Source organism: Pseudomonas saudiphocaensis, from assembly GCF_000756775.1.
Classification (GTDB): Bacteria; Pseudomonadota; Gammaproteobacteria; order Pseudomonadales; family Pseudomonadaceae; genus Stutzerimonas; species Stutzerimonas saudiphocaensis.
The window spans coordinates 508201-738886 of sequence record NZ_CCSF01000001.1 but is presented as its reverse complement, the minus strand read 5'-3'; the positions used below and the strand labels follow the sequence as shown (position 1 = coordinate 738886).

At 61.2% G+C, this 230686-nt stretch carries 190 protein-coding genes, 3 tRNA genes and 4 pseudogenes (2 of these 197 running past the window's edge); 105 read left to right on the top strand and 92 right to left on the bottom strand.

The annotated features are described in order from the left end of the window. From lon to tig, 4 genes are all read right to left on the bottom strand, one after another. Window positions 1-725, bottom strand: partial view of an endopeptidase La gene (gene lon / locus BN1079_RS03515; protein ID WP_037022331.1) — the beginning only. The gene continues 1672 nt to the left of window position 1, outside the view; 725 of the gene's 2397 nt are visible here — the first part of the coding sequence; the start codon lies at window positions 723-725; its stop codon lies beyond the left edge, outside the window. Between the two features lie 129 nt (window positions 726-854). Next, window positions 855-2135, bottom strand: coding sequence for an ATP-dependent Clp protease ATP-binding subunit ClpX (gene clpX / locus BN1079_RS03510; protein WP_037022328.1), 1281 nt, complete (start codon window positions 2133-2135; stop codon window positions 855-857). Between the two features lie 97 nt (window positions 2136-2232). Next, a complete protein-coding gene (gene clpP / locus BN1079_RS03505; RefSeq protein ID WP_037022327.1) occupies window positions 2233-2871 on the bottom strand; it encodes an ATP-dependent Clp endopeptidase proteolytic subunit ClpP in 639 nt (212 codons plus the stop codon). An 89-nt stretch (window positions 2872-2960) separates the two neighbouring features. Next, complete coding sequence (gene tig, locus BN1079_RS03500) at window positions 2961-4271, bottom strand: trigger factor (protein ID WP_037022325.1); 1311 nt, start codon at window positions 4269-4271, stop codon at window positions 2961-2963. Window positions 4272-4724: 453 nt separating this feature from the next. On the opposite strand from tig, the gene ccoN reads away from it, so the two are divergent. The 9 genes from ccoN (at window position 4725) to BN1079_RS03450 (ending at window position 16828) form a co-directional block, all read left to right on the top strand. After that, window positions 4725-6170: a cytochrome-c oxidase, cbb3-type subunit I gene (gene ccoN / locus BN1079_RS03495; RefSeq protein ID WP_037022324.1), complete on the top strand. Its 1446-nt coding sequence runs from the start codon at window positions 4725-4727 to the stop codon at window positions 6168-6170. 870 nt (window positions 6171-7040) lie between these two features. After that, window positions 7041-8633, top strand: coding sequence for a polysaccharide deacetylase family protein (locus BN1079_RS03485; RefSeq protein ID WP_037022322.1), 1593 nt, complete (start codon window positions 7041-7043; stop codon window positions 8631-8633). 171 nt (window positions 8634-8804) lie between these two features. Continuing rightward, window positions 8805-11657 carry an ATP-binding protein gene (locus BN1079_RS03480; RefSeq protein ID WP_037022319.1) on the top strand — a complete coding sequence of 951 codons (2853 nt, stop codon included), beginning with the start codon at window positions 8805-8807 and terminating at the stop codon, window positions 11655-11657. A 2-nt stretch (window positions 11658-11659) separates the two neighbouring features. Beyond that, window positions 11660-12049, top strand: a complete 390-nt coding sequence (locus BN1079_RS03475; RefSeq protein WP_037022318.1) for a response regulator transcription factor — start codon at window positions 11660-11662, stop codon at window positions 12047-12049. Beyond that, complete coding sequence (locus tag BN1079_RS03470; protein ID WP_037022317.1) at window positions 12046-13176, top strand: YaiO family outer membrane beta-barrel protein; 1131 nt, start codon at window positions 12046-12048, stop codon at window positions 13174-13176. Before BN1079_RS03475 ends, BN1079_RS03470 begins: the two co-directional genes overlap by 4 nt. After that, window positions 13124-14287 (top strand): HEAT repeat domain-containing protein, encoded by a 1164-nt coding sequence (locus BN1079_RS03465; RefSeq protein ID WP_231850762.1) that lies wholly within the window; start codon window positions 13124-13126, stop codon window positions 14285-14287. The genes BN1079_RS03470 and BN1079_RS03465 overlap by 53 nt, the downstream gene beginning before the upstream one ends. After that, on the top strand, window positions 14284-15687 hold the full coding sequence (locus tag BN1079_RS03460; RefSeq protein ID WP_037022314.1) for a glycosyltransferase family 2 protein: 1404 nt from the start codon (window positions 14284-14286) through the stop codon (window positions 15685-15687). Before BN1079_RS03465 ends, BN1079_RS03460 begins: the two co-directional genes overlap by 4 nt. 13 nt (window positions 15688-15700) lie before the next feature. Then, complete coding sequence (locus tag BN1079_RS03455) at window positions 15701-16162, top strand: beta propeller repeat protein (RefSeq protein WP_037022313.1); 462 nt, start codon at window positions 15701-15703, stop codon at window positions 16160-16162. A gap of 156 nt (window positions 16163-16318) precedes the next feature. Continuing rightward, window positions 16319-16828: a hypothetical protein gene (locus BN1079_RS03450; RefSeq protein WP_037022312.1), complete on the top strand. Its 510-nt coding sequence runs from the start codon at window positions 16319-16321 to the stop codon at window positions 16826-16828. Window positions 16829-17174: 346 nt separating this feature from the next. Here BN1079_RS03450 and BN1079_RS03445 read toward each other — a convergent pair. The 10 genes from BN1079_RS03445 to BN1079_RS03400 form a co-directional block, all read right to left on the bottom strand. Further along, window positions 17175-17251, bottom strand: a tRNA-Pro gene (locus BN1079_RS03445). An 84-nt stretch (window positions 17252-17335) separates the two neighbouring features. Next, a complete protein-coding gene (locus tag BN1079_RS03440; RefSeq protein WP_037022311.1) occupies window positions 17336-17692 on the bottom strand; it encodes a MerR family transcriptional regulator in 357 nt (118 codons plus the stop codon). Continuing rightward, entirely contained in the window at window positions 17673-17975 is a 303-nt protein-coding gene (gene ihfA, locus BN1079_RS03435) for an integration host factor subunit alpha (protein WP_037022310.1), read from the bottom strand. The genes BN1079_RS03440 and ihfA overlap by 20 nt, the downstream gene beginning before the upstream one ends. Before the next feature lie 3 nt (window positions 17976-17978). Beyond that, window positions 17979-20357, bottom strand: a complete 2379-nt coding sequence (pheT, locus tag BN1079_RS03430; RefSeq protein ID WP_037022309.1) for a phenylalanine--tRNA ligase subunit beta — start codon at window positions 20355-20357, stop codon at window positions 17979-17981. Between the two features lie 36 nt (window positions 20358-20393). Further along, window positions 20394-21410, bottom strand: coding sequence for a phenylalanine--tRNA ligase subunit alpha (gene pheS, locus BN1079_RS03425; RefSeq protein ID WP_037022308.1), 1017 nt, complete (start codon window positions 21408-21410; stop codon window positions 20394-20396). Between the two features lie 170 nt (window positions 21411-21580). Then, window positions 21581-21937 (bottom strand): 50S ribosomal protein L20, encoded by a 357-nt coding sequence (gene rplT / locus BN1079_RS03420; protein WP_037022307.1) that lies wholly within the window; start codon window positions 21935-21937, stop codon window positions 21581-21583. A gap of 25 nt (window positions 21938-21962) precedes the next feature. Then, window positions 21963-22157 (bottom strand): 50S ribosomal protein L35, encoded by a 195-nt coding sequence (gene rpmI, locus BN1079_RS03415; RefSeq protein WP_037022306.1) that lies wholly within the window; start codon window positions 22155-22157, stop codon window positions 21963-21965. A gap of 62 nt (window positions 22158-22219) precedes the next feature. After that, window positions 22220-22771: a translation initiation factor IF-3 gene (gene infC / locus BN1079_RS03410; protein WP_171819320.1), complete on the bottom strand. Its 552-nt coding sequence runs from the start codon at window positions 22769-22771 to the stop codon at window positions 22220-22222. After that, window positions 22771-24693 carry a threonine--tRNA ligase gene (gene thrS / locus BN1079_RS03405; protein ID WP_037022303.1) on the bottom strand — a complete coding sequence of 641 codons (1923 nt, stop codon included), beginning with the start codon at window positions 24691-24693 and terminating at the stop codon, window positions 22771-22773. The genes infC and thrS overlap by 1 nt, the downstream gene beginning before the upstream one ends. Window positions 24694-24909: 216 nt before the next feature. Beyond that, window positions 24910-24986: transfer RNA gene (locus BN1079_RS03400), tRNA-Val, on the bottom strand. 172 nt (window positions 24987-25158) lie between these two features. On the opposite strand from BN1079_RS03400, the gene BN1079_RS03395 reads away from it, so the two are divergent. Beyond that, window positions 25159-26442: an NAD(P)/FAD-dependent oxidoreductase gene (locus tag BN1079_RS03395; RefSeq protein ID WP_037022301.1), complete on the top strand. Its 1284-nt coding sequence runs from the start codon at window positions 25159-25161 to the stop codon at window positions 26440-26442. Here the strand turns inward: BN1079_RS03395 and BN1079_RS03390 are convergent, their stop codons facing one another. Beyond that, window positions 26443-27390, bottom strand: coding sequence for a PA2778 family cysteine peptidase (locus BN1079_RS03390; RefSeq protein ID WP_171819319.1), 948 nt, complete (start codon window positions 27388-27390; stop codon window positions 26443-26445). Continuing rightward, a complete protein-coding gene (locus BN1079_RS03385; RefSeq protein WP_037022300.1) occupies window positions 27387-27788 on the bottom strand; it encodes a PA2779 family protein in 402 nt (133 codons plus the stop codon). The genes BN1079_RS03390 and BN1079_RS03385 overlap by 4 nt, the downstream gene beginning before the upstream one ends. A gap of 128 nt (window positions 27789-27916) precedes the next feature. Here BN1079_RS03385 and BN1079_RS03380 point away from each other — a divergent pair, with 128 nt between their 5' ends. Continuing rightward, window positions 27917-28213: an I78 family peptidase inhibitor gene (locus BN1079_RS03380; RefSeq protein WP_037022299.1), complete on the top strand. Its 297-nt coding sequence runs from the start codon at window positions 27917-27919 to the stop codon at window positions 28211-28213. Between the two features lie 6 nt (window positions 28214-28219). On the opposite strand, the gene BN1079_RS03375 is transcribed toward BN1079_RS03380, so the two are convergent. The 3 genes from BN1079_RS03375 to moaB all read right to left on the bottom strand — a co-directional run bounded on the left by BN1079_RS03375 (window position 28220) and on the right by moaB (window position 31172). Further along, window positions 28220-29254 carry an acyltransferase family protein gene (locus BN1079_RS03375; protein ID WP_037022298.1) on the bottom strand — a complete coding sequence of 345 codons (1035 nt, stop codon included), beginning with the start codon at window positions 29252-29254 and terminating at the stop codon, window positions 28220-28222. A gap of 170 nt (window positions 29255-29424) precedes the next feature. Continuing rightward, entirely contained in the window at window positions 29425-30636 is a 1212-nt protein-coding gene (locus tag BN1079_RS03370; RefSeq protein WP_037022297.1) for a molybdopterin molybdotransferase MoeA, read from the bottom strand. Beyond that, window positions 30633-31172 carry a molybdenum cofactor biosynthesis protein B gene (moaB, locus tag BN1079_RS03365; RefSeq protein WP_037022296.1) on the bottom strand — a complete coding sequence of 180 codons (540 nt, stop codon included), beginning with the start codon at window positions 31170-31172 and terminating at the stop codon, window positions 30633-30635. The genes BN1079_RS03370 and moaB overlap by 4 nt, the downstream gene beginning before the upstream one ends. 68 nt (window positions 31173-31240) lie before the next feature. Between moaB and mobA the strand changes: the two genes are divergently transcribed. The 3 genes from mobA (at window position 31241) to BN1079_RS03350 (ending at window position 32298) form a co-directional block, all read left to right on the top strand. After that, on the top strand, window positions 31241-31843 hold the full coding sequence (gene mobA, locus BN1079_RS03360) for a molybdenum cofactor guanylyltransferase MobA (protein WP_037022294.1): 603 nt from the start codon (window positions 31241-31243) through the stop codon (window positions 31841-31843). A 50-nt stretch (window positions 31844-31893) separates the two neighbouring features. Continuing rightward, on the top strand, window positions 31894-32115 hold the full coding sequence (locus BN1079_RS03355; protein ID WP_037022292.1) for a YgdI/YgdR family lipoprotein: 222 nt from the start codon (window positions 31894-31896) through the stop codon (window positions 32113-32115). A gap of 106 nt (window positions 32116-32221) precedes the next feature. After that, window positions 32222-32298: transfer RNA gene (locus tag BN1079_RS03350), tRNA-Pro, on the top strand. Window positions 32299-32387: 89 nt separating this feature from the next. Here BN1079_RS03350 and BN1079_RS03345 read toward each other — a convergent pair. Beyond that, window positions 32388-32627, bottom strand: coding sequence for a glutaredoxin family protein (locus BN1079_RS03345; protein WP_037022289.1), 240 nt, complete (start codon window positions 32625-32627; stop codon window positions 32388-32390). Between the two features lie 415 nt (window positions 32628-33042). On the opposite strand from BN1079_RS03345, the gene BN1079_RS03340 reads away from it, so the two are divergent. The 6 genes from BN1079_RS03340 (at window position 33043) to BN1079_RS03315 (ending at window position 38367) form a co-directional block, all read left to right on the top strand. Next, entirely contained in the window at window positions 33043-34329 is a 1287-nt protein-coding gene (locus BN1079_RS03340; protein ID WP_037022286.1) for an OprD family porin, read from the top strand. A 336-nt stretch (window positions 34330-34665) separates the two neighbouring features. Next, window positions 34666-35064, top strand: a complete 399-nt coding sequence (locus BN1079_RS03335) for an ElaB/YgaM/YqjD family protein (protein WP_037022284.1) — start codon at window positions 34666-34668, stop codon at window positions 35062-35064. A gap of 17 nt (window positions 35065-35081) precedes the next feature. After that, on the top strand, window positions 35082-35462 hold the full coding sequence (locus tag BN1079_RS03330; protein WP_037022281.1) for a phage holin family protein: 381 nt from the start codon (window positions 35082-35084) through the stop codon (window positions 35460-35462). Continuing rightward, complete coding sequence (locus tag BN1079_RS03325; protein WP_037022278.1) at window positions 35459-35758, top strand: hypothetical protein; 300 nt, start codon at window positions 35459-35461, stop codon at window positions 35756-35758. The genes BN1079_RS03330 and BN1079_RS03325 overlap by 4 nt, the downstream gene beginning before the upstream one ends. A gap of 159 nt (window positions 35759-35917) precedes the next feature. Further along, a complete protein-coding gene (locus BN1079_RS03320; RefSeq protein WP_037022275.1) occupies window positions 35918-37249 on the top strand; it encodes a deoxyguanosinetriphosphate triphosphohydrolase in 1332 nt (443 codons plus the stop codon). Window positions 37250-37254: 5 nt separating this feature from the next. Beyond that, window positions 37255-38367 carry an FUSC family protein gene (locus BN1079_RS03315; RefSeq protein ID WP_037022274.1) on the top strand — a complete coding sequence of 371 codons (1113 nt, stop codon included), beginning with the start codon at window positions 37255-37257 and terminating at the stop codon, window positions 38365-38367. Here the strand turns inward: BN1079_RS03315 and BN1079_RS03310 are convergent. Further along, window positions 38357-38701: a YggL 50S ribosome-binding family protein gene (locus BN1079_RS03310; RefSeq protein WP_037022272.1), complete on the bottom strand. Its 345-nt coding sequence runs from the start codon at window positions 38699-38701 to the stop codon at window positions 38357-38359. The two genes, BN1079_RS03315 and BN1079_RS03310, sit on opposite strands and share 11 nt — an antisense overlap. 258 nt (window positions 38702-38959) lie before the next feature. Between BN1079_RS03310 and dacB the strand changes: the two genes are divergently transcribed. Then, window positions 38960-40417, top strand: coding sequence for a D-alanyl-D-alanine carboxypeptidase/D-alanyl-D-alanine endopeptidase (gene dacB / locus BN1079_RS03305; RefSeq protein ID WP_037022271.1), 1458 nt, complete (start codon window positions 38960-38962; stop codon window positions 40415-40417). Window positions 40418-40503: 86 nt separating this feature from the next. Here the strand turns inward: dacB and BN1079_RS03300 are convergent, their stop codons facing one another. The 7 genes from BN1079_RS03300 to BN1079_RS03265 all read right to left on the bottom strand — a co-directional run bounded on the left by BN1079_RS03300 (window position 40504) and on the right by BN1079_RS03265 (window position 50890). After that, window positions 40504-42951, bottom strand: coding sequence for an acyl-CoA dehydrogenase (locus BN1079_RS03300; RefSeq protein ID WP_037022270.1), 2448 nt, complete (start codon window positions 42949-42951; stop codon window positions 40504-40506). A gap of 124 nt (window positions 42952-43075) precedes the next feature. Next, on the bottom strand, window positions 43076-43963 hold the full coding sequence (gene fdhE / locus BN1079_RS03295) for a formate dehydrogenase accessory protein FdhE (RefSeq protein WP_037022269.1): 888 nt from the start codon (window positions 43961-43963) through the stop codon (window positions 43076-43078). A 62-nt stretch (window positions 43964-44025) separates the two neighbouring features. Then, the gene (locus BN1079_RS03290) at window positions 44026-44715 is read right to left on the bottom strand and encodes a formate dehydrogenase subunit gamma (protein ID WP_037022267.1); all 690 of its coding nucleotides are present in this window, start codon (window positions 44713-44715) and stop codon (window positions 44026-44028) included. Continuing rightward, a complete protein-coding gene (gene fdxH / locus BN1079_RS03285) occupies window positions 44712-45647 on the bottom strand; it encodes a formate dehydrogenase subunit beta (RefSeq protein ID WP_037022266.1) in 936 nt (311 codons plus the stop codon). Before fdxH ends, BN1079_RS03290 begins: the two co-directional genes overlap by 4 nt. Beyond that, complete coding sequence (gene fdnG, locus BN1079_RS03280) at window positions 45647-48721, bottom strand: formate dehydrogenase-N subunit alpha (protein WP_171819318.1); 3075 nt, start codon at window positions 48719-48721, stop codon at window positions 45647-45649. The genes fdxH and fdnG overlap by 1 nt, the downstream gene beginning before the upstream one ends. Window positions 48722-48921: 200 nt before the next feature. After that, on the bottom strand, window positions 48922-49779 hold the full coding sequence (locus BN1079_RS03270; protein ID WP_037022257.1) for an SDR family oxidoreductase: 858 nt from the start codon (window positions 49777-49779) through the stop codon (window positions 48922-48924). A gap of 94 nt (window positions 49780-49873) precedes the next feature. Then, on the bottom strand, window positions 49874-50890 hold the full coding sequence (locus BN1079_RS03265) for a zinc-dependent alcohol dehydrogenase family protein (RefSeq protein ID WP_037022254.1): 1017 nt from the start codon (window positions 50888-50890) through the stop codon (window positions 49874-49876). A gap of 262 nt (window positions 50891-51152) precedes the next feature. On the opposite strand from BN1079_RS03265, the gene BN1079_RS03260 reads away from it, so the two are divergent. From BN1079_RS03260 to BN1079_RS03240, 5 genes are all read left to right on the top strand, one after another. Then, the gene (locus BN1079_RS03260) at window positions 51153-52070 is read left to right on the top strand and encodes a LysR family transcriptional regulator (protein WP_037022251.1); all 918 of its coding nucleotides are present in this window, start codon (window positions 51153-51155) and stop codon (window positions 52068-52070) included. 278 nt (window positions 52071-52348) lie between these two features. Further along, complete coding sequence (gene mexE, locus BN1079_RS03255; protein WP_037022249.1) at window positions 52349-53578, top strand: multidrug efflux RND transporter periplasmic adaptor subunit MexE; 1230 nt, start codon at window positions 52349-52351, stop codon at window positions 53576-53578. 71 nt (window positions 53579-53649) lie between these two features. Continuing rightward, window positions 53650-56820, top strand: coding sequence for an efflux RND transporter permease subunit (locus BN1079_RS03250; RefSeq protein ID WP_037022248.1), 3171 nt, complete (start codon window positions 53650-53652; stop codon window positions 56818-56820). Continuing rightward, window positions 56817-58220: an efflux transporter outer membrane subunit gene (locus tag BN1079_RS03245; RefSeq protein WP_052114418.1), complete on the top strand. Its 1404-nt coding sequence runs from the start codon at window positions 56817-56819 to the stop codon at window positions 58218-58220. The genes BN1079_RS03250 and BN1079_RS03245 overlap by 4 nt, the downstream gene beginning before the upstream one ends. 182 nt (window positions 58221-58402) lie before the next feature. After that, entirely contained in the window at window positions 58403-59398 is a 996-nt protein-coding gene (locus BN1079_RS03240) for a TRAP transporter substrate-binding protein (protein WP_197538850.1), read from the top strand. 103 nt (window positions 59399-59501) lie between these two features. On the opposite strand, the gene glgB is transcribed toward BN1079_RS03240, so the two are convergent. The 7 genes from glgB to pedF form a co-directional block, all read right to left on the bottom strand. Then, entirely contained in the window at window positions 59502-61718 is a 2217-nt protein-coding gene (gene glgB, locus BN1079_RS03235) for a 1,4-alpha-glucan branching protein GlgB (protein ID WP_037022247.1), read from the bottom strand. Next, window positions 61711-65037: a maltose alpha-D-glucosyltransferase gene (treS, locus tag BN1079_RS03230; protein ID WP_037022245.1), complete on the bottom strand. Its 3327-nt coding sequence runs from the start codon at window positions 65035-65037 to the stop codon at window positions 61711-61713. The genes glgB and treS overlap by 8 nt, the downstream gene beginning before the upstream one ends. Window positions 65038-65288: 251 nt before the next feature. Continuing rightward, on the bottom strand, window positions 65289-67307 hold the full coding sequence (locus BN1079_RS03225) for an alpha-1,4-glucan--maltose-1-phosphate maltosyltransferase (RefSeq protein ID WP_037022243.1): 2019 nt from the start codon (window positions 67305-67307) through the stop codon (window positions 65289-65291). 288 nt (window positions 67308-67595) lie between these two features. Then, a complete protein-coding gene (ihfB, locus tag BN1079_RS03220; protein ID WP_037022241.1) occupies window positions 67596-67886 on the bottom strand; it encodes an integration host factor subunit beta in 291 nt (96 codons plus the stop codon). Between the two features lie 138 nt (window positions 67887-68024). Beyond that, a complete protein-coding gene (pgm, locus tag BN1079_RS03215; RefSeq protein ID WP_037022240.1) occupies window positions 68025-69680 on the bottom strand; it encodes a phosphoglucomutase (alpha-D-glucose-1,6-bisphosphate-dependent) in 1656 nt (551 codons plus the stop codon). A 103-nt stretch (window positions 69681-69783) separates the two neighbouring features. After that, window positions 69784-70680, bottom strand: a complete 897-nt coding sequence (locus BN1079_RS03210; RefSeq protein ID WP_037022239.1) for a substrate-binding periplasmic protein — start codon at window positions 70678-70680, stop codon at window positions 69784-69786. Window positions 70681-70685: 5 nt separating this feature from the next. Continuing rightward, window positions 70686-71123, bottom strand: a complete 438-nt coding sequence (gene pedF / locus BN1079_RS03205; RefSeq protein WP_037022238.1) for a cytochrome c-550 PedF — start codon at window positions 71121-71123, stop codon at window positions 70686-70688. 335 nt (window positions 71124-71458) lie between these two features. Between pedF and exaA the strand changes: the two genes are divergently transcribed. Both exaA and BN1079_RS03195 read left to right on the top strand, forming a co-directional pair. Beyond that, window positions 71459-73330, top strand: coding sequence for a quinoprotein ethanol dehydrogenase (exaA, locus tag BN1079_RS03200; protein ID WP_037022236.1), 1872 nt, complete (start codon window positions 71459-71461; stop codon window positions 73328-73330). A gap of 280 nt (window positions 73331-73610) precedes the next feature. Beyond that, on the top strand, window positions 73611-74261 hold the full coding sequence (locus BN1079_RS03195) for a pentapeptide repeat-containing protein (RefSeq protein WP_037022233.1): 651 nt from the start codon (window positions 73611-73613) through the stop codon (window positions 74259-74261). A 69-nt stretch (window positions 74262-74330) separates the two neighbouring features. Here the strand turns inward: BN1079_RS03195 and BN1079_RS03190 are convergent, their stop codons facing one another. The 3 genes from BN1079_RS03190 to BN1079_RS03180 are packed head-to-tail and all read right to left on the bottom strand — an operon-like array spanning window position 74331 to window position 76701. Beyond that, window positions 74331-74984: a response regulator transcription factor gene (locus BN1079_RS03190; protein ID WP_037022231.1), complete on the bottom strand. Its 654-nt coding sequence runs from the start codon at window positions 74982-74984 to the stop codon at window positions 74331-74333. Beyond that, entirely contained in the window at window positions 74965-76242 is a 1278-nt protein-coding gene (locus tag BN1079_RS03185) for a HAMP domain-containing sensor histidine kinase (protein WP_037022229.1), read from the bottom strand. Before BN1079_RS03185 ends, BN1079_RS03190 begins: the two co-directional genes overlap by 20 nt. 21 nt (window positions 76243-76263) lie before the next feature. Beyond that, entirely contained in the window at window positions 76264-76701 is a 438-nt protein-coding gene (locus BN1079_RS03180; protein ID WP_037022227.1) for a cupredoxin domain-containing protein, read from the bottom strand. Between the two features lie 155 nt (window positions 76702-76856). On the opposite strand from BN1079_RS03180, the gene BN1079_RS03175 reads away from it, so the two are divergent. The 6 genes from BN1079_RS03175 to BN1079_RS03150 all read left to right on the top strand — a co-directional run bounded on the left by BN1079_RS03175 (window position 76857) and on the right by BN1079_RS03150 (window position 81991). Then, window positions 76857-78044 (top strand): ABC transporter substrate-binding protein, encoded by a 1188-nt coding sequence (locus BN1079_RS03175; RefSeq protein ID WP_037022225.1) that lies wholly within the window; start codon window positions 76857-76859, stop codon window positions 78042-78044. Continuing rightward, window positions 78041-78538 carry a tetratricopeptide repeat protein gene (locus tag BN1079_RS03170; protein WP_037022224.1) on the top strand — a complete coding sequence of 166 codons (498 nt, stop codon included), beginning with the start codon at window positions 78041-78043 and terminating at the stop codon, window positions 78536-78538. The genes BN1079_RS03175 and BN1079_RS03170 overlap by 4 nt, the downstream gene beginning before the upstream one ends. 60 nt (window positions 78539-78598) lie before the next feature. After that, complete coding sequence (locus BN1079_RS03165; protein ID WP_037022223.1) at window positions 78599-79570, top strand: YVTN family beta-propeller repeat protein; 972 nt, start codon at window positions 78599-78601, stop codon at window positions 79568-79570. Beyond that, window positions 79567-80292 (top strand): ABC transporter ATP-binding protein, encoded by a 726-nt coding sequence (locus BN1079_RS03160; RefSeq protein ID WP_037022222.1) that lies wholly within the window; start codon window positions 79567-79569, stop codon window positions 80290-80292. The genes BN1079_RS03165 and BN1079_RS03160 overlap by 4 nt, the downstream gene beginning before the upstream one ends. A gap of 29 nt (window positions 80293-80321) precedes the next feature. Further along, a complete protein-coding gene (locus BN1079_RS03155) occupies window positions 80322-81113 on the top strand; it encodes an ABC transporter permease (protein ID WP_037022221.1) in 792 nt (263 codons plus the stop codon). A 212-nt stretch (window positions 81114-81325) separates the two neighbouring features. Next, entirely contained in the window at window positions 81326-81991 is a 666-nt protein-coding gene (locus BN1079_RS03150; protein ID WP_037022220.1) for a response regulator transcription factor, read from the top strand. Window positions 81992-82384: 393 nt separating this feature from the next. Here BN1079_RS03150 and nahK read toward each other — a convergent pair whose 3' ends face one another. The 4 genes from nahK to pqqF form a co-directional block, all read right to left on the bottom strand. Beyond that, entirely contained in the window at window positions 82385-85024 is a 2640-nt protein-coding gene (nahK, locus tag BN1079_RS03145) for a hybrid sensor histidine kinase/response regulator NahK/ErcS' (protein WP_081950799.1), read from the bottom strand. Then, complete coding sequence (gene nosP / locus BN1079_RS03140; RefSeq protein ID WP_227753338.1) at window positions 84954-86081, bottom strand: nitric oxide-sensing protein NosP; 1128 nt, start codon at window positions 86079-86081, stop codon at window positions 84954-84956. The genes nahK and nosP overlap by 71 nt, the downstream gene beginning before the upstream one ends. 326 nt (window positions 86082-86407) lie before the next feature. Next, window positions 86408-87616, bottom strand: a complete 1209-nt coding sequence (locus tag BN1079_RS03130) for a porin (RefSeq protein ID WP_037022216.1) — start codon at window positions 87614-87616, stop codon at window positions 86408-86410. Between the two features lie 163 nt (window positions 87617-87779). Further along, entirely contained in the window at window positions 87780-90329 is a 2550-nt protein-coding gene (gene pqqF / locus BN1079_RS03125; protein WP_037022215.1) for a pyrroloquinoline quinone biosynthesis protein PqqF, read from the bottom strand. A 178-nt stretch (window positions 90330-90507) separates the two neighbouring features. Between pqqF and BN1079_RS18080 the strand changes: the two are divergent. Together BN1079_RS18080 and BN1079_RS18075 are read left to right on the top strand one after the other, a co-directional pair. Beyond that, a pseudogene (locus tag BN1079_RS18080) lies at window positions 90508-91041 on the top strand (LytS/YhcK type 5TM receptor domain-containing protein); the annotation flags it as partial. After that, window positions 91015-92019 (top strand): annotated as a pseudogene (locus BN1079_RS18075) (diguanylate cyclase domain-containing protein); the annotation flags it as partial. The pseudogenes BN1079_RS18080 and BN1079_RS18075, both read left to right, overlap by 27 nt. A gap of 66 nt (window positions 92020-92085) precedes the next feature. Here BN1079_RS18075 and hemH read toward each other — a convergent pair. Both hemH and BN1079_RS03110 read right to left on the bottom strand, forming a co-directional pair. Further along, the gene (hemH, locus tag BN1079_RS03115; RefSeq protein ID WP_037022214.1) at window positions 92086-93108 is read right to left on the bottom strand and encodes a ferrochelatase; all 1023 of its coding nucleotides are present in this window, start codon (window positions 93106-93108) and stop codon (window positions 92086-92088) included. 265 nt (window positions 93109-93373) lie between these two features. Continuing rightward, on the bottom strand, window positions 93374-93580 hold the full coding sequence (locus BN1079_RS03110) for a hypothetical protein (protein WP_171819281.1): 207 nt from the start codon (window positions 93578-93580) through the stop codon (window positions 93374-93376). A 167-nt stretch (window positions 93581-93747) separates the two neighbouring features. On the opposite strand from BN1079_RS03110, the gene putA reads away from it, so the two are divergent. After that, on the top strand, window positions 93748-97695 hold the full coding sequence (gene putA / locus BN1079_RS03105) for a trifunctional transcriptional regulator/proline dehydrogenase/L-glutamate gamma-semialdehyde dehydrogenase (RefSeq protein WP_037022213.1): 3948 nt from the start codon (window positions 93748-93750) through the stop codon (window positions 97693-97695). Between the two features lie 75 nt (window positions 97696-97770). On the opposite strand, the gene BN1079_RS03100 is transcribed toward putA, so the two are convergent. Continuing rightward, complete coding sequence (locus BN1079_RS03100) at window positions 97771-98601, bottom strand: undecaprenyl-diphosphate phosphatase (protein WP_037022211.1); 831 nt, start codon at window positions 98599-98601, stop codon at window positions 97771-97773. Between the two features lie 276 nt (window positions 98602-98877). Here BN1079_RS03100 and BN1079_RS17935 point away from each other — a divergent pair. From BN1079_RS17935 to BN1079_RS03075, 7 genes and pseudogenes are all read left to right on the top strand, one after another. After that, window positions 98878-99654, top strand: a pseudogene (locus BN1079_RS17935) (cache domain-containing protein); the annotation flags it as partial. Window positions 99655-99777: 123 nt separating this feature from the next. Next, window positions 99778-100512 (top strand): methyl-accepting chemotaxis protein, encoded by a 735-nt coding sequence (locus tag BN1079_RS17930; RefSeq protein ID WP_414860256.1) that lies wholly within the window; start codon window positions 99778-99780, stop codon window positions 100510-100512. 358 nt (window positions 100513-100870) lie between these two features. Next, complete coding sequence (locus tag BN1079_RS03090; RefSeq protein ID WP_037022208.1) at window positions 100871-101140, top strand: hypothetical protein; 270 nt, start codon at window positions 100871-100873, stop codon at window positions 101138-101140. Window positions 101141-101264: 124 nt separating this feature from the next. Continuing rightward, a complete protein-coding gene (locus BN1079_RS03085) occupies window positions 101265-101546 on the top strand; it encodes a hypothetical protein (RefSeq protein WP_037022207.1) in 282 nt (93 codons plus the stop codon). Window positions 101547-101619: 73 nt separating this feature from the next. After that, window positions 101620-102312, top strand: a complete 693-nt coding sequence (locus BN1079_RS03080; RefSeq protein ID WP_037022206.1) for a YetF domain-containing protein — start codon at window positions 101620-101622, stop codon at window positions 102310-102312. Window positions 102313-102391: 79 nt separating this feature from the next. Beyond that, on the top strand, window positions 102392-102556 hold the full coding sequence (locus BN1079_RS17685) for a hypothetical protein (protein ID WP_171819280.1): 165 nt from the start codon (window positions 102392-102394) through the stop codon (window positions 102554-102556). Between the two features lie 60 nt (window positions 102557-102616). After that, a complete protein-coding gene (locus tag BN1079_RS03075; protein WP_081950797.1) occupies window positions 102617-103702 on the top strand; it encodes a DNA topoisomerase IB in 1086 nt (361 codons plus the stop codon). A gap of 12 nt (window positions 103703-103714) precedes the next feature. Here the strand turns inward: BN1079_RS03075 and BN1079_RS03070 are convergent, their stop codons facing one another. The 7 genes from BN1079_RS03070 to BN1079_RS03040 all read right to left on the bottom strand — a co-directional run bounded on the left by BN1079_RS03070 (window position 103715) and on the right by BN1079_RS03040 (window position 108992). After that, on the bottom strand, window positions 103715-104689 hold the full coding sequence (locus BN1079_RS03070; RefSeq protein WP_037022205.1) for a sensor domain-containing diguanylate cyclase: 975 nt from the start codon (window positions 104687-104689) through the stop codon (window positions 103715-103717). Between the two features lie 2 nt (window positions 104690-104691). Beyond that, window positions 104692-105675 (bottom strand): response regulator, encoded by a 984-nt coding sequence (locus tag BN1079_RS03065; protein ID WP_037022204.1) that lies wholly within the window; start codon window positions 105673-105675, stop codon window positions 104692-104694. A gap of 138 nt (window positions 105676-105813) precedes the next feature. Beyond that, window positions 105814-106398, bottom strand: coding sequence for a Fe-S biogenesis protein NfuA (gene nfuA, locus BN1079_RS03060; protein WP_037022203.1), 585 nt, complete (start codon window positions 106396-106398; stop codon window positions 105814-105816). Window positions 106399-106507: 109 nt separating this feature from the next. After that, the gene (locus tag BN1079_RS03055) at window positions 106508-107029 is read right to left on the bottom strand and encodes a cytochrome b (RefSeq protein WP_171819279.1); all 522 of its coding nucleotides are present in this window, start codon (window positions 107027-107029) and stop codon (window positions 106508-106510) included. A gap of 37 nt (window positions 107030-107066) precedes the next feature. Beyond that, window positions 107067-107372, bottom strand: a complete 306-nt coding sequence (locus BN1079_RS03050) for a DUF2218 domain-containing protein (protein ID WP_231850760.1) — start codon at window positions 107370-107372, stop codon at window positions 107067-107069. Then, window positions 107356-108150, bottom strand: a complete 795-nt coding sequence (locus BN1079_RS03045; RefSeq protein WP_037022202.1) for an SDR family NAD(P)-dependent oxidoreductase — start codon at window positions 108148-108150, stop codon at window positions 107356-107358. The genes BN1079_RS03050 and BN1079_RS03045 overlap by 17 nt, the downstream gene beginning before the upstream one ends. Window positions 108151-108161: 11 nt before the next feature. After that, a complete protein-coding gene (locus BN1079_RS03040) occupies window positions 108162-108992 on the bottom strand; it encodes a DODA-type extradiol aromatic ring-opening family dioxygenase (RefSeq protein WP_037022201.1) in 831 nt (276 codons plus the stop codon). 104 nt (window positions 108993-109096) lie between these two features. Between BN1079_RS03040 and BN1079_RS03035 the strand changes: the two genes are divergently transcribed. The 5 genes from BN1079_RS03035 (at window position 109097) to BN1079_RS03015 (ending at window position 114065) form a co-directional block, all read left to right on the top strand. Then, entirely contained in the window at window positions 109097-110008 is a 912-nt protein-coding gene (locus BN1079_RS03035; protein ID WP_037022199.1) for a LysR family transcriptional regulator, read from the top strand. Window positions 110009-110129: 121 nt separating this feature from the next. Then, on the top strand, window positions 110130-111047 hold the full coding sequence (locus tag BN1079_RS03030) for a DUF72 domain-containing protein (RefSeq protein ID WP_037022197.1): 918 nt from the start codon (window positions 110130-110132) through the stop codon (window positions 111045-111047). Continuing rightward, the gene (locus tag BN1079_RS03025; protein ID WP_037022196.1) at window positions 111044-111847 is read left to right on the top strand and encodes an endonuclease/exonuclease/phosphatase family protein; all 804 of its coding nucleotides are present in this window, start codon (window positions 111044-111046) and stop codon (window positions 111845-111847) included. Before BN1079_RS03030 ends, BN1079_RS03025 begins: the two co-directional genes overlap by 4 nt. After that, window positions 111844-113079, top strand: a complete 1236-nt coding sequence (gene clsB / locus BN1079_RS03020) for a cardiolipin synthase ClsB (protein WP_037022194.1) — start codon at window positions 111844-111846, stop codon at window positions 113077-113079. The genes BN1079_RS03025 and clsB overlap by 4 nt, the downstream gene beginning before the upstream one ends. Then, window positions 113076-114065, top strand: coding sequence for a lysylphosphatidylglycerol synthase domain-containing protein (locus tag BN1079_RS03015; RefSeq protein ID WP_231850759.1), 990 nt, complete (start codon window positions 113076-113078; stop codon window positions 114063-114065). Before clsB ends, BN1079_RS03015 begins: the two co-directional genes overlap by 4 nt. Here the strand turns inward: BN1079_RS03015 and BN1079_RS03010 are convergent. From BN1079_RS03010 to BN1079_RS02985, 5 genes are all read right to left on the bottom strand, one after another. Next, entirely contained in the window at window positions 114045-115241 is a 1197-nt protein-coding gene (locus tag BN1079_RS03010; RefSeq protein WP_052114416.1) for an MFS transporter, read from the bottom strand. The genes BN1079_RS03015 and BN1079_RS03010 overlap by 21 nt on opposite strands. Before the next feature lie 617 nt (window positions 115242-115858). Next, a complete protein-coding gene (locus BN1079_RS03000) occupies window positions 115859-117298 on the bottom strand; it encodes an efflux transporter outer membrane subunit (protein ID WP_269450506.1) in 1440 nt (479 codons plus the stop codon). 47 nt (window positions 117299-117345) lie between these two features. Continuing rightward, a complete protein-coding gene (locus tag BN1079_RS02995; RefSeq protein ID WP_037022190.1) occupies window positions 117346-120450 on the bottom strand; it encodes an efflux RND transporter permease subunit in 3105 nt (1034 codons plus the stop codon). 10 nt (window positions 120451-120460) lie between these two features. Further along, on the bottom strand, window positions 120461-123541 hold the full coding sequence (locus BN1079_RS02990) for an MdtB/MuxB family multidrug efflux RND transporter permease subunit (protein WP_037022189.1): 3081 nt from the start codon (window positions 123539-123541) through the stop codon (window positions 120461-120463). Next, the gene (locus tag BN1079_RS02985; protein ID WP_037022188.1) at window positions 123538-124773 is read right to left on the bottom strand and encodes an MdtA/MuxA family multidrug efflux RND transporter periplasmic adaptor subunit; all 1236 of its coding nucleotides are present in this window, start codon (window positions 124771-124773) and stop codon (window positions 123538-123540) included. The genes BN1079_RS02990 and BN1079_RS02985 overlap by 4 nt, the downstream gene beginning before the upstream one ends. Before the next feature lie 240 nt (window positions 124774-125013). On the opposite strand from BN1079_RS02985, the gene murJ reads away from it, so the two are divergent. Next, entirely contained in the window at window positions 125014-126486 is a 1473-nt protein-coding gene (murJ, locus tag BN1079_RS02980) for a murein biosynthesis integral membrane protein MurJ (RefSeq protein WP_037022187.1), read from the top strand. Window positions 126487-126861: 375 nt separating this feature from the next. On the opposite strand, the gene BN1079_RS02970 is transcribed toward murJ, so the two are convergent. Together BN1079_RS02970 and BN1079_RS02965 are read right to left on the bottom strand one after the other, a co-directional pair. After that, window positions 126862-130551, bottom strand: coding sequence for a translocation/assembly module TamB domain-containing protein (locus tag BN1079_RS02970; RefSeq protein WP_052114414.1), 3690 nt, complete (start codon window positions 130549-130551; stop codon window positions 126862-126864). Beyond that, entirely contained in the window at window positions 130548-132260 is a 1713-nt protein-coding gene (locus tag BN1079_RS02965) for an autotransporter assembly complex protein TamA (RefSeq protein ID WP_139053069.1), read from the bottom strand. The genes BN1079_RS02970 and BN1079_RS02965 overlap by 4 nt, the downstream gene beginning before the upstream one ends. Before the next feature lie 190 nt (window positions 132261-132450). Between BN1079_RS02965 and xthA the strand changes: the two genes are divergently transcribed. The 20 genes from xthA to BN1079_RS02865 all read left to right on the top strand — a co-directional run bounded on the left by xthA (window position 132451) and on the right by BN1079_RS02865 (window position 156182). Then, complete coding sequence (gene xthA / locus BN1079_RS02960) at window positions 132451-133263, top strand: exodeoxyribonuclease III (RefSeq protein ID WP_037022183.1); 813 nt, start codon at window positions 132451-132453, stop codon at window positions 133261-133263. Window positions 133264-133335: 72 nt separating this feature from the next. Further along, window positions 133336-134706, top strand: coding sequence for a substrate-binding domain-containing protein (locus BN1079_RS02955; protein WP_081950796.1), 1371 nt, complete (start codon window positions 133336-133338; stop codon window positions 134704-134706). 120 nt (window positions 134707-134826) lie between these two features. Further along, entirely contained in the window at window positions 134827-135774 is a 948-nt protein-coding gene (locus BN1079_RS02950) for a carbohydrate kinase family protein (protein ID WP_037022181.1), read from the top strand. Between the two features lie 81 nt (window positions 135775-135855). Next, window positions 135856-136761, top strand: a complete 906-nt coding sequence (locus BN1079_RS02945) for an AraC family transcriptional regulator (RefSeq protein ID WP_037022180.1) — start codon at window positions 135856-135858, stop codon at window positions 136759-136761. A gap of 277 nt (window positions 136762-137038) precedes the next feature. Further along, window positions 137039-138346 carry an ABC transporter substrate-binding protein gene (locus BN1079_RS02940; RefSeq protein ID WP_037022178.1) on the top strand — a complete coding sequence of 436 codons (1308 nt, stop codon included), beginning with the start codon at window positions 137039-137041 and terminating at the stop codon, window positions 138344-138346. Between the two features lie 65 nt (window positions 138347-138411). After that, the gene (locus tag BN1079_RS02935) at window positions 138412-139356 is read left to right on the top strand and encodes a carbohydrate ABC transporter permease (RefSeq protein WP_037022177.1); all 945 of its coding nucleotides are present in this window, start codon (window positions 138412-138414) and stop codon (window positions 139354-139356) included. A 10-nt stretch (window positions 139357-139366) separates the two neighbouring features. Then, window positions 139367-140200 carry a carbohydrate ABC transporter permease gene (locus tag BN1079_RS02930; protein WP_037022176.1) on the top strand — a complete coding sequence of 278 codons (834 nt, stop codon included), beginning with the start codon at window positions 139367-139369 and terminating at the stop codon, window positions 140198-140200. Window positions 140201-140236: 36 nt separating this feature from the next. Beyond that, window positions 140237-141340 (top strand): ABC transporter ATP-binding protein, encoded by a 1104-nt coding sequence (locus BN1079_RS02925; RefSeq protein ID WP_037022175.1) that lies wholly within the window; start codon window positions 140237-140239, stop codon window positions 141338-141340. A gap of 101 nt (window positions 141341-141441) precedes the next feature. Continuing rightward, window positions 141442-142920, top strand: coding sequence for a mannitol dehydrogenase family protein (locus BN1079_RS02920; RefSeq protein WP_037022174.1), 1479 nt, complete (start codon window positions 141442-141444; stop codon window positions 142918-142920). Window positions 142921-143022: 102 nt separating this feature from the next. Further along, the gene (gene xylB, locus BN1079_RS02915; protein WP_037022173.1) at window positions 143023-144513 is read left to right on the top strand and encodes a xylulokinase; all 1491 of its coding nucleotides are present in this window, start codon (window positions 143023-143025) and stop codon (window positions 144511-144513) included. 119 nt (window positions 144514-144632) lie between these two features. Continuing rightward, a complete protein-coding gene (locus tag BN1079_RS02910; protein ID WP_037022172.1) occupies window positions 144633-145541 on the top strand; it encodes a LysR family transcriptional regulator in 909 nt (302 codons plus the stop codon). Window positions 145542-145901: 360 nt separating this feature from the next. Then, window positions 145902-146648: an aspartate/glutamate racemase family protein gene (locus BN1079_RS02905; RefSeq protein WP_037022171.1), complete on the top strand. Its 747-nt coding sequence runs from the start codon at window positions 145902-145904 to the stop codon at window positions 146646-146648. Window positions 146649-146678: 30 nt separating this feature from the next. Continuing rightward, on the top strand, window positions 146679-147068 hold the full coding sequence (locus BN1079_RS02900) for a nuclear transport factor 2 family protein (protein ID WP_037022170.1): 390 nt from the start codon (window positions 146679-146681) through the stop codon (window positions 147066-147068). A 51-nt stretch (window positions 147069-147119) separates the two neighbouring features. Beyond that, complete coding sequence (locus BN1079_RS02895; RefSeq protein ID WP_037022169.1) at window positions 147120-147692, top strand: hypothetical protein; 573 nt, start codon at window positions 147120-147122, stop codon at window positions 147690-147692. Window positions 147693-147760: 68 nt separating this feature from the next. Beyond that, complete coding sequence (locus tag BN1079_RS02890; protein WP_037022168.1) at window positions 147761-149881, top strand: oxidoreductase; 2121 nt, start codon at window positions 147761-147763, stop codon at window positions 149879-149881. Window positions 149882-149914: 33 nt separating this feature from the next. Next, on the top strand, window positions 149915-151993 hold the full coding sequence (locus BN1079_RS02885) for an oxidoreductase (RefSeq protein ID WP_052114413.1): 2079 nt from the start codon (window positions 149915-149917) through the stop codon (window positions 151991-151993). Window positions 151994-152219: 226 nt separating this feature from the next. Beyond that, window positions 152220-153800 carry an FAD-binding oxidoreductase gene (locus BN1079_RS02880; RefSeq protein ID WP_052114412.1) on the top strand — a complete coding sequence of 527 codons (1581 nt, stop codon included), beginning with the start codon at window positions 152220-152222 and terminating at the stop codon, window positions 153798-153800. Window positions 153801-153804: 4 nt separating this feature from the next. Next, window positions 153805-154629 (top strand): alpha/beta fold hydrolase, encoded by an 825-nt coding sequence (locus tag BN1079_RS02875; protein WP_052114411.1) that lies wholly within the window; start codon window positions 153805-153807, stop codon window positions 154627-154629. Window positions 154630-154647: 18 nt separating this feature from the next. Continuing rightward, a complete protein-coding gene (locus BN1079_RS02870) occupies window positions 154648-155826 on the top strand; it encodes a class I SAM-dependent methyltransferase (protein WP_081950795.1) in 1179 nt (392 codons plus the stop codon). Next, complete coding sequence (locus BN1079_RS02865) at window positions 155823-156182, top strand: hypothetical protein (protein ID WP_037022167.1); 360 nt, start codon at window positions 155823-155825, stop codon at window positions 156180-156182. Before BN1079_RS02870 ends, BN1079_RS02865 begins: the two co-directional genes overlap by 4 nt. A 48-nt stretch (window positions 156183-156230) precedes the next feature. On the opposite strand, the gene BN1079_RS17125 is transcribed toward BN1079_RS02865, so the two are convergent. Then, a complete protein-coding gene (locus BN1079_RS17125) occupies window positions 156231-156878 on the bottom strand; it encodes a GntR family transcriptional regulator (protein WP_052114410.1) in 648 nt (215 codons plus the stop codon). A 235-nt stretch (window positions 156879-157113) separates the two neighbouring features. On the opposite strand from BN1079_RS17125, the gene BN1079_RS02855 reads away from it, so the two are divergent. The 17 genes from BN1079_RS02855 (at window position 157114) to BN1079_RS02775 (ending at window position 177724) form a co-directional block, all read left to right on the top strand. After that, entirely contained in the window at window positions 157114-157698 is a 585-nt protein-coding gene (locus BN1079_RS02855; RefSeq protein ID WP_037022166.1) for an NADPH-dependent FMN reductase, read from the top strand. Window positions 157699-157730: 32 nt separating this feature from the next. Continuing rightward, window positions 157731-158789: an LLM class flavin-dependent oxidoreductase gene (locus tag BN1079_RS02850; RefSeq protein ID WP_037022165.1), complete on the top strand. Its 1059-nt coding sequence runs from the start codon at window positions 157731-157733 to the stop codon at window positions 158787-158789. 4 nt (window positions 158790-158793) lie between these two features. Further along, window positions 158794-159657: an EamA family transporter gene (locus BN1079_RS02845; RefSeq protein ID WP_037022164.1), complete on the top strand. Its 864-nt coding sequence runs from the start codon at window positions 158794-158796 to the stop codon at window positions 159655-159657. A gap of 298 nt (window positions 159658-159955) precedes the next feature. Beyond that, window positions 159956-161155, top strand: a complete 1200-nt coding sequence (locus tag BN1079_RS02840) for a CaiB/BaiF CoA transferase family protein (protein WP_037022163.1) — start codon at window positions 159956-159958, stop codon at window positions 161153-161155. A 3-nt stretch (window positions 161156-161158) separates the two neighbouring features. Next, window positions 161159-162076, top strand: a complete 918-nt coding sequence (locus BN1079_RS02835) for a hydroxymethylglutaryl-CoA lyase (protein ID WP_037022162.1) — start codon at window positions 161159-161161, stop codon at window positions 162074-162076. Then, window positions 162069-163055: a WD40/YVTN/BNR-like repeat-containing protein gene (locus BN1079_RS02830; protein WP_037022161.1), complete on the top strand. Its 987-nt coding sequence runs from the start codon at window positions 162069-162071 to the stop codon at window positions 163053-163055. Before BN1079_RS02835 ends, BN1079_RS02830 begins: the two co-directional genes overlap by 8 nt. Beyond that, window positions 163055-165499, top strand: coding sequence for an efflux RND transporter permease subunit (locus BN1079_RS02825; protein WP_081950793.1), 2445 nt, complete (start codon window positions 163055-163057; stop codon window positions 165497-165499). Before BN1079_RS02830 ends, BN1079_RS02825 begins: the two co-directional genes overlap by 1 nt. 37 nt (window positions 165500-165536) lie before the next feature. Then, window positions 165537-167126: a DUF1302 family protein gene (locus BN1079_RS02820; protein ID WP_139053045.1), complete on the top strand. Its 1590-nt coding sequence runs from the start codon at window positions 165537-165539 to the stop codon at window positions 167124-167126. A 30-nt stretch (window positions 167127-167156) separates the two neighbouring features. After that, window positions 167157-168404, top strand: coding sequence for a DUF1329 domain-containing protein (locus BN1079_RS02815; RefSeq protein WP_074436851.1), 1248 nt, complete (start codon window positions 167157-167159; stop codon window positions 168402-168404). Between the two features lie 71 nt (window positions 168405-168475). Continuing rightward, complete coding sequence (locus BN1079_RS02810) at window positions 168476-170533, top strand: hydantoinase/oxoprolinase family protein (protein WP_037022159.1); 2058 nt, start codon at window positions 168476-168478, stop codon at window positions 170531-170533. Window positions 170534-170538: 5 nt separating this feature from the next. Then, window positions 170539-172392: a hydantoinase B/oxoprolinase family protein gene (locus BN1079_RS02805; RefSeq protein WP_037022158.1), complete on the top strand. Its 1854-nt coding sequence runs from the start codon at window positions 170539-170541 to the stop codon at window positions 172390-172392. Window positions 172393-172395: 3 nt separating this feature from the next. Next, entirely contained in the window at window positions 172396-172986 is a 591-nt protein-coding gene (locus tag BN1079_RS02800; protein WP_037022157.1) for an isochorismatase family protein, read from the top strand. A gap of 10 nt (window positions 172987-172996) precedes the next feature. Continuing rightward, window positions 172997-173347: a hypothetical protein gene (locus tag BN1079_RS02795; protein ID WP_037022155.1), complete on the top strand. Its 351-nt coding sequence runs from the start codon at window positions 172997-172999 to the stop codon at window positions 173345-173347. A gap of 28 nt (window positions 173348-173375) precedes the next feature. Further along, entirely contained in the window at window positions 173376-174788 is a 1413-nt protein-coding gene (gene leuC / locus BN1079_RS02790; protein WP_037022153.1) for a 3-isopropylmalate dehydratase large subunit, read from the top strand. Window positions 174789-174790: 2 nt separating this feature from the next. After that, a complete protein-coding gene (gene leuD, locus BN1079_RS02785; RefSeq protein WP_037022152.1) occupies window positions 174791-175429 on the top strand; it encodes a 3-isopropylmalate dehydratase small subunit in 639 nt (212 codons plus the stop codon). Between the two features lie 37 nt (window positions 175430-175466). After that, the gene (locus tag BN1079_RS02780) at window positions 175467-177329 is read left to right on the top strand and encodes a sigma-54-dependent Fis family transcriptional regulator (protein WP_037022151.1); all 1863 of its coding nucleotides are present in this window, start codon (window positions 175467-175469) and stop codon (window positions 177327-177329) included. Next, window positions 177326-177724: a RidA family protein gene (locus tag BN1079_RS02775; protein WP_037022150.1), complete on the top strand. Its 399-nt coding sequence runs from the start codon at window positions 177326-177328 to the stop codon at window positions 177722-177724. The genes BN1079_RS02780 and BN1079_RS02775 overlap by 4 nt, the downstream gene beginning before the upstream one ends. Before the next feature lie 8 nt (window positions 177725-177732). Here BN1079_RS02775 and BN1079_RS02770 read toward each other — a convergent pair whose 3' ends face one another. Together BN1079_RS02770 and BN1079_RS02765 are read right to left on the bottom strand one after the other, a co-directional pair. Then, a complete protein-coding gene (locus BN1079_RS02770; RefSeq protein ID WP_037022149.1) occupies window positions 177733-179502 on the bottom strand; it encodes an acyl-CoA dehydrogenase C-terminal domain-containing protein in 1770 nt (589 codons plus the stop codon). Between the two features lie 24 nt (window positions 179503-179526). After that, the gene (locus BN1079_RS02765) at window positions 179527-180096 is read right to left on the bottom strand and encodes a TetR/AcrR family transcriptional regulator (RefSeq protein ID WP_052114407.1); all 570 of its coding nucleotides are present in this window, start codon (window positions 180094-180096) and stop codon (window positions 179527-179529) included. Between the two features lie 139 nt (window positions 180097-180235). Between BN1079_RS02765 and BN1079_RS02760 the strand changes: the two genes are divergently transcribed. Together BN1079_RS02760 and BN1079_RS02755 are read left to right on the top strand one after the other, a co-directional pair. Then, window positions 180236-181279, top strand: a complete 1044-nt coding sequence (locus BN1079_RS02760; RefSeq protein ID WP_037022148.1) for an AraC family transcriptional regulator — start codon at window positions 180236-180238, stop codon at window positions 181277-181279. Between the two features lie 96 nt (window positions 181280-181375). Further along, entirely contained in the window at window positions 181376-181654 is a 279-nt protein-coding gene (locus BN1079_RS02755; protein WP_037022147.1) for a peptidylprolyl isomerase, read from the top strand. A 1-nt stretch (window position 181655) separates the two neighbouring features. Here the strand turns inward: BN1079_RS02755 and zapE are convergent, their stop codons facing one another. The 16 genes from zapE to BN1079_RS02675 all read right to left on the bottom strand — a co-directional run bounded on the left by zapE (window position 181656) and on the right by BN1079_RS02675 (window position 199416). Then, window positions 181656-182771 carry a cell division protein ZapE gene (zapE, locus tag BN1079_RS02750; RefSeq protein ID WP_037022146.1) on the bottom strand — a complete coding sequence of 372 codons (1116 nt, stop codon included), beginning with the start codon at window positions 182769-182771 and terminating at the stop codon, window positions 181656-181658. 63 nt (window positions 182772-182834) lie between these two features. Further along, entirely contained in the window at window positions 182835-184967 is a 2133-nt protein-coding gene (locus BN1079_RS02745) for a hybrid sensor histidine kinase/response regulator (RefSeq protein WP_052114406.1), read from the bottom strand. Window positions 184968-185059: 92 nt separating this feature from the next. Continuing rightward, window positions 185060-186304, bottom strand: a complete 1245-nt coding sequence (locus tag BN1079_RS02740; RefSeq protein WP_037022145.1) for an EAL domain-containing response regulator — start codon at window positions 186302-186304, stop codon at window positions 185060-185062. Window positions 186305-186322: 18 nt separating this feature from the next. After that, entirely contained in the window at window positions 186323-187369 is a 1047-nt protein-coding gene (locus BN1079_RS02735) for a protein-glutamate methylesterase/protein-glutamine glutaminase (RefSeq protein ID WP_037022144.1), read from the bottom strand. After that, on the bottom strand, window positions 187366-188196 hold the full coding sequence (locus BN1079_RS02730) for a CheR family methyltransferase (RefSeq protein ID WP_037026560.1): 831 nt from the start codon (window positions 188194-188196) through the stop codon (window positions 187366-187368). The genes BN1079_RS02735 and BN1079_RS02730 overlap by 4 nt, the downstream gene beginning before the upstream one ends. 8 nt (window positions 188197-188204) lie before the next feature. Beyond that, complete coding sequence (locus BN1079_RS02725; RefSeq protein ID WP_037022143.1) at window positions 188205-188726, bottom strand: chemotaxis protein CheW; 522 nt, start codon at window positions 188724-188726, stop codon at window positions 188205-188207. A gap of 8 nt (window positions 188727-188734) precedes the next feature. Further along, window positions 188735-190348 carry a methyl-accepting chemotaxis protein gene (locus BN1079_RS02720; RefSeq protein ID WP_231850758.1) on the bottom strand — a complete coding sequence of 538 codons (1614 nt, stop codon included), beginning with the start codon at window positions 190346-190348 and terminating at the stop codon, window positions 188735-188737. Between the two features lie 62 nt (window positions 190349-190410). After that, window positions 190411-192360, bottom strand: coding sequence for a chemotaxis protein CheA (locus tag BN1079_RS02715; RefSeq protein ID WP_052114405.1), 1950 nt, complete (start codon window positions 192358-192360; stop codon window positions 190411-190413). A gap of 9 nt (window positions 192361-192369) precedes the next feature. Then, window positions 192370-192648: an STAS domain-containing protein gene (locus tag BN1079_RS02710; RefSeq protein ID WP_037022141.1), complete on the bottom strand. Its 279-nt coding sequence runs from the start codon at window positions 192646-192648 to the stop codon at window positions 192370-192372. Between the two features lie 4 nt (window positions 192649-192652). Further along, on the bottom strand, window positions 192653-193018 hold the full coding sequence (locus BN1079_RS02705) for a response regulator (protein ID WP_037022140.1): 366 nt from the start codon (window positions 193016-193018) through the stop codon (window positions 192653-192655). A gap of 12 nt (window positions 193019-193030) precedes the next feature. Next, window positions 193031-194146, bottom strand: coding sequence for a methyl-accepting chemotaxis protein (locus BN1079_RS02700; protein WP_052114404.1), 1116 nt, complete (start codon window positions 194144-194146; stop codon window positions 193031-193033). Between the two features lie 107 nt (window positions 194147-194253). Next, window positions 194254-194856 (bottom strand): response regulator transcription factor, encoded by a 603-nt coding sequence (locus tag BN1079_RS02695; RefSeq protein WP_037022139.1) that lies wholly within the window; start codon window positions 194854-194856, stop codon window positions 194254-194256. Between the two features lie 168 nt (window positions 194857-195024). Further along, window positions 195025-196032, bottom strand: coding sequence for an XdhC family protein (locus BN1079_RS02690; RefSeq protein ID WP_037022137.1), 1008 nt, complete (start codon window positions 196030-196032; stop codon window positions 195025-195027). Between the two features lie 66 nt (window positions 196033-196098). Continuing rightward, the gene (locus BN1079_RS02685; RefSeq protein WP_037022136.1) at window positions 196099-196665 is read right to left on the bottom strand and encodes a nucleotidyltransferase family protein; all 567 of its coding nucleotides are present in this window, start codon (window positions 196663-196665) and stop codon (window positions 196099-196101) included. A 4-nt stretch (window positions 196666-196669) separates the two neighbouring features. Further along, window positions 196670-198946, bottom strand: coding sequence for a xanthine dehydrogenase family protein molybdopterin-binding subunit (locus tag BN1079_RS02680; RefSeq protein WP_037022135.1), 2277 nt, complete (start codon window positions 198944-198946; stop codon window positions 196670-196672). Then, window positions 198943-199416: a (2Fe-2S)-binding protein gene (locus BN1079_RS02675; protein ID WP_037026552.1), complete on the bottom strand. Its 474-nt coding sequence runs from the start codon at window positions 199414-199416 to the stop codon at window positions 198943-198945. The genes BN1079_RS02680 and BN1079_RS02675 overlap by 4 nt, the downstream gene beginning before the upstream one ends. Before the next feature lie 458 nt (window positions 199417-199874). On the opposite strand from BN1079_RS02675, the gene BN1079_RS02670 reads away from it, so the two are divergent. Further along, a complete protein-coding gene (locus tag BN1079_RS02670) occupies window positions 199875-200228 on the top strand; it encodes a RidA family protein (RefSeq protein ID WP_037022133.1) in 354 nt (117 codons plus the stop codon). Window positions 200229-200323: 95 nt separating this feature from the next. On the opposite strand, the gene BN1079_RS02665 is transcribed toward BN1079_RS02670, so the two are convergent. The 6 genes from BN1079_RS02665 to BN1079_RS02640 are packed head-to-tail and all read right to left on the bottom strand — an operon-like array spanning window position 200324 to window position 205737. After that, window positions 200324-202270: a hybrid sensor histidine kinase/response regulator gene (locus BN1079_RS02665; protein WP_037022132.1), complete on the bottom strand. Its 1947-nt coding sequence runs from the start codon at window positions 202268-202270 to the stop codon at window positions 200324-200326. Continuing rightward, window positions 202260-203132, bottom strand: a complete 873-nt coding sequence (locus BN1079_RS02660) for a sensor histidine kinase (protein ID WP_037022131.1) — start codon at window positions 203130-203132, stop codon at window positions 202260-202262. The genes BN1079_RS02665 and BN1079_RS02660 overlap by 11 nt, the downstream gene beginning before the upstream one ends. Then, entirely contained in the window at window positions 203125-204141 is a 1017-nt protein-coding gene (locus tag BN1079_RS02655; protein ID WP_037022130.1) for an ATP-binding protein, read from the bottom strand. Before BN1079_RS02655 ends, BN1079_RS02660 begins: the two co-directional genes overlap by 8 nt. Continuing rightward, window positions 204132-204536, bottom strand: coding sequence for an anti-sigma regulatory factor (locus tag BN1079_RS02650; protein WP_037022129.1), 405 nt, complete (start codon window positions 204534-204536; stop codon window positions 204132-204134). The genes BN1079_RS02655 and BN1079_RS02650 overlap by 10 nt, the downstream gene beginning before the upstream one ends. Further along, a complete protein-coding gene (locus BN1079_RS02645) occupies window positions 204533-204895 on the bottom strand; it encodes an STAS domain-containing protein (RefSeq protein WP_037022128.1) in 363 nt (120 codons plus the stop codon). Before BN1079_RS02645 ends, BN1079_RS02650 begins: the two co-directional genes overlap by 4 nt. Next, window positions 204895-205737 carry an STAS domain-containing protein gene (locus BN1079_RS02640; protein ID WP_037022126.1) on the bottom strand — a complete coding sequence of 281 codons (843 nt, stop codon included), beginning with the start codon at window positions 205735-205737 and terminating at the stop codon, window positions 204895-204897. The genes BN1079_RS02645 and BN1079_RS02640 overlap by 1 nt, the downstream gene beginning before the upstream one ends. A gap of 649 nt (window positions 205738-206386) precedes the next feature. On the opposite strand from BN1079_RS02640, the gene BN1079_RS02635 reads away from it, so the two are divergent. Further along, window positions 206387-207973, top strand: coding sequence for an ABC-F family ATPase (locus tag BN1079_RS02635; protein ID WP_037022125.1), 1587 nt, complete (start codon window positions 206387-206389; stop codon window positions 207971-207973). Window positions 207974-208032: 59 nt separating this feature from the next. Here the strand turns inward: BN1079_RS02635 and BN1079_RS02630 are convergent, their stop codons facing one another. Together BN1079_RS02630 and BN1079_RS02625 are read right to left on the bottom strand one after the other, a co-directional pair. After that, the gene (locus BN1079_RS02630; protein WP_037022124.1) at window positions 208033-208725 is read right to left on the bottom strand and encodes a DUF1294 domain-containing protein; all 693 of its coding nucleotides are present in this window, start codon (window positions 208723-208725) and stop codon (window positions 208033-208035) included. 239 nt (window positions 208726-208964) lie between these two features. Then, window positions 208965-209348: a DUF6746 family protein gene (locus tag BN1079_RS02625; RefSeq protein WP_052114403.1), complete on the bottom strand. Its 384-nt coding sequence runs from the start codon at window positions 209346-209348 to the stop codon at window positions 208965-208967. 180 nt (window positions 209349-209528) lie between these two features. Here BN1079_RS02625 and BN1079_RS02620 point away from each other — a divergent pair, with 180 nt between their 5' ends. The 3 genes from BN1079_RS02620 (at window position 209529) to BN1079_RS02610 (ending at window position 212711) form a co-directional block, all read left to right on the top strand. Further along, on the top strand, window positions 209529-210338 hold the full coding sequence (locus tag BN1079_RS02620) for a TlpA disulfide reductase family protein (RefSeq protein ID WP_037026549.1): 810 nt from the start codon (window positions 209529-209531) through the stop codon (window positions 210336-210338). A 130-nt stretch (window positions 210339-210468) separates the two neighbouring features. Further along, window positions 210469-212232 (top strand): SulP family inorganic anion transporter, encoded by a 1764-nt coding sequence (locus BN1079_RS02615; protein WP_052114402.1) that lies wholly within the window; start codon window positions 210469-210471, stop codon window positions 212230-212232. A gap of 206 nt (window positions 212233-212438) precedes the next feature. Beyond that, window positions 212439-212711, top strand: a complete 273-nt coding sequence (locus BN1079_RS02610; RefSeq protein WP_037022123.1) for an HU family DNA-binding protein — start codon at window positions 212439-212441, stop codon at window positions 212709-212711. Window positions 212712-212790: 79 nt separating this feature from the next. Here the strand turns inward: BN1079_RS02610 and BN1079_RS02605 are convergent, their stop codons facing one another. Further along, window positions 212791-213558 carry an SDR family NAD(P)-dependent oxidoreductase gene (locus BN1079_RS02605; protein WP_037022122.1) on the bottom strand — a complete coding sequence of 256 codons (768 nt, stop codon included), beginning with the start codon at window positions 213556-213558 and terminating at the stop codon, window positions 212791-212793. Window positions 213559-213702: 144 nt separating this feature from the next. Between BN1079_RS02605 and mmsB the strand changes: the two genes are divergently transcribed. Genes mmsB through BN1079_RS02590 form a run of 3 tightly spaced genes read left to right on the top strand, consistent with a single transcriptional unit; the run spans window position 213703 to window position 216817 of the window. Next, a complete protein-coding gene (gene mmsB, locus BN1079_RS02600; protein WP_037022121.1) occupies window positions 213703-214593 on the top strand; it encodes a 3-hydroxyisobutyrate dehydrogenase in 891 nt (296 codons plus the stop codon). Between the two features lie 2 nt (window positions 214594-214595). Beyond that, the gene (locus BN1079_RS02595; protein WP_037022120.1) at window positions 214596-215651 is read left to right on the top strand and encodes an enoyl-CoA hydratase/isomerase family protein; all 1056 of its coding nucleotides are present in this window, start codon (window positions 214596-214598) and stop codon (window positions 215649-215651) included. Window positions 215652-215665: 14 nt separating this feature from the next. Next, window positions 215666-216817 carry an acyl-CoA dehydrogenase family protein gene (locus BN1079_RS02590; protein ID WP_037022119.1) on the top strand — a complete coding sequence of 384 codons (1152 nt, stop codon included), beginning with the start codon at window positions 215666-215668 and terminating at the stop codon, window positions 216815-216817. Window positions 216818-217026: 209 nt separating this feature from the next. Here BN1079_RS02590 and BN1079_RS02585 read toward each other — a convergent pair. Further along, window positions 217027-218720, bottom strand: a pseudogene (locus BN1079_RS02585) (DEAD/DEAH box helicase). A 319-nt stretch (window positions 218721-219039) separates the two neighbouring features. Further along, a complete protein-coding gene (locus tag BN1079_RS02580; protein ID WP_037022117.1) occupies window positions 219040-219789 on the bottom strand; it encodes a spermidine synthase in 750 nt (249 codons plus the stop codon). A 213-nt stretch (window positions 219790-220002) separates the two neighbouring features. Here BN1079_RS02580 and BN1079_RS02575 point away from each other — a divergent pair, with 213 nt between their 5' ends. The 3 genes from BN1079_RS02575 (at window position 220003) to BN1079_RS02565 (ending at window position 223662) form a co-directional block, all read left to right on the top strand. Beyond that, the gene (locus BN1079_RS02575; protein WP_037022116.1) at window positions 220003-220434 is read left to right on the top strand and encodes an Hsp20/alpha crystallin family protein; all 432 of its coding nucleotides are present in this window, start codon (window positions 220003-220005) and stop codon (window positions 220432-220434) included. 161 nt (window positions 220435-220595) lie between these two features. Beyond that, the gene (locus BN1079_RS02570) at window positions 220596-221945 is read left to right on the top strand and encodes a class II 3-deoxy-7-phosphoheptulonate synthase (RefSeq protein WP_037022115.1); all 1350 of its coding nucleotides are present in this window, start codon (window positions 220596-220598) and stop codon (window positions 221943-221945) included. 271 nt (window positions 221946-222216) lie between these two features. Then, the gene (locus BN1079_RS02565; RefSeq protein ID WP_037022113.1) at window positions 222217-223662 is read left to right on the top strand and encodes an SLC13 family permease; all 1446 of its coding nucleotides are present in this window, start codon (window positions 222217-222219) and stop codon (window positions 223660-223662) included. An 18-nt stretch (window positions 223663-223680) separates the two neighbouring features. Here the strand turns inward: BN1079_RS02565 and BN1079_RS02560 are convergent, their stop codons facing one another. After that, window positions 223681-224763, bottom strand: a complete 1083-nt coding sequence (locus BN1079_RS02560) for a 3-deoxy-7-phosphoheptulonate synthase (RefSeq protein WP_037022111.1) — start codon at window positions 224761-224763, stop codon at window positions 223681-223683. A gap of 450 nt (window positions 224764-225213) precedes the next feature. Then, a complete protein-coding gene (gene ttcA / locus BN1079_RS02555) occupies window positions 225214-226038 on the bottom strand; it encodes a tRNA 2-thiocytidine(32) synthetase TtcA (RefSeq protein WP_037022110.1) in 825 nt (274 codons plus the stop codon). A 96-nt stretch (window positions 226039-226134) separates the two neighbouring features. Between ttcA and BN1079_RS02550 the strand changes: the two genes are divergently transcribed. The 4 genes from BN1079_RS02550 to BN1079_RS02535 all read left to right on the top strand — a co-directional run bounded on the left by BN1079_RS02550 (window position 226135) and on the right by BN1079_RS02535 (window position 228904). Then, entirely contained in the window at window positions 226135-226764 is a 630-nt protein-coding gene (locus BN1079_RS02550) for a DNA-J related domain-containing protein (protein ID WP_037022108.1), read from the top strand. A gap of 136 nt (window positions 226765-226900) precedes the next feature. After that, the gene (locus tag BN1079_RS02545) at window positions 226901-227500 is read left to right on the top strand and encodes a Yip1 family protein (protein WP_037022107.1); all 600 of its coding nucleotides are present in this window, start codon (window positions 226901-226903) and stop codon (window positions 227498-227500) included. A 162-nt stretch (window positions 227501-227662) separates the two neighbouring features. Then, window positions 227663-228364, top strand: a complete 702-nt coding sequence (locus BN1079_RS02540) for a Yip1 family protein (RefSeq protein ID WP_037022105.1) — start codon at window positions 227663-227665, stop codon at window positions 228362-228364. 45 nt (window positions 228365-228409) lie between these two features. Further along, window positions 228410-228904 (top strand): SprT family zinc-dependent metalloprotease, encoded by a 495-nt coding sequence (locus tag BN1079_RS02535; RefSeq protein WP_037022103.1) that lies wholly within the window; start codon window positions 228410-228412, stop codon window positions 228902-228904. Between the two features lie 105 nt (window positions 228905-229009). Here BN1079_RS02535 and BN1079_RS02530 read toward each other — a convergent pair whose 3' ends face one another. Beyond that, the gene (locus BN1079_RS02530; RefSeq protein WP_037022101.1) at window positions 229010-230197 is read right to left on the bottom strand and encodes an MFS transporter; all 1188 of its coding nucleotides are present in this window, start codon (window positions 230195-230197) and stop codon (window positions 229010-229012) included. A gap of 337 nt (window positions 230198-230534) precedes the next feature. Here BN1079_RS02530 and BN1079_RS02525 point away from each other — a divergent pair, with 337 nt between their 5' ends. Beyond that, window positions 230535-230686, top strand: partial view of a nitrate reductase gene (locus BN1079_RS02525; RefSeq protein WP_037022100.1) — the 5' portion only. Its footprint extends 16 nt past the window's final position; the window shows 152 of its 168 coding nt (coding positions 1-152); it begins with the start codon at window positions 230535-230537; its stop codon lies beyond the right edge, outside the window.

Sequence of the window (230686 nt, the reverse complement as noted above, 5' to 3'; positions counted from 1 at the left end):
TCGTCGATATCACCCAGCTCTTTCTGAATGGCCTTCATCTGCTCATTCAGGTAGTACTCACGCTGGCTGCGTTCCATCTGCTTTTTAACGCGACCACGAATGCGCTTCTCAACCTGCAGCAGGTCGATCTCTGCATCCAGCAGTGCCATGACATGTTCGACCCGGGCAGGCAGGTCGGTAACCTCAAGGATCGACTGCTTTTGCTCGATTTTAAGCGCCATGTGCGCAGCCATGGTGTCAACCAGGCGAGCCGGCTCTTCGATGCTCGCCAGCGATGACAACACTTCTGAAGGTACCTTCTTGCCTAGCTGAACGTATTGTTCGAACTGACTCAGCAGGCTGCGGCTGAAGACCTCGGCCTCACGGGAGTCGATTTCCGCTTCATCGATCAGCGAAACGTCGGCACGGCAGTGATTATCTGCCTCGATAAAGCGCTCCATGGTGCCACGCTGCTCACCTTCGACCAGCACCTTGACGGTCCCATCCGGCAACTTGAGCAACTGCAGCACGGTCGCAACCGTGCCTACGCGGTACAAGCCGTCTTCGGTCGGATCATCGTCTGCAGGGTTCTTCTGAGCTACCAGAAGAATCTGCTTGTCACCTTCCATTGCCGATTCGAGTGCCTCGATGGATTTTTCACGGCCAACGAACAGCGGTATCACCATATGCGGGTAGACCACGACATCGCGCAGCGGCAAAAGGGGCAATTCGATGGTTGTCTTCATAAAAATTCAGCTCTACGTCGGCCATACGGCGGTAAACGGGAAACACCATGCCGGCTAAGATGAGGGCACGTTGAACAAAAAACAAGGATGATGCAGAAATGCAAAGGGGCCTTAGAGGCCCCTTTTTTGTTAAGCGTCCGGCGCAGCCTTGGCTGGCGGCTCGCTATTTTCATAGATCAGTAGCGGCTGCGAAGTTCCTTCGATGACGCTCTCGTCGATTACCACCTTGCCGACATCCTTCTGCGAAGGAATCTCGTACATAGTATCGAGCAGAACGCCCTCCAGAATCGAGCGCAGACCACGGGCTCCGGTCTTGCGTTCCAGGGCACGATTGGCGACCGCCTTGAGCGCATCGGGGCGGAACTCCAGTTCGACGCCTTCGAGCTCGAACAGCTTGGCATACTGCTTAGTCAGCGCATTCTTTGGCTCGGTGAGAATCTGCACCAGGGCAGCCTCATCCAGCTCGTCGAGGGTCGCAATCACCGGCAGGCGGCCAACAAATTCGGGAATCAGGCCGAACTTGACCAGATCATCGGGCTCGACCACACGCAGTGATTCACCGATCTTCTTGCCGACATCCTTGCTGCGCACCTCGGCGTTGAAGCCAATGCCACCCTGGGTGGAACGGGCCTGAATGACCTTCTCCAAACCGGCGAAGGCACCGCCGCAGATGAACAGGATGTTGCGCGTATCGACCTGCAGAAATTCCTGCTGCGGATGCTTGCGACCACCCTGAGGCGGAACCGAGGCAACCGTGCCTTCGATCAGCTTGAGCAGCGCCTGCTGCACGCCTTCACCCGACACGTCGCGGGTGATCGAAGGATTGTCAGACTTGCGTGAAATCTTGTCGATTTCATCGATGTAGACGATGCCCATCTGAGCCTTTTCCACATCGTAGTCGCACTTCTGCAACAGCTTCTGGATGATGTTTTCGACGTCCTCACCCACATAGCCGGCTTCAGTCAGCGTGGTTGCATCGGCGATGGTGAAAGGCACATTAAGCAGGCGCGCCAGCGTTTCAGCCAGCAGCGTCTTGCCCGACCCAGTTGGGCCGATCAGCAAAATGTTGCTCTTGCCCAGCTCGATCTCTTCTTTCTTGTCGCGCTGGTTCAAACGCTTGTAATGGTTGTACACAGCCACTGCGAGGATTTTCTTCGCGCGCTCCTGACCAATGACGTATTGGTCGAGAATGCCGCTGATTTCCTTTGGCGCAGGCAGTTTTTGCGCGCTGCTCTCGGCCTGGGCTTCCTGCACCTCCTCGCGGATGATGTCATTGCACAGGTCGACACATTCGTCGCAGATAAAGACAGAGGGCCCGGCAATCAATTTGCGAACTTCATGCTGGCTTTTGCCGCAAAAAGAGCAATAGAGCAGCTTGCCGGAGTCCTCGCCGTTACGGGTATCAGTCATTCGATCGATCCAATCGGGAAGGCTTGAAACACAAGATGAAGGCATTCATGGGCTTTTTCAAGCCCATGCGCTAGCCAGATATTGCAGAGCAGCGTGATCAGACCGCCAGCTGGCGCCGGGTCAGGACCTGATCGATCAGCCCGTACTTGACGGCTTCTTCGCCACTCATGAAGTTGTCGCGGTCGGTGTCGCGCTCAATCACTTCCATCGGCTGGCCGGTATGTTCAGCCATGACCTTGTTCAGACGCTCACGGATTGTGAGGATCTCGCGGGCGTGGATTTCGATGTCCGAAGCCTGACCCTGGAAGCCACCCAGCGGCTGATGAATCATCATCCGCGAATGCGGCAGGCAGTAACGCTTGCCCGCAGCGCCGCCAGTCAGCAGCAGCGCACCCATGCTGCAGGCCTGACCAATACAGATGGTCGAGACGTCCGGCTTGATGAACTGCATGGTGTCGTAGATTGACATACCGGCAGTGACAGAGCCGCCCGGCGAGTTGATATACAGATGAATGTCCTTCTCGGGGTTTTCCGCCTCGAGGAACAGCAGTTGCGCGACGATCAGGTTGGCCATGTAGTCTTCGACCTGACCAACCATGAAGATCACCCGCTCCTTGAGAAGACGGGAATAAATGTCATAGGCGCGCTCACCGCGTGCCGACTGCTCGATGACCATCGGCACCAGGCCGCCAGCGGCCTGAATATCCGGTGCTTGCATAAACGAATTGCGGGACATGTCCAGCGATACTCCCTATGTCATGCCTCAAATACATAAGCCAGCACGAGGCTGGCTTATGAATGATGTGCTCGAACGGTTGAAGAAAATCAGGCCGCTTGCGGTGCTTCCGCTGGCTTAACCGCTTCCTCGTAAGAGACCGATTTATCGGTCACCTTAGCCTGCTGCAGAACAGTATCTACAACTTGCTCTTCGAGCACAACAGAACGAACTTCGTTCAATTGCTCGTCGTTTTTGTAATACCAGGCCACCACTTGCTCAGGCTCCTGATACGCCGAGGCCATTTCTTCGATCAGCTCGCGAACACGAGCGTCGTCCGGCTTGAGCTCGAACTGCTTGACCACTTCCGCAACGATCAAACCAAGAATGACACGACGCTTGGCCTGCTCCTGGAACATTTCAGCTGGCAGCTGCTCGGGCTTGATGTTGCCACCGAACTGCTGAACGGCCTGCACGCGCAGACGATTGACTTCGTTGTCGATCAGGGCCTTCGGAGCTTCGATCGGGTTGGTGCTGACCAGCCCTTCCATGACCTGATTCTTGACCTTGGTCTTGATGGCCTGGCGCAGCTCGCGCTCCATGTTCTTCTTCACTTCGGCGCGGAAGCCCTCAAGCCCACCTTCCTGAACACCGAACTGAGCGAAGAACTCGTCATTCAGTTCCGGCAGCTGGGGAGCGGCAACAGCGTTGACGGTCACGGTGAATTCTGCGGTCTTGCCAGCCAAGTCGAGGTTCTGGTAATCCTCGGGGAAGGTTGGGGTGATCACGCGCTCTTCGCCAACCTTGGCGCCCACCAGTGCCTCTTCGAAGCCCGGGATCATGCGACCCGAGCCCAATACCAGCTGGGTGCCCTTGGCCGAACCGCCAGCGAACACTTCGCCATCGATCTTGCCGACGAAGTCGATCGTCAGCTGATCGCCATCCTGCGCTTCACGCTCAACATTTTCATAGCGGGTGTTCTGCTTGCGCAGGATGTCCAGCATGTTGTCGACATCAGCCTCGCCAACCTCGGCCTGCTGACGCTCAACCTCAATGGACTCGAAGCCGCCAACCTTGAATTCGGGGAAGACTTCGAAAGTCGCCACGTACTCCAGATCCTTGCCCTTCTCGAACACCTTCGGCTCGACCGAAGGCGCGCCAGCCGGATTCAGCTTCTCGGCCACCACGGCTTCATAGAAGGTCGCCTGGATCAGATCACCCAGTGCTTCCTGACGCGCGGCGGCCTCGTAACGCTGACGAATCACGCTCATCGGAACCTTCCCAGGACGGAAGCCTGGAATCTTGGCACGACTTGCAGTCTGTTGCAGACGCTTGTTGACTTCGTTCTCGATGCGCTCGACCGGCACGCCCACGGTCATGCGGCGCTCAAGAGCGGAGGTGCTTTCAACAGAAACTTGCATGGATTTTCCTCGTTGCACAGACATAAGCCGGCCGTTCCGGCCCCAGAATGGGCAAGCATTCTAGTGGCTCGAATAACAGAAGTCACCCCGCTCTGACGCTGTCATCCTAGAAAGTGTGCGTTTAGCGCGTTACAGATCCGTAAGCGCCTTTTGCGTCCTTTAGGGTGGCCAAGCCTAGCCGCCGGCATCTCTTGCTGTTGGCGATCTGGAAAGTCTCCAACACCACGCTTGGCTAGACCAAGCGACCCTCAGCAAGAACGCCCATCGCCAAGCGAACAGATAAGTGCAATCTAACTGCTACAAATCGCGATTATTATTCATTATCCAGCACGCAATTAACTGAGCACACTGCAAAGGCTGCTCCCACGCGCCTCGATAAGCCCCAAGTAACGGCCAGCGGGCATTGCAGCCACCCGACCTTGTTACTCCACCTCGCGTGCTATGGATATATTCATGCCAGTCGTGCTCCCTGTCGGCCAGGCCGACACCTACAACTATCGCGTTGTCCGCCAATTCACCCTGATGACACTCGCCTGGGGCATTCTGGGCATGGGCCTGGGCGTATTTATTGCCGCTCAGCTGGTATGGCCGCAGCTCAATTTCGACTTGCCCTGGACCAGCTTTGGCCGTATCCGCCCCCTGCACACGAACCTGGTGATCTTTGCCTTCGGCGGAAATGCGTTGCTGGCGACCTCGTTGTATGTCGTACAACGCACCAGCCGGGTCCGGCTGATCTCCGATGGTGTTGCCAAGTTCGTATTCTGGGGCTGGCAGGCGGCGATCGTTTCGCTGTTGATCAGCTATCCGCTGGGCTATACAACTTCGAAAGAATACGCGGAGATGGAATGGCCGATTGCGCTGCTGGTCCTGGCAGTGTGGGCCGCCTATGCATGGCTGTTCTTCGGCACGATAGCCAAGCGTAAAACCAGCCATATCTATGTTGGCAACTGGTTTTACGGAGCATTCATTATCGTTACCGCGATGGTTCACATCGTCAATCACCTGCTCGTGCCAGTCACGCCGATGAAGTCCTACCCAATTTATTCAGGCGCGACCGATGCCATGGTGCAGTGGTGGTACGGCCACAGCGTGGTCGGGTTTATCCTCTCCGTAGGTTTTCTCGGGATGATGTACTACTTCGTGCCCAAGCAGGCCGAGCGCCCAATCTATTCCTACCGATTATCGATTGTGCACTTTTGGGCGATCATCAGCCTGTACATCTGGGCTGGCCCGCACCACCTGCACTACACCGCGCTGCCGGACTGGGCTCAGTCTCTTGGCATGGTGATGTCGATCGTCCTCCTGGCGCCAAGCTGGGGCGGCATGATCAACGGCATGATGACCCTCTCCGGCGCCTGGCATAAGCTGCGCACCGACCCGATTCTGCGCTTTCTTGTGGTGTCCCTGGCCTTCTACGGCATGTCCACCTTCGAAGGCCCGATGATGGCCATCAAGACCGTCAATGCCCTGTCCCACTACACCGACTGGACCATCGGCCACGTGCACGCCGGCGCCCTCGGCTGGGTAGCAATGATCAGCATCGGTACGCTCTACCATATGATTCCCAAGCTCTGGGGGCAGGAGCAGATGCATAGCGTCAGGCTGATCAACATGCACTTCTGGCTTAGCACTATCGGCACCGTGCTTTACATCGCCTCGATGTGGGTCAATGGCATCGCCCAAGGCCTCATGTGGCGTGCGATCAACGAAGACGGCACCCTTACCTATTCATTCGTCGAAGCACTTGAAGCCAGCCATCCGGGGTATGTAGTACGCCTGGCCGGAGGCGGCCTCTTCGCAGTTGGCATGTTGCTTATGGCATACAACACCTGGCGCACCGTACGCGCTGCTGAAGACTCCTCGGGCGTATTGATCGCTGAACTGGCCGCAGCGAAGTAGTCAGCATCGCAGAGCTCGTGGGACAGATAACTGCGCTTTTCTTGGAAGGATTGCGACGCCAATCGAATCCATCGGCAGGCAGCAAATTTGATAGAGGCGCGCTTCACCATCAATCCGGCAGCCCGGTAAGGCGTTAGACCCGCTTATGCTTGACTGCATGCCTGCATCTCCTGCACCGCCTACCGCCGTGCAGTTGGGCTTACCTTTTCCGGGCGACCACTTTCCATGCCTTGACGTCCAGATGGACTTCGGCCAGCAACTTCTTCAGCTGGCTGCTCTCCAGCTCAAAACCTACCTGGCGCCCGGCACGCTCGTGCCACCATCATGGCATGCAGGGCGTTTTTCAGCGCTGCCATCTTTCCAGTCGATTCCTGCTCAGTTTCCGCCGGCCCAAACAGCACCTTATGGAATTTCCAGTCGAACCATAGCCGCGATGCTAAGCTCTTCGCTCTCGTGGCAACCTACCGTACGGATAACATCGCTTCGATAAAGCCTCGATTAAAGCGGCGCATTATCGATTGCGCATCACCCCGCTGGCCCCTTATCGCGCCGGTGTGATATCCACTTCTGAACCGTGTTGAAAAAGGCTTCTTCGTGCTGTTCTGGAAACAACCTGCATTTCTAGCACGGCTAATGGTCACTCTGACCCTTGCCGGCGCGCTTATCCTCGCCGTCACGGCATTTATAGGGCGCAACACTTTTGAACGTCTCGACGCGCTCGACGGGCCAGCTGAGATAAGTCCCGTCGTGGAGCAAGATCCCTCCGACTGGAAACTTTATGACAGAGGTGAAACTTCGCGCCTGGCGATCCTGCTCACTAGCGAGGATTCCGCCTGGCTCGGCCTTGCCCATGGGCTCAGGAGTATCGGCGTGCCCTTTCGGATCACCCGCGATGTAGCCGAGGCCACGCGCCACGATGTGGTGCTGGCCTACCCCCTGCTCTCGGGACGAACCCTCGACGAGCCGGGGCGAATGGCCCTGCGCCGTTACGTCGAGGCAGGCGGCACGCTGATCGCGACCCAAGTGCTCGGTGGCGGCCTTCAGGATCTGTTCGGCTTTACCGCGGTCACCGAGTCGCGTGCGCACCACAGCATCACCTTCGAGGAGGTTCCGGACCTTGACTGGCTGAGCCATCCCCATGAGCGCACCGTGTTACTCGGCCAGCCCGACCTGCCGGCCAGCTGGGTCGGTACGCAGGTCTATGAAGGCGCGCAACAGGTGCTGGCCCGGTTCGAAGACGGCTCCGCGGCCCTGGTGAAAGGCTCCAACAAATCCGGAGGCAGCGCCTATGCGCTGGGCTTCGACCTCGGCTTCTTCATATTGCGGGCGCACAACGACCGGAACGACCAGAGCTATCGCGCCTATGCCAACGGCTACGAACCCTCGGTAGACGTCTGGCTGCGCTGGCTCAAGGCGCTCTATCGAAAATACGAGCCGCTGGCCGTCACGCTCGGTACCGTACCCCAAGGGCAGCAGCTCGCAGCGTTGGTCACCTTCGATGTGGACTACGTGGCGTCGATGGACAACCTGCTCGCATATCGGGAGCTGCTGATGCGCGAAGGCGTGCCCGCGACCTTTTTCCTGCAGACCAAGTATTACCGCGACTTTCAGGACGAAGGCTTTTTCAATGACCGCACGCTCGCCGCCGTCGACGCGCTGGTGAAGGCCGACATGGAGATTGCGAGCCATTCCGTCAGCCATTCGGACATGTACGCCTCGGTGCCGCTGGGTGATGGCCATGAGCGCTTCCCGGACTACCAGCCTCGCGTCAGAGCCATCGGCGATACCCGTGGTGCGACGGTGCTCGGCGAGCTCAGGGTGAGCCGGTTTCTGCTGCAGCAGCTCAGCGGTGCGCCGGTTGCATCGTTCCGCCCTGGCTACCTGGCGACCCCGCCACAGCTCTACGAAGCGATGGAGGCGGCCGGCTACCGTTACTCCAGCTCCGCAACGGCGGGCAACCTCACCACTCACCTGCCGTTTCGGGCGAATGCGCAACGCTCCTACTCGCACGAAACGGGCATCTTCGAATTTCCCATCGCCGTCGAAGACGAGTTTCTGCCGTTGATGGATCAGCGCGTCGACGAAGCGCTGGCGCTGGCCCGACAGCTCGCCCGATACGGCGGCAGTTACGTGATCCTCATCCACCCCAACGAGATCGACCACAAATACCGTTTCTTGGAACAGGTCCTGCCGAAACTCAAGCCGTTCGCCTGGTTCGGGACACTCAGCCAGTACGGCCGCTGGTGGGCGGCCCGCGATCAGGTGGAAGTGGACCTGCGGCAGCAGCAAGGCAAGCTGGAATTGCGCCTGACGGCTACCGAGCCGCTGGAAGGACTGACCCTCGAACTACCCGCCGGAATACGTCTTCCAGCCAAAGCGGGATTCAAGGCGCTGCCGGAAAACCGTTGGCTACTCGACAAGGTTCCAGCCGGGACGCAGGTGATTACCTTACGCCGTCCATGAGTCCTGAACGACGCGCTGCAGACGTCTAGCCTGAACCTTGGTGGACCGACGGCCGTCGGACGTAGTGCTTCTTATCTAAGAAAGAGCGTCTATAGTGCAGTTTGATAGGTAGGTCGCCAGCCCGGAGCCTGGACGGCCATCTGTTGTCGGTCCGGGCGAAGGAGTAAAGGTTTGCTGACACGCGCTGCCAGAGGCTGGCATTACCTCGCTTTTCTCCTGGCGTTTGTGCTGCTCGCGGTTCTCGCCTGGCACGGCAAGCGCACGCAGGAAGCGTTGCTGGCCAACAACCGCTCCGTCGCGCAGAGCCTGGAAATCATCACCTTGGTCCAGGCGATGCTGTCTTCTCTGCAGGATATCGAGACGGGATCGCGCGGTTTCATCATTACCGGCGACCCGATCTATCTGGAGCCCTACATTGATGGCCTCTCGCACCTGGAACGCGACCGGCGCGCATTGGAATTGCAGCTCCGGGGCCGGGATTTCCCTGATACTCCCTGGTTCGCAACCCTCGACGCAGCCATTGCCGAACGGATCGAGATCGCCGCGAGAAACATCCAGCATCGACGCGACGCCGGACTGGAAGCCACCGCCGAGCGCGTGCAGCAGACCGGCGGCAGGCAGTTGATGGATCGGCTGCGGGGGTTGCTCAACGCGGTCGAACAGCGGGAACGCCGCCAACTCGAGGCATCCAACCGGAAGGTCGCTGACACCACGCAGCGCAGCCAGCAACTGGCGCTGCTGGGCAATCTGATCGTGGGGTTGCTGTTCCTGGCCGCGCTGTGGGCGGTTCAGCGAAGCCTGAATATTCGCCATCAACTGGCACAAACCGCACAAGCCGGCGCGGCCCGCCTGAGCGCCTTGCTCGAGGCGATTCCCGACCAGCTCTACACCGTGGATAGCCGGCAGCGCGTGTCCAATTTATCCATGGGCGCCACGCCGGGTCCTATGCCACATGCGATCGAACCCTTGCTGCTTGATCTACTCAAGCAACGCGAAGACGATCAGGCACGCCGAACACTCTGGTGCCAGCTGCTGGATAAACGCATCTTCGAAGTCCGCTTGGCGCCCACCGGGCTGGGCGATCATCTGGCGATCGCACGTGATGTGACCGAGCTGGAGCGAAGCCGTGAGTCGCTGCGCGATCACCAGGCCTTCCTGCGGCGGGTGGTCGATACCGATGACAACCTGATCTTCGTCCGCGACCAGGAAGGCCGGTTCCTGCTGTGCAACAGCGCCTTGGCGAAGCTGATCAATCTACAGCCGCACCATCTGGAGCAGCACGTGCCGGGCGATATTCCTTCGGCTCAGCTGTTTGCGCCGCTCCTGATGGGCGAGGACGAACTTTGCCAGGGCATCGGCGAGTTGCGCGTCAGTGAAGTGGCGCTCACCGACCTCAATGGCCAGGAACACTGGTTCCAGATGGTCAAGCGTCCCTTGCGCACGTCGGCGAGGACTTGCCACGTGGTGACGGTGGCTGTGGACATTTCCCAGCGCCACCGCATGGAACAGATGAAGACCGAATTCATCTCCACCGTCAGCCATGAGCTGCGCACGCCCCTGACCTCCATTCGCGGCGCGCTCGGCATGCTCGTCAGCGGCGTCGCCGGCCCGATTCCCGACGCGGCGCAGCCGCTCCTGGCCATTGCCAACAAGAACAGCGAGCGACTGGTCAGGCTGATCAACGACATCCTCGATATCGAGAAGCTCGACGCCGGCCGTATGGTGTTCGATGCACAGTATTGCGACGCCCTGACCTTGGTCGAACAGTCGCTGTTCGACATCGTGCCCTATGCCAGCGAGTACGGCGTGAGCGTGATACTCACGCCCCAAGCCGGCCCGCAGAACACCGAGGTCAAGGTGGACCCGGATCGCTTCGCCCAGGTGATGGCGAACCTGCTGTCCAACGCCATCAAACATTCGCCGCGTGGCGGAACCGTCACGGTCGATCTACATGCCGACAACGGCACGCTGGAAATCGGCGTCCGGGATGAAGGCGCCGGCATCCCCGACGACTTCCGCGCGCGGATTTTCCAGCGATTCGCCCAGGCGGATTCCTCCGACGTCCGCCAACGTGGCGGCACCGGCCTGGGGCTGGCGATCACCCGTGCGCTGGTCGAAAACATGCATGGACAGGTGGGTTTCGACTCGACACCCGGCCAGGGCAGCCGCTTCTGGCTCCGGCTACCGCTCCAGTCGTCAACGCGCGCGGAACCGGAGCCTACTCCACCACCCGTTTCGACATCGTCCGCGCCTCGCACGCTGATACTGATCGTCGAGCCGGACCAGGCTTCATCGAAATTGCTGGCCGAGGCCCTACACCAGCACGGTTACGCCACCCTGACCGCCTCAAGCACCGACGAAGCACGTGCCCTATTTGCCCATCACAGCATCGACGCCCTGACACTGAGCGCGGCGCTGGCGGAGGAAGAAAACGGTGCTTTCCTGCAGAGCCTGCGCAGCCAAACGCCCTATCGCTCGCTGCCGGTATTGATCGTCGGCCTGCAACCGCAACGCCGGGACAGCGACGAGGCGGCGCTTCAAGGCGGCGCGGTCAGCGTGATCGACTGGCTGCACAAGCCCGTCGACGCGGCACGCGTGGTGACGATGATTCAGGCCTGCCTACCCCACCAGGCCGCCCGGCCACGAATTCTTCATGTGGAAGACGATGAGGACCTGCGGACCCTGCTGGCCAGAGGCATCGCCACGCTGAATGTGGAGCTGCAGGGCGTGGCCACCCTTGGCGAAGCCCGGCAGCTGATCGAAACCCAGCACTTCGATCTGGTGATCCTCGACCTGATGCTGCCGGACGGCAGCGGCACCGAACTGTTCGACCTGCTGGCCAGCAGCGATCCGGCGCCGCCGGTCATTCTCTTTTCCGCGCTCGACGCGCCGGTGGTGGACAACCGATTGACCCTGCGTCAGCTGGTCAAGTCTCGCCACGACAGCGATCAACTCGCCCGGCTGATCCAGCATCTGCTGCTGCGTTGGCCCACCGCGCAGCACAACGACAACAACGAGGTTTAGACATGCAAGGCTCTGCTGGACAACGCATTCTCATGGTCGAAGACGAAGAGGACATCGCCTTTCTCATCCGCTTCCTGCTCGAACGTCACGGTTTCGTCGTCGAGCATGCGGCCGATGGGCGCCAGGCGCTGGAGCACTTCGCCACGTCTACCCCGCCTGACCTGGCATTGATGGACATCATGCTGCCCTACCACGATGGGCTGGAGCTGATCGAACGGCTGCGGGCCCAGGCCGGTTGGGAAGCGGTACCGGTGCTCATGCTCACCGCCAAGGCACGCGAGGCGGACGTGGTCCGCGCGCTGGAGCTGGGCGCCGACGACTATGTGACCAAACCCTTTCAGCCTGAAGAGCTGCTGGCACGGATTCGTCGTCTACTGAGGGGGCGGCGATGATCCGCGTGGCCCTGTTCCTGGCGCTGGCATTGCCCTGCGCCGCCGCGCTGGCGGATCTCGCGACGGCGGAACGCCAGGTGCGCGATCAGCAGCTCGACGCCGCCCGCGCGACGCTGGAAGCCCATCTCGCGCAGCAACCCGGTGACCAGGAGGCGCGCTTTCTGCTGGCGCGTGTATACGCCTGGCAAGGCCGCACCGAAGACGCTTTGCCGATCTACGAGTCGCTGCTGAGCAGCCAGCCTGAAAATGCCGACTACCTGCTTGGCCAGGGCCAGGCCCTGCTTTGGGCGGGCTTTCCCCAACGCGCCCTGGAGTCGCTGGAGCGCGCCGCCGCCATCGCACCGGATTATGCCGATATCCAAACCGCGATCCAGCAGGCCCGCGCGGCATCGGCCGTCCCGGTGACCTCAGCCGCGCCCGTTTCCGACCTGTCGACGCAACGGCGCCACGAACTGCAGATTTCCACTCGCAAGGACGCGCTGGACAATGGCTTCGACGACTGGCGCAGCCATCGCCTGGACTACTCCTCGACACGCCCGGAAGGCCCCGCCTGGTACGGCGCCCTGCTGCGCGAGCAACGCTTTGGCGAGTGGGACGAGGGCGTCGAGCTGGGTACGATCTTGCCGCTGAACGAAAAATGGACGCTGCAACCGGAAGTCGGCTACCAACCCTCCCCGTACTTCCTTCCTGAATGGCACGCTGACCTGCGCTTGCAGCGACGCTTTGAAGCCGGCTATCTGGGCGCGGTCAGCGTCCGTCGTACCGAGTACGAAACCACGCGCGTCGATCGGCTCGCCCTGAATGCCGAACGCTATTTCGGCAACTGGCGCGCCGGCTACACGCTGAACATCACCGATGTCGCCAACGCGGGAACGCCCGTGGGCCACAATCTGGGGCTGGATTATTACTACCGGGGCCTCAGTTATGCCGGCGTGCGGCTGACGGCCGGTGAAGAAGAGGCCGTCGAGGAACAGCAACTGATCACTAGCGACGTCCGCGCGATCAGCCTCCAGGGACGCCACTGGTTTTCCCGGCGCTGGGCGATGACCTGGGAAGTCGGCCATCACGAGCAAGGTGACTACTACACCCGACAATGGCTCCAGCTCGGCCTGCGCCATGCCTTCTGAGTGGAATCTGCGCTGCCCTGAGCTGCTCTGCGAGGCGCCGCTACAGGCGTGGGCGGCGTTGAAGCCGGAGGACGCGGTGCTGCAACTGGCCTTCTATGGCGTGGTTGGGCTGGCGGTCCTCACCGTGCTGGTCATGGTGCAGGTGTTGCTGTTCGGTGAAGTCGCCAAGCGTCAGGCCAAGCGTCGGCAGATATTCAACGACAGCTGGCGACCCTACTTCGCCATGTGCAGCCTGTCCGACGACCTCCCCGAGGCGGCCCTGCCGCGTTCACGTACGCAGCAGCGCTGGCTGCTCCTGCAATGGAACCGTACCCAGATGCAATTGCGCGGCGCCGCCCACGAGCGGATGAACCGTGCGCTGGTGGCTCTGGGCATGGAGCATCAGGCGCTGGGGCTGCTGCGCGGTAGGGTCCGCGACAAGCTCATCGGCCTGACCTGCCTGCGTCACCTGGCCGACACGAGGCACTGGGATGCGGTGATGCCTCTGCTGCAGAGTCGCAACACCATCGTCTCGCTGACAGCCGCCCAGACCCTGGTGGCGATCGATTCGGCTCGTGCGATGCAGACCATCCTGGCCGCGGCGGCAAGCCGGCCGGACTGGGCGCTTCCTCGCCTGGCCAGTCTGTGCCTGCAAGCCGGCGAGCAGGCGGTAACGGGGCCGCTGCTGGCACTCCTGAATACGACGCCCGCCTCCGATCATCGCCTGGCCGCTCTGCTGGTCCATAGCGACCCCCGTCACGCTGCGGGTTGGGCACGTGCGCAGCTCGATGACGAGGCGCCCATCGAACGGCTGCTCGTGGCACTGCGCTGCCTGGGCGAGCTGGGCGACCCCCGTGACCGGGCCTGCCTGATCGAAATGCTGGCGCACAACAACCCGAGCGTACGCCTCGAGGCCCTGCTGGCCTTGAGCCGGCAAGCACGCAGCGAAGATTGGAACCTGTTCATGCCCTTGCTGGAAGACCCGAACTGGCCGGTCCGCCAGGCCGCAGCCAACAGCCTCACCGTACTGCCGGGCATGACCGCCGAGCGACTGCAGCAGCTGCTCCAGGCCGTCGATGATCGCTACGGCCAGGATGCCCTTCGCCGGGCCATCGCGGAGGCGGGACGATGAATGCCGATTGGCTGTGGTGGCTGCAACTGGGGTTCATCCTGTATTTCGTGCTGCTCAACGGCACCTACCTGATGCTCAACGTGCTCTCGATGGCGAGCCTGATGGCCTATATGCGCGAGCGCGCGGTCATCGGTGAAGCAGCCCCCTACCTGGGTGTCGAGCCGCCGGTCTCCATCCTCATGCCGGCCTTCAACGAGGAAGCGACGATTCGCACCTCGGTCCGCTCCATGTTGCAGCTGCAATACCCGGAGTTTGAGGTCGTGGTGATCAATGACGGTTCGAAGGACCGCACCCTCGAAGTACTGATGGAAGAATTCGCGCTGGTGCCCTACCCCGAGTCGCTGCGCCAATCGGTGGCGCACAAACCGGTGGTCACCATCTACCGCTCCCGGCGCTATACCAACCTGCGCGTGATAGACAAGGAGAATGGCGGCAAGGCCGATGCGTTGAACGCCGGCATCAACGCGGCTCGCCATGGGCTGTTCTGTGGCGTGGACGCCGACTCGATCCTGCAGCGAGACAGCCTGCTGCGTCTGGTGCAACCCTTTCTGGAAGACGAGCGCACCATCGCCGCCGGCGGCACGGTACGCATCGCCAACGGCTCGCGGGTGCGCGGAGGCTACCTGATCCAGGCCGCGCTGCCGAAGAATTGGCTGGCCCGGTTTCAGATCGTCGAATACCTGCGCGCGTTCCTCTTCGGTCGTCTTGGCTGGTCGCCGCTGAACGCCGTGCTGATCATTTCCGGCGCCTTCGGCCTGTTCGATCGCGAACGGGTCATCGCCGTGGGCGGTTACCGAACCGACACCGTCGGCGAAGACATGGAACTGGTGGTTCGCCTGCACCGCTACCACCGCCAGCAGCGCATTCCGTACCGAATCCGCTACCTGCCCGACCCCATCTGCTGGACCGAATGCCCGCAGGACCTCGGCACGCTGGGTCGCCAACGCAGCCGATGGCAGCGGGGGCTGGCCGAGAGCCTGGGGCGGCATGCCCGGCTGGCATTCAGCCGACGCGGAGGCACACCGGGCTGGCTGGCATGGCCCTTCATGGCATTGTTCGAGTGGCTGGGGCCCCTGATCGAGCTGGCCGGGTACGGCTTCATGCTGGGCGGATTCGCCCTGGGGGCGGTGTCGCTTTCCGCCCTGACGCTGTTTCTGCTGGTGGCGGTCGGCATGGGCATTCTGCTGTCGGTCAACGGCCTGCTGCTGGAGACCTTGTCCTTCCGCGTCTATACCCGACGGCGGGACATGCTTCAGCTGTTTCTAATGGCCGTGCTGGAGAACCTGGGCTACCGCCAACTGAATACGCTTTGGCGCTGCCGAGGCCTGTGGCAATGGTTTTCCCGTCGACGCCACCATTGGGGTGCGATGCGCCGCGATGGTACCTGGGGACAAAACTGAAGATGGGAAACGCATGCCGAGCGGCACCCAGTCTGCCCTGTACGGCCTGTGGGGCTGGGATAGTCAGCACCTGTTAGCTGTCGGGGACTTCGGCCTGGTGCTGCGCTACAACGGTCGAGATTGGGCGCCATTCAACGTCGGAACGGAAAGCTTCCTGTACAGCGTATGGGGGACTTCACTTGATGACATCTACACCGTCGGTCTCTCTGGCACCATGGCCCACTTCAACGGCAGCCGCTGGCAACTGCAGCCGACTCGCCTACGCGATGATCTCCTGAGCATTGCAGGAACCACTGCAGGCAGTGCCTATGCCGTCGGCACCCGTGGCCGCATTCTTAGTCTTGAGGGCAATCAGTGGATCTCCGAACCCAGCGGCACTGATGTAGGTCTTCGCGCTGTCTGTGCAAGCCGTAGCGGAGCGGTTTATGCAGTTGGTGATCGCGGCACTATTTTATGTCGAGCTGCATCCCTGTGATTCCACAGTCACCTTGGTCTGTCCCTGAACTGGTGGACAGGTAGTTAAGAGCTACTGCTCGCTTTTCGCCGCTCAAACTCCATGCCAGGTGGCACATCGCTAGTATCAGGCTTTCACTGTTAACATCAAGCCTCTGCAAGGAAGAGGAGTAACACAGTGCAAAATAGACTCCCACTAGATCTACTGGACTTTGCTCAAAGTATCGGATTTACACAGGTCAGCTTGTGGCCGAGGAGAAAACTGGGTGTCGTAAAGGGCATTTGGCACGACATCTACACGGCTGATCAGATGGGTTTTGGTCAGGCTGAAAGAATCAGAAAGCTGGTAGAACGGCTTAATAAAATTGACGACGCGATCCATGCAAAACTGGCCGGCACTACGAGCCAGCCGCAAGGAGTTACTAGGATAGCGTCAATCCAGAAGCAGATCGAGCTGGCCTCAAGCCTGTACCCAAGCCTCCTACGCCTTAGTCTGGGCCAAGAGAAAGGAGAAACAAGCCGGGATGGTCGGATTGGCTATGGCCTAGTTAGCACGTACAAGCCCCGTAAAATAGACCGCGAAAGTGTTGTCCTTGATAGCTACACAACAGCCATGGAAAAGGGCAACAAGAGCATCATCTACACCCCTGGGTGGTCAATAAAAGGGGCTTTCGACGACGACCAGTGACATTGCTTCCCTTGCACGCCCGTACGGGACGCTTCGGCCCTCAGTCGGGAAGGCGCGCGCAATCGGAGGCTGCGTGGCCCGCACGGTCAATCAGCGGATGCAGGCCCGCCGCCAAGTGCGATCGACGCGGAAACTGCCGTCGGTAGCGAGCCCCTTGTGCTAACCGCACAGAATGTTGGGAGTTTTTCTATCAGCAAACCGCCGACAGGCGCGGCGCTTAGAAATGTAGACATCCGCTAACGGTGACCTAACGGTGACCAAAACGCAGAATTCTGGCCAGAGTGGGAAATTACCAGGCATAAAAAAATCCAGTCACCGCTAAGTAACTGGATTTTCTAGGGATTTTTGGTCGGGACGGAGTGATTCGAACACTCGACCCCTTGCACCCCATGCAAGTGCGCTACCAGGCTGCGCTACGCCCCGACTAGTGTTTCAGCACTGCTGAAAACGGATCGCACTATACCTTAAGCTTCTGAAAATGTGAAAGTTTTTTAACGCCTTGGCGATTTATTTCCGCAAGACCTGCAGCACTTCCTCCAGCTCAGAAATCATCTGACGGATCATCTGCTTGTACTGAGTGGTGTCTTCGCGCGCCTCGTCGCCGGAGAGACGCTGCCTGGCACCGCCAATTGTGAAGCCCTGATCATAAAGAAGCGCCCGAATCTGGCGAATCATCAGCACGTCCTGACGCTGGTAGTAGCGCCTGTTGCCGCGGCGCTTTACCGGGTTTAGCTGTGGGAATTCCTGTTCCCAGTAACGCAGTACGTGGGGCTTTACCGCGCAGAGTTCACTGACCTCACCAATGGTGAAATAGCGCTTGCCCGGTATCGTCGGAAGCTCGTCGTTATGGCTTGGTTCCAGCATAGGCCTCGACCCTGGCTTTGAGTTTCTGCCCCGGACGGAAAGTCACGACACGGCGTGCCGTAATCGGAATTTCCTCACCGGTCTTGGGGTTGCGCCCAGGCCGCTGACGCTTATCGCGCAGATCAAAGTTGCCGAACCCGGACAACTTGACTTGCTCGTTCTGCTCCAGCGCCTGGCGAATTTCCTCAAAAAACAGCTCGACCAGTTCCTTGGCTTCGCGCTTATTTAAGCCTAGCTCTTCATAAAGACGTTCGGCCATTTCAGCTTTCGTCAGAGCCCCCATACGCTATTTCCTTAACGTGGCGTTGTACCTTTCTTCCAGGGAGGCGAGGATTTTCTGCATCGCACCGCTCACCTCATCGTCGGTAAGAGTGCGCGAAGGGTGCTGCCAGGTCAAGCCGACTGCCATACTTTTGCTAAGCGGATCAATACCTTTTCCCTGATAAACGTCAAATAGCTTGAGGTCCGCCAGGTTATCGCCCGCCGCTTCGCGGATGCAGCCCAGCACATCGCCTGCAGGAACATCGGTTGCCACAAGAATCGCCAGATCGCGACGCACCTCGGGGAAACGCGAAAGCTCGCTGAAGCGCGGCAGTCGCCCCTCGCTGATTTCTGCAATCAACAGCTCGAAAAGGTAAACCGGCTGATCGATATCCAGCGTGGCAGCCAGCTCCGGATGCAGGCTGCCGGCGTATCCGACCAGACGCCCTTCCCGTTCGATGCGCGCCGTCTGTCCGGGATGCAGCGCAGGATGTTCAGCGGCGATAAAGGTATAGGCCGAGGCATCACCAGCGTAGCCGAGCACGGCCTCGATATCGGCTTTCATGTCGTGGAAGTCGACCGTTTCGCGCCCATTGCTCCAAGCTTCTGGCAAACGGCTTCCGGTCACGACGCCGGCGAGCATCGCTTCCTGCTTCAACTCGCCAAGCTGACCTACAAAACGCAAACCGCTTTCAAACAGACGAACACGCGTTTGCTGACGGTTCAGGTTGTACTGCAGCGCCTTGATCAGTCCCGGCCACAGCGTTGACCGCATGGCAGCCATATCCGAGGAAATCGGGTTGGCCAGCTGCAGCGGCTCAACACCAGGACTGAACAGTTCGAACAGTTTCGGATCGATGAAGCTGTAGGTAATCGCTTCTTGATAACCGCGTGCGACTAACAGGCGGCGAAAGGCCGGCAGTTCGGCACGGGCTTCTGGCTTGGCCTCGGGTGCAAGGCGCGCCTGGGGATAACGAACTGGCAAGCGGTCGTAACCATACAGCCGCCCCAGTTCTTCAATAAGGTCGACCTCAAGGCTGATATCGAAACGATGGCTGGGCACGCTGACTTCCCAGCAGCCCTGCGACTTCTCGACAACGCCCAAGCCCAACGCAGAAAGCAGCGAGACGACCTGCCCTGCCGGCAGCTCCAGTCCGAGCATCTGATCGATACGCTCAGCACGCAATACTATCGGCGCGACTTCCGGTAGATCGGCTTCACTGGTGACATCGATAACCGGACCGGCGCTGCCACCGACGATCTGCAGCAACAGCGCGGTAGCGCGCTCCATAGCGCGGCGAGCAAGCTGGGAATCTACACCACGCTCGTAGCGATGCGAGGCATCGGTATGCAGCCCGTAGGAACGCGCCTTGCCTGCAAGGGCAATGGTGTCGAAGAAGGCGCTTTCCAGGAACAGATCCTGCGTCGAAGCGCTCACACCGCTGTGCTCACCGCCCATCACACCGGCAATTGCGAGAGCGCGCTGATGGTCGGCAATCACCAGCGTATCGGCGCGCAGCGAAACTTCCTGTCCGTCGAGCAGGACGATCTTTTCCTGCTCTTCAGCCATCCGCACTCGAATGCCGCCATTGATTTCGGCAAGATCGAAGGCATGCAACGGCTGCCCCAGCTCAAGCATCACGTAGTTGGTGACATCCACTACCGCGTCGATGCTGCGGATATCGGAGCGACGCAAGCGCTCGACCATCCACAGCGGTGTTGGACGAGACAGATCGACACCGCGAATTACCCGACCGAGATAACGCGGACAGGCTTTCGGCGCGAGCACTTCAACCGGACGCACTTCGTCATGAGTGGCAGCCACGGGGGCTACATCAACCGGCGAGACTTCTGCTGCGTAAATTGCGCCTACTTCACGGGCAAGCCCGGCGATGGAAAGGCAGTCGCCACGGTTCGGCGTCAGGCCAATCTCGATGCTTGCATCGTCCAGCCCCAAGTACCCTCGCAGATCGCCACCCACCGGGGCATCTTCCGCCAGCTCCATGAGGCCGCTGTCATCGGTGCCGATCTGCAACTCGGTTTCCGAGCACAGCATGCCGTTGGATTCGACACCACGAAGCTTGGCCTTCTTGATTTTGAAGTCCCCTGGCAGCTTGGCGCCGATCATGGCGAAGGGGATTTTCAGACCGGGACGCACGTTGGGCGCACCACAGACCACTTGAAAGGTTTCGCTGCCATTGCTGACCTGGCACACGCGCAGCTTATCGGCGTCGGGATGCTGTTCGGTGCTAAGCACTTCGCCCACGACCACACCGCTGAACTCACCGGCAACCGGAGTAACCGCATCCACCTCCAGGCCAACCATCGACAGCCGTGCCACAAGCTCCTCACGGGAAACCTGTGGATTGACCCAAGTACGCAACCACTGTTCGCTGAATTTCATCCTGCTCTCCTAAAGATGCCTTGACTGAACCCGAACCTAGCGAAACTGCGCCAGGAATCTCAGGTCGTTATCGAAGAACAGGCGCAAATCGTTGACGCCATAACGCAACATGGCCAGCCGCTCGGCACCCATGCCAAAAGCAAAGCCCTGATATTTCTCTGGGTCGATCCCAGACATGCGCAGCACGTTCGGATGCACCATTCCGCAGCCCATAACCTCGAGCCAGCCGGTCTGCTTGCATACCCTACAACCCTTGCCACTGCACATCACACACTGCATATCCACTTCAGCCGAAGGCTCGGTAAAGGGGAAGAACGAGGGACGGAAACGAACGCCTAGCGGCTTCTCAAAGAACACCCGCAGGAATTGCTCGATAGTGCCTTTCAGGTCGGCGAAGCTGATGTCTTCGTCGACCAGCAGACCTTCGACCTGATGGAACATCGGCGAGTGAGTGATATCCGAGTCACAGCGATAAACCCGCCCCGGGCAGACGATGCGGATCGGCGGCTGCTGCGACTCCATGGTGCGCACCTGTACCGGGGAGGTGTGAGTACGCAGCAGCATGCGGGCATCGAAATAGAAGGTATCGTGCATCGCCCGCGCAGGGTGATGCCCCGGAATATTCAACGCTTCGAAGTTGTGATAGTCGTCCTCGACTTCCGGGCCTTCAGCAACGCTGTAACCGATATGACTGAAGAACTGCTCGATTCGCTCAAGCGTACGGGTAACCGGATGCAGTCCGCCGCTGGCTTCGCCGCGACCAGGCAAGGTCACATCGATGCGTTCGGCAGCAAGCCTGGCGCTCAGTGCTGCCTGCTCAAGAAGGGCCTTCTTCGCATTCAGCTCGTCCTGTACACGACTTTTGGCCGCGTTGATCAGGGCGCCGGCCTTCGGTCGCTCTTCGGCAGACAGCTTGCCCAGCGTCTGCATGACCTGGGTCAGCTCGCCTTTCTTACCGAGGTATTGGACCCGGATCTGCTCCAGGGCATTAGTGTCTTGGCTATGTTGCACCGCCTCAAGCGCTTGCGAGACCAGTGCATCCAGGTTTTCCATGTACAACCTCCAGAGGTTCTTGCAGAACCGCACCCAGCGACAGCAGCAATGAGCGCACCGCCAGATGCACTTTTGAAAAAGCCCCTTCAGATACGAAATAGGGGAAGAGCACAAGGCTCTTCCCCTATCGGTGACGCTACGAACCCGAAGGTCCGAGATTATCGATGGGCTTAGGCCAGAGAAGCTTTAGCTTTTTCGACAATCGCAGCAAACGCTGCTTTTTCACTCACTGCCAGGTCGGCCAGAACCTTGCGGTCGATCTCGATGGACGACTTTCTCAAGCCGGCGATCAGACGGCTGTAGGACAGACCATTCTGACGAGCACCAGCGTTGATACGGGCGATCCACAGAGCGCGGAACTGACGCTTGCGCTGACGGCGGTCACGGTAGGCGTATTGGCCAGCCTTGATTACCGCCTGCTTGGCAACACGGAACACGCGCGAGCGAGCACCGTAGTAACCTTTGGCGAGTTTCAGAATTTTCTTGTGACGGCGACGAGCGACGACACCACGCTTAACACGAGCCATGAGTTATTCCTCTGTTCTTGACCGATTAACGTACGCGCAGCATGCGCTCTACTTTTGCGTTGTCAGACGGGTGCATCAGAGATGTACCACGCAGCTGACGCTTACGCTTGGTAGTCATTTTGGTCAGGATGTGGCTCTTGAAAGCGTGCTTGTGCTTGAAGCCGTTAGCAGTCTTCTTGAAGCGCTTCGCAGCACCACTTTTAGTCTTCATCTTTGGCATGTTCGGTACTCCACATTGTGAGTGATTACAAATAACCGCAAGGCCTGCCAGTGCCCTGGTGGTTACTTTTTCTTCTTGGGAGCGATGACCATGATCAGCTGGCGTCCTTCCATCTTCGGATGCTGTTCGACCGAACCATATTCCGCCAGGTCAGCCTCGACCCGCTTCAACAGTTCCATCCCCAGCTCCTGATGGGCCATCTCACGACCGCGGAATCTCAACGATACCTTGGCCCTGTCCCCTTCATTCAGGAAACGCATCAGGTTGCGTAGCTTGACCTGATAGTCGCCCTCTTCCGTCCCTGGACGAAACTTGACTTCTTTGACTTGAATTTGTTTCTGGTTCTTTTTCGCCGCAGCAATCTGCTTCTTTTTCTCGAACAGATGCTTGCCATAATCCATCACCCGGCATACTGGGGGTGTTGCATCGGCTGAGATTTCAACCAGATCCAGCTTCGCTTCTTCAGCGATACGAAGCGCTTCATCAATCGAGACGATGCCAATCTGCTCGCCATCAGCACCAATCAAACGGACCTCACGAGCCGAGATATTCTCGTTGATCGGGGCCTTGGGTGCAGCTCGTTTATCCTGTCTCATTTCACGCTTAATAGTGATTACTCCAATTCTTGGCGACCACGCCGGGAAACCGCTTGTGCGAGCAACCGGGCGAAGTCATCTAGAGGCATGGAGCCCAGATCGGTTCCTTCACGGGTGCGCACGGCAACGGATCGTGTCTCGACTTCCCGATCTCCAATAACCAGAAGATAGGGAACCTTGAGCAAGGTATGCTCGCGGATTTTAAAGCCGATCTTCTCGTTTCTCAAGTCGGACTTGGCACGGAAGCCACTCTGATTGAGCGTTTTCTCCACTTCGGTCGCGAAGTCGGCCTGCTTATCAGTGATATTCATCACCACCGCTTGCGTCGGTGCCAGCCAAGCTGGAAACGCCCCTTCGTAATGTTCGATGAGGATGCCGATAAAGCGCTCGAAGGACCCCAGGATCGCACGGTGCAACATGACCGGATGCTGACGATCGTTGTTCTCGCTAACGTATTCGGCACCCAGGCGCATCGGCAGATTGAAGTCCAGCTGCAACGTACCGCACTGCCAAACACGACCCAGGCAGTCTTTCAGCGAGAATTCGATCTTCGGCCCGTAGAAAGCGCCTTCGCCAGGCTGCAGCTCGTAGGGAAGCCCGGCGCTGTCGAGCGCAGCCGCCAGAGCCGCCTCGGCACGATCCCAAAGATCATCTGAGCCGACACGCTTTTCGGGGCGAGTGGAGAGCTTCAACTCGATATCGTCAAAGCCAAAGTCGGCATACACCGCCTGCGTCAGACGAATGAAATCCGCCGACTCGGACTGCATCTGCTCTTCAGTGCAGAAGATATGCGCGTCATCCTGAGTAAAACCACGTACCCGCATGATGCCGTGCAACGCGCCCGATGGCTCGTTGCGGTGACAGGCACCGAACTCGGCCAGGCGCAACGGCAGCTCGCGGTAGCTCTTCAGACCCTGGTTGTACACCTGAACATGACACGGGCAGTTCATCGGCTTGATCGCGTAATCGCGGCTTTCCGATTCAGTGGTAAACATGTTTTCGGCGTAGTTGGCCCAGTGCCCAGATTTCTCCCAGAGCACACGGTCAACGACCTGCGGCGTGCGAATCTCCTGGTAGCCGTTCTCACGCTGCACTTGGCGCATGTACTGCTCTAGCACCTGGTAAAGTGTCCAGCCGTTCGGGTGCCAGAAAACCATACCCGGCGCCTCTTCCTGGGCATGGAACAGCCCCAGGCGCTTGCCGATTTTGCGATGGTCGCGCTTCTCGGCTTCTTCTATGCGCTGGATATAAGCCGCCAGCTGCTTCTTGTCCGCCCAGGCGGTACCGTAAATACGCTGCAACTGCTCATTCTTCGCATCACCGCGCCAATAGGCGCCGGAGAACTTGGTCAGTTTGAAGGACTTGAGAAAGCGCGTATTGGGCACGTGCGGCCCGCGACACATATCGACGTATTCTTCGTGGTAGTACAGGCCCATGGACTGCTCGTCCGGCATGTCCTCGATCAGACGCAGCTTGTACTCCTCGCCGCGCGCCTGGAACACCTCGATGACCTCGGCCCGAGGAGTGACCTTCTTGATCACGTCATACTCGGTGTCGATCAGCTCCTTCATGCGCTGCTCGATGGCCGCCATGTCTTCCGGCGTGAAAGGGCGATCAAAGGCGATGTCGTAATAGAAGCCTTCAGCGATCACCGGGCCGATAACCATCTTCGCCGAGGGATAGAGCTGCTTGACCGCATGCCCGACCAAGTGCGCGCATGAGTGGCGAATGATCTCCAGCCCCTCTTCATCCTTGGCCGTGATGATTTGCAGGGTTGCGTCGCTCTCGATCAGGTCGCAGGCATCGACCAGGCGACCGTTAACCTTGCCCGCAATGGTTGCCTTGGCAAGACCAGCGCCAATGGATTGCGCTACTTCAGCAACGGAAACCGGGTGATCGAACGAGCGCTGACTGCCGTCAGGAAGAGTAATGATGGGCATGGCGCCTCCTCTCCTAGTGGTGACCCCTACCAAAGGCCACGTGGGTTGGGATGAGCCAGGAAAGCGATTCGCTGGTTGCTCTGCCGCACAATGGCAGTAGCCCTGAGGCCGAACGGCGCGAACCGAAGTCACTGGAGGATAAAGAAACTAACCGGCCGACCCTTTATAAGTCGAGCAATAAAAAAGGGCCGCTAGCGCGACCCTTTTCTCGGAATTTGGTAGGCACAATTGGATTCGAACCAACGACCCCCACCATGTCAAGGTGGTGCTCTAACCAACTGAGCTATGTGCCTCCGATGGACGCGCATTCTATAGATCCGCTTACCAGCGTCAAGCTTTTTTTTCGCTAAGCCACTGATATCTGTGATTTTTGAAAACACCCCGCAGCGCAGCTGTGATTCCTGTGGTGCGAATTCATCCATGGCGATAGCATCGCGTAAAATATTCAGAACAGGGGTTCACGAAATGCCGCACACGCCCTATCCCGACTCATACTATGCAGCCTCCGCGAATGCCGCACCGATTCGTGAACACCTGAACGAGGCCGTTGAAACCGATGTTTGCGTAATCGGTGCGGGCTATACCGGGCTTTCCACGGCACTCTTTCTTCTGGAACAGGGCTATCGAGTCGTAGTGCTGGAGGCTGCACGAGTAGGCTTCGGCGCCTCCGGACGCAACGGCGGGCAGATCGTTAACAGTTATAGCCGCGATATCGATACCGTCGAGCGCAGCGCCGGCCCGGACGCAGCCCAACTGATCGGCGCGATGGCGTTCGAGGGCGGGCGGATCATTCGAGAGCGAGTCGCGCGCTACGGCATCGACTGCGACCTAAAGAACGGTGGCGTATTCGCTGCCTTCAATGCCAGGCAGATGCACCATCTGGAAGCGCAAAAAGCGCTATGGGAACGCTACGGTTACGACCAGCTGGAGTTGCTCGACCGCAGCGGCATACGCAATGTGGTGGCCTGTGAGCGCTACTGCGGCGGCATGCTGGACCACGGCGGCGGCCATATTCACCCGCTCAACCTTGCGCTGGGCGAGGCCGCTGCGGTGGAATCCCTGGGCGGCAGCATTTACGAGCAAAGCCCGGCGACTCGTATCGACCGTGGTCAATCACCCTGCGTACATACGGCCCACGGCCGGGTCAGCGCGAAATTCGTAGTAGTTGCGGGCAACGCCTATCTTGGCGGCCTGGTGCCGGAGCTTGCAGCCAAATCCATGCCCTGCGGAACTCAGGTCATCGCCACGGAGCCGTTGGGCGATGAGCTTGCCGCCAGCCTGCTCCCGCAGGATTACTGCGTTGAGGACTGCAACTATCTGCTCGACTACTTCCGGCTGTCGGCAGATAAGCGCCTGATTTATGGGGGTGGCGTGGTCTATGGTGCACGCGATCCCGCAGATATCGATTCGATTATTCGCGCGAAGATGCTCAAGACCTTTCCACAATTGCATGGCATTCGCACAGAGTTTGCCTGGACCGGCAACTTCCTCCTGACGCTGTCGCGCCTGCCACAAGTGGGGCGGATCGGCGACAACATCTACTATTCACAAGGCTGCAGCGGGCATGGAGTGACCTATACGCATCTGGCCGGGAAAATCCTCGCCGAGGCGTTGCGCGGCCAGGCCGAGCGCTTTGACGCCTTCGCCGGCTTGCCGCACTACCCGTTCCCCGGAGGGCAACGCTTCAGCGCACCTCTGAGCGCATTAGGCGCGCTGTATTACAGCCTGCGCGATCGACTAGGCTTCTGATCAATCCGCCGGGCAGCGGGGAAGTGGCGCACAGGCGGCTCCCTGCTCACGCTGTGGGGACAAGCTGGCAGCGAAGCGTTTGTCCTCCGGCGCCAACTGCACAGCACAGGCTTTCGCGCTGAAGGCCTGCGCCTCGCAGCCACGTTCAGCAAGCACCTGGGCCAGGTTAAACCAGCCGACGGCGAACCCCTCATCACTGGCGATACTGCTACGCAATGCGCTTTCCGCTGATTTCCTGTCGCCCTTTGCGTACAGGCTGTTCGCCAGGGCAAACCAGGACAAACCACCGTTCCAATGTCGCGTGGCCGTCCTGTAAGCCTTAAGCGCAGCCTCCTCGCGCCCGGTCTGCTCCAGATCATTTGCTGCCTTGAGCCATACGGTTTCCGTGGCCCCGGCGGGCAGTCGATCCGGCGCAATGGTTACTACAGCCCAACGATTGCCCTTGATCCAGCTGCGTTCGAACTGACGGAAGCTGCCTGTCCAACGCTCGGTAGTGCCAGAACGCAGAATGATCGTCTGGCTCACCAGGTCATATCCCACGACAACCGCGAAGTGCCATTGAGGCCAGCGGTCAAACGCAAGGTTCTGCAACACCAACACCGGGTTACCCGCTGCTACTTCGGCAAGCAACGTATCCAGGCGCGGCTCCAGCGGATAAACCAGCAAGTCGTGAGCTCGTGCCGCGGCTACCATCTCAACCTGCAGGCTGCCCTTTCGCTCCGGGAGATAAACACGGCCCACCAATTGTTCAGGATCCGTGTCGACACCGCGATGCGTCAGCATGGTTGCCAGCGCCGCGGGTCCACATTGGTAGGCATCCTGCGGGAAAAACGGCACCTCAACCAACTCGACCCGCTCCGGCAGATCCGGTGTCGTCACGACCACCGGACTGCGCGCGCAGGCGCCGAGCAGAATGGCTCCAGTCAGCAGGAGCAGTTTCCTAATCAACGGTTGATGCAGTTGATGAAGTTGAAGATGTTGGTCGCGCAAAGCATGTCAGTGATGATGAAAATCACCAGAAACAGCACGATGATGCCGACAACACCCGCGCCAGCCGGCGCCTGATCCAACTGCTGATTGAATTGCGCAAGCTCCGCTGGCGTCAGACTGTTGATGCGTTGCTCAACCTGAGCACGTTCGACGCCCATGGACTCAAGCTTCTTCTGTACATCGGCGTCTTCGAGCATCGTCAGCAACTGCTGGCGGTCAACCTGCTGCTGGTGTTCGGCAATGACTTCCGGCGTGCCTATCATTGCAGCCTGGGCCAGGGGGATTTGCGCAAACAGCATAAAGTGCATCACAGCCAAAATGCTGGCTACTCGTTTCATCAGGGACGACTTGAACATGGCGGAACTCCTTATCATTGTTCGTCAGCCCCTTGCGCCATCGCAACGGGCCACCGCAGCTAAGACGGCGCGGCGGCTACGCCAGTTCCCTACCCGAGGCTCTTCGCACTCATCCATACGGAGCACGCATGAAAACAACTCGAACCAGCATTCTGATCCTGCTCGGCGTGGCGCTGGCAGGCTGCCAGGCCTTGACCCCAGATCACTCCCCTTCCGCCACTGGAGATTGCAACGCTGCCGCAGTGCAAGAACTGGTCGGCAAACAGGCCAGCCCTGAATTGCTCGACCAGAGCCGACGCGACAGCGGCGCCAGAGTGGCGCGCCTGCTTCGGCCTGGCGATGTGGTCACCCTTGAATACAACGCCCAGCGACTGAACCTGACAACCGACGAAGACGGTCGCATTCAGCGCGTCAGCTGCGGATAGCGCGCTTTACTGCGTCGCCACAGCACGCGCGCGCAAGCGGGTCGCTGATATCGGTTGGGGCGGCGATAGCAGAAAGTGGAAGTTGTAGCGCTGAATGATCATCTGCGCCAGCAGAGGCGCTGCAAGCCCCACCAGGGTACCAATCAGCAGGTGTGCTGCTATGGAATCTATACCCAGGAAAGCGCTCATGATCACCCGAACCCCGCTGCCAGCGAGAATATGCATCAGATATATCGTCATTGATGACGCACCAACGAACAGAAGCCACTGGATACGAAATCGCCCCAGCCACATCGACAGCGTCACCATGAACAGAATCGAGATCGTCGCCAGCACAAGCACCGGAAGCCCCCCGACGTCCCAGGTAAGCCCAAGGGTTATATGAAACACATACTGCCCAAGCACGAACAATGCGCCGAACAGCAGCGCCAGATATGCATGGCGCGCCAAAAGGAATGCCTTGATTTCGTTGATCCAGATACCCAACGCGAAGAACACGGCATTGCCGAGAACAAACTGAAGAGCGCTGTTTGATGGCATGTCCTGCCTAAACACGTAAAGACCGGAAAACGCCAGCAGTATGGGCAGAAAGAGGCGGCGACTGGCCTTGGCATAAACAAAGGTACACACCACGAAGACCAGAAACAGCGCGTATAGAAACCAGAACTGCGCGCGTGGCGACCAGACCAGGGAAGACAGCACCTGCGCGACGGTCAAGCTGCCATTGGTGTAGTCCGACAAGACCACCTCGAACATCCCCTGCAGCAGTGACCAGAGCAGAAACGGATAAACGATAGTATCGATCTTGTTGACGATCAGTCCTGTCCTGCCCCGCTTCATCAGAGAGTCATAGAAGAACAGCCCCGAAAGAAAGAAGAACAACGGCATATGGAAGCTGTAGATGATGCTGTCTACAAGCAGATATCGACCCTCATCCATCGGCAAGCCGGCATTGAAGACCCCGCGCGCAACATGCCCGTAGACCACCAGAATAATGCCGATCCCCTTGGCGTAATCGACCCAGGCGTTTCTCTCCTGCATCCCTCTTCTCCTAATCAGCGACCTTTGACAGGGCCATAGCAGACACACCACCCACCGTTACCGGCGTGTTGAAAAGGCGTAGACAATGGAAAGCCCGATCTGTTTGTCAGCTGATCAGGAAGAGGATCTCTGAGGGCTGGACATTGCGCCAACCCTCAGAAAGGCTGAGGTCAGCCAAGCAGCTCGGCAAAAGAAATAAATATCACCGTGTCGCCTTCACTTAGGCGGCTGTGCTCGGGTATCACCACCAGCCCGTCGGCCCAGGCTGCGCTGCGCAGGATGGACGAACTCTGGTTGGGATATAGCACCGCCCTGCCCGACTCCAGCCTCGCACGCAAATACTCGCGACGGGTGCCGGGCTTATCCCAGACAAAACCGGCCGGTACCGGGAAACTCAGCGGTGCCACCTCAGTAACGCCCATGCGGCGCAGCAGATACGGCCTTGCAAACAACCCGAACGTCACCAACGTCGATGCCGGATTACCGGGCAGACCGATTACCGCCACGCCACGGTATGTGCCACAGGTAAGCGGCTTGCCTGGTTTGATGGCCAGCTTCCAGAACGCCAGCTCACCGTCCTCACGCATGACTTGCCCCAGGTAGTCGGCCTCACCAACCGAAACACCGCCGGTAGACAGAATCAGATCAACGTCATGCAATGCCTCCAGACAGCGTCGGACCTGAAGCGGATCATCCGGCACAATTCCACCATCAACCACCTCGCACCCCAGGCGCTGCAGCCAGTTGCGCAACAGCACGCGATTGCTGTTGTAGATCTGACCAGGAGCCAACGGCCGCCCCGGCTCGACCAACTCATCGCCTGAGGAGAGCAGCGCTACCCTGAGCCTGCGAATCACCGTCAAACGATCAATTCCCAACGATGCGGCAAGCCCCAACTCGATCGGCCCCATCACCACACCGGCCTTTAGCACCGTTTCCCCGCGCCGCGCTTCGCCCGCCTGCGGCCGCACGTGCTGGCCAAGCCTGACCGGATTGAGGAAGCGCACCCGGCCATCTTCGAGAACCTCGACATTCTCCTGCATTTCAACGGTATCGGCGCCCTCCGGCATAGGCGCCCCCGTGAAGATCCTGGCGCAGCAGCCCGGCTGCAAGGGTTGCGGCTGGGTGCCGGCAAAGATCTTCTGACAGACCACCAACGGCTGGCCGTCAAGATCCGCTTGGCGCAGGGCATAACCATCCATGGCGCTATTGGGCCACGGCGGCAGATCCAAAGCTGCAACCAGAGGTTCACCGAGCACGCGCCCCGCGACCTCCTCCAGCGCAACGCTCTCAACATCCTGAATCGAAGTACTCTGCGCCAGCTTAAGCAGGGCTTCGCGCGCGTCGTCCACCGACATCAGCGCAGTAGTTGCCGCTGTCATGAGCGGCTCTCGCACGGTGCCGCCTGCTTGAGGTGTGGGACAAAGTTACAGGGACGATGCCGTGCATCAAGCTGCTCGGCGAGGATGCCATCCCAGGCAGTTCTGCAGGCATTGGTCGAGCCAGGCATGCAGCAAACCAGCGTAGAGTTGGCCAAACCAGCCAAGGCGCGTGACTGCACAGTGGAGGTGCCAATATCTGCCACGGAAAGCTGCCGAAACAGCTCACCAAAGCCATCTACCTGCTTATCCAAAAGGCAAGCTACTGCTTCCGGCGTACTGTCGCGCCCGGTAAAGCCGGTGCCTCCGGTGATAAGAACAACCTGTACGATGTCTTCAGCTATCCAATGCGCAACCTGTGCGCGAATCCGGTAGAGGTCGTCTTTTAGCAGCACGCGCTCGGCAAGCCGGTGCCCAGCCGCCAGAAGTCTGTCGACAAGCAGCTGACCAGAGGTATCGGTATCCAGCGAACGGGTATCGCTGACCGTCAGAACGGCGATATTGAGGGGTACAAACGATTGTTCGGCAAGGTGACTCATAAAACGACTTCCAGTTGTTAGCCTGCGATGCCGGGTGTTATATCACAGGCTTTTGCCGGAGCCTCTTGATGCCACAGCACCTGCTTGCCGATTGCTCGATACTGTTGCTCGCTGGCGGCCGCGGACAGCGAATGGGCGGCAAGGACAAAGGCCTGGTGGAATGGCATGGCAAGCCTCTAGTGGCCTGGCCACAACGGATAGCACGTCCCCTGACGGACGACCTGCTTATCTCATGCAATCGCAACCACGACCTATACGCGACCTTCGCCGACCGCCTGATAACCGACAACGAAACAGGCTTTCCCGGCCCCCTTGCCGGCATTCGTGCAGGTCTTGCCGCAGCGCGCCATCGCTGGCTACTGGTGCTCCCGTGCGATGCACCATTGATTGACGAAGCATTACTTACAGACCTGTACAACTCTGCACGCCAAGCGCCGGACACCCCCGTCATGGTTCGGCGCGGCGAACAATGGGAGCCACTTTTCTGCGTGATAGCACTCAGTCAGGCCGACGCTATAGAAACCGCCTGGCAAGCTGGCGAACGAAGCAATTGGCGCATCCTCCTGAAACTGGGCGCGCGCAGCCTCGACCTACCCGAAAACGATCCTCGACTGGCCAACCTGAACTCTCCTGAACTGCTCTCCCAGCAAAGCCCGCCCGTGGGAACTTGACGCTGCCCCAGAACGTCACAGCCACATCCCAAGTAATGAGGAGAGACATCATGCGTTCAGGAATCGCCCCCACTCTGACATTGCTGTTCGGCCTGTTCCTGCTTGCCGGCTGCTCCAGCCCCAGCGTCATTACGCTCAACGATGGTCGCGAAATCCAAACACTGGATCGGCCGGATTTCGACGAGGAATCAGGCTTTTATGAATTTGAAGCACTGGACGGCAAACCCGGCAAGGTCAACAAGGACCAGGTTCGCACCGTCAAGGAGCTCTGAACGGCAGACGCTCGCTATGTGCCGGGGAAATGGCACCGGCACATTCAAAAAACGCGCGCTAAGCTCTTGTGAAACAAAAGTATTTCTGTAAAATGCGCGCCATCTTCGGAGCGTAGCGCAGCTTGGTAGCGCGTCTCGTTCGGGACGAGAAGGTCGCTGGTTCGAATCCAGTCGCTCCGACCATTTCCCGCTCGGAACACTTATCGTGTTTCTGACCAAAAAACCGGCCATTGCAGCCGGTTTTTTTGTTTTCGCCTGGCGCACGTTGAAGCTCAGTCACGTAGAAACCAGACCACCTGCTCGGTTTCAAACGGCCAGTCCAGCTCCGCCCCCGTATCAACCCTTCTTAATACAGGAATACGCAAGCCGTACTCCTCGACCCATTCGCTCCTGTCTGCCACATCCAGCAGCTCCACCAACAATCCGTGCTCAACCAACGGCATTACCACCGCTTCAGCCTGCTCACATAAGTGGCAACCTAAGGTTCCAAACAGCTGGCATTCAGGAAGCATTGGTGAGGACTCGTCAAAAGATTACAGAAGGCAATTCTAGCAGGCTACGAAGGGTGAACCTGGCGGGCTGGCAATATCCTACCTTTGAAGTAACCGCTAAAAAGCGTGACGCCGAACTCACTCAAACGAGAGTTTGACTTCTGCATTCGACTCGCAGCCAGCTAAGCGGTAGGATTCGGCAGCCCTCCCAGAACTGGAGCTGGCGGGCAGGCAAGGCAGGCCACCCAATTCGGTAGTGTATTGATGTTCGAAACGGCAACTATCAGTACACAACAGCGATACCGGATGAGCCGCTACGCCTTGACGTATAATGCCTAAAGACTAAGGTCTAAAGGCTGAAATAATAATGAAGTGTTTTATTGAGTGTCGCCGTAAGAGCGACCTTTAGAGCATCATCCAACGAGGAGAACAAGAAATGCTCAAGACCCCAATCGCCCGGGGCGTGGCCCTGGCCACTCTGGGAGCAACCCTGGCCATGCCATCCATGGTCCAAGCTGCTTTTATTGAAGATACAAAGGCTAGCCTGGAGCTGCGTAACTTCTATTTCAACCGTGATTACCGAGGCGAAGGCGGTAATGCCGGTCAATCCAAGCAGGACGAATGGGCACAAGGCTTCCTGCTGCGCATTGAGTCCGGCTTCACCGAAGGTACCGTTGGTTTTGGCGTCGACGCATTGGGGCTGTTGGGCGTGAAACTCGACTCGGGCGGAAGTGGAGATGATCGCCGCACGGGAACAGGCCTGCTGCCCGCCGGCGCATCAGGCGCACCTGATGATTACTCATCTCTTGGCGTAGCTGCAAAATTCAAAGTATCCGAGACCATCCTGAAGGCCGGTACCCTCCAGCTCAAGAACATGGCGATTTCTTCAAGCGACTCCCGCCTGCTGCCACAAACCTTCCAAGGCGCGCAGATTGTCTCTAAGGAAGTCGAAGGACTGACTCTGGATGCCGGGTATATCAACCGTGCAAATCATCGCAACTCGTCCAACAATCAAGGTTTGGCTTATGGCGGCAAGGGTGCCGGCATTGCCGGTGCAGTCATCACCGAAGATGCAGATGATTTCTTCTTCGCGGGTGGTAGCTATAAAGCTCTCGACAACCTGACCGCTTCCTACTACTACAGCGAACTCGAGAATATCTACAAGCAGCACAGCACTAACCTGGTTCACGTTCTGCCGCTGGGCGACAAGCAGTCGCTGAAAACTGATCTCCGCTATGCGCGTTCGACTGATGATGGTTCCTCCAACATCGACAACAAAGCGCTTGGAGCAATGGTCACTTACTCGCTCAGCGGTCACTCGTTTGGCCTGGGCTATCAGCAGATGAGCGGCGACACAGGCTTTGCTTATGTCGGCGAGTCCACTGACCCGTTCTTGGTCAACTATGTCCAGATCAATGACTTCGCATTTGAAGACATGAAATCTTGGCAAGCTCGCTATGACTTCAACTTTGCGTCTATCGGTATCCCTGGCCTGACCTTCATGACTCGCTATGTTACCGGCGATAACGTTGATCGCGGCGTAGGTCAGTCCGAAGGCAAGATGTGGGAGCGTGATATGGATATCGGCTACACCTTCCAGGAAGGCGCACTGAAAAACCTGAACGTCAAGTGGCGTAACGCTACTGCCCGCAACAACTTCCAGAGCGCTACCAACGTCGACGAAAACCGTCTGATCGTCAGCTACACCATCCCGCTGATGTAAATAGCGCTACTGCCTCCCACGCAGTGAAAGAAAACCCGCTTCGGCGGGTTTTCTTTTTTAAAGCGGATCGATTCGCGGATGCATCCCCATAAATCGGAATGCCTTCGTTAATACTGGAGTTGCCTTTAAAGGGCTCGATGTACACCGCCTAGGAGCAGGCTACGCCCACGCGTACGGGCTACGCTTGATATATTTCTTCTCAGGCCTAACCCGCCCCCCGCCGCCTTGATCCGCAGCATTTCTTCTCTGCAACCAAGCGGGAACCTTGGCCGGGCGTCGCGCTCGAAACTTGAGGCAACGGGACTTTTCGTCCTGCAGACTCTAGAGGAGAAGCAGATGTCTACCGAATCCACTTTCGGCACCAGCGATAACACCCCTATTCCGGACGCAAACGGAACAACAAGCTCGCTGTTCGACAAATCCGCTCATCGCCGCAATCTTCAAGCGGCCCAAAACGCGCTGGTTGAAGAATTCCACACCCTCATCGCCGATACTGAACGTCTGCTCAAGCACACCCAGGAAACCGCAGGCACCCAGACCGAAGAGCTTCGCGCAAAAATCACTGCGAATATGACCCGCGCACGGGAAATGCTGAAGGATCAGGAAGGCACGCTGCGAAATCAGAGCGAAGCGGCCATCCAATGCACCGAAGAGTACGTTCAGACGCACCCTTGGCAGTCCATCGGCATCGCTGCCGGCGCTGGCTTTCTTCTCGGCCTGATCATGCGCCGCTGATGAAGGAACATAGGCCAATGGATGCCAAATACTCCGATGAAGCACCTACGCCGTCCCTTAAAAAAATGGGCGGCGCGCTTGTAGGCCTCCTTCAAGGGCATCTGGAACTGGTCGGCATTGAACTGCAGGAAGAACGCAGCCGCGTATTCCGGTTGTTCCTGCTGGCCAGTATCAGCCTGATACTGGGCCTGCTGATTCTGGTCGGACTTTCAGCGGCCGTCGTTATCGCCTTTTGGGACAGCAACCCCATCGTGGCGATTCTGGTCCTTTGCGCCGTCTACGCGGTTGCGATGGCGATCTGTATCAGCCGTGCCATCCGTCTTGCCAAGGCCTGTGCTTCTCCCTTCCAGGCAACGGTCGAGGAGCTGGCACGCAATCAGGAGCGTTTACTGCCATGAGTCTCCCCTTGAGCACATCCAGCGACCTGGCCATGCGTAAGGATCTGATTCGGCTGCGCATGGAAATGCATCGTCAGCAGATTCTCTACCACAGGCAACCGCTCACGCATCCCCTGCAGCGCATCAAGCACATGATGAGCAATCGCGGGGCCTCCAGAGGGGGCGATACCAAGGGGCCTCTGATGTTGGCAGCGACCGCTACGCTCGCTCTTTTCGGGCCGCGCCTTGGTAAAGTCGGCAAGCTCGCGCGCCTGGGACTGACGTTCTATCCGCTGATTCGTAAGCTGCGTCAATAGGCCGGGCAAAGGTTCCAGACCTATATGGTTCTGTAGGCTGGAACTGCTGTACGCTCGCGTCTTCATAACGGCAATAACAAGGAATGCGCCGCTACAGCAGCTGGCTTGCGCTGCTCGGCATGCCAGGCCACTGGCGGTTGCTACAAGGAGATAGCCCCTTTGGATTGGCATACGCTGCTTAATCGTGAACGCCTAGGAAAGTCTGTTCAAAGCACTGAAGAACTTGGTCGAAGCCCGTTTCACAAGGATCACGACAGGGTCATTTTTTCTGGCGCCTTCCGCAGGCTCGGGCGCAAGACACAAGTGCACCCGGTATCCAGCAACGACCATATCCATACCCGCCTGACCCATTCTCTGGAAGTCAGCTGTGTTGGCCGCTCGCTCGGCATGCGTGTAGGTGAAGTGCTGCGCGACAGTCTCCCCGAATGGTGTACGCCGGCCGACCTCGGCATGATCGTGCAGTCGGGTTGTCTTGCCCACGATATAGGCAATCCGCCATTCGGCCACTCGGGGGAAGACGCCATCCGCCACTGGTTCCAACAGGCTGCTGGACGCGGCTGGCTGGACGACATGAACGACGCGCAGCGCACCGACTTCCTCAACTTCGAAGGCAATGCGCAGGGTTTCCGTGTGCTGACCCAGCTCGAATACCACCAGTTCGACGGCGGCATGCGGCTGACCTACGCCACTCTCGGCACTTATCTCAAGTACCCATGGACCTCGCGTCACGCCGAGGCGCTCGGCTACAAAAAGCACAAGTTCGGTTGCTACCAGAGCGAGTTGCCGCTGCTGGAACAGATCGCCTCAAAACTGGGGCTGCCGCAACTGGAGGAACAGCGCTGGGCGCGCCATCCATTGGTATATCTGATGGAGGCGGCAGATGACATCTGCTACGGCCTGATCGACCTTGAAGACGGCCTGGAAATGGAGCTGCTCAACTACAGCGAAGTGGAAACGCTGCTGCTGGACCTGGTCGGCGATGACCTGCCGGAAACCTACCGCCTGCTCGGCCCGAATGATTCACGTAGGCGTAAGCTGGCGATTCTCAGAGGCAAGGCCATCGAGCACCTGACCAATGCTGCGGCTCACGCTTTCGTAGAACAGCAGGATGCGCTGCTGGCGGGCACCCTTGTCGGTGATCTGGTTGAGCATATGCACGGCCCGGCCAAGCAATGCGTAGTGCAGGCCAAAGGCATGGCGCGCGAGAAGATCTTCCAGGACAAGCGCAAGACGCTGCACGAGATCGGTGCCTATACCACCCTTGAAATCCTGCTCAACGCTTTCTGTGGCGCAGCACTTGAACAGCACGGCGGGCGCACCCCTTCGTTCAAGAATCGCCGGATACTGGATCTGCTTGGCAGCAATGCTCCCGATCCTGATTGGCCTCTTTATCGCTCCTTCCTGCGCATGATCGACTTCATCGCGGGGATGACCGATAGCTATGCCACCGAAATGGCCAGCGAAATGACCGGACGCTCGAGTCCTACGTGAGTAGCATGAAAAGGGCCCTGTGGCGCAGAAACAGCTGGAAGCCGGCTCCGCCTACCTGGGGAGCGGCGGCGATTACCGGTCTGGGCTGCGCACTGCCGCTTCTGCTCGGGCTATTCAGCGGGCACCCCGGATTTCTCTGGGCAACCCTTGGCGCCTTCCAGGCCGCCAGAGCCAACCCTCTTCATCGCCTCGGCATGCTGCGCATGCTGTTGCAGATTGCATTGGGCGCTTGTAGTGCCGGCCTTGGTTTCTGGGCGGCGTCATATCCGCTGATCAGCATGAGCCTGTTCGCCTGCTACGGCTTACTGCTGGCCTGGCTGCAACGCTACGGTAACGAAGCAGGCAAGTTGGGAATCGGCCTTGCCATCTGTCTGTGCCTTGGCCAGGGCCAATACGGCATAGGTGATTTCAATAACCCGCAGGCGATCGCGATGCTGTTTGTCTTGGGCGGACTCTGGGTCATGCTGCTGGCTTTCGGCCTACGCGGCATGAACGCACTGCGGATGTGGCCCTATATGCCGCGCCTGCTGAGCGTGATCAGGGTCTTGCGGCGCCGGGCAAGACGTACCTCGGCTCGTCAGTGGCGCCTACAGGCGCTGACGCATCTGCTGGCAGCTGCACTGGGCGGTCTGATTGTGGTCATCGCAGACCTTCCACGCGGCTACTGGCTGACACTGGCGATACTGGTAGTTTTGCAGATGGATGTGCAACGCAGCCTGGCGCGTGCACTGCAGGCAAGCCTTGGGATTTTGTGCATAGCCGCCATCCTGATCTACATGGGCTACAGCCTCGTGGATCCGCCACTGATGGTAATGATCCTGCTGCCGCTGCTGGTACTCAGCCGGGCATTTCAGGCATATCACTACAGGCTTTTTGTGCTGCAGACGACGCTGAGCTTCATTCTGCTGACTGAAACGCTTGCCCTGGATTGGGACATGCCGCAGGTGCGTCTGATCAACGCCACAATAGGCGTCGGCATTGCACTGGGCGTCACTTTGCTGGTCTATCTGGTGCGTCAGCTAATCGCCCGCCTTGCATTGCGCAAAGCCGGGCGACCAGCCTCAACCGCATCTGATCACGACATTAGCCGGGACCGGGACGACTCGCTCACGCCTTGACGTTGATCTCGTTTTCCGGGTACCAGACGTCCATCAGCGGGCTTACGCTGAACTCGGCCAGCTCGCTACGACCCTTGAGCCATGCTTCGACCTGGCCACGCTGCTCTTCGCTTACCGAGCCCCGCTTGCCCAGGCAGACGAAACCATAGTCCTCGCCACCGATGTAACCCAGGCCGTTGGCTTCCATGGCTTCGACCAGAAAAGCTTCCAGGAAAGTGTCTACCGCTGCGGCATCGATGCCTTCAACGTAGGTCAGCGTGACTTCAAAGCCCAGTTCCTGGAACTCGTCGACACAGAGTTTTTTGCGCAAGCGACGCGAGCGATTGGTAGCCATTGAAACGGTCCTTTCTTGACGGGATATCGGCGCGCACTCTAACAGCTACGCCGCACTTGTGCGATTGCCGACGCTCGTTGGCAGGCTGCCTGTCTGGAAAAGCCATACATTGCGGCAAATCCCTTTGCAGAAGCTCGAACCGGCCGGCTACGCTTGGCAACATGTGCAGTAGTTCACTTTTGGCGCGAGCATAGTGTCTCGTTATTTCTTCCCTGAAAGCTGTAGGGAATCTTCATGTCATTTATTCCATATCTTCCCATGCGCAGGTTCATACGCCCTCTTACAATTGCCGCACTGGCCCTGCCGCTGGCTTTCCAGGCAGCTGCCGAAACGGTCAATCAACGTTTGCCAGCCAGCGTCGCCAAGGCGCTGCAAGCCAACAAGATCGAGAGCGACGCCCTCTCCGTTGTGCTCCTGCCACTCAACGCCAGCGCAGCGCCGACCTTCATCAACGCCGATATCTCGATCAACCCGGCCTCGACCATGAAGCTGGTGACAACCTATGCGGCGCTGGAGTTGCTGGGCCCCAATCACCAATGGAAGACCGAGTTCTACGCCGACGGCCCCATCGAGAACGGCACCCTCAACGGCAACCTCTACCTCAAGGGCGGCGGCGACCCCAAGCTGAACATGGAAAAGCTCTGGCTGCTTTTGCGCGACCTGCGTGCCAATGGGGTGGAAACGGTGACAGGAGACCTGGTACTCGACCGCAGCCATTTCCTGCAGCCGGATCTGCCGGAATTCGATGACGACGGCAACGACCAGAACAAGCCCTTTCTCGTAAGCCCCGACTCGCTGCTCGTCAACCTCAAGGCGCTGCGCTTCATCGCCCGCAACAACGACGGCAAGGTGAATGTGCTGGTTGAACCGCCAATTGCTACGGTGCGCATCGACAACCGCATCGAAGCCCTGCCCAAAGCCAAGTGCCCCGGCTGGCCGGACATTCGCTATAACCCCATCGAAGAGGCCGACGGTGTCCGGGTGGTAGTTACCGGCAAGCTGCCGGCCGGCTGCAGTGGGCAGACCTACCTGTCATTACTGGACCATCAGCGCTATGCCGCAGGTGCAGTGCGGGCAATCTGGCAGGAACTGGGCGGGAGCATCCTCGGGCAAGACCGCGTGGCCACGGTGCCGGACAGTGCGCGGATGATTGCCCGCGCCTGGTCGCCGGATCTGGTGGAAATCATTCGCGACATCAACAAATACAGCAACAACACCATGGCCAAGCAGCTGTTCCTGAGCCTGGGTGCAGAATTCCGCAATGAAGCGGACCCTGATGACGCCATGGCCGCGCAGCGTGTCATACGGCAGTGGTTGGCAAAGAAAGGGCTGATCTCACCGCATCTGGTGATAGAAAACGGCTCGGGACTCTCCCGCGACGAGCGAATCAGCGCGCGGGAAATGGCCAGTCTGCTGCAAGCTGCTTGGAAAAGCCCCTTCGCCGCCGAGTTCATCTCATCGATGCCCGTAGCCGCGCTGGACGGCACCATGCGCAAGCGCCTGCACAACACTGGTGTTGCCGGCAAGGCGCACATAAAAACCGGGACTTTGAACAATGTGCGAGCCATCGCCGGCTACAGCCGAGACAGCGATGGCAACACCTGGGCCGTGGTCGCCATCCTCAACCACCCTCGCCCGTGGGGTGCATCGTCGGTGCTGGATCAGGTGCTGGTTAGCCTGTACAACCAGCGCAGTGAGAGTACTGCCCAACGTTGATGACCGTAGGGTGGACAACGCGAAGCTTATCCACCGATCCGTGCAACGCCAGATCGGTGGATGAAAAGCCTCATCCACCCTACGCCCTAGCGTACCCGCCCGACCTGCGACTCCAGCTCTTCCTTGCTGAAGTCGTCCACATCGATGACCTTGCGCCGAGCTGCTTCGGCGCTGCGCAGCCTCGCCCCCTCCTCGACTGAGAGCAAGCCGGCCTCCAGCGCCGCCTCAGTCACGTCCTGCCCGGTAGTCGGCGCCAGCTCTCCACGCTTGATGGCCTGCTGCAACTTCCTGTTCAGCGGCTGGGTTTCGGCAAGAACGGCGAAGGCCTCCCTAAGCGCACCGAGCGGCTCGTCCGCGCTATCCGGTCGATAGAGACCATCGAGAATCTGCTCAAGGGCCGCGTCCCCTTCAGGGCGACCGAGGATAGCGGCGATCTCGGCATCCAACTCATCAGACGGCCCTGTATGGCGTGCGCCAAAGGGGAACACCAACACCTGCAGCACACAGCCGAGGATTCGGTTGGGGAAGTTGGCGAGGGTATCAGCCAACGCTTGCTCGGCCTTACACAGGCAGTCCTCCAGGGCCCAGCGCAACAAGGGGGCTTGCTCTGCCGGATGGCCCAGGTCCTGATAACGCTTGAGCGCGGCGGATGCCAGATAAAGATGACTAAGCACATCGCCCAGGCGCGCCGAAAGTCGTTCGCGGCGCTTGAGTTCGCCCCCGAGCAGCATCATGGACAGGTCGGCCAGCATGGCGAAGGCCGCTGCAATACGGTTCAACGCGCGGAAATAAGGACGCATCAGATCGCTGCCCGGCGCTTTGCCGAGCAGCCCGAACGTCAAACCGAGCACCAGCGTGCCGGCGGTGTTACCGACCGCGAAACCGATATGCTGCATCAGCAAGCTGTCGAACTTTTGCACGGCCACATCGCGATCCGGCTCCTGTACCAACTCCATTTCACGCAGCACAAACGGATGGCAGCGAATCGCGCCCTGGCCAAAAATCATCAGGTTACGCGAAAGGATGTTGGCGCCTTCCACGGTGATGGAGATCGGGGCGGACAGCCATAGACGGCCCAGATAGTTCTTCGGCCCAAGGATGATGCCCTTGCCACCGTGAATATCCATGGCATCGGTAATGCATTGGCGGCCGCGCTCGGTCAGGTGGTACTTAAGAATGGCCGAGAGCACCGAAGGCTTTTCGCCCATGTCCACGGCGTTGGCAGTGAGGATGCGTGCGCTGTCCATCAGCCATGCGTTGCCGCCGATGCGTGCCAGCGGCTCCTGGATACCTTCGAAGGCTGCCAGCGGCACATTGAACTGCTCGCGAATCTGAGCATAGCGACCACTGACATAGCTGCAGGTCTTGGCCGCGCTGACGCCCGTTGCCGGTAGCGAGATGGAGCGGCCGACCGACAGGCAGTTCATCAGCATCATCCAACCCTTGCCGATCATTTCACGACCACCAATGATGGCGTCCAGCGGGACGAACACATCCTTGCCCCAGTTCGGCCCGTTCATAAAGGCCGCACCCAATGGCAGATGGCGCCGGCCAATTTCGACGCCGGCAGTATCCGTGGGAATCAGCGCCAGGCTGATCCCCAGGTTTTCTTCGCTGCCGAGCAGATGCTCGGGGTCATATGTTTTGAAGGCGACCCCAAGCAGGGTCGCCACCGGCCCGAGGGTGATGTAGCGTTTTTCCCAATTGAGGCGGAGGCCGAGCACTTCTTCGCCCTGCCACATGCCTCGACAGATCACCCCACTGTCGTTCATCGCGCCCGCATCCGAGCCGGCATAGGGGCCGGTTAGCGCGAAACAGGGAATATCGGTGCCGTTGGCCAGACGCGGCAAATAATGATTGCGCTGACCCTCGGTGCCGTAATGCATCAGCAGTTCAGCCGGTCCGAGCGAATTGGGCACCATGACGGTGCTGGCGAGGTCGCCGCTCCGGGTGGCCAGCTTCATCACGATCTGTGAATGCGCGTAGGCGGAGAAGCCCTTGCCGCCGTACTCCTTGGGAATGATCAGCGCGAAGAAGCCTTCAGCCTTGATGTAATCCCAGGCCTGCGGCGGCAGGTCCAGACGCTGGCCGATATCCCAGTCGCTGACCATCGCGCAAAGAGTTTCGGTAGGGCCATCGAGAAACGCCTGTTCTTCCTCGGTCAGCCGGGCTTTCGGATAGCCCAGCAAAATGTTCCAGTCCGGCCGACCGCTGAATAGTTCGCCGTCCCACCAGACGCTGCCGGCTTCGATGGCATCGCGCTCGGTGGCGGATATCGGCGGCAGGACCTTCTTGAACCAGTCGAACATCGGTGCGCTGATGTATTTGATCCGCAGGTCTGCAACCAATAGCGGTACGGCAACGGCGATGAGCATCAACCAGAGAATGATCATCAGCCATACCGGAGCATCGCCCACGGTGCCCATCAGCAATAGGTACACCGCAACAATGGCCAGCGCCGGTACGGGCGAAACCCTTAGGTGTGCGATCACGGCGATGCCAAGCAGGAGAACAAGCAACCAGAGCAGGGTCATAGGGTTTCCTTAATGATGAAGGCGTCTTCCTTGAGCAAAGGCACCAGGCGCCAGCTGTGCGGAAGCGTCGGATACGCCTTCGGCTCAATCGACCCAGTATTTGATGAACGAAGGCCCCGCTGGTTCAGCCTCCGACGATCAGCAGCGGGTTATAGCCAACGCGTTCGTATTCGCCTTTTTCTGCCAGCAGCAGGTCCAGCGCCAGGCTGGCCAGATCATCAGCGACCGGGTCCGCGCGCCCATGTAGCTCGCGTTGCGCGACCTTGAGGTAGCCATGGCATTCGTTACACGCCTCGGCCTGTACCGGCAGAAAGGGCTTGCCCTTCTCGTCGTCGAGGCTTAGGTAGACCAGCTTGGGACTCTCGCATTCGCTGCACTTCACTCGCTCCAGATGCCACTCGGTGGCGCACAGGCTGCAATGCAGGTAGCGCACCCCACTACGGTGCCTCTCGCTATGAATCACACTGGCGACTGGCAGCGCACCACAGCAAGGGCACAGACCCCGCGCCTGCGGGTCTGGCTTGCCGGGTGGTTTCGGCAGCGACAGGGCCAGCCGCACCCACGCCACTTGCAGCGCGGCCGCCACCAGCGGCATCAGCCCGCGCGTGGCTTCGTCGCCGGGGCGCGCTTCCAGCACGTCTTCGGCCAGGGCGGCACGCTGCTCTTCCGACATGCCTCGCAGGTTATCGAGCAACGGTCTCTGACGTTCACCAACATGCAGCTCAAGACTGTCAAGGATGCCTAGCAGATCGGCCTGCCAGTCGACGTCTCGCCGCAGCGCTTGATGCCCAAGCGGTGGCATGCCGTGCTGCAGTGCGGCATCGAAGGCGTCCGGCGCAGGCCGCCAGGCCGGCTCACGTTCGCTCAGCACCAGATGCTGCGCCTGCGCCACACGGGCCATGAACGCCAGGAACTCGTCCAGAGCCGGTACCTGCTCGACCAGCTCGCGCAGGCGCAAGGCGCGTTTACTGAACAGCTTCGCCTCCGCCAGGACGACCTCAGGCGCCTGCATGATGCCGGAGGGCACACTTCCGAAATTATGCTGCCCTTCAGACTCTTTTCTTGACGCTCCGGTCATGGTCGCTCCTGCTGCGTTTCACTGTTGGGTCGGGCACTTTCCGCATCGGTCTTGCGGTTGCGCATGACGTCCTCGTACCAAAGCGGGTGATGATGTTTGGCCCAGGCGTGGCTGACCCGCCCCTGGGTCATGGCGCGCACCGAGCCCTTGACCCAGATAGCCGAGTAGATGTGGATCACCAGCGTGATGATGGCGATGAATGCCGCATAGGCATGGATGGTCACTGCCCAGCGCAACGCCCAGACAGGCATATCGTTGGCGATCCACGGGCGCCAGAGTACGATGCCGGTCACCAGCAGAATCGGCACCGTGGCCAGGAAGATCCAGTACACCAGCTTCTGCCCGGCGTTGTTCTTGCCCACTGCAGGCAAGCGCTCGTCACGGTTGGTCAGCACGTCGCGGATCTGCCGGGTCCATTGCACGTCGTGGCGACGGAACAGGTTGTCGCCAAAGAAGCGCACTGCCTGAATCGCGAACAGCACCGACATGAACACGCCGATATACGGGTGCACGATGCGCGTCTGCTCGGGCCCGCCAAATAGCGCCGTGAGCCCGAAGAACGCCGGGTAGAAGAACGCCAACCCACTCAGCGTCAACAGGACGAAGCAGATCGCGACAATCCAGTGGTTGGTACGCGTCCACCAGCCGTAGCGCAGGATGCCGTGACGAACATTGGAATGACTCATGGCCGATCCTCCTCGCGACGGTCGAACTCACGGTCTGCTGTCGCCTTGTCGATATCCGGGTCGTCCTCCGGCTCTTCCTTGGGCCCTTGGGTGACGTAATGGAAGAAGCCCGCCAGCACCGAGATGCCCAGCACCGCCGACATGATCGGCTTGGTCAGGCCCTTCCACAGCTCGACCGTGGGCGCGATATGCGGGTCGCGAGGCAAGCCGCTGTAGATCTCCGGCTTGTCGGCATGCTGCAGCACGTACACCACATGGGTGCCACCCACGCCCGGCGGATCGTAGATGCCGGCATTCTCGTAACCGCGACCCTTGAGGTGCCCGACGCGCATGGCGCCGTAGTCCAGCATGTCTTCCTTGGTACCGAACATGATCGCCGAGGTTGGGCAGCTCTTCACGCAGGCAGGCTCCAGCCCGTGGAACACCCGGTCGGAACACAGCGTGCACTTGTAGGCCTTGTTGTCCTTCTTCGAAATCCGCGGGATATCGAACGGACAGCCCGCCACACAATAACCGCAGCCAATGCAGTGCTCGGAATTGAAATCGACGATGCCGTTGGCGTACTGCACGATGGCGCCAGGGCTCGGGCAGGCCTTGAGGCAGCCGGGCTCGGCGCAATGCATGCAGTTGTCCTTGCGGATCAGCCATTCGAGATTGCCCTGCTCGTCCTCGTATTCGGAGAAGCGCATGACCTCGAATGACTCCGGCGTCAGATCCTGCGGGTTGTTGTAGGTACCGTCACAGGTTCCCACTTCGTCACGCAGGTCGTTCCACTCCGAACAGGCCACCTGGCACGCCTTGCAGCCAATGCACACCGAGACATCGATCAGCTTGGTTACCTTGTCCACACCGCCCTGGCGAACTTGGGGTGAAGGCACCGTGCTGGCCGAACGGGCGATGATGTTTTGCAGGTTGATCTGATCACCACGCATCAGGCGGTCCCTCCGATCTTCTCCACATTCACCAGGAATGACTTGAACTCCGGTGTCTGCGTGTTCCCGTCACCCACAAAAGGCGTCAGGGTGTTGGTAAGGTGCGCCTTCTTCGCCACGCCCTTAAAGCCCCAGTGGATGGGAATGCCGATCTGGTGGACCGTGCGCCCGTCGATCTGCAGGGGCACCAGGCGCTTGGTCACCACCGCAACTGCTGTAATGAAGCCGCGCTTGGAGCTGACCCGGACCCGCTCGCCCACGCTGATTCCCAATTCCTGGGCCAGCACCTCGCCGATCTCGATGAACTTCTCCGGCTGGGCGATGGCATTGAGCCGCGCATGCGTCGTCCAGAAGTGGAAATGCTCGGTGAGTCGGTAGGTGGTCGCCACGTACGGGAAGTCGGTATTGGAACCGAACGAATCACGGTCCTGCTCGAATACCCTAACGATGGGGTTGTGGAACGCCAACGGGTTGTTGGGGCTCATGGGGTTGCGGTCCAGCGGCGACTCCATGGGCTCGTAGTGTTCCGGGAATGGCCCTTCGTTCAGCCACTCGGCTGCGAAGAAGTGTCCGCCCCCGGTCTGGGTGATGATGAACGGCTTCACACCTGCGGACGGCGGCGACGTCAGCGGGAAGTCCGGTACGTCGGCGCCGGTCCAGCGTTCGCCGTCCCACCAGATGAAGGCCTTGTTCGGCGCCCAAGGCGTTCCGTCTGGTCGCGCCGATGCGCGGTTATAGAGCACCCGGCGATTCATCGGCCAAGCCCAGGCCCAGCCGATGGTGTTGCCGGTTCCGTAGGGGTCCGTGTTGTCGCGACGCGACATCATGTTGCCTTCCTCGGTCCACGCGCCCGAGTAGATCCAGCAGCCACAGGCAGTGCTGCCATCGGCGCGCAGTTCGCTGAAGTCCTTCAGCTGCTCACCCTTGCGACGAATTACCTGGCCGTTTTCATCGGTCAGGTCCTCCAGCGCCCGACCGTTGTACTCCATCGCCAACTCGGCGGCGGTGGGGAAGTTGGGCCGCTTGTAGTTCCAGCTCAGGTTGAGGATAGGATCAGGGAAGGCGCCGCCCTCATCCTGATACAGCTTCTTGATCCGCAGCATGAGCTCGCCAAGAATTTCCGTGTCGGTCATCGACTCACCCGGGCCCGGTGCGGAACGCTCGTGCCATTGCAGCCAGCGCGAGCTGTTGGTGATGGAGCCGTCGTCCTCGGCGAAGCAGGTGGTGGGCAGGCGGAACACCTCGGTGCCGATCTGCGAAGGATCGACGTCGTGATACTCGCCGAAGTTCTTCCAGAACTCGCCGGTTTCCACGGTCAGCGGATCCATGATCACGAAGTACTTCAGCTTCGAGAGACCATCCATGACCTTCGCCTTGTTCGGGAACGCCGCGAGGATGTTGAAGCCCTGACAGAACGCACCGGTCATCTTGCCGAGGGTCATGTCGTTGATGGCATGAAGAATGTCGTAGATGGGCACCGAAAGCTTGGGCAGCCAGTCGTAGCACCAGTCGTTCTCTGCCGTGGCTACATCGCCGTACCAGTCCTTCATCAGGCTGACGAAGAACCGTTCATAGAACTTCCAGTAGGAAACCTCGCCTTCCACCAGCGGCTGCTTGATGCGCGTGCGCATGTAATCTTCATAGGTCTGCAGATTCGCAGACGGCAGGTTCAGATAACCCGGCAACAGGTTGGACAGCAGCCCGATGTCGGTCAGTCCCTGGATGTTGGAGTGGCCACGCAGAGCATTCACACCGCCGCCCGGCATCCCCATGTTGCCCAACAGCAGCTGCACCATGGCGCCGCAGCGGATGATTTGCGAGCCGATGGTGTGCTGGGTCCAGCCCAGGGCGTAAAGGATAGTGAGGGTCTTGTCCGGCGCCGCCGTCTGGGCGATCAGATCCCAGATCTGCAGGACCGTTTCCTTGGGCATGCCGCAGATATTCTCGACCTGCTCCACGGTATAGCGGCTGTAGTGCTGGCGCAGCAGTTGGAACACGCAACGCGGATGCTGCAGGCTCGGATCGCGCCGGGCGAAGCCGCGCTCATCCATGTCGAAGTTCCAGGTCTGCCGGTCGTAGGTCTTGGTGGCCTGATCGTAGCCACTGAACAAACCTTCCTCGAACCCGAAACCTTCGGCCACGATCAAGCTGGCATCGGTGTATTCACGCACATATTCCTGGGCGTACAGCTCGTTCTCGATCAGATAGTTGATCAACCCACCGAGGAACACGATATCCGTGCCAGTACGAAGCCAGGCGTGATAATCCGCCACTGCAGTGGTGCGGTTGAAGCGTGGGTCGATGGATATCAGGATCGCGTCATTACGCTCCTTGGCCCGCATGACCCAGCGGAAGCCAACCGGATGTGCTTCGGCAGAGTTGCCGCCCATGGACAGGATGACATTCGCATTGGCGATGTCGGCCCAGTGGTTCGTCATGGCACCGCGACCAAATGTTGGGGCAAGACCTGCCACCGTTGGTCCGTGTCAAACGCGCGCCTGGTTGTCCAGTTGGAGAATGCCCAGTGCTCGGGTGATTTTCTGCGTGAGATAGGCCGTCTCGTTGGTACAGGCCGATGCGGCCACCATCGAGGTCGTCAGCCAACGGTTGACCAGCCTGCCCTGCTCGTCATGGGTCTCGAAATTCTTGTCGCGGTCGTCCTTCATGTGCCGTGCGATACGGGTCAGCGCCTCGTCCCAGCTGATGCGCTTCCACTCGTTGGTGAACGGCTCGCGCACCTCGGGGTACTTGACCCGCGATTCGCTCTTGATGAAGTCCAGCACGCCGGCACCGCGCGGGCACAGAGAGCCACGGCTGACCGGATGATCCGGATCGCCTTCGACGTGGAAAATTTCATCAACGACGTTGATCGACTGGTCACCACGCGAATAGAGCAACATGCCGCAACCCACCGAGCAGTAGGTACAGATGTTGCGTGTCATGCGCGAGGCACTGAGTTTGAAATGACGGATGGAAGCGACGGCTTCATCCGGGGCAAAACCCATCATGGCCATGCTCGACGCGCCGACACCGGCGGCACCGAACTTGAGGAACTGGCGACGGGATACTCTCACGGTCATGGGTATCTCCCTTGTAGTTATGGTTGGCAAGCCAACTGATCCAGTGGACTGCCCCGCTCACTGGGGGTTCCGCTCCTGTGCGCGTCCGGTGCCGGCAGGCGAACCGTTGATGGCTTCGCCTGCCGTTATTGAGCATAGATCAGCAATCACCGGCGTCGAGCCGGCATCTTTGCCGGGCCGCAGGCAGCACAAATTCAGCCGTTGACCACGGTCCCGCCGTTTACATGGATGATCTGGCCGCTGACGTAAGACGAGTCGCTACTGGCCAGGTAGACGTAGGCCGGGGCGACCTCTTCTGGCTGACCCGGTCGTTTGAGCGGCACGCTGGCACCGAATTCGGCCACCTTGTCCGGATCGAAGGTGGATGGAATCAAGGGCGTCCAGATCGGCCCAGGCGCCACGCCGTTCACCCGGATGCCGCGCTCAGCCAGATGCATGGCCAGCGCACGGGTAAAGCTGACGATCGCACCCTTGGTCGATGAATAATCGATCAGCATCGGGTTGCCCTTGTAGGCCGTCACCGATGCCGTATTGATGATCGAAGCGCCCTCGCCCAGATGGGGCATGGCCGCCTGGGTCATCTGGAACATGCCGAAGACGTTGGTGCGAAAGGTCTTTTCCCATTGCTGCTGGGTGATGTCCTCGAAGCGCTCCTGAGGATGCTGTTCGGCGGCATTGTTGACCAGGATGTCGAGCTTGCCGAAGGTGGACAGCGTCTCCTCAATGAGCTTTTTGCACACCGTCTCGTCAGCCACATCGCCGGCAAAGGTCAGGCATTGGCGGCCATGCTCCTGCACGACGCGGCGGGTCTCCTCGGCGTCCTCATGCTGATCGAGATAGAGAATGGCTACGTCGGCGCCTTCGCGGGCAAACAGCACCGCCACCGAGCGGCCGATACCGCTGTCGCCACCCGTGATGATGGCGACCTTGCCCTGGAGTTTGCCGGCAGCCTTGTAGTCCTCGCCGCGAAATTCAGGGCGCGGCGTCATTTCGCTTTCCTTGCCGGGCTCGGGTTGGTGCTGAGGGGGTAAGGTCTGGGAGTCTTCGGCCATGCTGGGGTCCTCCGTCAGTAAGTAACTGTCAGTGGAGGACTGAGCGGCCGGCTGAAAAGTTTCTACCGGGTGATGAGAGGTGGTCTAGGGCGCGCTATTCGAGACTTAGGACAACCCTGCCCCGTGCCTCTCCGCTTTCCAGATACTGATGCGCGGCAACGGCCTCCTCAAACCTGAACACCTTGTCGATCTGCGGAGTAACCATCCTATCGGCCGTCAGCTGGTTGATGTGCCGCAAGGCCCGTCCGACGGCCTCGCGGTTCTGCTCGATGCCCAGCTCAGGCTGGCCGGTGAAGTCGCAGAGACAATGCAGGAAGAATTTGAAGTTTTTCTTGAACGCGGCACAAGCGGGAAACGCCGTTTCATTGCCACCGAGCGTGCCGTAGAGGATCAGCTTGCCGCGCGGCGCAATGACATCGCCGAGCAGCTTCATCTGCGAACCGCCACAGGAGTCCAGCACCACCTCCACGCCCTTCCCTCCGGTGATCCGCTCAAGGCGGCCGACCAGATCTTCCTCCTCCGTCGCGATGACCGTTTCGGCGCCAAGTCCCAATAGGAACTCGCGGTCCTCGCTATGGGCACAGGTGGCAATAACGCGTCCGCCGAGAGCCTTGGCCAGCTGCACCGCTGCCGGCCCGGTGCAATGTCGGGCCTGGGTGACCAATACGTACTGACCAGGCTCGAGCTGCGCCAACTCCACCAGTGCGAAGTAGGAAACCAGCAACGGCGTGTAATGCACCGCAGCTTCGGTGGCGCTGAGCATGGCCGGATAATGCACCAGCGCGTGCTGAGGGATGCGCACCTGCTCGCCATAAAGCGGATATTCATTGAGGTCATGGGCGGGAAAGCTCGCCACACGATCACCGATGGCAAATCCCACCACACCCTCACCCACCGCAGTGACCACACCGGCCACCTCGCTGCCAAGGCCCGCCGGTAGCCGAGCGTGACGCGGCGCGAGGTCCTGCCGCCAGAGCACGTCGTTCCAGCTGACGCCGATCGCGGCGACATTCACCAGCACCTCACCGGGGCCGGGTTTGGGGGTCTCCTGCTGCTCGTAACGCAGCACTTCGGCAGGGCCGAACTGGTGAAAGCGGATGATGCGGGACATTTGGAAGACCCCTCGATTACTGCATGTATTGAGACTCTATATGGCCGTTGGACACAACTCCAGCGGCCCGAACGCATTCCGCTCGATAGTGCCCATGTCCGCAAATAATGATGTACTGCATGCTCGCTTGTATGTATTTGCGTATCCACGTAGAGCCGGCCAATTCACCAGCGGGCATGCCCTGCTCGCTTTGATCTGACTAGAATGCAGTCGCAACATCCAGGAACGACTTACCGTCCGACCGCAACGTCAAGTGAATGGGATGAATCGCAACGATCTTCGCCGTGTCGATCTGAACCTGCTGATCGTGTTCGAGACACTGATGCACGAGCGCAGCGTAACCCGCGCGGCGGAAAAGCTATTTCTCGGTCAGCCGGCGATCAGCGCTGCGCTCGCGCGCCTGCGTTCGCTGTTCGACGACCCTCTCTTTGTGCGCACCGGACGCAGCATGGAGCCCACCGCCCGCGCCGAGGAAATCGCCCGGCTGCTTTCACCGGCACTGGACTCGATTTCCACTGCCGTGAGTCGCGCCTCATCCTTTGACCCCGCCACCAGCAACCAGGTGTTCAGAATCGGTCTGACCGATGAAGTCGAGTTCGCCCTGCTGCCGTCCTTGCTGCGCCGCATCCGGGCTGAAGCACCAGGCGTGGTGCTGGTGGTGCGTCGCGCCAACTACCTGTTGGTGCCTGGCCTGCTGGCCTCCGGCGAAATCTCGGTAGGCGTCTGCTACACCCAGGAGCTGCCAGCCAATGCCAAGCGCAAAATATTGCGGCGGCCGCGACCGATGCTGCTGCGCGCAGACTCCATTCCAGGGCGCATGAGCATGGAAGATTACTGCTCGCGGCCGCACGCGATGGTGTCTTTTGCCGGCGATCTCAACGGCTATATCGATGAAGAACTGGCACTGCGCGGCTGCAAGCGCCGGGTAGTGCTCGCTGTGCCGCAGTTCAACGGACTGGCGAGCCTGCTTGCCGGTACGGATCTGGTCGCAACGGTGCCGGATTATGCCGCTGCCGCCCTGGCTGCCAACGGCGGCGTGCGCGCCGAGCCGTTGCCGTTCGAGGCGAACCAGGATTTTCAGCTATCCATGGCCTGGCGCGGCGCCCAGGACAACGACCCCGCCGAGCGTTGGCTGCGCTCGCGCATCCAAATGTTCGTCGGCGATCCAGACAGCCTGTAGGGTGGAAAACGGCTACGCCTTTTCCACGCGTCCGCCCGCATCCACGCATAACCCCGCCTACCCTCCTGTACCAGTGCGCAAGGAAAAAGTGCGACACCTACGGTCGTTCTCCACCCCACGCGACGCTGCCGTTAAGGCAATTAGCCTCCGTCACATCGATAAACGCGCGTCCAACCATCATCGCCATTGATATTCACCTTCGCGCCGTTCGATTTCTGCTGCGTGGCAAGGCCGAGCAGACTCCCGCCCATCGATAAATCCGAGTTGCGGAGTCAAGCATGGAACGTTCACTCAACGCCTTGCGTTTTCCTTTGGTCGCGTTGGCCATGATCCTCGTCGCCGGTTGCGGCAAAGCCCCGGAGGCCACTCAGGCAGAGATGCCGCCGCCAGCAGTCAGTGTCGCCGAGGTCATCAAGCATGAGGTCACCGAATGGGACGAGCTCACCGGGCAGCTGGAGGCGCCAGAGTCGGTGGAAATCCGCCCGCGGGTTTCAGGCTACATCGACAGCGTGGCCTTTCATGAAGGCGCCCTGGTGAAAAAAGGCGACCTGCTGTTCCAGATCGACCCACGTCCCTTCCAGGCGCAGGTCAAGCGACTGGAAGCGGAATTGCAGCAAGCGCGCGCCACGCAAACCCGTACGGCCAGCGAGGCACAGCGCGGCGAACGGCTGCGAGCCAGCAATGCGATTTCCGCCGAACTGGCCGACGCCCGCATCAGTGCCGCCAGCGAAGCGAAGGCAGCAGCGGCCGCGATCCAGGCACAGCTGGAGGCAGCAAAACTCGATCTCGGCTTTACCCGGGTCACCGCTCCCATTGATGGTCGTGTGGGACGTGCGCTGATCACCGCCGGCAATCTGGTCAACGCCGGCGAGGCGCTGCTTACCACCCTGGTTTCCACCGACAAGGTCTATGCCTACTTCGAGGCTGATGAGCGCACCTACCTGAAGTACCGCGAGCTGGCGCGCGAAGGCCAGCGCGGGGATACCACCCCGGTGTACCTGGGGCTCTCCAGCGAGGATGGTCACCCCCACCTGGGATTCATGAATTTCATTGATAACCAGGTGGATCCACGTACCGGCACCATTCGCGGCCGCGCTGTGTTCGACAACCGCGACGGCCGCTTCACGCCGGGACTTTATGCCCGCTTGAAGTTGGTCGGCAGCGCTACCTACGACGCGGTGCTGATCAAGGACGTGGCGGTAGGTACTGACCTGGGCAAGAAGTTCGTGCTGGTGCTGGGGGACGACGGCAAGGTCGCCTACCGCGCGATCGAATTGGGACCGAAGCTGGAGGGCCTGCGCATCGTCCGCAGCGGGCTTGGCGAAGGCGAAACGATCGTCGTCAACGGCCTGCAGCGGGTCCGGCCGGGTAATGCGGTAGAGCCGAAAAGCGTGCCGATGGCCGATGCCGAAACCCTCGCCACGCTGCAGGAGCAGCACCGCGCCATCAGCGCCGCGCTGAAGCCGCAGGTGGTCGATCGCGCCGCGCCTAAGCCGCCCAGCAGTTAACGCCGCCCTCACCTTCACCACAACAGATTCGGCCAGGGTGCTGATGCGCACCCTTTCCCCCGGAGTGCGCCATGAATTTCTCGCAATTCTTTATCAAGCGGCCGATTTTCGCCGCCGTACTGTCACTGGTGATCCTCATCGGCGGCGCCATTTCACTGTTTCAGCTGCCCATCAGCGAATACCCCGAGGTGGTGCCACCTACCGTGGTGGTGCGTGCCGAGTACCCGGGCGCCAACCCCAAGGTGATCGGGGAAACCGTCGCCTCGCCCCTGGAACAGGCCATCACCGGCGTCGAAGGCATGCTCTACATGTCGTCCCAGGCTACCGCTGACGGCAAGCTCACGCTGACCATCACCTTCGCGCTCGGCACCGATCTGGACAACGCCCAGGTGCAGGTGCAGAACCGCGTGACCCGCACCATGCCGACCCTGCCCACCGAAGTGCAGCGCCTCGGCGTCACTGTGGACAAGGCCTCACCGGACCTGACGATGGTGGTGCACCTGACCTCGCCCGACGAGCGCTACGACATGCTGTATCTGTCCAACTATGCGGCGATCAACGTCAAGGACGAGCTGGCACGCCTGGAAGGCGTAGGCGATGTGCAGCTGTTCGGCCTCGGCGATTACTCGTTGCGGATCTGGCTCGACCCCGACAAGGTCGCCCTGCGCAGCCTCACCGCTACCGATGTGGTCAACGCCATCCGCGAGCAGAATCGCCAGGTCGCAGCAGGCTCGCTCGGCGCGCCGCCAGCGCCTGGTGCCACCGACTTCCAGTTGGCGATCAACACTCAGGGCCGGTTGGTCACAGAAGAAGAATTCCAGAACATCATCATCCGCGCCGATCAGGACGGTGCGATCACCCGCCTGAAAGACATCGCCCGGGTGGAGCTTGGTTCGAGCCAATACGCGCTGCGCTCATTGCTGAACAACCAGCCGGCTGTGGCCATGCCGATCTTCCAGCGCCCCGGCTCGAACGCCATCGAGATATCCGATTCGGTCCGTGCGCGCATGGCCGAGCTCAAGGAAACATTCCCCGAGGGCGTGGATTACGAAATCGTCTACGACCCGACCATCTTCGTGCGCGGCTCCATCGAAGCAGTGGTGCACACGCTGCTGGAAGCCGTCGTGCTGGTGGTGCTGGTGGTGATTCTGTTCCTGCAGACCTGGCGTGCTTCGATCATTCCACTGGCTGCCGTGCCGGTGTCATTGATTGGCACCTTCGCGATCATGCATATGCTCGGCTTCTCGCTCAACGCGCTTTCACTGTTCGGGCTGGTGCTGGCGATCGGCATCGTGGTGGACGACGCCATCGTCGTGGTGGAAAACGTCGAGCGCAACATAGGCCTCGGCAAATCGCCAGTGGAAGCCACCCGGCAGGCAATGAAGGAGGTTACCGGGCCCATCGTCGCAACCGCATTGGTGTTGTGCGCTGTGTTTATCCCGACCGCGTTCATTTCCGGGCTGACGGGACAGTTCTATCAGCAGTTTGCGCTGACCATCGCCATCTCCACGGTCATCTCCGCGTTCAACTCGCTGACCCTTTCGCCTGCCCTGGCCGCCGTACTGTTGCGTAGCCATGACGCGCCCAAGGACGGTTTCTCGCGCCTGCTGGACAGGCTGTTCGGCGGTTGGCTATTCAAGCCATTCAACCGCGTATTCGAGCGCGCCAGCCACGGCTATGTGGGTGCAGTCAGACGTATTCTGCGCGGCAGCGGCATCGCCCTGCTGGTCTATCTGGGACTGGTCGGCCTGGGCTACGCCGGCTTCGCCAGCACCCCGACCGGCTTCGTGCCGCCGCAGGACAAACAGTACCTGGTGGCATTTGCCCAGCTCCCAGATGCCGCCACCCTGGACCGTACCGAGGAAGTGATCAAACGCATGTCGCAGATCGCCGGCGAGCATCCGGGCGTTGAAAACACCGTGGCCTTCCCCGGGCTTTCCATCAATGGATTCACCAACAGTCCGAACAGCGGCGTGGTCTTCGTCGCCCTGAAAGACTTCGACCAGCGCAAGGATGAGAGCCTGTCCGCTGGAGCCATTGCGGCTGAACTCAATGGTCAGCTTTCCGGTATTCAAGAAGCCTATTTGGCCATCTTCCCGCCGCCGCCTGTACAGGGCCTGGGCACCATTGGCGGCTTCCGTGTTCAGGTACAGGACCGCGGCGACCTGGGCTACGAAGAGTTGTACAGCCAAGTGCAGAACGTGATCGCCAAGAGCGCCGACTATCCCGAGCTGGCCGGGCTGTTCACCAGCTATCAGGTGAACGTGCCGCAGATCGACGCCGATATCGACCGCGAGAAGGCCCGCACCCACGGCGTGGCAATCGACCAGATCTTTGACACCATGCAGGTTTACCTGGGCTCGCTGTATGCCAACGACTTCAACCGCTTCGGCCGCACCTATCAGGTCAACGTCCAGGCTGATCAGAAGTTCCGTCTGACACCCGAGCAGATCGGTCAGCTGAAGGTGCGCAACGACCGCGGCGAGATGGTTCCGCTGTCCACCTTCGTCAAGGTCAGCGACAGCTCAGGGCCGGATCGGGTCATGCACTACAACGGCTTCCTCACCGCCGAGATCAACGGCGCTGCCGCACCCGGCTACAGCTCGGGACAGGCCGAAGCTGCCATGGAGCGCTTGCTGAAGGCCGAGCTGCCCAACGGCATGAGTTACGAATGGACCGAACTGACCTACCAGCAGATTCTCGCCGGCAACACCGCAATGTTCGTCTTCCCGCTCTGCGTGTTGCTGGCATTCCTGGTATTGGCCGCGCAGTACGAAAGCTGGAGCCTGCCGCTGGCGGTGATTCTGATCGTACCGATGACGCTGCTGGCGGCCATCACCGGGGTGATCCTCTCCGGTGGCGACAACAACGTCTTTACTCAGATCGGTCTGATCGTGCTCGTCGGGCTGGCGTGCAAGAACGCGATCCTGCTGGTGGAGTTCGCCAAGGATAAACAGGAAGAAGGCATGGATCGGCTGGCCGCAATCCTTGAGGCGTGCCGGCTCAGGCTGCGCCCGATCCTGATGACCAGCTTCGCTTTCATCATGGGCGTGGTGCCGCTGGTGCTGTCCAGCGGCGCCGGCGCGGAAATGCGCCATGCCATGGGCGTCGCGGTATTCAGCGGGATGCTCGGCGTGACCTTCTTCGGTCTGTTGCTAACTCCGGTGTTCTATCTGGTGATCCGCGCGTTCGTCGAGAAGCGCGAGGAGAAAAAGGCTGTACTGAAGGAGGCCAATGCATGAACAAGGTCATCACCATTCCCCTCCTGCTCACGGTCCTACTGACCCTGAGCGCGTGCGCAGTAGGTCCCGATTACCGTGAGCCAACGATGGAACCGGCCCGAATCGATCGGGCCAGTTCAGAGGACTTCGACCGTTCGCGCTTCCAGGCAGCCTGGTGGCGCCAGTTCGAAGACCCGACGCTCGATGCCCTGGTCAGCCAGGCGCTGTCGGAAAACCGCGAACTACGCATCGCCTTCTCCAGGCTGCGTGCGGCCCGCTCGATCCGCGATGACGACGCCAATGACCGTTTCCCCACGGTAACCGCCGGAGCCAGCGCCGAGTATGGCGAGGCCCAGCAACCGGGATTCAGCGAACAGCGCAGCAACATCGAGCGCTACGACCTGGGTTTGGACATGGCCTGGGAGCTTGATCTGTTCGGCCGAATCCAGCGCCGTATCGAAGCCAGCGAGGCACAGACCGAAGCCGCCGAAGCCGAGCTCTATCAATTGCAGGTAAGCCTGATTGCCGAGCTGGTGAACGCCTATGGAGAACTGCGCGGCGCTCAGCTGCGCGAACGTATCGCCCGCGAGAACCTGGGCTATCAGCGCAACTCGCATTTATTGACCGAGCAACTGCGTGACGCCGGCATGGGCAGCGAGCTGGATGTGCTGCGCGCCGATGCCCGGCTGGCCGCTACCGAAGCCAGCCTTCCGCAGTTGCAGGCCACGCAGACCCGCGCAACCAACCGCATTGCCACCCTGCTCGGGCAACGGGCCGACCAGTTGAGCGTCGATCTTTCGCCGCGCGATCTGCCTGCCGTGGCCAAGGCTTTGCCGATCGGTGATCCCAGCGAGTTGTTACGCCGTCGTCCCGATATCCGCGCAGCCGAAAGGCAACTGGCCGCAGCCACGGCCAATGTCGGCGTAGCGACCGCCGACCTGTTCCCACGGGTGAGCCTGTCCGGCTTTCTCGGTTTTATCGCCGGGCGTGGTTCGCAGATCGGCAGCAGCGCGGCGGAAGCCTGGGGGCTGGCGCCGAGCATCAGCTGGGCCGCATTCGACATGGGCAGCGTGCGCGCCCGCCTGCGCAGTGCGGAAGCCGACGCCGATGGTGCCGTGGCCGCCTATGAACAACAGGTGCTGCTGGCGCTGGAGGAATCGGAAAATGCCTTCAGCGACTACGCCCGCGCGCAACAACGGCTGCTATCGCTGCTGCGTCAGTCCGGCGCCAGCCGGGCAGCGGCGCGGCAGGCTGAAATTCGATACCGCGAAGGCACCGTGGACTTCCTGGTGCTGCTGGACGCCGAACGCGAACGTCTTGCCGCCGAGGATGCCCAGGCGCAAGCGGAAATCGATGTCTATCGGGGAGTTGTCGCGCTGTACAAGGCGCTGGGTGGCGGCTGGCAGCTGAGCAACGGCTGATCGCTCTAAATCGGGCTTTTCGACTCGAAATGTGACCTGCGCCCGACCCTGACGGGAAGAATGGCCGTTTCGGAAAGAAAGCTCTTTTGAAGATGCGGCCGATTTGGCATAACACCGCGCTCGAGGTGCAGCCGCAACTTGGCTGCACGCTTGTCTGCCATCCGACAGAGGGAAGAACGTCCATGATCAAGCCGATCGTCACCATCGCCGGCCTTGTGTTTGCCATGATCGGCACAGCTGCTCAGGCCGAACCTATCGTCATCAAGTTTTCCCACGTTGTCGCCGAAGACACGCCAAAGGGCAAAGGTGCCCTGCTTTTCAAGCGTCTGGTTGAAGAGCGCCTACCCGGCCAGGTGAGTGTCGAGGTCTATCCCAACTCCAGCCTCTATGGCGATGCCAACGAACTTGAGGCCCTGAGCAACAATGACGTTCAGATGCTCGCGCCGTCATTGGCCAAGTTCGAGCGCTATACCAAACAGTTGCAGGTGTTCGATCTGCCGTTTCTGTTCGACAACCTTGAGGCGGTCAATCGCTTCCAGAAGCGTTCCAAGGGGCGACAGCTGCTGCGCTCGATGGAGAAGGACAACATTTCCGGCCTGGCCTACTGGCATAACGGCATGAAACAGCTGTCTGCCAACCGCGCTTTGCGTCTGCCAAGCGATGCATCCGGGCTGAGCTTTCGCATTCAGCCCTCGGCGGTTCTGGAATCCCAGTTTTCGCGGCTGGGGGCATCGACCAAGAAGATCGCCTTTGGAGAGGTCTACAAATCACTGCAGAGCGGCGCCGTACAGGGCGCGGAGAATCCCTGGTCGAACATCTATAGCCAGAAGATGCACCAGGTTCAGCCCTACATCACCGAAACCAACCACGGCGTCCTCGACTACATGCTGGTAAGCAACACCCGCTTCTGGTTCGGTATTCCTCACCATATTCGCACCGAGCTGGAAGGCATCATCGACGAGGTGACCTTCGAGGTGAACCGCGCGGCCGAAGAAGCCAACCAGGTCGATCGCGCGCGCATCCTCCAGGCCGGCACCTCGACGATCATCGAGCTGAGCCCGGAACAGCGCGAGGCCTGGCGCGAGGCGATGCGGCCGGTCTGGCAGCAGTTCGAGTCAGATATCGGCGAGGACATTCTCAAGGCAGCACAGGCGGTCAATCGCAAGCAGCGAGATTGAGCCGGTACGAACATGGAGGCGCTTTTGCGCCTCCATGCCCAAGCTCACCGAAAAGCCCCTGCGAAACAAACCGGCATTGCCCGGCCGTTCCGCTCGTTAAGAGCTACCCTTCAGGCCGCAGGATCACCACTCCCAGTGGCGGCACGGTAAGGGATACAGACAGCGGCTGCCCGTGCTGCTCAACCTGTTCTGCCAGAATCCCCCCACCATTGCCGTTGTTGGAACCTCTATAGCAGGCCGCATCGCTATTGAAAATTTCCCTCCAGCGCCCTGTTATCGGTACACCCACGCGATAGCCTCCACGTACTACGGGTGTGAAGTTGGCTACCACCAGCAGGGGATCACCGCTGGAGCTCTTGCGCAGCCACGCAAAGGTGCTGTTGGCGCGGTCGTCTCCGATCAACCACTGGAAGCCGGCAGGGTCGCTGTCAAGTTCGTGTAGCGCAGGTTCCTCTCGATACAAACGATTGAGATCGCGCAGTAGATCGTGCACGCCCTTGTGCTCGGGCTCATTGAGCAGATGCCAATCCAGTTCACGGTCATGATGCCACTCGCGCCACTGAGCGAACTCCGAGCCCATGAACAGCAGCTTTTTGCCGGGATGGGTCCACATGAACGACAGATAGGCCCGCAGATTGGCGAATTTCTGCCAGCGATCTCCGGGCATCTTGCCGATCAGCGATCCTTTTCCGTGCACCACCTCGTCATGGGAAATCGGCAGCACAAAATGCTCCGAATAGGCGTAGACCATGCTGAAGGTCATCTTGTCGTGGTGATAGCTGCGGTGGATCGGATCTTCCTGGATGTACTTGAGGCTGTCGTGCATCCAGCCCATGTTCCACTTATAGGCGAAGCCCAGGCCACCGTCGGCAACCGGCCTGCTGACGCCGGGAAATGCCGTGGACTCTTCGGCAATCACCAGCGCACCCTCAACCTCTGCCGTGACCACCTCATTCAGATGCTGCAGAAACTCAATGGCTTCCAGGTTCTCCCGCCCGCCGTGGCGGTTGGGAATCCACTCGCCTTCCTGGCGTGAATAGTCGCGATAGAGCATCGAAGCTACGGCATCCACACGCAGGCCATCGACGTGGAAGTCACGCAACCAATGCAGCGCCGAAGCCAGCATAAAGCCATGGACTTCGGTTCTTCCAAGGTTGTAGATGTAGGTGTCCCAGTCCTGATGAAAGCCCTCGAAGGGATGCGCGTATTCGTATAGCGCCGTGCCGTCGAATTCGCCCAGACCATGAGCGTCAGTTGGGAAATGCGCCGGCACCCAGTCAAGAATCACACCGATGCCGGCACCGTGACAGGCGTCGACGAAGGCGGCGAAGTCATGAGCTGAGCCGTAGCGCGCACTGGGTGCGAACTGAGAGAGCAACTGATAGCCCCAGGAGCCGCCAAAAGGGTGCTCCATGATGGGCATCAGCTCGATATGGGTGAAGCCCATTTCCTTCACGTAGGGAATCAGCCGCTCCGCCAGCTCGTGCCAGTTGTAGATGGGCCCATTCTCACCACCCTCGCGCTGCCAGGAGCCGGCGTGTACTTCGTAGATCGAAAGCGGCGCATTAACCGCCTGGCGTGCCGCTCGCTCCCGCAACCAGAGGTCATCCCTCCACTGGTAATCCAGCGGCCGGGCAACGATCGATGCGGTTCCCGGGGGATGCTCGGTTGCCAGTGCCATGGGGTCCGCTTTCAGCGGCAGAATCCCGTGCGGCCCAAGGATCTCGTATTTGTAGGCGTCGCCCGGCTGCAACCGGGGAATGAATATTTCCCATACACCCGATGGGAAGCGCAGCCGCATCGGGTGTCGCCGCCCGTCCCAGTCATTGAAACTGCCCACCACCGAAACACGTCTGGCATTGGGCGCCCAGACGGCGAAACGGACGCCTTGCACACCCTCGACCTCCACGACCTGCGCACCAAACACGCGGGCCAATTCCCGATGGTTGCCTTCGGCGAACAGATAGAGATCCATCTCACCCAATTGCGGACCAAAGCTGTACGGATCTTCGGTTACATGCACGCCACCAGGCCAGCGGATGCTCAGCAGATAGGGTTGCGGATGCGTCAGCCGCGTGAAGAACAGGCCAGGGACCTGCCCCTGCTCCATCGAAGCGAGAGTACGGCCACTGGAACGCTCGAGCACTTCCACACCCAACGCATTGGGCAGGAAGGCACGGATCATCAAGCCGTCGCCATCCGGGTGAGGGCCGAGAATCGAGAACGGATCACCATGTTCGGCACGGACCAGCGCATCGACATCAGTGTCACGGGGCAAAAGGTGTTCGCCGTGCAAGGTCACCGCCGGCCGATCATTCATTGAAACCTCCGCTGGTTAATTGTTGCGCCATTTCCCACAGGCCATGCAGGGGGACGGGAAGCCAGGCAGGTCGGTTTTCAGCTTCGTAGAGGATTTCATAAGCCGTCTTCTCGAAGCTGAACAACATCAGCGCGGCTTCGGCACCGTTGGCATCACGCCAGTTATGGGGAATGCCTGCAGCCGCCTGCCGATAAGCCTCCAAGAACATTGAACGCGCGCTGTGCCGATAGTTTTCGGCAATGCGATGACGGGCATCTTCAGCCTCGGCGGAGGTGTCGCTGCCCTGGGCATTGCGACGGACCATGGAAGCGGCATATTCGAAGGAGCGCAGCACACCGGCCACGTCCTTCAATGGCGAAAGCTTGGCGCGACGCTCTGCCAGCGACCGCGCCGGCTCTCCTTCGAAGTCGATGAAATAGGCATCGCCCTGTACCACCAGTACCTGCCCAAGATGCAGGTCGCCATGCACACGGGTACGCAGACCGCCGATCGCATTACCGGCAAGCCGTTCCACTTCAGCGAGCAGCCTGTCGCGCAAACCAAGCAGCTGCTCCACTTCAGCTGCAGCCTTGCGGCCCAAGCCGTCACGACTGGCTGCCAGCACATCCAGCGCACGCCCGACCTGCTCACGAATACTCGCCGCCCAGCTGTCGCTGTCGGCCTGGGTGGTGGCTTCATGGGCGAAGTCTGGATTGTCCGTTTCCGCAGCCAGTGTCACGTGCAACTCGCCCAGGCGCTGGCCCAGCAGTCGATTGAAGTTTTCCAGCTCCTCCAGCGCGCTGTATTGGTTCTCCACCTCCGACACACCGCCGGCCAGCTCATCACGCACCGCACGATCGAGGTTGGTCAGCGTCCATTCCCAGGCATCGCCCTGGTTGTCCAGGAAGCGCTGAACCACCATCAGGGCATGTTGTTCGCCCTTGCTGTTGAAGCGGCTGACCTGGCCGAGCATGGCCGAGATATGAGTGAAGCCCTGTTCAGTCAGGAAGCGGCCCATTTCCAACTCAGGATGCATTCCCGAGGAAACGCGCCGCAGCATCTTGATCATCATCGCGTTGCCGATGATCGCCGAACTGTTGGACTGCTCGGCCGAGGAATAACGTACTTCGACGCCTTCAGGGAGCTCGACTTCAGCCAGTTGCGGTAATGGCTGAAAGCGAATCTCGCCCTCGCCACAGCTGAGCACCTTTTCATCGCGCAAACCCTGAATCACCGCCAGCACAAACTGCTCGAGAGTGAAGGCGTCGGTTAACAGCCCTACCTGCGGGCCTCGCCGAACCCGCGCCATCGCCAGTTGCTGAGGCAGCGCGGTGCCGAATTCCGACTCCGGAAGGAAGCCCAGCGGCAGCTGATACAGGTCGGTATTGCCGCCTGATTCCACGGCTATTTCGCTGAATAGCACCGGGCGCTGCGGATTACCGAACGGCACGCTATAGCAGATCTTGATGGAATCGATCGGCGCACCCTTACTGGCGAACCAACGACGTTTAGGCAGGTAGGCCGGCAACGAATGGTTTTCCAGCGTGCGCTTGCAGGTGCTATCGAGTGTGTCCAAACGTTTGAATACCAATGTCTGGAAATCTGGCATGACGTCCACCGGAGCTTGATGCCAACTTGGCATCTGGTTAGTAGGAGCGAGCTGGAACCAGTAGAAACCGTAAGGCGGCAGGGTCAGCAAATACGGCAATTGCCCGATAGGGGGAAACGCACTGCCGCCGACCATCTCCACCGGAACCATGCCGGCGTATTGCGAAAGCTCCAGTTCAGCTGCCTGGGCCGCGCGGGAAACGTTGGCGACACAGAAGATGATTTCCGTAGCACCGTCGGCACCGGTGAATTCACGCAGATAGGCAAGGATTCGCCGGTTGCTGGGTGCCAACATTTTCAAGGTGCCGCGACCGAAGGCCTTGAACTGCTTGCGGATAGCCAGCAGGCGGCGGGTCCAGTTGAGCAGCGAATGGGGATCACGCTGCTGGGCCTCGACGTTGACTGCCTGATAGCCGTAGAGCGGGTCCATGATCGGCGGCAGGACCAGGCTGGGTGGGTCGGCGCGGGAAAAGCCGCCGTTGCGGTCCGGCGACCATTGCATCGGGGTACGCACCCCATCACGGTCACCCAGGAAGATATTGTCGCCCATGCCGATTTCGTCGCCGTAATAGATCACCGGCGTGCCGGGCATCGACAGCAGCAGGCTATTGAGCAACTCGATACGCCGCCGGTCGCGATCCAGCAACGGCGCCAGACGCCGCCGAATGCCCAGGTTGATTCGGGCACGTTTGTCAGAAGCGTAGTAATTCCAGAGGTAGTCGCGCTCCTTGTCGGTGACCATCTCCAACGTCAGCTCATCGTGGTTGCGCAGAAAGATCGCCCACTGACAGTTGGCAGGAATCTCGGGGGTCTGACGCAGTATGTCGGTGATCGGGAAGCGGTCTTCCTGAGCCAGCGCCATGTACATACGCGGCATCAACGGAAAGTGGAACGCCATATGACATTCATCGCCAGGCCCGCCGTCCTCGCCGCCAAAATACAGCTGGGTGTCTTCCGGCCACTGATTGGCCTCGGCCAGCAGCATGCGGTCGGGGTAGTTGGCATCGATCTCGGCGCGAATCTGCTTGAGCACCACGTGGGTCTCGGGCAGGTTCTCGTTATTGGTGCCGTCGCGCTCAACCAGATAGGGAATGGCGTCCAGGCGCAGCCCGTCGATGCCCAGGTCCAGCCAGTAGCGCATGACGCTGAGCACGGCCTTCATCACCTGGGGATTGTCGAAGTTTAAGTCGGGCTGATGCGAGTAGAAGCGGTGCCAGAAAAACTGCTCGGCAACCGGGTCCCAGGTCCAGTTGGACTTTTCCGTATCGAGGAAAATGATCCGTGTACCCTGATACTTGTCGTCGGTGTCTGACCAGACATAGAAATTGCGCGCCGCCGAACCCTTCTTGGCCTTGCGCGCTCGCTGGAACCAGGGGTGTTGGTCGGAGGTGTGGTTGATGACCAGTTCGGTGATCACCCGCAACCCGCGCTTGTGAGCCTCGGCAATGAAGCGCTTGGCATCGGCCATGTTGCCGTAGTCCGGATGCACGCCGCGATACTCGGCAATGTCATAGCCATCGTCGCGCCGCGGCGAGGGGTAGAAAGGCAACAGCCAGACCGTGTTGACGCCCAAGGCGGCGATATAGTCGAGCTTCTCGATCAGGCCGGTAAAATCACCGACGCCATCGTTGTTGGAATCGAAGAAGGATTTCAGGTGAACCTGATAGATCACCGCATCCTTGTACCAGAGTGGATCTTTGATAAAGGCGGCAGACTTGCGCGCTTTGGCCATGTTCTTCGTTTCCTCAAGGCTTCGACAGCCGCAGACGCAACGGCAAAGCCTGCTCTTTAATAAGGATTAACTTTCAATCACAACCTACTGATTAATATCCTTTTATCTTCATATCCTAGAATTCACTTTAACTTCATCAGGTGTTTTCTGATCGTCCCGTAGTGCCGAACTCGTTGGGCCTCGCACAACCCTCTGGCCGAATGAATTCGGTCCTACAGCGGTTGTCCGCGTGGCCAAAGCCCCCGATGCCCTCATTTCAAATCCGGCTCGTTCACGCCCGCACTGAATCGCCAGATGCCGAACGGCAGCTGCCAAGGCTCGATCCGCATCCACTGCGTCTTGCCGTACCAGGTCCAGCGATGGCCGTTCATCAAGTCTTCGCCCTGAGTCTGCGCATCATCAGGCAAGCCCAATTCCCACAGCGGCAATTCGAAATGCGCTTCCTGAGCGTTGTGTGGGTCGAGGCTCACAGCCACCAGAACGAAGTTCGACAGATCCGCCGTACGCTTGCCGAAGTAGAAGATGTTGTCGTTCCAGGCCAGGTAAGGCTTGAAGCCAAGATGGGTCTGCAATGCAGGGTTTTGCCGGCGGATGCGATTGAGCTGGGCGATCTCGGCGATGATGTTGCCGGGCGCGCGATAGTCCCGCGGGCGGATCTGGTACTTCTCCGAGTCCAGATACTCTTCCTTGCCGGGAATGGCGGCGGCCTCGCACAGTTCGAAGCCCGAATACATACCCCACAGTCCGGAGCCCATGGTGGCCAGCGCCGCACGGATGAGGAAACCGGCACGGCCGGATTCCTGCAGGAAGAAGGGATTGATGTCCGGCGTGTTGACGAAGAAATTCGGTCGGTAGCAGTCGCGCAGGGGATGTTCGTTTAGCTCGGTGAAATACTCGCTGAGCTCGGCCTTGCCGTTGCGCCAGGTGAAGTAGGTGTAGCTCTGGTTGAAACCGACCTTGCCCAGACGCGCCATCATCGCGGGCCGGGTGAAGGCTTCCGAAAGAAACATCACATCCGGATCACGCTGACGGATATCAGCGATCAGCCATTCCCAAAAAGGCAGCGGCTTGGTGTGCGGGTTGTCGACGCGAAAGATCTTCACGCCCTGTTCCACCCAGTGCCAGACCACGTCACGCAATGCCAGCCAGAGATCGGGCATCGCATCTTCGGCATAAAAATCGACGTTGACGATGTCCTGATACTTCTTCGGCGGGTTTTCTGCGTAGCGGATGGTCCCGTCCGGGCGCCAGGAGAACCAGCCGGGATGTTCCTTCAGCCACGGGTGGTCCTGAGAGCACTGGATGGCGAAATCCAGGGCGATCTCGAGGCCATGCTCCCGTGCAGCAGCGACCAGTTCGCGAAAGTCGTCCAAGGTCCCCAGTTGCGGATGGATGGCATCATGGCCGCCCTCTTCGCTACCGATCGCATAAGGGCTGCCGGGATCGTTCGGCCCTGCTTGCAGGCTATTGTTCGGCCCCTTGCGATGGGCTCGACCAATCGGGTGAATCGGCGGAAAGTAGAGGACGTCGAAGCCCATGTCGCGGATCATCGGCAGGCGCTTGTGCACATCGCGCAAGGTGCCGTGGCGATTCGGGTCATCGGTCTCCGAGCGCGGGAACAGCTCGTACCAACTGGCAAACTGCGCCAACGGACGTTCAACCTCGATCGGATAGCTGGCGCTCGCGCTGTAATGCTCGCGCGGATCGGCCTCGGCCATGACCGAGGCGGTGTCTGCAGAGAGCAGCAGCGACACACGCTCGTCATCCAGATGAGAACTGTCGAGCCGATGCAGCAGATCATCCAGAATCGCTCTGATTTCGCCCTGGGCCCGCTGCGCAGCACTTTCAACCAGCTGGCGCCCTTCAGTCAGCTCAAGGGACACTCCAACACCTGCCGCATGTTTTTTGGACAGCTCGTATCGATAGGTCTCGTAGAGGTCCCACCAGGCCTCGATACGAAACTCGTGAGAGGCCACTTGGCTGGCAGTGAACTGGCCCTGCCAAATATCCCGACCGGCATCGATACGCTTGAGCGGTGCACGCCGCCACCCCTCCTCGCCCTTCTGTCGCCAGGCAATCATGGCCGCCAGCTGGTCGTGGCCGTCAGCGTAAACTCGACAGCTGACCACCACCGGCTGCCCAATAATCGCCTTGGCTGAGAAGCGTCCATCATCCAGTACCGGCTGTACGGTATCGATGGCAATGCGGGGCAAGCGCATGGCCTGCTCAAGTGCGGGGTCGATCGTATTTTGGGACGGTACTTCGGACATCGAAACGGGCTCCTGGCGCGTGAACGCTGCGATACGGCAGACCCGTCCGCTACGCTTCAGGAACGATCGTTAAGCGGGCCGGATACGCCGAGGGGAAACCCAGCAGAGGGGTTTCAGAACTCAGTTATTCCGAGCCGGGAGAGTGACTAAAAGTTCAGCGTGAAGGCCGCGCCAGCCGACCGGAGCACGGCGCGTTCGAGCATGGGAGGATGAGCGGCCTGGGAGCCCGATGAAAAGCTGTAGCAAACCCATGGATGCCTGCCACAGAACGGTACGAAGAAGCGACGGTCAGGCTTCGCCTTCCTCGTTGACCCGATCGCGCAGTTCCTTGCCAGGTTTGAAATGCGGGACGTACTTCCCGTCCAGTGGTACGGACTGGCCGGTCTTGGGGTTACGGCCAATGCGGGGAGCCCGATAATGGAGAGAGAAGCTGCCGAATCCGCGGATTTCGATGCGATCACCTGTGGCCAACGCCTGAGCCATCTGCTCAAGCATGGTCTTGATTGCCAACTCCACATCCTTGGACGAAAGCAGCCCCTGCTGGGTGACGATTCTCTCGATCAACTCCGACTTGGTCATGGTTTTCCCTTCGTTTTCAAGCGGCTAGATCATTTAGGTTGCGATCGTTTGTAGCATGTTGTACAGACTTTGAACAGCCTATGGGCTCCCCATGCCGCCGACGCAGGAGGGAAACTGCGTCGGCATCGTTACCGCTTGTTACGCCCGCTCCACCAGCGCCCTGGCTTCTGCCTGGATACGTGCTAGATGCGCTTCGCCTTCGAAGCTCTCGGCGTAGATCTTGTAAACGTCTTCGGTACCCGATGGGCGAGCGGCGAACCAGCCGCTGTCGGTCACCACCTTGAGCCCACCGATGGCCGCGCCGTTACCCGGAGCTTCAGTAAGAATCTGGGTGATGGGCCGACCCGCCAGTTCATCCGCAGTAACCTGAGAGGCGGACAGCTTGGCCAGCCTGGCTTTCTGCTCACGATCTGCTGGCGCGTCGATGCGCTGATAGACCGGCGCGCCAAAGCGTTCGGTCAATGCCTGATAGCGCTCGCCGGGATCCCTGCCGGTAACAGCGGTCATCTCCGCGGCCAGCAGCCCGAGGATGATGCCGTCCTTGTCGGTGGACCAGGCGGCGCCTGTCTTGTCCAGGAAGGATGCTCCCGCCGATTCCTCACCACCGAAGCCCAGGCTGCCATCCATAAGGCCGTCAACGAACCATTTGAAGCCCACCGGCACCTCGACGACTTTCCGGCCTATGCCGCTGGCCACCCGGTCGATCATGGACGAGGACACCAACGTCTTGCCGATACCGGCCTGCGCGTTCCATTGAGGGCGGTGGGTGAAGAGGTATTCGATGGCCACCGCCAGATAGTGGTTGGGATTCAGCAATCCCGCCGAGCGCGTGACAATGCCGTGGCGGTCGTGGTCGGTATCGCAGGCGAACGCCACCTCGAAGCGGTCCTTGTTCTCGATCAGCCCGGCCATTGCATGGGGCGAGCTGCAGTCCATGCGGATCTTGCCGTCCCAGTCCAGACGCATAAAGCGGAAGGTAGGGTCGACCGTGGTTGAAAGCACCTCCAGCGGCAGCCCGTAGCGCTCGGCGATACGAGTCCAGTAATGCACGCCGGCACCACCCAGCGGATCGACTGCGAATTTGAGGCCGGAGCCGCGAATCGCGTCGAGATCGATCACCTGTCCCAGCCCGCCGACATAGCTGTCGATAAAGTCGAAACGCTGGGTCGTCGGCGCTTTCAGCGCCTGGATATGATCCATGCGCTCGACGCCGCGCAGCCCGGCCGCCAGCAAGGCGTTGGCGCGATCCTGAATCCAGCGGGTCACGTCGGTATCAGCCGGGCCGCCGTTGGGCGGGTTGTATTTGAAGCCACCATCGGCGGGCGGGTTGTGCGAGGGCGTGATGACGATACCGTCAGCCAGGCCGTCGCGCCGGCCCAGGTTGTACTTGAGAATGGCGTTGGAAATCGCTGGCGTCGGCGTATAGCCGGGGGCGCCGTCGGTTTCACTGCATCCTGAGTCAATGCGAGTTTCGATGCCGTTGGCGGCCAGCACTTCCAGGGCCGAAACGAATGCCGGCTCGGACAGCGCGTGGGTATCCATGCCGACGAACACCGGCCCGTTGATGCCCTGCTCGCGTCGGTAATCGCAGATCGCCTGGGTTACCGCGAGGATGTGCCACTCGTTGAAGCTGTTCTTCAGCGACGAACCACGATGACCTGAAGTGCCGAAGGAGACCTGTTGTGCCGGGTCGGAAGGGTCGGGACGTTCGCTGTAGTAGCGCGAAACCAGGCGCGGAATGTGGGTCAGCGAATGTTCGTCTGGCAGGCGTCCTGCGTTGGGGGCGATGCTCATGGGTCAGTCCCTGAAGAATGGAGGTCGAAAAAAAGCGCCCCAGACTAACGGTCAGCGGCGGTCGAATCCATACGACCGCCGCCAAAGGACTTTATCTCCACACTCACTCGGTCTGATACAGCCCTGGCAACTCGTAGCGCATACCGTAGCTGGCATAGATCCGCTCCAGGCTGCCGTCGGTGAGCATTCCCTCCAGCACGCCTTCGATGGCATAGGCCAGCTGCCGGTTGGACTCATGCACGGCCATGCCCAAGTCCCACACCTGCCGCCCCATATTTGGGTAGGCGTTGTCGGCCAGATGCAGGTTGCGGTCGTTGGCCTGGCTCATCAGCCAGTCGATCTCGCCCCGCATGCCCATGGTCGCGTCCACCTCGCCGGCCTGCATGGCGGCAAAGGCATCGCGAGTGGTTGGGTAGTGGTGCAGCATCTTTCGGATGTTGCCGTTGAGAACCGAAGCCAGATAGAACGAAGGTACGCTTTCCACCTCCACCCCGACCGGATGGTACTGGAACACCGCGACGCTGCTTACCTCTTCCAAACGGCGATGGTCATATGCCGACTGCCAGCGCTCACGCTGATAGGGGCCAAACATCACCACCAGCTCGTTGATCAGCTCGCCCAGCTCGTTCTGCTTGTAAGAGAATTCGCGGTCATAGGGCACCCGCAGCATGACGTCGGCGACGATGCCGGGCCGCAGGTAATGGCCACGCCAGATGAAGTTGCGCAGGTCATCGTCCAGCGTCTCATCGGGCGTAACCCACAGCACCTCGACCTTAAGCCCGAGCCCGTCCGCCAGTTGCTGCGCCAGCTCGACATCCACCCCGCGCGCCTCGCCGTCGACCATGAAACTGTACGGGGGGAAATCCCGGTACAGCGCGACCTTTAGCACGCCCGAGGCGATGATGTCGTCGAACTCGCGCACCTTCGCCACGTGCGGCACCTGTGCCTGGGCCAAGGCGCAATACATCAGCAGACAAAGGCTCGCCAGCAGCCGGCGCATGGTGATCACTGCTTGGCGGCCTCACTTTCGATATAGGTACGGATTGCCCAGAGTGCTTCCTGGCTGAGGTAGTCGGCCATGCGTGGCATATACACCGCGCCGTCGCGCACCGCGCCATTGATTACACGCTCTTTGTACCAATCGTCGCCGTCAACACTAGCCTCTAGCTCGCGCAGATCAGGCGCGATGCCTCCAGAAATGGCTTCCAGGCCGTGGCAACGGGCGCAGTTCTGGTTGTAGGCCGACGATCCAATCTCGATCGCCCGCTCGTGGAACTCGCTCGGTTCACGATAGGGGTTTTCATCCAGCCATTCTTCGCCCAACGGAGCCAGCCCCTTGGTTTCCACTTTCTGTGGTGTTACGTCGCCGTGTGCCATCGCAAAGCCGGCGGCGCCGAGCAGGCCGGCAGCGAAGAAAGCACGCAATAGAGTTTTATTATTCATGACTACCACCGTTGATTTCTGAAACCTGAGCAAGGCAACTCCTACTACGGAGCGCATGGCGGCCATCTTGGCGATGCGCCCGGTTCGGCAGAATCCTGCTTTGGTTGCCAGCTTCTCCTTCCTTGGTAGTAGGGCATTGGGCCGCCAGGCACACCCTGCGGTAGCAAGGCGAAAACACAGACCGTTTGGGAAGTTTTCCCTGGGTTGGCGGGAGCTTTTCCGTATCGGGCAGAGGAGCGCGATTCCAATAATCGCCGTGCCTGGCCATTGGCTCGCAACGACAACAACGTTCATGCGGCAAGGCCTCGTTCGTATCGACCAAGGGAATCGCAACCATGACAACAAGATCGCACCCCGGCAGCAAACGCCCTCTCGCCCTCGCCGTGCACTGCCTGGCGCTAGCCGGCGGCCTCGCTTTGAGCGGCCTCGTTCAGGCTAAGAACGTCACCTGGGAAGACATCGCCAATGACCACGTCTCCACTGAAAACGTCCTGCAGTACGGGCTTGGCACCAACGCCCAACGCTGGAGCCCGCTGGCCCAGGTAAACGAGAACAACGTTTTCAAATTGACCCCGGCCTGGTCCTTCTCTTTCGGTGACGAAAAACAGCGCGGTCAGGAATCCCAGGCCATCATTCACGACGGCGTGATCTACGTGACCGGCTCCTACTCCCGAGTGTTCGCTCTGGATTCGCGTACCGGCAAGCGCCTGTGGAGCTATGCGCACCGCCTGCCCGACGACATCCGTCCGTGCTGCGACGTGGTCAACCGTGGCGCCGCAATCTACGGCGACAAGATCTACATCGGCACCCTCGATGCCAGCGTGGTGGCACTGAACAAGGACACCGGCAAGGTGGTGTGGAAGAAGAAATTCGGCGACCACGCCGCTGGCTACACCATGACCGGCGCACCGACCATCGTAAAAGACGGCAAAACCGGCAAAGTTCTGCTGATTCACGGCAGCTCCGGAGACGAATTCGGCATCGTCGGCAAGCTCTTCGCCCGTGATCCGGACACCGGTGAGGAAATCTGGATGCGGCCCTTCGTCGAAGGCCACATGGGCCGCCTGAACGGCAAGGAAAGCACGCCCACTGGCGACATCAAGGCGCCGTCCTGGCCGGATGATCCCAACCACCCCACCGGCAAGAAGGAAGCCTGGAGCCAGGGCGGCGGTGCGCCGTGGCAGAGCGCGAGTTTCGACCCGGAAACCAACACCATTATCGTCGGCGCCGGTAACCCGGCACCCTGGAACGGCTGGGCGCGCACCGCCGACGGCGGCGACCCGAAGGACTTCGACAGCCTCTACACCTCCGGTCAGGTCGGTGTGGACCCGAGCACCGGCGAAGTGAAGTGGTTCTACCAGCACACGCCTAACGATGCCTGGGACTTCTCCGGCAACAACGAGCTGGTGCTGTTCGACTACAAGGACAAGAACGGCAAGACCGTGAAGGCCACCGCCCACGCCGACCGCAACGGCTTCTTCTATGTGGTCGATCGCAAGGACGGCAAGCTGAAGAACGCCTTCCCCTTCGTCGACAACATCACCTGGGCCAGCCATATCGATCTCGAGACCGGTCGCCCGGTAGAAGTTGCAGGCCAGCGTCCGCCCAAGCCCGAGCCGGGTGAAACCCGCGGCAAGTCGGTGGAAGTATCACCACCCTTCCTTGGCGGCAAAAACTGGAACCCCATGGCCTACAGCCAGGACACCGGTCTGTTCTATGTGCCTGCCAACCACTGGAAGGAGGACTACTGGACCGAGGAAGTCAGCTACAAGAAGGGCAACGCCTACCTGGGCCAGGGCTTCCGCATCAAGCGCATGTATGACGACCACGTCGGCATCCTGCGCGCCATGGACCCCACCACAGGCAAGGTCGCCTGGGAACACAAGGAAGCTCTGCCTCTGTGGGCAGGGGTGCTGGCGACCAAGGGCAACCTGGTCTTCACCGGTACCAGCGACGGCTACTTCAAGGCGTTCAACGCCAAGACCGGCGACGAGCTTTGGAAATTCCAGACCGGCAGCGGAATCATCTCCCCGCCCGTCACCTGGGAACAGGACGGCCAGCAGTACATCGGCGTAACCGTCGGCTACGGCGGAGCCGTACCGCTGTGGGGCGGCGACATGGCCACACTGACCAAGCCGGTCGCCCAAGGCGGCTCGTTCTGGGTGTTCAAACTGCCTGAGTGGGACAACAAGACGGCACAGCGCTAAGCGAAGCTTTAGGGCCGAACCTGTTCGGCCCTAAAGACCCTTCTCGGAATAAGTCAGCCTTTAGCCAGTTGCGGGAGCTGACCGGGAACCGGCCAGAGTTGGCGCTCTCGGGTTCGCGGCGCTCCTGCCCAACTGAAGGCTGATCGGGCGGTCCCCTTCGTAACAGCAATCCGGTTTTGCAGGAGAGAGCTTGCGCAGGGGTTTCGCGGCCAACGTCAGGTCCTGACGCTCTCCACCTAAATCCCCTTTCATCCCAAACGCTGCACACAGGGAACCTGCCATGAAATCACCCAGACTTTTGCTCCCCCTCGTACTGCTTGCCAGCGTCACGGCGCTTGCCGACGACGACCAGCCGCGCAGCATTAACGGCTGCGTGCTGCAACCTGAAAGCCAATGCCCCAACGCGGATCTACGCGGGGCCGATCTCAGCAACCTGGACCTGAGCAAAATCAACCTGGCCGGTGCCAACCTTTCCGGTGCCAACCTGCGTCATGCCAAGCTCGACCTGGCCAATCTGGAAAAGGCGAATTTCACCGGCGCCGCTCTCAGCCGCGCCAGCCTGCAACAGGCCAATCTGCGCCTGACGAATTTCACCGATGCACACATGGTCGCGATTCAGGGCTGGGGGCTGTTCGGCCAGGGCGCTCAGTTCCAAGGTGCAGACCTGACCGCTGCCAATCTGGAGTTCGCCCGCATGAGCGGTGCCAAACTGCACCAGGCGAACCTGACCGGAGCGAACCTGGAAATGACCTGGCTGAGCAAGGCCGACCTAAAGGGCGCCGATCTAACCGATGCCAACCTGCAGGAAGCCAAACTGAACGATGCCAACCTGGCCAGCGCCACCCTCACCGGCGCCCGCCGCCACTACGCGTCCTTCCAAGGCACCAATATGGAGAAATGCACTGATTGCCCGCTGGACTGGGAGAAATAGCGCGCTTGCTGGAAACCATGTCGTGCAGAAAGCGAAAGCTCGCGGACACGTTCGCGAGCTTCTTAGGCTTTACCCCGCCGCCCGCTCTCCGACCCGCAGCACACCCGTATCGATGGCCAGATGTACCAGTTCGGCCTGGGAGCTGACCTGCAGCTTGCTCTTGAGTAGGGTCAGGTAATTGGACACCGTCTTGCCGCTGATGCACAGACGCTCGGCGATCACCCGCGAAGGGGTACCTTTGGCAAGCATCACGAAGATTTCGAACTCACGCTGGGTCATGCCTTGCAGCCTAGGATCATGAGCATCGGTGGCCGTGGGATTGCGTGCCAGCTGTGTCGCCAGCGGCTGTTCAATATAGGCGTAGCCGGCAAGGGTGCGACGTACCGCATCCACCAACACCTGCGGTGAAGAGCTCTTGGTTATATAGCCGGCAGCACCGGCATCCAGGGCCTGGCGCACCAGCGGCAATTCATCATGCATGCTGAAGAACAGCACCCGCAGCTGGGGCAGCCGCTGGATCAGCCGGCGTGTTGTCTCCAGGCCGCTGATGCCCGGCAGGCCGACATCCATGATCACCAGACTGGGGATCTCCTCCTGAACCTTTGCCAGAGCCTCCTCGCCATCACAGGCTTCCACCACCTGGGCTTCAGGCAGCAACGCTCGCAAAAGTGCCGCATAGCCCTGGCGGACCACGGCATGATCGTCAACCAGCAATATCTTCATGGGCCATGGCCTCCATAAGGGGAAAATCCAGCAGAACAGCCCAACCGCCACCGGAGCGGCTGGCGAGGAACAGATGGCCCCCGAGGCAATGCGCTCTTTCTCGCATCGAGCGCAGGCCGATACCCAGTGGGCGACTCTCGCCTGCCCCACAGCCGTTATCCCGAACCAGCAAGCGCAAGCGCTCACCACGCAGACGTAGACGGATGTGCACACGGCTGGCGTGGGCATGTCGGGCGACATTAGTCAGCGCTTCCTGCAACAGCCGGTACAGGTGTTCCTTGACCACCAGAGGCAGGACAGGAAGACGCTTGTCCACATGCAGACGTAGCTCTATGCCATGCGCCTCCTGCCACTGCTCCGCCAACAGGCGGATCGCTTCCGGCAGCTCAAGGTGTTCAAGCATCACCGGGTAAAGCTCGCGGGTCAGCCGCCGGAATCCGTTCTGTAACTGTTCGCAGTTGTCATCCAGACGCACGGCCGTGGCCGCGACCAAAGTCGGTTGATCCTTGACCGCCTGCAGCAGGCAGGCCTGGGCGCGGATGCCGGCCAGGTACTGACCGAGATCGTCGTGCAGGGCCTGGGCCAGCTGGGTTCGCTCACGTTCCTGCAAGGCCAGCAGCGCATGCGTCAGCTCATCGTTCTCACGACGGGCGCTCTGTAGAGAAGTCACCATGCGGTTGAAATGCCCGGCCAGCTGACGCGCTTCCGCCAGCGTGTGGCTACCCAGGCGGGTATCGAGCCGGCCCTGTGAAACCCGCTCCAGAGCGGCGAGCAGCTCATCCAGCACCGCCAGTGCCGGGCGTAGCGCCCAACGAATCGCCAGCAGACTTAGCAGCAGCGCGATGCAGAACAGGGTCAGCAGCCGCAGCAGCGAATCCCATACCTCGTCGATTTCGTCAGCCGGATCGACGCTTAGCTGCAGGCGCCTGCCATCCGCCAATGGCAGAGTGACCGGCTCGGCAAGCTCGCTCGGATAAATCTGTCGGTCGAGCCAGGAACCCCGATTCAGAGGCTCCGGCACTTGTCCCGGCTGCAGCCATCGCACCCGCACGTGCCGCAGGTTATCGGTGAGTTCTCCTTGCAGCGCGGCAGAGTCGCGCTCGGCCACCTCGCTGAGGTAGGTGACCATCGCCTGTGCGGCACTCAGCTCACGGCCTACGTCATGGCTGGCCTGGCGCAGCAGCACCAGCATGCAGACTGTGGCGATCAGGCCAAAAAACAGCGAAACCAGCCAGTAGATGCGCCCGAGTGCAGACATAAGGCTTCCCGACCGAAGGAGTTACTTGACGATAAATTCGCCTTCCATGCCCTTGTTCTGCAGGCCCTTGCAATAGAACGGGAAGTTGCCGGGCTTGACCGGCAGGAAGAAGATTTCGGCTTCGCCGGCATCCTCGAACTCCAGCTCCAGCAGCGTAACCGCCTTGATCTCGATGCCGCCGGCCTCGACCTTGCGCAAGAAGATCGAATGGGCGAACTCGGGCGCCTGGAAGGCGCACTCCTTCTGGCCGTCAGAGCTGATCTTGAGCCGGTATGCGACCCCGGTTTCCAACTCGTAACGTTTCTGCGATACCGCGTAGTCGTTTTCCTCGGAGCCGAAGGCGAGTGCCGGCAGCGTCTGGGTACGCATGGTCAGGTCACCTGCCGCATGGCTCTGGTCAAAGCCGATCAGGCTGCCGATGAAAAGAATATTGAGCAGAAAGGGCTTGGCAACGCGCATGAGGCTGATCTCTTTTGTTGTTCTCGAGGTGCTTATCCTATGGGCGCGGGCCTGTCCTCCCTTTACTACCTTGGTACACAGAGACTGGTACTTTCTGCATATTTCCCCGCCTCGACTGGGTTCCTATGCTGGCTGCAACGCCACAGGAGCTCCCCATGCGCCATTTACTTCAATATGCCAGCTGCCTGATTGCCATCGCCTGCGCTGCGCCCCTGGTTGATGCCGCACCGGCCAAGGAGCTTGCCGTGCAGATTGGCTATCTGAGTTATCGCCCCGACCCCGGCCCCCTGCTTTCCAACGTGATTCCCGAACCGGCGGATGCCGGACAGCGCGGGGCCGAGCTGGCCATTGCCGACAGCAACACCACCGGGCGCTTTCTAAAGCACAGCTACCAGCTACAGCCCCTTAGCAGCGACAGCCCTGAGCAACTGCTGGAAGAAGCGCGCAAGCTGCACGCCGAGGGGCTGCGCCTGTTCGTGATCAATGCACCGGCCGATACCCTGCAAGCGCTTGCCAAGACACTGCCTGACAGCCTGCTGATCAACGCTGGCAGCGCCGCTGACGAGCTGCGAACCGAGCGTTGCCTGCCCAACGTGCTGCACACCCTGCCCAGCCGCAGCATGCTCGCCGATGCGCTAGGCCAGTTCCTGTCCGTGCGCCGCTGGAACCGCTGGCTGCTGATCACCGGACCGACCGCCGAGGATCAGGCCTACGCCCAGGCTCTGCGGCGTGCGGCCAAACGCTTCGGCCACAAAGTCATCGAAGAAAAGGCCTGGAGCTTCGACAACGACCAGCGCCGCAGCGCCCAGGCGGAAATGCCGCTGTTTACCCAGGCCCGTGAATACGACGTGGTAGTGGTAGCCGACGAACGCGGCGACTTCGGCGAATACGTGCCCTATCACACCTGGCTGCCGCGCCCCGTAGTCGGCACCCAGGGCCTGACGCCCACCGGCTGGCACAAGACGGTGGAAACCTACGGTGCTGCCCAACTGCAGAAACGCTTCGAGGCTCACGCCGGGCGCTGGATGAATGACCGCGACTTCGCCGCCTGGATGGGCGTGCGCAGCCTGGCCGCCGCGGTCACCCGCCTTGGCGAAGCCGACCCCAAGGCCATCCGCACCCTCTCGCTTAGCGAGGAGTTGCCACTCGATGGCTTCAAGGGCCGCAAGCTGACTTTCCGCCCCTGGAACGGGCAGCTACGCCAGCCAATTCCACTGGTGCATCCACGCGGACTGGTTTCCAACTCGCCACAGGATGGCTTTCTCCACCCGTCCAGCGAGCTCGACACCCTGGGCTTCGACGCCCCGGAAAGCAGCTGCCGGTTGAGTGAGGTGGAATCATGAGTCGCAAGACACACGCAGTGCTGCTGGGCCTGGCCATGGTTTGCGCCAATCAGGCCACTGCCAACAACGAAATGAGCTACGAGGCCTATATCGACAGCCCCAAGCGCATCAAATGCATGTACGGCTACGTCACCGCCAAGACCGGTAATTTCTCGGCAGCCAAAGCCATCTTCGAAGACTGCGTAGCCCGCTGGAACGACGTGTATTCGCTGATCTGGCTGGCGCAAATGTACGAGAACGGCAGCGGCGTCGAGCCTGATCTGGCCAAGGCCGCCGCACTGCTCAAGCAAGGCGCCGAGCAAGCGGATGAGGTCAGCTACGTTGGCCTTGCGCGCTACCACTGGGGCGTGGCCCTGGCCGAAGGCCGAGGCGTGCAGGCCGACCCGCAGCACGCCCGCGAATGGTTGCAACGCGCCGCTGCCGACGGCCAGAGCGAAGCCAGCGAATACCTGAAGCAGATGGACGCAGCGGCCAAGACCGAATCAGCCCTCTAAGCCGAGCTTAGCTGCGGCAACAACCTGCCAATGATGATAACGACAAGAGAGAATCCGACGATGACCAGAACATTCCTTGCTGCGGCAATCAGCTGCGCTCTCGCCTGCGCCAGCGCTACAGCCCTGGCCGATACCGCCTACGTCTCCAACGAGAAAGACAACACCATCAGCGTTATCGACCTGAACACGCTGGAAACGGTCGAGACTCTGGAAGTCGGCATGCGCCCACGCGGCCTTACCCTTTCCCATGACAACAAGCTGCTCTACATCTGCGCCAGCGACTCGGACACGGTGCAGGTAATGGACCTGGCCAGCCGCCAGATCATCAAGCAGCTGCCCTCTGGCGCTGACCCCGAGCAATTTGCCCTGCACCCGAACAACCGGTGGCTGTATATCTCCAACGAGGACGATGCCCTGGTTACCGTTGTGGACGTGGAAGACGGTGCAGTTCTGGCGCAGATCGAAGTCGGCGTCGAGCCTGAAGGCATGGCCGTCAGCCCCGACGGCAAGTGGGCGGTGAACACCAGCGAAACCACCAACATGCTGCACTGGATCGACACCGCCACCAACGAGCTGGTGGACAACACCCTGGTCGATCAACGCCCACGCCATGTCGAATTCACCAAGGACAGCAAGATTCTCTGGGCCTCCTCGGAGATCGGCGGCACTGTCAGCGTGGTGGATGTGGAGCAAAGGCAGATCATCAAGACGCTGAACTTCGCCATCAAGGGCGTGCACCCCGACCGCGTTCAGCCGGTGGGTATCAAGCTCAGCTCCGACGGCAAGTACGCCTTCGTCGCCCTCGGCCCGGCTAACCATATAGCCGTGGTCGATGCCAAAACCTATGAAGTGCTCGACTATTTGCTGGTAGGCCGACGCGTCTGGCACATGTCCTTCAATACCGACGAAAGCCAGCTGCTGACCACCAACGGCGTCAGTGGCGACGTCTCGGTGATAGACATGAAAACCCTCAAGGTCATCAAGTCGATCAAGGTCGGTCGTTATCCATGGGGCGTGGTGGTAACCCCATGAACGTACTGGAGGTCGAGAACCTCGGCTTCGCCTATGGTGATCGACAAGCACTGCGTGACGTCAACTTTAGCGCAGCGGCAGGGCGTTTCACTGCCCTGCTCGGCCCCAATGGCGCAGGCAAATCCACGCTGATCGCCCTGCTCACCAAGCTTTACGAATTGCAGCAGGGCGAAATCCGCGTGGCCAGTTTCAGCCTGCGCTCGGAGCCGCGGGAAGCCCTGCGGCGCCTGGGTGTGGTGTTCCAGCAAAGCACCCTGGATCTGGACCTGAGCGTCGAGCAGAACCTGCGCTATCACGCGGCTCTGCACGGTATGCCACGCTTTCTGGCCAACGAACGCATCGAGCAAGAACTGCAGCGCCAGCAACTTGTTGAGCGGCGCAAAAGCCGAGTGCGAGAGCTCAATGGCGGCCATCGCCGGCGGGTCGAAATTGCCCGCGCCCTGCTCCACAAGCCAGGCCTGCTGCTGCTCGACGAAGCCAGCGTCGGTCTCGACCCTGCCAGCCGCCAGGCGCTCAACGCTCACGTTCGCTCACTGTGTCGCAGCACGGGGATGAGCGTGTTATGGACGACGCACCTGCTCGATGAAGTGCAGGCTGAGGATGATCTGCTGATCCTCAACCGCGGCGTCCTGGTGGCCCAGGGACGTGCCGACAGCATTTCCGCCGCCGACGGCAATCTCGAGCGCGCCTTCACCCGCCTGACCGCCGCCAGCGCGGCCTGAACAGACCGCACCCCGTCTGGAGTATTGCAATGAATGCCTACTGGGAATGCCTGCGCGCCATCGTGTTTCGCGAATGGCTACGTTTCGTTCAGCAGCGCTCGCGCTTTCTCAGCGCCCTGGTGCGACCACTGCTGTGGCTGGTGGTGTTCGCTGCAGGTTTTCGTGCCGCACTGGGTATCGCCATCATCGAGCCCTACGACACCTACATCACCTATGAAACCTATATCGTCCCAGGACTGGCCTGTATGATCCTGCTGTTCAACGGCATGCAGGGCTCGCTATCGATGGTCTACGACCGGGAAATGGGCAGCATGCGCGTGCTGCTGACCAGCCCCATGCCACGCAGCTTCCTCCTTGCCAGCAAGCTCCTGGCCACCGCATTGATCTCGCTGCTGCAGGTATACGCCTTTCTCGGCATCACCTGGCTGTACGGCGTTCAGCCACCTGCGCTGGGCCTGCTCGGCGCATTACCGGCGCTGCTGCTGGTGGCATTGCTGCTGAGTGCACTGGGGCTGCTGCTGTCCAATGGCATCCGCCAACTGGAGAACTTTGCCGGGGTAATGAATTTCGTCATCTTCCCGATGTTTTTTCTGTCTTCCGCGCTCTACCCGCTCTGGAAGATGCGCGAAGCCAGCGACTGGCTGTACTGGCTCTGTGCGCTGAATCCCTTCACCCATGCCGTCGAGCTGGTGCGCTATGCGCTCTACGAGCGATTGAATATAGTGGCGCTCGCCATTTGCCTGGGGCTGACACTGCTGTTCAGTCTGCTGGCAGTGCTCAGTTTCAATCCGCAGCATGCCGCACTGCGCCGCAGCGCCTGAAGCCAGCCGAACCATGCCTGGAATTTATGTTATTTTTCAATTAGTTAGCTTCACCCTGAAATCATCACTACTACTTTGGTGCCGGTTCGGCTGCCGATCGTAGGATTTCAAAAAGGCGCTTAGTGCACTGTAATGAGACCGACCGAAGTACCAGCGCAGAAGCAGCCACACACGATCTGCCCGCCATAGCCAAAACAATGAGGTGACCGGTCTTGTACAAGATATTGATCGCAGATGATCATCCGCTCTTTCGCGAAGCCATCCACAACGTCATCAGGGACGGTTTTCCAGGAAGCGAGATACTGGAAACGGCCGACCTCGACAGCGCCCTGGCGTTGACCCTGGAACACGACGATCTGGATCTGGTGCTGCTGGACCTGAATATGCCCGGCATGCACGGTCTCAATGGCCTTATCAATCTTCGCAACGAAGCACCGACCATTCCCGTGGTGATCGTTTCCGCCGAGCAGGACAAGCAGATCGTGCTGCAGGCCATCACCTACGGTGCCTGTGGCTTTATCACCAAGTCGTCACCGCGGGCACAGATGACCGAAGCCATCGAGCAGATTCTCAACGGCAACGTCTACCTCCCTTCGGACATCATCCGCAGCCAGAAGGCGACCTCCCGCCATACCAATCACAACGAGTCGAGCATCCCGCCCGAACTGCTGCAGGCGCTGACCCGCAAGCAGCTGTTGGTGCTGGAGCGCATGACCAAGGGTGAGTCCAACAAGCAGATCGCCTACAACCTCGACATCGCGGAAACCACGGTCAAGGCGCATGTCTCGGCGATTCTGCGCAAGCTCAATGTGCACAATCGGGTGCAGGCGATTCTTTCCGCGGGCGATATCGACTTCGCGGCCTATTTGCGGCGCTAAGCACCGGGTCTTTCCCCGTAGGGCCGAACCTGTTCGGCCACCCCGCTAAAAAGGCCGAACAAGTTGGCTATGTCTGCGTTAGGTTTGCTGGAGCAGTCCTGCTTTTGTGGAAACGGACCTGTCCACGAAGCGCTTCCTGAGCATCGGTAGGGCTCCTTTCGCGGCCAAGGCCACTCCTACAATGGCCATGTGCATACCGCCCCCACAGAACAACCGTTAACGCATATAGAGCCAAAAACTCGGCCCAGTGCAGCACTGCCAATGCCGCTTTTGTAGGAGCGAACTCGTTCGCGAGCTTTGTTTGTCCTCGTGCTTCTTAAAAGCTTGCGGCCGGGGCCCGGGCGAGGTCTGCAAACCCAAGCAAAAGCACCGCACAAGTTCGGCTACAGTCCTTCAGCTCGCCTGCCCATGCTCCAACATATGACACATGGCTGTCTTGAGCTTCATCGGCCGAATCGGCTTATGCATCAACATATGCCCCAGCTCCCGCACCTGCAGCTTGAGGTCGTTGCTGTAATTGGCGGTGATCAGCAGCACCGGCAGTGAACTGGCACGGCGCTCATTCACCGTGGTGACCACATCCAGGCCGTTGCAGTCGTTGTCCAGGTGATAGTCGGCGATGATCAGGTCGGCATCGGCATGGAAGTTGTCCACCTGGCGCGCCAGGTCCTCCTCCGACAACGCGGTCGTCACCACACAACCCCAGCCTTCGAGCAGAGTTCGCATGCCGGCGCAGATTGCCGCGTCGTTATCCAGCACCCAAACCCGCGCGCCTTTGAGCCGTTCCAGTACCAGCTCCGTGCTGCTCGGTTCCGCACGGACCCTGGAAGTGCGGCGAGCCAGAGGCACCTCGACAGCGAACATCGAGCCCTGACCCGGCCAGGAGCGCACCACGATGCGGTGGCCGAGCATGCGCGCGATCTTTTCCACGATGGCCAGGCCCAGCCCCAAGCCGCGGTCCTGATTGGCCTGCACTGCATCGCCACGTTTGAACTCCTGAAAGATTTCTTCCAGCTTGTCCTCGGCAATGCCCACACCTGTATCCCAGACCTCAATCGACAGGATCTGCCGGCGACGGCGACAGCCCAGAAGCACACGCCCTTTGGGGGTGTAACGGATGGCATTGGTCAGCAGGTTGCGCAAAATCCTGGCGAGCAGCTGGATATCGCTGCGCACCAGTGCGGCGCTGGGCACGTAGTTCAGCTGCAGCTGCTCGCAGCCGGCGATCTGGCGAAACTCCACGGCCAGGTTCTCCAGCAGCTCACTAACCGCGAACGACGCGATATCGGGCTTGATCACGCCAGCGTCCAGCTTGGAAATGTCCACCAGGGTGCCGAGCAGGTTCTCCACATCTTCCAGGGAATTGCTGATGTTGCGCACCAGCCCGTTGCTGGACGCTTCCGGCTGCTCCTGCAAGGCGCTGGTGAACAGCCGCGCGGCATTCAGTGGCTGCAACAGGTCATGGCTGACTGCCGCCAGAAACTTGGTCTTGGAGAGGTTGGCCAGCTCCGCTTCGCGTTTGGCTTCGCGCAGACGCGCCTCGGCGTGGGCGCGTTCGTCGATCTCGCACAGCAGCTGTTCGTTCAGGCTGGTCAGTTCCGCCGTACGCTCGCGGACCCGTTGCTCAAGGTTCTGATAGGCCTGGTGCAAGGCTTCGGCGGTGCGCCGGCGGTCGGTGATGTCCTGGATCAGTACGAAGATACCGGCCACTTCGCCACTGGCCAGGCGATTGGGCACATAGGAGCGCAACATATAGCGCTGCTGCCCGACATGGTTGGGCTCGGCCATCTCGAAACTGATGCTTTCACCGGACAGCGCCCGCTCGATATAGGGCTCGAGCTGCTGCCAGTGATCGCCACTGTGAATCTCGCGCAGGTACTGACCGAGCATGCCGTCTCTGGGCCAGCGATACCATTCTTCGTAGACCTTGTTGGTGAAGGCGTAGGTCAGGTCGGCCGAAACGTAGGCGATCAGCGCCGGTACATGGTCGGTGATAAGGCGGATCCAGCGTTCACTTTCGCGCAGCGCCTCCGCATGCCGGTAACGCTCGGTGATATCGGTGAAGGTATTGACGAAGCCGCCGGTGGGCAGCGGATGAGTGCGAATTTCCAAGGTACGGCCATCGAACAGGTGCTGCTCCAGCTCCGTCAGCGGCTGGCCGTTCTCGCTGCGTGTGTCCGGGGTCAGCAATTTGAGCTCGCTATCGGCCATGACCTCGGCGAAGGGTCGGTGCGCCTCGATCGGCGCCAGCCCGCAGAGCTCGAGGAAGCGGCGATTCCACAGTTCCAGGCTGCCGTCAGCACTGATCATCGCCACGCCCTGAGAAAGGTTGTCCACGGCGCGCTGCAGCAAACGCGACTTCTGCGCCAGGGCCTGTTCGCGGCGCATGGTTTCGCTGATTTTGACCTCGGTGATATCGGTATAGAGCACCACCAGCCCGCCCTCGCGGGTGGGTCGCTCGCTGACTTGCACCCAGCGCCCATTGTGCAAGCGGTAGACCGTGGGCTCGTTGCCCTTGCCGCGGTGCTCTTCGGCGATCAGGCCACTGCTGTCAGCCAGCCGGCGCATGTCCGACAAGCGGGTGCTGCCGTTGATGCGAGCGCCTGTGCGGTTCCACAGCGACTTGAAGCGGCGGTTGAAGAGGACGATGCGTTGGTCCTTGTCGAACAGTACGAAGGCATCGGAAATGCTCTCTATGGCGTCGACCAGGTGCTGATGCGCGGTTTCCGCACGCATGCGGGCGTCGCTGAGTAGGCGGTTGCTGGCCTTGAGCTCGGCCATGGTCTGGTTCAGGGCGTCCGTGCGCTCGCGCACCTGCTCGGCCAGCTCCACCGAGTGCTGAAACGCGGTGTAAGAGGCATCGCGCCCGGATCCGCTGGATTCAATCCTTTCGATCAGCGCGGCATTGATGCGGCGCAGCTTGGCATTTTCACGTTCGAGTTCGGCCAGTCGCGTGGGCAGTTCAGCGACCACCTCGTCCTCCGGGACGGCCAATGGCGACTCCGGTGAAGGTCTGGTTGATGTGCGTGCCATTGAACTGTTCTCCGTAGGTGTTGAAGCCGATCACCTTCTGGCGTCGGAGAAAAGCGGAAATCTGCTCCGTGGTGCCGTTACCCTCCACTTCCATCCGCCGCAGAAAGCAGTCGCAGCCCAAGGTCAGCAGGGTTTCGCCGAGACGCTGCTCAAGGCGTTCGAAGAGCTGTTCCAGGTTGGGCATCAGCGGGCCGGGGCGCATGGCGGTCAGTACGATGCCGTTCTCCACGGCGCAGTAGAACGTCAGGCTCAGGTCTTCGTTGACCTTCTGGATGGAGCGCACGTAGTACTGCTCGTTAATACGCACCGCCAGCGGGTGAGCGGCAAACAACGCGTGGTTGAGATCACTTACATTGACGCCAATCAGGCGGGCATATTCTTCCGCGGCCGGCTCGGCGTTAAGTTCGTAGACGCGCCGGGCATTGCTGTCGGCCTGAGTCACCACCAGCTTCTCGCTGCGCGGCAGCATGTGGTGGGTGGTGAATACCTCAAAGTCCAGCCAGGTATTGATCAGCACCACAATGGCCGCGCCGCTGCGAAACTTGCCGTCGTAATAGACGTAGGTGTCGGTCAGGTGATTGTCGTCGCCAGCCGAACCGCCAAAATGCGGAATGCTGCCAAACGCGGCGCTGAGCGCAGACAGAACCACCTCCTCGCGGCTGGACAGACCATCGAGCAGAGTCAGAGCGAAACTGTGGTCCTTGATTGGCGCGAGGGAATTGCTACGACAATCGCTGCCAAGGCGCTCAACCAGCTGCTGGGCATCGATCAGGCTGAAGCGATCCATCTCGACGATCAGTTCGCTGGAGATGGAAAAGCTGCGGTGATCGAAGCCGATAGCCGTCACGCAGCTGCGGTTGTAGCCCTGTGTGGTGATCTCACCCGCCGTAGTGCATCCCACCAGACGCACGCCGCCAAAATACTGTTGCAGCGCATCGCCCAGGGCCGGCAGATCATATTCAGCCGAACAGAAGAACAGCACGAAGTCGAGATGTGGGTGAATCAGCTGCCGCGCCAGATCCTGGGCCACGGTTTCAGCATCCTTTGCCTCCGACATCGCTGTGCGTATCACTTCGGCTTGTTCTTCGATCACGCACCGCACTCCTACCGCCCAAATTGGATTGTGTTCATTTTTGGACAGGCCCGGAGACAGGCAAATGCTACTTGAGTACCTATGGCGGCGTGCCAAGGTCGTAATGCGGCGAAATCACGCACTACAGAATGAAAAGGCCGGCATTCACGAGGAATACCGGCCTTCGAAGGGGCGGCGCAGCGGCGAGCTGCGCCAGGGCGTGGTGTGCGCTCAACGCACGGTCCACTGCGATGCAACGGACGGAGCGACCTACGGTTCGGATTCCATCCGCGCCCTGCTTTTCTGCTTGATTAGAAGCTAAGGGCAGCACCGATGGCTACAGTGCGGGTGTCTTCATCCAGAGCGCTGTTGCCGTTACGCCCCCGCGCTTCGAACTCATTGAGTTCCGCTACCAGGGTCAGGTTGTCATTGACACTGTGGAAGAACGCAACACCACGAGTTTCGAAGTCGGCAGCCGAACCCAGTCCGTTGCCATCATCCTCGGTCTTACCGTAGGACAGTGCCACGCGGTTCTTGCCGAAGCGGTAGGAGCCCTGGAGCAGGTAGCCATCGCTGTCAATTTCCCGCAGTTGCGCCTCACCGACATTATTGGTGAAGAAAGGGTTGATTCCTTCAGCCTGAAAGCCCGATGCAGTCAGCGAAAAGGCGCCCATCTTCGCTTGCACACCATAGCCAATGCCTTTGGAATCCACATCTCGGACGCTGCTATCGGTGTTATCAGAGCTCTGCTGCATGCCGCTCAGCCAGGTGTAAAACTGAGCGCCACCTGCTTCGAATTGGTAGGTAATCTCTGTTTCGAAACGTGGCGTGTCCTGGTAAGCCTTGTCCAGCTGCGTAGTTTGATCGGCAGGGTCATCCGCAACTCCTGACGTATCGACAGGATCCATGATGCCAACCGCGACACGCAGACCGCTCATTACAGGCGAGCGATAGGTAACCTGCGCGGTTGGGAACGGATAGGGGTAGCCGGTACCGATATTGCCGAAGGAAACACCGCCACCATCCACCAGGCCTAGGGTGTCGCTGACCTGGCCGTAGCCAGTGAGCATCTCATCCAGCAGGATATTGGAGCGGCCAAACAGACCGAAATCCTTACCGAAGAGCACTTCACCCCACTCGTCGTTGGCGACAGTGGCGTAGAACTGACGAACGTCGATACCGCTTTCAGTACCATTGGTCTCGCTGTCGTTGATGGTCACCCAAAACGAAGAGCGCCCACCAAGCTTCAGATCACCGACCTGCTTTTTGAAGTTGAAGCCGATGTAGTTGGGCAGAAAGCCCATTTTGACGCGCGACTGGTTACGGTCGAACTGCTCACCGTCACGATCCACCTTGCTGTGGACGTAAAAGGTGTTGAAGTAACCATCCGTGGAAAAAGTGGTGTCGTTCTGATCGTAAAGCACGATCTCTGCCATGGCCGACTGGCTCAGGCCCATGGCCACCGCGCTGGCCAGAGCCAGGGGCAGAATCTTTGTGCAGGTTTTTTTCTTGTTGTGCATGGCGCTCTCCGCTGATTTGACGACGGTCAGTCGTGTCGAAGCGGATTATCGAAAGCACCCCGCATGAGCCATACGCTGCCATAGCGGCGCTTTGCTACTCCTTTGGGTGGTAGGCAGGAGCAGGACTACAAGCAGGTGAAGGTCACGCCGCTAGAAGCAGCGCTTAGGTAGTAAGCCGCAGCCCTTTGGCAGGTGTTTGCCAACCCTGTGGGGAGGCGGCATTGGTCAGGACTCGCCAACCTCCAGAGCCATGCCGCAACGCCTCCAGCGCCGCCAGCACCTGCGCTATCTCAAGGGTTGCCATGGCCTGCGCCACCCGGGTCTGATGTCCGGCATCATGACCAGCCAGCCAGGACTGCAAGCTCTGTTCGGCATAGGCACGCAGATCATTGGTCGCCACATGACGCACGGACAGTTCTCGGGCGGCCTCTTCGATCTGCGCGGCCTGACTAGTCAGCTGCAGAGCAAAGCCTTCGAGAAAGCTCTCGATATGCCCAAGAATTTCCGCTGCCGAAGCAGTCGGCGACTGGACCGCAAATAGCATCCCGCCCTGGCCCGCAACGCAAGTGAAGCGGCTGAAAACCGCATAGCCGAGCTGCAACTCGCTGCGCAGCCGGCGGAAAAAGGCGTGCTCGAGTAGGCGACCCAGCACCCGCCAGCTGGCTTCGGTGCTGCAATCGCCAGGCGCAGGCAACGGACAGAAGAGCAAAAAAGCTGTCTCGCCCTCGTCCCCTGATCCAACTTGCAGCCAGCGACGGGATTCAGAACTGACCTTTGGCCCAGAGCGCACCGCTGCCGCCATGCCCGGCAGCGCAGTAATGGCCTCCTGCAGCGGGCCGCTTAGGTCTGCTGCGAAACCCACGGCCATTGCCTGTCGTTCCGATTTGCTCCACTGCTGCTCCAGCCCAGTCTGTTTCAACGGAGCCTGCGTGGCGCTGGCCGTTGAGTCATTAAACACCTGCGGCAGCAACGCCAGAAGCTGGCGAAGGAGCATCTGATCACCTTCTAGCCTGAAGGCGCGCTCGGCCAGCTGGTGCCCTTGGGCAAGAGAGGCCTGCGGCGGCCTGGCCAGCAGTGCGCCAAGGTCTTGCAAAATCAGCGGAATGGCTTCGGCAATGCCGTACAAACTCAGCAGCCAGCCGTGCCCCTGATCCTCGAAACGCAATTCAACTCCGGCCTCCCCTGCAGCCCAGACCTGCGTTTGCAGGGCGTGCTGAAGCGCCTGCCCGTATCCAGCCGTAGCCCTGTCGGGCATGAATCGCCAATGCAGGTACAGCGTCGCGCGCCCGGCTGCATCCTCCGGGCCGAGCCAGTCCAGCGTCGGTTGACGTGCTACCGCCTTTCCACGCGGACCGGCTCGCAGCCAGGGATTGGCCTTTGGGGGTTGCCAATGCCAGGCGTGGGCTTCGGCCCGTTCGGGTGCTTCGAAGCTCAACCGCAGCGGAAACCCGGCGGTTTCGATGGAGTCGCGAGGCGTCGCATCGCAAGTCAGCACGACCGGTCGGGTCGCGAGTAACTGCCCAATTATGCTCGCCAATGCCCCATGCACTGCCGACTCGTCGCTGTCCTCACCCCAGGCCTGGGGCTCGACCCAGTACCTGAGCCGCGCCAGCGGTTCCGCGACCTGCAAACGCCGTCTGATCACGCATGAATAGTGTTCGCGACCGGCCTGCCAGCGAATGTCAGTGGAAAAGAAACCTAACCAGTCCATGAGCGCATCGATGACCTGCGCCCGCTGTTTCAGCCCCTGCTCGGTCAGCGTCGCCTCGATCACCACCACACCCTGCCCCGCATAGCTGTACGGCATGCGCAGCTTTAGCGACTGGCACAAGCCCTGATTACGCAATCGCGAGAGAAGGCTCTCCGGTGCTTCGGATGCAATCCAGCTGGCCAGATAGTCCAACGCAGGTTGGCCGTGCTCGGTAATCCCCTCCAGCGCCCATGCCAGCAGCAGTCGCGGTGCAGCCTTGTCCAATTGGAGTCGCAGCCAGGTCTCCTGCGGCTGCTTCAGGGGCGGCGCATCCCTGTTACAGATCTCCGGGCCTACGCCAAGCGAGTCCTCGGCGAGTCGCGCCAGTTGCAGCAGTTCATCCTCTGTTTGTGGGCCAGCCAGCAGCAGCTCGATTTGCCCAGTGCAATAAAAGCGCTGGTGATAACCCCGCAGAGCCAGTTGAAAACTCTCTTGCTCGACAGGTAGCGTTTCGCGGTTGCCGGCATGGAACGCGCCAAACGGATGCTCCTCGCCAATAACCCGGCCCAGTGCCGCATCACACAGGGTTTCGACATCTTCGGCGCGCGCCCGATACTCGGCATGCAGCACCTCGCGCTCTCGCAGCTGGGCGTCGGGATCGAGCAGCGGTCGGGCAAGCATATCCACCAGGCGCAGCAGGCCTTCCTGATGATGATCCGCAGGCACCTGAAAGAAATAATCGGTATGCCGCTCGCGGGTTGAAGCGTTCAGCTGCCCCCCACAGGCCTGCACAAAGGGCATCAGGCTCTGCTCAACGGGATAGTTGCGGCTGCCGAGGAACAGCAAGTGTTCAAGAAAATGAGCCAGACCCGGGTAAGCCGCGGGGGCATCGTGGGCGCCCGCATGCACACGCACCAATACAGCTGCTTGCGCGCTTTCCGGCAGACACAGCAGTCGCACGCGCAAGCCGCTGGACAGGCGGATCTGTGGTGGACGCTGAAAAGAATCGGCTGGCACAGGCATAGGCAGCAACGGCTCCGGCAATAAGGCTTGGCCGGGTTGCACCAGGCCAGTTGGGCACAAGGGTGCCATAGTATTGGCAGCGTGCCGCTGAAAAACCATCAATGCTGGCAGATGCTATGGCACAGGTCATGGGATAAGCTGATGTCATAAAGCCAGTCAGTCAATCCGAGGTGCCGTGATGGCCCTGACGCTTCTGCAAAATGCCGCCCTGCTCCTCTCGTTGTGCTGGCTGCTCGGCTTTACCCTCCATCACTGGGCCGGCAAATACCCGACGGCAACTCATATCCTTACCGGACTCTGGTTCGGCGGTGCCTGTGTGGTCGGCTTGATGGTGCCCTTCACCCTGGAGCCGGGCGTCATCTATGACAATCGCGCGACAGTGCTCAGCATGGCCGGAATCTTTGGCGGGCCGCTGGCGGCAGTGATTGCCGGCATAATGGCTGGCGGTTACCGACTCTGGCTCGGTGGCGCGGGCAGCTATATCGGTCTGTTTAATATCGCCGTACCGTTACTGCTGGGCCTTGGTTTTCGGCTTGGCTGTGAGCGCGGCTGGTGGAAAATCGACTTCTGGCCGCTGCTGACCCTCGGCTTGATCCTGCATGGCCTCGCGCTGCTCTCACTACTTGCGCTGCCTTCGGTAACCTCCCTGAATATCGGGCAGCTGGCCTTGCCCACTCTGCTGATCATGCCGCTGGCAACCGTGATGGTCGGGCTGCTGCTCGATGATCTTTCGCGTCGTCACCTTGCGCAAAAGGCGCTACGAGCCAGCGAAGCACGCTTGAGCGCGATCACCCGGGCCATTCCGGATCTGCTGCTGGTCATTGACGAGGAAGGTCGCAATCTGGAAGTCGTCTCGTCCGGGGCCGGGCCGGATTTTGCCAGCTGCCATGTGCTGTCCAACGAGTGTGCGCATCAGGCCCTGAGCCCGGAGGATTCGGAGCGCTTGAGGGCCACCATTCAGCTCGCCCTGACCAGCAACGTGCCGCAAGCGCTGGAGTTCCCCTACCTCACCGAAGACGGCCAGAAGTTCTACGACGTTCACATTCAGCGCCTGGAAACACCCGCAGACAGCAAACGCGCCGTGGTTGCCGTCCTGCGTGATATCACGCTGCGCAAAACCGCCGAGGAACGCATCCAGCAACTGGCCTTCTATGATTTGCTGACCAACCTGCCCAACCGTCGCCTGCTGCTTGATCGCCTGCAACAGGCACTGGCGACCAGTGCGCGCCGGGGCTGCCACGGTGCCCTGATGTTTATCGACCTGGACAATTTCAAGCACATCAATGATGCCCACGGTCACCCGGTAGGCGACCTGTTTCTGCAGCAGGCTGCACAGCGCCTGTGCAGTGGAGTACGCGGCAGCGACACTGTGGCACGGTTGGGCGGCGACGAGTTCGTGGTGATGCTCGAAGAGCTTGATAGCCAGCCTGAGGTAGCCGTCGAACAGGCGCAGCTGATCGGCGACAAGTTGCTCGCAGCCCTGGCGACGCCCTATCCCCTGGCAGACGAAATGCTATACAGCAGCGCCAGCATCGGCATCGCACTGTTTTGCGGGGCAGACGTCAGCGCCGAAGAGCTGATGAAGCGCGCCGACCTGTCGATGTACGAAGCAAAAAACAACGGCAAGAACGCGCTGCGCTTCTACGACTCGGCCTTACAGGATGACTTGCAGCAGCAGTTGGAGCTGGAAAACGGGCCACCATAATGTGCGGCCGGTTCGTAGACCAAGCCAGTTTGGCCTAGGAACCGTCCAGCGCTATAGCTCCTGCGGCGCGCGGCGGCACAGGGTGACAAGTGCCTGCACCCAGCTCTCATGGGTGTTCAGGCAAGGAATCAGCTGCAAATCTGTTCCGCCAGCGGCGATGAACTGTTCGCGCCCACGATCACCGATTTCCTCCAGCGTCTCGATGCAGTCGGCGACGAAAGCAGGGCACATCACCAGGAGCTTCTTCACACCCTTGGCTGCAAGGGCCTCCAGCTGCTCCTCAGTGTAAGGCTCGATCCACTTGGCCCGGCCCAAGCGCGACTGAAAAGAGACCGACCATTGGTTTGGCTGCAGCCCGGCACGCTCGGCGAACCACGCGCTGCTCTGCATGCATTGCGCACGGTAGCAGTTGGCAAGTACCGCGCCTTCGGCCCGCTGGCAGCAGTCGGCACCTTTCAGGCAGTGCGAACCGGTCGGGTCGGTCTTGTGCAGGTGCCGCTCGGGCAAACCGTGGAAACTCAGCAGCAGATGGTCGAAGTCCTGCAGATATGGTTTGGCACTATCCACCAGAGCGTCAAGGTATTCGGGCTGATCGTAGAAAGGCTGCAGGATCGATAGCTGGATATCCAGTTTCCTGTCGCGAATGACTCGCCGTGCTTCCTCGATGGCTGTCGTTGTGGTGCTGTCGGCAAACTGTGGATACAGCGCGGCGAAGGTCACCTTGCGGATGCCCTGCCCGGCCAGCTTGAGCAACGCACCTTCGATCGACGGCTCGCCGTAACGCATCGCCATCTCCACCGGACCTTCGCTCCAGTACGGGCGCACAGCCTCGGTCAGGCGTTGGCTCAGTACCACCAGAGGCGAGCCTTCCGGCCACCAGATCGAGGCATAGGCATGGGCCGACTCCTTTGGCCGTTTGACCAGAATCAGCGACACCAGCAGGCGACGCAGCGGCCATGGCAGATCGACGACATAGGGATCCATAAGGAACTGATTGAGATAACGACGCACATCTGCGACATCGGTGGAAGCCGGTGAACCCAGGTTGACCAGTAACAACGCCTGCTCAGTCATGCGACATTCTCTACTTTCATGTTGGAGGATCGTGCCGCGACATCCGGAGTTGGCTGGGCGGCGGCGCTATACTGCCCGAGCGAGGCGCCTGGATGCTACCCGCAGGGGTAATCCAGAGGGTGGACTTGGTTGGTGAGAGCTGTCGTTGCGGGATGAGTAGCAGCCTTAGATGGGCTGGTTTTGCATCGATGGTGCTAGGAGGATTTGCCAGATACGGTGGAGTCCATTCGCCGCACCTGGCCGCGGCGTTTCCAGCAGTTGCCTTTCAGGGGTTATCGACGTCGCGTCGCATCACCATGACGTCGGCCACCAACAAGGCCAGTAGCGGCAGCACCCCAACCTTCAAGGCCAGCGTCCAGGACACCAGAAAGCCAATAAGCACTGCTCCTGCAACCACGATGACAGCGACGCAATGCGCATAAAAGCGCCACAACTCGAATGCAACGACCTGAGTATTTCGGTGGTTGATCATGGCGAGCCTCTCTTGTTGTTGTCAGCCTCGTGTAGGTTCAGCGTAGCCACCGTGACCATATGCGCAAATATTTCATCAATGGCGTCTGGAATGCCGTTTATAGGCTAACCAAAAATCTCCTTGCGGAAGGTCTAAGCTCTCTTTGAGGACCATAGAGGGCAGCCACCATGAGCATCACCACATTTGGCATCAGGCTCGATGATGCGACTCGCGAGCGACTCGCCGCAGCCGCTCGCAGGCTTGATCGCACGCCACAGTGGCTGATCCGGCAGGCCGTCTTTGATTTCCTCGAGCAACTCGACAGCACCGGAGAGCTGAGCGAGAAGCGCCACTTCGACACTGACGATCAGGACCCAGAACTCGACAGCGAGCCTGCCAGCCAACCGTTTCTGGAATTTGCCGAAGCCATCCTGCCTCAGTCGATCCTGCGCTCCGCGATTACCGCCGCCTATCGCCGCCCCGAACCCGAAGCCGTGCCGGTCCTGCTGGAACAGGCCCGGCTTGCTCCGGACAAGGCTGCAGCCGCGCACAGCCTGGCCATGCGTATCGCCGGCAACTTGCGCAACCGCAAGAGCGCCGGCGGGCGCCAGGGGCTGGTCCAGGGGTTGCTGCAGGAGTTTTCGCTGTCTTCCCAGGAAGGCGTGGCGCTGATGTGCCTGGCCGAAGCCCTGCTGCGCGTGCCGGACAAAGGCACCCGCGATGCACTGATCCGCGACAAGATCAGCACCGGCAATTGGCAGCCGCACCTGGGCAACAGCCAGTCGGTATTCGTCAACGCCGCGACTTGGGGCCTGATGCTGACCGGTCGGCTGGTCGCCACCCACAACGAGGCGGGCCTCACCTCTTCGCTCAACCGGCTGATCGGCAAGGGCGGCGAGCCGCTGATTCGCAAGGGCGTGGACATGGCGATGCGGCTGATGGGCGAGCAGTTCGTTACCGGCGAAACCATTGGCGAGGCGCTGTCCAACGCCCAGACCATGGAAGCCAAGGGATTCCGTTATTCATATGACATGCTCGGCGAAGCTGCACTGACCGCCGAAGATGCACGACGCTATCTGGCTTCCTACGAACAGGCGATCCACGCCATCGGCAAGGCATCGAACGGACGCGGCATCTATGAAGGTCCCGGCATTTCCATCAAATTGTCGGCGCTGCACCCGCGCTACAGCCGTGCACAGTATGAGCGGGTCATGGATGAGCTCTACCCGACCCTGCTGTCTCTGACGCAACTGGCCCGACAGTACGATATCGGCATCAATATCGATGCCGAAGAAGCCGACCGTCTCGAACTTTCGCTGGACCTGCTCGAGCGTCTCTGTTTTGAGCCTTCTCTGGCGGGCTGGAATGGCATCGGCTTCGTTATCCAGGCCTATCAGAAGCGCTGCCCCTATGTAGTCGAATATCTGATCGACCTGGCCAGACGCAGTCGGCATCGGCTGATGATCCGGCTGGTCAAGGGCGCCTACTGGGACAGTGAGATCAAACTGGCTCAGATCAATGGCCTTGAGGGTTATCCGGTCTACACCCGCAAGGCCTATACCGATGTGTCCTTTCTGGCCTGCGCGCGCAAGCTGCTGGCCGCACCCGAGTCGATCTATCCGCAGTTCGCTACACATAACGCCCACACCCTGGCGGCGGTCTACCAGCTCGCCGGGCAGAATTACTACGCCGGCCAGTATGAATTCCAGTGTCTGCACGGGATGGGCGAGCCTCTCTATGAACAGGTTGTGGGCAAGGGAGGCAGCCGTCTCAACCGCCCATGCCGGATTTACGCCCCTGTAGGCAGCCATGAAACGCTGCTGGCCTATCTGGTGCGGCGCCTGTTGGAAAACGGTGCCAACACCTCTTTCGTCAACCGCATCGCCGACCAGAGCATCGCACTCGAAGAGTTGGTGGCCGACCCGGTCAGCAGCGTGGAAAAGTTTCTGGCCGCTGAGGGCACGCTGGGCCTGCCGCATCCGCGCATTCCACTCCCTCGCCATCTTTACGGCGACGCACGGCTCAACTCTTGCGGTATCGACCTGTCCAGCGAGCAGCGCCTGGCTTCGCTCTCTTCTGCCCTGCTCGCCTGCTCACACAAGCTTTACAGCGCAGCGCCCCTGCTGAGCGATGTGGAGCCCAGAGCGAGCACTGCCGAGCCTCTGCTCAACCCGGCTGACCACCGTGACCAGGTGGGCCTAGTGCAGGAGGCGACCGAAGAGGATGTGGACAACGCCCTTCGCTGTGCCACCGAAAGCGCGCAGACATGGAAGGCGACTCTACCCAGTGAGCGCGCCGCGGCCCTGGAGCGGGCGGCCGAGCTGATGGAAGGCAGAATTCATGAGCTGATCGGCGTACTGGTCCGCGAGGCAGGCAAATCCTTCGTCAACGCCATCGCTGAAGTCCGCGAAGCGGTGGACTTTCTGCGCTTTTATGGCGCCGAGGTACGCAGCAACTTCGACAACGACACGCACATTCCATTGGGGCCAGTAGTGTGCATCAGCCCCTGGAACTTCCCGCTGGCCATCTTCACTGGGCAGATTTGCGCCGCCCTTGGCGCGGGCAATACGGTGCTGGCCAAGCCCGCCGAGCAGACCCCACTGATCGCAACCCTGGGGGTGCGGATCCTGCATGAGGCCGGCATTCCGCGTGACGCGCTGCAGTTGCTACCGGGCCGTGGCGAAACCGTCGGTGCACGCCTGGTGGCGGACGAGCGAGTACGCGGGGTGATGTTTACCGGTTCTACTGCGGTCGCCTCGATCCTGCAACGCAGTATTGCCGGACGCCTGGATGAGCATGGTCGAAGCATTCCACTGATCGCTGAAACCGGTGGGCAGAACGCGATGATCGTCGACTCGTCCGCCCTGACCGAGCAGGTCGTCATGGATGTCTTGGCCTCTGCTTTCGATAGTGCCGGGCAACGCTGTTCCGCCCTGCGCGTCCTCTGCGTTCAGGAAGAGGTAGCCGAACGCATCATCAACATGCTCAAGGGCGCCATGGCCGAGGCGCAAATGGGCAACCCGCAACGGCTGTCGGTGGATATCGGCCCGGTCATCGACCAGGAGGCGCGCGAAACCATCGAAAGGCATCTGCAAAACATGCGTGAAAAGGGCCGAACGGTTCATCAGATGGCGCGCGTCGATGAGCATGAATGCGCCCATGGCACCTATGTAGTGCCGACGCTGATCGAGTTGGAGCGCCTCGATGAGTTGCAACAGGAGGTCTTCGGCCCGGTACTGCACATACTGCGTTACTGTCGCGCCGAGCTGGACTCACTGCTCGATCAGATCAACGCCGCGGGCTATGGCTTGACCCTCGGCGTGCATACGCGCATCGACGAGACGATCGCCAAGATTGTCGAGCGTGCCCGGGTGGGTAACCTTTACGTCAATCGAAACATCGTTGGGGCGGTGGTCGGCGTACAGCCCTTCGGTGGGGAGGGCCTTTCTGGCACTGGCCCCAAGGCGGGCGGCCCGTTGTATCTGTATCGCCTGCTTTCGGCCAGGCCTGACGACGCACTGCGTCGGGCGCTGGACTTCGGCGGCACCGAAAGCGCGCCAGAATTCATCGCCAATGAAGATCAGGAAAGGGCCTTCCGGCAGTTCAAACAATGGGCACAGGACAATGCAATGGCGGAATTGGCCAGCCTCTGCGAACACTATCGCGGGCAATCTCAGAGTGGCAGCACCCGCGTGCTGAATGGCCCCACCGGCGAGCGCAACACTTATAGCCTGCTCCCGCGCGAGCATGTGCTGTGCCTGGCTGAAAACGAACAGGATCTATTGACTCAGCTGGCGGCCATACTGGCCATCGGCAGCCAGGCCGTGATGCCACAGAACCCGCTCGGCAACTCTCTGTTTGAGCGGTTACCGGAGCCGGTTCAAGCGCGAATCAGGCTTGTCAGCGACTGGACCCAGGACGACGTACGCTTCGATAGCGTGCTGCACCATGGTGATCCCGAGCAACTACGCAATGTCAGCCGGCAACTTGCAGAACGCAGCGGCCCTCTCATCGGCTTGCAAGGGCTGGCCCCTGGCGAAACGGATATACCGCTGGAGCGCCTGCTGATCGAACGCGCCCTGAGCATCAACACCGCCGCCGCGGGAGGCAACGCCAGCCTGATGACCATTGGTTAACAGGCGGTTGAGCGCAGCCTGCGGCGTAGGTCGTGCTGGCCCAGCCAGAGCTTGCTGTCAGACGTAGCCCGCAGATCAGCCGGTAGCTGTACTCCAGTCGATCATGCTGAACTGCCAGGTCGCCAGGATAAAGAGGCCGAAAGCGATTCGGTACCAGGCAAATGCCGCGTAACTGTGGTTGCCGATAAATTTCAGCAAGGCGCGTACGGCCAGCATGGCGAAGATAAAGGAAACCACGAAGCCAATGGCGAACACCGGGAAATCGCCTGGCTGGAACAGTTCCCGGTACTTGTAGCCCGAATAAACCGCGGCACCGACCATGGTCGGCATGGCCAGGAAGAAGGAAAACTCGGTCGCCGCCTTGCGCGACAGCCCGAACAGCAGCCCGCCGATAATGGTCGCGCCCGAACGCGAGGTTCCCGGCACCAGGGCCAGACACTGGGCAAAGCCCACCTTCAGCGCATGGCTCCAGTGCATGTCATCAACGGTTTCGGCCTGGATACGATGCGGACGCTTTTCCGCCCAGAGCATGACCACCCCACCGATAACCAGCGCAGTGGCAACGGTAATCGGATTAAACAGGTATTCGTGAATCAGGTCGGCGAACGCCACACCCAGCACCACAGCGGGCATGAACGCGACCAGCAGGTTGACGGTGAATTTCTGCGCCGGTTTTTCTGTGGCCAACCCTGCGACCACGCTGAATATCTTGCTTCGATATTCCCAGACCACGGCCAGAATGGCCCCAAGCTGGATGATGATATTGAACGCTAACGCCCGCTCACCACCGAAGCCAATCAGATCGGCGACGATGATCTGGTGCCCGGTACTGGAGATTGGGAGAAACTCGGTGATGCCCTCTACTACCCCTAAAATCAATGCCTGAAAAGCAAGCCAAAGATCCATCTATTCCCCATCAGCGATGCAGCCACCGCATTTGAATATGCAACAAAGGTATATGCCCGATAGCCAGATCGGCGCAGTTCTGACCCACCGCAAGCGAGTAAATTCATCTTCGCTGCAGTGCCCTGCTCATTTTTTTCAGCGATGTGCCGACATACTCTCCACATGCCATGAAAAAGCAGGCAGTTCCCCAGCCCACTGAGGCAGCGTGCCACGTACCTGGAATGCCAGCGCGCGGATAATAATGAAATAAAGGCTTTAACAGGAGTTCATAAACAAATGAATATGCTGCGAAGTTTTCCCATCAGTAAGCGTCTCTGGCTTATTCCGCTAGTAGCCGTGGCGATGCTATTCCTGCTTGGCATGTTGATGATGCAGCAGGTACGCAGCGATCTGTACAAGGCCAAACAGCTCATGACCCAGAACATCGTCGAGACCTCTCTGGGCATCCTCAGTCACTATCAGCAGCTTGAAGCCAGCGGTGCCATGTCCAAAGCCGATGCGCAAAAAGCCGCCATGGAACAGGTGAAGGTCCTGCGCTATGGCGAGGATGACTATTTCTGGATCAATGACATGGGCCCGACGATGCTGATGCATCCCATGCGGCCCGAGCTCGACGGTCAGGACTTGTCGAAGACCAAAGACCCGAACGGAAAGGAACTTTTCAACGAGATGGTCAAGGTCGCCCGTCAACAGGGTGCCGGACTGGTGGAATACGAGTGGGCCAAACCTGGCGAGAAAAACCCAGTACCGAAAATCTCCTACGTCGAACTATTCAAGCCCTGGGGCTGGATCATCGGTTCCGGTATTTATGTGGACGATGTGGAAAAGGAATTCCAGGGCTACATGGTTCGCTTCTCCTTGATTGGCTTGGCCATCGCCGTGCTGCTGGCCGTAATCGTGGCCGTTCTCATACGCAGTATTACCCAACCACTGCGGCACTCCATGCAGGCCATGGCCAATATCGCCAGCGGCGAGGCTGACCTGACACGCGAGCTTGATGTTTCCGGCAACGACGAGTTGACCGCACTGGGCCGCGACTTCAATACCTTCAGCCGCAAGCTTCGTACGCTGATCGGCCAGCTCTCGAATACGGCCAACGCTCTGGACCAATCTTCAGGAACCCTGGGGAAGCTTGCCGAACAGGCACACAAGCAAAGCCAGCAGCAGCTTCAGCAGATGGAGCTAGTTGCCACAGCCGTGAACGAGGTGACTTACGCGGTGCAGGAAGTGGCGAAGAACGCCGAACACGCCTCCAACGAAGTTGGTGAGGCAGATAACCAGGCAGGGCTTGGCCAGCAGAACATCGAAGCCAGCCTGCAGCAGATCGACCAGTTGTCCAGCACCATCAGCCAGGCCGTTGATGTGATTCAGTCCCTGGCCGATGAAACCACCAAGATCGGCTCGGTCCTGGAAGTCATTGGATCAATCGCCGACCAGACCAACCTGCTGGCGCTCAACGCCGCCATCGAAGCGGCACGCGCCGGTGACCAGGGTCGTGGCTTTGCGGTCGTGGCTGATGAAGTACGCATGCTGGCACAGCGCACTCAGCAGTCGACAGCTGAAATCCATACGATGATCGAGGGCCTGCAGAAGAACTCCGGCGCCGCCGTCAGCGTGATCATGGAAAGCAATCGCGCCACCCAGGCCACTGTCGAACAGGCCAGCCAGGCCGGCGAAAGCCTTGGGCAGATTGCTCAGTCGCTACGCAATCTCTCGGGGCTCAACTCGTCGATCGCCAGCGCTACGCTGCAGCAAAGTCATGTGGTCGAAGACATCAACCAGAACGTCACCCAGGCTGCTGGTCTTGCCCAGGAAAGCACCAACGCTGCTGAGCAATCGAGCGCTGCCGGCAGGCAGCTGGGAGAGCTGGCTGAACAGCTGAACCGTCTGCTCCGACAGTTCAAGGTCTGACATCTTCTGGCAACACAGAACGGTCGAGCCTTTCAGGGCTTGACCGTTTTTTTTTGCTCTGAATAACCGCGACCTATTGCCACGCCAGGTTTTGGAGCCCAAGCGAAGCGAGATGATTAAAACACCCCGGAAGAGATATAAATCTAATGAGATCAATAAGTTAGCAACTCAGTAAAGCTACCGACTCAATTACAAAAAACCTTATACCTTCGGCTAATTGAAAACACAGACTCAACTACGAACTTTCGATGTGACTTCCCTGTCCCCTGCGTACATCAATGCTATGTAAGTCCAGCGGCGACGGCCCGACGCCTGGACAACTTTCGTTTCCGGGTATCACACAGAGAGACACTGCCCCATGAACAGCCCTCTTCGCTTCAATGACGCCCTTTTGATCACTGACCGCGCATTCAAGCCATTCCATTGCGTAGCCTGGACGCTGCTCGAAGGCAACGGCGAGCTCAGCATCACCGTCGTCGATGAAAGCGAGTCCCGCACCCTAGGCCACTGCAAACTGTCCAGCAGCGTCTATACCGATCCGGTCAAGCTCGGACAGACTCTGGAACAGGCACGTGCCGACCTGAGCAGCAAGGGCGCGAATCTCGCACCTTGGCAGATGCCGGAATAAGGCCCCGATATACCGAAGGCCCGGCTGCGCAAGCGCCGGGCCTTTTTTGTGCCAGCCCTTCGGCAATTGATCGAACGCGGCGTTTCATGGTCCCACTCTGTACCTCGACAGAAAGGAGCAACTCATGAAAGGCGCCGAAGCCTACGTCAACGACCAGTGGCACAGCAGCGGCCTGGCGAACTTGCCCGAAGGCCCGCAAGCACACCTCATCACGCTTAAGTTCATCATCCCTCGCGACGCGCAATTCACCAGCCTGATCAACCAGGTCGGCGAAGTTGCGCTGGAAAAGCTGAGCGAGCACTATCCGGGCCGTGAGGTGACACACAAGCCAGTGGTTGGCTCGGTGGTCGGAGACGGCAGTGGTGACGGCGTCGACCTAGAATTCGAGGTAGCTGCAGCACAGTGATGGCGGAAGGAAGCTGCAATTCTCAGCCACCTCCTCAATCCGCTCGGTTAAATCCATCGTAGAGTGACTCGACATGAGCCCCTTCGACTGGCAGCGCATATGGCTGGACGAGCTTCCCCTGCTATTCGTTGCCGAAGTTGTGCTGCGGGCGTTTTTCGCCTACGTAGCAGTGTTCCTTTTTCTGAAAATCAGTGGCCGTCGCGGTATTCGCCAGTTGTCGCTATTCGAGCTGGTGGTGATTCTGACTCTGGGTTCAGCTGCAGGTGACGTCTCTTTCAACGAAGATGAGCCGCTGCTGCCCATCCTTACGGTTTTCGTCACCCTGCTCCTACTCTATCGCTTAACCATGTGGGCGATGGCGCAGAACCCGAGGCTGGCGAACTGGATGGAGGGCAAGCCGATCACGATCATCAAGAACGGCCTGTACGAGCTCAACAGCCTCGATCGACTGAATATTTCATCTGACGAATTTTTCATGGAGCTGCGCCAGCAAGGCGTGGAGCACTTGGGCCAGGTACGCCTGGGCATCGTGGAAACCGACGGCGATGTCAGTCTCTATTACGCCGAGCCGGACGAAGTACGCCCAGGCTTGTCGGTACTACCGCCAGAGCACAATCCGATTTTTCGACGAGTTCCGAGCGGCGCCATTTATGCGTGCAGCCGCTGCGGCTTCACCCAACGTCTCGAAAACGAGCAGGAGGCCACCTGCCCGCGTTGCCAAAACGCCCATTGGAGCCTGGCACTGAACACACAGCGCACACATTGACAGGCGGGACGAACCGACGCTCCACATACCTGTCCGTACAACAGACAAGCTCTTTCTTAGCGACCCGGAGGCAGCACTCATGATTGGCGATTACTCAGCAATAAACGAGCACTTGGAAACCGCACGCAAACATGCCGACCACGCCGAAACCAGCGCCGATCCGGCACTCTATCGTGAGGCCATTGATGAGCTGGTTGCAGCGATCAGATTGCTTATGCGCAACAGCCCGGAAAAGGAAAGCTGAGGCGACAGGCAGCACGAGCCAAGCCTGACGAACCGAATCTCTGCTCAAGGAGGCGTAGATATGCTCTTTCAGGAAAATCAGCGCACTACGCCTCCCGAGCCACCCCTCTGCACCGAACCGGAAGAAATCAACTCGGCGGCGTGCCCGCCTCTGCCACCCGACCTGCGCTACGTCAACGATGGCGAAGCCGGTATCAGCCGCAAGCGGCTACGCGGCAAGTTTGTCTACTTTATGCCCGACGGTGAGCGTATCCGCGATCCGGAGGTAATCCAGCGAATCAACAAGCTGGCGATTCCTCCAGCGTATACAGATGTATGGATCTGTCCTGATCCTCAAGGCCACTTGCAAGCAACCGGGCGTGATGCGCGCGGACGCAAACAGTATCGCTACCACCTCCGCTGGCGAGAAATCCGGGACAGCAACAAGTATGAGCGCATGCTCGAGTTCGGCCAGGCCCTGCCACGGCTGCGCGCCCGTCTGGAAAAGCATCTGGCGCTTCCCGGCGTGCCGCGCGAAAAGGTCATGGCCCTGGTGGTGATGCTGCTCGAATCCACGCTGATCCGCATCGGCAACCCGCGTTATGCGCGCAGCAACCGCTCCTACGGGCTGACGACCTTGCGTACCCGCCACGTGGATATTCGCGGTGCTTCCATCCACTTCCACTTTCGCGGCAAAAGTGGCGTTGAGCACAAGGTCACCCTGCGTGATCGCCGCCTTGCGAGACTCATGCGTCGCTGCATGGAGCTGCCCGGACAACAACTGTTCCAATATCTGGACGATGACGGCCAGCGCCGGAGCGTGAGCTCCAATGACGTGAATCTCTACCTGCGAGAAATGACCGGGCGAGACTTCACGGCCAAGGATTACCGAACCTGGGCCGGCAGTGCGCTGGCATTGGAGCATCTGCGCCGGCTGGAACACCTGCCCGAAACAGTTGCGCGGCAGAACCTGGTCGCGACGGTCAAGCAGGTCGCCAGTCAGCTGGGCAATACACCGGCGGTCTGCCGCCAGTGCTATATCCACCCGGCGATTCTCCAAGCCTTCAGTGAAGGCGCATTGGCCAGTCTGCGTGCCGCTCGCAAGCGCAAATGGCTGAGCGCCGAAGAAGCTGCACTGCTACGCTTCCTCCAGAGCAAGGTCCAGTAGGCATCCTTGGCGTTACGCCCCTGCTCCGGAGTCTGCAAGATACAGGGTTACGCGGTTGCGACCGGCAGACTTGGAGATATACAAAGCCGAGTCGGCCCACTTGATCAGCTGTGAATGGTCACTGGAAGGCTGAGTAAGGTCGGCAATGCCCAAGCTGATGGTGAAGCGGATGCTATGCCCTTCAAGCTTCAGCTCAGAGGCTTCGATGGCCAGGCGCAAGCGCTCGGCAAAAACCATCGCACCCTCGCTGTCAGTGTCCGGCTGCAGAATCACGAACTCTTCGCCACCGTAGCGCCCAGCGACATCGGAATCCCGGATATTCTGCCGAATCAGCTTGGCGGTATGCTGAATCACCCCGTCGCCGACCTGATGGCCGTAAGTGTCGTTGATCTGCTTGAAGTGATCGATATCGCACATCACCAGGGCGGAGTTGCCAGCGTAGCGCCGATGCCGGGCGTAGTCCTGACACAGTATCTCCTCCCAATGCCCGCGGTTGAACAAACCGGTCAGACGATCCGTGCTGGAGAGCCGCTGCAACTCCTGATTCGCGGCCTGCAGCTGATACCGGTTAGTCGCTACGTCAGTCACGTCATAGATAATCAGGCAAACCTGCTCGATCGCCCCGCTGACGCTCTTCAACGGCAGCAATGTGGTGTTCTGGTACATGAATTCTTCCAACCCGGTGATGGGCTGGTAGTTCTTGAAGCGCAGCAGATAAGGGCGCTGCTCCCATACGGTGAAGGACGGCGTACCAAGCGCTACGACGTTTTCCACCTTGCGCCGGAACCAGGCTTCGTCCACCTCAGGAAACAACTCGAAAAACGACCGCTTCCTGGCTTCGTCCGGCATGTAGCCGGAACGGTTTTGCATAAAGGTGTTCCAGACATCCACCCGATAGTCTCGATCCAGCACTACGACGCCGACATCGATATTCTGGACGATTGCCAGCAGCCAATGCAGCTCACTCACTTTGATCGAGTCGGTCATGCTCAGCTCATCAGGTAGGCGAGTTTACGAGACAGCAGCTCAACCGAATCCTCGGTGAACAGCAGCAAGAGATCGAAATGGACGTCATGTCCCTCAAGGCTGTAGCTGATTTCTACCGCCAGCGTGCTCTCCCAGCGTTGCTGGTTGAGGCGAATCAACTCGTTGATAGACGCATGCTGGCCCAGCACCTGGGGATGTCCCTGGGAAAACACCACGTCGATCTGCTCGGCAATACCGCTAAGGCAGGCGCTGATCAGCAGGCTCGACAGATCAAGCAGCATTTCCGGTTCGCGGTACTCGGTGGTGCGCATCAGCCTGGCCATTTCGGCCACTTCGGAGTCGTGAAAGATCAGCAGCGCTTCGCCGGCGATGCCACCGCCGATGTATCCCTGGCAGACCGCCGTAAGCCTGTTGCTCTGCCCCGCATCGGCAAGCGCCATATGCAGCTCGCCGACCTCAAGAACATTTACGTTTGGTATAGGCAGCTGCACAAATACCCCAAGCACCTTTGCCAGCAAGGCTGCCGCCCGGCCCATCGCAATATTTACAACCTCGCGAAAGGCGTCACGAAACTCTACCTCGCCCGACTCTCGGATACCGAGCATCGACAGTTCGCCGTCAATCAAACCAAGGCTGGCAAGGGTTTGTTGCAAATGTACGGGGTCGGCAGGTTTGCGGATAAAGGCCACCGCGCCAAGCTCCAGAACCCGACGCACCGCCTCGTCCTGAATATCCGCTGAAACCACGATGACCTTGCACTCGAGCGAGTCGGCACGCAGCTCGGCCAGCAGCTGATAACCGTCCATGTCGGGCATGGTGAGGTCGAGCAAAAGAATATCGATGCCGCCCTGACGAATCCGCGCCAGTGCTTCGCGGCCACCGGCGGCCTGATGAATGTCCAAAGGCCAGGCGGCCGGCAGCGCACGCAACAGCTGCTTGCGCGCCAGGTTGGAGTCATCACAAATCAGTAGAGAAACGGCTGGCATGTAGCGCTCGCTTAGCTATCCAGATTGCCGACTCTGGAGAGCTTATCTCAGCAAATGAGCGCTGTGGTGGACACCCTACTAAATAGTGGCACTTTGCCAAAAACTAACGAAATGAGCCGCTAGAATGGCCGATTTGCATCAATAGTAGGCGTTTTCACGGTTGCTATGGTCGGTCACGTCGCGCACGCCCTTGAGCTCGGGAATTCGCTCCAGCAGCGTCTTCTCAATGCCTTCCTTGAGCGTGACATCCGCCTGACCGCAGCCCTGGCAACCACCGCCAAACTGCAATACTGCAATACCTTCATCAACCACATCGATCAGCGTTACCTGACCGCCGTGGCTGGCAAGACCGGGATTGATTTCAGTCTGCAGGTAGTAGTTGATGCGCTCGTTCAACGGGCTGTCTTCATTGACCATCGGCACCTTGGCGTTGGGCGCCTTGATAGTCAGCTGCCCGCCCATACGGTCAGTGGCGTAATCGACCAGCGCATCTTCCAGAAATGGCTCGCTGACGCCGTCGATCCAAGCGGTAAAGCTTTTCAGGGCAAGTGGGATATCGTCGGGCTTTTCTTCACCCGGCTTGCAATAAGCAATGCAGGTTTCAGCGTAGGGCGTGCCCGGCTGAGTGATAAAAACCCGGATGCCGATACCTGTGGTGTTCTGCTTTTCCAGCAGATCCGCCAAATAATCGTGTGCAGCGTCGGTGATGGTAATGGCGCTCATGGGAACTCCTCTCATACATGAAGCGCAGTGTACGCCAACCACTGCGCCGGAAAAAGTCCCAGTATCTTAGTAGGACAATATATTGGGGCGACGGCACGCCAGTTTTCGGTTACAGCATCCGCCGCAGGACATCGTCGCGTTTGACGAAATGGTGCAGCAGCGCCATGCCGACGTGGCCGATTACCAGCAGGAGCGTGATCCAGGCCAGCGGCGAATGCAGGCCGCCAAGGCTCGCCGCCCAAGCGATTTCCGGACCTTTGGCTACCAGCTGCACACCGAATACTTTCAAGCCATAACCGTTGCCGATCATGGTCAGTATCCCGGTGATCGGCAGCAGCGCCATGCCGAGGTAGAGCGCCAGGTGCCCTGCCTTGACCATAAAAGCCGTGGCCGGGTCATGCCTGGGGCGCTGTTTCAGCTGACCCAAGGCCCAGAAGATGCGCACCGCAACCAGCACCAGCAGCAGCGCGCCGATGGAGATATGCCAAGGGACCAGCGTCTGGCCGATCCAATGTTCGCCGTCATTGATGCGATCGAAAAACTTCAGGAACTGCCAGAGAATCAGCCCACCCATAAGCCAGTGCAGCCATTTGCTTATGCTTCCATAGCGCTCTTTCGAGTCATGGATCATATTCACGTACTCCTTATCCCTTTGCTTTAAATAATCATCAGTGCCAGTCGAAACTCAGGGTTTCGCCAGAAGCCATCCGCTGCAGATGGTCGGCAACCACCTGTTGCAGTTGTTCAAGATTTTCGGACTCCAGAAAGACGTTCAGTCCGCCCTCCACGGCACTCAAACGGCAAAAGCCGATGCTCAGCTCGATCTCGCCCTCGCCCTCGCGCTCGTCGTGACGCACGGGAAACTTGTGGCTCCAGTGCTTGCAGAGGCGGTTGATCAACCGCGAAGGGTTGTCGGTCGCGACTATGGCCCCTGCCTTTTTCAGCTGCGGCAGATGTTCATGCGATGCTTTCAACGATGCCTCCTTCGACGCGTAAGGCCGCGCCTGTGGTTGCACTGGCCTGCGGCGAAGCCGCATAGACACAGAGATTGGCAACTTCCTCGGGAGTGGCGAAGCGCCGGAGCAGGGTCGACGGGCGATTTTCTTGGAGGAACAACGCCTCCATCTCGCTCACAGAAACGCCCCGCTCCTTGGCCATGCTGCCGATCATCGCCAGCGCACCACTGGTGCGGGTCGGACCGGGAAGAATGCTGTTCACGGTGACCCCGCTGCCGGCTAGCACCTTGGCCAGCCCGCGTGAGAGACCCTGCAGGGCTGCCTTGCTGACGCCGTAGTGGACCATTTCCGTCGGGATGTTCAGAGCCGATTCGCTGGAAATGAACTGAATTCTCCCCCACCCCCTGGCCTGCATGCCCTTCGCGTAATGACGTGCCAGGCGAACGCCGCTAAGCACGTTGACCTGGAAGATCTGTTCCCATTCATCATCGGCGATATCGAAAAAAGGCCTGACGCCATAGATGCCGAGGTTATTGACCAGGATGTCCGCCTCTGGCTGAGCGGCGATCAACGCCTTGCAGCCTTCGCTAGTACCTGCATCGGCGACCACGCCCACTGCATCGTCTCGTCCGCTGTCAGCCCTGAGCCTGGCCAGCGCTGCGTCGATTCGACTCTGCTCACGCCCTACCAGCACCAGACTGGCGCCGGCTCTGGCCAGCCCCGTGGCGATAGCCAGTCCAACACCATCAGTGGAGCCGGTTACGATGGCTATCTTGCCGGAAAGATCAATTTGCATGTCTTGTCTCCTCAATCGAAGCCAAATCCGAAGGCTGACAATGTGGTTTCCATGACGCGGTCGCTGAACAGCTTGCGTCCCTGTGAATCATTGGCCGCTCCGGCCACAAGCATCAGAGGCAGCAGGTGCTCTTCGCCGCCTGCGGGGTGGCACAGGCGCGCTGACGGCGCCTGCTCCCAGTGCGCCAGCCCAGCCTCACGCTGCTCCGCCGGTGCTTCAATCGTTGAGCTGAGCCAGGCATCAAACTCATCGGACAGCGGCCCAAAATGAGGATCGCCATAGCCGCGCATATTGTGAAAGCTCATGCCGCTGCCGATGATCAGCACACCTTCGTCGCGCAGCTGGTCCAGAGCCCGCCCCGCCTCAAGCAGCGCCTGTGGATCCAGGTCCTTGCGTAAAGACAACTGCAGGACCGGAATTTGTGCCTCTGGAAACATCAGTTTCAACGGAATGAACATGCCGTGGTCGTAACCCCGGCTCTCATCACGGCTTGCCGCCAGTCCTGCTGCATTGAGCAAGCCAACGATGCGTGAGGCCAGGTCGGGATTGCCCGGTGCCGGATAACGCAACTCATAGGTGTGCGTCGGGAAACCGTAGTAGTCGTAAATCAGCCCCGGCTGTGCAGCGCCGGTGACACGGAATTCGGTTTCCAGCCAGTGCGCCGAGATCATCAGGATCGCCTTGGGCTTCTCCGGCAGGCTTGCCGCAATGCCCTTCAAAAACCGAGCGGTGGCATCCCAGGCATTGGTGGGGTTCCAGTCCATGAAGAAACACGGCCCTGCACCATGGGGAATAAACAGTGTCGGCATCCGCTTGTTCGCCGAAACCTTGGACGTTTGCATGTTCTGCCCTCTTGAATAAAACGTGAGAGCAGTATCTATTACCATCCAGGCCTTTAGAACATGCCAAAATCCGCTAACAGTTAACACCCACAGTAGGAACTGAAATGCTCGATCGCATTACCAGCATGCGCGTTTTTGTACGGGCCACCAGCGCCGGCAGCCTGTCGGCTGCAGCGCGTCACCAAGGCATGTCACCGGCCATGGCGACCAAGCATGTCGATGCCCTGGAGGCTCATCTGGGCGTCAAGCTGTTCCACCGCAGCACCCGCCGCCTGACCCTGACCGAGGCCGGGAACCGCTACCTTGAAGCCTGTCAGCGCATACTCGGCGATATAGATGAGGCCGAGGCCACCATCAGCTCGCAACGTTTCGAGGCGTCCGGTCTGCTTCGCCTCAACGTACCGCTAACGTTCGGCATCCATTACATCGCACCGATTCTGTTCCAGTTCAGCCGCCGGCATCCCGCAGTCAAAGTAGAGCTGGGCCTGAGCGACAGTCAGGTCGACCTGATTGACGGCGGCTGGGATATGGCAGTGCGCATAGGCAAACTCGGAGACAGTTCGCTGCAGGCGCGCAAGCTTGGCGACGTGCCGCTGGTGCTCTGTGCCGCTCCCGCCTATCTCGATTCCCGCGGCGTACCACGGCGGGTGGCAGATCTGGCCCAGCACAATTGCCTCACCTACAACCTCGCCACCACGGGCAGTGCCCATGAATGGATATTCGGCCGTAACGGGGACATCCGCGCCAAGGTCGACGGCGACCTGGTGGCCAACAATGGCGAGGCGTTGCTAGCCGCCGCGGTGCAAGGACAAGGTCTGATCTACCAGCCGCTGTTCATCGTTGTCGAGTCGCTACGCCGTGGCGAGCTGGTGGCGTTGGAACTGGACCAGCCGCCGCAGGTCATTGACGGCATCTACATCCTCTATCCCCCTGACCGCCGTCCTCCGGCCAAGGTGCGAGTCATGATCGACTTCCTCGTCGAGACCTATGGCGGCACCCAGCCCTGGACGCTGTGACACGAGGCGGGAGCGCCACCCAGCACGCCAGGTGAACTGCCGCAGCTGCTCTCAGTCGGAATAACTGAGGCGGCAATCGCCGTTTCCATCGGCACGTGACTACGGTTGGAGACGCTTCCGAATGGCAGCCATTCATGTGGGGATTTCCGGCTGGCGCTACGCGCCCTGGCGGGGCGACTTCTATCCCGAGGGGTTGGTACAAAAGCATGAGCTGCGCTTTGCCTCACGGGCAGTGACCAGCATCGAGATCAATGGCTCTTTCTATTCGCTGCAGACACCCGAGCGCTATGCCAGCTGGTATGAGGACACGCCCGAGGGATTCGTCTTCAGCGTCAAATGCCCGCGTTACATCACCCATATCCGGCGACTGCAGGATGTCGAGAAGCCCATCGCCAACTTCTTCGCTTCGGGCATTTTTCGTTTGCGCGAGAAGCTGGGGCCGCTGCTGTGGCAGTTCCCGCCCAGCTTCAAATTCGACGCGAAACTGGTCGAGTCCTTCTTGCAACAACTGCCCCACGACACCGAGACGGCGCTGCAGATAGCCAAGGGTTGCGAGGAGCGAATGCAGGGCCGCAGCTACCTGGAGATCGATCAGCCGCGACCGCTTCGCCATGCCATGGAGATTCGTAACGAGAGCTTCGTCGACCCCGCCTTCACCGACCTGTTGCGCCTTTATCAGGTGGCGCTGGTGATCGCCGACACCGCCGGCAAGTGGCCCTATCGCGAAGACCTGACCAGCGATTTTCTCTATCTGCGACTGCATGGCGCCGAGAAGCTTTACACCAGTGGCTACACCGATCAGGCGCTGGAACGCTGGTGTCAGCGGATTCAGCGCTGGCACGAGGGTGGCCAGCCGGACGATGCCCAGCTGATCGACCCGAACGCCAAGCCCGCCGCCGAGGCGCGTTCGGTGTATTGCTATTTCGACAACGACGTGAAGGTCCGAGCCCCCTATGACGCGCGGCAGCTGCTGTGCCGGCTCGGGCTGGAACAAGGCCTGGAGACTCGTCCTGGCCAGCTTGAAGGAGCTTTTGTGTGACCCTGAAAAAAAAACAGCATTTAGACCCCACCGATCTAGACAGCCACCTGGCCACCGCGGTGGACTCGGTTCGGGTCCTTACCGTCAATACTCACAAGGGCTTCACGCCACTGAATCGACGCTTCATTCTGCCGGAGCTGCGCGAAGCCGTGCGCTCCATATCGGCCGACATCGTGTTTCTCCAGGAAGTGCTGGGCACTCATGAAAAGCACGCGCTGCGTTTCCAGGACTGGCCGAAGATGTCGCAATACGAATTTCTTGCCGACAGCATCTGGACCGACTTCGCCTACGGCCGCAACGCGGTCTACCCGGACGGCGATCACGGCAATGCGCTGCTGTCCAAATTCCCCATTACACGTTACGAGAACCTCGACGTATCCGTTGGCGGGCCGGAGCGGCGTGGGTTGCTGCACAGCATTCTGCAAGTGCCGGGACACAACGACTTTCACGCCATCTGCGTGCACCTGGGCCTACGAGAGTCGCATCGTCAGAAACAGCTCGAATTGCTCTGCGAGCTGGTTGATTCGCTGCCCGAGGACGCGCCCGTGGTCGTCGCCGGAGACTTCAACGACTGGCGTCTAAAAGCCGCAAACACCCTCAACCGCTGTGCCGGCATGCACGAAGTATTCGCACTTTCCCACGGCCAGGTGGCCAAGACCTTCCCGGCACGCTGGCCGATGCTGCGCCTGGACCGCATCTACGTGCGCAACGCCACCAGCCATAAGCCGCAAATATTGGGTAACAAACCCTGGACGCACTTGTCCGATCATCTGCCCCTGGCGGTGGAGATAAGGTTATGAATTTTCACTGGAGAGACGGGAATCGTCTTCAGTTGCTGGAGAATGGCGAAGAGTTTTTCCCAGCGGTCTTCGACGCCATTGCAGCAGCGAAAAAAGAAGTCCTGCTGGAAACGTTCATCTTTTATCAGGACAAGGTTGGCGCCCGCTTGCAGGAAGTTCTGATCGGTGCGGCCGAGCGCGGTGTCAGCGTCGACGTCACCGTCGATGGCTACGGATCGGCTGATCTGAGTGGCGATTTTGCCGCTGCCATGATCCAGGCCGGCGTACGCATCCACATGTTCGATCCGGGTAAGCGTCTGCTCGGCAAACGCGTCAATATTTTCCGCCGGATGCATCGCAAGCTGGTGGTGGTGGATGGCGAGCTGGCCTTTATCGGCGGGATCAACTTCTCGGCAGATCACCTCGGGGATTTTGGCCCCGAGGCCAAGCAGGACTACGCATTGCAGGTCGAAGGGCCGGTGGTTCACGACATCCACCGTTTCGCCCTCGCCAATATCGCCCCGCCCCAGGCAGGGAGGCGCTGGTGGCAACGCCGGGTCCAGCCTCCCAGTGATGGCTATGCGGGTATCAGCCGTGGCGAGGCGCGGACGCTTTTCGTCACCCGTGACAACAACGACCATCGCAACGACATCGAGCAGCATTATCTGCAAGCCATACGCGATGCGCGCTCGCGTCTGGTGATCGCCAATGCCTACTTTTTCCCCGGCTATCGGGTGCTGCGGGAGATCCGCAATGCAGCGCGCCGCGGCGTGCGGGTGCGTTTGATCCTGCAGGGCCAACCGGATATGCCCATCGCCAAGTTCGGTGCGCGCATGCTCTACAACTACCTGATGAACGCCGGCGTTGAGATTCATGAATATTGCAAGCGACCGCTACACGGCAAGGTTGCGCTGGCCGACTACGAATGGTCCACGGTGGGTTCGAGCAATCTCGACCCGCTCAGTCTTTCATTGAATCTGGAAGCGAATCTGATCATTCGCGACCACGGCTTCAACCGTAAGCTGCATGAGAATCTCGACCGGCTGCTGCGCGAGGACTGCCGGCGCATTCCTCTCGAACGGATCGTTCGAGGTTTCTGGTGGCGCGCTCCGCTGGCTTTCGTGATCTTTCACTTCCTGCGCCATTTTCCTCAGCTGGTGGGCTTCTTCCCCGTACACAAACCGAAGTTGCAGCTTCTCGATTCCGAGCCGCTCGAATCCGATCCCACCCCGTTGCAACGAGAGCATCGATGAATCCGCACGCCATGAACAACGAGACTCGCAGCGTCTGGAAACGGCGCTGGCCGACGATAAAGAAAATCCTTACCTATGTGTTTTTTCTGCTTGTCGCCGGCCTGCTGATCAGCCTTGCACGCAGCCTGGACTGGGCGGAAGTCGCCGACACACTGCGTAGCTACAGCATGCAGACCTTGCTGATGGCCGGCGGCGCTGCCTTAGCCAGCTACGCGGTTTACTGCTGCTACGACGTGCTCGCCAAGAGCTATGTCGGTCACGACCTACCGATCAAACAGGTGGTTCCCATCACCTTCGTCTGCTATGCCTTCAATCTCAACCTGAGCGCCTGGGTCGGCGGCATCGCTCTGCGTTACCGTCTCTACTCGCGGCTGGGGCTGGGCGCTGCGCAGATCACACGCATCTTCACCATGAGCGTGCTGACCAACTGGCTCGGCTACCTCTGGCTGGCGGGTGCGATCTTCGCCATGGGCTGGATAAAGCCGCCGGCTGACTGGGAGATCGGCACGACTGCACTGCGCCTGCTGGGCGTACTGCTGATTGCAATCAGCCTCTTCTACCTGGGACTTTGCCGCTTTTCCAAGCGCCGGCAGTGGAGCCTTCGTGGTCACGAAATCGAATTGCCGTCCTGGAAACTGGCGCTGATTCAGATGCTGTTGGGCGCTGCCAACTGGTCACTGATGGCCCTGGTGGTGTATTTCATGCTGTCACAGAAAGTCGAGTACCCCATGGTGCTGGGCATCCTGATGATCAGCAGCATCGCCGGTGTAATCACCCACATTCCGGCCGGACTGGGCGTCATCGAAGCCGTATTCGTGGCTTTCCTCGCCTCCGGGGAAATGAGCAAGGGCAGCGTCGTCGCCGGCCTTATTGGCTACCGGGTGATCTACTTCCTCATCCCGCTGTTCTTCGCGACCCTGGTCTACATCGTGCTGGAAGCGCGCGCCAAGAAACTTCGCAACGCCTCAGCTGCCTCGCATTCTTGAGTGCCGGAAAAAGCACCACGCAAGCGGCGTAGCGAGAACGATCACCGTGCAGCAAAACAGGGTGATGGCGGTCTGCAGGCCGTAGTGGTCGGCGATCCAGCCGACACCGAACAACGGCGCGATACTGCCGACATAGCCACACACCAAGTAGGTTGAAATCAGCCCGGACCGCTGTGCCGGGCTGGCAATGCGATTGACCATACTGATGCCTCCCAACAGGCACAGACCATGGGCAAGCGCAGTGGCGGATACGCCAAGACTGAATATCAGGCTGGAACCGGCCCTGAAGTTCAGGACCAGCAAAGCATTGCTGATAACCACCGCCAGCAGGCCAAGCGAACCGCACCAACGCACCGGCAGGCGAGCGCAGGCCAGCTGGGTTACAGCCGAAGCCAGGAGGATTACGCCAATCGCCGTCCCACTTACCACAGGACCGTGCCAGGGCAGCATTTTTTCCAGAAACAGCGGTGACAAGGAGGCATAGAGTCCGAACATGCCGAAGGCAAAGAACGGACAGGCGCAGGTCAGGATGAATGGCCAGGCATCAGCCCGAGAGGTTCCGGTCAGACGTGGCAGAAAGGTTCGCCAGCCGAGGGTTCCGCTTGCCGGTGGTACGTGAGGAGCCAGCTCGATACGCAGCAGCGCATAGATCCCGAGCAGGCAGAGCAGCAGGGTCGGGATGTAGGTCACGACCAGCGGGTATGGCAACCACTGCCCGATAACCCCGCCGGTCAGCGGCCCAAGCCCGAAACCGAAGGCCAGCAGAAAGCTGGTCATCATCGACACCCATTGCGCGTTGTCGGGCCGGGATATCTGCATCAACCCCACCGTCGCACTGGTGACGATCAGACTGGATGAGAGCCCTACGGCGAAACGCCCAGTGTTCAGGCTCGTCAGATCCCACGCAAGCGTCGTCAACAAGGTCCCGCCCCACCCCAGCAACAGGCCGAGCAGCATAACCGTGCGAAACCCCAGGGTGTCGGACAGGCGGCCCATGAACAACAGACCACTCAAGGCGCCAAGCATATACAGGATGTAGATCAGCGAGATATCACTGGTCCGCAGCTGCCAGGCTTCCTGATAGAGAGGATAGAGGGGGGATATAAGCGCCGTTCCCATAACGCCGACGCACATGGCGAAACAGACCCAGGGAAAGGCTGACCAAGCTTTTTTCATGGAATGCCCGTTGAACTTAAGGCCGGACAAGCATTATGGACGATTCGTCCATGCGGCCTCGACTCTTATCGGTGAGGCCTTGCAGAAAGGCCCTTACAAAAGGGCCTTGGAACAAGCTGTTGGAGATGAAGATCCGCTATTTGATCAGGAGGTCACTACCTTGGGAGACAAGCTCCGCTTAACGGCGCTGGCCATGTAGTAGTAAGTAACGACTCCGCGACGTGCGTGCTGCAGAGCAAACTCGGCGAGGTAGACCTGATGCGGGAAGTTCACTGTTGCCTCCATTGGCATAAACACTATTGCCCCGAGGGTTATGGGGCGGAATTGAAGATTGCCTTACCCTGGTTTCTTGTGGAAACAGACAAAAGTCATAGTGGAGATTGATGAAATCTATCCACCAACCCATGTCCTGGGCCTGGCCTGGCAAAGCCATACGGGGCAAGCGAAACGGCTATCCCAGCCGTCATTTGACCCGTACGACAGGTGAGACTTCGCAAAGCCGAAAGAGTCACATCTTCCATCGCCTGAAAGCACATTTTTTTCAAAATATGTGCGTGCTGGCCTAAACCGGGACCGGCAGCCGGTAAATCCCGCGAAATACGGGCTGCCTGAACCTGCTATTGCTCGGTTGCCATCACTGGTTCCTCGGCCAGCTGCTGGCTATGCCAGCCGCCACCCAGCGCCGTGACCAGCTGCACGCTGGAGAGCAGGCGACTGCCAAGCAGGTTGAGGCTGGTGCGCTCGTTGTTCAGCGCTGTGGTCTGCACGGTGACCACGCTGAGGAAGTCCACGGTACCGGCGCGATACTGGTTCTCGATCAACCGCAGCGATTCCTGTGCGGCTTCCAGAGCCTCGCGCTGAACCTGCGCCTCCTCCCCCAGCACACGCAGCTGCACCAGGCTGTCTTCCACCTCACGGAAGCTGTCCAGCACGGTCTGACGATACCCGGCCACGGTCTGGTCATAACTGGCCTCGGCCTGTTCGATGCGCGAGCGGATCAGGCCGCCGTCGAACAGGGTCATGGCGAACTCGGGGCCAATGGACCAGAAGCGGTTGGGCGTCTGAATCCAGTTGTCCAGAGTGCCACTGCGATAGCCACCGGCTGCGCTCAGGCTAAGGCTGGGGAACCAGGCTGTCTTGGCCACGCCGATCTCAGCGTTGGCGGACATCACCTCACGCTCGGCAGCAGCCACATCGGGGCGACGTTCCAGCAGGTGTGACGGCAGCAGCGCGGGAACCTCCGGCAGACGCGGAATATTCGCCACTTCGGCGACCCTCAGCTCCGAGGGCGCAACGCCGATCAGTACCGCAATGGCATGCTCCAGCTGGGCACGCTGATATTGCAGATCGATGGCCTGGGCCTGTGCGCTTCTGAGCTGAGTCGTGGCCTGGCTGACATCGGAACGGGGCACGATTCCGGCGCGGTACTGGTTCTCGCTGACGCGCAGCGAACGCTCGTAGGCCTGTACCGTGGCCTCCAGCAGACGCTTTTCGGCATCAAGCACACGCAACTGCAGGTAGTTCTGGACCAGCTCCGACTGCAAGCTGAGGCGTACCGCCGCCAGATCGGCAGCGCTGGCCTGCATGGTCGCGCGGCTGGACTCCAGCCCACGGCGCAGCCGCCCCCAAAGATCCAGCTCCCAGCTGGCTGCGAGATTCAGGTCATAGCTCTGGGAAATCCCGCCGCCACCCGAATTGCTCACTGTGGAGCCATCCGGCAGGGTCGTGGTGCCGCCGCCCGCGCCACGGCCAGAGCGCGTCTTGCCGACATTGCCGGACAGCGACGGGAAAAACCCGGCCCTGGCACCGCGCACCAGCGCTCTGGCCTGGCGGTATTGGGCCTCGGCTGCGGCAAGGTTCTGGTTGGAAACATTCAGGCGCTCCACCAGGGCATTGAGCTCAGCATCCTCGTACAGCTGCCACCAGGGCTCGCCGAGAAAATGATCGGCAGGGGTCGCCGGCTTCCAGCCTTCGGCCTGCCTGAACTCACCAGGTAGCGGAAGCTCCGGGCGCTGGTAGTCGGGGCCAAGGGTACAGGCGCCCAATGACAGGCTCATGAGCAGCACAGTCAGGGGCCGGAGGGGAAATTTCAGGCACAACGAACTCATAGCGGATTATCCAGTGCGGCATCGGTGCGAACCCCGCGCCAGCTGTTGAAACGATGGCGCAGGCGGTCCAGATAGAGGTAGACCACCGGCGTGGTGTAGAGCGTGAGGATCTGGCTGAGGATCAAGCCGCCGATGATGGTCAGGCCCAGCGGCTGGCGCATCTCGGCGCCCTCCGCGCCGCCCAGCAGCAGCGGCAGCGCACCAAGAATGGCTGCCAGGGTAGTCATCAGGATCGGCCGGAAACGCAGCAGGCAGGCACGGCGAATGGACTCGCTCGGCGCCAGGCCGTCATTGCGTTCGAACTGCAGTGCCAGGTCGATCATCAGGATCGCGTTCTTTTTCACCACGCCGATCAGCAGGAACAGCCCGAGCAGCGAGATCAGGCTGAACTGCTCACGCATCAGGATGATTGCCAGCAGCGCGCCGACACCCGCCGAAGGCAGCGTGGAGAGAATCGTCAGCGGGTGAATGTAGCTCTCATAGAGAATGCCCAACACGATGTAGACCAGCACCAGCGCGCCGAGAATCATCAGCGGCTGTCCCTGCTGGGTGCTCTGAAACGCGTCGCCGCTGCCACCCAGGCGCCCCTGCACTTCGCTGGGCAGGCCGATGGCGGCGACCGCCCGTTCAATGGCCCGAGTCGCCTGGTCGAGGCTGACATCGGGAGCCAGGTCGAAGTCGATATTCTCCGCAGCGAACTGGCCTTCGTGAGTGACGCGGTCCTCTTCCAGGCTGCGTTCGTAACGGGCAAAGGCCGACAGCGGCACGCGCCGGCCGTCCGTGGTGATGACATTGATCTGCTCCAGCACCTCGGGATGCTGGGCGTAGGCCGGATCGACCTCCATCACCACCCGATACTGGTTGAGCGACTCATAGATGGTGGAAATCTGCCGCTGGCTGAAGGCGTTATTGAGCAGGGTGGTCACTGTGCTCATGTCGATGCCAAGACGCTTGGCTTCGTCACGGTCGATCTTCAGGCTGATCTGCTGCGCTCCCTCGCCGTCATTGGCATCAATGCTGGTCAGCTCCGGCAAGGCCATCAGCGCCCGTGTGACCAGGGGTGTCCAGGTACGCAAATCGGCCAGGTCGCTGGCCAGAAGATTGTAGGAATACGCCGAACTGCTCTGCCGACCGCCACCGAACTGGAGGTCCTGGTCGGCCATCAGGAACATGCGCCCGCCAGGCACCTTCGGCTGGTTGGCACGAATGCGTTCGATCACTTTCTGCGCCGATATCTTGCGTTCTTCCAGCGGCTTGAGGCGAACGATCATAAAGGCGTTGTTGATCCCGCCGCTGCCACCGATAAAGCCGGCGACGCTCTCCACCGCCGGATCGGCCAGCACCGCCTGACGATAGATTTCCATCTTCGGCTGCATCACCTGAAACGACAGGCCGTCGTCGCCACGGATAAAGCCGGTAAGTTGGCCGGTATCCTGCTGTGGCAACAGAATCTTTGGCACCTGGATATAGAGGAAAACGTTCAGGCCGATGGTCGCCAGCAGGCTGATCAGAGTGATGCGTCGGTGCCGCAGCGCCCAGCCCAGGGAACGATCGTAATGGCGCAGCAGCCACTGGTGGGCGTCGTGGCTCCATCGATGCAGACGGCCGTCGCCCTCTGGATCGCGAGGTTTCAACCAGCGCGCGCAGAGCATTGGGGTCAGGGTCAGGGACACCAACAGAGACACCAGAATGGCCGCTGCCAGGGTGATCGAAAATTCGCGGAACAGGCGCTCGACGATACCGCCCATGAACAGGATGGAAACGAACACCACCACCAGCGAGAGGTTCATCGACAACAACGTGAAGCCCACCTCCTTGGTGCCGATGTAGGCGGCACGCATCGGCGGCACGCCTTCGTCGATGTGCCGGGCGATGTTCTCCAGCACCACGATGGCATCGTCCACCACCAGGCCGGCGGCAAGGATCAGCGCCATCAGCGACAGCACGTTGAGAGAAAAGCCGAACAGGTACATCACCGCAAAGGTGCCCACCAGCGACACCGGCACCGCCAGCGCCGGGATCAACGCGGTACGCAGTTTGCCAAGGAAGAGGAACACCAGCACGATCACCAGCCCCACGGCGATCAGCAGCGTACGCTCGGCTTCGTGCAGAGTGGCGCGGATCACCGGTGAACGGTCCATCGCCACCGCCAGGTTGACGCTGGCCGGAACGATGGCCTGCAGCACCGGCAGTTCGGCGCGGATGCCCTCGATGGTCTCGATGATGTTGGCGCCGGCCTGACGGTTGATGATCAGCAGCACGGCACGCTCGTTGTTGAAGAAGCCGTCGTTGTAGCGATCTTCCACTGCATCGCGCACCCTGGCCACATCGCTCAGGCGCAGGGTGGCACCCTCCTGGTGACGGATGATCAGCGGCAGATAGTCTTCCGCCCGATGCAACTGGTCGTTGGCCTGTACCTGCCAGTGGCGATGTTCATCCTCGACCATCCCCTTGGGCCTGCGTACGTTGGCATCGGCGATGGTCTGGCGCACCTCATCGAGGGAAACCCCGTACTGTTCCAGCTGCTGCGGCTGCAACTCGACCCGCACCGCAGGCAGCGAACTGCCCCCCACCTGCACCTCGCCCACACCGGGAACCTGCGAAAGCTTTTGCGCCAGGATGGTCGAGCCGATGTCATACAGCTGGCCCTTGTCCAGCACCTCGGAGGTCAGCGCCAGGACCATGATCGGCGCCTGCGCCGGATTCACCTTGCGGTAGGTCGGCATGCTGCGCATTCCGCTGGGCAGCAGGTTGCGCGAGGCATTGATGGCCGCCTGCACGTCACGTGCGGCGCCGTTGATATCACGGTCCAGATCAAACTGGATGATGATTCGCGTCGAGCCCTGGCTGCTACGGCTGCTCATCTGGCTGACCCCGGCGATACTGCCGAGGGACCTCTCCAGCGGCGTTGCCACGCTGGAAGCCATGATTTCCGGGCTGGCTCCCGGCAGGCTGGCCTGCACGGTGATCACCGGGAAATCCATATTCGGCAGTGGCGAAACCGGCAACAGGCCGAAACTCACCCCGCCCAGCAGCAGGATCGCCAGGCTCATCAGCATGGTCGCCACCGGGCGAGCGATAAAGGGCGCGGACAGATTCATCGCTTGCGCCTCATACGCCTGCTTCCTGCCCTACCCCGTCCTTGCGCCAAAAGCGCTGACCCAGACGGTCGAAGAACAGGTAGATCACCGGCGTGGTGAACAGGGTCAGCAGCTGGCTGAGCAGCAGGCCGCCAACCAGTACCAGGCCCAGCGGTTGGCGCAGCTCCGCGCCGGAACCGGAGGCGAGCATCAGCGGTATCGCACCGAACAGCGCCGCAAGGGTGGTCATCAGAATCGGCCGGAAACGCAACAGCGCGGCGCGGTAGATCGCATCCGCCGGGCTCATGCCCTGATGACGCTCGGCCTCCAAGGCGAAGTCGATCATCATGATGGCGTTCTTCTTGACGATGCCGATCAGCAGGATGATGCCGATGATGGCGATCAGGCCCAGGTCATTGCCGGTCAGCAGCAGCGCCAGCAGCGCGCCAACCGCCGCCGACGGCAGCGTCGAGAGGATGGTGATCGGATGGATGTAGCTCTCATAGAGCACGCCCAGCACGATATACATGGTCACCACCGCCGCCAGGATCAGCAATAAGGTGCTCGACAGCGACGCCTGGAAAGCCGCAGCGGCGCCTTGGAAGCGCGTCTGAATGCCGGCTGGCAGACCAATCTCCGCCTCCACTTCCTTGATGATCTCCACCGCATGGCCCAGCGAGATGCCCTCGGCCAGGTTGAACGACAGTGTCACCGCCGGGAACTGGCCGATATGGTTGATCAGCAGCGGTGCGTTACGCTGCTCCAGCCGCGCCAGGCTGGAAAGCCGCACCGGCGTACCGCTCTCGCTCTGCACGAACAGCTGCTCCAGCGCCTGAGGGCCAAGCCGGTTGTTGGCCTCGGCTTCCAGCACCACGCGATACTGGCTGGCCTGGGTGAAGATGGTGGAAATCTGCCGCTGGCCGAATGCGTCGTAGAGCGCATCGGTGATGGCGGAAATCCCGATGCCCAGGCGCGCGGCGGCGTCGCGGTCGATGTCGAGGTAGATCTGCAGGCCATCGCTTTGAAGATCACTGGCCACATCGGTCAGCTCCGGCCGCTCGCGCAGCGCCTCGACCAGACGTGGCGTCCACTCCTGAAGCAGCTCGGAATCCGGCGATTCCAGGCTGAACTGGAACTGGGTGCGGCTGACCCGATCCTCGATGGACAGGTCCTGCACCGGCTGCATGTAAAGCTCGATACCGGGCAGCTTCGCCAGTTCAGGGCGCAGCCGGTCGATGACCTGGCTGGCCGTGACGTCGCGCTCGCCGTGGGGTTTGAGATTGATCAGCAGGCGGCCACTGTTGAGGGTGACGTTGTCGCCGTCCACGCCGATATAGGACGACAGGCTCACCACCGCCGGATCTTCCAGGATCACCCGCGCCAGCGACTGCTGACGCTCGCTCATTTCGCGGAAGGAAATCGACTGCGGCGCCTCGCTGATGCCCTGGATCACACCCGTGTCCTGCACCGGGAAAAAGCCCTTGGGCACCATCAGGTAGAGCACCACGGTCAGTGCCAGGGTGCCGACCGCCACCAGCAGAGTCAGCGTCTGATGCCGGAGCACCCAGGTCAGCCAGCCGGCGTAGCCGCCGATCAGGCGCTCGACCCAATCCGGCTTGGCCTTGTCGACGGTGGCCGGCTTGAGCAGCTTGGCGCACATCATCGGCGTCAGAGTCAGCGACACCACCAGGGAAATCAGAATGGCCACCGCCAGGGTGATGGCGAATTCGCGGAACAGCCGCCCCACTACGTCCTGCATGAACAGCAGCGGGATCAGCACGGCAATCAGGGAAAAGGTCAGCGAAATCAGGGTAAAGCCGATTTGCCGAGCACCCTTGAGCGCAGCCTGCAGCGGAGTTTCGCCCTCCTCGACATGGCGGGCGATGTTTTCCAGCATGACGATGGCATCGTCCACCACGAAACCGGTGGCGATGGTCAATGCCATCAGCGTCAGGTTGTTCAGTGAGAAACCGGCCAGGTGCATCACCGCAAAGGTGCCGATCAACGACAGCGGCACGGCAATCGAAGGGATGACCGTGGCCGAGAGGCGCTTGAGGAAGACGAAGGTGACCATCACCACCAGCAAGGTCGCCAGCAACAGCTCGTGCTGTACGTCGGTGATGGCGGCGCGGATGGTCTGGGTGCGGTCGGTCAGCACCACCACGTCGATGCCCGCCGGCATGCTGGCATTGACCTCCGGCAGCAGCGCCTGGATACGCTCGACCACCTCGATGACGTTGGCTCCCGGCTGGCGCTGGATATTCAGCAGCACCGCCTGGCTTTCATTGGCCCAGGCAGCCAGGCGCTCGTTTTCGGCGCCGTCGATGATCTCGGCGATGTCCTTGAGCCGCAGGGTGGCGCCGTCCTCGTAGGCGAGGATCAGCTCGGCGTATTCCTCGGGCGTCCTCAACTGGTCATTGGCATCGAGCATCGATACCCGCGTAGGGCCATCGAAGTTGCCCTTGGGCTGGTTGACGTTGGAGCTGGTCACCAGCGAACGCACGTCTGCCAACGACAGGCCGTAAGCCGCCAAAGCCTCGGGATTGACCCGGATACGTACCGCCGGGCGCTGGCCGCCGGCAATGCTGACCATGCCGACGCCGCTGATCTGCGCCAGTTTCTGCGCCATGCGCGTGTCCACCAGATCGTGGAGCTTGGGCAAGGCAAGGCTTTCGGAGGTGATGGCCAAGGTCATCACCGGGGTGTCAGCGGGGTTGACCTTGTTGTAAACCGGCGGCGCCGGCAGGTCGTTGGGCAGCAGGTTGTCAGCCGCGTTGATAGCCGCCTGAACTTCCTGCTCAGCTACATCCAGCGCCACCTCTAGCGAAAAGCGCAAGGTGATCACCGAGGCGCCGCCCGAGCTGGTCGAAGACATCTGAGTCAGGCCCGGCATCTGCCCGAACTGACGTTCCAACGGCGCGGTAACGGCGCTGGTCATCACGTCCGGGCTGGCGCCGGGATACAGCGTCATGACGCGGATGGTCGGGTAATCCACCTGCGGCAGTGCCGATACCGGCAACATGCGGTAGGCGATCAGGCCGGCCAGCAGAATTGCGACCATGCTCAGCGTGGTCGCTACAGGCCGCAGGATGAACAGCCGCGAAATATTCATCGCGCCGGACGCCCATGCCCACCCTGAGTTTCAATCACCGGGTTTTCTGCTGCCTCTTCAGCCAGCTTGTGCCGGTCGACCACTTCCACCTCGGCACCGTCGCGCAGGCGATCGGTACCCTCCAGCACCACCCGCTCGCCCTCGGCCAACCCCGCGAGGATCACGGTGTGCTCGCCGTTGCTGGGGCCCACTTCAAGAATGCGCAGCTGAACCTTGTTGTCTTCGCCGACGACATAGGCGAAATGCCCGCGCGAGCCGAACTGCAGTGCTTCGGACGGTATCAGGGTGGCGTCCTGAAGGGTTTCCACACGCAGCCGGACATTGACGAACTGGTTGGGAATCAGCAGCTCCGCCTCATTGTCGAAACGGGCCTTGAGCTTGAGTGTGCCGGTGGTGGTGTCAATCTGGTTATCCAGGCTTTCCAGAACACCTTCGCCGAAGAGCATCCGCTCGCCACGATCCCAGGCCTGCACCGCCAGCTCTTCACCACGGCGGAAACGGCTGAGCACCGGTGGCAGCTCCCCTTCAGGCAGGGTGAAGCTGATCGCCATCGGCTGAGTCTGGGTGATGACCACCAGCGGCGTGGCGTCGTTGGCTGCCACCAGATTGCCCAGATCCAGCTGACGCAGCCCTACACGACCGTCGATGGGCGCACGGATCTCGGTAAATTGCAGGTTCAAACGTGCCTCGTTGACTGCCGCCTGGTTGGCCGCCAGGGTGCCCTGATACTGGCTGACCAGCGCGCGCTGGGTGTCCAGAGTCTGCTTGGCGATGCTGTCGTCGTCGTAGAGACCCTGATAACGCTTCAGGTCCACCTCGGCGTTCTGCAGCAAGGCACGATTCTGCTGCAGCGTGCCTTCGGCCTGTTGCAGCGCGATCTTGTAGGGACGCGGATCGATCACCGCCAGCAGGTCGCCGGCCTTCACCCGCTGGCCCTCGTCGAAGTGAATGTCCATCAGCTCGCCGGCCACCCGACTGCGCACGTTGACCGTGTTCAGTGGCGTGACGGTGCCCAGCGCCTTGACGTAGACCTCGAAACGCCCCTGCTCCGCTGGCGCCACACGCACCGGCGTAGGGCCGCCGAACATCCCGCGCGGCCCGCTGGGACGCTGAGGCTGCTCGTCAGCACTGGGCCAGAACCACCAGACCAGCAGCACGGCAGCTGCCAATACAAGAAAAATGACCAGCCCACGCCGCAGCGAGCCGCTGGAAAAGTTATTTGCCTCGGACATGAACGCTGTTCGCCTGAAAAAGAGCGTGAACCATAAGCAGTCGCGGCCCGCTCGCAAAGGGGATTTACCGCATTTTTACGTATCGACGCTTGTCGACGATGAATACGCCGCGCAAACGTCTGTAAATCAAGGGAACCATGAAGGAAATAATCCAGTCTAGATTTCGCTTGCGGACATGCACCCCAAAGGGCCGATGCCATACAACATGGCATCGATGACAGTCTGTACAGGATCAATGGAATGAACACATCACTGATCATCCTCGTGCTGGCCATCGTCAGCTTTCTGCTCGGCTTCCTGCGTGATCTGTTCATTGCCAAGAATTTCGGCCTGAGCTGGGAAGCCGACCTGATATTCGTCGCGCTGATCCTGCCGGTCTTCTTCGAGAACTTTCTCAGCCTCGCCCTGCGCGATTCGATGATTCCCTACTTGCAGAAGCTGCGCAGCCAGTCCGAGGCGCTGTTTATCTCGGTGGCGCGCTGGCTCTACTGGCGGGTGATGCTGATCGGCGTGCTGGCCAGCCTGCTCGCCATTGTCGGCAGCTTCTGGCTACTCGGCTTGCTGGCACCCGGCTGGAATGTTGAACAGATTGAAGCCGGTCAACTGGTGTTCTGCATAGGTGCGCTGCTGGTCGCAGTCCAGGTGGCGCTTTACTGCCAGGGCGCACTGCTCAACATGGATGAGATTTTCCTCTTGCCGATGACCCGCACGGTGCTACTCAACACCGGCGCCATCATCGGCATCCTGTTTTTCCAGCCCACCGACGTTGCGATCTTTATCGGCATGCTGCTGCCCCAGCTGGTTCTGATCATCGTCCAGCATCGGCGGATCGCCTACCTGCGTGGCAAAGCAAAAGTCGAAGTCGAAACCACCGGCCATGGTACCGGCTTCAGCCTGGCGTTCCTGCCGGTACTTCTGGCGGCAACCGCTCAGCAGAGTTGCATCCTCGCCGAACGGATCTTCGCCTCCTACCTGGAGGAAGGCAGCATCACCATGCTGTCGTTTGCCTTTCGCATCGTCACTATCCCGCTCACGCTGTACGCGCTGTCGGTACTGGCGGTGCTGTTCCCGCGCTTCGTGGCCAGCTGGAACGACGCTGACATGAACGGCTACGCCTCGGCTGTACGCAAGGGATTGTTGGCAACGATGCTGTTTCTGCTTCCGGCGTCGGTGGTGCTCTGCTCGTTTCCCGAAACGGTGGTGGCAATTCTGCTGGAGCGCGGCGAGTTTGGCGCCGCCCAGACCGAAGCCACCGCCTCGCTGGTTGTGCTCTATGCGCTGGGCCTGCCGGCGATGGGGCTGGCGCTGCTGTGGGGCCGGACCCTGCTGGCGCAGAATCAGGCTCGGCTGTTTTTGGTGATCACACTGATCAGTTCCGCAATGACCATTGGCCTCGATGCCCTGCTCTATCGCCACTACGGCGCCCAGGGGCTGGCCATCGCCTTCGCCAGCGGCGCCATTCTGCAGGCGGTATTCATGGGGTTGTACGTCTACCGAGCCACACCCAATGGGCTGGGAGTCGCCGTGCTGCTGCGCTGGATACTCACGGGAACAGCCATCGCCGTCGCTCTGCACTGGGCACCCGTACCGCACGGGTTGCTGCAGCTGTGCCTGTATATCGCGCTGGTCCTGGCCGCCTATGCCGCCGGAGTCCTGTTGCTGGGCGAGCGTGATCTGTTCAAGCCGAGCTACTGGTCGATGAAGCGGACCTGAGTACTCCAAGAGGAGCTATGCCATATACGCAGTTGGCCGAATAAATTCGGCCCTACGGCCGGACCGGCGAACGGCGAACGGCGAACGGCGAACGGCGAACGGCGATTTAGAGTAGGAGCGGGCCATGCCCGCGAACAAACACCTCCCCAGCGTGCAAGCCATGTTCGTGGGCGTGGCCCACTCCTACGCGGCGTTGTGCGCAATCTGGGCGCAGTTCGCGATTTACCGGCCTACACCAACTCCTTCATGTGACCTATCCGCGAGCTGTGGGATAACCGGAGAAAAGCTCGCGAACAAAAAATTCGCGCCTGCGAGAGCAGTCCGTTTCCGAAAGGGCTTCTCCCGCAAATGGCAGACACTGCTCAGCCCTTTCAATCAGAAATTGCGCCGGTAGAAGATATCCAGCGAGCTGGCCAGCCCGCTGGCGGCTTCGAGGAAGATCCGCCGGGTGAGTCGATAACGCAGCGCGACGGTATTGGCCGGCTCGAACACGCCAACGCCGTAGCGCAGCGTCAGGCGGTCTGTCAGGCGGCCGCTGGCCACAACGCTGGTATCGGCGCCGCTGCCTTCGGTATCAAGCTGAAAATCCTGGATGCCGAGTTGCTGCGCGACGTTGCCGGTGATCGAGGCACTGCCCATCAGGCCCAGCCCCAGCGCTGCCTGCGCCAGCATGTTGTTGTCGCCGCTGTCAGCACCCAGCGGACGGCCCAGCACCAGATAGGCCAGCGCCTGCTCCTGGCTCATCGCCGGCTCGGCGAAGACATCGATACGCGGCTGTTCGGTACTGCCGGTGACGCGTATGCCGGCGGTGACGTTATCGGCCTCGATACGACGAATAGCCTCGATATTCAGGAACGGCTGGCTGAGTACGCCGGTGAACAGCAGTTGCGCACGGCGGATGGCCAGGCGCTGGCCGTAGGCCCGGTAACGACCATTGTTGAGGTTGAGCTCGCCACGGGCGTCGAGGTTGTCACCGATATGCAGATGCCCCGCCAGATCGGCAGTGAGGCCGAAACCGGAAAAGCGCAGGCGGTCCTGGCCGACTTCGACGTCGATGTCCATATGCACGGCCAATGGCGGCTGTGTCGCTTCAGCTTCCTCGCCGATGATCTGCGCGTCGCTGCTCACCGTGACCGTGGATGGCGGTAGCTCACGCACGACGATTTCCCCGCGCGGCACGTTAAGCTTGCCACGCACAGCCAGCTTGTCGCCGGCCAGCTGCAGGCGCAGATCGGGCTCGAATTCCAGCTCGGCATAGGGTTCGACGATCAGCGGCAGCCGGCTGCCGCGCACAGCGACGTCCAGATCAGGCGTGCTGTGCCAGTCCAGTGTGCCGGCAATTTCTCCTCGGCCTTCTTCGCCGCTGTGCCACTGGCCATCCAGGCGCACGCTTTCGCCCTCGATCAAGGCCCGCAGCTGCAATTGCTCGAAGCTGACCGGCAACTCGCTCCCGGCAATCTCGCCGCCTTCCAGACGCAATTCGCCACGCACCCAAGGCTGTTGCAGCGAACCGGAAAGCTCACCGCTGCCGTTGAGCTGGCCTTCGAGCCGATCAACCATGGTCACGAAGGGGCGCGCCACGGAAAGATCGAGCGCGCTCAGGCGGAAATCACCTTCGATTTCCTTGGCTGCGCTGCTGGGGTCGATGGCCAGGCGCAACTCCAGCGCACCGAGCTCACCGCCTTCGAACTGCACACGGCTGTCGATGCGTTGCGGCGACAGCTGGCTGTTCAGCGCCAGGGTGCTGTAGGGAAACTCGAACCAGTCCTCGCCTTCGCGCAGCGCCAGCGTGCCGGGGCCGGCGTCCAGACGAACATTGCCGCTGGGGCCGGCGGCGGGCAGGTCCAGCGAGATATCGGCATTCACCTCACCCAGCCAGCGCAGGTTGTCGGGCAGATAACCTGCCAGCGACTCCAGAGGAAAGTCGCGCAGGCGATAGCGCAGTTGGGGGTCGGGCTGTAGCCGCTGACTGTCGGCACAGAGCGTTGCCGGGCCGCTGGCAAGACAATGCGCACCGAGGGTGAAAGTCCCATTGGCCAGGCGTTCCAGGCTGGCCGGCTCGCGCAGCGCCCAATCCTGGCCTTCGACCTGTAGACGCAGGCGACTGAGCCGCCCGCGCCAGTCTTCGCCGCGCAGCCCGCCGTCGGCGGCCAGCGCCAGATCGAGCAATCCGCCTTCAAGCTGCAAGTTGGCCTGATGGGCTTGTTGCGTCCCTTCGCCGGTCAGCTGCAAGTTGCCCAGTCGGGTATCCCCCGCTTCCAGCCCGGCAGCGCTCAGGCGCAGCTGGCCACGCTGGCCCTCGGCAAGCGCTGCGTTCAGATCCAGACGTGCCAGCCGGTTGTCCTTAAATGCGATCCTGCTGCCATCCAGTACGAGTGTGCCTTGTGGAGCCTGGGGCGTGCCGCTCAGCGCCAGGCTGCCGGTCAGCTGGCCTTGCAGCCCCGGCCAGAGCTGCGCCAACCGCGAGAGATTCAGCTGCAGGTCGGCGCTTAGCGTTTCGGCCCAGCGGCCGTTGCCGTGGATGCGGTTATCCCCCAGGCGCAGCTCCACTTGTGGCACATCCCAGACGGCATTCTCACCACTGGACTGTAGTTGCAGCTGCAAAGGCTGGCGCCGGAGGGTACCGTTCAGATCCAGCTGCGCCTGGGCCTGCAACGCCTCATCGCGCAAAGCCCCTCGGCTGGTCAGACTTCCGCCAAGCCGGCCGGGCAGTTCTGCGACCCAATAGGACGGGTCGAATTCGCGCAGCGCCAGGGTCGTGTTCCAGTCGATGCCATCGGCGAACCCTACGCTGAGGTTGCCGCTGGCCTGGCCCTGGCCTGCCGTAAGCTCCAGTTGCGGCAGGTGGACGACTTCCAAGTCACCGCTGACAGGGCTGCGCAGACTGAAATCCCCCGCCGGCCCGCTCAGTGCCGCGTCGAAGTGGCCCAGGTAGCTGCCGTCGTCATACTGCAGCAGCGCATCCATCCGGCGCAGCGCCACTGGTGGCTCCTCGGCATCCGGGTAAAGCCGGCGCCAGGGGAAGTCGCGCCAGGCCAGCTGCGCTTCGCCACGCACTCCCTCACTCCAACCCAGCTGCCCCTGCAGCTCGATCAGCTGGGCATCGCCGGCATCCAGCTGCAGTGACTGAACGCTCGCCTGCTCCGCGTCGAGCAGTGCCTCCAACATCAGGGCCACCGATCCGCCCTCGCCTTTCAGATTGCCGTCGCCAGCGAGCCGGTAGCCATCCTTCAGATTGCCCTCGGCGCCCAGCTCCAAATGCTCGAGAAGCAGCGCCTCAGGCAGGTCCGGAATGGCTTTGAAGTCTTTCAGCGCCAGTCGCAGGGTGGCCGGCAGATCGGGCTCAAGCGGGCGCACCCGGCCATCAAGGGTGCCGTTCAGATAGCCCTTGCTCTGCACGGCCAGCAACAGGTGCTCGCGCAGTTCGCCATCGACCGCGAGCTTGAGGGTCCAGGCCGGCATTTCGGGCAGCTGCAGCGCTGCATCGCCGCGCAGCTCCAGCGGCCAGTCGCCATCGGTGCGCAGGCGCCCGGCGAGATTCAGCGCAAGATCTTCGCGACGCAGGCCCAGCGTCCTGATCGTCAGGCCCTCACGACGCCAATCGGCACGCAGTTGCAGGCTTTGCAGCTGCTCCAGCCCATTGAGCCGCACCTGGCCTACCTCGACCCGCTCGATGCGCAACTCCAACGGCAGCTGGATATCCGCCAGGCTGAACGGCTCGCTGGCGGCCGGTTCGTCGCCAGGTGGAAAGATCAGGTCGATCTTGCCGGCCTGAAGTTCTTTAATGCAGAGCGTCCGACGCAGCAGACAGCTAGGCGACCAGGCCAGCCGGGGCGCGCTCACCTCCACGCGATTGCCATCCTGTTCCCAGAGCAGCCTTTCCGCCTCCCAGCGGCCGGCCAGCCGCCCCTGGAACTGCTCCACCTGCAACCCTGGAACCTGCCCCAACACCCAGCGGCCACCGGCACTGGTGCCCAACAGTACGCCCAGCGCCAGGACCACCAGCAGCACCAGTGCCAGCGGCAGCCCCAGCGACCAGGAAAGAATGCGCAGCCCTCGTCTCATAGCTCAGGCCCCATGGAAAAGTGCAGGCGCACGCCGCCTTCTCCGTCCAGGGGGTGGGCCAGGTCAACGCGAATCGGCCCAACCGGCGACACCCAGCGCACACCCAAACCGACGCTGCTCTTGAGCGTGGGGAAATCCAGCGAGTTGAAGGAGTTACCCTGGTCGTAGAAGGTCGCCACGCGCCATTTCTCGATGATTTCGTACTGGTACTCAGCACTGACGGCGAACTGATAACGCCCGCCGATGCGATCACCATCCGAGTTGGTTGGCGACAGGCTCTGGTAGTCGTAGCCGCGCACGCTCTGGTCGCCACCGGCGAAGTACCGCAATGACGGCGGCACGTTGGTGTATTCGTTGGTCCAGTTGCCGCCAAGCTGCACGCGGCCGAGGAAGCGATGACGGTCGAACAGGGTCGTCAGGCCCTTGAGCATCGCGTTGGCATGGATCAGGTCGGCATCGGAAAAGACCCCATCCTTGGCCGCACTCAGCTCGAACTCAAGGCGGTAACCCTGGCTGGGGTCGATGCGGTTGTCGCTGCGTAGAAAGCTGTAGGCGATGCCCGGCATCAGCAGGTTGCTCAAGCCCGTGTCGTCGCCCAGGTTGTATTGCTCATGGCGCCACTTCAGCGACCAGACCCGCTGCCAGCCGTTGGGCAGTTTGCGGTGCCATTCGGGCCCTACCGTCAGCAGCCGGCTGAGGCTGTCGTTGTCGCCCAGCTCTTCATATTGGTAACCGCCAGCGAGGCGCAGCTTGTCGGTGAGCGGTGGGTCCAGCGGCACGTCGTACCAGAGACCGACGTTCTGCCGGGGCGCTGACAGCTCGCTCTCAAGGCCGTAGCTGTGGCCCTGGGGATTGACCCAATGCCGGTTGAAGTCAAACCGCATGCGTGGCCCGACGTCGGTGGAAAAGCCCAGCCCCAACCCGAGGGTACGGGGGTCGCGGGTAGCCAGCTGCACCACCACGGGGATGCGCTGTTGCTCGGCATTGGCCGGATTGGCGTCGACGCGCACGCCTTCGAAGTAGCCGCTGGCCTGCATCGCCTGGTTGAGTTCCGCAACGCGCTCTGAATCGTAGGGGGTGCCGGGATCGAACGGCACCATGCGCGCCAGCAGATCGGGATCGAAGGGAGAATCGCCCTGGAAACTGACCTCGCCCAGCAGATAGCGAGGACCACTGTCGAACACCAGCTCGACATCGGCGAAATTCTCTAGCGGATCGATGACCAGGCGCTGGTACGCAAAGCGGCCATCAAAGAAACCGAAGCGTGAGGCCTGATTGAGGATGCGCTGCTTGACCTCTTCATAGCGGCCATGATGGAGGACGTCGCCGGGTTTGAGGGTACTGCGCGGCACTTCGAAGGCGCTCAACTGCGCCGCCGGCCCGTCCACCCGCACCGAGACATCGCGCAGGCGCACCGGCTCGCCACGGACGATGCGCAATACCAGGCTCGGTTCCTCGCCACCCAGCACCTCACTTTCGATCGTCGCGTTGTAATAACCCAGCGCCTGCAAGGCCTTTTCCGCCTGCTGCTGGGCGATGCGGCTGTAGCGCAGCAGTTCGCGCTCGTCTCGATCGCCCAGATCACCGATGTGGTTTTCCACGTTCTCGCGCAGCGCGCGGCTGGAAGGTTCGATATTGACTTCCAGCCGCGCGGCGAAGACGGATGATGTGACAAGCAGGGCAAGGCCGGCCGTTACGAATCGGCCCATGAAAGAGATACGCATGGCGCGGAATGCTAGCACGGCATCAACCCGATCCTGGCAGGACAAAACGATGTAAAAAGTCAGACAGGCACCGGGGAGGATTGGCTGCAGACATCCGCCGGTTGGACCACCGGCAAGGTAGGGAAATTCTGCGCAGGATGGCTGTTAGAATCACGCTTTTTCCGGAGTGCCACTGATGAAGCTTGTTTCTTTCAATATCAATGGATTGCGGGCAAGACCTCACCAGCTGGCGGCGATCATCGAAAAGCATCAGCCGGATGTCATCGGCCTGCAGGAAACCAAGGTCTCCGACGAGCAGTTCCCCCTGGCAGAGACCGAAGCACTCGGCTACCACGTGCATTACCACGGCCAGAAAGGTCATTACGGTGTCGCCCTGCTGTCGCGCCAGGCGCCGCTGGAAATCCACAAGGGCTTTCCCGGTGACGGTGAAGACTCGCAGAAGCGCTTTATCTGGGGCCGCTTCGCCGATGCCAACGGCCAGCCGGTGACCGTCATGAACGGCTATTTTCCCCAGGGCGAAAGCCGCGACCATCCGGTGAAGTTTCCAGCCAAGACCAAGTTCTACGCCGACCTGCAGGCGCTGCTGGAGGAGCGTTTCTCCCCGGATCAGGCGGTGGCGATCATGGGCGACTTCAATATCTCGCCCGAGGATTGCGATATCGGCATTGGCGAGGTCAACGCCAAGCGCTGGCTGCGCACCGGCAAGTGCAGCTTTTTGCCGGAAGAACGCGAGTGGCTGGCGCGCCTCAAGGGCTGGGGCCTGCAGGACAGCTTCCGCTCCCTGCACCCGGAAGTGACCGATCGCTTCAGCTGGTTCGACTACCGCAGCCGCGGCTTCGAGGACGACCCACGGCGCGGGCTGCGCATCGACTACATACTGACCACCGACAGCCTGCATCAGCGAGTCATCGACGCCGGTGTCGACTACGACATCCGCGCGATGGAAAAGCCTTCGGATCACTGCCCGGTCTGGATCGAGTTGCGCTGATCCAAGCCGCTGTCACACGACCGTAACCTGCCCCTTCTAAGCTCCCCGCGTCTTTAGCGAGGGAGTGTCCAGATGGGGCTTTTCGGATGGCTGCAAGGGATCGGCAGACTGGCGCTTTACCTTTGCGTGTTCGGGGGTTTGAGCGCCCAGTCATGGGCTGTCGGCACACACGAAGCGCCGGTTGCCAAAAGCAGCGAAGTACTGCGCATCCAGGGTTCCAATACGGTCGGCGCGAAGCTCGCACCCATGCTGGTGGCCGGGCTGTTCGAGGCACGTGGCTTGAAGTCGGTACGCATCGTCGCGGCCGAGCGTGAGAATGAGCAGCACGTGATCGGCACCAATGCCGCCGGGCGCACCTTCCATGCATTGATCGCGGCCCACGGCACCGGCACCGGTTTTGCCGGCCTCAAGGACGGCACTGCCGATCTCGCCGCCGCGTCGCGCCCGATCAAACAGAGCGAGGTCGATAGCCTGACGGCACTGGGCGATCTACGCAGCGCCGAAGCCGAGCAGATCATCGCCATCGATGGTCTGGCGATCATCGTTCACCCGCAAAACCCCATCCAGTCGCTCAGCGTCGAACAGATTGCGCGGCTATTCGCCGGCGAAATCACCAACTGGCGGGAGCTGGGCGGTGCCCCCCTTCCCGTGCGAGTGCATGCCCGCGACGACCAATCCGGCACCTATGACACCTTCAAGGAGCTTGTGCTTGGCAGCCATGGCAAGGCGCTTTCCTCGGCTGCGGCTCGCTACGAATCCAACGATCAGCTTTCCAGCGCAGTCAGCCTGAGCCCCGGTGCCATCGGCTTCGTCGGCCTTGCCTCCATCGGCAATGCCAGGGCGCTGGCGATTGTCGATGGCGAATCACTGCCGATGCTGCCCAGCCACGCCTCGGTAGCCACCGAAGACTACCCGCTGTCGCGGCGGCTATTTCTTTACGCCCATCCCAGCCGGCAATCTCAATGGACGCGCGACTTTCTACAATTCGCCCACAGCCCTTCCGGCCAGGCCATCGTCGAGCAATCGGGCTATGTGGCGCAGTCCATCCGGGCAATAAACATGGCCGTTACACCAGACATGCCGCCGGCGTATCGGCAGCTCGCCAGGGAGGCACAACGGCTGACGGTGAACTTCCGTTTCGATCAGGGCAGCGCCCGCCTCGACAACAAGGCCCAGCGCGATATCGAGCGGCTTGTCGCTTACCTCAACGCCAACGAAAAGCGCATGAGCGCCGCGACGCTGGTGGGTTTCGGCGACCCCCGAATCGACCCGGCCCGAACCGCGCTGCTGTCCAAGTTGCGCGCCATGGCGGTGCGTAGCGAACTGGCTCGCGGCGGCATTCTGGTCAGGGAAATTCTCGGGATGGGCGACGAGCTTCCGGTAGCCTCCAACGAGGGCAGCGGACGCTTGAAGAACCAACGCGTGGAGGTCTGGGTTCACTAGCAGGCCGCTTGCCAAAGCGGACCCGGCGCAAAAACGTATCAGTCCCGCAGGCGCTGCGTACTGTCCGTAGAGCCGAGCGAATACTAAGCTCGGCTCAAACAACAACAGTAGTCATTGCCTATGTACCTGATCTGCGGCGAAGCCTTGTTCGATGTGTTTACGGCTCCGAATGGCACGGGCAACCGCCTTATGCTCGAAGCAGTTGCCGGCGGCTCGCCCTTCAATGTTGCGGTAGGCCTGTCACGCCTGGGCGTGCCGGCGGCCTTGCTCGGCGGAATCTCCAGCGACAGCTTCGGTGAGCGCTTGCGCCAGATCCTCAGCGATGAAGGTGTGCGCGACGGGTATCTGGTGACATTCGACGCACCCACCACCCTGGCCATGGTTGCGCTCGCTGCCGATGGCTCGCCGTGCTACAGCTTTCGAGGCGAAGGCTGCGCCGATCGGTTGATGCAGGATGCACACTTGCAGGCGCTCGGGGACGATGTCCACGCCATTCACGTCGGCTCCTACAGCCTGGTCGTGCCGCCAATCGCCGATACGCTGCTCAGGCTGGTAACCGCGCAGAGCCAGCAGCGCCTGATCTCCCTGGACCCCAACGTACGCCTCAATGTCGAACCCGACCTGGTGCGCTGGAGAGAGCGCATCGAAGCCTTTGCCAGGCACGCGCATCTGATCAAGGTCAGCGACGAGGACCTTGAGCTGCTCTACCCCGGCGAGGCGCCTGAGCGCATTGCCATAAGCTGGCTGAAAGATCGTTGTGAACTGGTGGTGCTGACACGTGGCAGCCAGGGCGCGTACCTTTTCAGCCGGCGCCACGGCCAGCTACACGCGGCGGCAAGGCCCACGGTTGTGCGCGACACCGTCGGCGCTGGAGACACCTTTCAGGCCGCGCTGCTCAGTTACCTCTATGAGCAGCATGCCCTGACTGCAACCGACCTGGCCCGATTGCAGCGCGAACAGCTCCAGGCGCTGCTTGATTTTGCTGTGCGGGCAGCGTCCATCACCTGCTCACGAATCGGCCCCGACCTGCCCTTCCGATACGAAATCGACTGGCCAAACGCGACTTAGAGTCTATAAAGGCTCCAGGGCCCTTTATTCATCTGCCAAACGGCAACGGCCCGATTCACCATTGGGGCGATGTGGCGTGCAATGAAAGGGCTGAAGATTACCGATCCTTCCTACGAGCTGATGGATGACCACCACGGCAACTCTCTGATCTATCGGCAACACGGCTTTCCTTGCCCGCTGGTGCGTTGGCACAACCACAAGGAATACGAGCTGCACCTGATCATCGCCAGCTCGGGCAAGGTGTTCATTGGTGATTACGTGGGCAACTTCGGCCCTGGCAGCCTGTTCCTTACCGGCCCCCATCTGCCACACAACTGGATCAGCCAGATTGAAGACGGCGAAGTGGTGGAAAAGCGCGACATGCTGGTGAACTTCACCGATGAACTGCTCGAAGCCGGCAACACGGTTTTTTCCGAGCTGCGCCATCTGGCCCCGATGCTTGAGCGCGCCCAATACGGTATCGAGTTTCGCGGCGCCAGCACCCTCGACGAGGCCAGCCGGCTGATGCACAGGATCGCCGAAACCCGTGGCGCCACCCGGCTTGGCTATTTCTTTATCATGCTGGAGTTGCTCGCCGAGTGTGACGACTACCAGCTGCTGTCAGGCGCGACCTCCTCGCAGCTGGGCGATGACAACCACAGCGATCGCACCAACCTGGCCGTCGACTACATCTTCAAGCACTACATGCGCGAACTGCCGCTGGAAGAAGTGGCCGCTCACCTAGGGATGAAACCCACCTACTTCTCGCGGTTCTTCAAACGCGCAACCGGGCGCTGCTACGTCGAATTCGTCAACAGCCTGCGGATCAGCAAATCCTGCGAGCTGCTGCTGGACAACCAGAAACCGGTAACCGACATCTGCTTCGAATCCGGTTTCAACAACCTGTCCAACTTCAATCGGCGCTTCCAGCAGCTCAAGGGCATGACGCCATCCCGTTACCGCTATCTGGTCGAACAGCGCCTGACCGAACAGAATCTCGCCCGCTGATCGGCCTCGCCCTACGTGCAAACGCCGCCTCCATCCCGCTCTTGGCTGCAGCATCCATCCAACTCCCTCTGGCAACGGCGAATTGGCCCTGGCGATCAACCGTCGCCGGGTCAAAGCCCTTGGCTTGAAAGTGCAGAAAAGTATCAGTCACGGTGCGCTAAGGGCTTTGTCCGGGGGTCAGCGCTAGCTGTGTAATGCCAGCCACAGTCCGTACGGCAGTACGCGGGCAATAACAATAAAGAGCTTCCGTCCTTCTGCGGACGGTAAGGAGTTCAAGATGAAAGTCAGCAAACTACTGCTCGGTACCACCTGCATTGCCCTGACAAACCTTGCCTTTGCCGCCGAAACCCTCACCATCGCCACCGTCAACAACGCGGACATGATCCGCATGCAGCGCCTCTCCCAGACCTTCGAGAAGAACAATCCCGAGATCGACCTCAACTGGGTGGTACTCGAAGAGAACGTGCTGCGCCAGCGGCTGACCACCGACATCGCCACCCAGGGCGGCCAGTTCGACGTGCTAACCATCGGCATGTACGAGGCCTCGCTGTGGGGCGACAAGGGCTGGCTGGCCCCCATGACCGACCTGCCCGCCGACTACGACCTCGATGACGTGTTTCCCTCGGTGCGCGAGGGCCTCTCGGTGGACGGCACCCTCTACGCGCTGCCCTTCTACGCCGAAAGCTCGATGACCTACTACCGCACCGACCTTTTCGAGCAGGCCGGCCTGCAGATGCCGGAACACCCGACCTGGACCCAGATGGCCGAATTCGCCGAGAAGCTGCACAGGCCGGATCAGGACCAGTACGGCATGTGCCTGCGCGGCAAGGCCGGCTGGGGCGAGAACATGGCACTGGTCACCACCGTCGCCAATGCCTTCGGGGCACGCTGGTTCGACGAACAATGGCAGCCCGAATTCAACGGCCCCGAGTGGACCCGGGCGGCGAACTTCTACGTCGACCTGCTGAGCAAGTACGGCCCGCCCGGGGCCTCCAGCAATGGCTTCAATGAAAACCTGGCGCTGTTCAACACCGGCAAGTGCGCCATGTGGGTCGATGCCACGGTGGCCGGCTCCTTCGTCACCGATACCTCGCAAAGCAAGGTGGCCGACAAGGTCGGCTTCACCTTCGCCCCGCAGCAGGACACCGACAAGGGCTCGGCCTGGCTCTACTCCTGGGCTCTGGCGATTCCCAGCACATCCAAGAAGCAGGAGGCGGCCAAAACATTCACCACCTGGGCGACCTCCAAGGACTACGCCAAGCTGGTGGCAGAGACCGACGGCGTCGCCAACGTACCGCCGGGCACCCGCGAATCGACCTACAGCGCCGAATACATGGCCGCCGCACCCTTTGCCGAGATCACCCTGGAGTCGCTGAAGCAGGCCGATCCGGCTTCTCCCTCGGCCAAACCGGTTCCCTACGTGGGCATCCAGCTGGTGACCATCCCCGAGTTCCAGGCCATCGGCACCCAGGTTGGCAAGATGTTCGCGGCTGCGCTCACCGGACAGATGCCGGTGGAACAGATGCTCACCGCCGTGCAGCAGTCGACCGCCCGTGAGATGAAACGCGCCGGTTATCCCAAGTAGGCGTAGAGCCTTCTCTGCCGTTTCCGCCAGACAGGGCTCGCCAGGGCCCTGTCAGGAGAATCCTCATGAACACCACGAGCACCGCCCTGCCCAAGGCATCCGACACTCGTAGCAGCAGTTCAGCGGACCCACGCCCCCGTCGGCGGCTCGGCCCCAGCTGGTTCCTCGTCAGCCCCTCCGTCGCGCTATTGCTGCTGTGGATGCTGGTCCCCCTTTCGATGACGGTGTACTTCTCGGTCATCCGCTACAACCTGCTCTATCCGGGCGAGAACGACTTCGTCGGGCTGGAGAATTTTCACTATTTCCTGACCGACGCCGGCTTCCTGCCGGGCATGACCAATACCCTGATCCTGGTGGGCAGCGTGCTGCTGATCAGCGTGGTACTGGGCGTGCTGATCTCCGCCTTACTGGAAGCAGCGGATTTCGCCGGGCGCGGCATCGTCCGGGTCCTGCTGATCTCGCCTTTCTTCATCATGCCGACCGCCAGCGCGCTGGTCTGGAAGAACCTGCTCTACCACCCGGTCTCGGGCATCCTCGCCGCGGTCTGGAAGTTCTTCGGCGCGCAACCGGTGGATTGGCTGGCCCAGCATCCGCTGGCATCCATCGTGGTCATCGTGTCCTGGCAGTGGCTGCCGTTCGCCATCCTCATCCTGATGACCGCCATGCAGTCGCTGGATCAGGAACAGAAGGAAGCAGCGCGCCTGGATGGTGCCGGCCCCATCGCCATCTTCTGGCATCTGACCCTACCGCACCTGGCACGCCCGATCGCCGTGGTAGTGATGATCGAAACCATTTTCCTGCTCTCGATCTTCGCGGAAATCTTCACCACAACCAGCGGGGGGCCCGGCTACGCCTCTACCAACCTCGCCTACCTGATCTACACCCAGGCGCTGCTGCAGTTCGACGTCGGCATGGCTTCGGCGGGCGGCCTGATCGCGGTGGTCATCGCCAATATCGCGGCGATCATCCTGGTGCGGATGCTCGGCAAGAATCTCACCGAAAAATACTGAGGACAGACCGATGCTGACGCTGAAACAAAGTCGCCGCCTCAACACCTGGCTGGTGGGTGTGCTCGCCTGGGCCGTGGCGCTGCTGCTGTTCTTCCCGATTCTCTGGATGCTGATGACCAGCTTCAAGACCGAGATCGATGCCTTCGCCACGCCGCCGCAGTTCATCTTCACGCCAACGCTGGAGAACTACCTGCACATCCAGGACCGCAGCGATTACTTCAAGTACGCCTGGAACTCGGTGACCATCTCCTTCGGGGCGACCCTCCTGGGCATGCTGATCGCCATCCCGGCCGCATACTCCATGGCCTTCTTCGAGACCAAGCGGACCAAGAGCACGCTGCTGTGGATGCTCTCGACCAAGATGTTGCCGGCGGTCGGCGTGCTGGTGCCGATCTACCTGCTGGCCCGGCAGTTCGGCCTGCTGGACACCCGCACCGTACTGATCGTCATCTACACCCTGATCAACCTGCCGATCCTGGTCTGGATGACCTACACCTACTTCAAGGACATTCCCCGCGACATCCTGGAAGCGGCCCGCATGGACGGCGCCACCCTGGCGCAGGAGATGCTGCGGGTGCTGCTGCCGATCAGCAAGGGCGGGCTCGCCTCCACCATGCTGCTGTCACTGATCCTGTGCTGGAACGAAGCGTTCTGGTCACTCAACCTCACCTCCTCCAATGCCGCGCCGCTGACGGCGCTGATCGCCTCCTACTCCAGTCCCGAGGGCCTGTTCTGGGCCAAGCTCTCGGCCGTTTCCACACTCGCCTGCGCACCCATCCTGATCTTCGGCTGGATCAGCCAGAAGCAGCTGGTCCGTGGCCTTTCGTTCGGCGCGGTGAAATAGCGCTGGGCGCAACCAGGAACAACAGAGGAATCGAAGATGGCAGACCTGAAGATTCACAATTTGAAGAAAGGCTTCGACGGCAATGAGATCATCAAGGGCGTCGACCTGGAGATCCGCGACGGTGAATTCGTGGTGTTCGTCGGCCCCTCTGGCTGCGGCAAATCCACCCTGCTGCGACTGATCGCGGGCCTGGAGGACGTCACCAGCGGGCAGATCGAGCTGGATGGCCGGGACATCACCCAGGTCAGCCCGGCCAAGCGTGACCTCGCCATGGTGTTCCAGACCTACGCGCTGTACCCGCACATGACGGTGCGCAAGAACATGTCCTTTGCCCTGGACCTGGCCGGCGTGGACAAGCAGGAGGTGGAACGCAAGATCACCAACGCCGCGCAGATTCTCGGGCTGGAGCCATTGCTCGAACGCAAGCCGAAACAGCTCTCCGGCGGTCAGCGCCAGCGGGTCGCCATCGGCCGCGCCATCGTGCGCAACCCCAAGGTGTTCCTGTTCGACGAGCCACTGTCCAACCTGGATGCTGCGTTGCGCGTTCAGATGCGCCTGGAGCTGTCGCGCCTGCACCAGGAGCTGCGCGGGACGGTGATCTACGTAACCCACGACCAGGTGGAAGCCATGACCCTGGCCGACAAGGTGGTGGTGCTCAATGGCGGACGCATCGAGCAGGTCGGCTCGCCGATGGAGCTCTACCACAGCCCGGCCAACCTCTTTGTTGCCGGTTTTCTCGGCACGCCGAAGATGGGCTTCCTGCAGGGCAGCATCGTCGGTGTACATGCCGACGGCTGCGAGGTTGAGCTGGACGCCCGTTGTCGCCTGCGCTTGCCACTGGGCGGGCAGGCGCTGTCGGTCGGCGACCCGGTGACTCTGGGCATTCGGCCCGAACACCTCAACCGCAGCACCGATGGCAGCTGCCAGCTCGAGGTCAAGGCCGATGTCAGCGAGCGCCTGGGCAGCGACACCTACTGCCACGTGATCACCCAGGCCGGCGAACCGCTGACCATGCGCATCCGAGGCGACTTCACGCCGCGTTACGGCGAGTCGTTGAAACTGACGCTGGATGCCAGCCATTGCCACCTGTTCGACGGCCAGGGCATGGCCGTCGGCCAGCCCCTGCGCCAGGTGGCCTGAACCAGGCTGGCAGCTCCTGGGCTGCCATCCGCTTTGCGTGTTGCCGGCCGCCGCGGCCAGATCCCGTGGCGGGACGCACGCGCCTTTCCGTGAGACATGCAATGAAGCTGAACGAACAGAATCTGCTCCGCCTGCCGACCGCCATCGCCCGGCCGGCTTACGCCCTGGAAGAGGTCCGCGCCGGCATCGCCCACATCGGCGTCGGAGGCTTTCATCGGGCGCACCAGGCGGCCTATACCGACGCGCTGATGAACCTCGGCGAAGGGATGGACTGGGGCATCTGCGGCATTGGCACCCGCGCCGAGGAAAAGACCATGCGCGACGCCCTGGCCGCGCAGGATTACCTCTATAGCCTGGTGGAACTGGACGACCGGCCGGACACCCAGGTTCGGGCAATCGGCAGCATTCGCGACATGCTGCTGGTCGCGGACGGCTCGGAGGCCGTGGTGGCCAGGCTCGCCGACCCGGCGATACGCATCGTCTCGCTGACCATCACCGAAGGTGGCTACTGCATGGACGAAAGCACCGGGCAGTTCGATGCATCGCTGCCACAGATCCAGCATGACCTGGCCATGCCGCGCCAGCCGATCAGCGTCTTTGGCCTGCTTTGTGCCGCGCTGGCCAAGCGCCGGGGCGCCGGCACCGCGCCTTTCACCGTGATGTCCTGCGATAACCTGCCGCACAACGGCGACGTCACCCGCAGGGCGCTACTGTCCTTCGCCAATCTGGTGGATGCCGAGCTGGCTGGCTGGATCGATCAGCACGTCAGCTTTCCCAACGCCATGGTTGATCGCATCACGCCGATGACCAGCCCGGCACACCGTGAGGCACTGCGGGACCGCCATGGCATAGAGGACGCCTGGCCGGTGGTCTGCGAGCCTTTTGTGCAGTGGGTGCTGGAGGACCGCTTCGTCAACGGCCGGCCGGCCTGGGAAAAGGTCGGCGTGCAGTTCACCGATGACGTCACGCCCTACGAGGAAATGAAGATCAAGCTGCTCAATGGCAGCCATCTGGCACTGACCTACCTGGGCTTCCTGTGCGGCTATCGCTATGTCCACGAAACCATGGAGGACCCGTTGATCCGGCGCTACGTGCAGCAGTACATGGACCAGGACGTGACGTCGCAACTGGCACCCGTGCCGGGTATCGACCTGGACGACTACAAGCGCACCCTGATCGCACGCTTCTCCAACCGCGCCATCGCCGATCAGCTGGAGCGGGTCTGTTCGGACGGTTCCTCGAAGTTCTCCAAGTTCAGCGTGCCGACCATCAACCGGCTGATCGCCGATGACGCCGAGCTGGACCGCGCCGCGCTGGTAATCGCCGCCTGGGCGCTGTATCTGCGGGGCGTCGACAAAAATGGCGAGCGCTACCGCATCCTCGATCCGCGCCTGGAATTCTGCCAGCAGCTAGTGGCCGTGGATGAGGGACTGGCCGATCGGCTGCTGGGCCGCGAAGACATCTTCGGTACGCAGATCCCGCGCTCGCCCGCCTTTCGCGCCGCCTTCGAGCGCAACCTGGCGCGGCTGCGCTCGCTTGGCGTCAAAGGCACCCTCGAGGCGCTGCTGGCAGAGGCCTAGCGTGCGCAACCCGCATCGCCGGTCTAGGGTGAAGGGGGCGCGCAAAGTGCGCCCTTGTTTCCAGCCCACATCCAACCAACAACCCACGCACCGGGAGGCGTTATGTTTCTAGGCATCGACTGCGGTACCCAAGGCACCAAGGCCCTGCTGCTCGATGCCGCCAGCGGCCGCGTGCTGGGAGAAGGCTCGGCCAGCCATGAGCTGCTCAGCGGCCCCAACGGTCGTCGCGAGCAGACACCCGAGCAATGGACCGATGCCTTCGAAAAGGCTACGGCCGCAGCGCTAGCACAGGCCGGCGTCGATGGCTCGGCCGTGCTCGGCATCGGTGTGTCCGGCCAGCAGCATGGCCTGGTCACCCTGGATGCGGAAGGCCAGGTGCTGCGTCCGGCGAAACTCTGGTGCGACACCGAGTCGACGGCCGAGAACCAGCGTCTGCTGGACTGGCTGGGCGGCGAGACGGGCTCCCTGCAACGCCTGGGGGTCGCCATTGCGCCCGGCTACACGGTGTCCAAGCTACTCTGGATGAAGGAGCAGCATCCAGCGCTGTTCGAGCGCATCGCGCACATTCTGCTGCCCCACGACTACCTCAACTACTGGCTGACCGGTCGCTGCTGCAGCGAGTACGGCGACGCATCGGGCACGGGGTATTTCGATGTACGCAGTCGGCGCTGGGATACCGGGCTGTTGCTCCACATCGACCCGAGCGGTCGCCTGGTGGCGGCGCTCCCTGAGCTGGTCGAGGCGCATCAGGCAGTCGGGACGCTGAGGCCGGAGCTGGCCGCCCGGCTGGGACTGAACCCGCACGCCCTGGTGGCCAGCGGTGGCGGCGACAACATGATGGGTGCCATCGGCACAGGCAACATCGAGCCAGGCGTGATCACCATGAGCCTGGGTACCTCCGGCACGCTCTACGGCTATTGCGACGAGCCAAGGGTCAATGAGCAGCCTTCGGTGGCGACCTTCTGTTCCTCCAGCGGAGGCTGGCTGCCGCTGATCTGTACCATGAACCTGACCAACGCCAACGGCTCGATCCGCGAACTGCTGCAGCTGAACCTGGAACAATTCAATGCCCTGGTGGCGCAAGCACCCATCGGTGCCGAGGGCGTGACCATGCTGCCCTTCCTCAATGGCGAGCGCGTGCCCGCCCTGCCCCAAGCCAGCGCCAGCCTGCACGGCTTGACCAGCGACAACCTCAGCCGCGCCAATCTCTGCCGTGCGGTGCTCGAAGGCGTGACCTTCGGCCTGCGCTACGGGCTGGATCTGCTGCGGGGCAGCGGCATACACAGCGAACGCATTCGACTGATCGGCGGCGGCGCGAAGAATCCGTTATGGCGGCAGATCATCGCCGACGTCATGAACACGCCCGTCATCTGCAATACCCACAGCGAAGCGGCCGCGCTGGGTGCGGCCATCCAGGCGGCCTGGTGTCATGGGCAGCAAGGCGAGCCGCAGGCCGGCCTGGGGGCGATTTGCCAACGCTGCGTCAGCCTGGATGAAGGCACAGCCGTCGAGCCTGATGCCGTCGCCGCTTATGAGCAGGCCTATCAACGGTACCGGGGGCTGGTGAAAAGTCTCTATGGCCAAACGGCCTGACACAGCGGCCTGCATATTGCCGCGCCAGCGGATAATTTACTTAAGCTATTTACCAACTACGAAAACATTCACAGGCGTTATATTATCGGCAAAAATATCCCAGCCGGAGAGCCTGCGGAATGAACCTGCAAAAGGTCGACCTCAATCTGTTTATTGTCTTTGATGCCATCTACACCGAAGCCAATCTGACCCGAGCCGGGCAGATTGTCGGCATCACCCAGCCCGCCGTCTCCAATGCCTTGGCACGGTTGCGCGAAACCTTCAACGACCCATTGTTCGTGCGCACCGCGCAGGGCATGGTGCCGACCCCAATGGCACAGAACATAATCGGCCCGGTGCGCAACGCGCTGCAGCTGCTGCGGGTTTCGGTGCAGGAAAGCCGCATTTTCAACCCGCGGGAGGCAAACAAGACCTTCCGCGTGAGCATGACCGACCTCACCGAAGCGGTGCTCTTCCCGCCCCTGTTCCAGCGTCTGCGCCGCTTGGCGCCCAACGTGAAAATCGAGAGCATGCTGGCCAGGCGCCGTGAGACCACCAAGGAATTGGCCGCCGGGCGCCTGGACTTCGCCATGGACGCGCCCCTCAATACCGACCCGCAGGTGCGTCACGTCAAGCTGCTGGAAGACAGCTACATCTGCGCCATGCGCCGGGGCCATCCGCTGGCCAAGGAAAAGCTGAGCCTTGATGAATACCTGTCGCTGTCCCATGTGCACATTTCCAGCCGCCGCAACGGCCTGGGCATGGTCGATCTGGCACTCGGCAAGATGGGCCTGCAACGCAGGATCGACCTGCGTTCGCAGCACTACATGATGGCCACCCAGGTGATTCGGCAAACGGACATGGCGGTCACGGTGCCGGAGCGTTTCGCCCATCGCCATGACCTGCACCAGGCCGCCCTGCCCGTCGAGATTCCACCGCTGGAAACGCACATCTACTGGCACGAAAGCACGGATCAGGACCCGGCCAACCGCTGGATGCGCGAGCAGCTGATCGAGATCGCCCAGCAGGTCAGTGCCCAGGCGTACTAAGGCGCATCTGCACCAAGAAATGGACCCCGAAAGGCCCTGTCCGTCAGCGGTCGGATCACGCAGCTGTATCAGGAGGATCGAACCGGATTGCCCGGCGCCGCAAAGGCGCCGTTCCGGCACCCGCTTGCACAACCCCCCGCCTGCCGGCTCCCTCACAAACGGCGCCCGTTATCTCCTGACCTCCCTTGCATCGCCTGTAGCCAGCATGAGTTCAAGCTGAGCTAAAAACTTTCAAATTGAAATACAGGCAAAACGGCGCTCCAATAATATCCTTTAAAATCAATGGATTGCGAGTTGGCAAGCTCCTTGCTGACAGCCTGTACGCCGCAGCGAGTGGCATAACAATAAACAGGTGCTCGCATGACGAAACGTATCAAGGTGATCATCCCCATCCCGATGGACGCAGCAGGTGCGGCCAACCGGGCCAGCCAGCTGCCTGCGAATCTGATCCTCCCTGGCTTCCATCCCGAGTTCGTGCCCGTCGCCAGAGGCGCCTCCCTGGCCGATAGCCCTTACGACGTGCTGCTGATGGACTTCTCCGTGGTTCAGGCCGGCATCCGCGCCGAGGAAGAAGGCTACGACGCGGTGTGCATCGACACCGTCAGCGATTCGGGCCTTGCCGCCCTGCGCTCGCGCCTGAACATTCCAGTGGTCGCGCCCGGCATGTCCGCCTTTCACATGGCCTGCATGCTCGGCAAGAAGTTCAGCGTGATCACCATGTGGGACGAATGGTTCGCCCTCTACGAAAAGACCCTCACCGAATACCACCTCTGGCCTCGTGTCGCATCGCTGCGCTCGATCAATACCCGCCCCGATCTGAAGGAGCTGCTGGTGGGCAAGGAAGAAGTGGTGTTCGCCAAGCTGGAAGCCGAGGCCCGCAAGGCGATGGAGGAAGACGGTGCGGACGTCATCGTGCTCGGCTCCACCACCATGCACCAGTCCCACGCCTACCTCAGTGAGCGCCTGCCGATTCCTGTGATCAACCCCGGCCAGGTGGCCTACAAGCTCTGCGAGCTGATGCTGACCCTCGGCCTCAAGCCCAGTCGCAAGGCCTACCCCGCGCCGCAGAACCCCAATGACGCCGCCTACCACGCTTTCATCGGTTGACGACCAACAACAAAAAACAAGGAAAAGACCATGACCCAGCTGACCCGCGAACAACTGATCGAACTGGCCACCGAGAAGTATTTCGGCAATGTCGACCGCAAGGCCATGGAGCCGGTGCTCGACTGCTGCCACGAGGACGTGCAGTTCACCATCCAGACCGACAACCTCACCCATAGCGGCCACGACGGCGTGCGCAAGATGTTCGACAACCTCTTTAACGGCTACGAAGAGATCTGGCACGGCGATTTCGAGGTGGCAGCCGACGAGCAGACCCAAACGGTCTGCGCGCGCTTCAACGTGTATCTCAAGGACCATCAGGGCTACGAGACCCGGTTGCGCAACTGCAACTTCTGGTACGTCGAAGACGGCCGCTTCCGCCGCGTGTTCGTCTTTATGAGCGGCGAGAACGTGCTGCGTTGAGCCGACCACCCCGACCCATTGCCTGAGGCCAAGCGGCCCGCCGAGGAACCCATGTTCAGCGACCAGATGATTGTCTTGACCTACGTGATTCGCAGCGACTCCGAGCAGCGCGGCTACAACCCCTGGCTACGCACCGTCGACAACCCGTTCTTCAACTCGGTGCCGAAGATTGCCCTTTACGAGAACTGGAAGCTGGCCGGCGGCGACCTGACCAGCCTGCCGTGGACTCACTTCGACCTGCTGCACCCAGCCAAGGGCGTCGACCCGATGGAAGTTTTCCAGGTGCCGGTGGTGGCCGAGTTCGCCGCCAACTGGTCGCGGCTCTGGGGCGTCGACCCAGCTGCCGAGGACCAATCGGTGAATTACCAGATCCACATCCTGGAGCGCATGCGTCAGGGCAAGTGCCGGCGCGGCGAACTCGTGGCGCTGGTCATCGAGCCGAATCTGGAGCAGCTGCCGGCGGAAGCCGAAGTCTGGCGCACTCGCAGCATGGTGGTCGGCGACAACCAGCTCGGCGAGACCTTTGCCCTGCAGCCGCTCGCCCTGACCGAAGGCAAGGCCGACTCCGCCTGGGGCCGTCGCGTCCTGGTCGGCGATTGCATCGCCAGCCCGCAGTACGCCTGAAGTCGCACCGGGCGGGCGCCCCCTCGCCCGCCCTCCTTGATCGCCGTAAGGCATAACGAGTAGCGACCATGACCCAGAACAACAAGAAACCGGGCGAACTCGCCTATCCGCACCTGTTTTCGCCGCTGCGCATCAACAACATCACGGTGCGCAACCGTCTGATGCAGACCGCCCACGCCAAGGGCTTCCATTCCGGCGATGGTCTGACCAACAACCGCGATATCTTTTACCAGGCCGAACGCGCCAAGGGCGGCATCGGCCTCATCGTCACCGGGGCGCGTCACACCCACCCCACTTCCACCGGGCCGAATCGCTCGCTGGCGCGCGGCAACCGCAAGGAAATCATCGAGCGTGACGCCGAAATGGTGCAGGCCGTGCACGCCTTCGGCGGCCACATCATCGCCCAGATCATCCATTTCGGCCCCCAGGGGCGCAGCGGCGCGCTGGACGACTACCGCGAGCTGTGGGGGCCTTCGACCATGAAGTCCCCGGCCTACAACGAGTGGGCACGAGAGATTACCCGCGAGCAGATGCGCGAGGTATCCGAGCACTTTGCCAAGACCGCGCTCAACTCCAAGGCCGCCGGCTTTGACGGGGTGGAGCTGCACTACTCCCACGGCTACCTGCACCAGCAGTTTCTGTCCTTCGTCTACAACAAGCGCACCGATGAATACGGCGGCACCCTGGACAACATCGTGCGCTTCCCCATCGAGACCATGCAGGCGGTGCGCGACGCCGTGGGACCGGATTTCGTCGTGGGCATCCGCATCTCCATGGACGAATGCACCGTGGGCGGCATGCAGGCAGACACCGCCATCGAGATGACCTGCAAGCTGGTAGAGACCGGGCTGATCGACTACGTCAGTGCCACCGCCGGCACCTACGCGGCCCACGCCGACCAGATTCCGCCCGGCGACTACGCCGAAAACTGGCTGGTGGCCGACGGCGCACGCCTGCGCAAGGCGGTCCAGGCCATCCGCGACATTCCGGTGTTCATCGTTGGCCATATTGTCGATCCGCAGAAGGCCGAGGCGCTGGTGGCCGAAGGCGCCGCCGACATGATCGCCATGACCCGCACCCAAATCGCCGACCCCGAGTTCGCCAACAAGCTGCTGGAGGGGCGTGAGGACGAGATCAACCACTGCATCCGCTGCAACCAGGCGTGCATCGCGCGGCTGATGGCCGGCAACGCCATCTCCTGCGTGGTCAACCCGGCGGCTGGTCGCGAACAGCGTTTCGGCAGCCATACCGTCCAGCCGGCTCGCGCTCCCGGTCGCTGGCTGGTGGTCGGCGGCGGACCGGCCGGCATGCGCGCGGCACTGGAACTGGCCCGACGCGGCCATGCGGTGGAACTGGTGGAAGCCGGCGACCGACTCGGCGGCCAGGTCAACCTCGCCGCTATGCTGCCGCGTCGGCACAAGTTCGGCTTTATCCCGCGCGACCTCGAGCGGCAGCTGCGCAAGGCCGGAGTGCAAATCCGCCTGAATACCCGACTGAGCGCCGACGAGATCATCGCGGCAGGTGCCGACGGCGTAATCATCGCCACCGGCTCCACACCGCTGAAGACCGGCTTCACCTCCACCCGTCCGGCAGTGGACCAGGTGCCGGGCATGCAGCAGAGCAATGTCTTCAGTGTGGTCGAGGTGCTGGAAGGCAAGGTGCAGCTGGGCAAGCGCGTGGTGCTGTTCGACGAGGACGGCGGCCGCTATGCCCTGGGGACCGCCGAATACCTGCTCGACCGCGGCCATGAGGTGCACCTGGTCAGCCGCTTTATCGCGTTGTCGCCGAACCTGGCGCTGACCCTCGACCTGCCGGTGAACTATCGCCACGTGTTCGCCAAGGGCCTGACCTACACGTTGAACAGCTGGGTGCGAAGCATCGAAGGCGACACCGCGCAGCTCTTCAACCTGTTTACCGACCAAGACGAAGCACGCTTGGAAGCCGACAGCTTCGTCATCGCCGCCGGCCATCGCGCCAATGACGGCCTCTACCAGGAGCTGCTCGGCCGCGTGCCACGGCTCTACTGCATCGGCGACGCACGCCTGCCCCGTCCGCTGCAGGACGGCCTCTACGAGGCAATGCTGGCTGGACGGGAGCTGCTGGACGACCCCAATCGTTTCATCGAGCAAGGGGAGCTGGAAGGCTTCGACCTTGGCTGGCGGGACGCCCTCATCACGACGGCCTCCTGAGGGCACGCCGGTTAACCTGAAGAGAGAACAACAATGACAATCGAACGTTATCCCCACCTTTTCGAGCCGCTGCAGATCCGCGGCGTCCGCCTGCGCAACCGCATCATGCAGTCGGCCCATGCCATGTCGTTCAACTCGCCTGAAGGCCTGACCAACGACCGCGACATCCATTACCACGCCGCACGCGCTCGGGGTGGCATCGGCCTGATGATCACCGGCAACCGCCTGATCCACCCCACCTCCAATACCTTCTGCCGCGGCTATCCCTACGGCTATCGCGAGGAAATGATCGAGCGTGACAAGGCCCTGACCGACACCGTGCACCGCTTCGGCTCGCACATTTTCGCCCAGCTCAACCACTTCGGCGCGATGGGTGAAACCCACGCCATGGACGACTACCGGGTGCTCTGGTCCTCATCCAACATCAAGTCGCCGGTATTTGGCGAAATGGCCAAAGCCATGGAACGCAGCGACATGGACGAGGTGGTCGAAGGCTGGGTGCGCTCGGCCGAGTATTCCAAGCTCGCCGGCTTCGATGGCGTGGAAGTGCATCTGGCCCACAGCTACCTGCTGCATCAGTTCATCTCGCCGCTGTTCAACAAGCGCGACGACGAATACGGCGGCAGTTTCGAGAACCGCATGCGCTTCCCTCTCGAAGTGATTCGCGCCGTGCGCGAGCAGGTAGGTCCGGACTTCGTCGTCGGCATCCGCCTGTCCATGGACGAGATGGTCCCAGGCGGCATGGAGATCAACGACTGGATCGAGGTGGCGCGCACCGTCGAAGCCACCGGCGACATCGACTACATCATGGCCACCGCCGGCGTGTACCAGTCGGCCTCCTACATCATGCCGCCCTATGACGTGCCCAACGGCTGGCTGGTCGACCCCATCGCAAGGCTCAAGCGCGCCGTGAGCGTGCCAGTATTCAGCGTGTCCGGCATCGGCAGCGCAGGCGAGGCCGAGGCCATCCTGGCCCGCGGCGACGCCGACATGGTGGCCATGACGCGCGCGCAGATCGCTGACCCCGAGTTTGCCAACAAGACCCGTGAAGGCCGCGAGGACGAGATCTATCACTGCCTGCGCTGCAACCAGGGATGCGTGGGCCGCCTGTTCCAGGGCACTTCCATGACCTGCCAGATCAACCCGGCCACCGGCCGTGAGGAGGTCTTCGGCCCGCAGACGCTGGACCTGGCGCCGGCGCAGAAGCATTGGGTGGTGGTGGGTGGCGGACCGGCCGGCATGAAGGCCGCCGAGGGGCTGGCCAAGCGCGGCCATCGCGTAACCCTGCTGGAAAAATCCGGTGAACTGGGCGGCCAGGTCAACTACGTGGTGCGCCTGCCGCGTCGTGATTCCTTCGCCTGGATCACCGAGGACCTCAAGGTTCATATCTCCAAGGCTGGCGTGAACGTGCGCCTGAACCACACCGCCACGGTGGAATCGGTGCAAGCCCTGGAACCGGACGGCGTGATCGTCGCCACCGGCTCCCTGCCGGACCGCAGCGGTTACTCGGACATCAACCCATTGGTGCACCAGGTGCCCGGCATCGACGCCGAACATGTGTTCACCGCCCTCGACGTTCTGGACCATCCGGAGCGCCTGGGCAAGCGAGTGCTGGTGATCGACGACGAAGGCACCCGCTACTCCGCCGGCGTCACCGAGCTGCTGGTGGAAAATGGCCATGAGGTCCACGTGCTGACGCGCTGGAATGCGCTGTTCCACAAGTTGGCGGTGACCCTGGACCAGCCGGTGATCTACGCCAACCTCTTCGCCCAGGGCCTGACCTACACGCTCAACGCCTGGGTCAGCCAGATCCGTGGCGGCGACGTGGACATCTTCAACCTCTACACCGCCGATGAGGAAACCCTGTCCGGTTTCGACAGCATCGTCCTCTGCATCCGCCATCTGCCCCAGCAGCAGCTCTACTTCGAGCTTAAAAACGTCCTGCCCAATGTCCACCGCGTCGGCGACTGCGTCACCCCGCGGCGAACGGACCACGCTATCTTCGAAGGCTTCCTCGCGGGCCGGGAAATTTTCGACAACTGGAAGCGCTACATCGAGCCCGGCTCGATCGAGCAGTTCAAGGGGCCGCTGTCGGAAGAGGCATTTCTATAACCCAGTGTGCCTTGCGCCAGGGACGGCGCCGTTTTTTGCATGCAAAAACAAGCCAAACGATAACAAGTCTAGCCGTACAAAAAGCCAAAGAAGGAACAAAACAGAGCATGATCTATATTTTTAGTGGCATAAGCTTGAAATCCTGTTGACCGACACACAAAGCGATGGATATAAATTGCATGCAATATTGCTGCATGTAGCCACCTCTCGGAGAGGACCTAGACACATGCTGGATACCCGCCACCTCGAACAATTGCGTGGGATGCTCGGCCAGGAGGCCCTGCTGACCGATGAAGCGTCGCGGCGCTACTTCTCCACCGATCTGAGTTTCCAGCCACAAGCGGTGGCAGCCGCGGTGATCCGCCCGGCAACGGTCGAGGCACTGGCCCAGGCGACGGCCTACTGCCATGCGCAGGACGTCGCCTTGGTGCCCCGTGGTGGCGGCATGTCCTATACTCGTGGCTACGTGCCGACCCGCGAGCACAGCGTGCTGGTCGACATGCGCGGCCTGAACCGCATCCTCGAGATCAACGAGCAGGACATGTATGTGCGGGTGCAGACCGGCTGCACCTGGAACGACCTCTACGAAGCCTTGAAAGCCAAGGGCCTGCGCACTCCCTACTACGGCCCGCTGTCCGGTCTGTACGCCACCGTCGGCGGCGCGCTGTCGCAGAACAGCCTGTTTCATGGCTCCGGCATCCACCACACGGCAGCGGAGAGCTGCCTGGGCCTGAAAGTGATACTCGCCGACGGCCAGGTGGTACAGACCGGTTCCTCCGCCCATCGGCACAGCAACGGCTTCTACCGACACTTCGGCCCTGACCTCACTGGTCTGTTCACTGCCGATACCGGCGCCTTCGGCCTGAAGGTGGAAGCCTGCCTGCGGCTGATCAAGATGCCCGCCGAAACTCTCTGCGCTTCCTACGGCTTCGAGACGCTGGAAGCCATGCTCCAGGCCCAGACCGCCATCGCCCGCGAGGGCATCGCCAGCGAATGCTACGGCTTCGACCCTCTCTATAACGCCGGCTTCGAGGACAAGGGCTTTACCCTGAGCGAAGGCCTTTCCGTGCTCGCCGACGTAGCCGTTTCGGGCAAGAACCTGTTCAGCGGTTTGAAGAGCGCGGTGAAGATGGCTACTCAAGGCCGCAAGGTGCTGAGCAAGGTTAACTATTCGCTGCACATCGCCGTTGACGGCCCGACTCAGGAAGCAGTGGCCAGCATGCTGCTGATCGCCGAGCGCATCGTCGCGGAGAACGGCGGCGCGCCCATCGGCAACGCCATTCCCTTGGCCTTCCGGTCACAACCCTTCGGCGGCGTACGCACCATCCTACTGGGCAGCCAGGGCGAGGTATGGATTCCGGTGCACGGCTTCTTCCCGCTGTCCCGCGCGGTGGACGCTGCCCTCACCACCGAACGATTCTTCGCCGAAAATGCCGAGCTGATGCAGCGGCACAATATCAAGTACTCCTACCTGACCTGCTTCTCCGGCGCCGAGTTCGTCATCGAGCCGAGCCTCTACTGGTTCGACGAGCTGGGCGATTTCCGCCTCGACCTCATCGAGCCGGAGTACCGCAAGGACTGGGGCGCGATCCCGGCCGACCCGCAGACCCGCGAGGTGGCGCTGAAGCTGCGCGAAGAGCTGCGCGAGCTGTACTTCGAGCTCGGAGCCTGCCACCTGCAGCTGGGCAAGTACTACCCCTTCCAGCGCTCGATCGGCGATGCCGGCGCCCGCCAGCTACTGGCCGGGCTCAAGCGCCTGGTGGACGACAAGGGACTGATGAATCCCGGCTCGCTGGGACTGGAGTAAGGCCATGACGGTGAGGAAGACCTATGTGGACGTGGCGGACGGGCAGATCCATCTGCGCTACGTCGCCGGCCAGCAGAGGATCCCGACGATCTTTCTGCACCAGACCGCCAGTTCCTCAGCCATGTACCAGGCAGTAATGGAACAGCTGACCGACCTGGCCCCGCTTTATGCGCTAGACACACCGGGCTTCGGCGGTTCCTACCACCCGCCTCGGACGCCGACCACCGACTATTACGTCGCCGCGCTGCTGCAGGCCATCGATGCCCTGGGCATCGACCAGTTCAACCTCTTCGGCCATCACACCGGCGCGGCCCTGGCCTGCCAGATGGCGGCCCAGCATCCGCAGCGGGTCCGTCGCCTGGCGATGATCGGGCCGGTACAGCTGACCGAGCAGGAACGCAGCCTGTGGCGCGACAGTTCGGTCAAGCCGCTGACCATCGATGCCCAGGCCACCCACCTGGCCGAGGTCTGGCAGCGTGTCACCCACCTGGACCAACAACCCATCGCCTACCCGCCCTCGGTAGCGCTGGCAACCCGCGAAGCCATCGACACCCTGATCGCTGGAGACCGCTGGCACGAAGCCTACGCGGCGGTGTTCGAGCAGAACTTCCCCGCCTGGCTGGCACGGGTCGAGTGCCCGTTGCTGCTGATTTGCGGCGACGGCGATGTGCTTCATCCGTATTTCAGGCGCGCCTGCGAGGCGCGCCCGGATGCCCATGTCCTTGAACTCGAGGCAGGGGCCTATGTGCTGGATCAGCAGCCGCAGTACATGGCCGAGGTGATCCGCAGGTTCTTTCAACAGGCCGGGACACCGGCAACGGCGGTCTGAACGACGAGGTGCGACACCATGCAAACGATAAATGACACGACTTCGCAGCATCGACACAACGTTCTGGTCCAGATGACCCATGACGAGGAAGCGCGCCAGGAATTCGTGCGCTCCTTCAAGCAGTACCTGGCGCTGAACGTTTCTCCCGGCAACAAGAAGGTTTTCGAGGAGAACGTCGAGCCTCAGCTACAAGCCAAGGGGCAAGGCCAGAGCTTGGTGGAAATCGAGCGGCTGATGAAGCGCGAGGAGTACTACCAGTTCTGGAGCAGCTTGCAGCGCTGCAGCCAGGAGATGATGTGGAACTCGGTGCAGATCCCGGTAGAACGTCAGTTGCCTGAACTGGTGGAAGCAGCTCGCGAGACCCGCGCCAAGCCCACCCTCGGCAGCCTGACGCTGAACCCGGACCTGAAGATTCCCGACTACCACACCGCCATCGACATCCACTGCATGCCAGGCGGCTATCACTCCGAGTTCGGCGCCGACGACGTGGCCGCCGGTGCCGTCTACGACCGCGCCGTGTACATCTACTCCATGGGCCGCATGGGCCCGCTGAACGATGATATCGGGGCTTCCACCGCCAAGTGGCTGAAGGAGAACCATCCGGAGTTCCAGCCCAAGCGCATTCTCGACCTTGGCTGCACCGTGGGCCACTCCACCCTGGCCTGGGCCGAGTACTACCCCGAGGCGGAGCTCTATGCCATCGACGTCGGTGCGCCGGTGCTGCGCTACGCCCACGCCCGCGCCGAATCCCTGGGGGTCAAGGTGCATTTCATCCAAATGAATGCCGAGCAGCTGGACTTTCCCGACGGTCATTTCGACGTGGTCAACGGCAGCATCCTGATTCACGAGACTTCGAAGAAGGCGGCGCGCAACATTTTCCGCGAATGCCATCGCGTGCTGCGCGAAGGCGGCGTGATGCTCCACGGTGAGACACCGCCCTACAAGGACCTGCCACCCTACGATGCCTTCATGCTCGACTGGGATACGCGCAACAACAACGAGCCGTTCTGGCGCGGCAGCCATCTGATCGACCCCTACGCTGACTGTAGCGAGGCCGGGTTCGCCAAGGAGAAGGTATTCGAGATCCTCGCGCCCAGCGCGTTCGAATCAAAGCTGAGCCAGCGCTATACCCATGTGTTCCAGGGTGGCGATTTCGGCGGCGGCGGTCAGTGGTATGTCTATGGAGCCTGGAAATGACAGCACAGAATCAATACAACCTGCCGAAGAAGGCCAAGGGCGCCCGCCCCTATTTCTTCGAAGACCCGGCAGTGGACAAACTGGTAGCGATGCTCATGGGCCTGACCGGGGAAGTCTCGGTCCTGGCTGACCGCGTCGACACCCTGGAGCGGCTGTTAGCCGCCCAGGGCACCCTGCCGGCCGGTAGCGTCGACAGTTATGCGCCGGACGCCGCGGTACGAGAAGCTCGGGACGCCCGCCGTGAGCAGATGCTGCGCAATGTCCTGCGCATCATCGCTCAGGACCAGGAGGACCCGGACGCGGGCAAACCCAACGACGCGGCCTATTACCAGGCTGTGGAGCAGGTGGAGCAGTAACCCGCCCCCAAACGAGAAAAGCCGCCATTACAGGCGGCTTTTTTCGTTTCAGCGCGCACGCATCAGCCGCACCACCCAGCGCATATGGGCGCTGAACGTCACCACGGCGGTATGGGGGTCACCTTCGAGCAGGGTTTCGTGGATCTGCCGGTAGTTCTCCAGGTAGCGATCCCAGGAGTCGCCCGGCACGATACTGGCCAGAAGCAACGAATAGAAGCGGATTTCCGGGCGGCAGTAGAAGAGGTTGAGAAAGTCGTTGCCGGCCAGCGCGTGCAGTTGTACGTGGTACTGGTAGAGCGCTCGGACGAAGGCGTGGGCGTCGCGCGATTCCCAGGTACGTTCGATGTCGGCGAACGCCTCGGTGAGCACGGTGCGCTTGTCGCTGTTCTTCAGACGCGGCGCAGCCAGGCGGATGCCCAGCACCAGGATGGCTTCGGAGAATTCGAGAAACTCCACCAGATCGTCCAGGCTCAATCGGCGAATGCGTGCCCCGCGGTTGGGCAGCAGCTCCACCACGCCATCGCCTGCCAGCTTCTGCAAAGCCTCACGGATGGGCGCGCGGCTGACATTGAACTGCTGCGCGAGGTCGGCCGCCACCAGCCGCTGCCCCTGCACGAACCGGCCGCTCATGATGCCTTCGAGAATGCCATTGACCGCCTTTTCGACGAGCGAACTCTCCATCTGATCATCGTTCACGGTCACTCCATTCGCCCGGCAGCGCATAAACACGAGCTGGCGATTCTCGCATATCGCGCCGTGCGCGAAGCCGAAAATCCTGCGTTGGCACGGTATTGCAAGTTGAACGATGCGTTTCAAAGCGAACCACCGGCGCGCTTGTTTTGGGTATGAGGCCCGTAGAATCAAAGGGCTGTAGGGATTGGCGCGCTAATTGCTGAGACATGACCAAGAACAAGAACGTAAGGAATCCCGCATGGCACTGCCTCAGGTCCTGATCATTTCCGGCAGCCATTCGCCCGACAGCCAGTCGGCGCGCCTGGCCGACTACCTGCGCGAGCGCCTGCAGGCGATGGAGATCGCCGGCGAGGTGGCGCTGCATGACCTGGGCACCGCTCCGCTGCCGCTCTGGCAGGAAGGCGCGCAATACCCATTCGCCGAGCAGGCGGCTCGCGCCGACGCGCTGATCCTGATCTCCCCCGAATGGCACGGCATGGCCACCCCCGCGCTGAAGAACTGGTTCCTGTACCTGGACCTGCAGTGGCTGGCGCACAAGCCGGTGCTGCTTTGCGGCGTCTCTTCCGGCGCTGGCGGGCTCTATCCGGTGTTGGAGCTGCGCAGCTTCTCCTTCAAGAATTTCCGCCCCTGCTACCTGCCCGATCACCTGGTAGTGCGTGACGTGCAGGCGGTGGTCCAGCCCGGTGAGGCCGCTGGCGAAGCGGCGGCCTGCCAGCAACGCATCGACCATACGCTGCAGTTGCTGCGCGCCTACATTGGCGGTTTCGAACACATCCGCCGCGCCCTGCCAGAGTCTGCTGCAGCCTTCCGCTACGGACTTTAAATAAAACAAACACCACGCAAGCGAGGACCGTCATGAAGTTCGGCATCTTTCTACCCAACGGCAGCAACGGCTACATCCCTTCCAAAGGCAGCCCGGTCTACCTCCCGACTTTCGAGCACAACAAGCAGATCACCCTGGAAGCAGAACGCCAGGGCCTGGACTTTGTGCTCTCGATGATGAAGTTCAAGGGCTTCGGCGGCGAGACCGGCTACTGGGATTCCTGCCTGGAAACCTTCACCCTGATGGCGGGCCTGGCCGCCGTGACCGAGCGTATCGGCCTGTTCCCCACCGTTACCGTGCTGGCCCGGCATCCGGCGCTGGTGGCACGCATGGTCGCCACCATCGACGACATCAGCAACGGCCGCTGCGGACTGAACGTGGTGACCGGCTGGAACCGCCCCGAATATACGCAGATGGGCGTCTGGCCGGGGGATGACTACTACGGCCGGCGCTACGAATACGCCGCCGACTACCTGTCCCTGGTAAAGAAGTTCTGGACGGAGGAATCGGTGACCTATAAGAGTCCATTCTTCGAGGTGGTCGACTGTGTGGTCAACCCGCGCCCGAGTCGGCGAATTCCCATCGTCTGCGCCGGCCAGTCCCCCGCCGGCCTGGCCTTCACCGCGAAACATGGCGACCACAGCTTCATCATGGCGGAGAAGCCGGCGCTCAAGTCTGCCTGCGACCTGATGCGCCAGGAGGCCGCGAAGAACGACCGCCAGGTCGGCATCTACGCGCTGTTTCAGCTGGTGCTGGCACCCAGCGATGCCGAGGCCCAGGCACAGTGCGAAGCCATCGTCGCCGGTGCCGATCAAGGCGCCATCGCCAACATCCTTGCCAGCGCGGCCCTGGATTCCAACCCCGGCGGTACCGCGGACCGTATGCTCAGCGGCCTGCAGCGCAGCTTCGAGGACGGCAACCTGGCCTTCATGGGCATGCCGGTCATCCACGGCTCGCCCGCCACGGTGGCCAGCAAGATCGACGACATCGCCGCCGAAACCGGGGTGGACGGCATTCTCTTCAGCATTCCCGACTTCGTCCCGAGCATTCGCATGTTTGGCGAACAAGTGATGCCGAAGCTGAACTGCTAGCCGCATGCCTGTCCATCTGCTCCTGAGTGCCTCCCTGCCGCCAATGCTGTGGGGCACCACCTACTGGCTGACCACCGAGGTGCTCTGGACCGACCGGCCTCTGACCACGGCAGTCATCCGCCTGTTGCTGCCCGGCCTGCTGCTGGTGGCGGCGCTGCGCTACTGGCCGCGTCCGGCGCAGTGGAAACCGCTGCTGCTGATCAGCCTGCCAAGCATGGCGCTGACCCATGCCTGTCTGTTCTATGCCGCCTCGCGGTTGGCCGGCCCACTGGCGGCACTGCTGGTTTCCACCCAGCCGCTGCTGGTATGGGGCCTGGCCTGGCTGCTGTTTCGCCAGCGCACCAGCCGGATGATCAGCTGCGGCGCGCTGTTGGGGTTCGCTGGCATGGTCCTGGTGCTGGTAGCACCTAGCCGACTGCAGTGGGATCTGCCGGCAGCGACTGCCGCTCTGTTGGCCTCGGCCAGCATGGGCACCGGCACCCTGCTGATGAAGCGCTGGAAACTGGACATCCCGGCGCTGCCCTACGTGGGCTGGCAACTGGCCCTGGGCGGTTTGATGCTGCTGCCCCTGGCCGTCTGGCTGGAACTCCCACTGCCCATACCCAGCAACGCGGCGCTGGCGGGCTACGGCTTCCTCACCCTGTTCGGCACCCTGCTGCCCTACCTGCTGTGGTTCCGCGCCCTGCCCCAGCTGGACCCCGTACAGCTGTCCGTTTACCTGCTGCTCAGCCCGCTGACGGCGATCTGCCTCGGCCACCTGTTGCTGGCCCAGACCCTGACATCGCTGCAGCTCGCGGGGGCGCTGGTGGTGTTTGCCGGCATCCTGCTCAGTCAACGCCCCGTCGCCTCACCCTCGCCCATTCGCTGAGCCGCTTGTTGGCCGCCTTTCGCATCCGCTCTTCCTGGCTGGACGGCCCCTCCGTTGCTGTTTTTCAAACCTGAAAACGAGCCGCAATCGCCGGCGGAAAGTTCGGCAAGCGAAACCTTTCTCCACTGTGAAATTGCTTCTTTCAAGTTGAAACGGGGCGCTGCAGCAAGCCGCTTTCTATACCGCAAAAGGAAAAGAAAATCTCTTACTAATCATTCACTTAAAGAAAACAAACAAAGTTGGCAACGCTATTGCAATGTCATTGGCGCAGCACCACCGCACTAATAAGAGAAATAATATGAGCAAGCCTTTAGAAGGGATAAGGGTCATCGATCTGACCCACATGCTATCCGGTCCGTATGCGGGCATGATCCTGGCCGATCTTGGTGCCGAAACCATCAAGGTGGAGCCGCTCACAGGCGAAGGCACCCGAGCTCTGCTGGCCAAGGACCCGAACAATTCACTCAACGGAATGGGGGCCTATTTCCTCACCCTCAACCGCAACAAGAAAAGCGTTTGCATCGACCTCAAGAGCGAATCAGGTCTGGAGCTGTTCTATGACCTGGTACGCCACGCCGACATCGTGCTGGACAACTTCAGCGCCGGCGTCCCGACCAAGCTGAAGATCGACTTCCCCCACCTCGAAGCCATCAATCCGCGCATCATCACCTGCTCCGTCACCGGCTTCGGCCAGGACGGCCCGAACTTCCAGCGCCCGGCTTTCGACCAGGTGGTCCAGGGCATCGGCGGCGGCATGTCGATCACTGGCGAAAACGCCGACAAGCCGACCCGCGCCGGCATTCCCATCGGCGATCTGGGCGGCGGCATGTTCGCCGTCATGGGCATCCTCGCCGCACTGCAGGCGCGAAATACCAAGGGCCACGGCCAGCACATCGACATTTCCATGCTGGACTGCCAGATCAGCATGCTCAACTACATGGCCACCATGTACTTCCTCAGCGGCCAGAACCCTACGCCGCTGGGCAACGGCCATTTCGTCCACGTGCCCTACAACACCTTCCGCACGCGGGACGGCTTTCTCATCGTCGCGGTAATTTTCGACAGCTTCTGGGACAACTTGGTCAACCTGCTGGACATCGAGGCGCTCAAGGACCCGAAGTACAAGGCCCAGCCCGAGCGCCTGGCTAACCAGGCATTCATCGAAGGCATCCTCAACGAAGTCTTCTCCACCCAGACCACCGAACACTGGGTTGCCCAGCTGAGCTCCGTGCGCGTGCCCTGCGCGCCGGTGAACAACTTCAGCCAGGCCTTGAGCGATCCGCAGGTGCTCTACCGCAAGATGGTGGTGGAAATCGAGCACCCCGAGGGCGGCAAGGTCAACGCGCCGGGCAACCCGATCAAGATGTCCGTGGACGACGATGACCATTTCAGCCCACCGCCTCTGCTAGGCCAGCACACCGACGAGGTGCTCAAGGAGCTTCTCGGCTTCGACGACGCGCGCATCGAGCAATTGCGCGCCAGCAAGGTGGTGAGGTGAGCCATGAGCGAGCGTATTGTCGTCAATGAAGTCGGGCCGCGCGACGGCCTGCAGAGTCAGGGCAAGACCCTGACCGTCGAACAGCGGCTGCAAATGATCCAGGCCCTGCTGGACACCGGCATCCGCAGTATCGAAGTGGGCAGTTTCGTTTCCCCCAAGGCGGTTCCGCAGATGGCCGGCACCGGCGAGCTGTTTGTCCGGCTGCCCATGGCCGATCAGGTGACCTATTCGGCGCTGATCCCCAATGCCAAAGGCTACGAACTGGCCCGCGCCGCTGGTGCCCGTTCGGTGGCGGTAGTGCTCTCGGCCACCGAGACCATGAACCAGCGAAATATCCGCATGAGCCTGGACCGGACCACCGCCGTGTGCCTGGAGCTGATGCAGCAGGCCCGTCGCGACGGCGTCGAAGCCCGCGCCTACGTCGCGGTGGCATTCGAGTGCCCATTCGAGGGCGTGACGCCAGCCGAGCGGGTGATCGACCTCACCCAACGGCTGTTCGAGGCCGGCGCGGACAAGGTGATCATCGCCGACACCATCGGCGCGGCCAACCCGAGTGCAGTGCGTCGGGTGCTCGATCCTCTGCAGCGCTTCGCCAACGAGGGCTGGCTGTCCTGCCACTTCCACGATACCCGCGGCATGGCCCTGGCCAACGTGCTGGCGTCGCTGGAAGCCGGCGTACGCGAATTCGACAGCTCCATCGGTGGCCTGGGCGGCTGCCCCTTCTCACCGGGCGCTACCGGCAACCTGGCTACCGAAGACCTGGTGCTGATGCTCAACGCCATGGGCCTTGAGACCGGCATCGACAGCCTGAAGCTGGTCAACGCCGTGCGTCAGGTGCAGGAACTTACCGAAACGCCGCTGGGCGGTCACTGCTTCCGCTGGCTGCAACGTCAGGCGGACCAGGAGGCAAGCCATGCTTGAGTCAACCCTGAGTTGGGCCGGCCGGCTGTCGCCCTGGCTCATCATCGGCGCGCTGTCCTACGCGGCGCTGTTCATCAAACCAACCGTCAACCCGCCGCCGCTGAATCAGCCACTGCTGGAGACCCGCGATGCATTCTTCGATGCCGAAGTCTACGACCAGCATGTCTGGGCCGTGGGACAGAACGGAGCGCTGCTGGAGTCGCTGGACGGCGGTAAAAGCTGGAGTCGCGAAGAGGTTCCGGGGCGCGACAACCTCCAGGGCATCGCCGTTTCCCCTGAAGGCACGGTGGTGGTGGTCGGCAACCAGGGCCGCTTGTGGGTCAAGCAGGCCGACGGCAGCTGGAAAGAACAGCTGACGCTGGGCGAAGACGCCGTGGCCAAGCTACTGGACGTGACCTTCATCGACGGTCACTTCTGGGTCGTGGGCGAGATCGGCACCCTGCTGCGCGCCGATGCATTGGCGCGCCAATGGCAGCAGCTGAGCATCGACGAGGACATCACCCTCAACAGCATCGTCCCAGGTGCTAATGACGATCTCTGGATCGCCGCCGAGTTCGGTCGTCTGCTGCACAGCGTCGACCACGGACAGACCTGGCAGGAACAGGAACTGGGTTCCGAAAGTCTGCGCGCGGTGCACTTCAACGGGCCGGTAGGCGTGGCTGTGGGTAACCGCGGCGGCTTCTACCTCAGCGAAAACGCCGGTGCGAACTGGCGCGAAGTGCCTGCCTTCACCGAAGAACATCTCTACGACGTGACCTTTCACCAGGGCCGCTGGATCGCCACCGGTGATCGCGGTGCGCTCTATCAGAGCCGGGAAACCGTTCCCGCGCGCGGCTGGCAGCGCTGGAACCCGGAAGGCCTCGATAAGAGTTATCACAGCCGCCTGCTCAACACCGATCGGGGTGTGCTGCTGGTCGGCAAACAGGTTGGCCTGCTCAGCGCAGATGAGCTTCAGCTGTTGATCAAGGAGAACCAGTGATGACTCGCGTTATCAGCTACACCGCGCGCCTGGCTGCATGGTCCATCCGTAACCGCATCCTGGTCTGCGTCGCCGTTGCACTGACGACCGCCTTCTTTGCCGCATCGCTGGCAGGGCTGGATATCCGCACCCGTTTCAGCGACATGGTGCCCCACGACCATCCCTACGTGCAGGTGCACACCAAGTATCAGGACAGCTTCGCCGCCAGCAACCGCGTGACCATCCTGGTCAAAGCCCGCGAAGGCGAGATCTTCAAACCGGAAATTCTCGAAGAAGTGCGGCGCATCACCTACGACCTGCAAAAGGTCGAGGGCGTGAACCCGATGCAGATCACTTCGCTGGCGTCGAAGAAACTCAAGCGCGTCAACGCCTCCAGCGAAGGGATTGAAACCAGGCCGATGATGTGGCCGAACGTCCCCACTTCGGCGGAGGAAATCACCGAGCTACGCCAGGCGGTGCTGAATAACCCGCTGGTCTACGGCCTGTATGTGGACCGCGAGCTGAGCTCGGCGCTGATCCAGGTGGACTTCTATGACCACCTGGTGGACTACAGCAAGATCTTCCCGCAGATCCAGGCTCTGCTCGACGCCTCGCCGGTGCAGGATCAGGTCAGCCTGCACCTGGTCGGCGAGCCGATCCTGTACGGCTGGGTTGCGCATTATCTGCAGGAGACCGTCAGCCTTTCGCTGCTGTCGCTGGGCGCCATGCTGCTGTTGCTGTTCGTCTTCAGCCGCACCTGGCGCGGCACGATCCTGCCGTTCCTGGCCGGGGTGGTATCAGCGATCTGGGCGCTGGGCATCGGCAACCTGCTGGGCTACAACTTCGATCCGCTGGTGATCGTGGTGGCTTTCATCATCACCGCCCGGGCACTGTCGCACTCGGTACAAATGATCACCCGTTTCGATGATCTGGTGCTCTCTGGCGACCACGTGGACTCACGGCTGGCTGCCGAGCAGACCATGCGCGAACTGTGGCGTCCGAGCATGCTCGGTCTTTACGCCGATGCCGGCGCCATCCTCTGCGTGATCCTGACACCGATTCCGCTGCTGCAGAAAGTGGCCGTGGTCGGTGCCATCTGGGTGATGACCATCACCGTCTCGGCGGTATTTCTCACCCCGGCACTGCTGTCGTTCATCAAGCGCCCGCAAGGCTACGCCCATCCGTTCAACCTCGACGGTTTCATGCGCGTGATCCTCGCGGGCGCCAAGTGGGTGGTGCGTAGCCGCGCCCGCTACGCCGTCGCGCCGCTGATGATCCTGCTGGTGAGCGGTGTGATCTTCGAAGCCACTCGCCTGACCATCGGCGATGCCAGTGACGGTTCGCCGATTCTCTGGCAGGACTCCTCGTTCAATCGGGACAGCGCGCTGATCAACCGTCTGTATCCGGGCTCCGAGCAGATGTTCGTGGTGATCGAGGGCCAGGACATGGACACTCTGAAGAGCCCCCAGGTGCTCGACTGGATGATGCGTTTCTCGCGCTATATGGAACGCCAAGAAGAGATCGGCGGTGCCATTTCCATGGCCGACATCGTGGTGGACATCCGCCGCAACCTCTACGAAGGCAACCCACGCTTCCGTGAGCTGGGCGGCAGCCAGGTGGAAAACGGCGAGCTGATCAGCTTCTACATGCAGGGTGCCGACCCTGGCGATCTGGCGCAGTTCACCGACGTGCACTTCCGCAACGGCGCAGTCACCCTGTTCTTCCGCGACCACAAGGGCGACACCCTGCGCAAGGCCACCCACTACGCCAAGCAGTTCATCGCCGAGAACCCCATCGAGGGCGCCGAGGTGAAACTGGTGGGCGGCGTGCTGGGCATCATCGCGGCTGTCAACGAAATCCTCCTGAGCGACCAGATCGAGGCCGTAGCCCTGGCCTTCCTGGTCGTGGTCATCTGCTGCCTGGTGGTGTACCGCTCTTCAGTCAGCGGGGTGTTCTTCATCATCCCGGTGGCGATTTCCAACGTGGTCACCTTCGCCTTCATGGCCTGGCAGGACATCGGCATGAGCATCAGTACCCTGCCGGTGGTGGCCCTCGGGATCGGCCTGGGCGTGGATTACGCCTTCTACATCGTCGATTCGATCAAGGAATACCTGGAGAAGCACCCCCACGCCGACCCCGTGGAGGCCGTGCTGCAGTCCCTCGGCTCGGCCGGACGCGGCGTGCTGCTGACCGCCTTCACCCTGGCCGCCGGCGTGCTGTTCTGGTCCTTCTCCTCCCTCCGATTCCAAGCAGAGATGGGCATGTTGATCGGGCTCTGGCTCATGGTCTCCGCGCTCACGTCCCTGTTTGTCATGCCTTCGCTGGCGCTGGTGTTCAAGCCGAAGTTCATCTTTGGGCACAGCGCAAAGGAAGAAGCCCGACCCGTCGAGCACGCGCTACCCCCAGTACATAATGGAGCAGCTGATAATGAAAAAAAGAATCAGGCTTTTAACCCCGTTAGCTAGTGCAGTCATGCTGGCGGCAGGATTTCAGGCGCCAGCCATGGCAGAAGATGGATTCTTCGACAACTGGGAGGTCAGCGGCTATGCGCGCCTGCACCTGTCCTGGAACCTGGAGAACCCATACCTGATGGACGGCAGCGACCCCGCGCTGGTCGGCGCCGACCGCAAGGGCGACTACCGCTACGACATGTCCATGGCGCGCAGCATCCTGAAGCTCAACCTCTTCAAGGAGTTCGGCGAGTCGCAGTTCTTCGTGTCGGGTCGGGTGGCCCGCGAGTACGAGACCAACTACCTGGAAGATCTTCAGGAAGTGATGGATCAGAACGCGCAGTCGGACTTCTTCAGCGACCGCCGCAGATCCGACGTCGATCTGATGGACGACGTTTACAACAGCGAAGAGCTGCGCGAACTGTGGTGGCAGACCAAGGTCACCCCCACTACCACCCTGAAGATCGGCAAGCAGCAGGTGGTCTGGGGCGAGACGGACTTCTTCCAGTCCCTGGACGTGATCCACGGCTATGATCAGCGCATCCGCTCCTTCCTCGAACCTGAGAACGAGGACGTGCGCAAGCCGCTATGGATGGTCAACCTGGAGCAGGAGTTCAACCAGCTCGGCGGGACCCTGCAGCTGATCTTTATCCCCGGCCAGTTCAACAGCGGCTATGACCGCGGCAACACCTACGACGTGGACGGCGGCCGCTGGGCCAATAACCCGAACAAGGGCATCACCTTCCGCACCGCCACCTTCGGTGCCGACGTGCCTTACAACTTCGACCACAAGGACGCCGACATGGACGATCCGTCCTACGGTCTGCGTTGGAAGTCGATGATGGGCGACTGGGAATATTCCCTGGCCTGGTTCCACGGCCCGTCGGTCAACCCGGTGATCAACCCCAACCCGGACAACCCTCTGGGCGTGGGCGACTCGGCCAGCGGCGTGCCATTCGGCGGTGCCTACAAGGGCGAGTACAACTCAGACCGCGGCTCCACCGTGGGCGAGCTGATCTACCCCTTCGTCAACGTCTTCGGCTTCTCCGCCAACCGCTACCTGGAATCCATCGACTCGGTGTTCTCCACCGAGCTCTCCTACATCCCCGACTCGCCGTACAACTACGGCCTGCAGGCAGGTGAGGCCGGCGGTTGCGCCTTCTTCCCGGGCTTCTGCGGGATCAAGGAGAAGGACGTGGTCAAGACCATGCTGCGCCTGGACAAGCAAGTGGCGCTGCAACGTTTCATCGGCACCAGCCGGCCTTCTTTCCTCTCGGTACAGCTGTTCAACACCTGGATCACCGACTACGACCGCGACGACGAGCTGGTCAACTCCGCGGGCTTCAGCGGCCGCACCAAGGAGTTCTCCACCATCGCCACGGCGATCCTCGCGATGAACTACGACAACGACCGCATCAACCCGAGCCTGGCCGTCGGCACCGACATGACCTACGGCGGCAGCTTCGTGATCCCAGCCGTGGAATTCGCCTACGGCGACCATTGGCGCATCCGTGCAGAAGCCGACATCTTCTTCAACGACGAGAAGCAGGACCGGGCGCTGCAAGGCTTCAACAACACCAACCTGTTCGGTTACTTCCATGGCAACGACCAGCTGTCCTTGCGCGTGACCTACAACTTCTAAGACCCGGAGACGAAAACAATGACAACGAACATGCGTCTTAGCTGCATGGCCAGTGCCCTGCTTCTGTCCAGCGTGTTGACCGCACACGCGGCCGAGCTCAAGCCTGGTGACCAGATCAACGCGGGCAACCTTGCACAGCGCCTCGACGACACCTTCGAAGGCACGCGCATCGGCGACATGCTCACCGATCGCATGCAGACGCTGATCCGCGAGGAAGGGCTGAAAATCAACCTGAAGGCTTCCGAACCCATCACCCTCGGCAAGGACTACATGGCGGCCACCCGCGCCAACGCCGGCAAGGCCACCTTCAACCCCAATACCCGCCAGGTTGAAGGTTGGGTCGCCGGCATGCCCTTCCCGGACGTGCAGGAAAACGATCCCCATGCCGCGGAGAAGCTGATCTGGAACCACCATTACGCTCAACCGAACAAGAACGTGATGGACTACCCGAAGTTCGCCTACCTGTTCATCGATCCCAAATCGGGCCTGGAGCGCAAGCAGGAGTGGCGCTTCCTGCGCTACCAGATGAAGGGTCGCCTGGGCGTGGACAACCCGGTCGAGGGTGATGGCAGCATCTTCACCAAGACCCTGCTGTACGCAACCTACCCGTCGGATATTCGCGGCCTGGGCCTGTTCACCATCCGTTACGACTCGCCGAAACTCGAGGACTCCTGGGCCTACGTGAAGTCGGTGCGGCGTACCCGTCGCCTGTCCGGCGGCACCTGGATGGACCCGATTGGCGGCACCGATCAGCTCTCTGACGATATCGAGATCTTCAACGCTCACCCAAGCTGGTATCCAGAGTACAAACTGCTCGGCAAGCGCAAGCTGCTGGTAGTAGCCAACTCCACCACCACGCCGTGGAATGCCAAGGCCAAAGGCAACGCCGAGTTCCCCATCGTCGACCTCGACAACGCCCCGCACTGGAACCCCAACGACGGCTGGGAGCCGCGCGATGTATGGGTCGTCGAGGCGGTCACGCCGCCAGAGCATCCCTATGGCAAGAAGGTGATGTACATGGACACCCAGTTCCCGCGCTTCTACCAGGCCGAAGCCTATGACCGCAAAGGCCAGTTCTGGAAGTGGATGAACTACCACCTCAAGACCATCACCCTGGCCGACGGCGACACCGCCATCGCCTCAGCGGCGGGCTTCACCCTGGACTACCAGCGGCGCCACGGCACCGTCTTCATCCTCGGCGAAGGCACCACCATGAATACCCCCGGTATTACCGCGGACAACGTCAACCTGCGCGAACTGGAGAAAGTCGCACGCTGATACGTGTGACGCCTGGTCGCCGCAAAGGCGGCCAGGCCCCACAAGAATCAGGAAGCGCTTGGAGAGCAACCATGAGTTTTCGTTTGGGCGTAGACGTGGGCGGAACCTTCACCGACCTGCTGCTGATCAATGATGTGACCGGCGAGAGCTTTACCGCCAAGGTCCCTTCCACCCCCCACAACCCTTCCGTTGCGGTACTCAACGGTATCGAGCGGATTTGCGGCATCGCCGCCATCGACCCCGCGCAGATCAACTGCGTGATGCACGGCACCACCGTGGCCACCAACGCCATCCTTACCCGGCGTGGTGCCAAGGTGGGTCTGGTCACCACCCGTGGCTACAAGCAGGTGCTGCACATCGCCCGCTCCTTCGTGCCCGGCGGCCTGGGCGGCTGGGTAATCTGGAACAAGGGCGAGTTGCTCGCGCCGCTGGAACTGACCATCGAGGCTGATGAGCGCATTGGTGCCGACGGCGAGGTGGTTCGCCCGCTGGATCGCGAGGCGATCCGCCAGGAGCTGACACGCCTGGCCTCGACCGGCATCGAGGCGCTGACCATCAGCCTGGTCAACGCCTACGTCAATGGCGTTCACGAGCGCGAAATCCTCGAGATCGCCGCCGAGGTGATGCCACAGATTCCCGTATCCCTGTCCTCGGAAGTCGTGCCGGAGATGCAGGAGTACGAGCGCACCGAAACCACCGTGGTCAACAGCTACGTGCGCCCGGAGGTGGAGAAGTACATCAATCACCTGCAGAACGAGTTGGATCAACGCATCGGTAGCCATTCGCAGCTCTCGATCCTGCGTTCCGACGGCGGCCTGGCCACCAGCCAGTCGGCTGCCAATACCCCGGTCAACCTGCTGCTCTCCGGCCCCGCCGGTGGCGTGGCCGGTGCCATCTGGTTCTGCTCGCGCGGCGGTTTCAGCCGCGTGCTGACCTTCGACGTTGGCGGCACCTCCACCGACGTTGCTCTGATCGATAACAACCAGGCACGCATCCGCCGCGAAACCCGCGTCGGCGACGTGGCCGTACGCGCGCCATCGGTGGATGTGCGCACCGTAGGCGCCGGCGGCGGTTCCATTGCCAGCGTGCCGGAGCTGACCCGCGCCCTGCGCGTGGGCCCGGAAAGTGCCGGTGCGGTACCCGGCCCCGCCGCCTACGACCGTGGCGGCGAGCTGGCCACGGTAACCGACGCCAACGTGGTGCTGGGCTACCTGCCGGCCGTGCAGAAGCTTGGCGGCGACTTTCAGGTGCGCCATGACCTGGCGACCGCCGCGGTGCAACGCGTTGCCGACGCCATGGGCGTATCGCTGTTCGAGGCTGCCGAAGGCATCGTGCGCCTGGCCAACGAACACATGTACGGCGCGCTGCGCCTGATCAGTGTCGAGCAGGGCTACGATCCGCGCGATTTCGCCCTGTGCGGCTTCGGCGGCGCCGGTCCGCTGCACGCCAATGCCATGGGCATCCTGATGGACGCCTGGCCGGTAATCATCCCGCCGGGCCCCGGTGTGCTCTGCGCCTACGGTGACGCCACCACTCGGGTGAAGGATGAAGCCTCGCGCTCGATCATCCGCCGCATCGCCGACCTTGAACTCGACGAGGTCATGCAGATCCTCGACCAGCTGAGCAGCCAGGTGAGCCAGTCGCTGGCCAGCCAGGGCATCGAGCCGGGCCTGCAGCAACTCAACTACGAGGCGGACGTCCGCTATCAGGGCCAGGCGCTGCAACTGACTCTGGAAGTGGACCGTGAGCGCCTGTCGAGCGAGGGCCTGCAAGTGATCACCCGCTCCTTCGACGGTGAGCACGAGCAGCTGTTCAGCTTCAGCCTCGAGGACTCCCATGAGCTGATCAACCTGCGCGCCATCGCCCGTGCACCACGCCCGCAGATTACCGAGCGCCAGTACGAAAGCAGCCAGCTGGATCTGTCCGCGGCGGTCAGCGGTCAGAGCCCGATTCACTACGCCGGCAATGACTACAGCGCCACGCTTTACGATCGCAGCAAGCTGGCGCCCGGCCTAGTCGTGCCCGGCCCGGCCATCGTCATGGAAATGGATTCCACCACTGTTGTGTTCCCCGGTTACGAAGCGGCAGTCGACCGCATCGGCAACCTGCTGATTCGGCCGCAGGAGTAAGCATTATGGTTGCGCGTATCAAACAGACCAATAACACCCCTTTCGAACGCGTGGCGGTGGACAGCATCACCATCGATATCGTCGAGAATGCTCTGAGCAACGCCCGTCACGAGATGGACGCCGTGCTGTTCCGCACCGCCATGAGTCCAGGTATCCGTGAACAGGGCGACGCCTTCCCGCTGATCGCCACCAACGAAGGCAAGATGATCGTCGGCCAGTTCGGCTCCTTCATCACCGGCTTTCTGAAGAGCTATACCGGTGAGATCGAGGAAGGCGACATCTTCCTCACCAACGACCCCTACCTGTGCAATGGCGCGGTAAGCCACCTGCCCGACTGGTTGGTGCTGATGCCGATCTTCAAGGACGGCCGCATCATCAACTACTCGGCGATGTTCGGGCACATGTCCGACGTCGGCGGCAAGGTACCCGGCTCGCTGCCGACCAACGCCGCGTCGATCTGGGAGGAAGGCATCCGCATCCCGCCGGTCAAGCTGTACCGCAAGGGCGTGATGAACGCCGACATGCTCGACGTCATCCTGCACAACGTGCGCCTACCGCGCTGGAACCGCTCGGACCTCAACGCCATCGTCGCCGCCTGCCGTACCGCCGGCAAACGCTGCGTCGAACTGGCCGAGCGCTTCGGCGACGACGTCTTCTACAGCGCCCAGCAGGAGATGCTCGACCGTACCCGCCGCGCGATGAAGGAAGTCATCCAGCGCGTGGTGCCCGAGCAGCGTCAGGTTTTCGAGGACTACATCTGCGACGACGGCGCCGGCCTGGGCCCCTACACCCTGCGCTGCGCCCTTTGGCGCGAGGGCGAGAAAGCCATCTTCGACTTTACCGGCACCGACCCGCAGGCGCCCTCCTCGGTGAACTTCTACCTCAACGAAGAGATGTTCAAGATCTTCTTCGGCGCGCTGACCATCAGCCTGTTCGATCCGGCGATCCTGCTCAACGACGGCTTCTACGACCTGGTGGAAGTGCGCATCCCGCAGGGCTCGCTGCTCAAGCCGAACTTCCCGGCGGCGCTGTCCTGCCGAACCCATGCGCTGGGACGCATTTTTGACATGATGAGCGGCCTGCTCGGCCAGGGCGCACCGGAGTCCATGAACGCCGCCGGCTTCTCCGATTCGCCGCACTTCATGTATTCGGGCTACGACAAGAACGGCGAGTGGTTCCAGCTGTTCCAGATCGGTTTCGGCGGCATTCCGGGTCGCCCCGCTGGTGACGGTGCCGACGGCCACTCGCTGTGGCCGGGCTTTACCAACGTGCCCAACGAGTTCGTCGAGGCCTACTTCCCGCTACGTATCGAGAGCTACGAAACCCTCGCGGACACCGGCGGTGCCGGCCTGCATCGGGGCGGCAACGGCCTGCGGGTCAGCTACTGCATGCTGGTCGACGGCGAGATATCGATTCACGACGATCGCTGGCTCACCTACCCCTGGGGCGTCAGTGGCGGCGAGCCGGGCGCGCGCAGCCGCAAGGAGCTGGTGCGGACCGATGGTAGCCGCCAGGTGCTGCCCTCCAAGTGCGACAACATCAAGGTCACCGCCGGCGACGTGCTGCTGTTCGACACCTGGGGTGGCGGTGGCTGGGGCGATCCGTTCAAGCGCGACCCGGCCAAGGTGCTCACCGATGTGCGTCGCGGGCTGGTCAGTGTCGAAGGCGCACGCCGCTATGGCGTGGTGATCGCCAACGATGCCGTCGATCAGACCGCCACCGAGGAGCTGCGCGCCAAGTTGATCGACGCACGCGGCCCGGTGGAGCTGTTCGACCGCGGCGGCACAGTGGAAGAACTCAAGGCCCGCTGCCTGGAAGAAACCGGCCTGCCCGCACCCGCTACGCCGACCTGGAGCTGAGCCATGGCCTTGCAATCCAATGATCTGCAGACCGCCGAACGCTACGCCCTGGTACTGGTGGACCTCAGCCTGGGGTTCACCGACCCCGAGCTGAGCCCGCTGGCCTCCGACTGCCCGCAGGTGGTCGAGGCCAACCGGCAGTTGCTGGAGGCCTTCCGCCGACGCGGCTGGCCGGTGTTCTTCACCACGGTGGCCTACGACAGCCCGGACCAGGCGCGGGTGTTTCGCGAGAAGCTGCCAAGCCTCAACGTGCTGGAAGCTGGCAGTCGGCTGGTGGAGATCGATCCCCGGCTGGCCCCGCGTGAAGGCGAACCGGTGCTGGTCAAGCACTGGGCCAGCGCTTTCTTCGGTACCGACCTCAAGGCGCAGCTGGATGCGGCAGGTGTCGATGGCGTGATGGTCACCGGCTTGACCACCAGCGGTTGTGTGCGCGCCACCGCCGTGGACGCGCTGCAACACGACCTGCGGGTACTGGTACCGGAGGAAGCTGTGGGTGATCGCAACCAGGAGGCGCACAAGGCCAATCTGTTCGACCTGCAGCTCAAATACGTTGATGTGCGGCCCCTGGAGCGCTGCCTTGCGCTGCTGGCCTAGGGCGCAGTGGATGGTCCTGGCACTGCTGGCCGGTTGCGCCGGGGACGGCTATCGGGGCGGCGAACCGTCGCCCATCCTCACCCAGTCCCCTGCCTGCCAGGCTTATTCGCAGGCTTGGGTCAATCACTTCCGGGCCAGCGTCGCCGCGCTGGACGGGCGGCGTGGCGAGGCGGCCCGCGCCGACTTGCTGCTGGCCCGCGCACAACTGCAGCAAATGCAAATGGATGACGGTTGCTACAAGCCCTATTGCCTGATCCAACCCAGGGCTGAAGGCCGGCTCGACGCCTACTGCGGCTACAAGGTCCCCGACCCCACCGGCGCAGAGCTTTACCGATGGATTCCCTGGACCAATCTAAACTGAGCCATAAGAAACAAGAGAGGACGATATCGTGGGAGCGCAGACACTCTACGACAAGCTGTGGGCGCGCCACCGGGTGGACGAACTTCCCGATGGCTCCACGCTGCTGTACATCGACCGGCACCTGCTGCATGAGGTGACCTCGCCCCAGGCCTTCTCCAATCTTCGGCTGGCCGGGCGCAAGCCCTGGCGGCTGGATACCAGCCTGGCCACCCCGGACCACAACGTACCCACCCTAAGCCGTGAACAGGGTGTGGAAGGCATCAGTGACGCCATTGCCCGTCAGCAGATCGCCACACTGGAGCGCAACAGCCAGGAGTTCGGCGTACCGCTGTTTGCCCTCGACGACGTGCGCCAGGGCATCGTCCACGTCGTCGGACCCGAGCAGGGCCTGACGCTACCAGGCACCACCCTGGTCTGCGGCGACTCGCATACCGCCACCCACGGCGCCCTTGCCGCCCTCGCCCACGGCATCGGCAGCAGCGAGGTGGAGCATGTGCTGGCCACCCAGACACTGCGCAGCCGCAAGCAGAAGAACTTCCGCATCCAGGTCGACAATCGCCTGGGCCTGGGCGTCACCGCCAAGGACCTGGCCCTGTACATCATCGGCCAGATCGGCACCGCCGGCGCCACCGGCCATGCCATCGAATTCTGCGGCGAAGCGATCCGCGCGCTGAGCATGGAAGCCCGCATGACCCTCTGCAACATGAGCATCGAAGCCGGCGCGCGAGTGGGCCTGGTGGCCTACGACGACAAGACCGAAGCCTATGTAAAGGGCCGCCCGCTGGCGCCCGGCGAGGCGGACTGGGAGCAGGCCATCGGCTACTGGCGCACGCTGCATTCGGACGCCGATGCGCACTTCGACCGCGAGCTGGAAATCGATGCCAGCCAGGTACGGCCGCAAGTCACCTGGGGCACCTCCCCCGAACAGGTGACCTCCATTGACGGCCGCATCCCGACTCTTGACCAAGCCTGCGACGCGCTGCAGCGGGCCGACTGGGAGCGCGCCCTGCGCTACATGGATCTCGAGCCCGGCCAGCCGCTGGCCGGCATTCCGGTGGACCGCATCTTCATCGGCTCCTGCACCAACGCCCGCATCGAGGACCTGCGTGCTGCTGCCGAGGTGCTGCGCGGTCGCGAAGTGCATGCACGAATTCGGCAAGCTCTGGTGGTTCCGGGCTCCGGTTTGGTGCGCCTGCAGGCCGAACGCGAAGGCCTGGACCGTATCTTCAAGGCGGCCGGCTTCGAGTGGCGCGCACCTGGCTGCTCCATGTGCCTGGGCATGAATGCCGACCGCCTCAACCCGGGAGAACGCTGCGCAGCCACTTCCAACCGCAACTTCGAGGGGCGTCAGGGCAAGGGCGGTCGCACGCACCTGATGTCACCTGCGATGGCCGCCGCCGCGGCCGTAATGGGCGAACTCACCGATCTCGGGAGCTTTTGAGCATGCAGCCATTGATCGAACACGAGGGGGTGGTCATTCCCCTCAACCGCGCCAATATCGATACCGACATGCTGCTGCCCAAGCAGTATCTGAAGAGCCTGGAATCGTTCGGCTTCGGCGATTTCCTCTTCGATGACGAGCGCTATCTGGACCCCGGCGAGATCGACACGCCCATCGAAAGCCGCCGGCGCAATCCGGCATGTATCTTGAATAGCTCGCCCTACGACCAAGGTAGCGTAGTGCTAGCACAGGCCAACTTCGGCTGCGGCTCAAGCAGAGAACACGCGGTGTGGGCACTGCGCGACTTCGGTGTGCGTGTAGTAGTGGCACCCAGTTTTGGAGATATATTCCGTAACAACTGCTTCAACAACGGTGTACTTCCGTTACAGCTGGAACAGGCGCAAATCGATGCGCTGTTCGCTGTCGTGGAGAGCCAGCCCGGCATTCGCGCCAAGGTCAGTGTCAGTGAGCGGATGCTGTGGCTCGGCGATCGGCAGATCGCCTTTGAACTGGAGGAAGGTCGGCGCCAGCGCCTGCTGCAAGGGCTGGACGAAATCGGCGAAACCCTGGCGTTTGCCGAGCGAATAAAAGCGTACGAAAACATGCGAAAGGCGGAGGAACCCTGGCTGTTCCGGGAGTGATCGCTCCGCCAACCACTATAAGAACAAGAGGTGCGCTGTGGAGTTTGCGAACGAGGAACTTGACCGTGTGAAGGTCTGCTTCATCGGCAATTCGAAGGTCAGTCGGCTGGTGCACAGCCTGATTCCCGAATTCGAATCGCTGGCGAACATCACCATCATCGACAACATTTTCAACGATGCCGTGCGTGCCGCCCGTGAGCGGGTGGAGCGCAACGAAGTGGATATCTTCGCCAGTGCCGGGGCCAACGCCTTCTACCTGCAGGACACCCTGCCGGTGCCGGTGCTGGGGCTGAAAGTTGAACAATCCGACCTGATCCACGCCTTCCTCACCGCCCGCCGAATCGCCGACAAGGCGCTGTTGCTGACCTACGAACGGCAAGTGGCCAACGTCGAATTGCTGCGCCTGTTCGGCGGCATGGAGCTGATCCACCGCACCTATAGCACCGCCGAACAGGCCCACGAGATCTTCCATAGCCTGCGGGCTGAAGGCATTGGCGTGGTCATCGGTTCCAGCTACGTCTGCGACCTGGCCGACCAGTGGGGCCTGGAGTCGGTACTGGTCTATTCGCGCGAGTCCTGCCGCAACATGCTGCGCAAGGCAATCCGCCGCGCCGGGTTCTACAAGCGCGAGCGCCAACAGGCCGCCACCGAGCAGTTCCTGCTGGAGCAGAACCCCAATCCCCAGGTGATCACCAATCGCAGCGGCGTCGTGGTGGCCTGGAACAACGCTGCCCAGTCGCTGATCCCCAGCCTGCCCAAGCGCCGCCGCCTCAATGGCACTCTCGACCCCCGAGTACTGGAAGCCGAAAGCCTCACCGCCGAAGGCCTGCTGCTGGGCGACCGCCTGTGTACGCTGAACAAGATTCCGTTCGAGGTGGATGGCGAGAGCATCGGCTCACTTTACGTGTTCAATCCACGCCCCCTGGCACAACCCAGCGATCAGGAGCGCCGACTGGTTTACCAGTCCAGCCTTATGGTCGAAGTGCAGAGCCAGCTGCACCTGTACGGTTCCACCCCCGGCACCGTGTTGTTGCGCGGCGAAACCGGCACCGGCAAGGAGCTGGCTGCACGGCAGATCCATATTGCCAGCGCCAATGCCAGCGGCCCCTTCGTGGCCATCAACTGCGCGGCGATTCCGGCCGAGCTGTTCGAATCCGAGCTGTTCGGCTATGCCGACGGCGCCTTCACCAGCGCCAAGAGCGGCGGCAGGTCGGGTCTGCTGGAAAGCGCCAACAACGGCACCTTCTTCCTCGACGAGATCAACTCCATGCCGCTGCCGCAGCAGGCCAAGCTGCTCCGCGTACTACAGGAACGCGAGGTGCGACCGGTGGGTGCCAAGCGCGCCATCGCGCTGAACATCAAGTTCGTCGTCGCGTGCAACGCCGACCTGCAGGCCGAAGTGCGCGCCGGACGTTTCCGCGAAGACCTCTACTACCGTTTGAGCACCTTCGTCGTGGTGCTGCCACCGCTGCGTGAGCGCATGGAAGACATGCCGGTACTGATCGAATATCTGGTGCGCCGCGCCAGCCAGCGCTACGCAGTGGACGCCGACCCGGCGGACATGGCGCGCGCGCTGACTCCGGTCTTCCGCCGCTACAGCTGGCCGGGCAACGTACGCCAGCTGGAAAACATCATCGAGCGACTGGTGGTTTCCCTGCGTTTGTATGGCAGCAGCGACGCTCTTGCAGACGCCCTACCGCGGCTGGCCCCCGAGCTGTTCACCTCGGCGAATGAAATCGACGAAGGCGGCCACCTGCATCAGGTGGAGCAGGAAGAAATAGTCAAGGCGCTCAAGCAATTCGGCGGCAACAAGAGCCTCGCCGCGGAATACCTGGGCATCAGCCAGACAACGCTGTGGCGTCGCCTCAAGCGTATTGCCAACGAGGCGGGCCACTTATGAAAAAAACACTGATCCAGCCGCTGCCCGACCCTTTCGAGCCTTTCGCCCTGTCACCGGGCATCGCCTATGGCGACCTGCTGTTTATTTCCGGGCAAGCCGCTCTCGACCCGCAGGGACAGATAGTTGGCGCGGGAGATTTCATGGCCCAGGCCGAATGCGCCTTCGGCAATTTGCAAAGGGTGCTGGAAACCGCCGGGGCCGGGTTGGAGGACGTGCTGAAAGTCACCATCTTCGTCACCGACATGACCTATTTCCCCGAGGTGGTGGCTCTGCGCAAGCGTTTCTTCCGCCCGCCCTACCCGGCCGACTCCATCGTTCAGGTCAGTGCCCTGGCGCTGCCGGAACTGATGTTCGAGATCGAGGCGATTGCCGCCCGACCGAAGTCGGGCGGCTAGCTCCGCGCTTAGAACTGCTCAGCGTCGAGGCTATAGAGAGAGGCGCTGCCGGCGCGGATGCTGCCCTCCAGGCCCTGCACACGCGGCAGCAGGCGTTCGAAGTAGAAGGCCGCACTGGCACGCTTGCCCGCGTAGAAAGCATCGTCGCTGTAGGCACGATTGGCCGCCGCGACCATGCGCACCCACATATAGGCATAGGCGGTGTAGCCGAACAGATGCAGATACTCCACCGAAGCCGCGCCAATGGCGTTGAGATCCCCCTTGGCCTGCTCCAGCAGCCAGCCGCTCAGCTGTTCCAGGCGCTCGACAGCGTCCAGCAGCGCGGCGTTGTGCGGCGTCTCATGGGCGGCGGCGAAGGTGCGGATTTCCTCGGCGAACAGGCGCAACGCGGCGCCACCGTTACCCACCACCTTGCGGCCAAGCAGGTCCAGCGCCTGAATGCCGTTGGTGCCCTCGTAGATCTGCGCGATACGCACGTCACGTACCAGTTGCTCCTGGCCCCACTCGCGAATGTAGCCATGGCCACCGAACACCTGCTGCCCGTGCACGCAGCTCTCGAACCCGGTGTCGGTGAAGAAGGCCTTGGCCACCGGCGTAAGCAGCGCCACCAGGGCTTCGGCCCGCTCCCGCTGTGCCGGGTCCTCGGCGTACTTGGCGAGGTCCAGCTGCTGCCCGACGTAGCAGGCGAAGGCGCGGCCAGCCTCGGTCAGGGTCTTCATGGTCAGCAACATGCGGCGCACATCGGCGTGAACGATGATCGGGTCGGCCACCCGCTCCGGCGCCACCGCCCCGGTGGCGGCGCGGCTCTGCAAACGCTCGCGGGCATAGTCCCGAGCCGCCTGGTAGGACGCCTCGGCACAGCCGATACCCTGAATGCCGATGGACAGCCGCTCGTAGTTCATCATGGTGAACATGGCCGCCAGGCCCTTGTTCAGTTCGCCGACCAGGTAGCCCCGGGCACCGTCGAAGTTCATCACGCAAGTGGACGAGGCCTTGATGCCCATCTTGTGCTCGATGGAGCCGCAGGACACCGCATTCGCCGCACCCAGGCTGCCGTCGTCGCCGACCAGCACCTTCGGCACCAGAAACAGCGAGATGCCCCTCGGCCCTGCCGGCGCATCCGGCAGTTTGGCCAGCACCAGGTGGATGATGTTCTCGGTCAGGTCCTGCTCGCCGCCGGTGATGAAGATCTTGCTGCCGGTGATGCGATAGCTGCCGTCTGCCTGGGGCTCGGCGCGGGTGCGGATGATGCCCAGGTCGGTGCCGGCGTGGGCCTCGGTCAGGCACATGGAGCCGGCCCAGCGGCCTTCGTACAACGGCGGCAGGTAACGGCGCTTGAGCTCCTCGCTGGCGTGGGCGTCGATGGCCAGGCAGGCGCCGGAGCTCAGCGCCGAGTAAAGGGCGAAGCTGGAATTGGCCGCGTAGAGCATTTCCTCGAAGGCCACGGCGAGCATCTTCGGCATGCCCATGCCACCGAACTCGGGGTTGCCGGAAAGCCCCACCCAGCCGCCCTCGGCGTAGGTGGCGTAGGCTTCGCGAAAGCCCGCCGGGGTCTGCACCTGCCCGTCAATCCACTTGGCGCCTTCCTCATCGCCGCTGCGGTTGAGCGGCGCCAGCAGGTCGCCGGTGACCTTGGCCGCCTCCTCGAGGATGGCGTTGGCGGTATCGGCATCGATGCGTTCGGCCAGGGTCGGCAGGCTCGCCCAAAGGGCAGGCGCCTCGAATACCTCGTGGAGAATGAAGCGGGCGTCGCGCAGGTCGGCCTTGTAGCTGGGCATGGGAGTTACCTCGGTCGTAGGGGTTTATTGTTGTGGTTGGTGACGCAGACCTTGCAGGCAGCCCTGCAGCAGGGTTTCGATCAGACTGGTCTGCTCGTCCGCCGGCAGGCCCTCGCCGGCCAGCCACACGGGCAGGTGCTCGATAAGATTGAGCAACACCTCCCCCGCCAATCCATCGGCCTTATTCCCGACCAGGCTCATTGTCAGGCCGTCGGCAACTCGCCGACGCAGGCTGTCGATACGGGTCAGATGGCCGGGTCTCAGGCAGTGGCGTTCGCGACAGGCCAGCAGAAAGCGCGACGGGCATTGCCGGTAGGCCACTCCCACCATGCGGCTCAGGCGCTGGGTCGGTTGGATCGTCAGCCCCGAACGGGCACAACGGCCAACAAGGATCAGCAGCTGTTCATAGTGTTCTTCCAACGCCTCGAACAACAGCTCTTCCTTGCCCGCAACGTGGGTGTAAAGGGTGCCGGTGGATACCCCCATGTGGTTGGCCAGCTTGCGCAGGCTGACCTGGCCAAAGCCCTGTTCGGCGAACAGCTCAAGAGCACGCTCCCGGCTGTTTTCGAAACGGGTGACAGGCTGAACTCTCATGGCAGATTCCGTGGCAGTTTATCGAGCCTTGAAACAGGCGGCGTCGATGACAGTCTAGAAAGCCCCGGGGGTCGCTTGCTATGCCCAAAGCGCCCGCCTTTCGCGCATAGATTTGGCCATGAAAATGAGTACCGCCGTCATGGGTAAACAGGATTCGGTTGCGGCCTACCTTGTCGAGGCCGCGCTCCATCGACTGCGGGACGCTCCCGAGCGGATGCAACAGATACTGACTCGCGCCGGCATCGAAAGCGCAATGCTGGAAGCGCCCAACGCCCAGTTGCCGGCCGCTGCCGTGAGCCGTTTCTGGCTGGCGATGGCCGAGGAGCTGGATGACGAATTCTTCGGGTTCGATTCCCATGGCTTGCCTGGCGGCAGCTTTGCCCTGATCTGCCGCGGGCTGATCCAGGAACCCAACCTGGGCAGGGCGCTGCAACGCTGCCTGCAATACCTGGCGCTGTTTATCCGCGACATCCGCGGGACGCTCGAAATACGCGGAGCCCAGGCCATCATCAGGCTGGATACGCGCCTATCCGACGGAACTCTCAAACGCGCCGCCGAGGAGATCTTTCTCAGCATCGTACTGGGCGTGATGTGCTGGCTGGTGGGCCGGCGCATCCCGCTCAACCGCAGTTGCTTCAGCAGCGCGGCGCGGCTGGGGGAACCCGCACCCTGGCACTGGGGGCCCCTGGTCGAATACGACGGAACCCGAACAGAAGTTGCCTTCGATGCCAGCTACCTGAAACTGCCGGTAATTCAGGACCTCGCCGCGCTGCGCGGCTTCCTGCGCAGCTGCCCGCAATGGCTGGTGGTGCGTTTTCGTAACGACGCCGGCCTTACATCACGCATCTTCCGCACGCTGCGCGAGCGACCCAGCGACCAATGGCCGACCCTGGCGGAGATGGCCGGCTCATTGGGGATCAGCGAACAGACGCTACGGCGGCAGCTGGGCAAGGAAGGTTTCACCTTTCAGGAGATCAAACACGAAGTCCGCCGCGCGCTGGTATTCAGCCTGCTGCGCGACCGCAGCCTCAGCGTCAGCGAAGTCGCCGTGCGCGCCGGTTTTCAGGAGCCCAGCGCCTTCCACCGCCTGTTCCGGCGATGGACCGGCATTCCCCCCGGCCAGTACCGCAAGGAACTGGATCGCGCCGGCACGCCATGCAGATCAGCCGGCACGTCGACCTGAAATACAGAGGCCATGGGTTCGTATTTACCTGAAGTCGCCACGAACGCGCCGGCCCAGCTGTTCTACAATCGCGCCCGCATTCAAGGAGACCCAACAATGCCCAAAGCCATGGCGCGTCACATACTGGTGAAGACCGAAGCTGAGGCTGCACAGCTGAAGAAGCGCATCGCCAACGGCGAGGCCTTCGATGTGCTGGCCAGGAAATATTCGACCTGCCCTTCTGGCAAAAAAGGTGGCGACCTCGGCGAAGTGCGCCCCGGACAGATGGTGCGCAGCATCGACCAGATAATTTTCAAGAAGGCACTGCGCGAAGTGCACGGGCCGGTCAAAAGCCAGTTTGGCTATCACCTGGTGCAGGTTTTCTACCGCGACTGAGCTATCTGCCGAAACGCTCCAGCTGCATTTCTCTGAGGCGGCTCAGGGTACGGCGAAACGGAAACGCCAGATAACCATCTGTGTAGAGTTCTTCGAGCGGCACTTGCGCCTCGATGTACAAGGGCACTCGGCGGTCGTAGCACTCATCCACCAACGCGATGAATCGCCGAACCGCATCATCCAGCGCGGCAAGCTGAGGTAATTGCCGATCGCCGGCTTTCACCAGCTGTGCAGCATCTTCAGTACCACGGGCGATACGCCCTTCGCGCTGCTTGCCGCCCAGCCTCGGTACATCGCTCAGCAGGACCACCCGGTAGCGATCGCACAGCTCGATGAAGTCCAGCGCCGCGAACGGCTGCTCGCACAGCTCGGCAAAGCGGCACCAGATCACCGCTTCGCAACGCCGAACCACCTGCAAGGAGCGTCGCCCGAGGGTGGTAGGCGCGTCGCTACTCGCACCTTCGGACAAGGCGTCAAATACAGCCGCCAACGCGCTGGGCGCTCCGGGTTCGTGCAACCAGTAACGCTGTAGCTGCGCGCCGGGACGCAGCCGGTGATCCGCTCCGCCGTCCACACTGACCACATCCATATGCAGCTCGATGGCCGCGATGGCAGGCAGGAAACGCTCGCGGTTGAAGCCGTCGGCATACAGCTGGCTGGGCGGCTGGTTGGACGTTGCGACAATGACCACGCCCTGCTCGAACATCACCTGGAACAACCGTCCAAGGATGATGGCATCACCAATGTCGCCGACGAACAGCTCGTCGAAACACAGCACGCGGACCTCTGCAACCAGCTCACGGGCCAGCGCCTGCAGCGGATCGGCCGTTCCGTTGAGCTGAAACAGGCGCATATGCACCCAACGCATGAAGTGATGAAAATGCTGACGGCGCGCCGGCACACTCAGGCTGCCGTAAAACATGTCCATCAGCCAGGTCTTGCCGCGGCCGACGGGTCCCCAGAGGTAAACCCCTCGCGGCGCTGGTTGTTGCACTTCGCTGTGCAGCGCCTCATGGCAGCGCTGCAGCTGCTCGACCGCGGCCAGCTGAGCCGCATCGCTGACAAAACCGTCGGCGAGGGCCTGCTGATACAACGCAACTGGGGATACGGATTTCATGAAGCTAGCCGACTCGGAAAAACCCGATGGTAGCCCAGCGACAGCCAATCGCCGAAGCGAGAGCTATTTCCCCATGGACGCAAGGCCGGTCTTGATGGCTCCCAGCACCCGGTTGAATTCATCGGCGAAGCGGTAATAAGCATCAGCCCAGGCGCGCTCCTCCCGCAGCGCCAACTCAAGCTCCAGGCTCAAGGCTTGCAAGGCTTCTGCACCAAGCGTCCCGGCCAGCGACTTGAAGCGGTGCAGCTCCTCCTGGGCCTGGTCGAATCGCCCATTCTCCAAGCTCTGACACACATTTTCCGCGACCTCAGCGTAGTCATCGGCAAAACGACCCAGCAGGCTCAGGTACAGCTCATGATTGCCCAGCAGACGCGCCAGCGCTGCCTGGTGATCAAGACCGGCAATGTCTGGAAACGGTTGCTGGCGCTGCTCGGATAATTGCTCCGGCGGCAAATGGGCAAGCGGCTGGGACAGCCAGCGTTCCAGCAGCAACTCCAGCTGCACCGGGTCGATGGGTTTGGCCAGGTAATCACTCATCCCCGCCTGCAGGCAGCGCTCGCGATCGCCTCGCAGATTGTTCGCTGTCAGGGCGATTACCGGAAGTTCCGGCTGGCTCGCGCGCAGCACACGAATGGTTTCCAGCCCGTCCATGACTGGCATCTGCACATCCATCAGGACCAGATCCACGCTTGAATCGCTCGCCAGATACTGCAAAGCCTCGAAGCCATTTACTGCCACCGACACCCGCAAACCCAGTGCAGACAACTGCTCGGTCGCCACTTCACGATTCAGCGCGTCATCCTCCACCAGCAACACATGCCGGCCAGCCATGGAGACCCTGCGCAGCGCATCGCCAGCCTCCGCGCTACCAGGTGTCGCGGTTACAGCCTCAAGCTCGAGGCTCAGCCGGAACAGGCTGCCGACGCCCAGCTCGCTGCGCGCCGTCAATTGGCCGCCGAGCAAGGTTGTCAGTTGTGCGCAGATTGCCAGGCCCAGCCCCGAGCCGCCGTAGCGACGGGTGATGGAATCATCCAGTTGCTGGAAGGGTTTGAATATTTCGCCCAGCCGATCTGCCGGAATACCTACACCGCTGTCCTGTATCTCAAAGTGCAGGCCGTAGCGCTCTGCCTGGGCTTCGCCCAAGAGGACTCGCATGGAAATGCGGCCTCGCTCGGTGAACTTGATCGCGTTATCCATGAAGTTGATCAGTATCTGCACGATTCGCAGCGGGTCACCGTAAAACTGCTCAGGCAGGCGCGGATCGATATCCACGATCAGCTGCAGGGGCTTGCCCCGAGCCCGCTCCCAAACAATATCGACGACGCTGTCCACCAGCCGCTGCAGCGAGAATTCCACCCGCTCGATGGTCATCTCGCCCGCTTCGATCTTGCTGAAATCGAGTATGTCGCCGACGACGTCCTGCAAATGCTCTGCGGACTTGAGGATCTTGCCCAGGTAGTTTTCCAGCCGCGGATCATGGTTGCTGCGTCGGGCCAGATGCGACAGCCCCACCAGCGCATTGAGCGGGGAGCGAATCTCATGGCTCATGTTGGCCAGAAAGGTCGCCTTGGCCCGGGTGGCGGCTTCGGCCTGCTCCTTGGCCGCACTCAGCTCGGCGGTCCGCGCCTGAACCTGCTGCTCGAGATCCGCCGCGAGACTGGCCAGTGAGCGCCTATCCCGGGCCTGGTCGGTTTCCACGATCGCCATGCTACCCAAGGCACGGGCGCGGCCATCAACGTCATAAATTGGAAACGAAATCAGCCGGTAGGCGCGGTAGTCCGCCTGATCCACCTCACCGATCTCCAGAAAGCGTTCCTGGGATACCCCTTTCTGCAGCGCCTCGCGCTGGGATTCCCAGACCACCCGGCTCACAGGCGGCAGGCGGGAACCTTGCTCGGCATCCAGCAGATCGAGGCTGCCCCAGTCGGCGACTTCCGAGCCCCGGGTAGCCAGGTTCTCGAAGCGCACCTGGCCGCTCAAATCACGAATGCGCACCATCAACGGCAAGTGGTTGAGTACCTGATGATAGAGCGCGTCACGCTCGGCCAGATGCCTGCGGTATCTCAGCACGCGCCGGGTAAGCCAAAGCGCCAGGGCGACTGTCACCAGGCACAGTGCCATCATCAGATTGCGCGCCAGCAGGTACATCTCGTGAAGCTGCATCGAGTCATTGCCGAGCAACTTTCGCTGCATCATTTCCAGCGCGACAAAGGTTATAAGTACCAGTAGCAGGCATGTCCCGATTGGAGCCAGAAGCCATGGAAGCTTTGCAAGGCGCCGATTCGATTTCATTCCACCACCCAGTCCATCAGGGAGGCGCGGTTTTTATGCTGCAGGTGCCAAACGTCAAGCTGCTCCCCGGGCATGGGGCGGGCAAAAAGATAGCCCTGCCCTGAATGGCACCCCAGCTTCTCCAGCAGCATCAGATCGTCCTTGTGCTCCACTCCTTCAGTCACACAGGGCAAGCCGAGCTTGTGCCCCATCTCGATGGCCGAATAAAGAATCGCGCGGGCACGCTGGTTCCTGTGCGCTTCGCTGATGAAGGCTCGGTCGATCTTCAGTTCGGTGAAAGGCAGCCGGGACAGCTGGCGTAGCGTAGAAAACCCCGTACCGTAATCGTCGATGGAAAGGCCGAACCCTGCCAGACGCAAACGCCCGACCGAACCCAGCGTAACCAGCGGATCGTGCATCAGTGCGCTTTCAGTGACTTCCAGCACCATTTGGCTTGGCTGACGGCCTGCAGCAGACACACGGTGAATCAGGTCATCGGCGAAATGGCGGTTGGCGAGCAGGCTGATATCGACGTTGAGCGCCATGCTGATGGTGTCGTCTGCCAGCCTCGACAGATCGTCCAGCACCTGGTCTACCAAGCTGAAGGTGAGCGCACCGAGCTGGCCGCTCTCGGTCGCAAGGGGTATGAAATCGCCGGGGAATATCAGGGTTTCATCCGGTCTGACCCAGCGTGCCAGCACCTCGTAGCCCGTCACCTGGCCGTTGCTCAGCTGCACTTTCGGTTGGTAATACGGGCGTATGCAGCCACTCTCGATTGCCGCTGCAAGTTCCAGCTCACTCGGCATGCAAGTGGATAGCGCTCCCTTCCCGGCGGGAAAGAGCTTGCCGCCGCTCCTGGACAACAACCGATGCAGATCCTGACCGGCGATAGGCTTGCGCAAGCTGCCAAGCAGGGGCATTCCCGCTGCCGCCAGCATGCCCTCCACGGTGACGATCAGCGCCTCGTCATGGGAGCTGACAATCATGACTTCAGCGCGTATCTGTTCCTCGCTCATGCACTGCAACAGCTGGATGCCGTTCATCACCGGCATTTCCAGGTCCACCAACAGCAGCGGCAGCTCCTCACCACAGGCGCGCAACACCTCCAATGCGGCGTTGCCATCGACGGCCTGCTCGACCTGGTCGAGCCCCAACTCGGCCAATAACGCGCAAAGCAGCTCACGCTGAAAGGGGCTGTCCTCGACGATCAGCACCTTTCGCTGGCGAACCGAATCAGGGAGTTCTGGCAACGCTGTGCGCATAGGTCATTCCAAATGCATTCAAACTTTCTGGCCGAAGTGAGCGATCCGCTCGGGTATCTGGTCCAGGCTACATATCTGCTCCACCGCTCCGTGGCGTATGGCTTCCTTGGGCATGCCAAAGACCACGCAGCTGTCTTCATCCTGGGCCAGGGTAAGAGCACCGGCATCACGCATGATCTTCAAACCGCGGGCGCCATCATCCCCCATGCCCGTCATGATAACGCCGAGCGCGTTGCGTCCCGCTGCCTGGGCGACGGAACGGAACAACACGTCCACCGAAGGTTTATGCCGCGAAACCGGCGGGCCGTCCTGCACCACCACCTGATACTGCGCGCCATTGCGGCGTACGCTCAGGTGCAGACCACCCGGTGCGATGAGTGCCCGCCCCGGTATCACGCGGTCGCCATCCTGGGCTTCCTGCACCTCGATGGCACAGGACGCGTTAAGACGCTGGGCAAACTGTCGGGTGAAATTGGCCGGCATATGCTGAACGATGACCAGCCCCGTGCAGTCCTTGGGCATCCGCTTGAGCAGGTATTCCAGCGCTCGGGTGCCGCCGGTCGAAGTACCGATAGCGACAAGCGCATCGGTGGTACGGCTCAACGCCGTGCCCGCCAGCGGTGGAACGCTCTGAGTCTTGCTCTGTACCGGACGCCCTACCTTGCGCATCCGGCTGGTCGCTGCCTGGCGCACTGTCTGCACCAGTTGCGCCCGCTGCTCCTGAATGAACTGCCCGACCCCAGCGCCCGGCTTGCAGAGGATGGCCACCGCACCGGCGTCCATGGCGTCCAGCGCAACCGCCGAACCCTGCTCGGCCAGAGAAGAAAACACGATGGTCGGAATCGGGTCATCCTGCATCAGCTGCCGCAGAAAGGTGAGCCCGTCCATACGCGGCATTTCCACATCGACCACCAGAACATCGGGCCGCAGAGTGCGCAGTTTCTGAAAGGCGAATAATGGGTCCGGCGCTACGCCGATTACGTCAATGTCCGGCTCGGCCTCCAGCTGCTCGCGCAATAACGAACGCACCACGGCCGAATCGTCGACGATCATTACCTTGATCATGCGGTAATCCTCCGTGGCGCCTGCTGGGTATTGCTCTCCCGATAAACCGAGGGTGCCAGCTGCTGCAGCGGCATACGAATGCCCGCCAGGGACTCGCAGTGCCCGGTGATCAGCCACCCACCGGGTCGCAACGCCTTGCAGAGATTGTCGATCACCCGCTGACGCGTCGGCTGGTCGAAATAGATCAGCACATTGCGCAGGAAAATCACGTCAAAGCCACCAGCCTCGGGCCAGGGGTGCAGCAGATTGTGCTGTTCGAAACGCACCCGCGTGCGCAGGTCCCGATCGATCATCATCATGCCCTGGTAGGTCCCGGTCCCGCGCCGGCAGTAGGTCTTGAGGTAGTCCACCGGCAGCAGTTCCAGACGTTCCAGGCGGTAAATGCCGCGTTTGGCCTGCTGCACCGCACGGCCGCAAATATCACTTGCCACCAGCTGCCAGCCGTCCCCGCCAAGCTGCTCGTCGAGCACCATGGCCAGGCTGTAAGGTTCTTCGCCGGTGGACGCTGCTGCGCACCAGACCTTGATCGGACGGTCTTTGAGGCTGGGGATGATCTGGTTCTTGAGCCGGGCGAAATGCGCCGGCTCGCGAAAGAAGTAGGTTTCGTTGGTGGTCAGGCGGTCGAGCATCTCTGCCCGCTCCGCCGCACCATCCGATCCGAATACATAAGCCAGGTAGGCATTGAAATCCTCCAGCCCCAGCGCATCCACCCGTCGCCAGAGTCGGCTGACCACCATCGAGCTCTTCTGTGCGTTGATCTGAATGCCGGCTGTTCGATAGAGCCATTCCTGGATGGTACGAAACGCCTCCGGGCTGAGTGATTTCATCAACATTCCTAGCTGCTGGCCGTTACGGCTGCTTCAGCACCCGTACCCGCCTCGATAAGCGTTTCCAGTTCGCTCATCGACAACACCGAGGCGATGTCGAGGATCGGAATGAAGCCCTGCTCGCGACGCAGCATGCCGGTGACGAAGTCATTGCGCAGCCCGGTACCGAACTGGGGCTTGCGCTCGATCTCGCTCGGCTCCACCTCGCGCACTTCAGTCACGCCATCGACCAGCACGCCCAGCATATGCAGGTTCTCGCCCTGGGCTACCTCCACAACCACGATGCAGGTGCGGCGGTTGATGCCCGTGGGCTCGCGCCCGAAGCGCACCGACAGGTCGAGTACCGGCACCACGGCGCCACGCAGGTTGATCACACCATGGAGGAACCGAGGTGCCAGCGGTATTGCCGTGACACCCGGGTACTCGATGATTTCACGGATGGCGTGGATACCCACGCCATAGGTCTCGCCACCCAGATTAAACATCAGGTACTGGCGCACCAGTTCGAGATTTTCCTCGGACTCAGCCATGGAACACCTCAGAAGTTAACGAACAGTTTTTCATCGACGGTATCCGTCGAAACGGTCTTGGGCGCAGCGCGGTTAGCGGTCTGACGCATACCACGTGCACCCGCTGTCGAACGGCCGGCACTCGGCTCGGTCTTGAAGAACTGCATAACGGTCTGTAGCTGCAGCGCCTGGCTGCTCATCTCTTCGGCAGTGGCGGACAGCTCTTCGGATGCCGAGGCGTTGGCCTGGGTGGTCTTGGAAAGTTCGACGATGGCACCGTTGATCTGGTCTACACCCGAACGCTGTTCCTGGGATGCAGCGGCGATTTCCTTGACCAGGTCGGCGGTCTTGCCGATCGATGGCAACATTTCTTCCAGCAAGGTGCCGGCACGCTCGGACATCTTCACGCTGGAGCCGGCCAGTGCGCCGATCTCCTGTGCCGCCACCTGGGAACGCTCGGCCAGTTTGCGCACCTCGGCAGCCACTACGGCGAAGCCCTTGCCATGGTCGCCAGCGCGTGCCGCTTCGATGGCCGCGTTCAACGCCAGCAGGTTGGTCTGGTAGGCGATGTCATCAATGATGCTGATCTTGTCGGCAATGGATTTCATCGCTTCGACCGTTTCACGCACTGCTTCACCGCCCTCTTTCGCCGAGGCAGCGGACTGCGTGGCCATGCTGTCGGTCAGGCCGGCATTTTCGGCGTTCTGGGTGACGGTCGCAGCGGTTTCTTCGATGGACGCGCTGATTTCCTCGACGCTGGAGGCCTGCTCGGTAGCGTTCTGGCTCAGGGTGCCGGACGAAGCAGACACCTGCTCGGAGGCGGAAGCCAGCGAGTCCGCGGAGGATGTTACCTGGCCGATGACGTCGGTCAGGCGCACCACCATGCTGTTCATGGCGGCCAGCAGGCTGTCTTCATCACCTTTGCGTAGCTCGACCTTGACGGTCAGGTCACCTTCGGCGATACGGCTAACCACGTCGCGAGCATAGTCCGGCTCGCCACCGATCTGGCGAACAATCACACGGGTCAGGAACAGGCCGAAAAGAATCGCAGTCAACGCAGCCAGAGTGATCACCACCCCCATGACAACCTTCATGGATGCCACGGTCGCCGACGCATTCTGCTCGGAGGTGGCTCCCTGCTGCTGCAGCTCTGCTACCAGAGCTTCAAAGTTTTGTTCGATTTCATGCGAGACAGGACGTAGCGGACCATTGATCAACTCCATCCCTTCAGCACTCTGGCCGTTACGTGTCAGCTCAAGCGCCTTCTGCACACCTGCAACATAGGTATTGAGCCCGGCCTGGATCTTGTCGGCAATCTGAACTTCTGCCTCTAACATATTGGTGGCGAGATAGTCATCGAAAGCTTCTTGGGCAATCTGCCGGTACTCGATGGCACGCTTAACCGTATTCTCCTGCTCCTCTCCTTCCTGGGCCAGGAATCGAAGCGCCGTACGGGTATAGATCAGGTATTGGGCATACGCGTGCTGAGCCTTGCCACCAGCGACAAGGTTGTTTTCATACATATGACTCATTGAGTTACCGACCGCAACGATGTTGTTCAAGGCATACAGCCCCATCCCTGCAGCAACAAGCGCCAGGGTAAAGAACGCGCTGAGCAACTTTTTCGCCAGACTCAGTTTCATAAACCAATTCATCGTAATGCCTCAAGCTTGAAATCAAGGAGAAGGTTGCTGACGGCTGCCCGTCAGTTGGCGCTGCTAACCAGCGCCGGTATGTCGAGAAGAAGGGCGACGCTGCCGTCGCCGAGAATCGTTGAACCACTGAAGCCACGCATGCCGCTGAGCAGGTTGCCGAGCGGTTTGATGACCGCCTGGATCTCGCCGACGAAGCGGTCGACGACGATGCCGGCGCGCTGGTCGCCGCACTGCACGACCACCAGGCATTCGCGGGCACCCGGCTTGCGGGATATATCGAAGCGCTCTGCGAGCCGCAGGTAGGGCAAGGGTTGGCCGCGCAGGCTAAAGACGTCATTGCCGTTTTGCTCGTGGAATTCCAGGCACTCGACCACCAGGTCCAGCGGCAGGACGAAATCGGCATCGCCCACCGCGACCTGGAAGCCGTCGATGATCGCGAGCGTCAGCGGCAGCTGGATGCGGAAGGTCGAGCCCTTGCCGGGCGTGCTCTGGATATCTACGGTGCCGCGCAGCTGCTCGATGTTCTGGCGCACCACGTCCATGCCCACACCGCGCCCCGAAAGGTCGGTGACCTTTTCTGCAGTTGAAAAGCCTGGGGCGAAAATGAGGTTGTAGATGTCGCGCTCGGCCAGTTGCGCCTCCGGCTCCACCAGCCCACGCTCGATCGCCTTGCGCAGGATGCGCTCGGTATTCAGCCCGCGACCGTCATCGCTGATCTCGATGACGACCGACCCAGACTGGTGATAGGCGTTGAGTGCCAGGACGCCTTGCTCGGGCTTGCCAGCAGCGAGGCGCTGCTCGATCGGCTCGATCCCATGGTCCATGGCGTTACGCACAATGTGCAGCAACGGGTCGTTGAGTTTCTCGACCATGGATTTGTCCAGCTCGGTATCGGCGCCGTTGATCTTCAGCTCGATACGCTTGCCCAATTCCTTGCAGACATCACGCACCACACGAGGAAAGCGTTGGAACACTTCGCCAATGGGCACCATGCGCAGGTTCAGGGCACGGTCGCGGATCTGTTCCACCAGCTGCCCGACATCCTCGAGCAGCTCGCTCAGGTCCGGGTCCTGGTTGATCGCAGGGTGGCTGTTGCAAGCGGAGTTGCGAATGACCAACTCGCCGACGGCATTGATCAGCTCGTCCAGCTTGCGCGCGTCAACCTTGATAAAGACCTGTTCGCTGCTGCGGTTACGGATGGTTTCCGTGGCATCCAGAGCGCCGGTGCGCTCCGTGTAGTCGGCTAGCGCCAGACGCTCTTCTTCGATAAACACGTCCTGACTATCGTCCAGAGCTTGAATCTGGATGTCGCAGTCCTGCTCGATAAATTCCAGGGCCTGCTCAATGGCGCTGCGCTCCACCTGGGCCTGCAGCTCGAGTTCAAAGCCCAGGTAGCAGCTTTCCGGGTCTAGTTCGCTGAGCAGCGGCAGGCTCTCCTGCAGCACCTGGAGGTCCAGCACCTGCCCCATGTCGGCCAGGTACTGCACAAAAGGAATCGGGTCCAGCCCATGGGCGAACACCTGTGGCTGCGGCCGCAGGGTAATGCGCCAGTGCGTCGCACCTTCAGCGTTCTGAGCTGCCAGATCATCGCTGACGGTCTGCAACTGGACGCCTTCGAGGTAATCGCCGAGTTCTGCACACAAACGAGCACGCGTCACCGGATCGGGATCTTCGTCCTCACGGCCATCGGCGACGTTATCGAACAGACGGCTCAAGTAATCGCCACAGTTCAGCAGCAGCGAAACGCGAGGGGCATCGATTGGCTGCTCGCCGGTGCGTACCTGAACCAGCAGGTTCTCCATCAGGTGAGTGAAATCCACCACCAGCTGGAGATTGAACATGCCCGACGAGCCCTTGAGGGTATGGGCAGCGCGGAAGATCGCATTGATGCGTTCGCCATCGGCCCCCTGGGTCTCGATTGCCAACAGCGCCTGCTCCATCTCGGCCAGCAGCTCGCGTGCCTCATCCAGCAGCACGCTGCGAACGGCTTGCATATCCATGAGGCTTCCTCAGTTATCCAGCAAAGATGTGAGCCGAACGCGAGCGAGCATCTGCTCGACCGCCGGGCTTGGCGCGATCAGTTGAACGGTCGGCAGCTGGCGGCGCAGCGCCAGCAGCAGCTGCAGGCCGGAGCAATCGATTTCACTGATGCCCTCCAGGCTGATGGCCTCGGGCGTCTGCTGCTGCAGTTCATGCAGCAACAGCGCGTGAAGCTCAGCGGCGCGCTCGATGGTGAAAGCGCCGCCCAGCTTCAGCGAGGTTTCGGGGGTTAGTTGCGATTCGGCCATGGCGTCAGATCACCAGCTTGGAAACGGCGTCGAGCAGCATCGGTGGCTGGAAGGGCTTGGTGATCCACGCACGCACCCCTGCGGCCTTGCCCTGCTGCTTCATGTTGTCACTGCCTTCGGTGGTCAGCATGATCACCGGCGTGAACTTGTACGCCGGAAGCTGCTTGGCGGCCGTGACGAAGCTGATGCCATCCATGTTGGGCATGTTCACATCGGAGACAATCAGGTTGTATTTGCGGCCGTCCAGCTTGCTCAACGCATCCTTGCCGTCCTGCGCCTCCACAACGGTATAGCCGGCGCCACGCAGGGTCAGACTGACCATCTGACGCATGCTTGCCGAATCGTCGATCACCAGAATCGTCTTGCTCATGCTCGTTTCAACTCAAAAGAATGTGATGGAAGAAGAAGCGCCGGCGGACTCGACGCTGCGGCCCTCGTGCAGGGCCTGTTGCTCCAGGGTGGTGTAGGTGCTGCTCAGGCGCTTGAGCCACTGCTGGACGTCCGGCAGCTCGGCGCCCTCGGCGCTAAGGGTGGCCAGGGCCTGCTCCAGGCGCTGCATGTCGTCGGTGACATGGCCCATGATCTGGTCGACGCGATCCTGGAACTGCAGATGGACGACCAGCTGGTTGATGTCACTCTCCAGCACGCCACGCTCCTGCTGGAGCTGGTGCAGAGAGTCCTGCAATACCGTTGCGGTCTCGTTGAAGTCCTGGACGATGTCGTCGACCAGCTGCTGCGATTCCTCGACAACGCTTTGCTCGCGAGTGGCAAAGGAAGCTGAGAGGTCCTGCGCCTTGTGGATTACCTCGGTAACGGTCGCTACCGTTTCGCGAATCAGCTTGCCGGTCTCGCCCGACTCGCTGGAAAGCTTGCGCACCTCATCGGCAACCACCGAAAAACCACGGCCCGCTTCTCCAGCCCGGGCCGCCTCGATAGCCGCATTGAGTGCCAACAGGTTGGTCTGATCGGCGATCTTGCCCACCTGATCGGCCATGCGGCTGAGTTCGTGGGTATGGCTGGCGATGCTGTCGATTTCGGCCAGCAGGAGCGCGCGGTACTCCTGGGTCTGGCGCAGGGCGTCAGTGATCCGGTGCAGACCGAGTTCGGCCCGCTGGATGGTCTCGATGGCGCGGTTACTCTGCTCCTGGCCGTGCTGCGGCGAATCACTGACCAGCCGCTGGCTAAGCTCGGCGAAGCCGCACGACAGGCCGGAAATGGCGCCGCCCACCTGAGTGCGGGCAAGCCCCAGGTGTCGGCCCCACAACGGCAGCACGCTCGCGACGAGCCCTTGCAGCCGCTTTAGCAGTTGCTGCTCGTCGGCCTGGGCGCCGGCCTCGACCTGGAGCACCTCGACCTGCTCGCCGCGCCCGCCAGTCACGGCCAGCAGCACCAGCACCACCGCGCCCCAGGCCGCGCCCAGCCACCAGGTCTCCGCCAGGAACCCGCACAGAATGACGTTGGCCAGCGCCAGGACCCGTCCCGCATTCGGATGTCGCATGCAGCTCAACTCCAGCTATTCGCAATAGCCGGCAAGTTTGAGTTGATGGCGTTTTAATGGCTTGAGTAGAACTACTCAATCGATGAGGGGGAATCTACCCTTCAGATTCAGAGCAGCAGACGAACCAGCTCGACTACCGATGTGACATGCAGTTTGTCCATAAGCCGCGCCCGGTGATTTTCCACGGTGCGCACGCTTAACTCGGTGAGCTCGGCGATTTCGCGACTGGAACGACCCTGCACCACCAACTGCGCGATCTTGCGCTCCTGGGCCGTCAGCAAGGCCAAACGGGCTTCACGAGCCTGGCGCTGGTTACGCTCGTGATGGCGCTCGCGGCTGAGCGCCAGTGCCGCGTTCACCCGGTCCAGCAGTTGCTGGCCATGCACCGGCTTTTCAACGTAATCGAACGCGCCTCGGCGCATCGCTTCAACGGCCGTTGCTACATCCGCGTGCCCCGTGATGAAGATGATGGGCGTATCCAGGCCACGCGCGAGTAGCTCTTCCTGCAGTTGCAGGCCCCCCATCTCCGGCATGCGCAAGTCGGAAAGGATGCACTCACAGGGTCGCGGAAGGTACTGCTCAAGAAACGCTCGTGAGGAGCCGAAGCAGTGCACTTCCAGGCCGATGGAGCCAAGCAGTTGGGCGTGAACCTGAAGAAAGAAGGAATCGTCGTCGATAAGATAAACACTGCCTGTCGACGTGGCGCTCATGGAGTTGTTCCAGTTGAATGCAGGACGGCTCTGGATGGGCTCACTCCAGACGCCTCGGTGTAGAAGGCGGGTATTCCAACACGTCGCTTGGCAAAGAACAAAGAAAACCCACAACCAAGCGCTTCCGCCGTCACACGCAGCCCAGGTGCCCTACCGCCACGAGTGGGCTTAGATCTCTTCCAGCTGCGCCTTGGCCTCGGCGACCTGCATCGTGCGCGGCAAAGCCACTCCGTTTCGAACAGCGATGATCTCGGCCATCACGCTCACCGCAATCTCGGCGGGCGTCTTGCTCCCTATATAGATACCGACCGGCGCGTGCAGGCGCTCCATGGAGGTGCGGGTTTCACCGAAATGTTCGATAAAACGCTGCCGGCGATTTTCGCTGTTGCGCCGCGACCCGATGGCGCCCACATAGAACGCAGGGCTATGCAGCGCGACCAGCAGCGCGAGGTCGTCGAGCCTGGGGTCGTGACTCAGAGCCACAATGCAGCTGCGCGCATCAGGTTGGAAACTGCGCACGGCATCGTCCGGCATCTCGCGAGTGATCTGCACGCCACTTACAGACCAGCTATCCAGATGTTCCGCTCGCGGATCACAGAGCGTGACCGCAAAGTCGTTGAACAGCGCCATGGTGGCCAGATATTCGCCCAGCGAACCGGCGCCGATAAGCAGCATGCGGTGCTGCGGCCCGATCGTGCTGGACAGCCTAGAACCATCAAAATGCAGCGCCTCGGGCGCGGCGAGCGTGGCAAGGGTCACCTTGCCGGTGGTGCAATCAACCGTGCGCCGCACCAGCTGCCCGGCCTCCAGCTGCTGCACCAGGCTGTCGAGCGCAGCGAAATCAGGCTGAAACTCCAACAGCAATTCCAGAGTGCCGCCGCATGGCAAACCAAAGCGGTGGGCCTCGTCTGCGGTCACGCCATAACGCACCAGCTCGGGCGCTGACTGAGGGATGGTTGCACCGCCGAGGCGGCTGTAGCGCTGGATCAGATCATCCTCGATACAGCCGCCGGACACCGAACCCACGCAGCTGCCGTCCTCACGCATGACCATCATCGAGCCGGCCGGACGCGGCGACGATCCCCAGGTCTGCACCACGGTCACCAGCTGCAGCCGATGGCCGGCAGCCAACCAGTCGCGGGCCGTGCGCAGCACGCGCACATCTGTGCTTTCCATCTTCAGAACTCCTGTCAGGTCGTTGAAAACCACCTGCGTTGGCAAGACAGGCTTTTTCAACGCCCGCTAATCCCTGGATTGCAGCAGGGCTTCGGCCTGAGCTAGATCTTCCAGGGTGTCGATATCAGTGACGATGCCGGGATCATCGAGTTCCAATATGCGAAGCTGCCCGGCCTCCCGATAGCTTCCCACCACGGTGGCTGCACCTCGGTCACCTCGTAGCGCCAGCAGTGCATCCCGGCACTGCGCAGCAAAGCCGACCGGATGCCCGCGCCTGCCGCTGCAGAACGGCTGCACCACCGGGCTGGAAGACAGCTCCCGCGCCACGCGCAGCAGGGTTTCTGGCCGGATCAGCGGCAGGTCACCGGGCAAAATCAACCAGCCCGGCGCCGCCGCTGTCGCCGCCACCCCGCGGGAAATGGAATCGCCCATACCATCGGTCTCGGCCGTTACACCCGGGCGCACCAGATGGAATCGCAGGCCGGAGCCCGCCACGCTATCCAGCACGCGCTGCAGCACCGGTACCCCATCCAGCAGTGCATCGAGCTTGTGCGTCGCACCGCCGGACTCGGCAAAGCGCCGGCCATGACCGGCGGCCAGCACGATCACGCAGGGCAGTTCCTGTGCGGACATCACCTCAGGCCAGCTTGCCCACGGGCAGGCTGCGTACACGCTTGCCGGTAGCGGCGAAGATCGCGTTGCACAGTGCCGGCGCAACCGCAGGCACCGGAGGCTCGCCGACGCCACCTGGCGGCAGGCTGTGGTCGTCATTCACCAGATGCGTGCGAATCACCCGGGGCGAGGCCGAATGGCGCAGTACCTGGTAGTCGTGGAAGTTGCTCTGCTTGATGCGGCCCTCCTCGAAGCTGATTTCGCCGAGCAGTGCCAGGCTCAGGCCCATGATGGCGCCACCTTCCATCTGCGCGCGGATACGCTCGGGGTTGACCTGGGGGCCACAGTCGATGGCCATGTCCACCGCCACTACACTCACTTCGCCCTTGTCGTCCACAGCCACTTCGACGACCGTAGCCGCGTAGCTCATAAAGCTGTAACAGAACGCCAGGCCCAGTCCGTGCCCTTTGGGCAGTTCCCGGCCCCAGCCGGCGCCCTGAGTGGCGGCCTCGATCACGCCACGCAGGCGACCGGTATCGTAGGGGTAGCGCTGCGGCGACTCGGTGTAGTTCCAGTCATCTCCCAGGTCACCGGGGTGGATCTTGCGCGCCGGCCCGATCAGATCCAGCGCGAACGCCTTGTGATCCTTGCCGGCGCGCTCGGCCAGTTCGGCGATAAAGCATTGCGCAGCGAAGGCGTGGGGAATGTTGGATACCGAGCGGAACCAGCCGATACGGGCGTGGGCCGGTACTTCAGCGGTCTCCACCCGCACATTGTCGACGCGGTACGGCATGTTGATCGCCGACATGCCCAGCTCAATCGCCATTTGCTCCTTGGCGCCTTCGACGAACAGCGAGCCGATGGTGGGCGCGGCACTGCGGTGCAGCCAGGAACGCACCTGCCCTTCGTCATCCATGACAGCTTCGAGCCGCTGCAAGGAAACGGTGTGCAGATAGCCGTGACGGATATCGTCCTCCCGGCTCCAGACCAGCTTGACCGGGGTACCCTCCGGCATGGCGCTCGCCACCACCGCGGCCTCGTCGACGAAGTCCGGCTTGGACTTGCGACCGAAGCCGCCGCCCAGCAGCAGCACGTTGACCTTGATCTTTTCCGGAGCGACACCCAAGCGGGCGGCCGCCACGTCACGCGCGGCCACCGGGTTCTGCACGGAAGTCCAGATCTCAACCTCGCCGCCCTGGATACGCACGGTGGCTACTGGCGGTTCCATCGTCGCGTGGGCCAGATGCGGCACGTAGTATTCGGCAGCAAAACGCTGGGCCTCCGGAGCCTGGTCCCAGGCAGCAACTACATCGCCATGGTTGCGCACCGCCTTGCCAGGCACCCGCGCCGCCTTCTCCAGCGCCTGCCGGTAGGCTGCCGAGTCATAGCCGCCGTTGGCGCCGTCGTCCCATTCGATCTCCAGTGCGGCACGCCCCTGCATGGCCGACCAGGTGTTGCGTGCCACCACCGCCACGCCGCCCAGGGCCTGGAATGCCGGTGCGCCTTTGAAGGGTGGGATTTCCACAACCTTGATCACGCCGGGCACCGCCAGTGCCTTGCTGTTGTCGAAGCGCTTTACCTTGCCACCCACGACCGGGGGCCTTGCCACCACGGCGTACACCATGCCCGGCAGGCGCATGTCCATGCCGTAGGTCGCCTGGCCCTTGCCGATGGCATCCAGGTCCACCAGGCGCACCTCGTTCTTGCCGATGTAGCGGAATTCGTCACGGCTCTTCAGGCGTAACGCATCGCCGCTCGGCACTGGCTGTTTGGCAGCTTCGGCGGCCAGCTCGCCATAACCCAGGCGTCGACCGCTGGGCTCGTGAATGACTTCATGTTGGCTGGCCCGTACTTCTGCAAGCGGCACCGCCCAATGCGCAGCTGCAGCTGCTTCAAGCATCTGCCGTGCCGCGGCACCGACACGACGCATGGGGTCGAGGAAGTGCCGCACGCTGCGCGAGCCGTCCACGTTCTGGTTACCGTAGCGGTCTTCGTTGGCCTCGGCCTGGATCACCTTGACCCGAGCCCAGTCCGCCTCCATTTCGTCAGCGATCACCATGGGCAGGCTGGTACGAACGCCGGTGCCCATCTCGGCACGGTGCGCAACGATGGTCACGCTGCCGTCGGCAGCGATGGAGACGAATACAAGCGGATCGTCCACCGTGCCGCCAGGCATGCTGTCGGCACCATACTTGGGTTCTTCGTCGGCCCAGGCCGCGCTGAGCAGGCCCTGGGCAGATACCGCCAGGGTCAGCAGACCCATCCCCTTGAGCAGCGTACGGCGGGAAAGTCCGGTACTCATTGTCCTGCCTCCTGCGCGAGTTCACTGGCCGCCTGAGCAATGGCGGAGCGGATGCGCGGGTAGGTTCCGCAACGGCAGATATTGCCGCTCATGGCATCGTCGATCTGTTTTTCGCTGGGCGCGGGTATCTGCTTGAGCAGACTCACCGCCGTCATGATCTGCCCAGCCTGACAGTAGCCACACTGGGCGACGTTCTGCTCGATCCAGGCCTGCTGTACGACTTGCCCGACATCATCCTGCTGCATGCCTTCGATGGTGCTGATCGCCTGCCCGGCCACCGCCGAGACAGGAGTGATGCAGGCGCGAATTGGCGCACCATCAAGATGTACCGTACATGCTCCACACAGGCCGGTACCGCAACCGAACTTGGTGCCGGTCATGCCCAGCTCGTCACGCAGGGCCCACAGCAGAGGCATGTCGTCCGGGACATCGACCTCCAGGGTCTGGCCATTGACCTGAATGCTCGTCATGGCGAACTCCTCGTCTGGATGCGTCGAGGCAACTGCCTGCAAACGCGGAATATGGCTGGCAAAAATGGGCTTTAAGAAACAGCCGCCGTGGGCTGCTTTGCGCCATTTCCTTTTTTGGTTGTTCTGTATCTGTTCTGCCGGATCAACACCGTCCGGCTGGTGACGCGCAAGGTAGACACTGTTGCTGAACCAGGGGATCACCCCTGGCGACCTCGGAGCATAAGTGCGCAACCGCGGAGCGTCCATCCTCCTGAGGTACCGTTTTGTACCGCGAATGCGCTCTCCAGGGCAGCGCCGAAACATGCGGTATCGACAAACTCCGGCCCAACGCCGCCCAGGGCGGCCCCGCATCCGCTGGCTTGTGGCAGTGTCGCACTACCTTGCAACCGAACTGGACCACCCACCGCTATGCTGCAAGGCTTTTTATCGCTCGCCATCACATTCTCAGGAGGATTCCCATGAGCCTGCAACGCTTCAACAGCAACGAACGCATGTCCGCCGCCGTTACCTACGCCAACCTGGTATTTCTGGCCGGACAGGTGCCGGATGACCGCAGCGAGGATGCTGCCGGCCAGACCCGACAGGTGTTGGCAAAGATCGACAACCTGCTGGCCGCCGCCGGCTCCGATCGTTCGAAGCTGCTCAGTGCGCAGATCTGGCTGAAAGACATCGAAGCGGATTTCGACGCGATGAATGCCGTCTGGAGCGAATGGCTGCCGGCCGGTTGCGCACCTGCGCGCGCCACCGTCGAAGCGCGGCTCGCATCGGCAGACGTTCTGGTGGAAATAATGGTTATCGCCGCTCAGGCCTGAGCCAGCGCTTGGGAAAAATACAGTCCTAAAACCGAAGCGCCACTCTCAGGAGTGGCGCTTTATAAAGGCTGTAACGGGTGGCGATTCGCTGGCTGTCATGCCTTGGCTTTCTGAATCATGCGCTGCACCTTACCCAGCAGTTCGTCAAACTGAACAGGCTTGGTAACCATATCCATTCCCTCGCTGAGGAAGCGATCGCGGCGTACCGCCTCTTCCGTATATCCGGTCATGAACAGCACCGGCAGCCCGGGGCGGGAAACCAGAGCGGCATCGGCCAGATCCCGTCCGGAAAGGCGCGGCAGGCCGACATCGGTCAGCAAGAGGTCGATCGAGAAGTCGTCCTGCAATACCGACAGCGCTGTAGCAGCGTCGCCCGCTTCGCTGCAGCGATACCCTGCCTCTCTAAGCAACTCGGCAACCACCATGCGTACCGCCGGCATGTCATCGACGATCAGCACGTGCTCGCCATTGCCCGCTGGTGTGTCGCCTGCAATGGACGGCGTCTGGCGTACCTCGACGGCAGTTGGCAATACCAGCGTCACCTCGGTGCCCTGTCCAACGGTGCTGCGGATGCGCGCTTCGCCCCCCGACTGTTTGGCGAAACCGTAGATGGAGGACAGTCCAAGCCCGGTGCCCTGGCCGAGCGGCTTGGTCGTGAAGAATGGATCGAAAACCCTGTCGATAAGTGCTGCATCGATCCCGACGCCATCGTCCCGGACGGTCAAAGCGACGTAACGTCCTTCAGCCAGCCCCGAGCTGCCGCTCGCGTGCTGGATGGCGGTAGCAATGGTGATATTGCCGCCTTTTGGCAAAGCATCTCGGGCATTGATAACCAGATTGAGGACAGCGCTTTCCAGCTGACTGGCATCGACCTGGGCGATAGCGCCCTCCTCGCACAGATCCAGCGTCAGCGAAATATGTTCGCCAATGGTGCGTCGCAGCAGTTCTTCCAGGGACTGAATCTTTAGGTTGAGGTCGGCAGGACGGGCATCCAGGGGCTGCTGGCGCGCGAACGCCAGCAGCCGATTGGTCATCGACGCCGCGCTGCGTGCGGAGCTCAGCGCGGTGTCTGCAAAACGCAGCGCGGCCTCGGTCCGTCCCTCCACCACGCGCCGTTTCAGCAATTCGATACCGGTGATAATGCCGGTCAGCAGGTTATTGAAGTCATGGGCGATGCCGCCGGTCAGCTTGCCCAGGGAGTCCATTTTCTGCGCCTGGGCCAGCTGCGCCTCAGTACGCACCCGTTCGGCGACTTCCCGGGCAAGCTCGATGTTGGCTTTATCCAGTTGCTGCAACTGCGACCGCTCACGCTGGCGCTGTTCGGTCACATCCTCGACAAAAACCAGACCCACCTCGTGGGCGTGATAGGGCGACATCTGCCAAGTAGTTTCACGCAGTTCGCCATCGACCTGCATGAGCAATGTTTCGTGCCAGCGCTGGCCGTTGGCGAGACAGCCGCGCAAGGCCTGAAGCTTGGCTTCCTCACCTTCAGCCAGGTAATCCAGTAAGGTCGATGGCGTCGGCTGATCGCCCAGAAGCAGCTTGAAGGCCTGATTGCACTCGTGCAGCTTCAATTGCGCATCAATCAATACGATCGGCGCCGGTACATTGGTAAAGATCTCCCGAAAGCGCGCTTCGCTCTCACGCAGCGCCTGCTCGGTATCGCGCACACGCAGCAAGGTGCGCAACGTAGCCAGCAGCACGTCAGGGTCCACCGGGTGAATCAGGTAGGCATCGGCACCTGCATCCAGGCCGGTGATGATATCGCCGGTCATGATTGAGGCGGCAGACACATGAATCACCGGCAGCAGCCGGTTCTGGTGGTCGTCGCGCAGCAGGCGGACGATATCGAAGCCACTCATGTCGGGCAGATTCACGTCGAGAATCAGCGCATCGACTTTCTCCTGCATGACGGCAGTCAACCCTTCCGTACCCGTTCCGGCTTCCAGCACGACATAGCCATGACGTTCCAGAACGCGACGAATCGCGTAGCGCGTCGCTGCGTTATCGTCCACCACGAGGATCGTGCACTTACTCACCATCGACCGGCTCCGCTGAAACAGCCAAAGGAATGATCACGAAGAATGACGAGCCTACGCCAGGCGTACTCTCCAGCCCGACACTACCGCCCAGCAGCTCGGCAAAACGCTTGCACAGCGACAACCCCAAACCGGTGCCCCGGAGCCGCTTTTGCAACGGCGAGTCGATCTGCACGAAATCCTCAAACAGATTGCGGTGCAGATGCTCGGGTATGCCGATGCCCGTATCGGTTACCGCAAAGCGAATATTGCCGTCGCCCTCTGGGCGCGCCGAGACCCTTACTTCACCGTGCTGAGTGAACTTCAAGGCGTTGGAAATAAAGTTACGCAGAATCTGCGCGAGCTTCTTGTCGTCGGTGTACAGGCGCGGAATGTTCCTGGGTTCTTCGAAAATCAGATCCACCGAGTCGCCATCCACGATCGGGCGAAACATGCCCCGCAACGCCGAAAACAGATCGAACATGTCAAACCACGCCGGCGAGATGGTGATGCGCCCGGCTTCGATCTTCGCCAGATCGAGCAGGTCGTCGACCATTCCACTGAGTTCCAGTGCAGCCCCGCTGATGAACATCACCTGCTTGTGCTGCTCGGCGCTCAACGGTCCGTCCATCTCGTCACTCAGCAAGCGAGTGATACTACGGATCGAGCCCAACGGGGTGCGAAACTCATGGCTCATGTAGGACAGGAACCGACTCTTCAGATCCGATGCCTGCCTCAGCTGTTCGGCCTGGGTATCAAGTTCCGCATACAAGGCGAGCACGCCCTGGTTGGTTTCTTCGAGCTCGGCACGCAGCAGTTCGTTCTCGCGGCGCAGCCGATCAATCTCATCAGTCTCCGTGCCCTGTCGCGCAATCGCATCAGTCACCGGATACCTCCAAAGCAATTACCAGAACGGTTACATCATCGCGGCCTCGACAGAAATCGCGGTGCAGCAAGGCGGCAATCAGTGCCGGGTGGCGGAATGCCAGGCCGGGATAGTCACGCAGATCCCAGCGCGTCTGCAGGCCATCGCTGTACAGGATCAGCAGCTGGTTTGGCGTGATCGGATAATCGAACACCTGCGCCTTGCGAAACCGCGAGCCAACGATGCCGGGATGCGAAGCCAAACCTCGGCTCGTATCACGGGTTAACAGGCGTGCGCCGATGTTACCTACGCCGCTAAAGCGCATGACACCGGAAGCCAGATCACCCACCACCAGCGCGGCGGCACCGCCGCGCGAGCCCATCATCGCCTGGTGCATTTGCAGCATCTGAACCTCGGGATCGGCAAATGGCTCGGCGGCGAACACCGCAGCGCCGGCCAGGCTCGCCCGCTCGGCGTCCTCGCCATGGCCAATTCCATCTATAACCAGTGCGCTGACACGTTGCCCATCGAACGCCAGGTGCCAGACATCACCGCAGGCAGGATCGGCATTGAGCGAATGCTGGCTGACACCGAAACGTAGCGGCAGCGCTGACGCGTGGCGCGCATATAGATGTACGAGTACGACCGAACCCCTGGCATCGGAAAACACGTCGAACAGCTGCGCCTGACGCACCAGGGCGCCGAGTCCGTTGCCCGGAGTTCCGCCAGTGGAAAAACCATCCGCCAGGCATTCGCCAAGGTCAAAGCCCGGCCCCCGATCCACGCTGATCAGCTCCACTGCAAATCCCGGGTTCGCCGGAATAGCGCGCAAATGCAATTGGCCATGGCCGGCATGTTTCAGCAGGTTGGTCGACAGTTCCGTCGCAGCAAGCGCTACGCGACCAGCGTCTGCTTCATCAAAGCCCAGCGTGTTCGCCATCGCCAGCGCAACGCGCCGAGCGTGGCCAACCTGACTTTCTTCTTCGACCGGCACTACGACCGTCGTGCTGCCCTTGATGCTTAGGACCATTTCACAATGCTGATGCGAGTGCCGGATCCCGGCGAACTGTCCAACTCGAATTCATCCACCAGGCGCTTGGCACCTGTGAGCCCCAGCCCAAGGCCGCTACCGGAGGTCCAGCCATCAGTCATCGCCAGTTTGATATCTGGGATACCCGGCCCCTCATCGCGAAAGGTCAGCCGGATGCCGGAACGCGGACCTTGGGCCAGCACATGCCAGTCCATATCGCCGCCGCCACCATAAACGACCGTGTTCCGGGCCAGCTCGCTCACTGCTGTGACCAGCTTGGTCAGATCGACCAGACGCATGCCGCAATCCTGGGCCAGCTTGCGAACGACCTGACGGGCAATCACCACATCCTGTTCGATCCGCACTGGCACGCTGCCGCTTGCATGTTCGATCATTTATCGGCCATCCGCTGATGCAACAATTGCATGCCTCTCTCAACGTTGAGCGCAGTGCTGACGCCTTGCAGCGTCAGCCCCAGCTCCACCAGGGTGATAGCCACCGCCGGCTGCATGCCGACCACGACGGTCTCGGCATCCATGATGCTCGAGAGCCCGGAGATCGAGCTGATCATGCGGCCAATGAACGAATCGACCATATCCAGCGCCGAAATATCTATCAGGACGGCACGGGCCGACGTCTGGCTGATTCGTTCGGCGAGATCGTCCTGTAGCGTAAGGGCGAGCTGGTCGTGCATATCGACCTGAATGGTGACCAATAGGAAGTCGCCCATCCGCAGAATTGGTATGCGTTCCATTAATTCGCCTTACTTACAGTCAGCCCGGAGCGACGCAGCGCGAGCGCAAGCGCGTCGGCGAGGGAGGCCTTGGTGACAATGCCCTGCAGGTCGAGTCCGAGGTGAACGATGGTTTGCGCAATCTGCGGACGCACGCCACTGATGATGCAGTCGGCGCCCATCAGGCGTATCGCGGTAACGGTCTTGAGCAGATGCTGCGCCACCAGCGTATCGACCGTGGGCACGCCGGTGATATCGATAATGGCAATTTCCGAACCGGTATCGACAATGCGTTGCAACAGGGATTCCATCACTACCTGAGTCCGCTGCGAGTCGAGGGTGCCGATCATCGGCAGCGCCAGAACGCCATCCCACAGCTTGACGACCGGTGTTGAAAGTTCGAGCAACTCTTCCTGCTGACGCTTGATCACCGCTTCACGCGACTTCTGGAACGTGCGAACGGTGTGCAGGCCCAGGTCATCGATCAGCTCGGAAAACGCCCAAAGCTGTTCGACCAGCAATGCTGGCTCGTCGGCGTACTCGGCTTGCACAAGCGCCATCAAGGGCCGCTTGATCGAAAAGATAAACCCCGCGGTCTGTTGCGAATCGAAACCGAGCAGCACTCGGCTATGGGAAAGCTGCTCAAGGAACAGGCGCATCTCGTCCCATTTGGAATGCTGGAGGTTTTGCGAGAAGTCCCCAGTGGCCAGCAGGCGAACAAAGTCTGCGGCCTGCTGACGAAGATCTTCGGTCTTCAGGTTTCGGTATAGGCCGCCTGCAAGCAGTTCAGTAGTCCAGCTGTCGACCAGCTTCTCTTCGTTGTCGCGAATAAGGTTGAGCGTACGTTGATGCAGTGTTGTCATTTGCGCGGATCCTGAGCTGAGCGTAACGCTGGTTCAAGTTGGGATAAGAGTCGTTCTAAAGCTACGGGTTCGTGCGGCGAAGCAAAAAACAAAGCGGGCGCCGAGCTTCCGAGGCGCCAGACGATTGCGAGATAGAAACGGAGACTTCCTCTCTGGAAAGCAGGTGCCGTTGCTGCACCCTCCAGACATATCGCAAGCAAGCCGGGTCAACCGATAGCGACTTGCTATTGCGCACTATCCTGACGATGAGGTCAATCAACTTCTGCGCAGCCTATTCAAAGCATGTTCGCGTAAATTTCGTTCCAAGAGTCGCGAGGTCGCGTCAATATCCAGACAAACTTTGCGGGCTTTTCCGCTTCAACTCGCTCTGACTCAGGCTACGAGACGCTGTAATTCAGGCAGCCGTTGCATGGGCAGCTCGCAATCAGGCATATAACTGCCGCCCGAGCTATGCGAGAATACGCGCGCCCAAAAATGGACCTCCCATTTTCAGTCTCAGTGGAACGGCCACAGCCTGCCGACTCTGCTGCACCTCTACGCCCGCTGGATCGAATCGAGCCTCTTCACCAGGGAAGCTTGAAGCCGGATTATTTGGTATCCGAACTATATCGCGCCGCTCCAGCCACTCTAGTAATCGATAGGTAAGCAATTGATCTCCACCGCTAATATCACCATGCAGTTTGGCGCCAAGCCGCTGTTTGAAAACGTCTCCGTCAAGTTTGGCAACGGCAATCGCTACGGCCTGATTGGTGCCAACGGTTGCGGCAAGTCGACGTTCATGAAGATTCTCGGTGGCGATCTGGAGCCCTCCAGCGGCCAGGTCATGCTTGAGCCCAATGTGCGCCTCGGCAAGCTGCGTCAGGATCAGTTCGCCTACGAAGACTTCAACGTCATCGATACCGTGATCATGGGTCACGAGGAACTGTGGAAGGTCAAAGCCGAGCGCGAACGCATCTATTCGCTGCCGGAAATGAGCGAAGAAGACGGCATGGCGGTAGCCGAGCTGGAAACCGAATTTGCCGAGCTCGATGGCTACACCGCCGAATCCCGCGCAGGCGAACTGCTGCTTGGCCTGGGCATTCCGCTGGAACAGCATTTCGGCCCGATGAGCGAAGTGGCGCCCGGCTGGAAACTGCGCGTTTTGCTGGCCCAGGCGCTGTTTTCCGACCCGGAAGTGCTGCTGCTGGACGAACCGACCAACCACCTGGATATCAACACCATCCGCTGGCTGGAGGACGTTCTCAAGGTCCGCAATAGCACCATGATCATCATTTCCCACGACCGCCACTTCCTGAACTCGGTCTGTACACACATGGCCGATCTGGATTACGGCGAGCTGCGCCTGTTCCCCGGCAACTATGACGAATACATGACCGCCGCGACCCAGGCGCGCGAGCGCCTGCTGTCCGACAACGCCAAGAAGAAGGCGCAGATCGCCGAACTGCAGACCTTCGTCAGCCGCTTTTCCGCCAACGCCTCGAAGGCCAAGCAGGCCACCTCCCGCGCCAAGCTGATCGACAAGATTCAGCTCGATGAGGTCAAGCCGTCCAGCCGCGTCAGCCCCTTTATTCGCTTCGAACAGACCAAGAAACTGCATCGCCAGGCGGTAACCGTGGAGAAGCTGGCCAAGGGCTTCGATGGCAAGCCACTGTTCGAGAACTTCAGTTTCACTGTGGAAGCCGGCGAGCGTGTGGCCATCATCGGCCCCAACGGCATCGGCAAGACCACCCTGCTGCGCACCCTGGTGGGCGACCTGCAACCGGATGCCGGTTCGGTGAAGTGGACCGAGAGCGCCGAGGTCGGCTACTACGCTCAGGATCACGCCGATGATTTCGCAGACGACATGACCCTCTTCGACTGGATGGGCCAGTGGACCCAGGGCGGCGAACAGTTGGTACGCGGCACCTTGGGCCGCATGCTGTTCTCCAACGACGAGATCCTGAAGTCCGTTCGGGTGATCTCCGGTGGCGAACAGGGCCGCATGCTGTTCGGCAAGCTGATCCTGCAAAAGCCCAACGTGCTGGTGATGGACGAACCCACCAACCACCTGGACATGGAGTCCATCGAGGCACTGAACCTGGCGCTGGAGAACTATCCGGGCACCCTGATCTTCGTCAGCCATGACCGCGAATTCGTCAGCTCTCTGGCCACGCGCATCATCGAGCTCTCTGCCTCGGGTGTGACCGATTTCAGCGGCAGCTATGACGATTACCTGCGCAGCCAGGGCGTGATCTGACCGGTTCGCAGCAAAAGGAAACGCCCCGCCGATGCGGGGCGTTTTCGTATCTGCGCGCGTCAGAACTGCGGCAGCAAGGGATACAGGCGCTGGAGATACAGGTAGTCCAGCCAGGCGACCTGATGGGCAATGACGATCAGCCAGAACACCAGCTGGAACGACCATTTGCGGGTCTTGTGTCGCAGCCATTGCTGGGCGATCAACGCACCTGGCCAGCCGCCCAGTAGCTCAACCAGATGCAGCCGCGACTCGGGCGTGCGCCAACCGCCGCGCTGGGCGCGGCGTTTGTCATGCAGGTAGAGCGCCAGGGCCAGCAGGCTGGCCAGTGGATAACCCAGCAGCGGCCAGTGGCTGCCCTGCTCCGCCGCCAAGCGAAGGCTACCGAGCGCAGGCAGTAGGCAGAGCAGCAGCAACACCAGGGCCTTCAGAAAAGGCTGCTGCGTCGGAACGTTTCGGCGCGCAGCCGGCTCGGTTTGCGTTCGCGGCGCAGCGCGGCTCACGGGCTTGGCAGGCTTCTGGCGGATGGCGGGCTCGTCTAGCGACAAGGGCGCATCCAGACGGATGTGCGTCGCGCGAAGGCGCCCCGCCTTGTCTGTCACACTCAGATAGAGAACCTGGTCGCCCTGCACCGGGCGGCGCGCGCCACGCATGGCCGAGATGTGTGCAAAGACATCACCACCGCCCTGCTGGGGCCGGATAAAGCCGAATCCCTTCTGGTCGTCCCAGCTTCTTAGCTGACCGCGTAGCTCCATGACTGATGATCCGCTTGGAAAAGTGCGGGATTCTAATGCAAGCCTTTGCCCAACAAGGAGTCGGCGCAAATCACGCGGGTGGGCTCGACAGCGTGTCAGTCGACTTGCTTATACCGTTGCATGGCCGAGGTGCTAGACACGGTCCAGCAGCCTTGCTTGGCCGCCGGTGCGCGGCGCCGTGGGCATGGTGCCCAAGCAAAAGCCTAGGCACCATGGGTCCGCTCTACAGCGCGGGGCTTCTACTTGACGAGTGCGCGGACGCCCTCGAGATAGACTTGGCCCTGCGCCTGTACCACTTCGGGTTTGTTGGTCTCGGATGCCACGTGGACCTCTTCCAGCAGTGCTGCGGTTTCATCCAGATCCGCCTGGATTCGCTTCAGCGCATTTTCCAGGGTGTAGGTCAGCATGTGCACTTCATGCATATCCATAGCCGTCAGCTCGTTCTTGGCCAGAATGGCCTCAAGCTTGGGGTTGTATTTGCTCAGATTGGTGACCGCCTGCTGGGTGGTTGGCGCCGGCTCTCCCTTGGAGTGCGCGGGTCGTGGGCTGTCATCGTTGGCCCAGCTTGTGGCGCTGAGGAAAAGAACGATGGCACCAGTGAACAGCCGAATCGAGCTTTGCATGGTCTTTCTCTTTGCATGGATAGGGTGGGAAAAACATATCGACAATGAAAACGATTCGCAATCAGCAATTACTTCTGACGGCGCGGCCCAATGTCGCAACAACCTGCAACTCGCGCGCCCGGCACCTACACCGCTCGCAAGGTACAGTGCCGGTCCATCCACACGAGAGGTAGTTTGAGCGTGCTCACCCTGAACATTGGCCCACTGGTACTCGGTATGCCGCAGCTGTTGTTGATGCTCAGCTTGTTGCTGGCAGTGCTGACCGGCTGGTGGGTAGGCCGGAGACACAAGCGCAACCCCGAGCGCCAGGTATTTCGGCTGCTGATACTGGCCCTGGTGGTGGCGCGACTGGCCTTTGTGTTGGTCTATTTCGAGGATTTCAGCGACAACTGGTGGGGCGTGCTGGACATCCGCGACGGCGGCTTCATTCCCTGGCCCGGCATCCTCGCCGCCCTGCTGGCGGGCGGCTGGCTGCTCTGGCGCAACGCCGACCTGCGCAAGCCGCTGGGTGCCGCGCTGGCGGCGGGCGTATTGAGCTGGGGTTTCACCAACCTGGGCTGGCATGCTTTCGAGCAAGGCACGCGCCTGCCGGAAATGGCCTTGCGCGATATCTCAGGCGCACCGGTCAAGCTTGAGGATTACGTCGGCAAGCCGCTGGTGATCAACCTCTGGGCTACCTGGTGCCCGCCCTGCCGCCGGGAAATGCCGGTGCTGGCCGAAGCCCAGGACACGCACGAGGAATTCATCTTCCTGTTCGTCAACCAGGGTGAGGGTGAAGGCGAAATTGAGCGATTTCTGCAAGCTAGCGGCCTTAACCTGCGCAATCTGCTGATCGACAGCGGCGGCAGGCTCGGCCAGCACGTCGGCTCCCAAGCCCTGCCGACAACCATTTTCTACGATGCCCAAGGCCGACAGGTAGGCAGCCATCTGGGCGAGCTGTCCCGCGCCAGCCTGTCCCATGCTCTGACCGCTTTGCAGCAGGAGCCCTAAATCGGCGCTACACTGGCACCCGTCCTTCGATACCGGTCAATATGCAGCGGCACGCTGCCGTCCATCCGGGCCAAGCGGGCCGTAACGAATCCACTTAACCGGTTATCAACATGGCGACCTCCATTTTTAGATGAGATCTCGACTGGCACGCTACCTGCCCTGCCTGCAGTGGGGCGCAACCTACGATCGCCATGCGGCCAGCCGCGACAGCCTGGCGGCGGTGATCGTCACTCTGATGTTGATCCCGCAGAGCCTTGCCTACGCCATGCTGGCCGGCCTGCCGGCTATCAACGGACTCTATGCCAGCATCCTGCCGCTGGTTGCCTACACCCTGTTCGGCACCAGCCGCACGCTGTCCGTCGGTCCGGTGGCGGTAATTTCGCTGATGACCGCCGCGGTGTTGGGGCCACTGTTTGTAGCCGGCAGCGCCGAATACGCCGGGGCTGCGCTGGTGCTGGCGCTGCTGTCCGGCGTCCTGCTGCTGGCCATGGCGCTGTTGCGCCTGGGCTTTCTGGCGAACTTCCTCAGCCACCCGGTGATTTCCGGTTTTATCAGCGCCTCGGCCATTCTTATTGCCTTGAGTCAGCTCAGACATATCCTCGGGATCGAGGCTCAGGGCGATAACGCCGTGATGTTGTTGCTCAGGCTGCAACAGGAGTTACCCCAGACCCACCTGCCGACGCTGGCGATCGGCACGGCCAGCCTGTTGTTCATCTACCTGACGCGATGTCATCTGGGTCGATGGCTGGGCGCGCCACCACGGCTCGCTGACAGCATCGGCAAGATCGGCCCGATCATTGCCCTGCTCGGCTCGATTCTGCTGGTCAGCGCCCTGGAACTCGGTGCAGCCGGAGTAAAGGTGGTCGGCATCGTTCCTCAGGGATTGCCGACAATCAGCCTGCCGGAGCTGGACCTCGCGCTGCTTCGACAACTGCTGCCAGCCGCTCTGCTGATCAGCCTGGTGGGCTTTGTGGAGTCGGTTTCGGTCGGCCAGACTCTGGCTTCCCGGCACCGTGAGCGCATCGACCCGAACCAGGAGCTGGTCGCGCTGGGCAATGCCAACATCGCTGCAGCACTGAGCGGCGGCATGCCGGTTACCGGAGGCTTCTCGCGCTCAGTGGTGAATTACGATGCTGGTGCCAAAACCCCCATGGCCGGCGCCTTGGCGGCAGTCGGCATCGCCATCACCGCTCTGTATTTCACTCCACTGCTGCACGACCTGCCGCACGCCGTGCTGGCCGCGATCATCATCGTTGCGGTGCTGAGCCTGGTGGATATTGGTGCGCTCGGGCGCACCTGGCGCTATTCCCGGCAGGATGGCGCAGCCATGGCGGTGAGCATGCTTGGCGTGCTGCTGATCGGCGTCGAAGCGGGCATTCTGCTGGGCGCGGGACTGTCCTTGCTGCTTTTTCTCTGGCGCACCAGCCAACCGCATATAGCGGTGGTCGGCCAGGTTCCGGGGAGCGAGCACTTCCGCAACGTCGAGCGTTACGCCGTGGCCGAGAGCAGCAAGGTGCTGTCCGTGCGGGTGGATGAGAGCCTGTATTTCCCCAACGCACGCTTTCTCGAAGACCGTATCGCCAAACTGGTCGGCCAGCACCCGGCCGCCGAGCATCTGGTGCTCATGTGCCCCGGCATCAATCTGATCGACGCCAGCGCCCTGGAAAGCCTGGAAACCATCAGCGAGCGGCTGCGCACCGCCGGTATCCAGCTGCATCTCTCGGAGGTCAAGGGGCCGGTTATGGACAAATTGCGTAGATCCGACTTTCTCCGGGACTTCGGCGGCCAGGTGTTTCTCAGCCAGTTCGATGCGCTGAAAGCCCTTGATCCCGAAACCACTCGGAAGGCGCTTGCAGGCGCGCATCCGTCATCACCTGCACATGGAGAAGGCTGAAATCTCCCGCATCCCGCGCCGCCAACAGGTGAACCCGCGCCGGGATGGACTGTCCAGAGCACAAGCGCACCCGCTCTAGCGCGCTACGACTGGAGCGGTATTGATGCTGTAGTCGTTATTTTTTGAAAAAGAGGGAATTTGCCGCAGGCGACGAGGCACGACGCTGCTTATACTGACCACCCCATCCCATCTGGAGAGCCAGACCTGTGAACAAAGCCGAGTTGATTGAAGCGATTGCCGCCTCTGCGGATATTCCAAAAACCACAGCCACCCGCGTACTCGACGCCTTCACTGAAAGCGTTACCACCACCCTACAGAACGGTGACAGCGTCACCCTGGTCGGTTTCGGCACCTTCGCCGTCAAGGAGCGCGCCGCCCGCGACGGCCGCAACCCGCAGACTGGCGCCACCATCAAGATTGCCGCCGCAAAGCTGCCCGGTTTCAAGCCTGGCAAAACACTCAAGGATGCAGTGAACTGATTCTGCTGCTCAGGCGCTGACGCTTTTACACGAGCGCAGCGCCTGACACCTTCCCTCTAGCAGCCCCGCCCTTCCCGCATCATTCCTTGTCGCGATCTACCGCAAAGCCCGCCCAAGCCTGCCGCGACGGCATGATCTCGAGCCGGTTGATATTGATATGCGCCGGTAACGTGGCGACATAGAAAATCTGTTCGGCGATATCTTCTGCAGTCAGTGGTGTAGTGGTCCGGTACAGCGCATCGGATGCCGCCTGGTCACCCTTGTTGCGCACCAGGGTAAATTCCGTTTCGGCCAGCCCAGGCGCGATATCCGTAACCCGCACACCGGTTGCCACCAGATCGCAGCGCAGGTTGTAGCTGAACTGCTCAACGAAGGCCTTGCTGGCGCCATACACATGGCTGCCGGAATAAGGCCAGCTGCCCGCAACCGAGCCGATATTGACGATGCTGGCACCCTTGCCGGTTTCGATCAGGGTCGGCAGCAGCGTATGGGTGACGTTGACCAGCCCGGTGATGTTGGTGTCGATCATCGTGTGCCAGTCATTCAGATCGGCCTTCTGTGCCGGCTCGGGTGCCAGGGCCAGACCGGCGTTGTTGACCAGGCAGGTCACCTGACGGAAGTCCTCGGGCAGCTGTGCGACCACTTCCTTCACCGCATCGATACTGCGCACATCCAGGCTGGCGATATGCACAGGCACCTTGGCCTGCAGTTCCTCTTTGAGTTCCTGTAGTCGCTCGAAACGACGCCCCGTCAGCACCAGCGACCAGCCGGCTTCGGCAAAGCGGCGTGCAGTGGCACGACCAAACCCGGATGTGGCGCCAGTGATGAAAACGACCTTGCTGTTCATGGGTATCCTCTCGAATGGCGACGCTCGTAGAAGCGTCGCGGTTGTCTGTAGGTTGGCTATGGTCTGTTGTCAGGACGAAAATTTCGAGCGTTTTCGCTTCATGGGACTGCTAGGCTCAAAACACTACAAGAACAGGACATACCCATGCATATCGGTTTTCTCGGCCTCGGCAACATGGGCGGCCCCATGGCGCGCAACCTGCTCAAGGCCGGCCATCAACTAAGCGTCTTCGACCTCTCTCCCGCAGCCCTTGCCAGCCTGGTGGAAGCCGGCGCGCAGCAAGCGGCTTCCCCGGCAGCGGTTGCCCAGGCGGGCGTTGAGGTCATCATCAGCATGCTGCCGGCGGCCGCCCACGTGCGGCAGGTCTATCTCGGAGAGGACGGATTGCTGAGCCGTGTTCCCGCGAACGTGCTGCTGATCGACTGTTCCACCATCGACCCGATGACCGCCCGCGAAGTCGCCGCGGCGGCGGCCAGCAAGGGCAATCCGATGCTCGACGCCCCCGTATCCGGCGGCACGGGTGGCGCGGCAGCCGGCACCCTGACATTCATGGTCGGCGGCAAAGAAGCCGATTTTCGCCAGGCCGAGCCCATTCTCGCAGCCATGGGCAAGAACATCGTTCACTGCGGTGACAGCGGCAACGGTCAGGTGGCGAAGGTCGCCAACAACCTGCTGCTGGGCATCTCCATGATCGGCGCCGCCGAAGCCATGTCTCTTGGTGTCGCCCTTGGCATGGACGCCAAGGTGCTGGCCGGCGTGATCAACTCGTCCAGCGGCCGCTGCTGGAGCTCGGAAATCTACAACCCCTTCCCCGAGGTCGTGGAAAACAGCCCGGCTTCGCGCGGCTACAGCGGCGGTTTCGGCGCCGACCTGATGCTCAAGGACCTGGGCCTGGCCAGCGAGGCTGCCAAACAGACGCGCCAGCCGATCATCCTCGGCGCCGTGGCGCAGCAGCTCTACCAAGCCTTCAGCCTGCAGGGCAACGGCGCGCTGGACTTCTCCGCAATCATCAAACTCTACCGTCAGGAACACTGAGCATGTCCGAAACCGAAGTACCGGTACTGGTCGAAGTACGTAACCGCGTCGGCTACCTCACCCTCAACCGCCCCGCCGGCCTGAATGCCGTGACCCTGCCGATGGTGCGCATCCTGCACCACCAACTGCAGGAATGGGCGGATGACCAAAATATTGTGGCCGTGGTCCTGCGTGCCGCCGGCGAAAAGGCCTTCTGTGCCGGCGGCGACATCCGCATGCTGTATGACAGCCACAAGAACGGCGACAACCTGCGCTGGGACTTCTTCGAGGAAGAGTACGCGCTGGACCAGTACATCCACGCCTACAGCAAGCCGCTGCTGGCGCTGATGAACGGCTACGTACTGGGCGGCGGCATGGGCCTGGTCCAGGGCGCCTCGCTACGGGTGATTTCCGAGCGCACGCGCATGGGCATGCCGGAAGTCGGCATCGGCTATTTTCCCGATGTCGGCGGCAGCTACTTTCTACCGCGCCTGCCGGCCAATCTCGGTATCTATATGGGCGTCACCGGCAATCATGTGGATGCCGCCGATGCGCTACATGCAGGGCTCGCCGATTATTGCCTGCCCCATGAGCGCTTCGCCGAACTCCAGCAGCAGCTCGATAAGCAGAACTGGCACCTCCCGGCCGGCGATATCCTCGCCGGGCTGCTCGCTTTGCTGGCAGCTACCGACCTGCCGGAGGCTTCGTTCAAAACGCTGGAGCCGGCCATCGAGCAGCACTTCTCACACGCCAGCATTCCGGCCATTCGAGACTCCCTGGCAGCAGAACAGCGGCCCGAGTACCGCGACTGGGCGGCCGAAACACTGAGCATCATCGACAGCCGTTCGCCGCTAGCGGTCAGCGTTACTCTGGAAATGCTCCGACGCGGGCGCGAGTTGTCACTGGCTGAGTGCTTTGCCATGGAGCTGCATCTGGACCGCCAATGGTTCGAACATGGCGACATCATCGAAGGCGTGCGCGCACTGATTGTCGACAAGGACAAAAACCCACGCTGGAATCCGCCTACGCTCGCCGAAGTGACGCCACAGCGCATCGCCGCTTTCTTCTCCGGCAGCTGAATCAGGAGCGCCCCATGCACGACCTTGAACTCACCGAAGAGCAGCGCATGATCCGCGACCTGGCACGTGACTTTGCTCGTGCAGAGGTCGCTCCCAACGCCGAGGGCTGGGCCAAAGCCGGCTGGATCGATGACTGTGTCATCGCCCAGATGGGCGAGCTCGGCCTGCTTGGCATGATCGTGCCCGAACGCTGGGGCGGCAGTTACCTTGATTACGTGGCCTATGCGCTGGCCGTGGAGGAAATCGCTGCCGGCGATGGTGCGCTCGGCGCGCTGATGAGCGTGCACAGTTCGGTGGGCTGCGGGCCGATCCTCAAATACGGCACTGCCGAGCAGCAAGACCAGTGGTTGCCCGAGCTTGCAACTGGGCGCGCCATCGGCTGTTTTGCCCTGAGCGAACCCCAGGCTGGCTCCGAGGCGCACAACCTGCGCACGCGTGCCGTGCTGGAGAATGACGAATGGGTCATCAACGGCAGCAAGCAATTCGTCAGCAATGGCAAGCGCGCAAAGATCGCCATTATCTTCGCCGTCACCGACCCCGAACTGGGTAAAAAAGGCCTGTCGGCCTTTCTGGTACCCACCGACAACCCCGGTTTTTGCGTTGATCGCGTGGAAAAAAAGATGGGCCTGCGCGCTTCCGATACCTGCGCGGTAAGTCTGAACAACTGCCGCATTCCCGCAGCGAACCTGCTCGGCCCGCGCGGCAAGGGCCTGGCCATCGCCTTGTCCAATCTGGAAGGTGGCCGCATCGGCATCGGCGCCCAAGCCGTGGGCATCGCCCGCGCGGCTTTCGAGGCAGCGCTGGGCTACGCCCGCGAGCGCATCCAATTCGACCAACCCATCATCGAGCACCAGAGCGTGTCCAACATGCTCGCCGACATGCATACCCGGATCAACGCCGCACGCCTGCTGATCCTGCATGCCGCCCGTTTACGCAGCGCCGAGCTGCCCTGCCTGTCGGAGGCCTCGCAGGCCAAGCTGTTCGCCTCGGAAACCGCCGAGTACGTCTGTTCCAAAGCCCTGCAGATTCATGGCGGCTACGGCTATCTGGAGGACTATCCGGTAGAACGCTATTACCGCGACGCGCGCATTACCCAGATTTATGAAGGCACCAGTGAGATCCAGCGCCTGCTGATTGCGCGAGAGCTGGGCAAGTACGATTTGTAGAGAGTGCGATCGGGCGCGCTCCCGCTTTTATAGAACCTTGGCTACCGGGCAGAGCGGCGATGCGTGTGAAAAGCGCGGCCCACTCTACGAACTACTGGCGATAACGCAGAAGGCGAAACACCTTGGCGCAGACGACAGATGCAAAAAGGGCGGACTTTTCAGTCCGCCCTTCGCTTTGAGCTCTTAAAACCTAGCCGAGATGGCTGATCTTAATCCTCGCGATACCGGCGCAGCTTCAGCTGCTTGCCGCCTACGCGGGTGTCCTTGAGCTTGCCGAGCAGACCTTCCAGGCCCTCTTCCGGCAATTCGACCAGGCTGAAGCTGTCACGCACCTGAATGCGGCCGATGGCTTCGCGGGCCAGACCGCCCTCGTTGAGGATGGCGCCAAGCAGGTTGCGGGCAGCGATGCCGTCACGCGCGCCCAGCGGCGTACGGCAACGGGCGCGACCTTCAGCCAGCGGCATCGGCGCGCGACGCTCGCGGTCGCCACTACGCTCGGAACGCTCAGAACGTTCACGCGGGCCGCTACTGGGAACCAGAGGCTGCTCTTTTTCCACTTCGGCCAGAGTCAACGCCTGACCGTTGGTTGCCTTGCGCAGCAGCGCAGCGGCCAGGGCACGCGGGCTGCAACCGATATCGGCAACCAGCTTGTCGAGCAGCTCGCCATGGCTGGCTTCGGCATCGGCAACCAGCGGCGCGAGGCTGTTGGTCAGTTTTTTGATGCGTGCATCAAGTACCTGCTGACCATTGGGCAGGCGTGCCTCGGCGACCTTCTGGTTGGTTACGCGCTCAATGACCTGCAGCATGCGGCGCTCGCGCGGCGTGACCAGCAGCAGCGCGCGGCCTTCACGACCGGCACGGCCGGTACGACCGATCCGGTGCACATAGGACTCAGGGTCATACGGCATGTCCACGTTGAATACGTGGGTGATACGTGCCACATCCAGACCACGCGCAGCCACGTCGGTGGCGACGACGATGTCCAGACGACCGTCCTTGAGCGATTCGATAACGCGCTCACGCTGGTTCTGGGCGATGTCACCGTTCAACGCGGCAGCCTTGTAGCCCTTGGCTTCCAGCGCGGCAGCCAGATCCAGAGTCGCTTGCTTGGTGCGCACGAAGGCGATCAATGCATCGAAGTCTTCGACTTCCAGCAGGCGCAGTACCGCAGGAATTTTCTGATCGGCATGCACCATCAGATGCGCCTGTTCGATTCGGGCCACAGTCTGGGTTTTGGCAGCGATCTTGATGTGCTGCGGTTCACGCAGGTGCTTTTCGGCAATGGCACGGATTGAGTGCGGCAGCGTGGCGGAGAACAACACGCTCTGGCGGCTTTCCGGCATGGCTTCGAAGATGACCTCCAGATCATCCATGAAACCCAGCTTGAGCATTTCGTCAGCTTCGTCGAGTACCAGAAACTGCACAGTGGACAACAGCGCACCGTTGCGGCTCAGGTGATCGACCAGGCGGCCGGGCGTGGCCACGACAATCTGCGCGCCCTGACGAATGGCCTTGAGCTGCGGCCCCATAGGCGCGCCACCATAAATGGCGACAACACTAACAGTCGGCATCTGCTTGGCATAGGTTTCGAATGCGGTGGCAACCTGCAGCGCCAGCTCACGGGTCGGCGCGAGAATCAGCGCCTGAACTTCGCGCCGGGCCGGGTCGATCTTCGACAGCAGCGGCAGCGCGAAAGCGGCAGTCTTGCCGGTTCCGGTCTGTGCCTGACCGATCATGTCGTGGCCGTCGAGAATGACCGGGATGGCCTGTTTCTGAATTGCGGAAGGTTCTTCGTAGCCCACCGCGGTGATTGCAGCGAGTACAGCAGAATGAATACCGAGCGCGGCAAAGCCGCCGATTTCCTGGGTCATGGGTCTTTTCCTGATGCTCCGCAAAGACCCATGTTCCGAAGCTGCGCATGCCATGTAAAACCCGGGAACGGGTAACCCTGGCAGCCTTGGTCGGCGGGGTTTGCGAAAACGAATGAATGATGAATCGTCAAGGATAGCCGCGGAAGCGGATAACAGCCGAAGCAGCGCTTCGTGTGTTGCAGTACCTGAACGTAGGCTGGGTTTCAGCCGGCGCGTACTATACCGGAATTATGTGCGCCTGTGCACGTAATTTGCTTAAGCAAATGAACCGCACAAGCGGAGCCAAACCGGATCGAGCCGCCCTGACAACAATCAGTCGGCATCCAGACGCCGGCAGCCTTGCACCAAGATTCAACTGGCCGGTCGCAGCGCCCCGATCAGCAAATCGAGGGAATAGCCCAGACGCGGGGCAAGCTCAGCAGCTCGCCGCCGCAACCCGTCCAGATCCAGCGCCTGCTCCAGGTCCGCGGGCACGAATAGCACCACATTGCCCTCCTTCACCGGACACTCCCAGTAATGCCGGTGGAACAGCCCTCGAAGCAGCGCCGCGCCCAGCGGTTTGTCATCATCGGTACCCCACTGGTTGATCACCAGCCAGCCACCCGGATTGAGTTTTTCCTGACAACGCTTGAGGAAATTCCAGGCCAGGTGCGCCGCCGCCGGGCCAACATCGGTATATAGGTCGACAAAAAGCAGATCCGTTGACTCTGCCGTCTCCAGCAGTTCCACGGCATCGCCGATGCGTATGTACAAGCGCGCATCGTTCTTAAATCCGAGATAACGCATCGCCAGTTCCGGCACCGCAGGGCGCAGTTCGATGGCCTCCACGTCCTCCAAAGGCAGAAACTCAAGGCAGGCCTGGGTCAGCGTACCCGCGCCCAACCCGAGAAACAGCGCTGTCTCCGGCGCCGGATGCATCAATCCGCCCATCAGCATGGCGCGCGTGTAGTCGTACTCCAGCCAACTCGGCGCAGCAGTAAAAACGCAACTTTGCTCGATAGCCGCGCCGAATTCGAGAAAACGGTAATCACCCACCTCCAGCACACGAATCAGACCGAACTCATCCTGCACCTCGGCCAGCACCACTTCCTGCCTGCCCACTACTTTCACTCCTGACGGAACCGATTTAACTCGCCTGCCAGGCGAAACATCGCATGGTACCCGGAGCACGCCAGCCAGGCCCGCCCCGGATATTTTGATCCAAGACAATCAACTTGCAGAAAAACTTGAAACCCGATCTTTAAGGCACATATTTATCAGCGAAACAAGCACAGCGCCGAACAGGCCATCCATCATTCAACAGGAGGTAACGTCATGAAATCTCTGATGACTCGCGGAAATCTGTTCGATGATTTTTTCAAGGAGTTCGCATCTCCCGGCTATTTTATCCAGCCTCTGCATGGTGATGCGCTGCCCTCCCCCTCGCAGATCCGCGTCGACGTCAAGGAAACCGACTCCGGCTACAGCATCGAAGCCGAGCTGCCCGGTGTAAGCAAGGAGAACATCAAGGTTTCCATCGAAGGCAACCAGGTCAGCCTGAGCGCCGAGGTTCGGCAACTCGACGAGCAGAAGGACGGCGAGAAGTCCCTGCGCTCGGAGCGCTACTACGGCTCCGTTTCCCGCAGCTTCCAGTTGCCCTCGGAAATCGACTCAAGCCAGGCCAAGGCCCGCTACGAAGATGGCGTACTGAAACTGACGCTGCCGAAAAAGCAGAGCAGCGCCTCGCATCATCTGACCATCGACTGAGACTGCCATCCGCGCAGTCAGAGTCGTATAGCCCCTGACAACCAACGGGCAGAGCGTTCAGTTCTGCCCTTTTTTTGCCCACTTGGTGCCCTTGGACCACAGGCAACGCAGCTTCATTCAGGTCAGGTAAAATCCCAGGACTTTTTTTCTGGAATTCCCTAATGAGCCCGACGTGGAGCCCCTCAAGCTGGAGAGCCAAGCCCATCCAGCAACAACCCACCTACCCTGACGCCGCGCATCTGCAGCGCGTGGAGCAGATTCTCGGTGAGCTCCCGCCGCTGGTGTTCGCCGGTGAGGCGCGGGAATTGCGCCGGCAATTTGCCGAAGTCACCCAGGGCCGCGCCTTCCTTTTGCAGGGGGGCGACTGCGCCGAGAGTTTTGCCGAGTTTTCCGCCAACAAGATTCGCGACACCTTCAAGGTGCTGTTGCAAATGGCGATCGTCATGACTTTCGCTGCCAGTTGCCCGGTGGTGAAGGTGGGGCGCATGGCGGGCCAGTTCGCCAAACCACGTTCGGCTGGCGAAGAAACCATTGCCGGAGTCACCCTGCCCGCCTATCGGGGCGATATCGTCAACGGCATCGACTTCGACGAAAAAAGCCGCGTGCCGGACCCCGAGCGGCTGTTGCAGGCCTATCACCAGTCCACCGCCAGCCTGAACCTTCTGCGCGCCTTCGCCCAGGGCGGATTCGCCGACCTGCATCAGGTGCATCAGTGGAATCTGGACTTTATCGCCAACTCGCCGATGGCCGAGAAATACCATCAGATGGGTGCGCGAATCGACCAGGCGCTGAAGTTCATGCGCGCCTGCGGCATGGACAACATGCCGCAACTGCGCGAAACCAGCTTTTTCACCGCCCATGAGGCCCTGCTGCTCAACTATGAGCAGGCCTTTGTGCGTGAGGACAGCCTCAGCGGCGACTGGTACGACTGTTCGGCTCACATGCTCTGGATCGGCGACCGTACGCGCCAGCTGGACGGCGCCCATGTGGAGTTTCTGCGTGGCGTATGCAACCCGATCGGGGTCAAGGTCGGGCCGAGCATGGACAGCGATGAACTGATTCGCCTGATCGACATCCTCAACCCGAAAAACGATCCGGGTCGCCTGAACCTGATCGTGCGCATGGGGGCGGACGGAGTGGAAGCAGGCCTGCCGCGACTGATTCGCGCTGTTCAGGCCGAAGGCCGCCAGGTGCTGTGGAGCTCCGACCCCATGCACGGCAACACCATGAAGGCCTCCAGCGGCTACAAGACCCGCCCGTTCGAACGGATCCTGGCCGAGGTACGGCAGTTCTTCGACGTGCATCGTGCGGAAGGCAGTTATCCGGGCGGCATCCATATCGAGATGACCGGACAGAACGTCACCGAGTGCACCGGCGGCTCGCGTGCCATCACCGAAGATGGCCTGGGCGATCGCTACCACACCCATTGCGACCCACGCCTGAATGCTGACCAGTCGCTGGAACTGGCGTTCATGATCGCCGAGACGTTGAAGCAGCTCAGGCCAAGCTGACCCCCTGATCCGGCCTTCAAATGACAGAAGGCCGGCACCACCCCTGCACTGCCAGTCTAAAAAGAACAGTTCGAAGCCCTGAGACGCACCTCGTTAGTGAGCTAATCATTAACAAAACTATTGATTCGCTAGCTAACGAAGCGCTGGTAGAATCCGCGCCGCATTTTGGCCCGGACGTTTCTCGGCGTTGCGCTGTCTCGCTCTCTGCATACCGAACCGGACAACTCCAATCCATCGCAATCGGGTCAGTTAATAGAGGAATTTCTCCCGCATGACCGATACACAAAACACCGGTGCGGCGCGTGCAGCGCTCATCGGACTGGTGCTGGGGCCCGTGCTCTTGCTGCTATGCGTTTTCACCAGCCCGCCAGCTGGGCTTTCCGAAACTGCCTGGCTGACCGTCGGCCTGGCCGGCCTGATGGCCGTCTGGTGGGCTACCGAAGCGATACCGATTCCGGCAACTTCGCTGCTACCTATTCTGCTGATCCCGGTTCTGGGCATCGATACGCTGAACAAGGCCACCGCGCCTTATGCCAACCCCACCATCTTCCTGTTCTTCGGCGGCTTCCTGCTGGGCCTGGCAATGCAGCGCTGGAACCTGCACAAGCGCATCGCCCTGGTGACCTTGCTCGCGGTAGGTAACGCGCCCAGCCGGCAGATCGCTGGCTTCATGATAGCCACAGCCTTTATCAGCATGTGGGTCAGCAACACGGCCACCAGCATCATGATGCTGCCCATCGGGATCTCGGTGATTGCCCTGTTGGTGGAAGGTAGCGACGAGAAAGAAGGCACACGCTTTGCCATCGCCCTGCTGCTGGGCATCGCCTATGCGGCGAGTGTTGGCGGTATCGCGACATTGATCGGAACTCCTCCAAACGCCCTGCTTGTCGCGTTCCTGCGGGAAAACTACGACGTCCACATCGGCTTCGGCCAATGGATGCTGCTTGGCATTCCGGTCAGCCTCGGCATGCTGCTCTTTACCTGGTGGTGGTTGACCCGGGGCGGCTTCAAACTGGCCGGCGGCGATAGCCGTGCCATGCTGGAGCAGGAAATGGCCGAGCTCGGCCCGATGTCCAAAGCCGAGAAGATGGTCGCGGTAGTGTTCGGCCTCGCGGCCGCTGCCTGGATCTTCCAGCCGGTTCTGGCTCAATACATCGACGGCGTCAACGACACCAGCATCGCCATCGCAGCGGCGCTGATCCTGTTCCTTATTCCGGTCGATATAAAGAAACGCGTGTTTCTGATGGATTGGGAAACCGCAAACAAGGTCCCGTGGGGCGTTCTGCTTCTATTCGGCGGCGGCCTGTCGCTGGCCGGTGTGATTGGCGCGTCCGGGCTTGCCCAGTGGATTGCCCAGAACCTACAGGGCTTTGGCTCGCTGCCGCTTATCCTGATGATCGGCATGGTGGCTCTGGTGATCACCTTTCTTACCGAGATCACCTCCAATACCGCAACGGCCGCCGCGTTTCTGCCACTGCTCGGCGCCCTTGCCGTGGCTCAGGGCTTGCCGCCGGAAATGCTTGCCATTCCGGCAGCCATTGCTGCCAGCTGTGCTTTCATGATGCCGGTAGCGACTCCGCCGAACGCTATCGTGTTCGGAACCGGGATGATGCGTATCCAGTCCATGATCAGGGCCGGTTTCGCCCTGAACATCTTCGGCGTATTCCTGGTGACCGGCCTGTGCTATCTGCTCATTGGCTGGTTGTGGGCCAACTGACCTCAGCGTTTGCGGGGCCTATCGGCCCCGCAAACACTCGGCGGCACCACGCAGCAATTGCTCGGTGCCGCTCCAGCCTAGGCAGCCATCGGTAATGGAAACGCCGTAGCGCAACTCACCGGCCAACGGCTGGCAGCCATCGAACAGGTGGCTTTCCAACATCACACCGCGCAGGCTGTCATCGCCCGCCAGCCGCTGCTCAAGCACCTCTCGCAGTACCTGCGGCTGACGCAGCGGATTCTTGCCGCTGTTGGCATGGCTGCAATCGACCATGATTCGGGCCGCGATACCCTGCTTTTCCAGTGTCGCGCGAGCCGCCGCAACGCTTGCCGCGTCATGATTCGGCCCGGCATGCCCGCCGCGCAGCACCAGGTGCGAGTCGGGGTTGCCCGCCGTTTCCAGCAGCGCTGGGTGCCCCAGATCGTCGATGCCGAAATGCCGGTGCGGATGCAGCGCCGAGCGCATGGCATCGCAGGCGATACCCAGGCTGCCATCGGTACCGTTCTTGAAGCCCACCGGCAGATCCAGGCCGCTGACCATTTCACGATGGATCTGCGACTCGCTGGTGCGCGCGCCGATGGCGGCCCAGGCCAGCAAATCATCGAAGTAGCCGGTGGCCAGCGGCTGCAGAAGTTCACTGGCGATGGGCAAACCGGCTTCCAGAATGTCCAGCATCAGCTTGCGTGACAGGCGCAGCCCCTCGGCCATATCGCCGCTGCCATCCAGATGCGGATCGTAGAGCAGGCCCTTCCAGCCGACAGTCGTGCGCGGCTTCTCGACGTAGGTGCGCATCACCAGCAGCAGCTGGTCTTCAACCTGCGGCGCCAGGTCGGCCAGACGCTGGGCGTACTCCAATGCCGAAGCCGGGTCATGCAACGAACAGGGGCCGACCACCACCAGCATGCGCGAGTCGCTGCCATTGAGAACGGCGCGAATGGCGTTGCGGTCCTGGCGGATTCGTTCGGCAAGCGCAGCAGTCAACGGCAGACGCTGGCGCAACAAGGCGGGGCTGGGCAACGGCTGGGCGCTGCGGCGAGAGATGGTAACGGCGGCCGAGGCTTCGGCGAGGTCAAGCTGGATAGCGGCGTTTTGAGCATTCATGATCTGGCGGTTCCTTCGCCATCGCGGGCAATCCCGCGACGGCACTAATCGTGTGTTCGTTCAGGTGGTGTGGGCATGGTGTTCAAGCAGCTAAATCGCCAGTCGTAGCGGTAACGGTCGGTGCGGTAATAAGTGGTCATGCTGTAGTCCTCTGTGTGTTCGGCTTGTCAGCCAGAAAAGAAAAAACCCCGGTCGGGTAGCCGACCGGGGTTTGGAAAAACGTTGGTGGCGACCCTGTTTGCTGGGGCGCCTGTTGGGGTATCAGACGCGCCTGCGGCTAAACCAATACCCAAAAAAATAATCTTCAGTCGCAACCACCCGTCCACACAACGGCACGGCGCGCAAGGCGTCGAGGCTGGCTTGGGACTGGGAGGCGGTACTGAGGGACATGCTGTTCTCCGTAAGATGTGCCAAACCATACTCCAGCGGATCGGCAGCTTGCAACCGCGCTTACAGACTCATCACATCGACAAAGCGCGGCGTGGCGTTGTCGTCGATGCGCAGGCTCTTGAAGTCGAACAGGTTACGGTCGGCCAGTTGCGAGGGCACCACATTCTGCAGTGCGCGGAACATGATCTCGGTGCGCCCCGGCGACTTGCGCTCCCATTCACGCAACATGTCCTTGACTACCTGGCGCTGCAGGTTCTCCTGCGAACCGCAGAGGTTGCACGGGATGATCGGGAATTCCTTCATCTGCGAATAGGCCTCGATGTCAGCCTCGCTGCAGTAGGCAAGCGGGCGAATCACCACGTTTCGGCCATCGTCGGACAGCAGCTTGGGCGGCATGGCCTTGAGCGTGCCGCCGTAGAACATGTTGAGGAAGAAGGTTTCCAGGATGTCGTCGCGGTGGTGCCCCAGGGCCATCTTGGTCGCACCGATCTCGTCGGCAAAGGTGTAGAGCGTGCCCCGGCGCAGACGCGAGCACAGCGAGCAGGTGGTTTTGCCTTCCGGGATCTTCTCCTTGACCACCGAGTAGGTGTCCTTCTCGACGATGTGATATTCGATGCCCAGGCCCTTGAGGTACTCGGGCAGCACGTGCTCGGGAAAGCCGGGCTGCTTCTGGTCCATGTTTACGGCAACGATCTCGAAGCGGATGGGTGCAACCTTCTGCAGATACAGCAGCACGTCGAGCATGGTGTAGCTGTCCTTGCCGCCGGACAGGCAGACCATGACCTTGTCGCCCTCCTCGATCATGTTGAAGTCCGTGACTGCTTCGCCGGCCAAGCGGCGCAGGCGCTTCTGCAGTTTGTTCTGATTGACCGAGAGGTTGCCCATGTCTGAATCCGGTTGAAATACGAAAGGCGCACATTTTACGCGCAAAGCACGCGGCACCCCAGCCCATCTATCCTGCTCTTTGCTAGGCTTGCCTGCATGAACAACGAATTCGCACTCGAGATGGACCTGGCCGAGCAGATTCTTTTACTGCTGCGTGAGCAACCGGACGGTTGCAGCGAATACCAGTTGATCCAACAACTCAAAGCCCGACACAGCACACACATCCCGAACCTGCCGCTGCACGACAAGCTGGTGCTGTTCCGAACGCATTTTCTGGTGTTCAACGCGCTCTATCATTTGCGTGACCGCCTCTGGCAACAGAACAGCCACTGCCTGCAGATCTCGCCGCTGTGCGTTCGCCTGCTGCCCTATGTCGCGGCGACCAGCGAGGTCAGCGAGCCGGACCCGCTGCGGGCCTACTACCTGGACATGGACAACCTGCGCGACACCGACGAGCAGGAAGTGGAACGTCTGCTGGCCAGTTTCTGGTCGCGTATGCGTGGCGATTATCAGGGCGAGCCACAGGAGTTCTGGAGTCCCGATCAGAAGCGCGCCGCGCTGGAGTTGTTCGAACTGGACCAGGACGAATCGTCGTTGAATTTGCCGATCATCAAACGCCGCTACCGTCAGTTGGTCAGCATTCACCACCCTGATCGTGGCGGCAGCACCACGCGGATTCAGTCCATCAACCTGGCAATGGAGATTCTGCAACGCTATTACCAGTGACGGGGTAGCTTCCAAACACTCTAACCAGCTCAGCACAGCGGCGTTTAGCGCTCCTATACTGCGTCACAAGGTCGCATGCCATCACGCTGGCGCAATGCCTGGCAAAGCGGCCCTCCAGAACCGAGGAGACGCAGACATGATCAATCACGTTTGGGGACTGTTCGCTCACCCTAGCCAGGAATGGCAGGAAATCACTGGAGAGGAACGCGGCGTGGGACGCCTGCACCTCTGGGAAGTCATGCTACTGGCTGCAATTCCACCGATTGCGGCTTTCATCGGAACCACCAGGTTCGGCTGGAGCATTGGCAGTGGCGGAGCCGTGATGCTCACCGAAGCGAGCGCCTTGCAACTGACGGTGCTGTCGTACCTGGCCATGCTTGCTGGTGTCGCCGTCATGGGCGGCTTCATTCACTGGATGTCGCGCACCTACGACGCCAACCCGACTCTCACCCAATGCATCATGTTTGCCGCCTATACCGCAACGCCGCTGTTCATTGGTGGCCTGGCTGCGCTCTATCCGGTCCTCTGGTTGGGCATGCTGGTCGGCACGGCTGCAATCTGCTACACGACTTACCTGCTCTACGTAGGCGTGCCGACATTCATGAACATCCCGTCAGATGAGGGCTTTTTGTTCTCCAGCTCAATACTGGCCGTTGGGCTGGTAGTGCTGGTGGCGATCATTGCACTGTCGGTAATCATGTGGGGCATGGGCGTGGGGCCGGTCTACATTCGCTAGACCACCAGATTCTCCACTCGTATCTACAGGGCCGCCATCAGGCGGCCCTCTTCGTTGCTTCCCACGCCGGGGGGAAACCCTTGGCGCATCTGCCGTTCTAAAGGGAAACGCCAGCCAGGGCGACCGCCGTGGCCAAGCCATCCGAGGCAGAAGGAAGACCCCATGATCCCCCACTTTTTCACGCTGATGACCCGCCCAGACCAGGCTTGGACCGAAATCCGCAGGGATGAGGAGCGCAACAGCTCCAACTACATCCTGCACCTGTTCCTCTGGGCGCTGCTGCCAGCGGTGTGCATGTTCATCGGCACCCGCTACACCGGCTGGAGCCTGGTGGAAGGTGAGCGAGTCTGGCTCGATACGCCAAGCGCCGCGCAACTCAGCGTGCTGATCTACGTGACCATCATCATCGGCACTTTCATCATGGGCTTCTTTCTGCGCTGGATGTCGCGCACCTTCGAAGCACGCCCGACCTACAACCAGTGCGTAGGCTTTATCGCCTACATCATCACGCCATTCTTCCTCGCCGGTCTCGGCGCGCTCTACCCCAGCCGCTGGATGGCCATTACGGTGCTGGTGGCCGCAGGCATCTATTCCACTTATCTGCTGTTTGTCGGCCTACCCAAGTTCATGCGTATCGACAACCGCAATACCTTTCTCTACGGCGCGTGCACCTGGGGCGTGGGGCTTCTGGTACTGGTCAACCTGAAGGTGCCGATGATCCTGTTCTGGACGCTGGCCCTGGACCCTACCTACGAGCGCGACACCGTGCAGAACCAGAGCTATGGCTTCGAGGAAAATCGACCACAGGAAGAGCCGGGCGGAGTGGACAGTGAGCGACGCTTCAACGAGCGTCCGAACGAGTAAGCCCCGCCTTTGGCATAATGCGGCGCTCTGTAACCGGAGTGCCCCATGCCCGAGCGACTCAATGACCGTGTCGAAGCCTGCTATCAACTGGCCGAAGACTTCTTCAAGCAGCCTTTCAAACGTCCTCAGGTGAGCTTGAAACTGCGCGGCCTGAAGGCCGGCGTGGCGCATTTGCAGCAGAATCTGCTGCGCTTCAACGAGCAGCTCTACCGAGCCAACACCGAGCACTTTCTGCAGCAGACCGTGGCCCATGAGGTGGCCCATCTGGTAGCGCACCAGCTGTATGGCCCGCGCATCCAGCCCCACGGGGAGGAATGGCAATTGATCATGCGCGGCGTCTACGAGTTGCCGCCCGATCGCTGCCACAACTACGAAGTCATTCGTCGCCAGGCCAACCGCTATATCTATCGCTGCAAGTGCCCTGAGCAGGAGTTCCCATTTACCGGCCAGCGTCATGCACTGGTCCGCAAGGGGCGTCGTTACCTTTGTCGCAGCTGCCGCGCCACGCTGGTGTTTAGCGGCGAGCAGCGGCTGGAATGAAGTAAACCTGAGGGCCGAAAAGGCTTGCCTGGCATGGTACGGCCCCATCTAGCCGCCACGGATTTTCGCCAAACAGTGGAAAACTACGGCGCAACCAAACAGCGATTACAGACGCTGTGCTCGCCAGGCCGCGAGCACGAACAAGGCGGCCAACGCGGCCATGAGCGGCAGCCAGCCGGCGTGCTCCCAGATGTAGCCGGCCGAATACCCCACCACGCTCGAGCCCAGGTAATAGGCACACAGATACAGCGCCGATGCCTGAGCCCTGGCGCCTTTGGCATGCTGCCCGACCTGCCCGCTGGCCACCGCATGGGCCGCAAAAAAGCCCAGGGTAAACAGCGCCAGGCCAAGGATGATGGCGACCAACCAGGGCATCGAACACAGACCCACTCCTAGCAACATGAGACCGATACCACCCTGCAGCACGGTTTTGGCACCGAAACGCGGAACCAGGCGGCCTGCCCAGCCGGCACTGAAAATACCCGCCAGGTACACGGTAAACAGCAGGCCGATAACCGTGGACGACAGACTGAAGGGTGCACCTGCGAGACGAAAGCCGATGTAGTTGAACAGCGCGACGAAACCGCCCATCAACAGAAACGCCTGCAGAAACAGGGTGCGCAATAGCGGATTGCCCAAGTGCTGACGGAAGTTGCCCAGCAGCCCGCTCAACGAAAGGGCCTGTGCCTTGAAATGGCGTGAAGGCGGCAGCAGCCAGACGAACAGGCCCAAGGCCAGCAGGCCCAGCCCGGCAATCCCGCCGAGCGCCATTTGCCAGCCGCCGATGTCGCTCAACAACCCGGACAGCAGGCGCCCCAGCAAACCACCCAGAGCCGTACCCCCAATGTACAGCCCCATCGCCGCCGGCAGCGATTCGGGATCGAACTCCTCGCCCACATAAGCCATGGCCAATGCCGGCAAGCCGCTGAGCGCCAGCCCCAGCAGCGCCCTGAGCACCAGTAGCAGGCTCCAGGACTCCACCAGAACGCAGGCAAGGCCCAGCAGACTGGCCAGCGCCAGCGCCGCAACCATCACCGGCTTGCGCCCCCAGCTTTCGGCCAGCGCCCCGGAGATCAACAGACAGACCGCCAGCGACAGGGTTGTCAGCGACAGCGCGAGGCTGCTGCTGGCCGCGGATACGGAAAAGTGCGCTGCCAGCAAGGGCAACAGTGGCTGCACGCAATAGAGCATGGCGAAGGTGGCGAAGCCGGCGCAGAACAGAGCCAGCGTTGCGCGCTGGTAAGCGCCCGTACCGCGTTTGAAATGGGAAGAAGTGGTGTCGTCGGCGTGCATGTGAGAGCCCGAAATTCGACCTTCGGCAGGTCTCGGCAAAAACTGGAGTTCCGCTGCTGAGCTGCAACGAAAGTTCAATAGTCCGCAAGGATACTCCTGTGCCTAGACGATTTCGCCACCCTTGACGACACACCGTTAAGCAAGGCCGCTCAGCATCGAACATACATGCGGCCAGTATCCGAATGTGAAACATGGAGATCATCTGCCATACTCTTCAGCAGTTCCCGAAAAGACACCTAAACGCTGCTGGATCAGCAACTTGGAAGCACTTCTTGGGCTTGGCCAGATAATGCTGACTAGACTTCACTCCAAAAGCAGAAAAACAAGGTGAACACCCGTGCCGAATGACACCGATATCGCCCCCCGCAAAAGCCAGGAAACGCGCCTTCTCCTGTTCCTGCTGATTTTCCTGTTCCCGCTGCTGAGCATTGCGCTGGTCGGTGGTTACGGCTTTATCGTCTGGATCAGTCAGCTGACCTTCCTTGGACC

Bases quoted from the DNA above. Each gene is read 5' to 3' on its own strand.
- clpX (WP_037022328.1), bottom strand. From the start codon at position 2,135: ATGACTGATACCCGTAACGGCGAGGACTCCGGCAAGCTGCTCTATTGC.
- clpP (WP_037022327.1), bottom strand. From the start codon at position 2,871: ATGTCCCGCAATTCGTTTATGCAAGCACCGGATATTCAGGCCGCTGGC.
- tig (WP_037022325.1), bottom strand. From the start codon at position 4,271: ATGCAAGTTTCTGTTGAAAGCACCTCCGCTCTTGAGCGCCGCATGACC.
- ccoN (WP_037022324.1), top strand. From the start codon at position 4,725: ATGCCAGTCGTGCTCCCTGTCGGCCAGGCCGACACCTACAACTATCGC.
- BN1079_RS03475 (WP_037022318.1), top strand. From the start codon at position 11,660: ATGCAAGGCTCTGCTGGACAACGCATTCTCATGGTCGAAGACGAAGAG.
- BN1079_RS03470 (WP_037022317.1), top strand. From the start codon at position 12,046: ATGATCCGCGTGGCCCTGTTCCTGGCGCTGGCATTGCCCTGCGCCGCC.
- BN1079_RS03460 (WP_037022314.1), top strand. From the start codon at position 14,284: ATGAATGCCGATTGGCTGTGGTGGCTGCAACTGGGGTTCATCCTGTAT.
- BN1079_RS03455 (WP_037022313.1), top strand. From the start codon at position 15,701: ATGCCGAGCGGCACCCAGTCTGCCCTGTACGGCCTGTGGGGCTGGGAT.
- BN1079_RS03440 (WP_037022311.1), bottom strand. From the start codon at position 17,692: ATGCTGGAACCAAGCCATAACGACGAGCTTCCGACGATACCGGGCAAG.
- ihfA (WP_037022310.1), bottom strand. From the start codon at position 17,975: ATGGGGGCTCTGACGAAAGCTGAAATGGCCGAACGTCTTTATGAAGAG.
- pheT (WP_037022309.1), bottom strand. From the start codon at position 20,357: ATGAAATTCAGCGAACAGTGGTTGCGTACTTGGGTCAATCCACAGGTT.
- pheS (WP_037022308.1), bottom strand. From the start codon at position 21,410: ATGGAAAACCTGGATGCACTGGTCTCGCAAGCGCTTGAGGCGGTGCAA.
- rplT (WP_037022307.1), bottom strand. From the start codon at position 21,937: ATGGCTCGTGTTAAGCGTGGTGTCGTCGCTCGTCGCCGTCACAAGAAA.
- rpmI (WP_037022306.1), bottom strand. From the start codon at position 22,157: ATGCCAAAGATGAAGACTAAAAGTGGTGCTGCGAAGCGCTTCAAGAAG.
- thrS (WP_037022303.1), bottom strand. From the start codon at position 24,693: ATGCCCATCATTACTCTTCCTGACGGCAGTCAGCGCTCGTTCGATCAC.
- BN1079_RS03395 (WP_037022301.1), top strand. From the start codon at position 25,159: ATGCCGCACACGCCCTATCCCGACTCATACTATGCAGCCTCCGCGAAT.
- BN1079_RS03385 (WP_037022300.1), bottom strand. From the start codon at position 27,788: ATGTTCAAGTCGTCCCTGATGAAACGAGTAGCCAGCATTTTGGCTGTG.
- BN1079_RS03380 (WP_037022299.1), top strand. From the start codon at position 27,917: ATGAAAACAACTCGAACCAGCATTCTGATCCTGCTCGGCGTGGCGCTG.
- BN1079_RS03375 (WP_037022298.1), bottom strand. From the start codon at position 29,254: ATGCAGGAGAGAAACGCCTGGGTCGATTACGCCAAGGGGATCGGCATT.
- BN1079_RS03370 (WP_037022297.1), bottom strand. From the start codon at position 30,636: ATGACAGCGGCAACTACTGCGCTGATGTCGGTGGACGACGCGCGCGAA.
- moaB (WP_037022296.1), bottom strand. From the start codon at position 31,172: ATGAGTCACCTTGCCGAACAATCGTTTGTACCCCTCAATATCGCCGTT.
- mobA (WP_037022294.1), top strand. From the start codon at position 31,241: ATGCCACAGCACCTGCTTGCCGATTGCTCGATACTGTTGCTCGCTGGC.
- BN1079_RS03355 (WP_037022292.1), top strand. From the start codon at position 31,894: ATGCGTTCAGGAATCGCCCCCACTCTGACATTGCTGTTCGGCCTGTTC.
- BN1079_RS03345 (WP_037022289.1), bottom strand. From the start codon at position 32,627: ATGCTTCCTGAATGCCAGCTGTTTGGAACCTTAGGTTGCCACTTATGT.
- BN1079_RS03340 (WP_037022286.1), top strand. From the start codon at position 33,043: ATGCTCAAGACCCCAATCGCCCGGGGCGTGGCCCTGGCCACTCTGGGA.
- BN1079_RS03335 (WP_037022284.1), top strand. From the start codon at position 34,666: ATGTCTACCGAATCCACTTTCGGCACCAGCGATAACACCCCTATTCCG.
- BN1079_RS03330 (WP_037022281.1), top strand. From the start codon at position 35,082: ATGGATGCCAAATACTCCGATGAAGCACCTACGCCGTCCCTTAAAAAA.
- BN1079_RS03325 (WP_037022278.1), top strand. From the start codon at position 35,459: ATGAGTCTCCCCTTGAGCACATCCAGCGACCTGGCCATGCGTAAGGAT.
- BN1079_RS03315 (WP_037022274.1), top strand. From the start codon at position 37,255: ATGAAAAGGGCCCTGTGGCGCAGAAACAGCTGGAAGCCGGCTCCGCCT.
- BN1079_RS03310 (WP_037022272.1), bottom strand. From the start codon at position 38,701: ATGGCTACCAATCGCTCGCGTCGCTTGCGCAAAAAACTCTGTGTCGAC.
- dacB (WP_037022271.1), top strand. From the start codon at position 38,960: ATGCGCAGGTTCATACGCCCTCTTACAATTGCCGCACTGGCCCTGCCG.
- BN1079_RS03300 (WP_037022270.1), bottom strand. From the start codon at position 42,951: ATGACCCTGCTCTGGTTGCTTGTTCTCCTGCTTGGCATCGCCGTGATC.
- fdhE (WP_037022269.1), bottom strand. From the start codon at position 43,963: ATGCAGGCGCCTGAGGTCGTCCTGGCGGAGGCGAAGCTGTTCAGTAAA.
- BN1079_RS03290 (WP_037022267.1), bottom strand. From the start codon at position 44,715: ATGAGTCATTCCAATGTTCGTCACGGCATCCTGCGCTACGGCTGGTGG.
- fdxH (WP_037022266.1), bottom strand. From the start codon at position 45,647: ATGCGTGGTGATCAGATCAACCTGCAAAACATCATCGCCCGTTCGGCC.
- BN1079_RS03270 (WP_037022257.1), bottom strand. From the start codon at position 49,779: ATGGCCGAAGACTCCCAGACCTTACCCCCTCAGCACCAACCCGAGCCC.
- BN1079_RS03265 (WP_037022254.1), bottom strand. From the start codon at position 50,890: ATGTCCCGCATCATCCGCTTTCACCAGTTCGGCCCTGCCGAAGTGCTG.
- BN1079_RS03260 (WP_037022251.1), top strand. From the start codon at position 51,153: ATGAATCGCAACGATCTTCGCCGTGTCGATCTGAACCTGCTGATCGTG.
- mexE (WP_037022249.1), top strand. From the start codon at position 52,349: ATGGAACGTTCACTCAACGCCTTGCGTTTTCCTTTGGTCGCGTTGGCC.
- BN1079_RS03250 (WP_037022248.1), top strand. From the start codon at position 53,650: ATGAATTTCTCGCAATTCTTTATCAAGCGGCCGATTTTCGCCGCCGTA.
- BN1079_RS03245 (WP_052114418.1), top strand. From the start codon at position 56,817: ATGAACAAGGTCATCACCATTCCCCTCCTGCTCACGGTCCTACTGACC.
- BN1079_RS03240 (WP_197538850.1), top strand. From the start codon at position 58,403: ATGATCAAGCCGATCGTCACCATCGCCGGCCTTGTGTTTGCCATGATC.
- glgB (WP_037022247.1), bottom strand. From the start codon at position 61,718: ATGAATGATCGGCCGGCGGTGACCTTGCACGGCGAACACCTTTTGCCC.
- treS (WP_037022245.1), bottom strand. From the start codon at position 65,037: ATGGCCAAAGCGCGCAAGTCTGCCGCCTTTATCAAAGATCCACTCTGG.
- BN1079_RS03225 (WP_037022243.1), bottom strand. From the start codon at position 67,307: ATGTCCGAAGTACCGTCCCAAAATACGATCGACCCCGCACTTGAGCAG.
- ihfB (WP_037022241.1), bottom strand. From the start codon at position 67,886: ATGACCAAGTCGGAGTTGATCGAGAGAATCGTCACCCAGCAGGGGCTG.
- pgm (WP_037022240.1), bottom strand. From the start codon at position 69,680: ATGAGCATCGCCCCCAACGCAGGACGCCTGCCAGACGAACATTCGCTG.
- BN1079_RS03210 (WP_037022239.1), bottom strand. From the start codon at position 70,680: ATGCGCCGGCTGCTGGCGAGCCTTTGTCTGCTGATGTATTGCGCCTTG.
- pedF (WP_037022238.1), bottom strand. From the start codon at position 71,123: ATGAATAATAAAACTCTATTGCGTGCTTTCTTCGCTGCCGGCCTGCTC.
- exaA (WP_037022236.1), top strand. From the start codon at position 71,459: ATGACAACAAGATCGCACCCCGGCAGCAAACGCCCTCTCGCCCTCGCC.
- BN1079_RS03195 (WP_037022233.1), top strand. From the start codon at position 73,611: ATGAAATCACCCAGACTTTTGCTCCCCCTCGTACTGCTTGCCAGCGTC.
- BN1079_RS03190 (WP_037022231.1), bottom strand. From the start codon at position 74,984: ATGAAGATATTGCTGGTTGACGATCATGCCGTGGTCCGCCAGGGCTAT.
- BN1079_RS03185 (WP_037022229.1), bottom strand. From the start codon at position 76,242: ATGTCTGCACTCGGGCGCATCTACTGGCTGGTTTCGCTGTTTTTTGGC.
- BN1079_RS03180 (WP_037022227.1), bottom strand. From the start codon at position 76,701: ATGCGCGTTGCCAAGCCCTTTCTGCTCAATATTCTTTTCATCGGCAGC.
- BN1079_RS03175 (WP_037022225.1), top strand. From the start codon at position 76,857: ATGCGCCATTTACTTCAATATGCCAGCTGCCTGATTGCCATCGCCTGC.
- BN1079_RS03170 (WP_037022224.1), top strand. From the start codon at position 78,041: ATGAGTCGCAAGACACACGCAGTGCTGCTGGGCCTGGCCATGGTTTGC.
- BN1079_RS03165 (WP_037022223.1), top strand. From the start codon at position 78,599: ATGACCAGAACATTCCTTGCTGCGGCAATCAGCTGCGCTCTCGCCTGC.
- BN1079_RS03160 (WP_037022222.1), top strand. From the start codon at position 79,567: ATGAACGTACTGGAGGTCGAGAACCTCGGCTTCGCCTATGGTGATCGA.
- BN1079_RS03155 (WP_037022221.1), top strand. From the start codon at position 80,322: ATGAATGCCTACTGGGAATGCCTGCGCGCCATCGTGTTTCGCGAATGG.
- nahK (WP_081950799.1), bottom strand. From the start codon at position 85,024: ATGGCACGCACATCAACCAGACCTTCACCGGAGTCGCCATTGGCCGTC.
- nosP (WP_227753338.1), bottom strand. From the start codon at position 86,081: ATGTCGGAGGCAAAGGATGCTGAAACCGTGGCCCAGGATCTGGCGCGG.
- BN1079_RS03130 (WP_037022216.1), bottom strand. From the start codon at position 87,616: ATGCACAACAAGAAAAAAACCTGCACAAAGATTCTGCCCCTGGCTCTG.
- pqqF (WP_037022215.1), bottom strand. From the start codon at position 90,329: ATGCCTGTGCCAGCCGATTCTTTTCAGCGTCCACCACAGATCCGCCTG.
- hemH (WP_037022214.1), bottom strand. From the start codon at position 93,108: ATGACTGAGCAGGCGTTGTTACTGGTCAACCTGGGTTCACCGGCTTCC.
- BN1079_RS03110 (WP_171819281.1), bottom strand. From the start codon at position 93,580: ATGATCAACCACCGAAATACTCAGGTCGTTGCATTCGAGTTGTGGCGC.
- putA (WP_037022213.1), top strand. From the start codon at position 93,748: ATGAGCATCACCACATTTGGCATCAGGCTCGATGATGCGACTCGCGAG.
- BN1079_RS03100 (WP_037022211.1), bottom strand. From the start codon at position 98,601: ATGGATCTTTGGCTTGCTTTTCAGGCATTGATTTTAGGGGTAGTAGAG.
- BN1079_RS17930 (WP_414860256.1), top strand. From the start codon at position 99,778: ATGGAGCTAGTTGCCACAGCCGTGAACGAGGTGACTTACGCGGTGCAG.
- BN1079_RS03090 (WP_037022208.1), top strand. From the start codon at position 100,871: ATGAACAGCCCTCTTCGCTTCAATGACGCCCTTTTGATCACTGACCGC.
- BN1079_RS03085 (WP_037022207.1), top strand. From the start codon at position 101,265: ATGAAAGGCGCCGAAGCCTACGTCAACGACCAGTGGCACAGCAGCGGC.
- BN1079_RS03080 (WP_037022206.1), top strand. From the start codon at position 101,620: ATGAGCCCCTTCGACTGGCAGCGCATATGGCTGGACGAGCTTCCCCTG.
- BN1079_RS17685 (WP_171819280.1), top strand. From the start codon at position 102,392: ATGATTGGCGATTACTCAGCAATAAACGAGCACTTGGAAACCGCACGC.
- BN1079_RS03075 (WP_081950797.1), top strand. From the start codon at position 102,617: ATGCTCTTTCAGGAAAATCAGCGCACTACGCCTCCCGAGCCACCCCTC.
- BN1079_RS03070 (WP_037022205.1), bottom strand. From the start codon at position 104,689: ATGACCGACTCGATCAAAGTGAGTGAGCTGCATTGGCTGCTGGCAATC.
- BN1079_RS03065 (WP_037022204.1), bottom strand. From the start codon at position 105,675: ATGCCAGCCGTTTCTCTACTGATTTGTGATGACTCCAACCTGGCGCGC.
- nfuA (WP_037022203.1), bottom strand. From the start codon at position 106,398: ATGAGCGCCATTACCATCACCGACGCTGCACACGATTATTTGGCGGAT.
- BN1079_RS03055 (WP_171819279.1), bottom strand. From the start codon at position 107,029: ATGATCCATGACTCGAAAGAGCGCTATGGAAGCATAAGCAAATGGCTG.
- BN1079_RS03045 (WP_037022202.1), bottom strand. From the start codon at position 108,150: ATGCAAATTGATCTTTCCGGCAAGATAGCCATCGTAACCGGCTCCACT.
- BN1079_RS03040 (WP_037022201.1), bottom strand. From the start codon at position 108,992: ATGCAAACGTCCAAGGTTTCGGCGAACAAGCGGATGCCGACACTGTTT.
- BN1079_RS03035 (WP_037022199.1), top strand. From the start codon at position 109,097: ATGCTCGATCGCATTACCAGCATGCGCGTTTTTGTACGGGCCACCAGC.
- BN1079_RS03030 (WP_037022197.1), top strand. From the start codon at position 110,130: ATGGCAGCCATTCATGTGGGGATTTCCGGCTGGCGCTACGCGCCCTGG.
- clsB (WP_037022194.1), top strand. From the start codon at position 111,844: ATGAATTTTCACTGGAGAGACGGGAATCGTCTTCAGTTGCTGGAGAAT.
- BN1079_RS03015 (WP_231850759.1), top strand. From the start codon at position 113,076: ATGAATCCGCACGCCATGAACAACGAGACTCGCAGCGTCTGGAAACGG.
- BN1079_RS03010 (WP_052114416.1), bottom strand. From the start codon at position 115,241: ATGAAAAAAGCTTGGTCAGCCTTTCCCTGGGTCTGTTTCGCCATGTGC.
- BN1079_RS03000 (WP_269450506.1), bottom strand. From the start codon at position 117,298: ATGAGCCTGTCATTGGGCGCCTGTACCCTTGGCCCCGACTACCAGCGC.
- BN1079_RS02995 (WP_037022190.1), bottom strand. From the start codon at position 120,450: ATGAATCTGTCCGCGCCCTTTATCGCTCGCCCGGTGGCGACCATGCTG.
- BN1079_RS02990 (WP_037022189.1), bottom strand. From the start codon at position 123,541: ATGAATATTTCGCGGCTGTTCATCCTGCGGCCTGTAGCGACCACGCTG.
- BN1079_RS02985 (WP_037022188.1), bottom strand. From the start codon at position 124,773: ATGTCCGAGGCAAATAACTTTTCCAGCGGCTCGCTGCGGCGTGGGCTG.
- murJ (WP_037022187.1), top strand. From the start codon at position 125,014: ATGAACACATCACTGATCATCCTCGTGCTGGCCATCGTCAGCTTTCTG.
- BN1079_RS02970 (WP_052114414.1), bottom strand. From the start codon at position 130,551: ATGAGACGAGGGCTGCGCATTCTTTCCTGGTCGCTGGGGCTGCCGCTG.
- BN1079_RS02965 (WP_139053069.1), bottom strand. From the start codon at position 132,260: ATGGGCCGATTCGTAACGGCCGGCCTTGCCCTGCTTGTCACATCATCC.
- xthA (WP_037022183.1), top strand. From the start codon at position 132,451: ATGAAGCTTGTTTCTTTCAATATCAATGGATTGCGGGCAAGACCTCAC.
- BN1079_RS02955 (WP_081950796.1), top strand. From the start codon at position 133,336: ATGGGGCTTTTCGGATGGCTGCAAGGGATCGGCAGACTGGCGCTTTAC.
- BN1079_RS02950 (WP_037022181.1), top strand. From the start codon at position 134,827: ATGTACCTGATCTGCGGCGAAGCCTTGTTCGATGTGTTTACGGCTCCG.
- BN1079_RS02945 (WP_037022180.1), top strand. From the start codon at position 135,856: ATGAAAGGGCTGAAGATTACCGATCCTTCCTACGAGCTGATGGATGAC.
- BN1079_RS02940 (WP_037022178.1), top strand. From the start codon at position 137,039: ATGAAAGTCAGCAAACTACTGCTCGGTACCACCTGCATTGCCCTGACA.
- BN1079_RS02935 (WP_037022177.1), top strand. From the start codon at position 138,412: ATGAACACCACGAGCACCGCCCTGCCCAAGGCATCCGACACTCGTAGC.
- BN1079_RS02930 (WP_037022176.1), top strand. From the start codon at position 139,367: ATGCTGACGCTGAAACAAAGTCGCCGCCTCAACACCTGGCTGGTGGGT.
- BN1079_RS02925 (WP_037022175.1), top strand. From the start codon at position 140,237: ATGGCAGACCTGAAGATTCACAATTTGAAGAAAGGCTTCGACGGCAAT.
- BN1079_RS02920 (WP_037022174.1), top strand. From the start codon at position 141,442: ATGAAGCTGAACGAACAGAATCTGCTCCGCCTGCCGACCGCCATCGCC.
- xylB (WP_037022173.1), top strand. From the start codon at position 143,023: ATGTTTCTAGGCATCGACTGCGGTACCCAAGGCACCAAGGCCCTGCTG.
- BN1079_RS02910 (WP_037022172.1), top strand. From the start codon at position 144,633: ATGAACCTGCAAAAGGTCGACCTCAATCTGTTTATTGTCTTTGATGCC.
- BN1079_RS02905 (WP_037022171.1), top strand. From the start codon at position 145,902: ATGACGAAACGTATCAAGGTGATCATCCCCATCCCGATGGACGCAGCA.
- BN1079_RS02900 (WP_037022170.1), top strand. From the start codon at position 146,679: ATGACCCAGCTGACCCGCGAACAACTGATCGAACTGGCCACCGAGAAG.
- BN1079_RS02895 (WP_037022169.1), top strand. From the start codon at position 147,120: ATGTTCAGCGACCAGATGATTGTCTTGACCTACGTGATTCGCAGCGAC.
- BN1079_RS02890 (WP_037022168.1), top strand. From the start codon at position 147,761: ATGACCCAGAACAACAAGAAACCGGGCGAACTCGCCTATCCGCACCTG.
- BN1079_RS02885 (WP_052114413.1), top strand. From the start codon at position 149,915: ATGACAATCGAACGTTATCCCCACCTTTTCGAGCCGCTGCAGATCCGC.
- BN1079_RS02880 (WP_052114412.1), top strand. From the start codon at position 152,220: ATGCTGGATACCCGCCACCTCGAACAATTGCGTGGGATGCTCGGCCAG.
- BN1079_RS02875 (WP_052114411.1), top strand. From the start codon at position 153,805: ATGACGGTGAGGAAGACCTATGTGGACGTGGCGGACGGGCAGATCCAT.
- BN1079_RS02870 (WP_081950795.1), top strand. From the start codon at position 154,648: ATGCAAACGATAAATGACACGACTTCGCAGCATCGACACAACGTTCTG.
- BN1079_RS02865 (WP_037022167.1), top strand. From the start codon at position 155,823: ATGACAGCACAGAATCAATACAACCTGCCGAAGAAGGCCAAGGGCGCC.
- BN1079_RS02855 (WP_037022166.1), top strand. From the start codon at position 157,114: ATGGCACTGCCTCAGGTCCTGATCATTTCCGGCAGCCATTCGCCCGAC.
- BN1079_RS02850 (WP_037022165.1), top strand. From the start codon at position 157,731: ATGAAGTTCGGCATCTTTCTACCCAACGGCAGCAACGGCTACATCCCT.
- BN1079_RS02845 (WP_037022164.1), top strand. From the start codon at position 158,794: ATGCCTGTCCATCTGCTCCTGAGTGCCTCCCTGCCGCCAATGCTGTGG.
- BN1079_RS02840 (WP_037022163.1), top strand. From the start codon at position 159,956: ATGAGCAAGCCTTTAGAAGGGATAAGGGTCATCGATCTGACCCACATG.
- BN1079_RS02835 (WP_037022162.1), top strand. From the start codon at position 161,159: ATGAGCGAGCGTATTGTCGTCAATGAAGTCGGGCCGCGCGACGGCCTG.
- BN1079_RS02830 (WP_037022161.1), top strand. From the start codon at position 162,069: ATGCTTGAGTCAACCCTGAGTTGGGCCGGCCGGCTGTCGCCCTGGCTC.
- BN1079_RS02825 (WP_081950793.1), top strand. From the start codon at position 163,055: ATGACTCGCGTTATCAGCTACACCGCGCGCCTGGCTGCATGGTCCATC.
- BN1079_RS02820 (WP_139053045.1), top strand. From the start codon at position 165,537: ATGGCAGAAGATGGATTCTTCGACAACTGGGAGGTCAGCGGCTATGCG.
- BN1079_RS02815 (WP_074436851.1), top strand. From the start codon at position 167,157: ATGCGTCTTAGCTGCATGGCCAGTGCCCTGCTTCTGTCCAGCGTGTTG.
- BN1079_RS02810 (WP_037022159.1), top strand. From the start codon at position 168,476: ATGAGTTTTCGTTTGGGCGTAGACGTGGGCGGAACCTTCACCGACCTG.
- BN1079_RS02805 (WP_037022158.1), top strand. From the start codon at position 170,539: ATGGTTGCGCGTATCAAACAGACCAATAACACCCCTTTCGAACGCGTG.
- BN1079_RS02800 (WP_037022157.1), top strand. From the start codon at position 172,396: ATGGCCTTGCAATCCAATGATCTGCAGACCGCCGAACGCTACGCCCTG.
- BN1079_RS02795 (WP_037022155.1), top strand. From the start codon at position 172,997: ATGGTCCTGGCACTGCTGGCCGGTTGCGCCGGGGACGGCTATCGGGGC.
- leuD (WP_037022152.1), top strand. From the start codon at position 174,791: ATGCAGCCATTGATCGAACACGAGGGGGTGGTCATTCCCCTCAACCGC.
- BN1079_RS02775 (WP_037022150.1), top strand. From the start codon at position 177,326: ATGAAAAAAACACTGATCCAGCCGCTGCCCGACCCTTTCGAGCCTTTC.
- BN1079_RS02770 (WP_037022149.1), bottom strand. From the start codon at position 179,502: ATGCCCAGCTACAAGGCCGACCTGCGCGACGCCCGCTTCATTCTCCAC.
- BN1079_RS02765 (WP_052114407.1), bottom strand. From the start codon at position 180,096: ATGAGAGTTCAGCCTGTCACCCGTTTCGAAAACAGCCGGGAGCGTGCT.
- BN1079_RS02760 (WP_037022148.1), top strand. From the start codon at position 180,236: ATGGGTAAACAGGATTCGGTTGCGGCCTACCTTGTCGAGGCCGCGCTC.
- BN1079_RS02755 (WP_037022147.1), top strand. From the start codon at position 181,376: ATGCCCAAAGCCATGGCGCGTCACATACTGGTGAAGACCGAAGCTGAG.
- zapE (WP_037022146.1), bottom strand. From the start codon at position 182,771: ATGAAATCCGTATCCCCAGTTGCGTTGTATCAGCAGGCCCTCGCCGAC.
- BN1079_RS02745 (WP_052114406.1), bottom strand. From the start codon at position 184,967: ATGATGCAGCGAAAGTTGCTCGGCAATGACTCGATGCAGCTTCACGAG.
- BN1079_RS02740 (WP_037022145.1), bottom strand. From the start codon at position 186,304: ATGCGCACAGCGTTGCCAGAACTCCCTGATTCGGTTCGCCAGCGAAAG.
- BN1079_RS02735 (WP_037022144.1), bottom strand. From the start codon at position 187,369: ATGATCAAGGTAATGATCGTCGACGATTCGGCCGTGGTGCGTTCGTTA.
- BN1079_RS02730 (WP_037026560.1), bottom strand. From the start codon at position 188,196: ATGAAATCACTCAGCCCGGAGGCGTTTCGTACCATCCAGGAATGGCTC.
- BN1079_RS02725 (WP_037022143.1), bottom strand. From the start codon at position 188,726: ATGGCTGAGTCCGAGGAAAATCTCGAACTGGTGCGCCAGTACCTGATG.
- BN1079_RS02720 (WP_231850758.1), bottom strand. From the start codon at position 190,348: ATGAAACTGAGTCTGGCGAAAAAGTTGCTCAGCGCGTTCTTTACCCTG.
- BN1079_RS02715 (WP_052114405.1), bottom strand. From the start codon at position 192,360: ATGGATATGCAAGCCGTTCGCAGCGTGCTGCTGGATGAGGCACGCGAG.
- BN1079_RS02710 (WP_037022141.1), bottom strand. From the start codon at position 192,648: ATGGCCGAATCGCAACTAACCCCCGAAACCTCGCTGAAGCTGGGCGGC.
- BN1079_RS02705 (WP_037022140.1), bottom strand. From the start codon at position 193,018: ATGAGCAAGACGATTCTGGTGATCGACGATTCGGCAAGCATGCGTCAG.
- BN1079_RS02700 (WP_052114404.1), bottom strand. From the start codon at position 194,146: ATGCGACATCCGAATGCGGGACGGGTCCTGGCGCTGGCCAACGTCATT.
- BN1079_RS02695 (WP_037022139.1), bottom strand. From the start codon at position 194,856: ATGAGCGCCACGTCGACAGGCAGTGTTTATCTTATCGACGACGATTCC.
- BN1079_RS02690 (WP_037022137.1), bottom strand. From the start codon at position 196,032: ATGGAAAGCACAGATGTGCGCGTGCTGCGCACGGCCCGCGACTGGTTG.
- BN1079_RS02685 (WP_037022136.1), bottom strand. From the start codon at position 196,665: ATGTCCGCACAGGAACTGCCCTGCGTGATCGTGCTGGCCGCCGGTCAT.
- BN1079_RS02680 (WP_037022135.1), bottom strand. From the start codon at position 198,946: ATGAGTACCGGACTTTCCCGCCGTACGCTGCTCAAGGGGATGGGTCTG.
- BN1079_RS02675 (WP_037026552.1), bottom strand. From the start codon at position 199,416: ATGACGAGCATTCAGGTCAATGGCCAGACCCTGGAGGTCGATGTCCCG.
- BN1079_RS02670 (WP_037022133.1), top strand. From the start codon at position 199,875: ATGAGCCTGCAACGCTTCAACAGCAACGAACGCATGTCCGCCGCCGTT.
- BN1079_RS02665 (WP_037022132.1), bottom strand. From the start codon at position 202,270: ATGGTGAGTAAGTGCACGATCCTCGTGGTGGACGATAACGCAGCGACG.
- BN1079_RS02655 (WP_037022130.1), bottom strand. From the start codon at position 204,141: ATGGTCCTAAGCATCAAGGGCAGCACGACGGTCGTAGTGCCGGTCGAA.
- BN1079_RS02650 (WP_037022129.1), bottom strand. From the start codon at position 204,536: ATGATCGAACATGCAAGCGGCAGCGTGCCAGTGCGGATCGAACAGGAT.
- BN1079_RS02645 (WP_037022128.1), bottom strand. From the start codon at position 204,895: ATGGAACGCATACCAATTCTGCGGATGGGCGACTTCCTATTGGTCACC.
- BN1079_RS02640 (WP_037022126.1), bottom strand. From the start codon at position 205,737: ATGACAACACTGCATCAACGTACGCTCAACCTTATTCGCGACAACGAA.
- BN1079_RS02630 (WP_037022124.1), bottom strand. From the start codon at position 208,725: ATGGAGCTACGCGGTCAGCTAAGAAGCTGGGACGACCAGAAGGGATTC.
- BN1079_RS02625 (WP_052114403.1), bottom strand. From the start codon at position 209,348: ATGCAAAGCTCGATTCGGCTGTTCACTGGTGCCATCGTTCTTTTCCTC.
- BN1079_RS02615 (WP_052114402.1), top strand. From the start codon at position 210,469: ATGAGATCTCGACTGGCACGCTACCTGCCCTGCCTGCAGTGGGGCGCA.
- BN1079_RS02605 (WP_037022122.1), bottom strand. From the start codon at position 213,558: ATGAACAGCAAGGTCGTTTTCATCACTGGCGCCACATCCGGGTTTGGT.
- mmsB (WP_037022121.1), top strand. From the start codon at position 213,703: ATGCATATCGGTTTTCTCGGCCTCGGCAACATGGGCGGCCCCATGGCG.
- BN1079_RS02595 (WP_037022120.1), top strand. From the start codon at position 214,596: ATGTCCGAAACCGAAGTACCGGTACTGGTCGAAGTACGTAACCGCGTC.
- BN1079_RS02590 (WP_037022119.1), top strand. From the start codon at position 215,666: ATGCACGACCTTGAACTCACCGAAGAGCAGCGCATGATCCGCGACCTG.
- BN1079_RS02575 (WP_037022116.1), top strand. From the start codon at position 220,003: ATGAAATCTCTGATGACTCGCGGAAATCTGTTCGATGATTTTTTCAAG.
- BN1079_RS02570 (WP_037022115.1), top strand. From the start codon at position 220,596: ATGAGCCCGACGTGGAGCCCCTCAAGCTGGAGAGCCAAGCCCATCCAG.
- BN1079_RS02565 (WP_037022113.1), top strand. From the start codon at position 222,217: ATGACCGATACACAAAACACCGGTGCGGCGCGTGCAGCGCTCATCGGA.
- BN1079_RS02560 (WP_037022111.1), bottom strand. From the start codon at position 224,763: ATGAATGCTCAAAACGCCGCTATCCAGCTTGACCTCGCCGAAGCCTCG.
- ttcA (WP_037022110.1), bottom strand. From the start codon at position 226,038: ATGGGCAACCTCTCGGTCAATCAGAACAAACTGCAGAAGCGCCTGCGC.
- BN1079_RS02550 (WP_037022108.1), top strand. From the start codon at position 226,135: ATGAACAACGAATTCGCACTCGAGATGGACCTGGCCGAGCAGATTCTT.
- BN1079_RS02545 (WP_037022107.1), top strand. From the start codon at position 226,901: ATGATCAATCACGTTTGGGGACTGTTCGCTCACCCTAGCCAGGAATGG.
- BN1079_RS02540 (WP_037022105.1), top strand. From the start codon at position 227,663: ATGATCCCCCACTTTTTCACGCTGATGACCCGCCCAGACCAGGCTTGG.
- BN1079_RS02535 (WP_037022103.1), top strand. From the start codon at position 228,410: ATGCCCGAGCGACTCAATGACCGTGTCGAAGCCTGCTATCAACTGGCC.
- BN1079_RS02530 (WP_037022101.1), bottom strand. From the start codon at position 230,197: ATGCACGCCGACGACACCACTTCTTCCCATTTCAAACGCGGTACGGGC.